173 protein-coding genes, 4 tRNA genes, 1 rRNA gene, 1 pseudogene and 1 riboswitch (2 of these 180 only partly in view) are annotated in these 230,686 nt (G+C 24.4%); of the genes and pseudogenes, 74 read left to right on the top strand and 105 right to left on the bottom strand.

Annotated elements, in window-relative coordinates; translation table 4 throughout:
- Together MCAN360_RS05280 and MCAN360_RS05275 are read right to left on the bottom strand one after the other, a co-directional pair.
- On the bottom strand, positions 1-604 hold the start of the coding sequence (locus MCAN360_RS05280) for a HinT-interacting membrane complex lipoprotein P60 (protein ID WP_045433623.1). The gene continues 1,121 nt to the left of window position 1, outside the view; the window shows 604 of its 1,725 coding nt (coding positions 1-604); it begins with the start codon at positions 602-604; its stop codon lies off the left edge, out of view.
- Between the two features lies 1 nt (position 605).
- Complete coding sequence (locus MCAN360_RS05275; protein WP_045433619.1) at positions 606-2,798, bottom strand: HinT-interacting membrane complex protein P80; 2,193 nt, start codon at positions 2,796-2,798, stop codon at positions 606-608.
- Between the two features lie 231 nt (positions 2,799-3,029).
- Between MCAN360_RS05275 and MCAN360_RS01135 the strand changes: the two genes are divergently transcribed.
- Positions 3,030-3,788 (top strand): hypothetical protein, encoded by a 759-nt coding sequence (locus tag MCAN360_RS01135; RefSeq protein WP_045433616.1) that lies wholly within the window; start codon positions 3,030-3,032, stop codon positions 3,786-3,788.
- A 59-nt stretch (positions 3,789-3,847) separates the two neighbouring features.
- Here the strand turns inward: MCAN360_RS01135 and MCAN360_RS01130 are convergent, their stop codons facing one another.
- Positions 3,848-4,744, bottom strand: a complete 897-nt coding sequence (locus MCAN360_RS01130; RefSeq protein WP_045433613.1) for a hypothetical protein — start codon at positions 4,742-4,744, stop codon at positions 3,848-3,850.
- 261 nt (positions 4,745-5,005) lie between these two features.
- On the opposite strand from MCAN360_RS01130, the gene MCAN360_RS05270 reads away from it, so the two are divergent.
- Positions 5,006-7,420: an MAG6410 family transglutaminase-related lipoprotein gene (locus MCAN360_RS05270; protein ID WP_045433610.1), complete on the top strand. Its 2,415-nt coding sequence runs from the start codon at positions 5,006-5,008 to the stop codon at positions 7,418-7,420.
- Positions 7,421-7,501: 81 nt separating this feature from the next.
- Complete coding sequence (locus MCAN360_RS05265; protein ID WP_045433607.1) at positions 7,502-7,822, top strand: hypothetical protein; 321 nt, start codon at positions 7,502-7,504, stop codon at positions 7,820-7,822.
- Here the strand turns inward: MCAN360_RS05265 and MCAN360_RS01115 are convergent.
- From MCAN360_RS01115 to MCAN360_RS01070, 10 genes and pseudogenes are all read right to left on the bottom strand, one after another.
- A complete protein-coding gene (locus MCAN360_RS01115) occupies positions 7,793-8,713 on the bottom strand; it encodes an ABC transporter ATP-binding protein (RefSeq protein ID WP_045433604.1) in 921 nt (306 codons plus the stop codon). The genes MCAN360_RS05265 and MCAN360_RS01115 overlap by 30 nt on opposite strands.
- A complete protein-coding gene (locus tag MCAN360_RS05260) occupies positions 8,713-17,067 on the bottom strand; it encodes an ABC transporter permease (RefSeq protein WP_045433601.1) in 8,355 nt (2,784 codons plus the stop codon). The genes MCAN360_RS01115 and MCAN360_RS05260 overlap by 1 nt, the downstream gene beginning before the upstream one ends.
- 142 nt (positions 17,068-17,209) lie before the next feature.
- Positions 17,210-17,929, bottom strand: coding sequence for a 16S rRNA (guanine(527)-N(7))-methyltransferase RsmG (gene rsmG, locus MCAN360_RS05255; protein WP_102032220.1), 720 nt, complete (start codon positions 17,927-17,929; stop codon positions 17,210-17,212).
- Entirely contained in the window at positions 17,901-18,869 is a 969-nt protein-coding gene (locus MCAN360_RS01100) for a ribose-phosphate pyrophosphokinase (protein WP_045433598.1), read from the bottom strand. The genes rsmG and MCAN360_RS01100 overlap by 29 nt, the downstream gene beginning before the upstream one ends.
- 663 nt (positions 18,870-19,532) lie before the next feature.
- A pseudogene (locus tag MCAN360_RS05250) lies at positions 19,533-20,544 on the bottom strand (IS30 family transposase).
- A 187-nt stretch (positions 20,545-20,731) separates the two neighbouring features.
- A complete protein-coding gene (gene mgtA / locus MCAN360_RS01090; protein WP_045433595.1) occupies positions 20,732-23,527 on the bottom strand; it encodes a magnesium-translocating P-type ATPase in 2,796 nt (931 codons plus the stop codon).
- A 199-nt stretch (positions 23,528-23,726) separates the two neighbouring features.
- Positions 23,727-24,470, bottom strand: a complete 744-nt coding sequence (locus tag MCAN360_RS05245) for an ATP-binding cassette domain-containing protein (RefSeq protein WP_045433593.1) — start codon at positions 24,468-24,470, stop codon at positions 23,727-23,729.
- Positions 24,471-24,477: 7 nt separating this feature from the next.
- Entirely contained in the window at positions 24,478-25,446 is a 969-nt protein-coding gene (locus MCAN360_RS01080) for a lactate/malate family dehydrogenase (protein ID WP_045433591.1), read from the bottom strand.
- Positions 25,439-26,776, bottom strand: a complete 1,338-nt coding sequence (locus MCAN360_RS05240; protein ID WP_045433589.1) for a glucose-6-phosphate isomerase — start codon at positions 26,774-26,776, stop codon at positions 25,439-25,441. Before MCAN360_RS05240 ends, MCAN360_RS01080 begins: the two co-directional genes overlap by 8 nt.
- Positions 26,766-27,101, bottom strand: coding sequence for a S1 RNA-binding domain-containing protein (locus MCAN360_RS01070; protein ID WP_045433587.1), 336 nt, complete (start codon positions 27,099-27,101; stop codon positions 26,766-26,768). Before MCAN360_RS01070 ends, MCAN360_RS05240 begins: the two co-directional genes overlap by 11 nt.
- 112 nt (positions 27,102-27,213) lie before the next feature.
- A riboswitch (TPP riboswitch) is annotated at positions 27,214-27,304 on the top strand.
- A gap of 48 nt (positions 27,305-27,352) precedes the next feature.
- Between MCAN360_RS01070 and cypl the strand changes: the two genes are divergently transcribed.
- Together cypl and MCAN360_RS05235 are read left to right on the top strand one after the other, a co-directional pair.
- Positions 27,353-28,519 carry an ABC transporter thiamine pyrophosphate-binding lipoprotein p37/Cypl gene (cypl, locus tag MCAN360_RS01065; RefSeq protein WP_045433585.1) on the top strand — a complete coding sequence of 389 codons (1,167 nt, stop codon included), beginning with the start codon at positions 27,353-27,355 and terminating at the stop codon, positions 28,517-28,519.
- Entirely contained in the window at positions 28,494-30,143 is a 1,650-nt protein-coding gene (locus MCAN360_RS05235; RefSeq protein WP_045433582.1) for an ABC transporter permease family protein, read from the top strand. Before cypl ends, MCAN360_RS05235 begins: the two co-directional genes overlap by 26 nt.
- 51 nt (positions 30,144-30,194) lie before the next feature.
- On the opposite strand, the gene MCAN360_RS01055 is transcribed toward MCAN360_RS05235, so the two are convergent.
- The 4 genes from MCAN360_RS01055 to MCAN360_RS05225 all read right to left on the bottom strand — a co-directional run bounded on the left by MCAN360_RS01055 (position 30,195) and on the right by MCAN360_RS05225 (position 36,131).
- A tRNA-Lys gene (locus MCAN360_RS01055) sits at positions 30,195-30,270 on the bottom strand.
- Positions 30,271-30,273: 3 nt separating this feature from the next.
- Positions 30,274-30,360: transfer RNA gene (locus tag MCAN360_RS01050), tRNA-Leu, on the bottom strand.
- Between the two features lie 193 nt (positions 30,361-30,553).
- A complete protein-coding gene (locus MCAN360_RS05230; RefSeq protein WP_045433579.1) occupies positions 30,554-33,235 on the bottom strand; it encodes a DUF885 family protein in 2,682 nt (893 codons plus the stop codon).
- Between the two features lie 220 nt (positions 33,236-33,455).
- A complete protein-coding gene (locus tag MCAN360_RS05225; protein ID WP_045433577.1) occupies positions 33,456-36,131 on the bottom strand; it encodes a DUF885 family protein in 2,676 nt (891 codons plus the stop codon).
- Between the two features lie 285 nt (positions 36,132-36,416).
- On the opposite strand from MCAN360_RS05225, the gene gpmI reads away from it, so the two are divergent.
- A complete protein-coding gene (gene gpmI, locus MCAN360_RS01035) occupies positions 36,417-37,934 on the top strand; it encodes a 2,3-bisphosphoglycerate-independent phosphoglycerate mutase (protein WP_045433574.1) in 1,518 nt (505 codons plus the stop codon).
- Positions 37,935-38,158: 224 nt separating this feature from the next.
- Here gpmI and MCAN360_RS05220 read toward each other — a convergent pair whose 3' ends face one another.
- The 4 genes from MCAN360_RS05220 to MCAN360_RS05215 form a co-directional block, all read right to left on the bottom strand.
- Positions 38,159-38,662, bottom strand: a complete 504-nt coding sequence (locus MCAN360_RS05220) for a transglutaminase domain-containing protein (protein WP_045433571.1) — start codon at positions 38,660-38,662, stop codon at positions 38,159-38,161.
- Positions 38,663-38,972: 310 nt separating this feature from the next.
- Positions 38,973-39,257: a hypothetical protein gene (locus MCAN360_RS01025; protein WP_045433568.1), complete on the bottom strand. Its 285-nt coding sequence runs from the start codon at positions 39,255-39,257 to the stop codon at positions 38,973-38,975.
- A gap of 38 nt (positions 39,258-39,295) precedes the next feature.
- Positions 39,296-39,919, bottom strand: a complete 624-nt coding sequence (locus tag MCAN360_RS01020) for a trimeric intracellular cation channel family protein (protein WP_045433566.1) — start codon at positions 39,917-39,919, stop codon at positions 39,296-39,298.
- Between the two features lie 3 nt (positions 39,920-39,922).
- Positions 39,923-41,110, bottom strand: coding sequence for a M20 metallopeptidase family protein (locus MCAN360_RS05215; RefSeq protein ID WP_045433563.1), 1,188 nt, complete (start codon positions 41,108-41,110; stop codon positions 39,923-39,925).
- Positions 41,111-41,369: 259 nt separating this feature from the next.
- On the opposite strand from MCAN360_RS05215, the gene MCAN360_RS01010 reads away from it, so the two are divergent.
- Entirely contained in the window at positions 41,370-42,614 is a 1,245-nt protein-coding gene (locus MCAN360_RS01010) for a variable surface lipoprotein (protein WP_045433560.1), read from the top strand.
- A 472-nt stretch (positions 42,615-43,086) separates the two neighbouring features.
- Positions 43,087-44,799: a variable surface lipoprotein gene (locus MCAN360_RS02975; protein WP_045433557.1), complete on the top strand. Its 1,713-nt coding sequence runs from the start codon at positions 43,087-43,089 to the stop codon at positions 44,797-44,799.
- Positions 44,800-44,909: 110 nt separating this feature from the next.
- On the opposite strand, the gene MCAN360_RS01000 is transcribed toward MCAN360_RS02975, so the two are convergent.
- Both MCAN360_RS01000 and argS read right to left on the bottom strand, forming a co-directional pair.
- Positions 44,910-47,768 carry a cation-translocating P-type ATPase gene (locus tag MCAN360_RS01000; protein ID WP_052461468.1) on the bottom strand — a complete coding sequence of 953 codons (2,859 nt, stop codon included), beginning with the start codon at positions 47,766-47,768 and terminating at the stop codon, positions 44,910-44,912.
- 126 nt (positions 47,769-47,894) lie between these two features.
- Entirely contained in the window at positions 47,895-49,520 is a 1,626-nt protein-coding gene (argS, locus tag MCAN360_RS05210; RefSeq protein WP_045433554.1) for an arginine--tRNA ligase, read from the bottom strand.
- A gap of 51 nt (positions 49,521-49,571) precedes the next feature.
- Between argS and cysS the strand changes: the two genes are divergently transcribed.
- Positions 49,572-50,777: a cysteine--tRNA ligase gene (cysS, locus tag MCAN360_RS00990; RefSeq protein WP_045433551.1), complete on the top strand. Its 1,206-nt coding sequence runs from the start codon at positions 49,572-49,574 to the stop codon at positions 50,775-50,777.
- The gene (gene rlmB, locus MCAN360_RS00985; RefSeq protein WP_045433548.1) at positions 50,777-51,478 is read left to right on the top strand and encodes a 23S rRNA (guanosine(2251)-2'-O)-methyltransferase RlmB; all 702 of its coding nucleotides are present in this window, start codon (positions 50,777-50,779) and stop codon (positions 51,476-51,478) included. Before cysS ends, rlmB begins: the two co-directional genes overlap by 1 nt.
- Positions 51,479-51,511: 33 nt before the next feature.
- On the opposite strand, the gene arcC is transcribed toward rlmB, so the two are convergent.
- The 4 genes from arcC to MCAN360_RS00965 form a co-directional block, all read right to left on the bottom strand.
- Positions 51,512-52,447, bottom strand: a complete 936-nt coding sequence (gene arcC, locus MCAN360_RS00980) for a carbamate kinase (RefSeq protein WP_045433546.1) — start codon at positions 52,445-52,447, stop codon at positions 51,512-51,514.
- A gap of 1 nt (position 52,448) precedes the next feature.
- A complete protein-coding gene (argF, locus tag MCAN360_RS00975; RefSeq protein ID WP_045433543.1) occupies positions 52,449-53,492 on the bottom strand; it encodes an ornithine carbamoyltransferase in 1,044 nt (347 codons plus the stop codon).
- Positions 53,493-53,730: 238 nt separating this feature from the next.
- Entirely contained in the window at positions 53,731-54,189 is a 459-nt protein-coding gene (locus MCAN360_RS05205) for a large conductance mechanosensitive channel protein MscL (protein WP_045433540.1), read from the bottom strand.
- 26 nt (positions 54,190-54,215) lie between these two features.
- Positions 54,216-54,671: a hypothetical protein gene (locus MCAN360_RS00965; RefSeq protein ID WP_045433537.1), complete on the bottom strand. Its 456-nt coding sequence runs from the start codon at positions 54,669-54,671 to the stop codon at positions 54,216-54,218.
- Between the two features lie 123 nt (positions 54,672-54,794).
- On the opposite strand from MCAN360_RS00965, the gene MCAN360_RS00960 reads away from it, so the two are divergent.
- Positions 54,795-56,648, top strand: a complete 1,854-nt coding sequence (locus tag MCAN360_RS00960) for a ribonuclease J (RefSeq protein ID WP_045433534.1) — start codon at positions 54,795-54,797, stop codon at positions 56,646-56,648.
- A 13-nt stretch (positions 56,649-56,661) separates the two neighbouring features.
- On the opposite strand, the gene MCAN360_RS05200 is transcribed toward MCAN360_RS00960, so the two are convergent.
- From MCAN360_RS05200 to dnaA, 17 genes are all read right to left on the bottom strand, one after another.
- A complete protein-coding gene (locus MCAN360_RS05200) occupies positions 56,662-57,318 on the bottom strand; it encodes a DNA repair protein RecO C-terminal domain-containing protein (protein ID WP_045433531.1) in 657 nt (218 codons plus the stop codon).
- A gap of 56 nt (positions 57,319-57,374) precedes the next feature.
- Positions 57,375-59,696, bottom strand: a complete 2,322-nt coding sequence (locus tag MCAN360_RS05195) for an MAG2960 family serine endopeptidase lipoprotein (protein WP_102032219.1) — start codon at positions 59,694-59,696, stop codon at positions 57,375-57,377.
- Positions 59,697-59,769: 73 nt separating this feature from the next.
- A 5S ribosomal RNA gene (gene rrf, locus MCAN360_RS00945) occupies positions 59,770-59,873 on the bottom strand.
- A 92-nt stretch (positions 59,874-59,965) separates the two neighbouring features.
- Positions 59,966-60,190 carry a YneF family protein gene (locus tag MCAN360_RS00940; protein WP_045433529.1) on the bottom strand — a complete coding sequence of 75 codons (225 nt, stop codon included), beginning with the start codon at positions 60,188-60,190 and terminating at the stop codon, positions 59,966-59,968.
- A gap of 4 nt (positions 60,191-60,194) precedes the next feature.
- Positions 60,195-61,094 (bottom strand): MSC_0882 family membrane protein, encoded by a 900-nt coding sequence (locus tag MCAN360_RS05190; RefSeq protein WP_045433526.1) that lies wholly within the window; start codon positions 61,092-61,094, stop codon positions 60,195-60,197.
- A gap of 17 nt (positions 61,095-61,111) precedes the next feature.
- Entirely contained in the window at positions 61,112-62,911 is a 1,800-nt protein-coding gene (gene lepA / locus MCAN360_RS00930) for a translation elongation factor 4 (protein WP_045433523.1), read from the bottom strand.
- Between the two features lie 226 nt (positions 62,912-63,137).
- Positions 63,138-63,932: a dimethylarginine dimethylaminohydrolase family protein gene (locus tag MCAN360_RS00925; protein ID WP_084111370.1), complete on the bottom strand. Its 795-nt coding sequence runs from the start codon at positions 63,930-63,932 to the stop codon at positions 63,138-63,140.
- 264 nt (positions 63,933-64,196) lie between these two features.
- Positions 64,197-64,273, bottom strand: a tRNA-Arg gene (locus MCAN360_RS00920).
- A 6-nt stretch (positions 64,274-64,279) separates the two neighbouring features.
- Positions 64,280-64,354 (bottom strand) — tRNA-Cys (locus tag MCAN360_RS00915).
- Between the two features lie 187 nt (positions 64,355-64,541).
- Entirely contained in the window at positions 64,542-69,287 is a 4,746-nt protein-coding gene (locus MCAN360_RS05185) for a GA module-containing protein (protein ID WP_045433519.1), read from the bottom strand.
- A 323-nt stretch (positions 69,288-69,610) separates the two neighbouring features.
- Positions 69,611-70,384, bottom strand: a complete 774-nt coding sequence (gene rsmA, locus MCAN360_RS00905) for a 16S rRNA (adenine(1518)-N(6)/adenine(1519)-N(6))-dimethyltransferase RsmA (protein ID WP_045433516.1) — start codon at positions 70,382-70,384, stop codon at positions 69,611-69,613.
- Between the two features lie 4 nt (positions 70,385-70,388).
- Complete coding sequence (locus MCAN360_RS00900; protein WP_045433513.1) at positions 70,389-71,156, bottom strand: TatD family hydrolase; 768 nt, start codon at positions 71,154-71,156, stop codon at positions 70,389-70,391.
- Positions 71,156-71,854, bottom strand: a complete 699-nt coding sequence (locus tag MCAN360_RS00895; RefSeq protein ID WP_045433510.1) for a 5'-methylthioadenosine/S-adenosylhomocysteine nucleosidase family protein — start codon at positions 71,852-71,854, stop codon at positions 71,156-71,158. The genes MCAN360_RS00900 and MCAN360_RS00895 overlap by 1 nt, the downstream gene beginning before the upstream one ends.
- 71 nt (positions 71,855-71,925) lie before the next feature.
- A complete protein-coding gene (rpmB, locus tag MCAN360_RS00890; protein WP_045433507.1) occupies positions 71,926-72,123 on the bottom strand; it encodes a 50S ribosomal protein L28 in 198 nt (65 codons plus the stop codon).
- Between the two features lie 68 nt (positions 72,124-72,191).
- On the bottom strand, positions 72,192-72,416 hold the full coding sequence (locus MCAN360_RS00885) for an RNA-binding S4 domain-containing protein (RefSeq protein WP_045433504.1): 225 nt from the start codon (positions 72,414-72,416) through the stop codon (positions 72,192-72,194).
- On the bottom strand, positions 72,416-73,513 hold the full coding sequence (gene dnaN, locus MCAN360_RS00880) for a DNA polymerase III subunit beta (protein WP_045433501.1): 1,098 nt from the start codon (positions 73,511-73,513) through the stop codon (positions 72,416-72,418). The genes MCAN360_RS00885 and dnaN overlap by 1 nt, the downstream gene beginning before the upstream one ends.
- Positions 73,514-73,531: 18 nt before the next feature.
- The gene (dnaA, locus tag MCAN360_RS00875) at positions 73,532-74,893 is read right to left on the bottom strand and encodes a chromosomal replication initiator protein DnaA (protein WP_045433498.1); all 1,362 of its coding nucleotides are present in this window, start codon (positions 74,891-74,893) and stop codon (positions 73,532-73,534) included.
- 343 nt (positions 74,894-75,236) lie between these two features.
- On the opposite strand from dnaA, the gene rpmH reads away from it, so the two are divergent.
- The 3 genes from rpmH to yidC are packed head-to-tail and all read left to right on the top strand — an operon-like array spanning position 75,237 to position 77,799.
- Positions 75,237-75,383: a 50S ribosomal protein L34 gene (gene rpmH / locus MCAN360_RS00870; protein ID WP_002881399.1), complete on the top strand. Its 147-nt coding sequence runs from the start codon at positions 75,237-75,239 to the stop codon at positions 75,381-75,383.
- A 39-nt stretch (positions 75,384-75,422) separates the two neighbouring features.
- Positions 75,423-75,755 carry a ribonuclease P protein component gene (gene rnpA / locus MCAN360_RS05180; RefSeq protein ID WP_045433493.1) on the top strand — a complete coding sequence of 111 codons (333 nt, stop codon included), beginning with the start codon at positions 75,423-75,425 and terminating at the stop codon, positions 75,753-75,755.
- The gene (gene yidC / locus MCAN360_RS05175) at positions 75,739-77,799 is read left to right on the top strand and encodes a membrane protein insertase YidC (RefSeq protein WP_045433491.1); all 2,061 of its coding nucleotides are present in this window, start codon (positions 75,739-75,741) and stop codon (positions 77,797-77,799) included. Before rnpA ends, yidC begins: the two co-directional genes overlap by 17 nt.
- A gap of 25 nt (positions 77,800-77,824) precedes the next feature.
- Here the strand turns inward: yidC and MCAN360_RS05170 are convergent, their stop codons facing one another.
- A complete protein-coding gene (locus tag MCAN360_RS05170) occupies positions 77,825-78,199 on the bottom strand; it encodes a hypothetical protein (RefSeq protein WP_045433488.1) in 375 nt (124 codons plus the stop codon).
- A 138-nt stretch (positions 78,200-78,337) separates the two neighbouring features.
- Here MCAN360_RS05170 and MCAN360_RS05165 point away from each other — a divergent pair, with 138 nt between their 5' ends.
- Both MCAN360_RS05165 and MCAN360_RS00845 read left to right on the top strand, forming a co-directional pair.
- A complete protein-coding gene (locus tag MCAN360_RS05165) occupies positions 78,338-79,342 on the top strand; it encodes a nicotinate phosphoribosyltransferase (protein WP_045433485.1) in 1,005 nt (334 codons plus the stop codon).
- Entirely contained in the window at positions 79,342-79,983 is a 642-nt protein-coding gene (locus tag MCAN360_RS00845) for a hypothetical protein (protein WP_045433482.1), read from the top strand. Before MCAN360_RS05165 ends, MCAN360_RS00845 begins: the two co-directional genes overlap by 1 nt.
- Before the next feature lie 55 nt (positions 79,984-80,038).
- Here the strand turns inward: MCAN360_RS00845 and nrnA (MCAN360_RS00840) are convergent, their stop codons facing one another.
- The 4 genes from nrnA (MCAN360_RS00840) to mutM form a co-directional block, all read right to left on the bottom strand.
- Positions 80,039-81,031 (bottom strand): bifunctional oligoribonuclease/PAP phosphatase NrnA, encoded by a 993-nt coding sequence (nrnA, locus tag MCAN360_RS00840; RefSeq protein ID WP_052461467.1) that lies wholly within the window; start codon positions 81,029-81,031, stop codon positions 80,039-80,041.
- Positions 81,018-81,995 (bottom strand): bifunctional oligoribonuclease/PAP phosphatase NrnA, encoded by a 978-nt coding sequence (nrnA, locus tag MCAN360_RS05160; RefSeq protein WP_045433479.1) that lies wholly within the window; start codon positions 81,993-81,995, stop codon positions 81,018-81,020. Before nrnA (MCAN360_RS05160) ends, nrnA (MCAN360_RS00840) begins: the two co-directional genes overlap by 14 nt.
- 144 nt (positions 81,996-82,139) lie before the next feature.
- Positions 82,140-82,379, bottom strand: coding sequence for a Smr/MutS family protein (locus MCAN360_RS00830; protein ID WP_052461466.1), 240 nt, complete (start codon positions 82,377-82,379; stop codon positions 82,140-82,142).
- Position 82,380: 1 nt separating this feature from the next.
- Positions 82,381-83,205, bottom strand: a complete 825-nt coding sequence (mutM, locus tag MCAN360_RS00825) for a DNA-formamidopyrimidine glycosylase (RefSeq protein ID WP_045433477.1) — start codon at positions 83,203-83,205, stop codon at positions 82,381-82,383.
- Positions 83,206-83,257: 52 nt separating this feature from the next.
- On the opposite strand from mutM, the gene MCAN360_RS00820 reads away from it, so the two are divergent.
- Positions 83,258-83,725 (top strand): Sua5/YciO/YrdC/YwlC family protein, encoded by a 468-nt coding sequence (locus tag MCAN360_RS00820; protein WP_045433468.1) that lies wholly within the window; start codon positions 83,258-83,260, stop codon positions 83,723-83,725.
- A 1-nt stretch (position 83,726) separates the two neighbouring features.
- Positions 83,727-84,182 (top strand): RpiB/LacA/LacB family sugar-phosphate isomerase, encoded by a 456-nt coding sequence (locus MCAN360_RS00815; RefSeq protein WP_045433465.1) that lies wholly within the window; start codon positions 83,727-83,729, stop codon positions 84,180-84,182.
- Between the two features lie 50 nt (positions 84,183-84,232).
- Here MCAN360_RS00815 and MCAN360_RS05155 read toward each other — a convergent pair whose 3' ends face one another.
- From MCAN360_RS05155 to rsmD, 10 genes are all read right to left on the bottom strand, one after another.
- The gene (locus MCAN360_RS05155; protein WP_231852596.1) at positions 84,233-85,609 is read right to left on the bottom strand and encodes a DUF2179 domain-containing protein; all 1,377 of its coding nucleotides are present in this window, start codon (positions 85,607-85,609) and stop codon (positions 84,233-84,235) included.
- Between the two features lie 116 nt (positions 85,610-85,725).
- Entirely contained in the window at positions 85,726-86,085 is a 360-nt protein-coding gene (gene rplT, locus MCAN360_RS00805; protein ID WP_045433462.1) for a 50S ribosomal protein L20, read from the bottom strand.
- Positions 86,086-86,113: 28 nt separating this feature from the next.
- Positions 86,114-86,302: a 50S ribosomal protein L35 gene (gene rpmI, locus MCAN360_RS00800; RefSeq protein WP_045433451.1), complete on the bottom strand. Its 189-nt coding sequence runs from the start codon at positions 86,300-86,302 to the stop codon at positions 86,114-86,116.
- A gap of 1 nt (position 86,303) precedes the next feature.
- The gene (gene infC, locus MCAN360_RS00795; protein WP_173402248.1) at positions 86,304-86,966 is read right to left on the bottom strand and encodes a translation initiation factor IF-3; all 663 of its coding nucleotides are present in this window, start codon (positions 86,964-86,966) and stop codon (positions 86,304-86,306) included.
- 172 nt (positions 86,967-87,138) lie between these two features.
- Entirely contained in the window at positions 87,139-87,792 is a 654-nt protein-coding gene (locus tag MCAN360_RS00790) for a ribulose-phosphate 3-epimerase (RefSeq protein ID WP_045433449.1), read from the bottom strand.
- A 32-nt stretch (positions 87,793-87,824) separates the two neighbouring features.
- The gene (rsgA, locus tag MCAN360_RS00785; protein ID WP_045433443.1) at positions 87,825-88,673 is read right to left on the bottom strand and encodes a ribosome small subunit-dependent GTPase A; all 849 of its coding nucleotides are present in this window, start codon (positions 88,671-88,673) and stop codon (positions 87,825-87,827) included.
- 30 nt (positions 88,674-88,703) lie between these two features.
- A complete protein-coding gene (locus tag MCAN360_RS00780) occupies positions 88,704-89,702 on the bottom strand; it encodes a serine/threonine-protein kinase (RefSeq protein WP_045433441.1) in 999 nt (332 codons plus the stop codon).
- Position 89,703: 1 nt separating this feature from the next.
- Positions 89,704-90,450, bottom strand: a complete 747-nt coding sequence (locus tag MCAN360_RS05150) for a PP2C family protein-serine/threonine phosphatase (protein WP_084111369.1) — start codon at positions 90,448-90,450, stop codon at positions 89,704-89,706.
- A 5-nt stretch (positions 90,451-90,455) separates the two neighbouring features.
- Positions 90,456-91,079 (bottom strand): guanylate kinase, encoded by a 624-nt coding sequence (gene gmk, locus MCAN360_RS00770; RefSeq protein ID WP_045433438.1) that lies wholly within the window; start codon positions 91,077-91,079, stop codon positions 90,456-90,458.
- 104 nt (positions 91,080-91,183) lie between these two features.
- Positions 91,184-91,729, bottom strand: a complete 546-nt coding sequence (gene rsmD / locus MCAN360_RS00765; RefSeq protein ID WP_045433436.1) for a 16S rRNA (guanine(966)-N(2))-methyltransferase RsmD — start codon at positions 91,727-91,729, stop codon at positions 91,184-91,186.
- A 154-nt stretch (positions 91,730-91,883) separates the two neighbouring features.
- Here rsmD and MCAN360_RS05145 point away from each other — a divergent pair, with 154 nt between their 5' ends.
- From MCAN360_RS05145 to MCAN360_RS00735, 6 genes are all read left to right on the top strand, one after another.
- Positions 91,884-93,878 (top strand): MYPU_1760 family metalloprotease, encoded by a 1,995-nt coding sequence (locus MCAN360_RS05145; protein ID WP_045433435.1) that lies wholly within the window; start codon positions 91,884-91,886, stop codon positions 93,876-93,878.
- A 53-nt stretch (positions 93,879-93,931) separates the two neighbouring features.
- Positions 93,932-94,786: a methionyl-tRNA formyltransferase gene (locus tag MCAN360_RS00755; RefSeq protein WP_052461465.1), complete on the top strand. Its 855-nt coding sequence runs from the start codon at positions 93,932-93,934 to the stop codon at positions 94,784-94,786.
- Positions 94,776-95,420, top strand: coding sequence for a uracil-DNA glycosylase (locus MCAN360_RS05140; protein ID WP_045433433.1), 645 nt, complete (start codon positions 94,776-94,778; stop codon positions 95,418-95,420). The genes MCAN360_RS00755 and MCAN360_RS05140 overlap by 11 nt, the downstream gene beginning before the upstream one ends.
- A gap of 88 nt (positions 95,421-95,508) precedes the next feature.
- Positions 95,509-96,888, top strand: coding sequence for a M17 family metallopeptidase (locus MCAN360_RS00745; RefSeq protein WP_045433430.1), 1,380 nt, complete (start codon positions 95,509-95,511; stop codon positions 96,886-96,888).
- Between the two features lie 15 nt (positions 96,889-96,903).
- Entirely contained in the window at positions 96,904-98,280 is a 1,377-nt protein-coding gene (locus MCAN360_RS00740; protein WP_045433429.1) for a M17 family metallopeptidase, read from the top strand.
- Positions 98,281-98,383: 103 nt separating this feature from the next.
- On the top strand, positions 98,384-99,250 hold the full coding sequence (locus MCAN360_RS00735; RefSeq protein WP_045433427.1) for an ECF transporter S component: 867 nt from the start codon (positions 98,384-98,386) through the stop codon (positions 99,248-99,250).
- Positions 99,251-99,322: 72 nt separating this feature from the next.
- On the opposite strand, the gene MCAN360_RS05135 is transcribed toward MCAN360_RS00735, so the two are convergent.
- The 3 genes from MCAN360_RS05135 to trmB all read right to left on the bottom strand — a co-directional run bounded on the left by MCAN360_RS05135 (position 99,323) and on the right by trmB (position 105,050).
- Positions 99,323-101,329: a variable surface lipoprotein gene (locus MCAN360_RS05135; protein WP_045433423.1), complete on the bottom strand. Its 2,007-nt coding sequence runs from the start codon at positions 101,327-101,329 to the stop codon at positions 99,323-99,325.
- A 251-nt stretch (positions 101,330-101,580) separates the two neighbouring features.
- A complete protein-coding gene (gene gyrA, locus MCAN360_RS05130; protein ID WP_045433420.1) occupies positions 101,581-104,322 on the bottom strand; it encodes a DNA gyrase subunit A in 2,742 nt (913 codons plus the stop codon).
- A gap of 122 nt (positions 104,323-104,444) precedes the next feature.
- A complete protein-coding gene (gene trmB / locus MCAN360_RS00720) occupies positions 104,445-105,050 on the bottom strand; it encodes a tRNA (guanosine(46)-N7)-methyltransferase TrmB (RefSeq protein WP_045433417.1) in 606 nt (201 codons plus the stop codon).
- Between the two features lie 136 nt (positions 105,051-105,186).
- On the opposite strand from trmB, the gene MCAN360_RS05125 reads away from it, so the two are divergent.
- Positions 105,187-105,804 carry a DUF402 domain-containing protein gene (locus tag MCAN360_RS05125; RefSeq protein WP_045433414.1) on the top strand — a complete coding sequence of 206 codons (618 nt, stop codon included), beginning with the start codon at positions 105,187-105,189 and terminating at the stop codon, positions 105,802-105,804.
- A gap of 51 nt (positions 105,805-105,855) precedes the next feature.
- On the opposite strand, the gene MCAN360_RS05120 is transcribed toward MCAN360_RS05125, so the two are convergent.
- The 5 genes from MCAN360_RS05120 to MCAN360_RS05110 form a co-directional block, all read right to left on the bottom strand.
- Positions 105,856-107,160, bottom strand: coding sequence for a hypothetical protein (locus MCAN360_RS05120; RefSeq protein ID WP_045433411.1), 1,305 nt, complete (start codon positions 107,158-107,160; stop codon positions 105,856-105,858).
- A gap of 155 nt (positions 107,161-107,315) precedes the next feature.
- Positions 107,316-109,505: an ATP-dependent zinc metalloprotease FtsH gene (ftsH, locus tag MCAN360_RS00705; protein WP_045433410.1), complete on the bottom strand. Its 2,190-nt coding sequence runs from the start codon at positions 109,503-109,505 to the stop codon at positions 107,316-107,318.
- Between the two features lie 103 nt (positions 109,506-109,608).
- The gene (tilS, locus tag MCAN360_RS05115; protein WP_052461464.1) at positions 109,609-110,550 is read right to left on the bottom strand and encodes a tRNA lysidine(34) synthetase TilS; all 942 of its coding nucleotides are present in this window, start codon (positions 110,548-110,550) and stop codon (positions 109,609-109,611) included.
- The gene (gene pth, locus MCAN360_RS00695; RefSeq protein ID WP_045433409.1) at positions 110,540-111,094 is read right to left on the bottom strand and encodes an aminoacyl-tRNA hydrolase; all 555 of its coding nucleotides are present in this window, start codon (positions 111,092-111,094) and stop codon (positions 110,540-110,542) included. The genes tilS and pth overlap by 11 nt, the downstream gene beginning before the upstream one ends.
- 22 nt (positions 111,095-111,116) lie before the next feature.
- Positions 111,117-113,390 carry an ATP-dependent DNA helicase gene (locus tag MCAN360_RS05110; protein ID WP_045433407.1) on the bottom strand — a complete coding sequence of 758 codons (2,274 nt, stop codon included), beginning with the start codon at positions 113,388-113,390 and terminating at the stop codon, positions 111,117-111,119.
- A 135-nt stretch (positions 113,391-113,525) separates the two neighbouring features.
- Here MCAN360_RS05110 and serS point away from each other — a divergent pair, with 135 nt between their 5' ends.
- Entirely contained in the window at positions 113,526-114,791 is a 1,266-nt protein-coding gene (serS, locus tag MCAN360_RS00685; protein ID WP_045433404.1) for a serine--tRNA ligase, read from the top strand.
- Between the two features lie 313 nt (positions 114,792-115,104).
- Here serS and MCAN360_RS00680 read toward each other — a convergent pair whose 3' ends face one another.
- Together MCAN360_RS00680 and pyk are read right to left on the bottom strand one after the other, a co-directional pair.
- Positions 115,105-116,112 carry an IS30 family transposase gene (locus MCAN360_RS00680; RefSeq protein ID WP_045433397.1) on the bottom strand — a complete coding sequence of 336 codons (1,008 nt, stop codon included), beginning with the start codon at positions 116,110-116,112 and terminating at the stop codon, positions 115,105-115,107.
- 177 nt (positions 116,113-116,289) lie between these two features.
- Positions 116,290-117,711: a pyruvate kinase gene (gene pyk / locus MCAN360_RS00675; RefSeq protein ID WP_045433394.1), complete on the bottom strand. Its 1,422-nt coding sequence runs from the start codon at positions 117,709-117,711 to the stop codon at positions 116,290-116,292.
- Positions 117,712-117,906: 195 nt separating this feature from the next.
- Here pyk and MCAN360_RS00670 point away from each other — a divergent pair, with 195 nt between their 5' ends.
- The 3 genes from MCAN360_RS00670 to MCAN360_RS02990 all read left to right on the top strand — a co-directional run bounded on the left by MCAN360_RS00670 (position 117,907) and on the right by MCAN360_RS02990 (position 122,450).
- The gene (locus MCAN360_RS00670; protein ID WP_045433392.1) at positions 117,907-119,367 is read left to right on the top strand and encodes a DUF1846 domain-containing protein; all 1,461 of its coding nucleotides are present in this window, start codon (positions 117,907-117,909) and stop codon (positions 119,365-119,367) included.
- Between the two features lie 10 nt (positions 119,368-119,377).
- Positions 119,378-120,562 (top strand): phosphopentomutase, encoded by a 1,185-nt coding sequence (locus tag MCAN360_RS00665; RefSeq protein ID WP_045433389.1) that lies wholly within the window; start codon positions 119,378-119,380, stop codon positions 120,560-120,562.
- 469 nt (positions 120,563-121,031) lie between these two features.
- Positions 121,032-122,450, top strand: coding sequence for a variable surface lipoprotein (locus MCAN360_RS02990; protein ID WP_045433387.1), 1,419 nt, complete (start codon positions 121,032-121,034; stop codon positions 122,448-122,450).
- A gap of 333 nt (positions 122,451-122,783) precedes the next feature.
- Here MCAN360_RS02990 and MCAN360_RS05105 read toward each other — a convergent pair whose 3' ends face one another.
- Positions 122,784-122,948 (bottom strand): hypothetical protein, encoded by a 165-nt coding sequence (locus tag MCAN360_RS05105; protein ID WP_158423318.1) that lies wholly within the window; start codon positions 122,946-122,948, stop codon positions 122,784-122,786.
- 356 nt (positions 122,949-123,304) lie between these two features.
- On the opposite strand from MCAN360_RS05105, the gene proS reads away from it, so the two are divergent.
- From proS to MCAN360_RS00645, 3 genes are read left to right on the top strand one after another with little or no spacing between them, the layout of a single operon-like run.
- Entirely contained in the window at positions 123,305-124,738 is a 1,434-nt protein-coding gene (gene proS, locus MCAN360_RS05100) for a proline--tRNA ligase (protein WP_045433384.1), read from the top strand.
- Between the two features lie 48 nt (positions 124,739-124,786).
- Positions 124,787-125,089, top strand: coding sequence for a thioredoxin family protein (locus MCAN360_RS00650; protein ID WP_045433381.1), 303 nt, complete (start codon positions 124,787-124,789; stop codon positions 125,087-125,089).
- A 7-nt stretch (positions 125,090-125,096) separates the two neighbouring features.
- Positions 125,097-125,909 carry a Cof-type HAD-IIB family hydrolase gene (locus MCAN360_RS00645; protein ID WP_045433378.1) on the top strand — a complete coding sequence of 271 codons (813 nt, stop codon included), beginning with the start codon at positions 125,097-125,099 and terminating at the stop codon, positions 125,907-125,909.
- A 24-nt stretch (positions 125,910-125,933) separates the two neighbouring features.
- Here MCAN360_RS00645 and MCAN360_RS05095 read toward each other — a convergent pair whose 3' ends face one another.
- Positions 125,934-130,604, bottom strand: a complete 4,671-nt coding sequence (locus MCAN360_RS05095; RefSeq protein ID WP_148310076.1) for a GA module-containing protein — start codon at positions 130,602-130,604, stop codon at positions 125,934-125,936.
- A gap of 313 nt (positions 130,605-130,917) precedes the next feature.
- Here MCAN360_RS05095 and gap point away from each other — a divergent pair, with 313 nt between their 5' ends.
- Positions 130,918-131,919 carry a type I glyceraldehyde-3-phosphate dehydrogenase gene (gene gap / locus MCAN360_RS00635; RefSeq protein ID WP_045433375.1) on the top strand — a complete coding sequence of 334 codons (1,002 nt, stop codon included), beginning with the start codon at positions 130,918-130,920 and terminating at the stop codon, positions 131,917-131,919.
- A gap of 259 nt (positions 131,920-132,178) precedes the next feature.
- Here the strand turns inward: gap and MCAN360_RS00630 are convergent, their stop codons facing one another.
- The 6 genes from MCAN360_RS00630 to MCAN360_RS00605 all read right to left on the bottom strand — a co-directional run bounded on the left by MCAN360_RS00630 (position 132,179) and on the right by MCAN360_RS00605 (position 140,596).
- On the bottom strand, positions 132,179-133,189 hold the full coding sequence (locus MCAN360_RS00630) for an IS30 family transposase (RefSeq protein WP_045433372.1): 1,011 nt from the start codon (positions 133,187-133,189) through the stop codon (positions 132,179-132,181).
- A gap of 224 nt (positions 133,190-133,413) precedes the next feature.
- Positions 133,414-135,933, bottom strand: coding sequence for an endopeptidase La (lon, locus tag MCAN360_RS05090; protein ID WP_045433370.1), 2,520 nt, complete (start codon positions 135,931-135,933; stop codon positions 133,414-133,416).
- Between the two features lie 74 nt (positions 135,934-136,007).
- Positions 136,008-136,829, bottom strand: coding sequence for a nucleotide exchange factor GrpE (locus tag MCAN360_RS00620; protein WP_045433368.1), 822 nt, complete (start codon positions 136,827-136,829; stop codon positions 136,008-136,010).
- The gene (gene hrcA, locus MCAN360_RS00615) at positions 136,830-137,822 is read right to left on the bottom strand and encodes a heat-inducible transcriptional repressor HrcA (RefSeq protein ID WP_045433365.1); all 993 of its coding nucleotides are present in this window, start codon (positions 137,820-137,822) and stop codon (positions 136,830-136,832) included.
- Positions 137,823-137,897: 75 nt separating this feature from the next.
- A complete protein-coding gene (gene plsY, locus MCAN360_RS00610; RefSeq protein ID WP_045433362.1) occupies positions 137,898-138,566 on the bottom strand; it encodes a glycerol-3-phosphate 1-O-acyltransferase PlsY in 669 nt (222 codons plus the stop codon).
- Positions 138,567-138,739: 173 nt separating this feature from the next.
- Positions 138,740-140,596, bottom strand: coding sequence for a M28 family peptidase (locus tag MCAN360_RS00605; protein WP_052461462.1), 1,857 nt, complete (start codon positions 140,594-140,596; stop codon positions 138,740-138,742).
- Positions 140,597-140,886: 290 nt separating this feature from the next.
- Here MCAN360_RS00605 and MCAN360_RS05085 point away from each other — a divergent pair, with 290 nt between their 5' ends.
- The 3 genes from MCAN360_RS05085 to MCAN360_RS05075 are packed head-to-tail and all read left to right on the top strand — an operon-like array spanning position 140,887 to position 144,170.
- On the top strand, positions 140,887-141,567 hold the full coding sequence (locus MCAN360_RS05085) for a hypothetical protein (RefSeq protein ID WP_045433360.1): 681 nt from the start codon (positions 140,887-140,889) through the stop codon (positions 141,565-141,567).
- Between the two features lies 1 nt (position 141,568).
- On the top strand, positions 141,569-143,395 hold the full coding sequence (locus MCAN360_RS05080) for an MAG3240 family lipoprotein (RefSeq protein ID WP_148310075.1): 1,827 nt from the start codon (positions 141,569-141,571) through the stop codon (positions 143,393-143,395).
- Entirely contained in the window at positions 143,388-144,170 is a 783-nt protein-coding gene (locus MCAN360_RS05075) for a hypothetical protein (RefSeq protein ID WP_045433357.1), read from the top strand. Before MCAN360_RS05080 ends, MCAN360_RS05075 begins: the two co-directional genes overlap by 8 nt.
- A 19-nt stretch (positions 144,171-144,189) precedes the next feature.
- On the opposite strand, the gene MCAN360_RS00585 is transcribed toward MCAN360_RS05075, so the two are convergent.
- The 4 genes from MCAN360_RS00585 to MCAN360_RS00570 form a co-directional block, all read right to left on the bottom strand.
- A complete protein-coding gene (locus tag MCAN360_RS00585) occupies positions 144,190-144,711 on the bottom strand; it encodes a hypothetical protein (RefSeq protein WP_045433356.1) in 522 nt (173 codons plus the stop codon).
- 672 nt (positions 144,712-145,383) lie between these two features.
- Positions 145,384-145,764, bottom strand: a complete 381-nt coding sequence (locus MCAN360_RS00580; protein ID WP_045433355.1) for a hypothetical protein — start codon at positions 145,762-145,764, stop codon at positions 145,384-145,386.
- Positions 145,755-147,146, bottom strand: coding sequence for a glutamate--tRNA ligase (gene gltX / locus MCAN360_RS00575; RefSeq protein WP_045433354.1), 1,392 nt, complete (start codon positions 147,144-147,146; stop codon positions 145,755-145,757). Before gltX ends, MCAN360_RS00580 begins: the two co-directional genes overlap by 10 nt.
- A 4-nt stretch (positions 147,147-147,150) precedes the next feature.
- Positions 147,151-147,828 carry a hypothetical protein gene (locus tag MCAN360_RS00570; RefSeq protein ID WP_045433352.1) on the bottom strand — a complete coding sequence of 226 codons (678 nt, stop codon included), beginning with the start codon at positions 147,826-147,828 and terminating at the stop codon, positions 147,151-147,153.
- Positions 147,829-147,945: 117 nt separating this feature from the next.
- Here MCAN360_RS00570 and MCAN360_RS05070 point away from each other — a divergent pair, with 117 nt between their 5' ends.
- The 16 genes from MCAN360_RS05070 (at position 147,946) to rlmD (ending at position 170,202) form a co-directional block, all read left to right on the top strand.
- The gene (locus tag MCAN360_RS05070; protein ID WP_045433349.1) at positions 147,946-149,967 is read left to right on the top strand and encodes an Mbov_0121 family peptidase domain-containing ABC transporter; all 2,022 of its coding nucleotides are present in this window, start codon (positions 147,946-147,948) and stop codon (positions 149,965-149,967) included.
- Positions 149,968-150,006: 39 nt separating this feature from the next.
- A complete protein-coding gene (gene ybeY, locus MCAN360_RS00560) occupies positions 150,007-150,459 on the top strand; it encodes an rRNA maturation RNase YbeY (RefSeq protein WP_045433346.1) in 453 nt (150 codons plus the stop codon).
- 16 nt (positions 150,460-150,475) lie between these two features.
- The gene (era, locus tag MCAN360_RS00555) at positions 150,476-151,363 is read left to right on the top strand and encodes a GTPase Era (protein WP_045433345.1); all 888 of its coding nucleotides are present in this window, start codon (positions 150,476-150,478) and stop codon (positions 151,361-151,363) included.
- A complete protein-coding gene (locus MCAN360_RS05065) occupies positions 151,363-153,033 on the top strand; it encodes a type 2 periplasmic-binding domain-containing protein (RefSeq protein ID WP_052461460.1) in 1,671 nt (556 codons plus the stop codon). The genes era and MCAN360_RS05065 overlap by 1 nt, the downstream gene beginning before the upstream one ends.
- A 16-nt stretch (positions 153,034-153,049) precedes the next feature.
- Entirely contained in the window at positions 153,050-154,432 is a 1,383-nt protein-coding gene (locus tag MCAN360_RS00545; RefSeq protein WP_045433342.1) for an ABC transporter ATP-binding protein, read from the top strand.
- A complete protein-coding gene (locus MCAN360_RS05060; RefSeq protein WP_045433340.1) occupies positions 154,422-155,291 on the top strand; it encodes an ABC transporter permease in 870 nt (289 codons plus the stop codon). Before MCAN360_RS00545 ends, MCAN360_RS05060 begins: the two co-directional genes overlap by 11 nt.
- Entirely contained in the window at positions 155,284-156,114 is an 831-nt protein-coding gene (locus tag MCAN360_RS05055) for an ABC transporter permease (protein WP_045433338.1), read from the top strand. Before MCAN360_RS05060 ends, MCAN360_RS05055 begins: the two co-directional genes overlap by 8 nt.
- A 92-nt stretch (positions 156,115-156,206) precedes the next feature.
- Positions 156,207-157,925, top strand: coding sequence for a hypothetical protein (locus MCAN360_RS05050; RefSeq protein WP_231852595.1), 1,719 nt, complete (start codon positions 156,207-156,209; stop codon positions 157,923-157,925).
- 160 nt (positions 157,926-158,085) lie between these two features.
- Positions 158,086-159,429, top strand: a complete 1,344-nt coding sequence (asnS, locus tag MCAN360_RS00525; RefSeq protein ID WP_045433334.1) for an asparagine--tRNA ligase — start codon at positions 158,086-158,088, stop codon at positions 159,427-159,429.
- A 10-nt stretch (positions 159,430-159,439) separates the two neighbouring features.
- A complete protein-coding gene (locus MCAN360_RS05045; RefSeq protein ID WP_045433331.1) occupies positions 159,440-160,441 on the top strand; it encodes a glycosyltransferase in 1,002 nt (333 codons plus the stop codon).
- Positions 160,435-161,094, top strand: coding sequence for an RDD family protein (locus MCAN360_RS05040; protein ID WP_052461459.1), 660 nt, complete (start codon positions 160,435-160,437; stop codon positions 161,092-161,094). Before MCAN360_RS05045 ends, MCAN360_RS05040 begins: the two co-directional genes overlap by 7 nt.
- Before the next feature lie 374 nt (positions 161,095-161,468).
- Positions 161,469-163,676, top strand: a complete 2,208-nt coding sequence (locus MCAN360_RS00510; protein WP_045433328.1) for an ATP-dependent helicase — start codon at positions 161,469-161,471, stop codon at positions 163,674-163,676.
- Complete coding sequence (locus tag MCAN360_RS05035; RefSeq protein WP_148310074.1) at positions 163,669-165,282, top strand: MHO_4530 family protein; 1,614 nt, start codon at positions 163,669-163,671, stop codon at positions 165,280-165,282. Before MCAN360_RS00510 ends, MCAN360_RS05035 begins: the two co-directional genes overlap by 8 nt.
- Positions 165,283-165,302: 20 nt before the next feature.
- Entirely contained in the window at positions 165,303-167,213 is a 1,911-nt protein-coding gene (locus MCAN360_RS00500) for a M13 family metallopeptidase (protein WP_045433322.1), read from the top strand.
- 257 nt (positions 167,214-167,470) lie between these two features.
- A complete protein-coding gene (gene mnmE, locus MCAN360_RS00495) occupies positions 167,471-168,814 on the top strand; it encodes a tRNA uridine-5-carboxymethylaminomethyl(34) synthesis GTPase MnmE (RefSeq protein WP_045433319.1) in 1,344 nt (447 codons plus the stop codon).
- Between the two features lie 20 nt (positions 168,815-168,834).
- Positions 168,835-170,202 (top strand): 23S rRNA (uracil(1939)-C(5))-methyltransferase RlmD, encoded by a 1,368-nt coding sequence (gene rlmD, locus MCAN360_RS05030; RefSeq protein ID WP_045433316.1) that lies wholly within the window; start codon positions 168,835-168,837, stop codon positions 170,200-170,202.
- A 113-nt stretch (positions 170,203-170,315) separates the two neighbouring features.
- On the opposite strand, the gene MCAN360_RS00485 is transcribed toward rlmD, so the two are convergent.
- On the bottom strand, positions 170,316-171,905 hold the full coding sequence (locus MCAN360_RS00485; protein WP_045433313.1) for an MATE family efflux transporter: 1,590 nt from the start codon (positions 171,903-171,905) through the stop codon (positions 170,316-170,318).
- Positions 171,906-172,002: 97 nt separating this feature from the next.
- Between MCAN360_RS00485 and ftsY the strand changes: the two genes are divergently transcribed.
- From ftsY to MCAN360_RS00455, 6 genes are all read left to right on the top strand, one after another.
- The gene (gene ftsY, locus MCAN360_RS00480) at positions 172,003-173,058 is read left to right on the top strand and encodes a signal recognition particle-docking protein FtsY (protein ID WP_045433310.1); all 1,056 of its coding nucleotides are present in this window, start codon (positions 172,003-172,005) and stop codon (positions 173,056-173,058) included.
- Positions 173,058-173,282 carry a sigma factor-like helix-turn-helix DNA-binding protein gene (locus tag MCAN360_RS00475; RefSeq protein WP_045433308.1) on the top strand — a complete coding sequence of 75 codons (225 nt, stop codon included), beginning with the start codon at positions 173,058-173,060 and terminating at the stop codon, positions 173,280-173,282. Before ftsY ends, MCAN360_RS00475 begins: the two co-directional genes overlap by 1 nt.
- 87 nt (positions 173,283-173,369) lie before the next feature.
- Positions 173,370-174,098: a UMP kinase gene (gene pyrH / locus MCAN360_RS00470; RefSeq protein ID WP_045433306.1), complete on the top strand. Its 729-nt coding sequence runs from the start codon at positions 173,370-173,372 to the stop codon at positions 174,096-174,098.
- Positions 174,099-174,109: 11 nt separating this feature from the next.
- The gene (locus MCAN360_RS00465; protein ID WP_045433303.1) at positions 174,110-174,661 is read left to right on the top strand and encodes a ribosome-recycling factor; all 552 of its coding nucleotides are present in this window, start codon (positions 174,110-174,112) and stop codon (positions 174,659-174,661) included.
- Between the two features lie 98 nt (positions 174,662-174,759).
- On the top strand, positions 174,760-175,731 hold the full coding sequence (locus tag MCAN360_RS00460; RefSeq protein WP_045433300.1) for a phosphatidate cytidylyltransferase: 972 nt from the start codon (positions 174,760-174,762) through the stop codon (positions 175,729-175,731).
- 23 nt (positions 175,732-175,754) lie between these two features.
- On the top strand, positions 175,755-180,068 hold the full coding sequence (locus tag MCAN360_RS00455; protein ID WP_045433297.1) for a PolC-type DNA polymerase III: 4,314 nt from the start codon (positions 175,755-175,757) through the stop codon (positions 180,066-180,068).
- Between the two features lie 56 nt (positions 180,069-180,124).
- On the opposite strand, the gene MCAN360_RS00450 is transcribed toward MCAN360_RS00455, so the two are convergent.
- From MCAN360_RS00450 to MCAN360_RS05005, 12 genes are all read right to left on the bottom strand, one after another.
- A complete protein-coding gene (locus MCAN360_RS00450) occupies positions 180,125-181,165 on the bottom strand; it encodes an alcohol dehydrogenase catalytic domain-containing protein (protein WP_045434353.1) in 1,041 nt (346 codons plus the stop codon).
- 262 nt (positions 181,166-181,427) lie between these two features.
- On the bottom strand, positions 181,428-182,189 hold the full coding sequence (locus MCAN360_RS05025; protein WP_045433294.1) for a hypothetical protein: 762 nt from the start codon (positions 182,187-182,189) through the stop codon (positions 181,428-181,430).
- Between the two features lie 77 nt (positions 182,190-182,266).
- Positions 182,267-182,851 carry a variable surface lipoprotein gene (locus MCAN360_RS00440; protein ID WP_045433291.1) on the bottom strand — a complete coding sequence of 195 codons (585 nt, stop codon included), beginning with the start codon at positions 182,849-182,851 and terminating at the stop codon, positions 182,267-182,269.
- Positions 182,852-183,465: 614 nt separating this feature from the next.
- Positions 183,466-184,464, bottom strand: coding sequence for a coiled-coil domain-containing protein (locus MCAN360_RS00435; RefSeq protein WP_045433288.1), 999 nt, complete (start codon positions 184,462-184,464; stop codon positions 183,466-183,468).
- A gap of 178 nt (positions 184,465-184,642) precedes the next feature.
- On the bottom strand, positions 184,643-185,995 hold the full coding sequence (locus tag MCAN360_RS05020) for an AEC family transporter (RefSeq protein WP_045433285.1): 1,353 nt from the start codon (positions 185,993-185,995) through the stop codon (positions 184,643-184,645).
- Between the two features lie 8 nt (positions 185,996-186,003).
- Positions 186,004-186,717, bottom strand: coding sequence for a ribonuclease III family protein (locus tag MCAN360_RS05015; RefSeq protein ID WP_045433282.1), 714 nt, complete (start codon positions 186,715-186,717; stop codon positions 186,004-186,006).
- Positions 186,707-187,732, bottom strand: coding sequence for a phosphate acyltransferase PlsX (gene plsX / locus MCAN360_RS00420; RefSeq protein WP_045433280.1), 1,026 nt, complete (start codon positions 187,730-187,732; stop codon positions 186,707-186,709). The genes MCAN360_RS05015 and plsX overlap by 11 nt, the downstream gene beginning before the upstream one ends.
- Before the next feature lie 10 nt (positions 187,733-187,742).
- Complete coding sequence (locus MCAN360_RS00415) at positions 187,743-189,380, bottom strand: DAK2 domain-containing protein (RefSeq protein WP_045433277.1); 1,638 nt, start codon at positions 189,378-189,380, stop codon at positions 187,743-187,745.
- The gene (locus MCAN360_RS00410; RefSeq protein WP_045433274.1) at positions 189,380-189,673 is read right to left on the bottom strand and encodes a hypothetical protein; all 294 of its coding nucleotides are present in this window, start codon (positions 189,671-189,673) and stop codon (positions 189,380-189,382) included. Before MCAN360_RS00410 ends, MCAN360_RS00415 begins: the two co-directional genes overlap by 1 nt.
- An 18-nt stretch (positions 189,674-189,691) precedes the next feature.
- Complete coding sequence (gene glyA, locus MCAN360_RS00405; RefSeq protein WP_045433271.1) at positions 189,692-190,948, bottom strand: serine hydroxymethyltransferase; 1,257 nt, start codon at positions 190,946-190,948, stop codon at positions 189,692-189,694.
- 61 nt (positions 190,949-191,009) lie between these two features.
- The gene (locus tag MCAN360_RS05010) at positions 191,010-191,531 is read right to left on the bottom strand and encodes a hypothetical protein (protein WP_045433266.1); all 522 of its coding nucleotides are present in this window, start codon (positions 191,529-191,531) and stop codon (positions 191,010-191,012) included.
- A gap of 191 nt (positions 191,532-191,722) precedes the next feature.
- Positions 191,723-192,769: a hypothetical protein gene (locus MCAN360_RS05005; RefSeq protein ID WP_045433263.1), complete on the bottom strand. Its 1,047-nt coding sequence runs from the start codon at positions 192,767-192,769 to the stop codon at positions 191,723-191,725.
- 1,196 nt (positions 192,770-193,965) lie between these two features.
- On the opposite strand from MCAN360_RS05005, the gene MCAN360_RS05000 reads away from it, so the two are divergent.
- The 3 genes from MCAN360_RS05000 to MCAN360_RS00380 all read left to right on the top strand — a co-directional run bounded on the left by MCAN360_RS05000 (position 193,966) and on the right by MCAN360_RS00380 (position 199,930).
- The gene (locus MCAN360_RS05000; RefSeq protein WP_045433260.1) at positions 193,966-196,173 is read left to right on the top strand and encodes a hypothetical protein; all 2,208 of its coding nucleotides are present in this window, start codon (positions 193,966-193,968) and stop codon (positions 196,171-196,173) included.
- Positions 196,174-196,362: 189 nt separating this feature from the next.
- Positions 196,363-199,284: an AAA family ATPase gene (locus MCAN360_RS00385; protein WP_045433257.1), complete on the top strand. Its 2,922-nt coding sequence runs from the start codon at positions 196,363-196,365 to the stop codon at positions 199,282-199,284.
- Positions 199,285-199,675: 391 nt separating this feature from the next.
- Complete coding sequence (locus tag MCAN360_RS00380) at positions 199,676-199,930, top strand: hypothetical protein (protein WP_045433254.1); 255 nt, start codon at positions 199,676-199,678, stop codon at positions 199,928-199,930.
- A gap of 662 nt (positions 199,931-200,592) precedes the next feature.
- On the opposite strand, the gene MCAN360_RS02960 is transcribed toward MCAN360_RS00380, so the two are convergent.
- Positions 200,593-201,684 carry a variable surface lipoprotein gene (locus MCAN360_RS02960; RefSeq protein ID WP_045433251.1) on the bottom strand — a complete coding sequence of 364 codons (1,092 nt, stop codon included), beginning with the start codon at positions 201,682-201,684 and terminating at the stop codon, positions 200,593-200,595.
- A gap of 259 nt (positions 201,685-201,943) precedes the next feature.
- On the opposite strand from MCAN360_RS02960, the gene MCAN360_RS04995 reads away from it, so the two are divergent.
- A complete protein-coding gene (locus MCAN360_RS04995) occupies positions 201,944-202,243 on the top strand; it encodes a Virulence-associated protein D (protein ID WP_045433248.1) in 300 nt (99 codons plus the stop codon).
- 50 nt (positions 202,244-202,293) lie between these two features.
- On the opposite strand, the gene MCAN360_RS00365 is transcribed toward MCAN360_RS04995, so the two are convergent.
- Positions 202,294-203,139, bottom strand: coding sequence for a leucine-rich repeat domain-containing protein (locus tag MCAN360_RS00365; RefSeq protein WP_045433245.1), 846 nt, complete (start codon positions 203,137-203,139; stop codon positions 202,294-202,296).
- Between the two features lie 73 nt (positions 203,140-203,212).
- Between MCAN360_RS00365 and uvrB the strand changes: the two genes are divergently transcribed.
- From uvrB to MCAN360_RS00325, 8 genes are all read left to right on the top strand, one after another.
- Positions 203,213-205,186, top strand: a complete 1,974-nt coding sequence (uvrB, locus tag MCAN360_RS00360) for an excinuclease ABC subunit UvrB (protein ID WP_045433243.1) — start codon at positions 203,213-203,215, stop codon at positions 205,184-205,186.
- Positions 205,187-205,417: 231 nt separating this feature from the next.
- Positions 205,418-207,166 carry an endonuclease/exonuclease/phosphatase family protein gene (locus MCAN360_RS04990; protein WP_052461458.1) on the top strand — a complete coding sequence of 583 codons (1,749 nt, stop codon included), beginning with the start codon at positions 205,418-205,420 and terminating at the stop codon, positions 207,164-207,166.
- Between the two features lie 113 nt (positions 207,167-207,279).
- On the top strand, positions 207,280-208,935 hold the full coding sequence (locus tag MCAN360_RS00350) for a ribonuclease J (RefSeq protein WP_045433241.1): 1,656 nt from the start codon (positions 207,280-207,282) through the stop codon (positions 208,933-208,935).
- Between the two features lie 278 nt (positions 208,936-209,213).
- Entirely contained in the window at positions 209,214-210,107 is an 894-nt protein-coding gene (locus MCAN360_RS04985) for a hypothetical protein (RefSeq protein WP_231852594.1), read from the top strand.
- Positions 210,108-210,373: 266 nt separating this feature from the next.
- Positions 210,374-212,341 (top strand): DNA topoisomerase subunit B, encoded by a 1,968-nt coding sequence (locus MCAN360_RS00340; protein ID WP_045433237.1) that lies wholly within the window; start codon positions 210,374-210,376, stop codon positions 212,339-212,341.
- Positions 212,342-212,359: 18 nt separating this feature from the next.
- On the top strand, positions 212,360-213,112 hold the full coding sequence (locus MCAN360_RS04980) for a phosphotransferase family protein (RefSeq protein ID WP_045433235.1): 753 nt from the start codon (positions 212,360-212,362) through the stop codon (positions 213,110-213,112).
- 24 nt (positions 213,113-213,136) lie between these two features.
- The gene (locus MCAN360_RS00330; protein ID WP_045433231.1) at positions 213,137-214,615 is read left to right on the top strand and encodes a hypothetical protein; all 1,479 of its coding nucleotides are present in this window, start codon (positions 213,137-213,139) and stop codon (positions 214,613-214,615) included.
- Between the two features lie 15 nt (positions 214,616-214,630).
- Entirely contained in the window at positions 214,631-215,440 is an 810-nt protein-coding gene (locus tag MCAN360_RS00325; protein ID WP_045433229.1) for a hypothetical protein, read from the top strand.
- A 63-nt stretch (positions 215,441-215,503) separates the two neighbouring features.
- On the opposite strand, the gene MCAN360_RS00320 is transcribed toward MCAN360_RS00325, so the two are convergent.
- Together MCAN360_RS00320 and MCAN360_RS04975 are read right to left on the bottom strand one after the other, a co-directional pair.
- Positions 215,504-217,234: an MATE family efflux transporter gene (locus tag MCAN360_RS00320; protein ID WP_045433227.1), complete on the bottom strand. Its 1,731-nt coding sequence runs from the start codon at positions 217,232-217,234 to the stop codon at positions 215,504-215,506.
- 17 nt (positions 217,235-217,251) lie between these two features.
- Positions 217,252-218,022: a hypothetical protein gene (locus MCAN360_RS04975; RefSeq protein ID WP_045433224.1), complete on the bottom strand. Its 771-nt coding sequence runs from the start codon at positions 218,020-218,022 to the stop codon at positions 217,252-217,254.
- 138 nt (positions 218,023-218,160) lie between these two features.
- Between MCAN360_RS04975 and MCAN360_RS00310 the strand changes: the two genes are divergently transcribed.
- The 3 genes from MCAN360_RS00310 to MCAN360_RS00300 all read left to right on the top strand — a co-directional run bounded on the left by MCAN360_RS00310 (position 218,161) and on the right by MCAN360_RS00300 (position 221,730).
- Positions 218,161-218,679 carry an adenine phosphoribosyltransferase gene (locus MCAN360_RS00310; RefSeq protein ID WP_045433217.1) on the top strand — a complete coding sequence of 173 codons (519 nt, stop codon included), beginning with the start codon at positions 218,161-218,163 and terminating at the stop codon, positions 218,677-218,679.
- Between the two features lie 88 nt (positions 218,680-218,767).
- On the top strand, positions 218,768-220,600 hold the full coding sequence (pepF, locus tag MCAN360_RS00305) for an oligoendopeptidase F (protein WP_045433214.1): 1,833 nt from the start codon (positions 218,768-218,770) through the stop codon (positions 220,598-220,600).
- Positions 220,601-220,725: 125 nt separating this feature from the next.
- Positions 220,726-221,730 carry a variable surface lipoprotein gene (locus MCAN360_RS00300; protein WP_045433211.1) on the top strand — a complete coding sequence of 335 codons (1,005 nt, stop codon included), beginning with the start codon at positions 220,726-220,728 and terminating at the stop codon, positions 221,728-221,730.
- A 63-nt stretch (positions 221,731-221,793) separates the two neighbouring features.
- Here the strand turns inward: MCAN360_RS00300 and MCAN360_RS00295 are convergent, their stop codons facing one another.
- From MCAN360_RS00295 to dnaK, 6 genes are all read right to left on the bottom strand, one after another.
- Positions 221,794-222,720, bottom strand: coding sequence for an aromatic motif membrane protein (locus tag MCAN360_RS00295; RefSeq protein ID WP_045433208.1), 927 nt, complete (start codon positions 222,718-222,720; stop codon positions 221,794-221,796).
- Positions 222,707-223,564, bottom strand: a complete 858-nt coding sequence (locus MCAN360_RS00290) for an aromatic motif membrane protein (RefSeq protein ID WP_045433206.1) — start codon at positions 223,562-223,564, stop codon at positions 222,707-222,709. Before MCAN360_RS00290 ends, MCAN360_RS00295 begins: the two co-directional genes overlap by 14 nt.
- The gene (locus tag MCAN360_RS04970) at positions 223,551-224,555 is read right to left on the bottom strand and encodes an aromatic motif membrane protein (RefSeq protein WP_045434347.1); all 1,005 of its coding nucleotides are present in this window, start codon (positions 224,553-224,555) and stop codon (positions 223,551-223,553) included. Before MCAN360_RS04970 ends, MCAN360_RS00290 begins: the two co-directional genes overlap by 14 nt.
- On the bottom strand, positions 224,533-225,237 hold the full coding sequence (locus MCAN360_RS00280; RefSeq protein ID WP_045433203.1) for an ABC transporter ATP-binding protein: 705 nt from the start codon (positions 225,235-225,237) through the stop codon (positions 224,533-224,535). Before MCAN360_RS00280 ends, MCAN360_RS04970 begins: the two co-directional genes overlap by 23 nt.
- A gap of 277 nt (positions 225,238-225,514) precedes the next feature.
- The gene (locus MCAN360_RS04965) at positions 225,515-227,059 is read right to left on the bottom strand and encodes an ABC transporter permease (protein ID WP_245391249.1); all 1,545 of its coding nucleotides are present in this window, start codon (positions 227,057-227,059) and stop codon (positions 225,515-225,517) included.
- Positions 227,060-227,203: 144 nt separating this feature from the next.
- Positions 227,204-229,000, bottom strand: a complete 1,797-nt coding sequence (gene dnaK / locus MCAN360_RS00270) for a molecular chaperone DnaK (protein ID WP_045433200.1) — start codon at positions 228,998-229,000, stop codon at positions 227,204-227,206.
- A gap of 214 nt (positions 229,001-229,214) precedes the next feature.
- Here dnaK and MCAN360_RS04960 point away from each other — a divergent pair, with 214 nt between their 5' ends.
- On the top strand, positions 229,215-229,595 hold the full coding sequence (locus MCAN360_RS04960; protein ID WP_148310073.1) for a hypothetical protein: 381 nt from the start codon (positions 229,215-229,217) through the stop codon (positions 229,593-229,595).
- Positions 229,596-229,653: 58 nt separating this feature from the next.
- Here MCAN360_RS04960 and MCAN360_RS00260 read toward each other — a convergent pair whose 3' ends face one another.
- Positions 229,654-230,686 carry the 3' portion of a nicotinate-nucleotide adenylyltransferase gene (locus MCAN360_RS00260; protein WP_045433196.1) on the bottom strand. The gene runs 71 nt beyond the window's last position, so the window shows 1,033 of its 1,104 coding nt (coding positions 72-1,104); the start codon falls outside the window, past its right edge — the gene reads right to left on this strand; the stop codon is at positions 229,654-229,656.

Genomic DNA, 230,686 nt, shown 5'->3' with positions numbered 1-230,686 from the left:
GAGATGTTGATTCTTTTTTCATTTCTTCTTCTAAGCTTAATTGATATTTATCAATTCCGTGTTCATTATTTGAAAGTTTTTTAAATTCATCTCTTGATTTTAATAAATATAATTTTGAAATCAATAATTTTTGTAATTCAAGTCTTAAATTTAAAGATAAGAATTTTGAATTCTTCATTAAAAAGATAAATTCTTCTTCAGTAGGAAGTTTACTTGGAGCTGGATTGTAATTTTTTGTATCAATACCTATTTTTATTAATTCATATTTTAAGTTTCAAAAAATTTGTGCATCTAAATTTAATTTTGTAGTTGCATAATATTTAAAAATGTCATATAAATCTTTATATAATTTATTATCTTTATTTTCAATAGCAGTGTCAATAGTTGTATTTTTTAAATCATTAGCATAAAAAGTTTCTAAATATGTATTTAAAACAGATAAAATCATTTGATTTTTTGAACTTTCTTGTTTTAAAAAGCCCGCTTGATATCCTGGTGTTTCTTTCTTTTTTTCATCAGTTGTATTTTTGCAAGCTACTAAAACTGTAGAAATTGGAGCTAGTGTTGTGAATAAAGCAATTGATATTTTTGTTATTTTTTTCATATTATTTAACAGCTCCTTCAGCTTTTTCTTCTAATAACACATATTTAACAATAATGTCAAATAAATAAGGAATAATTTCTTTATTTTTGTTGTGAGGTTTAATAGTAAATTTATTGCTTGCTTGATCATATTCAAAATCATCAACAAGATTTTCATTTACTTGTTTTTTAATAAATTCGTTTAACTGTTGATATTTATTGTTAACAATAGATGTTTTATTTGTTTGTTCTAATGTTTTAATATAATTTAAAGCTCCACTTATATCATTATCATCAAATTTTTTCTCTTTGTCAGAATCTATTGGAATAAAGTTTTGGTTTTTAATATAGTTTTTAAAATTATCTTGAACTAATAAATCAGAAATTTGATATGAAGTATTTAAAATATCTGAAAAAATATTGTTTAAATCAAATAATTCATTGGTAAATGTATTTTTATAATTTGCTTTAGATTTAATTGCTAAATCTTTAACAATTAATTTTTGTACAGCTTCAACTGTTTCAAATTTATGTAAATTTTGAATTAAAATTCCTTTTGAATTAACTGAAACAAAATTTTCTTTTACTTTATAAAGTGCATTAATTTTATAATTTGTAGAACCATTGTTTAAGTTAACTGAAAAAGTATCTCTGAAAGCTTCGCCAAATAGCTTTGCAAATTCTTTTTCTTCAAATTCGTTAATTAATTTTGTAACTTCGTCATTATATTTTGCATATTCTTCAACATATTTATCAGTCTTATTTTTGTCAGTTGGTTCTTCACTTAATGCTTTAATTAATTTATCACTAAAAGATTTTTCTAACTTTTGAAATGCAGGAATTTTTTTCAACGATTCAATTAATTTTGTTTTTAGGTTTTTAAATAAATCATCTTTTTGAGCATATTTATAAATACCTTTGTCTTCACTAGCATCTCCTAGTAAAATTGATAATAAAGTTAAATATGATGAAGGATTATTTGAAGAAATAACTTGTCTTGAATTAACAAAACCTTTTGATCCAAATTTTGATGCATTTGTTTTATCAGAAGATAAATATTCAATTAATCTTTGATCGTTTTTAGCATGTTTTTCGTCTTCTGGTTGAATTTGATCTTTAATCAAACTGCTAAAACCTTTAAATTCGCTTAATCCATCTATTGCTAATTTGATTTTTACTTTTTCTTTCGATTCATCATATGAAGAAAATTTTAATAAATCTATTATTTCTTTCTTAGTTACTACTCAAGGTTTTTCAGCACCCGTTGAATCTTGATGAGCTGATAATGAAAATTCTGATAAAATCGCTTGTTTTCTATCAATCCAAGGCTTAATAAATCTTTCAGGGTTTTTAAATTCTTTAACAAATGATTTTGTTACAAAAATAGGAATTTTAATTGAAGATTTTGAATTAGTTTTTGCCTCAATCGAATCATCTGAAGGTAAAACGAAATTTTTATTTTCTTTAGCAAAATCAAGAATAATTTTTTGCCCTTTTTTAGCAATTTCAACTTTTTTTCCATTGTATTCATAATAAACATCTTTATTAGCCACAATACCATTTTTAAGTTCGTCATATGTTCAATCGGTATTAACTTCTGTTCTATATCTGCGATAAGCATCTTTATTTATTGCAATATTTACCTTATATTCTAATGCTTGTTCTTCTTTTTTTGAAGATCCTCATTGAGGTTTTGAAAGAGCTTCTAAAAATTTTTCTTCTCATTTTTTTTCTAGTCCATACTGCTTTTGATATTGTTTCTTTAAATCATCTAATTCTTTTTGAGTTTTTTGTTTAATTTGTTCAATCGAATCTAAAGCAAAAGTTTTTTCATCTGCTTTTGACTTATTTGCATTATAAACTGCTTGATATCATAAAGAAGCTTCGTATTCTTGTTCGTAAAGATATTTAGCAATATTTTTTTCAATGGACTCAAAAATGTGTTTATTTTTGTTTGTTAAAACTGGAGTTTTATCGATTTCACCATATTGAATATTTTTATTTTGTCCGTTTGGTAACTCAATATTAATAATAGAACTATTTTCTTTTAATGTAGGTGTAGGGGCTGGCAATGCTTTTGAAGCTTGAACTAATGGAATTGAAATACCTGCTGCTAAGACTGCAGAAATTGCTGTACCTCAAAATGTACCTCAAAGAACTTTTTTTCTTTTAGCTTTTTGTTCAGTTGTCTTTGTTTTTTTGATTTTATCTGACATACTAACCTTTCACAAATATTTTTTTATAACATTTTAAATTTATTCATATTTAAATTCTTTAAATAAGAATATTATAAATTTTACCATTTTTTTAATATATGTTAATTTAACAAATTGAATATATTAAAAATTTACTAAAATTAAGTTGAAAAAAATTATTTTTTAGTTAAATAAACACAATAAAAAATTATTTTTTATCATGTATTTTATATTTATTTATAATTTTATATTATGAATAAAATTTTTAATAACAAATTAAATATTTTAAAAGAATTTATAGAAATTTGCAATGAAAATTCACTTTGATATAGTCTTGATTCAAAATCATTGTTGTCTTTAGTTAATAATTTAGATTATTGATATAAAACAGACTATTATCAAGTATTTATGACCTTTGAATCATATGAAAAATTAAAAGAAATATATCCGAATAAAATTCTTGATTCTGTAAATCATTCCGATTATTTTTCACTACAAAATAAATTTGTTAGCAATATTGAAGAAATAAATAAAGATTGTCCGTTTATTGATATAAATATTATTATTCCAACATCTATTAAAAAAGTTAAAAAAATATTTAAATTTAAAAATAAAATTAAGTCTTCGGTATTATTTTTTTCGTCAATAAGTTTTACAAATATACCTAAAATTAAAAACAAAATTAAATGTTCTAATATCTTAAAAAATTTTTTTAAATTAATTAATTATAAAGATATAAATGAAATTTTAGAAGACTATAATTATGAAGGATTTTTAGTAACATCACCTATTATTAATAATAATTTTTTAAAAAAATGGTTAGTAAATACAAATTATAATTTAAGAATTTTTGAAAAAGATGGACTGAAAATAAATGTTATTGCAGAATATCAAAATTACTTAAAAAATATTTATGGAATAAATTGAAAACAAATAGATAAAATTGAAATTGATTTTCAGCATTTAACACCGATAAATATTATTAAAAAAGAAAATTTTTCTTTAAGCTAATTATGTTTTATAATAAAAATAAAAACTAGATCTTATTAACTTAAAATCTAGTTTTTTGTTTAAACTTCTATTTCTTTTGATAAAAAATTACGTTCATTTTTTAATTTTTCAATTTCAGAAGCGCTCTTATTACGTTCCGAAGCGTCTAAAAAGTAAAATGCTTTTAAAATATATTTATTGTTATATTTTAAATCCTCAGTGCCACGAATTGTTATTTCTTTATTAATAGCGTTTTCATTTCTAAATTTAATTCAAGGTAAATGAACGGTATTTTTTCCTTTTTTGTTTGCTTTTTTTTCTTCTGATCCTTCTGGAAATTCATATTCAAATACTAAATATTTACCCTTTAGTGAATTTAAAATCTCAGTAGAACCTTGGATCGAAATTGCTCATGATCTCATTTCGCGTGACTTCTTATTTTCTTTATAATTATATTTTTCTATTTTAATATCAGTAACCTTAAAATTTCCAAATCCACTTTCGTGATTTTGATTAGTTTTTTCTTTAATTTCTTTATGATCAACTGAAATATCTTTTTTTCTCTCTTTTGGTTCAGGAGCAAGCAAAGGAGGTAATGGTTCTAATGTTTTTTTATCTAAAATTTCACTTTTATTATCATCTTCTCAATCTTCACTAATTTGAGAATTGTTTTGATTTTTACTTTCTTCTTTATGAATTTTCGAAAGCTCTTCATAAAGTTTAGCTTCATCAATTGGAGTATTATCATCTTGATTTTCGTATTTCTTAAGAATATATTGTAAATTTTCTTCTTGTTCTTTTGTTCATTCAAATCCTAAATTTTCTTTACTAAATTCCTCATTAAAATTTTGTTCTTCATTATTAGTATTTAAATTCTCAACATTATTGTTATTTTTCGAACACGAAATAGCAATAAGTGGTATTGAAGAAATTAAATTTAAAGAGCTAAAAAAGAAAATATTTTTTAATTTTTTCATGTATCTTTTACTCCTTATTTTAATAGATTAAGAATTTACTAATTACATGTTAATATTTGCTTTAAATTTTTAAAAAAATTAATTAATAAATATTAACACTATACAATGATAAACTAATATTGAAAAAAATTCAACAATATTTAAATTAAAAATTAAATAATAAATTTAACTTTGTATAATATAATAATTTAACAATAAAGTTAATATAATTTATAGCAATATACATATCTATTTATAATTATGAAGACAGAGGAATAAAGTATGCGAAAGAAAAATAAAATTTTTAAAATTTGCTTATTACCAAGTATTAGTTTGCTTGGAATTTCATTATTTACAATCAGCTGTAATTATGAAAATAATAAAAAAGATAATATTTCTAAAAAAACATTAGATAGTAAAATTCAATCTTCTTCGCAAGAAACTAAAAATAATAATCAAACTCAAAATAATTTCTCTGATGTTATAGATCAAAAAAATAAATTACCAGAAAGTAAACCAGAAGAAAAAAAACCATTGGTTGATTCAGAGTTATCTTCTCAAAAAATAACACCAGAAAAAAATCAAAATATATCCTTAGAAAAATTAAAAAAAGATCACTCATTAAAAACTGAAATCGAAGATTCAAAAAAACTTAAAGATTCTTCAACAGAAACAACTGATACAAATCCAATAAAATTAGATAATCAAAAAAACAGTGAAAATAATCCTGATAACAAAATAAGTAATCAAGTTGAAATTCCTAAAGAAATTCCTAAAGTAACTGTAAACCCTTCGTTTTATCCTACACAACGAAATGATGAATTTAAAGAACAAAATTTTTCTTATGATGAAATTAAGAAACGTATTTTATCTGCTAAAGAACTTTCTTCAAATTATTATTCACATCCAAATTTTAGACTTAAAGAAAATTTTGTTACTTTAAAAGGTGATAATAAAGATAGTAAACAACTTGAATTAGTTTCTTCAATAAATAATGAAAAAATAAAAGACGTTAAATGATACATTAGAACTAGTTATCCTACTGACGAAGTTTATAAACCGGGAGATTCAACACCTGAGGAAGTTAAAATAGAAATTTCGAATGATGGTAAAGTAATTGGTAAAGAATATGATGGAAATGATAAAACCTTTGAAATTTGAGCTGAATACAAAGGTTATTTATTCAAAGCTCTTGTAAGAGTTTTATCAAAAACTGAAATTATTAATGAATACGAAACAGTTGAAGCTTTTAAAAAAGCAAAAGAGATTGCCGCAGAATGGAAACATTTATCACACTACCAAAAAGCTTTAAAAGCTTATGAATGAATGACAAGTAATGTAAGATATCGCGATGATGACAGAATTGATGATTATACTGCTTACTCAGCTTTAGTTAAGTTTGAAGGTGTATGTACTGCTTATTCAAAAGGTTATAAAATGTTGCTTGATGAATTAGGTATTACGTCATTTCTTATTTATGGTAGAATCCCATATTCTAATGGAAAAACAATTAGTCACGTTTGAAATTTAGTTGAAATAGAAGGAAAATGATACCATGTTGATTGTACTTGAGGGGCAAAAAAATTTGAAGACGGTTCCCAAACAACAATCTATGAGTATTTCTTAATTAAAGACGAGGATTTTGCTAAAGGAAGAACTATTAATAACCCTTTAGATCTAAGTTTAATCGGTGATAAATATCGATTCTCAAAAATAGATAGATTTGTTGCAACAAATAAAGATATTGAAAGACATATTGAGAAATGATATTCTCAACAACCTGAACATCCTTGAATTAATTTCAGAACATATCATAAATTTAATAAAGATTATGAATTTGAAAATGCTATTTTTAAAAAACTCGGAGTTAGACATAAAAATCATTATGATTCTGCATATGGTAATAGCTCTCCTGTTTGAATAAATGAAAATGTAAAAATATATTCTTATATATTAGAAAATATTCCAACTAAAACAAAAATTAAAAATCATTTGAATTTAACAGTAGAAAAATTTCAAAATAATAAAAGTTTAAATATTTTAAAAATTAAAACACCTAGCGATCTTGAATTAGGTTTCGAAAATATTTGGATACAAAATGCATTTATTGACCGTATTGAAAAAACCGATGATGGATACTTAGTTTATTTAACTAATTTTGATAAAATTGGTAAAAATTTAATACATATTGAAATTTTTAAAATTGCACATAAATTTAACTTAAATAAAAAATCATTTGAATTCGAAATTAAACAGCAACAAAAACCAAATGCGTTTTTTATTGGCACATCTAAAAATTCAGGAATTTTAAAAAATGTTGATAATACAATGCAATATCGAACTTGAAAAAATGACATAATCTCTTCTTGAAAAGATATAGATTCTAGTGAAGTAAAAATTAATAATATTGATGTTACAAATATTCAAATAAGAAAAAAATCTAATATTACTCATATTGATTCTGAAATTCAAGTAATAAATTTAGTTAAAAATAATCTTATTGAAAAAGAAATAAAGGTTTATAACCATGAAATTATTGGAGTAAATCAGGAAATGCAATACCGCTTAAAAGATACAGAAAATTGAATAAATATTAATACATACCGTTTATCTAATTTAAAAAGTGGTACTTATGAAATAAGAGTTAAACCTGGTAAAAATTCTCTTGCTTCAGATAGTATAGAAATTAATATTTAATATTTAATAAAATAAAATTAGACATTCTTATTTTTAAAAAATGAATGTCTAATTTTTTTATTTTTTTATTATTTTTGATTTTTGTTTTTACTTTGAAGCATTAAGAATAATACTAAAAATAAAATTCCTGAAGTTATAATAATTAAAATTAATATTACTGCAAATGCTGTTCAAACTACAAGAAAAGCTCCTAAGAATGGCCAAGCGATAAAAAATAATAATATTGGTAATAAACCGGATAATAAACAACAATTAATAAACGTAAAATTTTTTTTACTTTTTTTAGCGAATGTTAAAGATGATAAGGTTATTGAAGCTGTTGAAGCTCCTAATCCTAATATAAATAAAATAATATATAATCAAATCATAATATTATTTTACAATTTTTTCCTTATCAATTAATCATTTTCTTTCTTGGTTAATTATTTCTTTAATATTTCCAAGTTCTAAATAAATTACTTTATCTGCCATTAATGCCACATCAGGATCATGTGAAACAATAATAATTGTAGTACCATAATCACGATTTATTTCTTGAAGTATTTTTAAAACAATTTGACCTGTTTTTTCATCTAAAGCTCCCGTTGGTTCATCGGCAACTAAAATATCTGAGTTTTTAGCGATAGCTCTCAAGATTGAAACACGTTGTTGTTGACCACCTGACATTTGTGAAGGATACTTATACATACATTCTTCTAAATCAAAGTCTCTAAATAATTTTTTAATATCAAGATGCTTGCTTTTGTCTTTTTGTAAATATGATCCTGTTTCGACATTGTCATAACTATTTAAATTTTGAAGTAAATTGTAATTTTGAAAAATGAATGAAATATTATCCCTTCTAAATAAAGTTTGGGCTGAATCATTTAAATAAGGTAAGTTAACATTATTAACAATAACTTTTCCCGATGTTGGACGATCTAAAGCCGAAATAATATTTAAAAGTGTTGATTTACCAGAACCTGATTTACCATATAAAATAGCAATCTCACCTTTTTTAATTTTAAAAGAAACACCGTTTAAAACATCTGTTGCAACATTACCAGATAAATAAGTTTTTTTGATATCAATTACTTCTACTATATTATCATCAGTATTTTTTTCTTTTTCAAGACCATCTTTTTTACGTGGTTTATTATTTGCTAATTTGTATTTTTTTAAAGTAGCTTGGTCAAGAACCTTAACGGTTAAACCCTCGTCTTTAATTTCAAAAGGTTCTTTGTGTTTACTTATTTCAATTTGATTTAAACGATTCAAATTTTCATCTTTTTTATTATTTTTTTTCTTAAACATTATTTTCCTTTCAACACATCAATAGCTTTAACTTTATTTAAACTCTTTCAAGTCGCCATTGATGTTAATACAAACACAGCTAAACAAATAGTTGCTGAAATAATAATTGTTGAATAATGTAAAACTAATGGTAAAACAATTTGTGATGTTGCCATCATAAAAGCATTAAAAGCTGAAATTAGTAATAAAGTAGTAGGTATCATTAATAAACAAGCAAATATTATTGTTGGAACAAAATTTGCAAAAAACAATGTTATTTTTTCACGATTAGTATAACCTAAAACTGAAAATGTTGCAATTGATTTTTGATTTGAAGCAATCATTATATTTGTTATAACAATCAAAATAACAATTGAAATAATTAAAGACATAACAATAAATATAATTAATATAACATTAACTGTTTCTGAAATACCTTCAATAAAACCAGCTTCAATATCTTTTGAATTAACATCAAAAGAAGCACCATACATAATATTTTTACCATATATAGTATCTGGTTGAGTACCATAAAATTGTGTTACAACATTTCTTGCTAAATTTTTAAATTCTTCATTTGAATTAGACTGCTTTACTATGCGTTCAAATTGTGATTCATTAATTTTCAAAAGCTTAAATAATGTTTCTTTGTAATCTAATTTTGCATCTTTATGAGCTTCATTATATGCATTAATGTTATTTTCATACACTGAAACATAATTCAAACTTTTATCTGATATAAAAATACGTTTAAAGAAATCTCAAACACTTTTATCACTTGCATGTTCAACATCATATGAAGAAGCAGCTCCTCAAAAGCCTGTTGATGAATATGTTGTTAATGTATCAATTGTTTGAACTGGGGTGATATCATTTGATAAAATCCCATTAAAAGCATCATACTTACGGTTAAATTGTTTTGTAATTTCGTCTTTCTTATCAGGATTTAAAGCTAAGTCATTAATTAACTCTTGTTTACGAGCATCTTTAAGACGGTTGCTTAATGTATCGTATCCTAAAATAGTATCTAAAATATCTTTCCTTGTTGTAAATTCAGTATTAATATATGTTTCAGAAATATCAATAACTTCAAAAATATATTTTGTTTGTGGAGCTTTTTGTAAAAGTGCTCTATGACTAAATCTATCAACATGATTTTGTAAATCTAGTTCAATTTTTGAACCTATTTTTAAACCATATTTTTGAGCTGCAACACTATTGATAACTAATGGAATATTCTTATTTTTTTCATACTTGTAATTTTTTAATTTTAGTTGTAAATTTTCATTATTTTTATTATGTAATGATATAAATCTAGAATCTTCGTAATATCCATAAATTTTAATTTCTTTTTTATCAAGTAGAGCTTTTGCATAAGTGTATTTTTCATTAGTTGCATTATTTCAATAAACACCACCAAATGAAACAAAAAAGTCTAATCCATTAATCCGGCGATAAGCATTAATTAAAAAGTTTCTGTATTCTTGTCTATATCTTGAGGTTGAAACATCTTTTGCTTTATAGTAAACTTCATTAATCGGATCTCATTCAATAAACTTAAATTGTTCATTAATACGTGAGGAACCTTTGTTTTCACCATACCTTGATTTATTAGTGAAGAAGAAGAAACTTGTTCTATTTGAAAGATCTTCTGGTTTTCCTGCCTTCAAATCTGCTTGGAATTTTTCAAGATTTTTAACTGCAATAACGTTATGGTAACTATTTCCAACTTCTAAATAATTTTCATTATTTTTTAATTTTGTTAAATCAATTAAATATTGCGTATTTTGCATTTCTCTTGAAACTTTTTTAAATATTTGAGCAACTCTTGCCCTTTGTGTTTCAGGCATATTCGCATACGTTATATCTCAAGGACTTAATTCAACTGATAAATCAAGAAGAATGTCCAATGATGATTTAGTTAATACTAATGGAGAATATGGTTTTTGAACAACATCGGTATTAAATGATCCGCCTGGTCTTAAGAAATTTGGATTATCATAATCAAGTTGACTACCATTTGAAGAAGTATTGCCAGCTAAATCATTTGGAACATATAAAAGTGATTTAATATTATTTTTATTATAAGTGACGTAAGGTCCTCCTTCTGTGGTAGGACTCTCTAAATCAAGCTTGAATTTATATAATCTATCTTTATAAGTTTTTGTTATAGCTTTATCAAAAATATTACTTGATGATAAAAAGAACATTGAAATTAATGATGTAGTTGAAAATGCTAAGAATAATGAAAACATTTTTCAGAAATTATTTAATGCCATTGAAGCTATAAATCTTGTTTTAATAGGTAATCTTCTAAATAAAGTAGAAATTCTCTGCGCAAAATTTCCTACGTTAACTTCTGTTAATCCACTCATTAATTCAATTGGTTTTTTGCGAACAGATATTGAAGTTATTATAAAAATTAATAAGCTTACAAAAATAAAAGGAACTATAACCGTTAAAAACATAGCAATAAAATGAATAGGAATAATATTATTTTCCAAAGTTCAATAAGAGGACAAAATATTCATTGCCGGTTTTTGAAAAACAAAACCAAGAATATATCCGCCTAATGCTCCTACCACAGCCGGAATTCAACCAAATGCACAAAATGCTAAAGCTATCTTACTTGCCTTATATCCTTGTGCCCCTAATATACCAACGACCTTATTTCTTGCTTCAATATATCTTTTCATAATAAAGTAAATAATGAATGCAACTAAGATAGTTAAAACTGTAATTAGATAGAATGTTGCGTTTTTGATTGAATTTATTATTACTCGAATCGTTACGACTCTAATTTGTCTTTCCGGATTTAAATTATCTAATTCATCTTTTAAATAAACTTTTTTAAATGAATTTGGATTTATTTTATTAATATTTTTAATAAATAAATTTTGTAATTCTTTTGGAGATTTATTTTTAATATAATTACCTTTAGAATCTACAGGTGACTTTACTAAGGCATAGTTCTTGATTGCAAATGTCGGGTAAGCTGAATAAATTCTATCAAAACCTTTTGAATTAACATATACAATAGCTTGCGAATTAGTATCAACTTGAATATTTTCTTCATTAACAACAGGATATAAGTAATCAGCTGTTGAATCAATACCAATAATTAAATATTCTTGTGTGTTTATTTTAATTTTATATTTACTATCCAATGATGAAATAAATAGTTGCATTTCATATGGATTTGATAAATATTTACTTATATCTCCAGTATAAGCTTCTTTATTATTTTTTGAGGCATATCCATAATTAATTTTAGCTAAATATGAACCTGAATCTGTATATGAAATTAAACTTGGAATAAAAATTGGTTCAATAATTTTAAATATTGTTTTTCTTAATGTATCAGTAATATTTATTCCAAAAAATTCTAAATCATTACCATTTTTATTTTTTAAAAGACCGTTAAATAAGTAATTGAAATTTGCTAAATCTAAATCAACTGAATCATCATTCTTTGATTCTACAAATCTAACTGAACTACTAAATCTATGTGTTATGCTTTCGATTTGATATGCAGCATCTTGAATAGATGACGATTTTAAATTTAAAAATAATTTTTTAACAATGTAAGCTATATTTCCTTCATTTGGATTTGGGCTTAATAAATAATAAAGAGGTATTTGCGGAAAACTTAATAGTGTTAGTGGATTTAATAAGTTATTAGGAACATTTAAAATTGAAAGACTATTATTTAATCTTGAATTGTCTGTTGCATTTTTAAATGCTAAATCTAATTCGTATTCATTCGTAATTAATGGTTTTATTGTTGAACCTTTTTCTGTTTTTAAAAATGATTTAATAAAAGTTTGTAAACTTTGAATGTAAAATGTTGACATTTGTGATGATGCTGCAATATATCCAAAGTTGTATGTAATTTCATTAGAGTTTTTTATTAATAAATCAATTATTTTTTCAATAGTTTTTGTATCAATTTTAAATTTTAATAAATTTGCTTTAAATTTATCAATTGCAGGTGAATTTTTTATTAATTTAATTAATTCTTGATTAGCTAATCTTGTATGAGCATGTGCATACGGTATTTTTAACAATGTTGCTCGATATTTATTATCTGAACCAAAAACCCCTAAGCTTGGAATTGGATTAATTACATTGTCATAATTAGTTATTATTTTTTTTACTTCTTCACTATTACCAAAGTTGTAAATTTCTTCTAAAACTAATTTAATTTGATCAAATGAAAGAATTTTTTTGAACTCTTTTTTAATTATTCTATTTCCAGTTTCTTCATCAATTTTAATTCTATCTGGAGCTTCTTCAATTCTATTTAAATAATAAGCTAATTTAATTCATAAACTATAAAGAACAAATTGATTTTTAATTAGCATTTCTTCTTTATTTCCTGTAAAAACAGAACCAAGATTTTTATAAAGCAATGAATGGATTGTTTTTAAGATCTCTATTTCATTTTTCTTATTTGGGTTATCCTCATTTATTAAGGCAGATAAATAAGCTAAGTCTCCATATGAGATTGGATTAAATTTTATACCATCAGATACAAAATCAAGATCCCTATTTTGAGGTTTAAGATTTTGTAATTTTAATTTACTAATAAATGAGTAGTAAAATAAAAGTTTAGTTTTCAATAAGTTAAGATTGTTTAATTCTATTTCATTAATTAATGCCTCATTTTTAACAAATTCAAATTCCGATTTAGTTAATTTTATTAACTCATTTTTTTCTATAGCATTTTCAACTTTTGAAATAATTTTTCTAACATCAACTAAATCATATTTATTAATAGGAATATTAAATGGTGAAGGTATTTTTACATCCGATAAAACTTGAGGAAAGGCTAGTTTAGGTAAAATAGCTAAATCTAATAAAGAAATTTTATTTTCCTCACGTGTCGGTAATGAAATGTTTAATTCGTCCGAAACGCTAGAAGTTTTAGAAGAAAGATTAAATATCTTAATTAGTGCATTTTGAATTTGATTAATTTTATTAAATGAAATGTTTTCATTATTTGTAGAAGAAATTGCTGCCATAAAGGCAATTAAATAATCAGAATGATTTAAATATTCAATGTTATAATCATTATAAATTTTATTATTAGCTGCAATTGGGTATTTATTAACTTTTATTAAACTATTTAAAGACGAAGCAAATTTTTCAATGCTAAAGTTTGAAAAAATACTAAATAGTCCTTCATTAATATTAGTATATGAACGATCCTTTTTACCATCTAATGATAAGAAGAAATTTTTAACTTGTTTTTTGGTTTCTTCTTTTAATTCATTATGTGCAATTTGATGAGCTTGAATTCATTTATTATAGTAACTTGAACTCAAATCAGGGTTTAAAATTTTTGAAAAATCAACTAAATTAATCAATTTCTTAATTGCTGTTTTGAATTTTATTTCATCGATTGATGATAATAATGAAACTAAAATTCTTTCATGTGACATCGTTCAATAGGTACTATTTATAGCAGTAAATGGCTTGTAAGGATGTAAATCGAATCAACTTTGAATAATAGATGAAAATTTAATAAAATCTATTGAAGAAAAAACATCTGATAAAATGTCAAAGATTTTTTCTTTTTCCTTAACGTAATTTAAAAGGTCTGATAATGAAATTTTAAGTTGAGGAATTATATAAATATCTGAAAATTTTAACAATGAACTTAAATTATTTATCTGCTCAATTAAATATTTTTCTCTGGCTTCTTTAGTATTTCCTGATTGTAAAAATTTATTTTTAAAATAATTAAGTATTTTATTAAAAAAGTTATGTAAAAATGAATTAGCATTGATATTAATATATTCAAGATTTTTATTGCGTGTTTGATCGATTGGTTTTATTAAAAATTTAATTATATCTAGTAAAGTTTTTTCTAAAATAAACTGGTTTGTTTTACCAATTGAAAGAAGTTTGTGAAGTTCATTATGTTCAACCGAATCGGTTATTGCTTTAAATAAACGGTAAATATATTGTCTATCAAACAACTTAGCAAGATCAGTATTCAATAATGTAGATCTTAAACGCTTAATTAAAGTTGTTATTGTATTTTTTTGGGTTATTTCTTGAGTTAAATCATTAGAAATAACACCAAAACCAATTGGAAGATTAATTTGATTTTTAAATTGGTTGTTTACAACAGCTCAACCTTTAGGACCGATTTCTCCTCTAATTGTATAATCTTGTTCAACTAAATATTTATAAACTTCGTCGAGAGTTAAATATTCCTTATTTTTAATTGAAACCTTATTTCAAACAATTTCATTTGAAAATCCATCAATGTTACTTTGTTTTAAAAATATATACTTATTTAATTTGGGCATTGCTATTGCTCCAACAATTTTTGAACCAATATTTCTTTTTATTTCCGGTGTCGCGGTTGTTAAAACAAGAATTTTTCCGTTTGTTAATATAGGTATTTGTGTACTATTTAAAAAATTATAATATTTTTCAAACCTAATATCAGCGTTAAAATAAGCTATATTTGGAGTGTAGTTTTGAAAAATAGTGCTAATCAGCGGTCTAACATAAACAGAAGGAATTTTTTGAATAAAATTACTACTATTATTTTGTTTTAATAAGAATGTATCAATATTTTTATTTGAAATGCTTGAATGCAAGATAGTTGGTGATAAGGTTTCATTATAAAGCTTTCCAACATTATTTTCAAAGTTCAAAATTTTCTTGTCTTTATCTCCTGTATCAACAAAATGGAAAACATTTTTCTTTGCATTTTCGTCATTTACTGTTTCAACAGTAATTGTTTTTCTAATACCTAAATTTTCTTTACCAACTACATTTTTAACATCATTTAAAATAGATGTTCTTGCAAAATTTAAAGATCCATTTCTTATTAAATTTTGATAATGACTTAATTTATTAACGTTTGAAATGTCTGCAAATTCTTCATCTGAAATTTTTTCAGATGAAAATTTATTAAATTCAACTTGTTTTATATTTCAAAGATTTACCTTTGATAAATTTTGTTTGTTTTTTGGAATTTTTAGGTTATTTTCTCCACCTATTCAAGCATTTTTGAATGTATCGCTTAAATCTTCTTTTTCTAGTTGTAAATTTTCTTCAAATGTTTCTTTACTTGTATTTCCGATTGAATAATTAATTTTTACTGTCTTATCTCAATATGAAAAATATTTATTTTTATTATATTCATCCTTTGATTTATTATAAAAATCGTTAATAAATTTAAAATATGAACCTTTTCAATTAGATTTTTCTTCATCACTATTTTCATTTCAATTTAGAACATAACGATATCAATTATAATAAGTTAATCTTTCTAGTTTTCTTATTCAATTTTCAGGAATACTATAAGTATTATTTGATTTCATTTCAATATAAATTGGAACATTAGTTTCAATTTTATTTTGGCTTGCAAATTCTTTTAAACTAAATTGATTTTCTAATAGGTCTTCATTGTGTATATTTCATGCTGTTGTTTTTTTATTAGATTGCAATTTTATTTCAGCATTTTTAAATTTTTCTTCATTGAAATATCATTTTGAAGAAGTTGCTTCTTTTTCAAATCCCATTAATTTTAAAACATCATCTGCTTTTATGATTGCCAAAGTATTTTGACTTTTCCAAAGATCATAATCTTCGGTTAAAAATGAAGCTTCTTTTGTTTTAGTATTAATAAAAAGTGGTGAACTCTCTATAATTGCATCCCTAAGTTCTTGTTCGCCTCTAAAACCTTTAGGAGCATAAGAAATTGTTAAAAAATCAGAAATTTTAATTGGTTTTTTAAATTTAATTATATCGTTAGGAGATATTTTAATTTTTTCTGTAATTAAAATATATTTATTATTTTCTTTTTTATAGGCTTTGAATCTTCTATTTTCTCCTTCAAAGCTAAAATTTTTTATATTTATTAAATTTGGGTTTTTGCTATTAATTTCAAATCTTACACTTGAAACCTCATTACTTCTTTGTTCATGATATAGTTTTAAAAAATCCTCGGTTGAAATATAATAATCTTTATTTATATTTCAATTCTTTATATCAGATGTTTTTATAAAATTTTGTGAAGATTCAGGTAAGTTAATATCATATGAAATTTGTGAACCATTTTTTGATGATTCAAACTTTATCGGTTTAGTTACTATTTTTTTATTATCAGAATCAATTTGGTCATAACCTTGACGCGGTATTATTCCTGAAGGATTTATATCTAAATCAACTGTTAGATCATGTAATTTAGAAACCTTGTCATAAGAATTAATTGTTCTTGAATAAGAAGTTTTAACATCATTTAACAATGTAAATAAAAATGTTGTTAAAAAAATTAAAATTGTTAAACATACTAAAGTTACTTTATTTTTAGCAAGAGATCTAAAAACTTCTTTAAATAATCTTTTCATATTCTAAACCTTCTTTAATTGTTTGATAATTTAATATGTTAATTATATAATTTATTAAATAAATATATTTAATAAAAGGATTTTTCTGTGAATTTTAATTTAAAAATAAAACCTACTTTACTAATGTAAAGCAGGTTAAAAATTATTTTTTTAAATTATTTTTGATAATTAATGATCATTTTCTTGGTAAAAAACTAGGACTAGTTTTATTTTTTTTATAATAAACTAAAGTATTGTTTATTTTAAAAAAAATACCTAAATTTAAAATATTAAAATTAATATCTAACTTATTTTGAATTCAATTTGAATTATCTACTTCTTTTTGAAAATTAGATGATTTTAAAAAACAATATGTAGAATTTATTTTTCCAAGATGACATGATATTTCAACTAAATTTTTTAACTCTGAAACCGCTTTTGCACTAATGAAATCAAATTTTTCATATTCTTGTGATTCTTCGGCTCTTATTTTTTTTACAATTATATTTTTAAGATTGCATTTTTGAATTACTTTATTTAAAAAATTTACTCTTTTATCAATCGGTTCATAAATTGTTAAATTAAAATTAGGATTATAAATAAAATATGGAATAATAGGAAAACCAGCACCCGAACCAATATCAAGAATATTTTTATTATCTAAATTAAGAATTTTTTCATTTATTTCTTTAAAAATTAATATTGATTCAATAATTCCTTCTTTAATTAATGTTTCATTATAAAAACCAGTTAGGTTATATTTTTTATTTTCTTCTTCGATTAAAAAATAATAATCTCAAAGTTTTAAGATTATATTTTCATTTGCTTCATTTAAAGAAGTTTTTACAATTTTTTTAAACTCTTCCGGCGCTATAATCATCATAGATTTCACTAATTGAAGTGTTATTAATGTTGGCTTTAATTACTAGTCCTAAAAATTCTGCCATCGATAACTCTTTTAATTTTTTAAATTGTGAAAGGTGTGAATGGTCAGTTGAATTTGTCACCATAACTTCGTCGATAATAGGATTGTTTTCGAACATTTCAAAGCCACGTGAAAACAACCCATGGGTTGCAGCAATTATAATTTTTTTTGCACCTTGTTTTTTTAATGTCTCAGCAGCGTGAATAATTGTTCCGCCTGTATCAATAATATCATCAAAAATAATTACATTTTTATCTTTAACATTTCCTAAAACACCCATAATTTCAGATTTATTTGGACCAGTTCTTCTTTTATCAATAATTGCAATTTGCTCCTCAGAATTTAAAAGTTCTGATAATTGTCTAGCTCTAACTGCTCCACCGTGATCCGGAGAAACAATAACAAATTTGTCTTTTCTTAATCTTAATTCTTTTGAAAAAATAAATTGACCACCTAAATCATCAACTGGAATATCAAAAAAACCTTGAATTGAAGCGTTGTGTAAATCTAAAGTAATAATTTTATTTGCTCCAGCTTTTTCTAATAAATCAGCTACTAATTTAGCAGTAATAGGGTGTCTGCGACTTGCTTTTCTATCTTGTCTTGCATAACCATAATAAGTTGTAACACAAATAATTTTTTTAGCACTTGCTCTTTTTAATGAATCGATAAAAATCAATAAACTCATTAAATTATCATTAACCGGTTTCCCCGTGTTATTGATAATAAAAACAGTTTTGTTTCTTACTGTTTCATCTGAATATAAAAGTTGTTCTCCATCAGCAAAAACAATTTTATTAACTGGCTTTATTTCTCTTTGTAAATAAGTACCAATTTCACTTGCTAATTTTTTAGAATTATCCATTCCAAATATAATTACGTCATCTAATTTATTCATTTATAATCCTTAACTGTAAATTTTAATATATAAATTTTAATATATTAATAATTAAAAGAAATGCTTTTTTGCCTTATTTGTAACTTTATATTAAAAAAGTAATAAAAATAAACTTTTTTATAATCGAAAACCAATATTCATCATCCTTATTACCTAGCAAATTGCCAACTCTAAAAAGTAAAATAGTCCACTCATTTTATTATTTTTTTTATATAAATTTTTTAAGTATATTGTCAAAACTGTGATCCGAATAAGTAATAAAATTTTGTCTAATATTCTTAAATGTTTTTATTTTTTACATAACTAAAAAACCATTATGCATTTAACAATTTAAAATTTCTATTTTTTTGCTTTTGTGTTCAAGGATTATAAATAAAAATACATAATTATTTTTAACGTTTTTTAAATTAATATAGAAAAAAGTTAACAATATAAAATGTTAACTTTTCCTAAAAAGTAAATCCAAGTGCAACACTAGTTGCTTGGCTTTTTTTATTTTATTATTTTTTTCTAAAATTATTTATATTTTATTTTGAAAGCCCCTTTTGAAAGTGGTTTGGGGTTAGAAGTCCTCTTGATAAGAGGGTTCGGGAGTAGAAATTTAACATATAACAAAACTAAAATACCTCTTTGCAAAAGAGGTTAGAATTTTTTTCACTTTAATTATCAAACAAGTCCATAATAGTTAGCATTTATAAATAATTCGTTTGCTGATTTTCAATTTAAAATTTCACGAGGCATATTATTTATTTTTTTAGTAATTTCATCTAACATTTCTTGTGTTATTTGATTAAAATCAAATCCTTTTTTATATTCTCTTCTAATAAGACCATTTCAATGCTCATTAGACCCTCGTTGAAATGATGCATATGGCTCGGCTTTATATATTTTTGTATTAAGTCATTTTCCCAATATTCCTATTTTTTCAAACTCAATACCATTATCAACAGTTATTGATTTTACAATCAATTCATTATCTTCAATAAGTTTTTTTATTGTAGCATTTACTTTCATTGAATTTTTGCTTTGTATTAAAATAGCAAAACCAACTCTTGTTTTTCTTTCAGTAAAAGTTAAAATATTGTTATAACCCGTAGCTCTTTTACCAATAATTAGATCAGCTTCTCAATGTCCGAATTCTTCACGGCGGTCAATTGACTTGGGTCTTGTTCAAATAGGGAAAACAAAATCTGCTGATTTAACAAGTCTTTTTATAACACTTCCTGTTCTTTTACCACCTTTTTTATAGTATGAACGTAATAAATTAGATCTTTTAATATTTCATTTATTGCTTTTTATTCAATTGAATATAGTTTTTAAACAAGGAATTTTAATTTTAAAATTATCTTTTATATATTTATGAGTTAGTTTTACTCCATAAAATTTTTTATCAAATTTTTTTTGAAATATTTCACAAAATTTACTGTATTTACTATTCAAAAATTTAAAATAGTATTTATGATAATGACGCCGTTGAGCTTTAATATTTGCATAAATATGGCGAATAATTACCATATTTATCTAAATTTCGTTTAATTTCTCTACTTATTGTTGAAGGGCTCTTTTGTAATATTTCTGCAATCTTTCTTAAAGACAAATTTATCTCTAAATAATTTGAAATTGCTTCTCTATCACTTTTTGTTATGTGCGTATATTTTTTAGTAGTATAATTCATATGAAGTTCCTGACCGTTATGGAGCTTTTTTCTTTTTTAAAAATAAAAAATAATAATTAAAAAAGTTCAAGCTGCACACAACTAAATTTTACTTTATTTGTGTTGCACTTGAACTTACAATGTAGCAAAAGTTAACAATATAAAATGTTAACTTTTTTTGTATCAATGTTTATTAATATTATTAATTTTAAAGAAATTCTTTATAAATTCTTTTATAAATTATCTTTGTTATTAAAACTAAGAATGTATAACTTGCTAAAAGCAGTACTAATCAACCATAAAATTGTATAGATAATGGGGCTAATTGAAGCATTGTATTAATTTTTGGAATATATGGAATAGCAGTAATTACCCCGACTCCTAATAATGTTGAAACAATAACCGCTGTTGAAGCGTTACTTTTAAAAACAGGAAGTTTATCAGTTCTTAATAAATGAATAACAAATGTTTGTGTTCACATCGAAATAACTAATCACCCTGATCAAAATGTAAATTTAAATATTGTTTGCTGTTCGGGCAATAATTTTGAAAAATCACTTATTTTTGTAAAAGTTGTTTGCGATATTGAATTTGGAACAATAATAAAAAATAATAAACAAAATGCAATAATATCAATTATTGAACTAATAGGACCAAATCAAAGCATAAATCTTCATATACCCTTATGAGCTCATTGCCGTGGTGATTCTATAAATTTTTTGTCAACATTATCTCATGGGATTGTACCACAACAAAAATCGTAAATTAAATTCAAAAAAATAATTTGCACTGGAGCAAGCGGTACAAATGGAAGCATCGCTGAAGCAATAACAACACTAAAAATATTACCAAAGTTAGATGAAACTGTCATTTTAATGTATTTGTTTATATTAGCATGAGTTTTTCTACCTTCAATAATACCGGTTGCCAAAACATTTAAATCTTTCTCTAAAAGAATTATATTCGCCGATTCTTTAGCAATATCAACTGCTGTATCTACTGAAATCGAAACATCAGCAACTTTCATAGCTGGAGCATCATTAATCCCATCACCCATATAGCCAACAACGTGGCCATTCTTTCTTAAAATTGTAATGATTCTAGCTTTTTGATCAGGACTTAATTTTGCAAAAATTTCAGTTTTTTCAACCTCAATTGCAAGTTGCTCATCTGACATTTTAGCTATATCTTTACCTAATAAAATTTTTTGATACGGAATACCAACTTTTGAACAAACTGCTTTTGTTACCAATGGATTATCTCCAGTAAGGATTTTAACATCCACACCTAAATTATGTAATTTTTTAATAGCATCTTCAGCTGAATCCTTAGGTGGATCTAAAAAAGTTAAATACCCGATTAAGGTCATATCTTTTTCATCTACAACGGATAATTTTCCGACAGCATCAATGTTTGATTTTTTTGAAGCAACAGCAACAACTCTCATTCCTTCTTCGCTGAATTCTTCAACTTTTCTTAAAACCTTTTTAACCACTTTTTTATCCAATGGAATAACTTTTCCATCTAAATAAATTTTGTTACATACATTAATAATTTCTTCAACCGCACCCTTAGTAATTAAAGTAACCTTTTCGTTTTTTAGTGACTTAACTAATACTGACATTCTTTTGCGATTAAAATCAAATGGAACCTCATCTATTTTTAAGTAATGTAATTCCAAATTATCTAATGATTTTTCTTCATCAGCTAAATCTAATGTACGATTGATGATTGACTTATCAAGTAAATTTTTAAGACCTGTTTGATAATAAGAATTTAAAAACGCATATTTTAAAACATGTGGATCTTCCTTACCTTTTACATCTAAATGACGTTCTAAAATAATTTCATCTTGAGTTATAGTTCCAGTTTTATCTGTACAAAGGATATCCATTGCTCCAAAATTTTGAATTGAATTTATATTTTTTACAATAGTTTTTGCTTTCCCCATAGCCATTGAACCTTTAGATAAGCAAGCAGTTACTATCATTGGAAGCATCTCAGGAGTTAAACCGACAGCAATAGAAATACCAAAAAGTAAAGCATTAATTCAAGCAGCTGAAGCTGTTTGAGTTTTTTGTTGAGTTAATCCAACTATTAAAAATACAATAGGTATTACACATGCCATAATAATTGTAAGCATGATTGATATTTTTTTAATACCTTTTTCAAAATTAGTTGGCACTTGTTTTTCATTTAGTTTTGAGGCAACTTTTCCTATAAAAGTATCATTTCCAACAACAACTACAAGAGCCTTTGCAGATCCTGAAATAATATTTGATCCCATAAATGCTAGATTATTACGGTCTGTTATATTGTCATAGATTATTTTTTTATCTATATCACTATATTTTTCAATCGCTTCACTTTCGCCAGTTAGTGATGATTGCGAAACAAATAAGTCTTTTGCAGATATTATTCTTACATCACCAGGAATAATATCACCCGCTGCCAAATGAACTATGTCACCCACAACTATTTCATCCATTGGAATTTCTTTTAAAACTCCATTTCTTTCGACTAGGCAAGTTGTTTCAATAATTTCAATTAATTTATTTGCGCTAGATGAGGATTTTTGCTCTTGAATAAAATGAATAATACCGCTTGCAAAAACAATAATCAAAATAATAGCCATCGTTAAATAGTTAACATCATCTTTTTTATTTTGATAAATAGGTAAAGCAATATCAACAATAGCAGATATAATTGCTAGAATAAATAAAATAATGTTAAATAAATTAAAAAATGATCTAACTAATCTTTTTCCAACACTATCAGCACCTTTTTTTGAAATTTTGTTGACACCATATTGACCTTGATTATCTTCAATAATATCTTCATTTAAAATTCCATTTTTCGAAGTTTTATATTTTTTATATAAAAATTCAACATCTTGTTCAGATGCTTCAACTAAACGCTCATTAATAGCATTTCTTTTTTGATCTTGTTTACTAATTTTTAAATTCTTTTTATCATTAAATAAAACTAATTTATTTTTTTTCATAATCTAACCTCCTTTTTTATATTTTTTTAAGGAGTAGCTTTGAAAGAAATTATTTAAATGTGCTTATTGAAAACACATTGTATATTCAACTTCGATCGCTACTTTGTACTTCCATTAAGTCACCTTTCGTATTATATTTATTATTTTACATTAAAGTTAACTCTAAAAATTAAAAAAGTTATAAACAATGCGTTTATAACTATGATTGATATAATTTTTCAATTGTTTTTTTAGTTAAATATCTAGGATTACCACTTTTAATTAATTCCCCATTTTTAATAAAAATATATTTATTAAAACATTTTTGCAAAATGTTAATATCGTGAATATTAATCAAAATTGTTGTATTAAAATCTTCATTAATTATTTTTAAAATATTCATTATTTCAAGTGATGTTTGAACATCTAAAGACGAAGTTGGTTCATCAGCTAAAATAATATCAACATTCTTAAGAAAAAGTTTTGCAATTTCAACTCTTTGTTTTTGCCCGCCGGATAAATCTGAAATTTTTGTATAAACCTTATCAAGAATATTTAACTTTTCTAAAATTTGATAAATTTCTTGTTTTTGATTTTTAGTAACTATTTTAAAAAATGAAAAAAATTTATTTTTATATTTAGGATAGAAATGAAGAATATTCTCATAAACATTTAAATCTTCAATTAAGTTTGCTTCTTGAGATAAATAGCCAACTTTGTTTATAATTTTTTTTCATTTTTTTTTATTAATCAAATCAATATTTTCGCCATCTATTAAAAGAGACCCATTTTGAGTATTCAACTGTTTTAAAATAGCATTAAAAATAGTTGTTTTTCCTGCACCGGATTTACCAATTATTGCGATCATTTCGCCTTGATTTATCAAAATTGACAAATCTTTTATAACGGTCTTATTGTCTTTTAAATATGATGCTGTAAAATTATCGAATTTAATATTTTTCATAACAAAATTATTGAAAATCAGGTTTAATATTTAAATTAGATAAAACTTGAATAGCAGTTTCTTTTATTTCTTTTGAATAATTATCAAATAATGTTTGTTCATCTTCATCAAGTCTAATTTTTGGTAAATGACGATATCCGTCTTTACCTAAAATAACAGGAAGACCAAAATAAACACCATGATTTGCATAATCACTAGGCAATTGCACACCTAAAGAATAAATGGCTTGACGATCTGTTAAAATTGCTTGAGTAATTTCAGCTAAATTTTCTCCAATACCAAAGTTTGTAATTCCTTTTCCACTAATAATTTCAAATGCTTCGTCTTTAACTCTTTGATTTAAATTATCTAATCAATCTTTAGTAATTGAGCCATTTGCTAATCAATCTTTTAATGATCCTAATCCTATTCTAATTTTAGAAAATGGGATTAAACATCTTGAACCATGTTCACCAATAACAAAACCTGTAATTGATCCTGCTTTAATATTAATATTTTCTGATAAAAATTTCTTCATTCTTGCAGTTTCCAAAATAGTTCCTGAAGATATAACTTTTTTAGGTTCAAATTTTGTTGCTTGTTGGTAAACTAGTGCCATTGTATCAACTGGATTAGAGGCAATAATTGTTATTCCATTAAACCCAGATTTTTTAATACTATCGCCAATAATTGACATTAATTTAGCATTATCGGTCAATAATTCTAATCTATCTTTTAAAACACCATCTTTTGGTTTAACTGATGCAGTAATAACAATAACTTGTGCATCTTTTAAATCTTCATATCCACCTGATTTAAAAGTTGAACCATTATTTGCCATTGAGCAAGCGGCGTCGTTTAAATCTTTAGCTTGCGCTTTTGCGTATTCAGGAAATGCATCTACCAAAACATAATCTGCTTCTATTCCTTTGTTTAAAGCAGCGTATAAGAAAGCTGAACCTACTGCTCCTACTCCAATAATTCCAATCTTAGTCATTTTTATTTCCTCCAATTAATTCTGTAATTTTTTTAGTTACCTCAATATTATAGGTTTTTAACCCATTATCTTCAAATGGATCTAAATTCATTAAATAAGATGACATAATTGCACTACGGTGTATAAAAGCTATTATTCATCCAAGACTACGACTACTTAAATCTTCAATAATAATCTCAATAAATGGTATTCTTAAACTTAAATGATAATCCTTAACTATTCTCTTAAAGTTATCATTTATTTTATTATATGAATAATTAATTAAATAATTTAGGTCGTCCATTTCATTTTCATTTATTGTTGCAACATGAAAATCATAGGGAAAATTTTTTATTACTAAATAAGTATCAAACATTTTTCTTTGTCTTTCAAAAAATAAATTAGTATATGTTTTAGCATCGGAAGGATGTAAAAACACATTCGTTTGAAGACCAATATGCTTTCGATATGAAGTTGCGTTTAAATACATCGCAAATAAATTAGCTAATTTTTTAAGTGATTTTGAAGTAACTACTATATTTTCTAATGCAAAAATTTCCTTTTCATCTATTTGTTGACTTCTTTTATTCATTACGTATCTAACAATTGCATATTTGTATGCAGGGTTATTTGATAAAGTCGTATTTTCATAAAATTCGTTAGCTTCCTTTGCACCTTCGATATATTCATCAATGTTAATATTAGCGCATATTAGAGGAAGTAAGGTAGCAACTGAATAATTCAAAAATCTTTCAGTTGTATTATCAAGAATAACTAAATGTGTATATTTTTTTGATTGAGTTCAATTAAATAGTTTTCCATAGTTATTATTAGTTGAAACAAAAATATATTTTGTTGCGTTATTACGTCCAATTTTGTTAATTAATAAAGAAGCAATTTCTCGAAAAGCTATTAAAGTTTCGATATCTTCACCACTCTTTGAAATTACATTAATTGCAAATCTTTTATTCTCTAAATATTGAATTAACCTAGCTATTTCAATTCCATCATAACTTTCATTAATAAATAAAATTTCAATTTTAAAAAAAGAATTTAAATTTGCTAAATTAATTAAAGCTTGTGATTGTAAACATATAAACTCTGGTGCAATAACAACCAAGACCTGAATTTTTTCCTCATTAAAAAAATTTAAAATTTTCTTGATTTTTAAATAATCTGAATCTTGAATATTTTTTGCAACATTAAAGAAGCTCAAATTTTTATGTCCTAATGTTTGTTTATTTTTAATTTTAATATTAATATCTTCAACTATTTGTTTATATTTACTTTCAAATACTTCTTGATGAACAGGTTGATCACAAAAAATATTAATTCTACTTTTAATTGCCATAATTTATGCCCTTATTTGTAAAATCTAATAATGCTGAGAATTTATTATTCTTCTTATCTAATTTAAATCTAAAGGGATTCCTTAATTCTTTAGGGTGAATTTGTTTGTATGAAAGAATTAATTCACCATTCGGCATTATTTCAATTATCTTAACTTCTTTTATATCGTTAATTTTAAAAAGCAAATTTAAATCACTAACAAAATAATCACTTACTTCATGAATATTTAAATAACAAATTATTGAATCTTTAGTAATAAAACTAATAACTTTTTTCGATACTCTTATAACTTTTGCTTTAATAATTTGACCTTTTGAATAACTCATTTTACCCCTTTGTTATTTACATTTAAAATTATATATTTTTTAAAAATAAAAATTATTAGATAATTAACAAATTAAACTTGTTTATTTTTACTTATTTTACTATAAAATTAATTTGTAAGAACAGGGGGGTGCTTTAAAGCTGAGAAATACCCTCATTAACTGATCCAGGCAATACTGGCGTAGTGAGTTTCTTCTTTTTTAAGCATCTTTTTATATTTAAAAAAATATGAAAGGATTTTTTTAATTTAATTATGAAAAAAATAAACTTATTTTTATTATCAATGGGAACGATAATTTCAATACCACTAACAATAATTTCATGTTCTAAAAAAAATTTCAATTTTGCTGTTAACCAACTATGAAGCGGAAAAACAGATTTTAATTTTTTTAACTTAGTTTCAAAAGAATTTAATAAACAAAGAAATACTTCATATAAACCTAATATTAAGTTAATTAGTGAAAATAATAATATTATTGATCTTATTAAGAAAGGTAGTAGTAATATTGCTTTTATTACAACAATTCTATATATGTCTGAATATTTAAAAAATAAAAATACTAATATACTACCAATTATTCAAACCCAAACAAGAGCTTTTAATTTTGATAAAAATTTTAATGATAGATATTCAGATGGATTAGAAAATGATAAATTAAGATTAATTGCTAAAAAAGCACAAGATTTATTTGAAAAAAAGCCTTATTTAGATTGGACTGATGATGAATACAAATGAAATGGGCAAATTTATGAATATTTTTATGCAAATAATGATGAACTAGTTGATTTTTATCGAGGAATTATTATGATTCATGGAAATAAGCAACAATTAGCTAAAATTAAAAAAGCATGAAATAACAAAGATTGAAATACATTTAGAAATTTTGGTTTTCTAACAGGAAAGAAAACTAGTGGTTCAAAATATATTGCTCAACAATCATTATTTAAAAAACATTTTAATTTAGAAAATAATAAATTTACTTCTTTTGAAGAAGATAAAATTAATCACTCGGAAAAATATATTGAAGGAAAAGCAAGGGATATTGGTAAAGGACAATTTAAAAATTTTCATATTGTTTTTGATGAATTAGGATCTTTTGCTTATACAAAAAACAAAAATGAAAATAAAGAAAAAAAATATTATACCTTAGAAAATTCTGAAGAAAAAATTGAATTTTTAACAGTAACTGAAGCAATAAAATATAATGTCTTAGCAGTTAATAAAAATGCATTTAATTCTGAAGAAATAGAAACATTAAAAGAAATTATAATTAAACTTTGAAAGGATAAAAAAGATGACTATGGTCAAAATGTCGGTATTAATGGTTATAAAAAAATCGGTAATTTTGAAAATGAAGTAGTCGAACCTTTTTTAAAATTTTTTAAAATAAATAATGAAAATAAAAAATGGGATTCTTAAAGAACAATTACAACTAAATAACACTATTTTAAAAAACGGACCATTTAGGCTATTTTGAAAAATAGCTTTTTTTGTTATTTTTATTTTACTTATAATAAGCTCAATTTATGTTATTAACTTTAGTTTTTCAAATAGCGGTTTTTTGTTATTTGCTAATAATTTAAAAAACTTTTTTTCACCTTCATCAATTAGTTTTGATTATAAGCAAAACCTATTTTTAATTTCAATAAAATTTTTATGAAATAGTATTAAGCTTGTTTTCTTAAGCACAATAATTGGCTTCTTCATAGCTTTTTGAACATCATATTCTTCTAATTTAAAAACTAATTCTAAATTTATTGCAATTCCTGTAAAAATAATTGTTATTTTCTTAAGAATTTTTCCCGAATTATTTTTTATTTACTTATTTAAAATTTCTTTTGACAAATCTTTGGCTATTACCTTAATTTATTGTTGATTCACATGACTTTGACTACATGAATATTTTTCACAAACAATTGAAAATGCAAATTTCAATGTTTTTTATCATTTAACAAAATCTAAATATTCAAAATTCAAAGCTTTTTGAATTGAGATTTGACCACAAATTAGAAAAAAATTTATAAGCTATTGATTTTATAGTTTTGAAACAAATTTAAGATGATCATCGATTTTATCAAGCATTGGTTATTTAGGAATCGGAATACTAGTTAACCCAGTATCTAACCCTGTTGATTACACGCAACTGCTTATCCCATTATTAGTTTTAGCTTCATTTTTATTTTTATTAGAAATAATGAGCGAAAATTTTAACAAATTATTCTATGAATCAAAAACGAACAATAAAATTAATTTTATAAAGTATGAAAAAATCAGAGTTATAAAAAAAGTTTTTATAATGATTTTATTTATTTTATTACTATCGATTTTAATTTTAGCAATTAAGAGCTTATCAAATAATCATTTTTACAAATCAGAGGCAATAAGTTTTTTTAAACAGATGTTTAATAGTAATTGAAAATCTATTATTTGAGATTTTAGTCAAGATGGTTTTTTTTGAATGCTTATTCAACTTATTTCCTTAGTATTTTTAACATTTGTTTTGATTTATGTAATTTCGTATTTTAAAATGATCTTAATAGCAAAACAGTTAGTTGGAATTAAATTTGGCATTTTTTATAAATATTTTAATATTTTTATTAGATCGATACCAATTACTATTTTATTTTTATTAGTCTCAAATTTATTTAATGAATATGCAGCTTCATTTGTAATAGCATTTTCAATACACAGTTCTTCTTCTTTATCAAGAAATTTAAATCAAAGTATAAATTCAATAAGTATAAAAAAAATTAACGAACTAAAAAAAATGAAATATACCAATTTTTGAATATATAAAAACTTTATTAGACCAAATATAAAATTAGACTTCATCACTTTTTGTTCGTTTGAACTTGAAAAAATAAGTAGAAATTTTATAACTTACGGATCATTAGGATCATCAATAATTGGACAAAAATCAACATTAACAAGAGCAAAGGATATTTCTGACATAGCACCTTATTTATGAATTGGATTTATCATTATAGCTATAATAAATTTAATTTCATATTTATTTAGAATAAGGTTGTCAAAACAAAAATAAATTAAAAAATAGGCTTAAAATAAGCCTATTTTATTTGTCAGTCACCTGAAATGGTACGCCCTAGAGGATTCGAACCTCTGACCCAATGGTTAAAAGCCATTTGCTCTACCTTCTGAGCTAAGGGCGCTTCTGGTGCCCAGAACTGGACTTGAACCAGCACGGCCATTACAGCCAACGGATTTTAAGTCCGTAGCGTCTACCATTCCGCCACCTGGGCATTAACTTGAATTTAATGCTATATTATTATAATACTTTTAATAAAAAAATCAAAAAAAATTTTTATTTTTTTAAAAGAAAAAATATTACAAAATATACGTTAAAAATATTATATTTTGTTTTTTAATATATATTTAAAAAAACAAAAAGGCTTGTGATTTTTTTCACAAACCTTTTTTGCATTAAATTTTTAATTATTTTAATTTATAGTGCAATTCAACGATTTCTTTTAGAGTATCAAGTGGTAAAGCGCCTGTTTCTAATAATAGGTTTAAAAATTCTTTAATATTTTCTTTATTTGAAACAAATTCTTTTCTTGTTAAACCTTTTGATTTACGTACTCTATCATATAATTTTAGCATTGCTTCTTTTCCAGAGTTATATGAAGTAGCTTGACCGGGGTAGTTTAAATAACGTTTTGAATCTGAAGTTATATCACCAATACCTAAGGCTGAATTTTCTTTCATGAATTTTCTTATATCATTAATTGATGCGTTAGCTGGTAAATCAGCTTTACCATTAACTTCACCATGGTATGCTGTATCAAGTGCACGTCTCATGTTACGTAATTGAGCTTCATTTAGAGCACCAAAGTATTGTAGCATATTTGTTAATTCAACAGCTTTTAGTGTGTGTTCTTTTTCATCTGTAATTTGTTTTACTGATGAAACTAAATCTCAATAAACTCCACCGTGTAATTCCTTCATTCCTTTTATTTCTTCTTCTGTAACTTTTGAAGCTTCAGTTGCCTTTACAAAGTTTGTTATACCTCTAGCTGTTTTAAAACTTGTAGGGAATGCATAATAATCATCACTTTCATAATTTGGAGTTCCGTAATATCCAGCTTCGATACCAAATCATTCCATAAATAATGCTCATCCTTCAGCGTATGAAGTGTATCTAAAAACATTTCCAATTGTTAAACCATCAATATTTTTCAAAAATCTTTGAGCATAATAAATTTGGTTATGGTGTCCCATAACACCTTCGTGATTAGCAAATGATGTAACTGATCATTTTGGCAATCCATAGTATGGATCTGGGTTAAATATAAATGCTCCAAATGCATCTTTTTCAACTCTGCTTGATCCACTATATGCCCCAACACCTTGAACATGACGATTAGCAAAATTATATGTTCCTATTCCATATTTTGGAACTTGTTTAGGGAAATATGTAAATCCTTCATTCATGGTTCTTTCTCTAAATTGATTATAAGCTTTAAATGCTTCTAATGCACCATAATAGAATTGTTTATTTGTAATTGAGCCATATTTTTCATCAGAATTTTTTAAATGTTCATAACCATTATTTTTTAAATTTTCTCTTGCATCTGCTAATTTTGTGTCTTCATCTAATGATTTTTTAATAGTGTCATTATAATATGTCGAATCTTCACGTCCAAAGAAAAATTTTTCTTGATTTAATCATTTATTAAATTCTGATAAATTTATTTCACCTTTATCATTTCTTATTTTAAGAGTAATATCTGAAGCTTCTTTCGAACCAATACCATCTTCATCATATTTGATTGTTGGTTCTCATGCAGATTTTTCATCACCAGTAATTAACTTTGCAACTGCTGCAGCGGTTTTTTTCATATTTTCAGCTGCTGTTTTTGAAGTTTCATATCCCGAATTAAAAACTTCTTGAGAATTATCATTTGAAGTTGTTGAAAATTTTAATATGGTTGAATATATTTGATTTCCATTTCTTTCTTTTCCTAACCCTGAAATTGATCCTAAACCAACATTTTTAGCATCAAGATCTTTTTGGGTTAAACCAAGACCATAAAACTTATATGTTTTTGAAGCTTTTAAATCATGTACTTCAATTGTATCTTCTAATTCTTTTAATTCATTATTCTTGTAAACTTTTAATTCAGAAATATTTTCACCTAAACCATGTTTTGATGCATTATAATATTCAGAAACATAAAACTTATGAAATGCTTTAGTTTTAGCATCTATTGTTTTATTTGATTCAATAATATCTAGAACACTTTTTTCTGATTCAGAACTTTTTGCAAATTCTAATAATTGATTATTATAAAAATCTTTTAAAAATGAATTAATATTATTTTTAATAACAACTTTTGATAAAACAATTTTTGATTCTAACCCTTCTTTTAGATTTCTTTGAACTTTTTCTGCTTTTTCGCCTGTAATTCTTTTAAATAAGCCTCTATTGTTTATTGGATAAGCGTGTGTTGTTCCTCATTCTAAAAAAGCACCAACTAAACGTAAATCTGATTGGTAAACATCTTTTGCAATTTCTCAATCATATTTTAAACCACTTGTTCAAGCAGTTGTTACCACATCTAAATTGTTTTTATTAATTCTATTAAATTTATCTATTCATGATTGATAAAAATCTACTATTTTATTTGCATCTTCTTTTGAAGGATAATAATAATCTACAGTTTGACGTAAATTATCTAATTCAGATTTAAATTTTTTATAAGATAAAACTACATATTCAGCTGTGTATTTTTTGCTATCTTTTAAAACAGTAGAATCACCCTCTTGAGCCAATTTTTCAAGTGCTGGATATTTTGCAGAATCAATAGATTCATTATACTCATGTTTTAATGTTTGTAGCTCTTTGATAGCTTTCTTTTTAGCTTCTGCATTGGTAATTTTTTCAATTTCAGCTTCTTTTTTAGTAATCTCATCTAATTTTGATTTATTTGCTGATTTTGCATTTTCAATTGCATTATCTAAAAATGTTTTAAGATTATTAACTTTATTAACTAATTCTTTTTTAACTAAAGTTTTTTGAATACCCCATGGAATTAATGTTAGAGCTAATGGAGATAATACTAAACCACTAACAATACCACTAATAACAAGTGCTTTTTTACTTTTTGGATTCATATTAATTTTTCTTGTTCCTTTATTTTTAATTTCAATAATTTATTAAAAATATAAAAATTTTTAACGCCATTTAAATAAACTATTTTAAAAATAGTCAATTTAAATTATATTAACTTTATACTCGGTTACCAAAAAAAAAAAAACAGTTTTTAAATATTATAAAAATAATAAAAGGCTCGTTTTTTTAAATAAGCCTTCTATTTTTGTATTAAATTTTTAATTATTTTAATTTATAGTGCAATTCAACAATTTCTTTTAGAGTATCAAGTGGTAAAGCACCTGTTTCTAATAATAGGTTTAAAAATTCTTTAATATTTTCTTTATTTGAAACAAATTGTTTTCTTGTTAAACCTTTTGATTTACGTACTCTATCATATAATTTTAGCATTGCTTCTTTTCCAGAGTTATATGAAGTAGCTTGGCCAGGTAAGTTTAAGTAACGTTTAGATTCTGAAGTTATATCACCAATACCTAAAGCGGAATTTTCTTTCATGAATTTTCTTATATCACTAATTGATGCATTAGCCGGTAAATCAGCTTTGCCTTTTTTAACTTCACCATGGTATGCTGTATCAACTGCACGTCTCATGTTACGTAATTGAGCTTCGTTTAGAGCACCAAAGTATTGTAGCATATTTGCTAATTCAACAGCTTTTAGTGTATGTTGTTTGTCATCTGATTCAGTGATTAGATTTCAATAAACTCCACCGTGTAATTCCTTCATTCCTTTTATTTCTTCATCTGTAACTTTTGAAGCTTCAGTTGCTTTTACAAAGTTTGTTATACCTCTAGCTGTTTTAAAACTTGTAGGGAATGCATAATAATCATCACTTTCATAATTTGGAGTTCCGTAATATCCAGCTTCGATACCAAATCATTCCATAAATAATGCTCATCCTTCAACATATGAAGTATAATCAAAGACATTACCTATTGTTAGGTTATCAATATTTTTTAAAAATTGTTTAGCATAATAAATTTGGTTGTGGTGTCCCATAACACTTTCGTGGTTAGCAAATGATGTAACTGATCATTTTGGTAAGCTATAATATGGGTCAGCATTAAAAGTGAATGCTCCAAATGCACCTTGTTCAACCTCTGCTTCTCCATTATATGCACCTACACCTTCTGAATCACGATCACTAAATGCATAAGATGTAATACCATATTTTGGAACTTGTTTAGGGAAATATGTAAATCCTTCATTCATGGTTGTGTCTCTAAATTGACTATAAGCTTTAAATGCTTCTAATGCACCATAATAGAATTGTTTATTTGTAATTGAGCCATATTTTTCATCAGAATTTTTTAAATGTTCATAACCTAGATTTTTTAAATTTTTTCTTGCATCTTCTAATTTACCATCAGAATCTAGATTCTTAATAATATCTTCTGTATAATAGCTTTTGTCTTCACGACCAAAGAAAAATTGTTCTTGATTTAATCATTTATTAAATTCAATTAAATCAATTTCCCCTTTTTCATTTCTAATATTAACAGTAATTTCTTTTGCTTCATTAGGACCGATACCATCTTCATCATATTTAATTTTTGGAGCTCAAACACCGTTTTCTTTACCAGTAATTAATTTAGCAACCGCTGCACCAGTTAATTTCATATTTTTTGCAGCCGTTGTTGTAGTTGTATAACCAGAATCAAATACTTGTTGTGCTGTATCATTTGAAGTGGTTGAAAATTTTAAAATAGCTGAATATAATTTCTTACCATCAGTTGTTTGATCTGAGCCTTTTATTGAATATAACCCAACACCTTTAGCGTCTAAATCTTTTTGAGTTAAACCAAGACCATAAACTTTAACTGTTTGTTGAGACATATTATCAAAAATTTCAATGGTATTTTCTAACTCATTTAATTTATTGTCTTTATAAACTTTTAATTCACCTATATTTTCACCTAATCCATGATCAGATTTTTTATAATACTCGCTTACGTAAAACTTATGAAATTCTTTTACTTTAGCATCTATAGAATTATTAGATTCTATAATTTCTAAAACACTTTTTTCTTTTTCGGTTCCTTTTGCGAATGCTAACAATTGTTCACTATATGATTTTGATAAAAATTCCTTAATATTATTTTTAATAACAACTTTTGATAAAACAACGTTAGATTCTAAACCTTCTTTTAGATTTCTTTGAATTTTTTCTGCATTTTCCGCAGTTATTTTATTAATTGTTCTATAAAATGAATTAATTGGATATGCATAATTAAGTCCTCACTCTAAATACGCACCAACTAAACGTAGTTCAGAAGCATATACATCTTTTGCAATTTCTCAATCATATTTTAAACCACTTACTCAAGCTGTAGATACCACATCTAAATTATTTTTACTAATTTTGTTAAATTTATCTATTCATGATTGATAAAAATCAGTTATTTTTGAAAGTTCATCTTTTGAAGGATAATTTAAATCTACTTCTTTACCTAAATTGTCTAATTCAGATTTAAATTTTTTATGAGCTAAAACTACATATTCAGCTGTGTATTTTTTGCTATCTTTTAAAACAGTAGAATCACCCTCTTGAGCCAATTTTTCAAGTGCTGGATATTTTGCAGAATCAATAGATTCTTGATACTCATCTTTTAATGTTTGTAGCTCTTCGCTAGCTTTCTTTTTAGCTTCTGCATTGGTAATTTTTTCAATTTCAGCTTCTTTTTTAGTAATCTCATCTAATTTTGATTTATTTGCTGATTTTGCATTTTCAATTGCATTATCTAAAAATGTTTTAAGATTATTAACTTTATTAACTAATTCTTTTTTAACTAAAGTTTTTTGAATACCCCATGGAATTAATGTTAGAGCTAATGGAGATAATACTAAACCACTAACAATACCACTAATAACAAGTGCTTTTTTACTTTTTGGATTCATATATAAAAATTTTTAATTCCTTTTTTGATTTAGTTTTTTAATAATATAAAAAATAACTTGCCTAATTTTGACTTTAATTATTTTTGCCAACTAGACATTTTTTATTTATAAAAAAAAAAAAAACGGTAGATTTAGAACTTTTTTGTAAAAAAATCATTCAATTTGAGTAAGATATCTAAAAATGTTAAATAAAAATAAAAAAACAATTTTAAAATCCTCTTTTAAATTAATAAAAAAATATAGAATTTAAAATATAAGAATTTTTAAATTTCGGGTAGGTTTATAATGAAAAAAAATAAAAAAATTATTTTAACTGTTATTGATGGGCTAGGAATTAGAAAAGAAAGTCAAGGAAATGCATATGCTCTTTCATTTCACCCTATTTTTGATTACTTATTTGCAATGTGTCCAAATTCAGTTTTACAAGCTTCAGGCAAATTTGTTGGATTACCAGATAATCAAATTGGTAATTCTGAGGTTGGACATTTAAATATTGGGGCAGGAAGAATAGTTTATACTGGTTTATCACTAATTAATAAAAGCATTGAGGATGATAAATTTAAAGATAATGAAGTTCTAAATAAAATTATCGACAATAGTTTAAAAAATGATTCAACACTACATTTAATAGGTCTTTTGAGTAATGGAGGTGTTCATTCATTAGATAACCATTTGTTCGAAATTATGAAATTAGCTAATCAAAAAAAACTAAAGAAAGTTTCAATTCATATTTTTGGTGATGGTAGAGATGTTGAACCACAATCAATTAAAGGTTCTCTTAAAACCTTAAAAGAGTTATCAACCAAATTTAACTATCCAATTTCAAGTATTAGTGGTCGCTTTTATGCTATGGATAGAGACCAAATTTTTGAAAGAAATGAATTAGCTTACGAAGCTATTGCTGGTAAAAGTAAAAACATTTTTTCAAACATAGATCAATATATTGAAAATCAATATAATCAAAAAATATATGATGAGTTTTTTATTCCGGCTCAATATCAAAAAGGTTTATTTTTAAATGATAATGATAATGTTATATTCTTTAATTTTAGACCTGATCGAGCACGCCAATTAAGTCACTTAATTTTAAAAAGTAATTTATACGATTACAAACCCAAAAATAATATTAAAATTAATTTATTTGGATCACTAATGAAATATGAAGGAATAAATTCCTTAATAGCTTTTCAAGAAATGAATATAGCAAATCCATTAGGAGAAATAATTTCAAAAAATAATTTAAAACAGTTGAGATTAGCCGAGACCCAAAAATATGCTCACGTTACGTTTTTTATGGATGGAGGAAAAGAAATTCTATATCCTAACGAAGAAAGAGTTTTAGTAGAAAGTATTAAAGCAGAATCATTTGCTGATTATCCACAAATGTCAGCTAAAGAAATTACAGATGAATTATTAAATAAAATTAAGGATTTTGATTTTGTAATTATGAACTATGCTAATCCCGATATGGTTGGACATACTGGACATCTACAAGCCACAATTAATGCTATAGAATTTTTAGATATACAATTTGAAAGAATATTAAAATATGTTTCTGAGCATAAAGATGAAATAACATGATTTATAACAGCTGATCATGGTAATGCTGAAATAACCGAAGATGAAAATAATAAACCTGCAACAAAACACACAACAAGTCCTGTTATGTTTATAACAACAGATAAAAATATTGAACTTAAAAATGGATCGTTATGTGATGTTGCACCAACTATATTAGATTATTTAAATATTAAAAAACCAGCCGAAATGACTGGAAAAAGTTTGTTAAAGAGATTTAATTAAATAATAAATTAAATTTAAAACCTAAGTTCCTTATAAATACTTGGGTTTTTATTTTAAAATTTAAAATTTTTTTTATTTTTAATTCAATTCTATCAGAAAATAAACTATTATTTTTTTGTGCTTTGATTCTTATTTTATATTTGCCATATTGAAGATTTTTTTTGAATTAATATTGGAACAGTTTCAATATTATCTAAAAACATTTCCTTGCCAGTTACATCCTTCTAAGGTTCTAAATTAATACGGTATTCCATATCTAAATCAAGATTTTTTAAAACTACTTTACTAGAAGAAATTCTATCAAATTCAAATTCGAAATTATTATCATTTCTGTTATTTAAATAAAAAAAGTAACCTTTTTTAAATACACTTAATTTAACCTTATAATTACCAAATGAGTCAAAATTAGTTAAATAAATTAAATAACTGTTATTTGATTTTAGATATCTTTTAAAAAAAGCATTTTCTATTCAAATATTTTCTTTAGTTAATTCAATGCCACTATCAACATGGTACCACTCACCTTCAATTTCAACTAAATTCCAAAGATAGTATTCTTTGTAATAAATTCGAGTTATAAATCTTGATGGAATGTTAAGTTCATCCAAAAGCATTTTATAACCTTTAGCATATCCTGCACAAACACAAACTTTTTCAATCAATGAAGAACATGCTGGTTGATCAGAAACTAAATCATCTCTTTCTTTATAAACAACATTTTTAGACATTCATTCATAATCTTTTAAAGCCTTTTGAATATCAGAAAGATTATGCCAATTTTTTAAAATTTCTTTTGCTTGTAATCTAGCTTTAGTTATTTCTTCATCATTAATAATTTCAGTTTTTGATAAAACTCTTACAAGAGCTTTGAATAAATAACCTTTGTATTCAGCTTGAATTTCAAAGGTTTTATCATTTCCATCGTATTCTTTACCAATTACTTTATTATCATTAAAAATTTCTATTTTAACTTTTTCAGGTGTTGAATCTCTTAGTTTATAAACTTCGTCAGTAGGATAACTAGTTCTAATGTATCATTTAACATCTTTTATTTTTTTTATTATTTATTGAAGAAACTAATTCAAGTTGTTTACTATCTTTATTATCTCCTTTTAAAGTTACAAAATTTTCTTTAAGTCTAAAATTTGGATGTGAATAATAATTTGAAGAAAGTTCTTTAAATTCATCATTTTGTTGTGTAGGATAAAACGAAGGATTTACAGTTACTTTGGGAATTTCAACTTGATTATTTATTTTGTTATCAGGATTATTTTCACTGTTTTCTGGTGTTATTTTTTGAGAAGATAACTTTGAATCAACCAATGGTTTTTTCTTCTAGTTTATTTTCTGGTAATTTATTTTTAAGAAGAAGTGCTATTTTCTTTTATTCTTGGAAGCGATCATTTAAATCTTATAGCTAATATTCTAATAATCAATATCACACATGCCCCTACTGCTGTTGCAGCATATTTGTTATATGGATATATAATCGCAAATAATAAAACGCCAACTAGTGACGCTATAGCGTATATATCTTTTTGAAAAATTATTGGAATTCTGCCAGCAAAAATATCTCTTAATATTCCGCCGCCAACACCGGTTATTATCCCTACAAAAATAATCAAAAACAAATTGCTACTTTTAATTGCTTGAATAGCCCCTAAGATTGAAAAAACTGTTAAACCAACAGCATCAATAAAAGTATAAATTTTTTTTACAAGATTATTAATTCTACGTCTGTGAAAAATAAATATTATTAATGAAACTAATAAAGCTACAATAACATAAATTGGTTTTATAAATGCAATTGGGGGAAATTTACCTAGAACAATATCTCTAATTATTCCACCACCAACAGCAGTAGTTCCACCTAACATACAAACCCCAAACAAATCCATATTTTTACTAATTGCAACAATTGCTCCAGAAGCAGCAAAAGCAATAGTTCCAATAATTTCTAAAATTAAAATAATTGTACTTTCCATAAATTATTTTTTCTTACTGTCTAAAAAATTTATAATTGTTTGAATCATTGTTGTTGGACCTATAATTAAAGCTTCTTCATTGAAAATTACATTATTATTATGAACATCAAAAACTTCATTATTTTCGTTTGGGAATGGGCATGAAACAAAAAAATAACATGATTTTTTTAAACAACTAGCAATATGTGCATAATCTTCAGAAGCAAGTTCGGGTTCTGCAAATTTAACATCATATTTATTTTCAAGTGATTCTTTAGCTGATTTAAAAACTAATTTACTAATTGATGGTGTATTAAATAATGGTGGTACATCTGCTAAGATTTCAAAACTTATTTTTGCTTTAAAAGCTTTTGCAATATTATTAGCAATTTCCGGCAATCTTTTTTTAATATATTGAGCTGATTTAACAAAAAGAGTTCGAGCTGTACCTTCTAGAGTAACCTTAGATGGGATAACGTTTACACTACCTCCAAAAGTATTTAAATATCCTATTGACACAGACGCCGATTTATTAGAAGGCAATTCATGAGCTGCCATTATATTAAACGCTGAAATAATTTGTGAAGCAACAATTATTGGATCAACACCTTTATAAGGCATGCCACCATGCGCTCCTTTTCCTTCAATATCAATTTTAAAATTTAATGCTGAAGACAATACTTGTTCTTTTTGAATAATAATTCCAAGTTTTTTACCGCTAGGTCACATGTGTAATGCAAGTCCAAGATCAAAATTATTTTCTAATAATCCTTTTTCAATCATTAATTTTCCACCATTCAAAGTCTCCTCTGCTGGTTGAAATAAAAAAGTAATTTGGCCATTTAATTCTTTCTCATACTTTTTAAGAATTATTAGTGTAATCAAAAGTGATGTTGTATGAATATCATGTCCACATAAATGCGCGTTTGAATTTATTGATGAAAAAGGAAGGTTTGACTCCTCTTTTGCTTGAACTGCATCCATATCGGCTCTTAACAATATTTTTTTCCCACCTAGTTTATTTCCAATCGAACCAATAATTGCATATGTATCTTTTAAATTTGTATATTGAATATTATATTTATCTAAAACTTCTTTTATTATTTTAGTAGTTTTAGGTAATTCAAAACCAATTTCAGGGTTTTTGTGAATTTTTCTTCTAATTTCTTTTGCTTCTTCAAATAGTTGTCTAACTTGTTCTAAAAATGACATACCCCCACCTAACGTTAGTTATATAAATATTTTATATTTAAATTGTATTTAATAATTATTTTTAGTATTTAAAATTCTTCAATTGTACTTATATTGATCAAACATAAAAAAATAAGAAAATATTTTTTTGAAACGTTAACTATTTTTATACTACTTTTTGCCAAATTCAAAAAAAAAAAAAATAGGATAATTGATAAGATATTAAGTCAAAAAATAATTTTAGTTATTAAGAAACTATGAAAGGTAAATCAGTATATAAATGAGAAAAATAAAGAAATTTTTATTAACTTTTGGTTTTTTAGCACCTTTAACCACATTGCCAATAATATCAGCGGCTTGTGGTAATAAAAAAGAAGAAACTCCAAAAGAAAATGAAGAATTAAACAAACCTCAAAAACCTACAATTTCTGAACAAAAAACAAATGAAGCTAAAAACTTATATGAAGGTGTTCTAAACAGTGCAAATAGCTTTTTAGAAAATGATTTAAAAGATCCAAAATATTCTGAAATTAAAAAAACTTTTGATGAAGAAGTTTCTAAAGCTAAAAAAATAGTAGAAGAAGCTCAAACAGAAGAAAATTACACAAATGCAAAAGAAGCAATTGAAGCTGCTAAAACTAAAGCACAAAAAGCAGTTGAAGAAGCTAAAAAGCAAGAAAAAACAGCTGAAGCTAAAAAACAATATGATGCTTCAGAAAAAGAAGCAAATGAACTTCTAGAATTATTGAAAGATAATAAATTTGCTCAAATTAAAACTGAATTAGAAAAAGTATTAAATGAAGCAAAAGAAGCTTTAAAAACTGAAGCTAGTTTAGAAAAATACACTGAGTTTAAACAAAAAATTGAAGCTGCTAAAAATAAAGCTAATGAAGAAAAAGAAAAAATAGAAAAAAGTAAAAAAACAGCTGAAACACCACAAGATGGATCATCAACCGCACCAAATCCTACCACTCCAAAACAAAATTCAGATACTGCTGCTGAAGGGCTAAAAAATAAAAAAGAAAAAGCGAAAGAAGAATTGGAAAAATTCACTTACTTATTAGAACAAGAAAAAAACGATTATAATATTCAAATTCAAAAAGCTACTAAAATAAATGAAATAGATCAAATTATTAAAAATGCTAAAGTAGAATTAGAATTAACTGATTTCAGAATTGATAGTGAAAAATATTTTTGAATTGAATTAAAAACAAGTAAAGAAACATTTGAAAAAATAAAAAATAAAAGATTATCATTTGAATTAAAAAAAGATAATATTTTTTGTACAGAAAATGCAGCAAGTTTTAATAATCAACAAAAACCATATGATCCTCCTTTTTATTTACCTAGATTAACAAAAATTGAAGGTAATTACGTAAAATTTTCAATTTCTTCTGAACAAAAATATGGAATTAATGACAATGAAAAGGGTAAATATATTGTAAACTCTGTTTGATTAGGTAATGATAAAAATAAAACAAATCTATTAAATGCAAAAAATAACTTAGAAGTTGAAATTAAATAGTTATAAAAGCAAACAATTAAAAATAAGTTCAACAAAACAAGCTTGAACTTATTTTATTTAATTTTATTTTTTTCTTTACCCTATGTTTTTTGTTTTTTGTTAATTAATTATTCATATAATTAAAATACATATTAGTTGCTTTTTTACAAATAAATTTTTAAGAAATTTAATAGATTTTTTATTATTTTTATTTCATTTTTTTCTATTTATTATTGAATTTACTAAAAAATTTTAAAATCAGAAATTTTATAATTTATTCTTTAATGATTAAAAATTGTAAATTGATATAAGAACATTATTTTTTTACATCTTAAAAAGTTAATGAAAAATAATTTTTAGTTGAAATTCATAATTTTTATACTACTTTTTGCCAAATTCAAAAAAAAAAAAAAAGGAATAATTAAAAAGATAGAAAGTCAAAAATTAGATTTTAATTATCAAAAAACTATGAAAGGTAAATTAGTATATATAAATGAAAAAACTAAAGAAATTTTTATTAACTTTTGGTTTTTTAGCCCCTTTAACCACATTACCAATAATATCGGCAGCATGTGATAATAAAAAAGAAGAAACTCCAAAAGAAGATGAAGAACTAAACAAAATAAAAAGCGAACATTCTGCATTAAAAACTAAAATTGATACATTAATTTCTTCAATATCAGAAAAAGAAAAAAGTAAAAAAGATTTACAAAAACTTTTAGATGATACTACTAAAAAAATTGCAGATTTAGAAAAACAAATAAACAAACTTGAACAAAAATCTCAAGGTAAAAATGAAAAACCTTTAGGAGATGAGCCTATCGTTTCTCCTCAAGATCCAACAATTTCTGAAGAAAAAACTGAAGAAGCTAAAAACTCATATGAAGGTGTTCAAAATGATGCAAATAGCTTTTCAAGTAGTGATTTAAGTGATCCAAAATATTCTGAAATTAAACAAACTTTTGATAAAGAAGTTGAAGAAGCTAAAAAAATATTAGAAGAAGCTCAAACAGAAGAAAATTACAAAAAAGCAAAAGAAGCTATTGAAGCTGCTAAAACTAAAGCACAAAAAGCAGTTGAAGAAGCTAAAATAAAAGAAAAAACTGAAGAAGCTAAAAACTCATATGAAGGTGTTCAAAATGATGCAAATAGCTTTTCAAGTAGTGATTTAAGTGATCCAAAATATTCTGAAATTAAACAAACTTTTGATAAAGAAGTTGAAGAAGCTAAAAAAATATTAGAAGAAGCTCAAACAGAAGAAAATTATAAAAAAGCAAAAGAAGCTATTGAAGCTGCTAAAACTAAAGCACAAAAAGCAGTTGAAGAAGCTAAAATAAAAGAAAAAACTGAAGAAGCTAAAAACTCATATGAAGGTGTTCAAAATGATGCAAATAGCTTTTCAAGTAGTGATTTAAGTGATCCAAAATATTCTGAAATTAAACAAACTTTTGATAAAGAAGTTGAAGAAGCTAAAAAAATATTAGAAGAAGCTCAAACAGAAGAAAATTATAAAAAAGCAAAAGAAGCTATTGAAGCTGCTAAAACTAAAGCACAAAAAGCAGTTGAAGAAGCTAAAATAAAAGAAAAAACTGAAGAAGCTAAAAACTCATATGAAGGTGTTCAAAATGATGCAAATAGCTTTTCAAGTAGTGATTTAAGTGATCCAAAATATTCTGAAATTAAACAAACTTTCGATAAAGAAGTTGAAGAAGCTAAAAAATTATTAGAAGAAGCCCAAACAGAAGAAAATTATAAAAAAGCAAAAGAAGCTATTGAAGCTGCTAAAACTAAAGCACAAGATAATCTTCTAAAAGAAAAAGTTAAATCCTTAAAAATAAATGATTTGCAATTTGATACTTACGGAGGCAATAGAGCTATTTATTTTGAAATTACAGGCGATAAAGAAATTATTAATTTTTTTACAAGCGATAAAAAAAGTAGTGGAGTAATTATTCATAATTCAGCAAATACTGAAAAACCGCAAGATACAATTTATTTTGATAGAGAACCAAATCTTTTTACCATCGAAGAATCTAAAATTATAATTCATGCAAATTTATCACATAAACCAAATCTAAACTATTCAATTAGTAAAATTCAATTATTTAAAAACGATAAAAAATACGATCTTAATCTAGATGGTAAGACTTTAAAATTTAATACATCAGATGACCAAAATAAGTATCCTACAAAAGATGCTGAATAAAAATCTAAATCATTTATGCAAACCAAAAATTAAAAATAAATAAGTTCAAGTGTGATTTCTCCTCTTGAACTTATTTATTTTTATGTATAAAATTTTTAAAAAATGTTGCTTTATTTATTTAATTGCTTTTTTTCTTTTGAAGATAAAATCATTTCAAAATGCATAATTTCATTATTTTTACTTTTCTTTTTTTCAATTAAAAGCAAGATCATTTTATGAACGAAATAAATTGGAATTAATATAAGTGGTAAACATAAACCATAAGCTATTAATATAGGCGAAGAATAAAAGTTATTATAACCTTTAAAAACATTTGCTATTGGTTTGATAAAAGCAACTAGTAATAAAAATGTTAATGAAAAAATTACAGATGCATAAACTTTTCAATAATAAAATGGATTTGATAAAATAACTGATTTTTTAGACATTAAATTAATTGAATTAAATGTAGCAGTAATTCCTAATACTAAAAATGCAATTGTTGAAGCAGCTCTAATTATTTCTTCTCCGGTTCCGTTATTATTTTTTATATATAAAGCGCCAAGATAATATCCAACCATTGAAATAATTCCAATTAAAATCCCTTGTCAAAGAGTATTTCAACCCATAGATTTTGCAAATATTGATTCATATTTTGAAATTGGACGTTTATTCATATAATTTTCTTTAGAATTTTGAAGCCCTAGGGCAATTGCAGGAAAACCATGAGTGAATAAATTAATTCATAAAAGTTGTGTTGCTGATAAAATATAAATTTCTTGATCTTTTAATTCATTTCAATTTTTAAAAATCAATTTAAAAATTATTAAACCTAAAAAAACTAAAATAACTTCTGCAATTGATGTAATTAATAAATTTTGAATAACATTTTTAATTTTTTGATAAATTGAACGACCATTTTTAACAGCAGAAACAATTGTTGAAAAATTATCATCAGATAAAATTATATTAGCAGCCTGTTTTGAGGCTTCAGTTCCAGTTATCCCCATCGCACAACCAATGTCAGATGCTTTTAAAGCTGGTGCATCATTAACACCATCACCAGTCATGGCGACAACTTGTTTTCTTTTTTGCCATGCATTAACAATTCTAAGTTTATCTTCTGGCTTAACACGAGCATAAACAGAATATTTATCAATATTTTTTGCTAAATCTTCATCAGAGATTAAATCTAGGTCAACTCCTGTAATTGCTAAATCACCATCATCGTAAATTTTCAAACTTTTAGCTATAGCAATTGCTGTATTAATATTATCTCCTGTAATCATAACAGTTTTAATACCAGCTTTTTTACAAATTTCAACTGCTTCTTTAACTTCCTCACGAGGAGGGTCGATCATTGCTACAAGACCATCGAAATTTAAATTATTTTCTAAAAAATTGAGTTTATATTCGTTATTATTTTTCAATAATAAATTAAATTCATCATTTGTAATCTCCTTTGAAGCAATAGCTAAAACTCTGTATGCATTATTTGCTCAAGAATTATTAATTTCTAAAATTTTGTCTTTTTTATCCAAATTTAAATTAACTCTATTGATCAAAACATCAGGAGCTCCTTTAACAATAACAATTATTTTATTATTAATTTTGTTAATAGAAGTCATTAGCTTACGATCAGAATCAAAAGGTAAAACAAATAATCTTTCGTATTTAGAAACTAGCTCATTTTTTGTTTTATGTTGCGAATATTTTTCTAATTCATATAAAAATGAAACCTCAGTTGGATCCCCAACAGGTTTATATTCATTATCTTCATAACTTAAATTAGCTTCAGAACATAAAGAACCATATTCGATTAATTTCAAAAATTCATTATCTATTTTTGAATAAGAAAAGATCTTATTTGTATTTGAATACATATCAATAATTGTCATCTTATTTTGTGTCAATGTACCAGTTTTATCAGAACATATAACTGCACAACTTCCTAATGATTCGACTGCCATTAAATCTTTTACAATCGCTTTTTTCTTAGCCATTCTTTGTACACCAATAGCTAAAATTATTGATGTAAATGCTATTAAGCCTTCAGGGATTGCTGCTACTGCTAAAGACACACCATTGACAATCACAGTGCTTCAAAAATGTTGTTCTTTAAAATTTTGTGAATTTGGTATAGCGAATAAAATTTGCATCACCATACTACCTAAAAATAAAGCAATACCAACATAACCAAAAATCTTACCTAATTTATTAATTTTAATTTGTAATGGACTCATTGCATCTTTTTGTTGAGTAACAAGAGATGAAATTTTTCCTAATTCAGTTTGTTGCCCAATAGCTGTTACGACATAATAAGCTGTTCCTGTAGCAACAACAGAAGATGAATAAACCATAAATTTTCTATCAGCTAATGGCAATGATAAATCTCTTTTTGCTAAATAATCTTTTGATGATGGTTCGCTTTCGCCAGTTAATGATGATTCAATAGCAGATAAATTAGAAGAGAAAACTAAATAACCATCACTAGGAATAACATCACCAGCCTCAACCATAACAATGTCACCAATAGTTATTTCTTTTGAATCTATTGAAATTAATTCACCATTTCGCACAACTTTGGCTTGTAGAGGATTTAGTTTACTTAAGGCATCAACGGCCTTAGCGCTTTTAATCTCCTGGATAGCTCCAATCAATGAATTAGATAAAACAACAAATAAAATAATTGATGGTTCAACAAATTCAACTATTAATGTTGTATTAAAAACTCAATTAGCTCTCGAAGCGCTTATAAAAGCAAAAATATAAGAAAGTAAAGCTGCAAACATTAAAATAATTACTAAAACATCCTTAAATTGAGATAAATAGGCTAAAAATGGATTTATTTTTTTAGCTTTTTTTAATTCATTTAATCCATATTTTTTTTGCCGGTTTTCAACCTCTTGGTTGTCTAATCCTTTTTTAATTGAAGTTTCTAAAAACTCATTCGGAATTTCAGGATATTTTTCAATCTTATTTTTTTTCATATCTTAAATTTAACCCTTTATTTTTAATAAAATTTTATTGCTAATATTTATTAAAAAATTTTACATTATTTAAATTTTATTTTAATTAAACAAAAAGCAATCAAAAGATTGCTTAAAAAATTTTTATTACATTTTATTAGGAATTTCTAAATCCATTAATTTCATTGCATCAGCTAAAACATTTTTTACAGCCTTAACTAAAGCAGCATAACTTTCTTCATTTTTAGAATCTAAAACTTTTATGTTTGAATAAAACGAATTAAATGCACTAGCTAATTTCAATAAATAAGGTGGCAATAAATTGACTTTATATGTTTTAGAAATTGTTGCAATTAAATCTGGATATTCTTTTAATTCAGCAACTATTTTTTGAGAAAATTCATCATTTAATTCTGTTGCTTTTGGATTTTCATAATTTAATTTTTCAAGTAATTGAACACAACGAGCGTGAGCGTATTTAATAATGTACATTGAATTAGTTTCATCAGCGCTTGTTACTTTTTTGATATCAAAATCAATCTTTGAATTGTATGATCTTTCGATTAAAAAGAATCTAATTGCATCTTTTCCAACCTCTGACATTAATTCTCTTAACGTTAGTGAAGTTCCTAAACGTTTAGACATTTTAATTTCTTTGCCATCTTTCATAATTCTAATAAGTTGGAATAAAATTACTTCAATTTGATCTCTACGATAACCTAAATCTTCGAAAGCAAATTTTACACGTTCAACATATCCTGAATGATCAGCGCCTCAAACGTCAATAATGACACCGTTTTGAGGATCATTTAATTGTCTAAATTTTTGTTCATGGTAAGCAATATCTGCACATAAATATGTTGAATCACCATTTCCTTTAATGATAACTCTGTCTTTGTCGTCTTTCCCACCTTTGGTAGTTTGCAATCAGGTTGCACCATCTTTAACATAAGTAGTTTTTAATCTTCTTATTGCTGGTCAAACTAAATCTTTTTCATATTGTTCTTTTTCAGATGTATATAAATCAAATCAAACACCGAATTTTTTCAAGTCTTCTTCAATATTTTTTAAAGCATTGCTTCTTCCAAATTCTCTAAAAAACATTTCAATTTCTGGTGTATATTCAACATCTTTATACTTATCCTTATATTGTTTATAAAACTCATCTGCAAATTCAACAATATCTCCACCACGATATGCATCTTCTGGTAGTTCGTAATTTTTATTAAAAATTTGTTGGTATCTTGAATAAATTGAGATAGCTAATTTATTCATTTGATTTCCATAGTCATTAACTAAATATTCCCTAATAACTGTATGTCCGGCTTTTTCTAAAATATTTGATAATGTTGCACCGATAGCTGCATTTCTAGCGTGCCCAATATGTAAATAACCTGTTGGATTTGCTGAAACAAATTCAACATTTATTTTTCCTTTTCCTTCTTTTAATCCATTTCCATAATTTGAGCCAAGTTCATTAATCAAATTAACGGTATCAGCCAAAACTGAATTTGAAACCCAAAAATTAATAAATCCAGGATCAGCAACCTTAATTTCACTAATCTCTTTATATTTATTTAAATCAATATTTCTAACAATTTCTTGTGCGATTTCTGTTGCTTTTCTTCCTAATTGTTTTTGTAATGTTAAGGCAATATTTGTTGAATAATCTCCGTAATTTTTTGCCTCTGTTAATACAACTTCTTTAGAAATTTTTAATTTTTCTAAAGATTCTTGAATTGAACTTATAATAATTTCTTTTGCCGTTTTCATAATTTAATATTATATTATAAATTATATTTTTTAGTATATAATGATTGGGATATGAAAAAATACTATTTATGTGGACCAACTGTTTACAACTACCCACACATTGGAAATTTAAGATCAACTGTAACATTTGACATTATGATTCGCGCACAAAGATATTTAGGTGAAGAAATTTTTTATCTAAACAATATAACAGATATTGATGATAAAATTATAAAAAAAGCTATTCAGGAAAATAAAACAGAATTTGAAATATCTAAAAAATATGAAGAGTACTATTTGGATTTATTTAGAATTTTTAACTTAGAACTTCCTAATAAAATTGTCAGAGTTACCGATTCGTTAAATGATATGTATGAATATATTCAAGAAATGTTAGATAAAAAAGTTGCATATCAAGTTAGAGGAAATGTTTTTTTTGATGTCTTGAAATTTAAAGATGTTTATGGAAGTATTAGCAAACAAAAAATTGACAACTTAATTTCTGAAGAAAATAATGATTTCGGCAAAAGAAATAAATTCGATTTTACACTTTGAAAAGATACAACTAACGGGATAAAATTTAAAAGTCCATTTGGCGATGGAAGACCTGGTTGACATACTGAATGTAGTTGTTTTATTTCAAAATATTTTAATGGTGAAACAATAGACATACATGGGGGTGGAATTGATTTAATATTCCCTCATCATGAAAATGAAAATATTCAACATTATTCAATATACAACAAACCTATTTCAAAAAAATGATTACATTTTGGAACATTAAATTACAAAAATCAAAAAATGTCAAAATCGATTGGAAATATTATTTTTCCTCATGATTTTTTAAGGAAATATGATACTGATACATATAAACTTTTAATGTTAACTACTAATTATGCTAAACCAATAAACTTAACCGATGAACTCCTAGAATCAAACCAAGCACTTATCAATAAATTTAAACTATTAAATAATCAAGTCCAACTAAAAAACATTAATGATAATGTTGATTCAAAAAAAATCACAGAAGTAATTAAATATATTGCAAACTTAAATTTTTCATCAGCCTATAAAGAAATTATTCAACTATCAAAAAATGAAATAAACTTTAAAACATTTTTAAAAATTATGGCAATTTTAGGTTTTAGTTTTCCTAAAATTAAATTAACTGATAAAGATAAAAAAGATTACCAACAATGACAATCTTTATTAAAAGATAAAAAATTTAATGAAGCTGATTTACTAAGAGATATTTTAAAAGAAAGAAAAATAATATAATGAAAAATTTTATCTATGGTAAGAATTCAGTTTTAGAAGCTATTGAAAATAATTATCCAATTAATAAAGTTTATTTATTAAATGGACTTGAAAATAAGAAAATAAAGTTTAATAACATAACTTATTTATCAATGAATGAAATGAATAAACTAATTAAAGGTAATCATCAAGGATACATTGCGGAAATTAGTTCTTTCCAATATTATGACATTGGTAGCATAAAAAAAGATAAACCAGAAATTGTTTTAATTTTAGATCACATCCAGGATCCACAAAATTTAGGGGCAATTATAAGATCTGCCAATGTGTTTGGCGTTAATCATATAATAATTCCAAAAGATAGAGCTGTCGATGTTACTCCAACTGTTCTAAAAACTTCTTCTGGTGGATTTAAAAATATTAAAGTAATTAAAGTATCTAGTCTTTTTGATGCTATTGAATTTCTGAAAAAAAATGATTTTTGAATATATGCTACATCCCTAAATAATAAAGCTAAAAAAATATCAAACATAAAATTTTCATTACCTACTGCTTTAATAATGGGAAACGAAGGTACTGGAGTTTCAAAAACATTACTAAAACAAGCAGATGAAATAGTTTATATTGAACAAAATAAGAATTCAGTTCAATCATTAAATGTTTCAGTTGCAACTGGTATTTGTTTGTATGAAGTTAATAAACAAATAAATAGTCGAGACTAATTGGTCTCGACTTTTTATTATATAAATTTAAAATTAGTTTAAAGTAACTTTTGTACCGATTTTTTCAGCAATAATGTCTTCTAAATCTTTTAAATCACCGATGAATGCAGCTTTTCCGCCTTCTTCAACGAATTTAATAGCAGCTTGTACTTTTGGTAACATACTACCTGGAGCAAATTGTTTTTCTTCGATGTATTTTTCTAATTCAACTTTAGTTACATGTTTTAAATCTTTTTGATCTGGTTTTCCAAAGTTTACCTTAACATAATCAACTGCTGTTAAAACGATGAAATAATCAGCATTTGTTAAAGCAGCCATTTTAGCTAAAGCAAAATCTTTGTCAATAACGCCATCAACACCGTTAATAAATCCGTTTTCATCTTTAACTGTTGGGATACCGCCACCACCACCAACGATAACAGTAGCACCAGAATTAATAGCATTTTTCATTTGATTAATTCCCACAAAGTTAATTGGTTTTGGTGAAGCAACAACTTTTCTAAAACCACGTCCCGCATCTTCAACTATTACACTATTTGGGTTAGCTAATTCAGCTTCTTCTTTTGTTGCAAAGAATGGACCAATTGGTTTTGTTGGGTTTAAAAATGCAGGATCTTTAGGATCAACTAATGTTTGAGTTAAAAGATATAAAACTTCTTTTTGTTCTATTCCTTCTTCCTTAAAAGCATTAGTAATTGCATTAACCATATGATAACCAATGTAACCTTGTGACATAGCACCAGCTTCAGGTAATGGAACTAATGGTGATTTTGAATTAACTGAAGCAGCGCTAACAAATCCGTTAAAAATCATTCCTACTTGTGGACCATTTCCATGTCCAACAATAACTTCATGTCCAGCTTTAACTAATTCAGCAATTTTTTTAGCTGGAATTTTAACTAATTCTTTTTGTTCGGCAGGATTATTGCCTAATGCATTCCCGCCTAAAGCTATAACAATTCTACTCATATTAGTATCCTAATGTTGCTAAAATTACAGCTTTAATTGTGTGCATACGGTTTCCAGCTTGTTGAATTGATTTGTTGTATTTTGATTGGAAAACTTCATCAGTAACTTCCATTGCACCAGTTGCAACAACAGGGTATTTTGCACCTAATTTTTCTTTAATTTCTGCTGAGAATAAAGTTTTATCATCATGGAATGCTGGTAAACAGTGTAAGAAAATAACACTTTCTTTTGCTGCTTTCATCATGTCCATATCAACTTGGAATGAACCTAATTCTTGAATACGAGATTCAAATAATTCAAATGGTTCACCTAATGATACTCACACGTCTGTGTAAATTGCATCTGCGTCTTTAGCAGCTTCTAATTTATTATCTGAGAATGATACTGATCCGCCGTTACGTTCAAATAATTTTTGAACAGCTTCATAAACTGCTTTATGGTCTGGTCCATTTTTAACAATTTCTCATTGTGCTTTTGGTCCACATAAAACAATATGAACACCAAAGAATGCAGCACCAATCATTAATGAACGAGCAACGTTGTTTTTAATATCTCCAGCAAAAACAATTTTCTTGCCTCTTAGATCTCCAACAAATTCTTTAAATGTTAAATAATCAGCTAACATTTGTGTTGGGTGTTCAGCATCTGTTAAACCATTTCATACTGGAACACCTGAATATTTTGCTAAAGCTTCAACATCTGATTGTTTGAATCCACGGAATTCAATACCATCATACATTTGGCCTAAAACCATAGCTGTATCTTCAACTGATTCTTTTTTACCAAAGTTTGAACCTGTTGGTCCGATGTATGTACAGCTTGCTCCTAAATCAGCAGCGGCAACTTCGAATGCACAACGTGTTCTTGTTGAATCTTTTTGGAACATAATAACAATATTTGAGCCTGTTAAAGGACGGTTGTTTATATGTAATCCTTGCATTTTAGCTTTCTTTAATTCTAAAGAAAGTTCTAAAAGGTAGTTAATTTCATCGGTTGTAAAATTTAGAGCTGTATCTAAACTACGACCTTTTAAATTCATTGGCATATAATAAAATCTCCTATTTTATTTTTAATTTATATAAGTATTTTTTTAGATAGACTTTTATAATTTTGTGAGTATTTATTAAATCATATTTTAGATAATAAAACTCGATAATATTATAACAATTTTTATCTTTTTTTATTTTTTTGATGCTTTTATATTTATTTTAAATATAAAAAAATTTATTAAAAAGACTAAGAGAACTTCACTTAGTCTTAAAAAATATTTTTATTTTATTTTTTTATTTTTTAGATATTTCTTTTACTTTTTTATTCAATTTCTTTAATTGGTCTAAAATTTGCTCATCAATTGTTGGTTTTATTTCTTCAACAATTTCTTCTTCTATCGGCATTTTTTTAGCCTTTTGATATTCTATTCAATGTTTAATTAAATAAAATAGAAATAGTGATATAAAAACAAATGCAGATACAATTGCAAATTGAATTAAAGCTGCTAAAAATTTACCAATTAGTATTGTTCCACCAATTTTTAATTCTTCAACACTTGCTTTTCCAAACATTTTTGAAATTGATGCCATAATAACATCATTTGCAAGAGATGAAACAACAGCTCCAAATGAAGCACCTAACAATAAACCAATCGCCAACATAAAAATGTTGCCACGTTTTAATACTGATTTTGCTTCAGAAAAAGACTTTTTAAAATATTTTTTCTTCTCAACAAGTTCTTTTTTTGTCATAAAAACCCCATTTAATTAAAAATTAATTAAACAAATACTCTTTTTTTGGAAATAATTGCTATATTACCAAATATTGATAAAACCCATAATGGTGAAACTATTATAGCAACTAATATTAATGCTTTACCAGCTGCTTGTGATTTTCAACTCGCTATTGACAATATAACAATATCAAAAATATTAGCTAAACCTAATAATATTAAAGAAACAATAATAAAAATTAAATTTTTTATATTTTCTCGAAGATGGGCAATAAGCTTTACAAAATATTCTGTATCTTCTTTTTTATCATTAGCGCCACCGCTTTTTATATATAAAATTGCATTATCAAGCAAGGATTTAAATGATATATTTTTTTCCCCCACCTGAGAAATAAACTCCTTAATTGAATTTACAATATTATAAATTGCAATCGATAACAAAACAATCAACACAGCTTTTATAATTAAATTAACAATAGAAAGCTTTCTTTCGAATGTCATGTAAACTCCTAAATTTTAAATTTTTTAGTAACAAATTTATAACAATAATTATAATAGTTTGTTAAAATAATAACAAATAATGCTGCTATTTTTCATTTATTTAATAATACTTAGGAGGAATATATGAAACCAACGAAAATTTTTGGTTTAGGTGGAATGCAAGAAATAGGTAAAAGTAGTCTTGTTATTGAATATGATAAGCAAATTTTTATAATTGATACTGGAATTAAATTCTGCGATATTTATGCAACAGGAGTTAATGGTTCAATTCCTGATTTTAGTTATCTTGTTGAAAATCAAGATAAAATTGAAGGATTATTTATAACACACGGTCACGAAGATCATATTGGCGGAGTTCCTTATTTAGTTCAACAGGTTAATGTTAAAAAAATCTTTGCACCTAGAATAGCAATACAATATCTAAAATTAAAATTTGCAGATATGAAAATTAAACCCAATGTAGAATTCATTGAAATTCACAAAGACTTAGTTGCTAATTTTGGAGAATGTTCAGTTGATTGATGAACCGCACAGCATTCAATTCCTGATGCTTTCGGAGTCAGAATCAAAACACCAAATGGTAATTTAATGATGACTGGTGACTTTAGATTTGATTACACCCCAATAGGTAATTTAACTGACTTTTCAAAACTTAAAAAAATTGGCGATGAAGGTTTAGATGTTTTATTTTCAGATTCAACAAATGCAATGCGTCCAAATCATTCACCATCAGAAAGTGATATTCTAAAGGATATTAAAAAATATATGCTTGAGGCTGAAAAGAAAATTATTGTTACTGCATTCGCATCAAACCTAACAAGAATTAAAGCTATTATTGAATTAGGAGCTCAAATTGGAAAAAAAGTTATCGCATTTGGTAGATCAATGATTGACAATATTGATATTGGTCGAAGACTAGGATATATTAATGCTGCTGATGAAGTTTTTATTGATAAAAAAAGTCTTTCAAAATATAACGACAATGAACTTCTTATTCTAACAACTGGATCGCAAGGTGAAGAAATGGCGGGCCTTGCGAAAATGTCCTATGATAAACATCCAAATATAAGTATTAAACCAAGGGATACTATTATTTTTTCATCAAGTCCAATTCCTGGAAATAGATCTAAATGTGAACTTTTAGTTAACAGACTTTACAAGCTTGGTGCAATTATTAGAGAAAATGGTATTGATGGTTATTTGCATACTTCAGGACATGCTTATAAAGATGAACATAAAAAAATATTTGAATTAACAAAACCAAAATATTTTATGCCTTATCATGGTGAATACCGTATGAGTGTTGTTCATGGATACACTGGTGTTGAAACTGGTGTAAAACCGAATAATATAATAATTGCTAAGTTAGGAGATGTTTATTACTTAGAAAATCACAAAATCTCCCTATCAAATGAAAAAGTTTACTTCGGACCAGTTTTTATTGATGGAAATATATTATCTAAAAGTAACTCTCAAATTATAAAAGAAAGAATGGAACTAGGACAAAACGGGTTTATTCATGTTATCATTGCAATTAATAAAGAAAAGAATCTTATTTTAGGTAAACCAAGAATTGTTTCACGTGGCGCTTTTTATGTTAAAAATTCATTACACCTAATTGAAGAAGCTAAAAGATTAGTCCATGGTGCTATTTTATATACAATAAAAAACGAAAAAGATTGAACAATACCTAAATTAAAGCAATTAATAATTGATCGTTTAAATCCATTTTTTTACAAGAACAAAAGAAGAAATGTTGTGATTATACCAACTATACTATTAACTGAAAACATTGAAGTAAATGAAGAAATTGATGAAGAAAATAAATTAAAAAAAGATTCTAATAAAAAAAAGTCAATTAAACAAAGTGTAAAAACTGAAAAATTAAAAGAAGAAGTTAAAACTAAACGTATTACAAAAAAAAATACAAAAACTAATAATCAAAATAATGATAAAAAATCTGTTGAAACTAAATAACAGATTTTTTATTTTAATTTTTAAGATAATCCAACATCATTTTAATAATTAAAATAACTCAATTTTCATCAGTATTATTTAAAAAATATTCAAAATTCTTATTTAGTCAATAAAGAGTTTTAAGAAGTATAACGTCTTTATTATTATTTGAATGTTCGCTGCATAAAAAGCCACCTTTATAAAATTCAAAATCAATAATATTATCTTTATTAGAACACTCACAACAATGTAGAAAAATTGGTTGTAAACCTAATACTTTTAAAATATTTAAAAGAAAAAAACAAAAACTATGTTTTGGTTTATCTAAAACATTTTTTAAAAACAATTGATAATTTTCAAAAAAATCCTCAAGCTTAACATTATTTAATCTTGATAAAAAAAATAAAACTGTATCATAAATTTCTTGCAACATTTCACTATTTGGAAAATATGATATTAAAGAAGCTTTTTTTAATGTGTTATTGTTATTAATTTTCTTTGATTTAATAATTTCTAAATTACTCAATCCCAAAATTGGTAGATTTCTTTTATTTTTAGATTCAACTTTATAAAGTCCTTTCGCATATAAAAAATTTATACCATTTGGCATCAATACTTTTACTAATGAAAAATTATTATATTCTTTAATATCCAAAATAATTGCTAAACTTTCAAATTCCTTATTTTCCATAATAACATAATAATTTTACTTTTAAAAATAAAAAAGCCTTAAAAGGCTTTAAAAATTTATACTTTATTTTTTGGATTAATTTTAACTGTTTCAAGATTATCATTTTTAATTTTTTTAATTATATCTTCCCTTATGTTACCATTAAAACCATCTGAGTAAGTAGAATGACCTTCCATTAAACTTATTCCATTTGTATATGTATTATATGTTGAATCTTGAGTAAATAAATAATTGATTCCAATTAAATTAAATGAAGAATCAATTGCCATCGAACCTGAAGAGCCGAAAGTTAAAGCATTAAAACGTTTTTCATAAGGAATATGTGTATAAAGTTGTGAATGTTGTGTTAAAACTCACTTTGGCATTCCATGTTCATTCTTAATAAATGGTTCTGTGTATTTTTTTCAATTTTCATTGTGTGAATTTCAATCTTTATTTTCATTCTCTTTATATCTTACTCACAACGGTTTATAATTATCTTCATCAATCACGCGCGTTTGAGCATTTATTATTCCACCAATTGATTTGTTATATTTAAACTCAAGAGAATTCTGAGGTTCAAAATTATCATTTATTGTAGCTGGATATCCACCATAAAATTGTGTTTTAATAGGACTAAATAATTCATTTTTTCCAACTCCTATATACCAATTTTTTTCTTCAGGTGTTCCGATTCTTCATTCTAAATCGGGTAAGATATTTTTTAAATTTTGTTTATGAATTTTTAAACGTAGTAAAACAAAATCAGCACCTGCATTTTTTGTTGCTCTGTGTCTAGTTTCTTTATTATATTCTTCTAAAAATTTAGGACCTACTGTAATATTTTTTGCAAAAATACCGGTTGCTTTATATCTCGGAGTGTAGTATGGTGCATCTAAATATTGTGAATATGCATTAAATGTAGGAAAATAATTTCCTGATCCTCTTGTAAAAACAGGGATGTTATTTTTCGTAGGATAGGTAAATTCACCTCTAGTACCGGTAAAATTTACTAATGATCTATTATTGCTTAATATTATTTTTCCACTTGAATCAACATTGTACGATGCGATCGGATCTCAAAAACCAGCATTCCATTCTTTTTCTCTAGAATTATTAGAATTTTTTTCAAAATAAATAGATTTGTCAAAAACACTTTGTAAACTAAAAACATGAATATTTGTTGCAATTAATAATTCATATTGATCTTTCTTTTCTAATTCAGGATTAATAATTCTGTCCATTACTCACATTGTTCCTGAATTAATTTCAGCTTTTAAACCATTTTGTTTAGAAAAAAATGGATCAATTTTTCATCCAACTGTACCTTTAGTAACTGTAAAACTACGATCATAAATATATTTTATAAAATCAAAATTTTTCTTTAGACTAGGTATTTCTTGCGCACTTATATTTAAATAATGTTTATTATTATTTTTGTCAAATATTAAAAGTTCAAAAGTCCCTTTTTCATCATCAAAATTACTTTTTACCTCTTTTATATTTTTTAATGCAAAAATTTTTTCAATAGATTCAAAATCCATATAATGAAGTAATTGGCTTAAATTTGAAGGTAAAAAACCAAATGGATTTTGCTTTATTAAATTTTCGAGTACATTTGTTGATATTGAAATTTGATTAGTATCATATCTTTCATTATTTTGAAAATTAGATAAATATTTTTGAATTATCATTCCGTCTGTAGAAATAGAATCATTATAAAATGCTATTTTTTCTTCGTCTGTTTTTCCATAATTCCCATACACACCGACGTTTTTTGTATATTTCCAAAACTCTTTTACTTTATCTGGATTATAACCTGAACGATAATCAATTGCTTGGCCATTATTTCCATGATATAAGAAATTATTAATGTCTTCAAGTCCTTTTTTATAAGATTGAGTTTGTTTTATTATTTCATAAGGTGTTTTGCTTTTTAAAAATTCATATGACAAAAAATGTGAATCTGCATTTTTGATATTAAATTCTATTTTTTCAACTTGATCTTTTATTTTTTTATCAATTTGATTATCCAATTTTTTTTGGTTGCTATCTTTATTTATTTCATTATTTAAATTATTATTTTGTTTATTTTGATCTTTTAATGTTTGATCATTTTTATCATCTACAACAGGAGGTGTAATTTCAATTGGTTTTGGTTGTTCGTTATCTTTATTATTAATATTATTATTTATTTCATTATTTAAATTATTATTTTTATCTTCAGGAGTTTTTTGAGGAGCAATTGGTGATGTTCCATCAGGTGATTGATCTTTTTCTTTATTTTCTTCACTGATTTTTTTATTTAATTTAATATTATCATTCGAGCATGAAATTGATATAACTGGCAACCCAATTAAAAAGGAACTAATTAAAAATAACTTAAATTTCTTTTTCATAATAATCTCCAAATTTGAATTTTATTTGATTTAACATTATCATTTTTTTAAAAATATTTATAAAAATAAATAAAAAAAGCAACGACCTATTTTCCCGTTTGGTATCGTCGGCACAGAAGGTCTTAACTGCTGAGTTCGGAATGGAATCAGGTGGGCCCCTTCGTTATGGTTGCTATGGTATTATTATATACTAAAATAAAAAAATTTTTTATTTTTTTAAATAAAAAAAATCAACTTTTACTAAAAAATAGTATAAATGTTGATTTACTTTATTTAGCATTTTTCATCGAACGCATAACTTGTCTAATTTGCGCTTCTGAAGCTTTACGACCCATTTGTTGGAACATAACTCTTATCATTTTTTCATTAACAGGTGGATTTTCTTTTAATTGTTTTTCAAATTTTTTCTTAACAATAAATACTCCAATAATTGCACCTATAAAACCAAATAATATTGGTAGAATAACTAATAAAACAATTCCTCATGTTGGCATCTTCTTACACCTTCTTTCTTACAATTCTTTTTACGATTAATAAAATAATAATAGGTAAAACTAGTGAAACTAATACACTAATAAAAAAGACTTTTGATCAATATTTATGTGCATTTGATCTTTCTTTTGCTAATTCATTATAGTTCATAACTTCATTGCCAAAGAACATTTGAATATCAACCATTCTTTTTTTACGGCTAATACTTCCAATAATAAACAAAACTAACACACCAAGAATTATACAGCATAATACATAAACTATTAAGTCGGGGTTCGAAAATGAACTATGAATTCATTTATTAAAATCTAAAGCACCCCATTTTTTATCCTTTAAACCTCAAAAAGTTAAAGTGAACAAACCCAAATAAAATATAATTGCTACAACTAATCAAGTTCTTCTAACTTGTTTACGCATAAGCTTTTCATATAAATTAATTACAAAAGGTGGTGTAAAACTTATTCCTTGATTAATTTGTTCTCTATAATATTCCACTGACCTTCTAATACCATTTAACTCAATTGCATCAAATATCAATGCTATAAATGATAAAACTCCTAAAATTGATGGAATAATATATCAACCTCAAACAATTTTAGTTTGCCCATCTTTTAAAAATTTTTGAAATAAACTAGGAGCAAAAGCAAAAAGTAAACTTGTTGTTAAAGATACAAAAAATATTGTTATAAAAAATAAAATATTAAACTTTTTTATTCTTTTTTCAGCGACGAATACTTTAAAGATTCCGTTAGGTATTACACCATAAGGGTCAAGAGTTTTTTTGACATTTGAAGGCAATGATTTTGTTTTTATCTCTAAATTTTCCATATTATTTGTTTCATCTCTCTTAATGGAAAATTTTTTATTATCCTCTTTTTCACCTGAGATAATTGGTTTAATATCCATTTTAAAGCCCTCCCTATTTATTTTTTATTATTCGTATCTGTTTTTAAAATAGCTAAAAATGCTTCCTGAGGAACTTCAACACTACCTATTTGTTTCATTCTCTTCTTGCCTTCTTTTTGTTTTTTAAGAAGTTTTTGACGTCTTGTAACATCCCCACCATAAAGTTTGGCAGTAACATCTTTACGATAAGCTTTAATTGTTTCTCTGGCTATAATTTTACCACCAATTGCTGCTTGAATTGGAATTTCAAAATTTTTTCTCGGCACCACTTCTTTTAATTTTTCAGCTAATTCACGACTTTTAGAATAAGCAAAATCACGGTGTGTTATTAAAGCTAAAGCATCAATTTTTTCGCCGTTTAATAAGATATCAACTTTAACTAAATCACTCTCTTTTAATCCGATGTGTTCATAATCAAATGAAGCATAACCTTTTGAATAACTTTTCATTAAATCAAAAAAATCAAAAATTGTTTCATTCAATGGAAGTTCATAGATTAAACGACGACGTTTATCATCTAAATACTCTATGTCAATATATTTACCACGTTTAGATTGACATAATTCCATAATTGGTCCAATATATTCTTCAGTTAACATAATTGAAGCTTTAATATACGGCTCTTCAATTGTTTTAATAAGACTTCTATCCGGAAATAAGGATGGATTAGTTATATATTCAACTTCTCCATTTGTTAATGTTATAACAAATTCAACAGACGGTGCTGTAGCAAGAATATCAAGATTAAATTCTCTTTCAAGTCTTTCTTGTAATACATCCATATGTAATAAGCCTAGAAAACCAATTCTAAAACCAAAACCCAATGCCTTTGATGTTTCAGGTTCTCAAACGATTGATGAATCTGATAAGCTTATTTTTTCAAGTGCATCTTTTAGAGCGTTGTAATCTCTTGTATCAATTGGATAAAATCCGGTGTAAACAACTGGTTTCATTTTTTTATATCCTGGTAAAGGATAAAAGGCTTGATTATTTAATAATGTTATTGTATCTCCAACTGCAACATCTTTCACATCACGAATAGAAGCAGCAATCCAACCGACTTCACCAGCAGATAATTTTTCTTTTTTCTCTTCATTCGGGTTTTTAACACCTAATTCAGTAACTGAATAAGTCTTTTTTGTTTGCATAAAATAGATATTATCGCCAACCTTGATTTCACCGTTAAATATTCTTGTATAAATAACTACTCCACGATAATTATCAAAATAGCTATCAAAAATTAAACCTTGTAATGGTTTTGAAATATCAGCTTCTTTAGGACAAGGAATTCTTTTAATAATAGCATCAATAACTTTATCAATATTAATTCCAGTCTTAGCTGAAATTAATATTGCATCCGAAGCATCAATACCAATTATATTTTCTATTTCTTTTTTTACTCTTTCAGGATCAGCGCTGACTAAATCAACTTTGTTAATAACCGGAATAATTTCAAGGTTATTTTCAATAGCTAAATAAACATTAGCTAATGTTTGAGCTTGAATTCCTTGCGTTGCATCAACTAATAAAATTGCGCCTTCGCAAGCCGCTAAACTTCTACTTACTTCATAAGTAAAATCAACATGTCCTGGGGTATCAATTAAATGAAAAATATAATCTTTATATTTAATTTGCACAGCATTTAATTTAATCGTTATTCCACGTTCTTGTTCTAAATCCATTGAATCTAAAATCTGCGGTTTTGATTCACGCATGCTAATTGTATTAGTAAATTCTAAAATCCTATCAGCAAGAGTACTTTTACCATGATCAATATGTGCAATAATTGCAAAATTTCTAATTTTTGAGTTTGTCATATTTTTATATATTATATATAAAAAAATAATAAAAATTCATAACTATACATTGTATGAGTTATAAAAATTTTTTAAAATTAATGATTTAAACTATAAAAATATGAAACTCACGAAAAAAAGAAATTTTAATTTTTATTTTAAAAAGATTATTAAGTTAAAAAATAAGCTTAATTTAAAATGAAAACTTTGTTACTGATTGTAACAAAGTTTCTTATAGCATTTTAAATTAAAATCTTAAAGATAAACAACTCAATCCACCATCTAATTTTTTATATTCAGATGTGTCGCAAGTAATAACTCTATAGATTCCTAAATCTTGAACAGCTTTTAGAACATTTGGATATCCTTCAGGAACGATAACTGTTTCATTTACTCAAATGCAATTTGCTGCATAACCTTCTGATGGATCCACAACTATTTGATTAAAATCTTTAAATGTTGGGTAATGTAAAAATTCACCAGAAATTAATAAATTATTATGTTCTAAATAGTTTACACCTGTTTTTAAATGTAACATTTCAGTCATAGGAACTGGAATACATTTTTTACCTACAGTAGCTAAAATATTGTGGAATTGACGGATCCCTTCACGATTTGTTCTTTCTGACATACCTACATAGTATGTATCTCCGACCATCATAACATCACCACCATCTAATGTACCTGGTGATTCAATTTTAAATAAATGATCTTTGTCAAAAAACTTTTCTAAATATGGTAACATTTCATGTTTTTCACCATTACGAGATTCTGCACCTGGATTCGATAAAATTGCTATTTCGCCAGTTACAATAACTGCAGTATCCTCAACAAAACATGAATCTGGGAATTGTTCATTTTTTGGACATATTGTTACATTAACACCACAGCTTTTTAATGCTTCAATATATTTTTCGTGTTGAACTAAAGCAAGGTCATAAATTGGTTTGCCTAGTTCTGGTGCTGATGTAATACCATCAACCATTGAAGACGCAGGGGTTTTAACAATTACGTTTTTAAATTTATTTTTCATTTGTATCATTTTAATTTAACTTATAATGCTCCTTAATTTTTTTGTGTAAGAAGAATTTATAAAATACTCTTACATTATTAGTGTAACATTAATAACAAAAAAAATCTTAATTTTATAACTAATCATAGATGTTGAGTTAATTAAATTAAAACAACTTTTAGTTTACTTTATTAGGTTAAACTTATCATAAAAAATAATTAAATACTAAGTTTTTAGAATAATTAAAAAAAATAAAAAACGCAAAAAGCGTTTTAATAAGTCAACTTGTTGATTTGGCGCGCCCGGCAGGAGTCGAACCCGCAACCTCTTGGGCCGTAACCAAACACTCTGTCCAATTGAGCTACGGGCGCATTTATTGGAGCCACCAACCGGATTCGAACCGGTAATCAAGGTGTTGCAGACCTATGCCTTGGCCGTTTGGCTATGGTGGCAACACTTATTTATTGCTATAATATTATACATCATTTTATTTTTTTATTGTAAAAGATCAAAAATAAAAATATGACGTTAATTTTATTATAGCTACGTCATATTTTTAATTTTTTAAATTATTCAAGTAGTTAGAAAATTAAAACAATATTATTAAATAAAAAAATTAACTGACTAAATTTATAAAATTTAATTAATTTTTTCTAAATCGTTCTTTGTTATTTTTTTATCTAATACAGGTTTTTCGGTTTCTTTATTAGGTTTTGATTTTAATCTTGTAATTACATTTATATTTTTTAGTCTATATTTTATATTTTTTGATTCACCACTATAAAATTCAACCGTTCCATATCAATTATATGTTTTATTTCATTGTATATATTCATGTTTAGAATAATTAAAATTAATTTTCATATGTGGGTAAAATTTTGATTGATATTTATTTGTAACAAATTTTATTGTTGGTTTCGGTGAACTTACTAAATCAATATAGGCATTATTTATTTTTAGAAAACCGGAATCTTTAAATCAATAACCATCACCAATTAAATTAATTATTTCTTGCTTAAAAATTTCTTCTTTAATTTCATCTAAAGTTTTATATAAATTTTCTTTCTTTTTTTCTATCGACTCTAGAATTGTATTATTTCTAGAAAATTCTAATATTTTTCTAGATTCTTTTGTCATTTTTTCGAAATATTGTCATAATTCTTTTTTATATTCTTTTTTTGTTGCATCTATATGACTTTCTATATAATCATATATTTCTGAATAAATTTGAGCATATATTTGAAGAGAACTATTAGATCTAGCTATCTCAGAATTAATTGTTTCAAAACTTTTGTCGTTATCTTTATTATCAAATTCTTGTTGAAAATTATTTTTTTGATATTCAAATTTCTTAATAATTTGCTCATGAGAGTTTTTTAATTCTTCAATAGTTGGACTAGTAATATCAGTAATATTTCTATCTTTTAATTTTTTAATATTTTTTTCTAATTCTTTTTTAAGAATGATGAAATTATTTTTTAAAGTAATATTTTTACTAATTTCTTGATCTAATTTTTGGTTTATTATGTTATATTTTTTTGATAATTCTGTGTTATCTTTAATTTTAAGAGCATCTTCTATTTCGAATTCGTAATTTTCTCTGTTATATTTCTTAAAAGATTCAATTTTATTTTTTAACTGTTTAAATTCAAAAACTAATGATATTCTTTCATTTATTCAATCTATAATTTCTTTTGACTTTCTATTGTTTTGTTCTAATTTATCATGATTAATAATATTATTAAATTTAGAATTTATTTTGTTAAATAGTGATTCAAATTTGTCTAAATCTCTTGCAACTTTAATTTTATTTTCAATTAGTTTATCTATATCAATAAAATCAGATCCAGGACTATTAATTATATTTAATTTTATATCCTCAAAATAAGCAGGCATTTTGTCAGTAAAATTATTAAACTTACGTTTTATCCCTTCATTATTAAGTCAAGAATTTTTTTCTTTTAGTCTATTAATTGTATCTTGGGTATTTTTAATATTATTATCTATTAACGGTTGAAAATCATCTATAACATTTTTTATTTTCGAATTATTTCCAAATAAATCTAAAATTTCTTGCTTAATTGTTTTTATAAAATCAATTAAATCATCATTTTTTTTCGATTCTTGATCCCAAACGTTAATTTCGTTTTTGATTATATTAATATTAGATGGGTTATCATTTTCTTTTAATTTTTGAGTTAAAAGTTCCTTACCTTTTGAAGTAATAGTGTTTGATAAAGTTATTAAATCTAAAATTTTTTGCTTTTGAGTATTTAAACTCTTAAGATCATTAAATTTTTGTTCAGCTTCTGCTTTTTCATATGTTGTTTTAATTTTATGTTTAAAATCTTCTTTAATTGCATTTGTTAACAAATTAAAATCATTTTCACTGTCGATTTTATTTGTTAAATCTCTTTTAAATTTATTTGTATTAGTTGCCTTTTCTAGTTCTTTTTCAATATCTGATATTTCATTTTTACTTTCAATAGATTGTTTAAAGGCACTTTTTTCAGATTTAGTTAAATATTCTAATCTATCAATTTCAGAAACTCTTTTTTTAGATTTTTCTAAATTATCTAGTTCACGTGCGTTATCAATAATAGGTTGAATTTCTTTTTCTTTTTTGCCTTTAAGTTGATTTTTAAAATTATCTTTTTGTTCTTGTGATAAATTATTTAAATTTTGAATTTCGCTTTTAGCATCAACAACTTTTTTATTTCAATTTGAATATTCTTCAAGCAGACTGTCTACTTTTTCTTTTGTTTCAGATTCTACTAATTTTTTATTAAATTCATTTTTTGTTGTTTCATTTCAAATTTCATTTAAATTTAAATTATTAGCTTCTTTTCCTTTTTTGTAATTATTTAGCTCTTCGGCTTTTTTAAACACTGAAGAAACTCCGTTTTTATTAACTTGTTTATTAATTTCTTCTTCATATTTTCTCTTTTTGTTTTCAGAAATTAAATTTAATTTTTTAATATTATTTATTGTTTCTTTCTTGTGTTTATTTAAATCGTTTTTTTCCTTAGCGTTTTTAAGAATTGTATCTAAATCTTGTTTGTTTTTTGAAGTAGCGATTGAAGACAAAAGTTTCTGCTTATCACTACCTAAATCTTCTAAGGTATCTAATTCTTTTTTAATGCTTTCTTTTTGAGATTTTAATAATAAGTCATCATAAATTTGTTGTGCTGCGGCCTTCGAGATAGCATTTTTAATTTTATTTTCAGCCTCATTTTTTTCTTGAATTTCTAAATTAGAAAGTTTTTTAAGATTGTCAATTAAATTTTGTTTAAAGGAATTAAGTTCTGAAGCATTTTGTTCAATTTTCTTTGTTTCAATTAAATCTGTTTTAGTTTTTAGATCACTAATAAATTTATTTTTATCTATATCACCTAAGAAATTTAATTCTTTTTGTATTCTTTGTTTGATTTGTTTTTTAGATTCTTCTAATTTTGTAAATTCTTCTTGAATTGTTATATATTTTTGTTTATCGATTTCATTAATAAAATCATTTTTTATTTTATCTATATAAGATTCTTCAAATTCTTCTGAATTCTTAATTTTAGAATTAAACAATGTTTCTTTATCGATATTTTTTTGCTCAATTTCTTTAAGGTTAATTTGTATTTGATTTTCAGTTTTTAAATTATCAAATTCTTTTTTAACTAAACTTTTTTCTTTATCTCCAATTCAATTTAATTTATTAACATTTGCTTTAGCTTTTGAAATTAAAACTTTGATTTTTTCGCCTTTTGCTTCGAATAAAATCGCATCGATTTCATCGATGTCAGTTTGTTTATTAATTTGTTCTTCAAATCCAGATTTTTTATCTGACTCATTTTTAAATAATTCTTCAATTTCTTTAATTGCATTCATTTTTTTATTTTCAAGTTCAAAATCTTTTTTAATTTTATCGATTTTTTGGCGATCATTTGCTTGATCTAATAATAAATTAAAACTGTTTTTTTGGTCTTGTGATAAATGTATATTTTCAGAGTTAAGTAAGTTTTTAACTTCGTTTCTATACTTGTTTAATTCAAGTATTTCTTTGGCTTTTTGATTATCTAATTTTATTTTTTTAGAAATATCTTTTAATTCTGTTGGATTTTTAGCGTTATTTATTATTTTTTTAAATTCAGATGTTTGCTCTTCGGTTAAATACTTTGCTAAATTTAAATCATCTAAAACTATTTGTTTTAGTTTGTTTAATGAGTTTTCATTGTTTTGCTTATTTTTATTTTCAATTTCGACAAGTTTATTTTTTGCTTCTTCAAAGTCACTATTTTCAATTTGATTTTTAAGATTTTTAATTTCATTTAAAAGACGCAAATTAGCTTCATTAAATTCATTTTCTAAAGTATCAAAATCTTGGCTTAAATTAATTTTAGATTTAGAATCATTTTCTTTTTGTTCAATATTCAACAAACTTTCGTTAATTTTATTTTTTAAATTTTCTTCTTTTTGTTTTAAAGTTTTTAAAACTTCTTCAGCTTCCAAAATAACTTTTTCTAACTCACTGTTTTTATTTAATAAATCTTCATCTTCGAAGCGTTTAATATAATCTTTTGCATCAATTGCAACTGGCAATGTTTTTTCAAAATCATCGATTAATTTTTTAATTTCAGTTAAAGATAAATTTTCCTTATTTGAATTATCAATTTTTACATTTAATAAATTGATGTGGTTTTCGATTTCCTCAATTTGTCTATCTTTTAATTGTTCTTTTGTTAATCCTTCAGATTCTTTAATTAGTTTTTTAACTTTTTGGTCAGCTTTTTGAACTTTTTGACTAATTTTTACTAAATTATCAATATGATTTTTTGAATCTTTAGCTTGCTTTTTGGCTTCTTCAACTTCTTTTAAAGCATTTTGTAATTCAAGATTAGCTTCGTTTAACCCCGGCACATTAATTATTGATGTACTTTGTAATCTTTGGATAGCTTTTTCCGAGGTTTGTTTCGCATTTTGAACAACGTTGTCTAGATTTTTTATATTTTGATTTAATCTTATTTTTGAAGTTTCAATTTTAGTTTCTAAATTACTAATACTTTGTTTTAAATTATTTAATACCAATTGAATTTTTTCATATTTTAAATAATCTTCCTTGTTTAAAAGGGTAAGTGACTTTTTAAAAATTTCTAGATTTTTTAAGGCGTTTTCAATAGCAATTTTTAAAGTATCAACTGAATTATAATTTTCATCTAAAAGGTTTATTTCATCATTATTTTTTTTAGTTTCTGATTCAATATCTGAAATAATTTTTTTAATTTCTTCATTACTTAATTTATTTAAATTTATAACCAAAGTAGCTGTCGCAGCTACAGTAGTTGTGGTAGCTAAAGCAGCAAACGATTTTATTATTTTTCTTTTAGTTGATTTTTTCATATATATCCTTATATATTTTTTTATAGATTTTAATAACCTAAAAATAGTAATTTTTTTAAATTACTTATAATTTATTTTTTTAATTATTTTTATTTAATTTTATGAGTATTTTCAAAAAAAAAAAAAGAACTTGTTTTTAACAAAAAATGAATAAAAATATAAAAAATAATTAATAAATTATTATAAAAACTTACCTTAATTAAATATAAATAAAAAACAAGCTTGTGGGTTGCTTGTCAATATATTCTAGTTCAAATATATCAATTATTATATTTTAAAAAAATAAAAAAAACGCATTTATGTTCTTTTTTAGAGGTTTTTTCTTAAATTTCAAATTTTAAAAATTCGTTAAATAATAACTTATATTGATTAACATTTAAATTTTCAGGTCTAGTTAATAAATCAATATTGTTTAATTTTAGAACACTAATAATTTTTTCTTTATCGTATTTTTTTAATAGATTATTAACTAGTGTTTTTCTTTTAAATTGAAAACAAAGTTTAACAAAATCTAAAAATTTTTTTAAATCAAAGTCTATTTTGTCAAAAAATTCAATCTTAACAACCATTGAATCAACTTTAGGAGCTGGATTAAAATCACCTGCCTTAGCAATTAAAATTTTAGAAACTTTTGCGATGCTTTGAAGCGATACAGTTAACTTACTATAGTTTTTGGAATTTGGAGATGCTATCAATCTTTCACCAACTTCTTTTTGAACCATAATGACAGCCCTTTTAATAAATAAATAGTTTTCAATTAATTTAAAAATAATTAATGAAGTTATGTTGTAAGGAATGTTACCAATAATAACTTTTTTAAAATCAGAAATTAGGTTAGCTTCTAAAAAGTCCTGATTTAAAAAAACAATATTATTGTTTAGACTTTTATTAATTCATAAATTGTATATTTCTTTATCTAGTTCATAAGCTTCTAGTGTTTTGACTTTTGGAATTAATAAATTAGTAAGGGCTCCTAGTCCTGGACCTATTTCAATTACATTTTCATTAACAACATTACCGGCTTGAACAATTTTTTCTTGTATTTTTTTATTAATTAAAAAATTTTGACCAAAACTTTTTTTTGCTTTTATTTCCATTTTTTTATACTCCGAAAACTTTTTTAATATTATCTCTTACTTGTTTAATAAAAAAATCTTCAGAAATATTTTTTAAATTAGCTATATATTGATATGTATAAGAAACATAAGGGCTAATATTAGGTTTTCCACGCATAGGGGTGGGTGTTAAATATGGTGTATCAGTTTCACAAAAAATTCTATCAATTGGGATTTCTAAAACTGCTTCTTGTAAGGATTTTGCATTTTTAAAAGTAACAACTCCAGATATTGAAAAATAAATATTCTTAAAAGGTAATATTTTTTTTACATATTCTTTATCTCCACTAAATGAATGAAGAACAATTTTTAGATTTTTATATTTATCTTGAGTAATAATTTCAAAAGCATCCTCAAGAGCATCACGAATATGTAGCATTGCGACAATATTATTTTTTTTTGCAACTTCTAGTTGTGACTCAAATGATTCAATTTGAATATTTTTTTTAGGAGAATCATCATAATGATAATCTAAACCTATTTCACCAATCCCGATTACATCGTCAGTTATAATAGATTGAAGAAACTCTCCATCACTTTTTCCGTTTGATAAAGTAGGATGAATACCTATAATTGGGTATAAAAAATTATTATCTTTTTTACAAAGCTCCAAAAGCTCAATACAATCATCTTTAGAAGTACCAACAATAAATAATTTTTCCATATTTTGTTTTTTTCAATCATTAACAACTTCAAAAGGATTATCGTAATATTCTTTAAATGGATGAGTATGAATATCAATATATTTTTTCATTAAATCTCCTTTAAAATAAATAAAAATATTTTTTTAATTTCATTTTTTCAAATATTGGCTTTTGCTAAATAAGAATTTTCTTCTTCAATTAAAATATCTGAAACTATTTTAATTGAAGATATTTTTTTATTTAACTTAATTGCACAATTTACTAAACTACAGATTTCCATGTCAACTAAATCTATATTTTTAAAGTTATTTTCAATAGTTTGAATATCATCTTTTGAAAAAAATTTATCTGCACTTAAAATATTTTTAAAGCTTAAATTGTGTTTTTTAAAAATAAAATTATTTAAATCATTTGATGTTTTGAATAAATATTCATTATTTGGAAGTTGCCCTAATTTATAATTGGGTATAAAAGTTAAATTAACATCAAAAAAATAACATTTTTCAACTAAAAATGCCTTTCCAATTTCATTTTTACACAAAGAACCAACTGGGCCTATATTAATAATATTAGAAACAAAATAATCACTACTTTCTAATTTATTAATAGCATTTGTTAAAGCAAAAGAAGAGTTACTTTTTCCAACACCACAAATTAGTAGTGCATATTCTTTATTTAATTCTTTACTAAAAAAAATAGATAATGTTATGTTATTTATTTCAAATATTTTTTTAACCAATAAATGGCCAAATTTATCATGTTCGATTTCTTCTTTTTCAGCAAATACAAATAATGTTATTTTTTTCATTAAAAACTTCCTTTTATAAATAAATAATAAAAAATTCTTGGTAATCCAAGAACTTATTATAATATGGAAAATTAAGCTACTAAACCGTATTTTTTTAATGTTCTAGCGTTTTTTGCAGTAACTTTTATAGTCTTTTTAGATCCGTTCCCAGTTGAAACGGTTACTTTTTGCAAGTTAAGGTCAAATGTTCTTTTTGAGGTATTTAAAGCATGTGATCTTTTGTTTCCACTTAATGATTTTTGACCTGTTAATCTATCTCTTCCTGGCATTATTTCTCCTTAAATTTTGTAAATAAGTATAGTTAATATTTTATATTAAATTAATTTTTTTATTTTTTTTATTGTTTTTGTTCTATAGCTCGCTTAATAATATAAATTTGATCATCCACTCAAACAGTATCTCCGACTCTTATTTTAGCATTTCTCCCATTTGCAACACGATCATTAATTTTAACAGTGTGAATATTTAGAAAAAATTTAGTCATTCCGCCAGTTCTACATAAATTTATTTTTTTTAAAAACTGGCTTAATTTAATTTCATCTCCAATTATTTCAATTTTCATTAAAAACCTCTTTGTGGTGTAATTAGATGATATAAATTAGGATTTGATTCTGAAGTAATAACAATTCTCATTTTATCAGCAGTAAATGATAATTTAATTTCATCATCAAAACTTTGAATTGCTTCTTTTAAAAATTTTGAATTTAAAGCAAGCTTAAGTTCAATATCTGAATATGAAAATTTTTGAGTTTTTATTTCAGCATTTGCTATTTCTTCGCGGGTTGATGAAATAGTTAAAGTATCTCCTTGAATAAATAATCTTATTTTATTGTAGTTTTCAGTAATAATTACAGAAGCTTTATTTAACAAATTATTCAATTCTTTTTTTGAAATTGTTAAATAATAAGCAAAATTTTTAGGTAATATTTTTGAAACATCTAAATATACTTGATCAACTACTTTTGATTCAATTGTAGTATTATCAATTTCAAATGAAATTTTTTGATCAGATATATTCAAAATAACGTCACCGTTATATTCGAAATTCAAAGCATCCTTTAAATTTTTGGCTAGAATTGAAATATTAAAATTAATATCATTTTCAATTTCAATGACTTCCTCGGTATAACGATATTTATCAGTGGCAACAAATTTTATTTTTTTATTTTGACATGAAATATTAATACACGAAAGAATAATATTAGTCTCTAAGGCTGATGCTGATACAGATACATTTTTAATAATATTTTTTAACTTTTGCCAGTTTACTTTTAGTTGTTCGCCATATTTTGAGAAATCAATAATTGGATATTCAGTGACATTGTATAAATTTAATGAAAATCGATCATTTTCAGTAAGTACTTCTAATGTATTTTCTTCAGATTTTAAGATTATTTCATCATCTAATTTTTTTATTATATTTCTAAATAAAGATAAATCGACTAATATTCTTCCTGGTACAATTATTTCAGCTTCTAATGATGTTGTAATTTCGTGTTTAATACTTATTGCTCCGTTTGAACCAATTAATGTAATTTTATTTCCTTCAGCAATTAAGAAAATACCTTTTAATTCAGGAATAAAAGGATTAGGGTCAATAGCTTTTGAAACCCTTTCTATTGCAAAATCTAATAATAATTTGTTAATTTTTAATTCCATAATGTTTTCCTTAATTTATTAAATTATCTTCTCTAATGTATCTTGAATTTTTTCAATAGCTAACTTTAGTGATGGATTACTTTTCAAATTTGCTTCCATCCAATTTAATGATGCAATAATTGTTGAATGTGCTTGATTACCAACCATTTTTCCAATTTCTTTAAGAGTAAAATTAAAATTCTTTCTTATTAAATAAATAAGCATTTTTCTAGGTATAACCACCTCTTGAACACGAGTACTACTTATTATTTTTTTTCGATCTACAGCATAATATTTACATACAGTTTCAATAACTTTTTCAGGAGTTATATTTTCAACAGCTTTTGTAACATTTTTAAATATATTTTGAATAGTTCTTATATCGTAAGTAAAAAAATCATCGCCATCAGCAAATAGCTTAATTCTACTTATCGCTCCTTCAATCGCTCTAATTGAAGAAGAAAAATTTCTTGCAACATACTTTAAAGACTCTTCTTCTCATAAATTAAAATCAATTCCATTTTCTTTTAATTTGAACTTTAAAATAGAAAGGACATCTTCAAACTGAAGATTATTAATTTCAATTGATAATCCGCCTTCAAATCTTGTTAGAAATCTCTGTTCAAATCCGCCAAGATCACTAGGTTTTTTATCAGCGCAAAATATAATTTGTTTTTTGTTTGCTTTCATTATATTAATAATATTAAAAAGAACATTCAATGTACTTTCTTTGTTACCATATTGTTGAACGTCGTCAAACATTAAACAATCATAAGAAGTTAACTCATCAACTATTTTATTAATTTGCTCTTGATTTTTTAACTTTAGTTGTTCAACTAATCTTCTTGTTAAACTATCAGGATTTATATATAAGCATTTTTTTTCTTTTAATGTTAATTCATTGCCAATAGCATGAAGTAAATGAGTTTTCCCTAAACCGCTACTTGAATAAATAAAAAGTGGATTGTAATTTTCATTATATTCTTCACAAATTTGTTTAGCTGCCTTTAAAGCCATTTTATTAAAATTACTAGTTGCATAATTTTCGAACGTTAAATTACTAGTTACATTAATGTGTTTTTCAAAATTATTATTTTCACCTAATACACTTTTGTTCGGAAGATTTTTTATTTCATCAAGTGAAGAAATAAAATTTAATGTCACTTTTTTTTCTAAAGAATTACTTAGTACTCTTTGAATATCTTGATAAAATCTTAATCTAAAAAACTCAATTAAATATTCAGGTGTCAAAACATATGCATTATTGCCATCTAAACTAACTAACTTAATTTGTGAAAAAAAATTATCATAAACCATTGGAGAACTGGCATTACTTTTTAATTCTTTTTGAAAAATTTCGTTGCTAATGTCTAAATCTAACTCTTTTTCTTGAAATTTCATATTTTGAAATTATATTTTATTATATTTTTATTTAACATTTTTTTAACATAGAATTTTAAATATTGTAAGTTATTAACATTTTACAAACATTAAATAAAAAAATATTTCTACTTGAATTAAGTTGAAAAAGATAAATTTTTTAATTATTGACATTTTAAAAACAAATAACCAAAAAATGTATAAAACTTTTAAAAAAATTTATTTTTTAAACTACATAATTCTGATTAATAATCTTTAATATTTATTAATTTATTAATTAATAACTTGCAATTAATATTTTTTTTGATTTTTTGGTAAAATAATAACAGTATTTTTAATAAACATTAAGCAAAAGGAGATATTCATGAAAAGAACTTATCAACCAAAAAAACGTAAACACATTAAAGTTCACGGTTTTATGGCTAGAATGCAAACTAAAAATGGCCGTAAAGTTTTAGCAGCTAGACGTGCAAAAGGAAGACATAAACTAACTGTATCAGATGAAAAATAATAAATTTTGATACATTTTTTTACATCTTTAAAAATAAATATGAATAAAAAAAATACTGTTAAAAAAAATTGAGAATTTCAAAAAATTCTTAATGGACATAAACAAGTCATTTCAAGAAATTTAATTATTTATTTTAATAAATCTAATTTTTTTAGAGCCGGAATTTCTATACCAAAACAATTTGCAAATGCTGTTGAAAGAAATCATTATAGAAATCAAATTAGAGCAATTCTAAGAAAAATGGATATTAGTAAAATTAATTATGACACCATTATAATAGCTAGAAAAAACTTTTTTACTCTATCATGAGACGAAAAAGTTTTAGCAGTGCATAAAATCTATGAAAGGATAACTGATGGCAAAGAAAAGTAGTTCTAAACATTACAATTCTTTTAGAATTAACCAAAAGCCAGAAAGTAAACAGCCTAAATCTATTTGAAAAAAGGTTTGAAAGTGAATTAAAATAATTTTAATAACCTTAATCATAAGTGTTGGTTTAGTAGGCTGTGTTCAGTCTTTTGCCACAAAATCTGGAACAAAAGTTGGTTCGGGTCAAGAAATATATTCAAAAAGTAGTTATATTTCACCAAATATCGCAACATTAAGATGAAATAAGGAAAAAAATGAATTTTTTGTACCTAATATAAATAAAGATTCTGGTGTTATTGTCAATAGCTATCTTGGGCTTGAAGATGAAAAACAAATTCAAGCTTTAAGAGAACAAGATGCTAAAAACGGTGGTCAATATGGAATTTATGGTGGTTCTTCATTCGCCTTACAACTCCAAAAACAAAAAGATAATAATTCTACACCTCGCCCTAACTCAAAAGAAGATTGAAAAAATATTTCTAATATAAACATTCAAAATGAGGATGGAAAAAGAGGAGTTGTTTATGGTAATGGTAAAAACCACATCTATATCAACTTTGGTGACGAAAAAGGACAAGGTAAAACTAAATTTTATACACCAGTAAATAAAATAAATGACATTTATTTACCTCTTTCAATCAAATTTGAAAATTATAAAAAATATACAAATGTAGAAACAGATCCAAATGCTACTCCTCAATATACATTTGATGCTAAAACAGATTACTCGCATTTAAAGGAATTAAAGTTAGCAAAAGTTTCCTTAAATTCGATTTCAGAATCAAATATTTATAACACTCTTTTAGCAGATATTTTCACAACATTGGTTTCTGAAACGTTCAAAATTTGATCACAAGATACAAATAATAGATCTGGTTTTGCTGATTTAATTTCAACAAAAAATAATATTAGTATTGAGAAATTAAAGAATCTTGATAAAAATGAATTAATTAAAGAATGAAACAAATTTATTTTATCTTATAAAGATTTAATTGGTGCTGATAAAAATCTTTCAGAAGATGAAGGGAAAAAATTAAATAAATTATTTTTATCTACATCTTCAATGATGAAAAACTATGCAACTATGACATCTATTTCTCAAAAAAATTACACTATATTTGATAAAAACTTAGGTAAAGATATTAATTTATTTACTTTTTCGCCAGTTAATGAATTGGGTAATTACAAGCCTGATGCATGAAAAAATAGATTATTATCAGCAGATAGTTTTGTTGCTCAAAAACCAATTAGTACATATAAAGAACATTGACAACAAGGTCCTTTTTATGGATTATTTGTATATCCATTTTCGCAATTTATGAATTCTATTATGAGAAGCTTAAATACAACCGGATGAAGTGTTGTACTTGCTTTAGTTATAACTGTTGTTATCGTTAGAATTATTACATTCTTCTTAACTGCTAAAACTATTTTTAGTGCAGCTAAAATGGAAGAATTAAATCAAAAGAAAGCAAAAATTGATGCCAAATATGAAGCCTACCGTGGCGACAAACAAATGCAACAACGTAAACAAATGGAAATAAGCGAACTTTATAAAAAAGAAAAAATTTCGCCTCTTTCACAACTTATAAATTCATTTATAACATTACCAATTTTAATTGTTGTATTTAGAATTATTTCAACATCGCCCGAAATCAAACAAGCAACTTTATATTCAATTCAATTTTCAGCTACATCAATTTTTAGAATTTTTAAAGTTGGGGAATTACAATATCTACCAATTGTTATCCTTTCTGTAGTAATTCAAATAATTGCTCAATTTATGCCTAAGATATTAAAGTTAAATAAAAAGAAATCTCTACGGGCTGATGCTTATCAAAGAGCAGCAATGAAGAAGTCAAATAAGAAAGCAATTTTAATACCTATTATTTTCGCAATTTTTGGATTATTCTTTAGTGCTGGATTGCAAATTTATTGAATAATAGGTGGTATATTCACAATTGTTCAACATATTATTGTTCATTATATTCAAAAAACAAAATGATACAAAAATAAATTACAACCTTTCTTATTTAAAGCTGATTAAAATAAAAATCTGTAAGTTAACAAACCTACAGATTTTTTTTATATTTTGGTGAATTATAATTTAACATTATTGTTGCTGAAGCAAAAATTGCATATAAAGACACAAACGGAATTATAAAAATAGTTGACAATAAAAATAATATTTCTAATTTTTTATTATTTTGTTTTTTAGCAAACTTGATACCATAATAAGAATTTATAATTAAAGCTAGACAAGAAAAAATAAACAAAATAATAACAAAAATATAAGTAATATTTGAGGTTAATGGTTTTTTATTTTGATAAACAATTAATAAAACACTAATTAATGAAACTAAAAAAATTAAAAATAAAATACCAAATATAAATTGTAAATTTCTATCTTTTCAGCTAAGACTTTTTTTAGAATTATTTTTTTCCATATTTTTTTCCTTAGATTCTTAAATTGTTTTTTAGAATGCTTAATATTATATAATTTAATATATTATATTATTTTTACTAATAAATTAAGTACATTATTTACAATATACTGATACAAATTTATTCAAAAGAAGGTTTTAATGAAAATTAAAGACTATATATCAATTTATTTTTTTAAAACTAAAAAAATAGCTCAAAAATACCGGAAAAATCAAATTGTAACATTACAATTTTTTCAGCGTCATAATGATGTTAAATTATGTGGAATAAATGAAGTTATTGATTTACTAAGAAAAAACACTGATATTTCAAAATACACAATTAGATATCTTGAAGAAGGTTCGATCATTCAAAATCGTGAGGTTGTTTTAGAATTAGAAGGACATTATTATGACTTTGGAATTTGAGAAGGAATTATTGATGGAATTTTAGCTCGCCAAACCTCAATTGCTACAAATGCTTATCACACAATAAAGGCAGCTAATGGCAAAAAAGTTATTAGCATGGCTGATCGTGCTGATCATTATATTAATCAAAAAAATGATGCTTATGCTTTAAAAATTGGAGGCATTATTAATCATTCAACATTAGGTGCTTCTAATCATGATATAAAAAGAACTTTTGGAAGTATGCCGCATGCGCTAATTCAAATGTTTGAAGGAGATATTATAAAAGCTACTCAAGCCTATGCTAAAACATTCCCAAATGATGATTTATATGCTCTAGTTGATTTTCATAATGATGTTATTTCTGATTCACTAGCTTGTTTAAAAGTATTTAAAAATAAATTAAAAGCTGTTAGAATTGATACTTCAAAAGCTTTAATAGATAAAATGTTTAAAGAAGGAGAAGCTGAATATGGCGTTACTCAAAATCAAGTAAAAAGATTAAGAGAAGCACTAGATAAAAACAACGGAAAACATGTTAAAATTGCTGTATCTTCAGGTTTTAATGCAAAAAGAATTAAAGAATTTGAAGAAGATAATACGCCAGTGGATATTTATGGGGTTGGAGCATCGCTTTTAAAAATATGAGTTAATTTTAGTGCTGATGCTACTAAATTAGATAATAAATTAATTGCTAAAGAGGGTCGTGGGTATTTAAAAAATGATAAACTAAAAATATATCAAAACATGGAGGAATAATGGATAAAGAAACTAAAACAAGAATAAAAAAAGATATTGCTTTTAATATTTTTGGATTTTTTATAATATTTTTATTTTTAGCAATTGGTATTATTTTATTTTTAACAGCTTCAAATATTTTTGGTCAGATAAATAAAGGTGGACGTATTGCTTCTTATGTTTTTGGTTCAATATTTATTTTGCTATTTATATTAATTATTATAAAAATATTTTTAATTATAAAGCAAGAAAATAAATATGCAAAAAATGCTGTAGATGTTAACAAAATTTTTTCAGAAATAAGCTTAAGCGAAGAAGAAAAAAATATTAATAATTTATTTTTAAATGACTATAGTTCTGAAATACCAAGTTTAAATATTTACTTTGCAGCATTTGCTGAAATTGAAAATAAACATTACAAAAAAGAAATTGATATTACTTCACCAAAAGTAAGAATGTTAATGCAAAAAATGATAATTGATGGAATTAAAGAATATGGCTTTTTTGACCTTTATTTAGTAATTGATTTTTCAAAAAGTTTAAATAAAAAATTTATATGAAAAGGAGATTTAAAAAAATATAAGATTTATTTTGAATACATAAGAGAAATTTATCACGCTGCTGATGATTATATTTATGAAAAATATATTACTAAGAATTAATTTTAAAGCTCAAAAAAAATTAGATTATCTTTTTAATAAGAAAATCTAATTTTTTTTATTTATTGTCATAGTTTTCTAAAATAGTAATTTCTTTTTCTAAATCTAAAATTATTTGTGGAATTAAATCTTTAGAGCTAATTTGAGCTCCAGAAGCACGATGATGACCTCCGCCACCTCATTTTAGTGCTACGTTACGTACACAAGCCCCAGTTGATCTAAATTCACATCTTATTTGGTTTTTATTTTCCTCAGTAAAGAAAACTCATGCTTTATTTTCATCAATAGAAGCTAAAATAAATGGTCTATTAGCTTTTAAAGGATCATCAATGCCTAATTTTTTTTGATCATCTAAACTAAAGTAAAACGATACAACACCATTTTTAATCTTCATATTTTGTTGAATAAATGTGTTAATTCTAATATCTTCTAAAGATTTTTTAGCCATATTTTCATGCAATAAATCTTTATTTGCGTTTTTTGATCATAATCAAGCTACTAAAAACATTGTTTTTTCATTAGTTAAATTTGTTGTTAATCTTACTGAATCTGTATAAATACCTAAATATAAATAAGTAGCTGCTTCTTTATTAACTTTTCAATTTAAACCGTATGCAATTTCCGCAACTTGTTGAGCAGCTGCTGGTGAATATCTATCTACTCAAACCAACGAAGCATTTAAATCATCGTCATTTGGATGATGATCAATTCTTATAACTTCATCAAAAATATTATTATCTAAATATTCACGACATTCAAGTCTTTCTTTAAAATTAGCATCAACAATAATTGCTAATGAATCTTCTATTTTTTTATTTTCTAATTTATCCATTGGAAAATCTAAATAAGGATAAATTCCCTTAGTATCACCAATTGTATAAACATTTTTATCAGGAAAATTTTCTTTTATTAAATGTTTCATTCCAAATTGTGAACCAAGACAATCACCATCTGGTCTTATATGGTGAAAAATAACAATATTTTTATGATCTTTAATTTTACTTTCAATTTGTTTAAAAATTTCCATTCTTTCATTACTAATTTGTATCATTTTTGATTACTTCCTCTTTAAGATCATTAATTAATGATTTCATATCGTGTTTTGAATAGCATGTTGCTCCAGATGCTACCTCATGACCACCACCAGGTGCATATTTTTCACAAACATTATTAATTCAAATTCCATTTGATCTAACTCTTGCACGAATTGTTCCATTTTTTTGATCAATAAATAAAACTCAAATTTTACAATCACCAATATTTGCTAAAATTCCAACATCACTAGCTTCGTTTTCACTTAATTTAAATTTCTTTTGAATTTTTTTAGTTACATGAAAATATAAAACTTTTCCATCATTTTTATAATTTAATAAAACATAAGCAGCAAATCTAACTTTTCTTTCATCGCGCTTTGAAAGCTCGAAGTTGATATCTCAAACTCTAAAATCATTATTTTGATGCAAATAAGACATAACTTCAAATGTTCTTTGAGCTACATATTCATATTGAAATCTTCCTGAATCTGTATTAATACCTAAATAAGTATATTCAGCGGCTTTTTTTGTAACCTTTCATTTAGCCATCATTGCAATATAACCAACTTGTTCTGCAGAAGCTGCATATGTTGCATCTTCTCATGTATAATCATAGTCGATATCTGGGTCAACTGGGTGATGATCTATTCTTAACATATGTGTAAAATTTTTATCTAAAATATATTGTGCATATTGAATTCTATTTGAAGAATTAGCATCAACAACTACACCTAAAGAATTTTTAAAATGTTCTTTTGGTATCTTATCAAATTCGTCAAAATCTCATGTTAAAAAAGGGAAATTATCATTATTATCTCCTAATACAAAAACATTTTTTTCAGGATAATTAGTTTTAATTAATTCCCTTAAACCAAATTGTGAGCCAAGACAATCTCCATCTGGTCTTATATGGTGAAAAATAAAAATATTTTCATGGGCCTCGATTGCTTTTTTAGCAATCTCTCATGTATTTTTAGCCATTTTTTTCTCCTATTATATTAATATTAATAAAACTTGTTTGGTATTTATTTATAAAAATTATAAATAACTTTTTAAAAGTTAAAATAAATAAAATAAAAAATAAAGCTAAGCTTTAAAAAGTTGCTTTATTTTAAAATAATACTATTACTTTTTAAACACTCTAATTATTGAATGGTTAGAATTAATAAATTGATAACTATAATTTTCTGAATCTAGTAAATCACTAACATAAAACTTTAATGCCCCAACTCCATTACCAACAATAATATCAAAATATTCTAGATATTTATCTTGTTCAAAAGTAAATAATGCATTTAAAACAGTCGCCACAGCTTTTTCGCCTGTTTGCCCATGTAAATCTATTGTAAAAGATGAAAAACTCATTTTAATATACCTCTTGACAATTATTGCATAAATATGTTCCACGTCCATTAACTTTAATTTTTACAGTTTTATTTTTACAAATAGTACATGTTTTAATTCTATCATTATGAATCAATAAAAAGTCTTGAAAAGATCCAATTTGATTGTTAAAACTTTCATATGTATGAATAGTCGAACCGCCCAGCTCAAAACTTTTATCCATAATTCTTTGTGAATGAAACATAATTTCTGAAAGTTGTTTTATTGAAAGATTTTTGCTTTTACTAAGTGGGTGAATTTTAGAAGCAAATAAGGCTTCGTCAACATAAATATTTCCTAATCCGGCAACTAAACTTTGATCAAGCAATTTAGTTTTTATTGCTGTAGGTGAGTTTCTTAATTTCTGATGTAATAATTCAATATTAATGTTCTTAGGCTCAGAAGCAATTTTTGATAAAGGTAAAAGATAATTAAAATTGTTTTTATTACGCAAATAAAAAGTACCAAACATTCTACTATCAAGATAATGAAGTTCACTATTATCATCAAATATAAATTTAGTCATTAAATGTTTATGATTTTCAAACTCAGATAAATAAAAACGATATTTTCCTTCCATTCTTAAATGTGAAAGTAAAACAGAATCATTATCAAAAACAAAAATAATATGTTTTCCTTTATTAAAGATATCTGTAATAGTCGCGCCAATGAGATTTTTTTTAAATTCTTCAACAGGTATTTCTTTAAAAAGTTTAGTTTTTAATATTTCTATATCTTTAATTTTTTTATTTAAAACTGATGAGTTTAAATTTTTTACAACATTTTTTACTTCTGGTAATTCTGGCATAGTAATTATTATATAACATTTTTAAAGACTTAATTATTGGTATAATAAAAGTATGAGTAATAAATATAATAAGTTATTTATTTCAACAACTGACACAATTTTAGGAATAGGTGGAAGTGTTGAAGAAGAAGTCGAAAAACTAATTTATGAAATTAAAGGGAGAGATAGAAATAAGAAATTAATTATTTTAGTTTCTTCTATAAAACAAGCTCGTAGCTTTAAACAATGAAACCAAGAAGCTGAAAAATTAGCTAAAAAATATTGACCTGGTGCAACTACTCTTGTTGTTAATAATCAAGGTTTTAGAATGCCTAATCAAAAAGAATTACTGAAATTCTTGGAAAAAAATGGTCCAGTTTATATGTCAAGTTGCAATCTTTCAAATGCTCCTGTTTGCAAAAGTATTGAAAATGCAAAAATTATTTTTCCCGAAATAACAAATATATATAATTTTGGACAAATGTCTCAAAACCCAAGTACAATTATCAGAGTCGAAGATGGCGAAATTTTAAGGAAATAAAATGAAAGTTAAAATAACAAGTGATCATGCCGGACACAAGGCTAAAATTGAATTAGGGAATAGACTAAAAAACGAAGGTTATGAAGTAGAATATTTTGGCTCAAAAAATGAAAATGAATCAATTTCATATGCTGATGTTGGAAATGAATTTGCTAAAGAGGTTAAAAAAGATCCAAACAGTAAAAATACAAAATACGTTGCATTTTGTGGATCGGGAATTGGAATTTCAATAGCCTTAAATCGTTTTAAAAATATTAGATGCGCAAGAGTATCAAATGAGGAAGAAGCTAAACTTTCTAAACTACATAATGATGCTAATATTTTATGCATGGGTGGTAGACTACTTGAATCTAATGAAGTAGAAAAAATGTTTCATACCTGAGAAACTACTGAATTTGAAGGTGGAAGACATCTTTCAAGAATTAATAGGCTAGATGAAATAGGGAAAGATGAATAAAAAATACTAGGTTCTAACAAAAAATTACCTAGTATTTTTTTATAACTAAATTAAGATTCTACTTTTGAAGTATCAAATTTTCCAATAATATTATGAACTTTTGTAATTGTCATTCAGGCTGTTGGATCAGCAATTAAAATCTCATTTTTAATTAAATTTTGCTCTAAGAATAAGGCAAAAGTTTCAATTCTTACTGTTTCAGTATTAGTATAACCACCAACTAATTTATCAATGTTATATCCATGTCAATAATTAATAGCTTTAAAGTGATTAATAATTTTTTGTGGATTTTTTGTATAAATTTCAATTCTAATCTTGCGATATTTAGGAAATATTAATTCAATAAATAATGTGTATATAAATACATAAACTACTGAGCATAAAATTCTTAAAAGTAAAGCTGCAATGTTTAATGGTCTGCTATTTGAAATACCAAGCAATTCAACAATTGTAATTATAAATATTGAAATTCCTCCAAAAATTAAAGCTACAATTGTTGAAATATGTCCTACACTTTTTTGTTTAACACGTGAAATATAATAAACAATAAAATCACCACCAGCTGTTGAAGCAGAATTTTTTCAAGCAATACCACCTGCTATTCCTGCCGTCCCTGCTCCAATTAGTGTATAAACAATAATCGGTCATGTTGGATTACTAAAAGTATTTTTACTTAAAATATCTTTGAATGCCTTTAGTTGTTCAAATTCTGCTTTATTTAAAGAATTTATATAACCTAGTTCAGCGGATACATCAGAATTCAAAGTATAAATGCCATTAATTGACTGTGGATCTGTTTTTATTCATTCAAATAAATTATTATAAGAATTATTGTATGTGCCATAAACATCTCATGGAATTAAGGCTTTAAAGCTATTTGTATGTCCGTTTTTTGAAGGTGAAAATCAGTTTATATAAAATATTGAAACTTTTTGAAATACATTACCTACTGGACCTATTAATAATAAAGATTGAAATGCAACTTGTCATAATAGTCAATAAGTTGTTAATATCATAAATAACCTAGAATTCTTTTTTCAAAAAATTATAATCAATGGTAAATTCAAAATAAAATAAATATAAGCAAAATAAGGTGCTGCTGAAGAAACTGTAAGCGTAATCGCTTGTACTAAAGCTGAAATACCTGTTGCAACAGTTGCGGCTTTTGCTAAAAATGTTGCAATAGCAATGTTATATAAAATTGCTGATAAAAATACCATCAACATTTTCTTAGGAAATTTTTTTCAAACATTAAAAAAAGTTACGCCATATGGATTTATTTCGTATTTTAAATTTGAAGAATTTTTTTTATTTTTACGATTTTTATTTTGTTTTGAAAGTGCCTTAAATTCCTCTGAATTTAATTGATTAATTTTTTCAACATTTAAATTTAAAGAAATTTTATTTTTTTTAGCTTTTTTTATCACCTTAACTCCTTAACTTTAGAAATAATAACACAATTTGATATTAATTTATAAATATTTATGTATTTAAAAATACATAAAAAAACAGTGCCTAATTTTAGGGCACTATTTATTATTTATTATTTTGAAGATAAAGCTTTTTTTGCATTTTCAACGATCATTGAGAATGATTCAGGGTAATTAATTGCTAATTCTGAAAGCATTTTTCTATTAATATTAATATTTGCTTGTTTTAATCCTTCGATTAATCTTGAATATGTAATACCATTAGTTCTTGAAGCAGCATTAATACGTGCTATTCATAGTTTTCTAAATTCACGTTTAACTTGTTTTCTGTCTCTAAAAGCATATGTTCATGATTTAACAACAGCTTGTTTTGCAACTCTATAGCCAATCGATTTGTGACCTCAGTAACCCTTAGCTAATTTTAATCATTTTGCACGTCTTCTTCTTGTAACTATTCCGCCTCTTGTACGCATATTATTTCCTTTCTTAAATTTATTAAAATTAAATTAATTCTTTGTATCTCTTGAAATCAGATGCTGATAGAGTAGATGATTTACGAGATTGACGTTTTTGTTTTGTTGTTTTATTTTGCGCTAAATGTGAACGGTATGCATTTCCACGTTTAACTTTACCAGTTGCAGTCACTTTAATTCTTTTCTTTAGACCGCTTTTAGTTTTCATTTTTGGCATATTATTCTCCTTGTTGGTTTGAAGGTTCGTTATTTTTTTTATTTAAAGCTTCAACTTTTTTCTTGTCTTTTTCGATATACATATCTAAAAAACGTTCGTTTACTAAAGTTGCTTCTTTTGAAATCTTAGCAACATCCTCAACCAAAGTATAAAATTTAGCTAAAATTTCATCACCTAATTCAGTTCTACTACGTTCTCTACCTCTAAATTTAACAGAAACTTTAACACGATTCCCATCTAAAATAAACTCGCGGGCCTTACGGGCTTTTGTTTCTAAATCATGTTGACCAATTAACGGTTTTAATCTTATTTCACGATTAATTGTAACTGATTGTTTTTCCTTAATTTCTTTTTGTTTTTTCTTTTTATTGTACTTAAATTTACCATAATCCATAATTCTGGTAATAGGTTTATTATTTTCTATTGAAATAAGAACTAAATCCATCTTAAATTCTGATGCTTTCTCTAAAGCTTCTTCTTTAGTTAAAACACCTATTTTTTCATTTTCTGGACCTAAAACAAAAACTTTTTTATAAGGAATTTGATTATTAACGACGTGTTCTGATTTTGGTTTTTTACTTTGATTGTTTGCAAAGTTTGAGTTATTTTGTTGTATAACTTCCTCCTTAAAATAAATAAAAAGTGGGTTTAGACCACTTCCCAAAAACTACATAATAAATTATTCTTTATGTGTAGCGACCCAGCAAAAAATCACTTAGGTGAGAAATGAATCTACTTATTGCTATTAAAAGCTACTAAATTATACTATAAATTTCAATTTATAAACAATATTTTAAAAATAACTTTTTTAAAAATTAAATTTCTTAATAAACTTACTAAATTAATAATTTTTTAATTGTATCATGAGAAAAATTATTTACCAAATAAGATCCAACAACTGCTAAATCAACCCCAAATTCAAAACACTTTTTAATATTAAAGTCCTTTACCCCACCATCAATTTGAATAATAGTTTTAAGATCATTATCATTAATATATTCTTTTAGTTGTTTTACTCTTTTGTAACTTTCTTCTAAAAAAGTTTGCCCACCCTTACCAGGATAAACACTCATAACTAAAACTAAATTTAAATCCTTTAAATAAGGAAAAATTTCTTCAACATTTGTATCAGGATTAACTGCAAGTCCTAATTTAACTTTTTCTTTTTTTGCTCGTTTAATTAATGAATTTAAATCACCTAAATTATTGTTAAATGCTTCAAAATGAAAAGTTAAATTTGCATTAAAATCTTTAAATAATTCGTAGTAATAAATTGTATCTTTAACCATTAAATGGATATCCATTTCATGTTTCTTGCAGTTTTTATATATTTTTTTTATATCATCATATTGTAACGCTACATTTGGTACAAATTCTCCGTCCATTACATCATAATGAACATTGCTAACACCTCATTCAATTAATTGATTAACATAATTAACAAAATAATCTTTATTAACATCCAAAATTGATGGACTAATTTTTTTCATTATAAACCTCTTTATATTTATTTAATTTAATATTAGTAAATTGGTTCAAGCATACGTTTAATAAAACTAATATAATTATCATATCTTTCTTTTTTTATTATCCCTTGTTCGACACGTTTCTTTATTTCACAATCTTCAAGTTTTTCATGATAGTGTTTGCAACTTCTAAATTTGCACAAAATCGATGCCTCTTTAAAAGAGTTAAATGCCGTTGGAATTTCATCGATTGTTAAATCAAATTCAATTGAAGAAAACCCAGGTGTATCAATAATTTCACCACCATTAAAATTAATTAAGCTAACTTCCCTTGTTGTATGTTTTCCTCTATTTAAAGCTTTTGAAATTTCTTGAGTTTCAAAATTAGTTTTAGCTAAATAATTAATTAGTGTTGTTTTCCCTACTCCGGTTTGACCAACAAAAAAACTTGTTTTATTTTTAAAAATATCCTTTAAGCCATCAAAACCGGTTTCATTTTCATAATTAATTTCAAAAACCTTATAACCTTGTTCTTTATAAAAATTAATTTTTGAATTTGATGTTAAATCTTTTTTTGTTAATACTATGATAGGTTCAACATTTTTATTTTCAATAATAATTAAAAATTTATCAACAAGTTGAGAAGAAAATTCAGGTTCTACTAAAGACATAACAACAATTGCTTGATCAACATTAGCTATTTTAGGTCTTATAAAAAAATTTTTTCTTCCTAAAATATGATGAATTAAACCATCCTTATTAAATTCAACATTGTCCCCAACAATTGGTTTCATATCTAAAAGTCTTAATTTACCGCTTCCTCTAACACGATAAATCTTATTATCTTTAAATGACTTGATATCATAAAATCCTGCAATTGATTTAATAATTTTTCCTTTTTCCATATATTTCCCTGAATTCTTAGTATTTTATAACTATATTAATTTATTAATAATTAAAACTATTAGGACAACAACTATAATTGCTACTGCAAAAGAAATTAAAATTATTGTTCATTTTAATGATAATGTTTTTTTGTTTTTTTTAGGTTCTTTTTTTGACTCTAAAATAAGCTTTTTGTCATTCATTGCTTCAATTCTTAAACAATTTTCTAAATCATTTAAAATATCTTTGCAGTTATTATATCTTTCTGATGGATCTTTTGCCGTGCATCGAATAATAATATTTTCAACTGCCTGTGGTATTATTTTACCGACACCTTCTAAAGGTGGAATTTCAACATTAATTTGCATTAATAATATTGAGTGATTATCTGAACCTTGAAAAGCTGGATGACCTGAAAGCATTTCATACAATATCATTCCAAATGCATAAATATCACTACGAAATGAAGCTTTTTCTTTCTTTTTTAAAATTTCTGGAGCTAAATATTGAATTGATCCGACTGTTTTATTATCCGCCGTTACTTTAAGAGTTTCGTCAGCAATCGAAATTCCAAAGTCTATTAATTTGACATCGTTAGTGTTTTGTTCAATTAATATATTGCTTGGTTTTAAATCACGATGAACAACGTTAGATGAATGAATATCAATTAAACCTTGACATATTTCTTTTGCTATTCTTATTGCTTCTTCAACATTTATTTTTTTACTTTTTGCAATCAAGGTTTTTAAATCTATTCCTTCAATTAATTCCATTGAATAATAAGATTCATCTTCTGAAGTATAAAAACCATGAATTCTTACAACGTTTTTAGATCTTATTTTTGCTAAGACAGAGCATTCGTTCTTAAAACGAATTAAATTTACAGATTTTTTTGTAACATCAGGGGTTGTTAAAATTTTTATTGCATATCTTCTCTTATCTTTTTTAAAAGTTGCAGAATAAACTTGGCCATAACCACCTGAACCAATTAATTTAAAATCTTCAAAATGTTTATTCAAATTTTTATATTTTTCAAGTATTTTAATCATTTTAAAACTCCAGTAACAAAACAGTTAAATTATCTTTTGAAGCATTTTTTTTAGCAACATTAATAATTTTTTGACATTTTAATTCAATACTTAGTTTTTTATCTTGAAGAATTTGTTCAATAACGGGTTTTTCAATATAATCATGCACACCATCAGAAGTTAATAATAAATATTTTAAATTTTCTTCGCCTTTAAGCAAGAAACTCTCACATTTCATTGTTTTATTTGGTCCCAAACAACTAACTAATTTATTTGCATCAGGGTGTAATTTAGCTATTTCAATATCAACATTTTGTTTATCAACTAATTGATGCAATAAATTTTGATCAATTGTTACTTGATGAAGTAAGCCATTGTAAGCATAAGCACGAGAATCACCAATATTAAATATATATGTTTCTTTATTTAAATTAAAAACTAGCGCAGCCGTTAAGGTTGTGCCCATTTCTTCATAATCATTATTATCATTAGCAATTTTTTTAAGGGATTTTTTTATAAAACTTAAAGCAGCATTAAATCATTTATTTATGCTTTTTTTATCATCAAAATTAATGTTTTTATCAAAACGTTTTTGAAAAAAATCAAATAAAAAATCTATTGTTTTAAACGAACAAAGCGAACCACCATAGTGTCCACCCATTCCGTCGCATAAAACGACTAAACTTCAATCACCTAAAAAGCTTATTGAAGCATTATCTTGATTTTCTTTTCGATATTTTCCTTTGTCTGTTTTAATAATATAATTCATTAATTTTATGCCTTTCTTCCAGCCTCAGCTTCTTCATTATTATCAATAATATCTGAAAAATTTTCTTTTATTATCTCTTTAATTTTTAAAACTGTATCATCAATTGAATTATTAACAACTACATATTCAAACATTGAAGAAAGAATAATTTCTTCTCTTGCTTTGTCTAATCTTTTTAGCATTAACTCGCAGGTTTCGGTATTTCTTTCTTCCATTCTTCTTTCAAGTTCTGTTAATGATGGAGGCATTAAGAAAATTGAACAAATTTCATCTTCTCTACCTTCTTTTTTATATTTTTCAATGACTTGCATTGCACCATTAGTTTCAATCTCTAAAAATGCAATTTTACCAGAAGATGTAATATTTGTTATTTCTGAAAATAATGTTCCATAATAGTTATCAAAATGCTTTGAATATTCAAGTAATTTATTTTCTTTTATAAATGTTTCAAAAGTTTCAGTTGAAATAAAGTAGTAATGAACACCATCAATTTCTCCTTCTCGTGGTGGCCTAGTTGTAACTGAAACAGACAATTTTAATTTTAGTTCCTTAATTTCAAAAAGTGGTTTTTCAACTGTACCCTTTCCAACACCACTAGGACCTGTAAAAATAATTAATTTCTTACTCATATTTCCCCTCTTAAAAATTTTTAATAATTTAGCTTACATATAAAAATTTATAAATAAAATATTTTATTATTATAGTAGTAAATAATTATATAAAAAAATTCGATTTATTTCCTTTGAATGAAATAAATAAAAATTTTTCCATATTTCTTTGATTTTATTATACCAAAATCGCTTTTTTCATACTTAAAATCGTTTCAATCAGTTTCGATAATAATCTTTCCATTTTCTTTAATCATCTTGTGTGATACCAAAATATCAATGCACTTAACTAATAACTCTTTTTCTATAAAGGGAGGATCTAAATAAACAAAATCAAATTGTTTATCTAAATTCCTAGACAAAAAAGATAATGCGTCAGTATTAAAAACAGATAGATTTTTTTCTTTAAGACTTTCTTTATTTTCTAAAATAATTTTGTAAGCATTTTTATCTTTTTCAACACAAATTGCTGATTTTGCACCTCGTGATAATGCTTCTAAACAAAATGAACCAGATCCTGAAAACAAATCTAAAAATTCGCTATTTTCGATTTGAAACTGTATTGATGAAAAAATTGCCTCTTTTGCTCTGTCAACTGTTGGCCTTGTTGTTGTTTTAGAAGGTTGTTTTAGTAATCTTGAACGGTATTTTCCTGCAATAATTCTTAACATATTTAATAATTATAATAATTTATATTTTAAATATTTTTAAAGTTAAAAAATAATTAAAATCAATGTTTTAAAAAATAAATATAATGTTAATCAACTTGGTTATTTATAGTAAAATTTGTCTATTGTTAATAAAAAATTAAGGAGGTTAAATTTTATGGTTAAAAAAAGAAAATTTAGACTTGGAACTTTTTTATATTCATTCTTTATTAGTTTTTTTTCTGTTGCTATTCTAGGAATATTATTATTTTTTACTATCAAAAATTCTAGTTCTTTTTTTAATAGAAATGAAATTGAAGTAAAAATAGATTATGGTGCAAACGATATTAAAACTGACATTATAATAAAAAGAAATAATATTGATAACTCTTTAATTTTTAATCCTAAAAATGAAAAAAATTCCAATGTTTTAGATCCTTCTTTTAAAACAGGAAATTTAACTTTTATAGAAAATCCAATAGGCTTTAGTAAGGATAAAAAACCAATTTATTTTTTAGGCGTGAAGGGACTTATATTTCTAAATGAAATGTTCAAACAAAGAGCTATATATGGCCCTGAAATAAATTCTTTATATTCAGTTAATATAAGCGATGATAACTCAACAGTTAATGCTAAAGGGTTATATTTTCCTACTAAAAAAGTAATTTCAATTTTTACTAAAGAAATTCTTGAGAATAACGTTAATTTATTGGAAGATTATATTGAAAAACGAGCGGAAATTATTTTTGGAACATTACTTCATGAATATGGTCACCACATTGATAATATGTATAACAAAGCAGTTAAAAAAACTGATCCTTTTGCAAATTTAGATTTAATTGAATATAATGGTGATCATGACTACTATGAAACTGAAATAAATAATAATAAATTTTTAACTGAATTTAGAAAAAATTTAAATTATTATGATGATCCAGATAGAAATAAATTTTTAAGAAATCATCAAGATTTTTATTATGATAAAGATAAAATTCCTGTTTATAAAGATTTTAGTGCTAATGATTTATTCAGAATATCAAACATAAATATTTCTTCTGAAGAAAAAAAGAAATTTCTGATCTTAGATAGTGGAAAATATTATTTTAACAATTTTAAATATCAACCTATTCAGTTTAATGAGCCAACTTCCTTAAAATCAATTAAATATCTTTTTTCATTTACTGAACTTTTTCCTCGTGAGATAATAAAACTTTCATTAGGTCCAAATCAATGATTTTATAACCCACGAAATTTATTTAAAAATTTCTTTTTCTTTATTAAGAATAATTCTTATAAATCACCTTTAATTTTTAACGCAGCAGGAGATGATATATTAAAAAATATTACAGTTATAAATGGAGAACCTACAACATTTGCATCCAATTGAGTTTTCAAAGATCAAATTGAAGAATTTGTATCAAATAAAACTGAATATTTAATTCAAAATAACATCAAAATAAAAAGATATGTTATGCCTTTTAAAAATGTAGGAAATACATTACACAAAAACCTATTTAAGGCTTATATCGATTTGATAGGTTGAGGTCAACTAATTAGTTTTGCTAATTATAATATCAATAATAATCAAAAAAATTATTTAAATTTTGGTGGATATTTCCAAATCCCAAAAAATGAAAATTTTAAAAATTTAAATAAAAAAATTATTCTTGTTGAAAAAAATAACGAAAAAAATAAAATAGAACTTAATTTTGATTTTCAAAATTATAATTTAATAGCTAAGAAAAAATGAAACTCGGTTTACCATTTTTTAATTAATAATAAAAAACAACCAAATTATTTTGATGAATCTTGAGTTTATCCAAACCTTTTTGATAAGAATTTTCAATATGTTTCTTATTTTGTTAAAAATATAAATAAAAATGAAATAAAATCTAAATTGCATAATAAACAATTTGATGTTCGTTTATGAATTGATTTAAACAATAACAATAAAATTGACAACGAAAAAGATAACAAGGAAATTTTCTCACTTTTAAACGATAATCATTGAAATAATTCTGGTAAACAATTTTATGAAAAATATTTAAATGATAAAAGAAATACAACCACTTATCGCAAGTATAATTCAAATAGATTTGAAAAAAATGAATGATTTAAACTAAATAAAGATAAAAAAGAAAATAAATATTATTATAGTTTAGAGGATTATTAATTAGCTAGTTTTTAAACTAGCTTTTTATTTTATTATTGTATATAATTTATTTTATGAATAAAATAAGACTAATTTTAGCTGGTACTGGTGAATTTTCAAAAACTATTTTTAAATCCCTTGTTTTAAACCCAAATTTCGAAATAAAAGCAATAATAAGTCAACCTAACAAAAAAATAGATAGAAATAAAAATACAATTAACACACCTGTTTCTATTTTGGCAAATGAATACAATATCCCTCTTTTTCAACCAAATAAAATAAAAGAAATCTATGATAATTTAAAAGACATAGAATGCGATTTTTTTATAACAGCTGCGTTTGGACAATTTATCCCTAATTCAATTTTATCTTTACCTAAAATAATGCCGTTAAATGTGCATGGCAGTTTATTAGAAAAATATCGAGGGGCTGCACCAATACAATATTCACTTTTAAACAATGATTCTTATACCGGAATAACTCTTATTGAAATGATTGATAAAATGGATGCTGGGGATATTTTAAAATCATTTAAAATTAATATAGAAAAAAGCGATACAGCTGTTGATTTGTTTGCGAAATTAGCAAAAGAAACAGCATTTATTATTGGTTATTGATTAATAGATATTTATAATGGAAATTACCAAAGAAAAATACAAGATGAAAGTCTTGTTACTTTTGCTCCAAAGATAAAAAATGAAGATGCCGAAATATTTCAAAACTTAACAACCCAAGAAGCATTAAATAAAATTAGAGCTTTTAACGATCAACCAGGGGCATTTATTATTTTAAATAATAAAAGAATAAAAATTTTTAGAGCAACTCAAAATAAAATTAAATCACCTTTAAAAATTGAGTTTTCTGATGGCTTTCTTTATTTAATTGAATATCAATTTGAAGGAAAGAAAAAAATTAAATATGAAATTTAAATTTAAAGATTTTTTAATTTCACAAAAAAAGGAAAAATATTGAAAAAATATTGAAATAATTTTAAAAAAGAAAAATCTTGTTCCTAAAAAAGAACTTGTTTTTAATGCTTTTTTAAACTTTGATTTTAACGAAATTAAATTAGTTATTATTGGACAAGATCCTTATCCTACTAATAATAATGCTGATGGGCTTTGTTTTTCAAGTAATAACAAAAAAACTCCAAGTTCACTAAAGAATATTTTCCTTGAAATAAAAAATAGTTATCCTAATTCTGAATTTAAAACAAACAATCTACAATATTGAAAAAATCAAGGAGTTTTATTGCTCAATAGTATTTTAACAACAGAAAAAAATAAAACATTAGCACATAAAAATCAAGGATGAGAAATTTTTAATATTAATCTTTTATCTGAAATTTTAAAAGAAAAACATGATGTATTATTTTTAGCAATGGGTAAGGACGCTCTTTTATTTTTAAATAAATTAGATATTGATAAAATGAATATTTTTTCAACTCCTCATCCATCACCACTATCATGTTGAAGAGGTTTCTTTAATTCAAACGTTTTTAAAAAAATTAACGATAAATTAAAGTCATTAAATAAAAAAGAAATTGATTGAAACACAAAGTAACAAAATTAATCTTTTACCAATAAAAATGTTTATAATTTAAATAATACTATAAAATAGTATTTTTATTTTTTTAAAAAAAGGAGACTTTATGATAACAAATTATGAAAATAAACGTAATAATAATATGTTATTAAAAGCTGCTTATGAAGGACAAGAATTTTGTTCTTGTGTAGCTAAAACAGATAAATATATTACTGAAAATTTCGATAAAAACATAGCACATATTTATATATCAAAAGACACAAAAGATTATTATGGTTTTATTAAAATTGTTGACCATATTATAAATTTAAAAAGAAGAAGTTACCAAATTGACATTGCTTCTTTTGCAAATGCACCATATTTAACAATTGAAGAAGTTCTAAGAGCTTTTGTAACTAGAATGGAATTTTTTGAAGCTAAATTATATTCGGCAAAATCAAACAAAAAAGAAGATAAAAAAAATAAAGAAGAAAAAATTGAGTTATCTCTATATTTAGAAGACAAAAGCTATACAAAATTTGTTAAAAAACTTATCTTAATTTCACAAAATGTTTCAAGAACACGTGATATGCAAATTACACCTCCAAATATTGCAACAAGCGAATGAATAGCGCGTGAAATTAAAAAAGAATTTTTAAATATTGAAAATTTAAGCGTTAAGGTTTTAAATAAACCTGAAATCGAAAAATTAGGTATGGGCTTATTATTAGCGGTAAACGCCGGTTCTTCATACCAACCACGCGTTGTTGTAATTGAATACAATGGAAATCCAAAAAGTAAAGAAAAATTTGTTTATGTTGGAAAAGGTATTACTTTTGATACAGGTGGTTATAATACAAAAGGTTACTACATGGAAGGTATGAAATTTGATATGTCAGGTTCGGTTATTGCAGCATATGCAGTTAAAGCAATTGCTGAACTAGGTATTAAAGCAAACGTTGCTGCTGTTATGATGTTAACTGATAATGCGATAGACACTCATGGTACAGTTCCAGAATCCGTTGTTAAATCAATGAGTGGAAAAACTGTAGAAATTACAGATACAGATGCTGAAGGACGTTTAGTTTTAGGGGATGGTATTTTTTACGCTGCTAAAAAATTAAATGCTACTTTAATTGTTGACGTTGCTACTTTAACTGGAGCAATGTTAAGAGCTTTAGGAAAAACATATTCAGGTATTTATTCAACAAACGATGAAAGGTGAAATACATTAAAAGAAGCAGCGGAAATTGCTCACGAAAAAGTTTGAAGACTTCCAATGCATGAAGATTTTAATAAAACAAATAAAAGTTCGTTAGTGGCAGATTTAGTTAACTATAGTACTAAATCAAAAGCCGATTCTAACTCAGCTGCAATGTTTTTAAAAGAATTTGCAAATAATGTTGATTTTATTCATTGTGATGTTGCTGGTACAGCTGATGCAAATAACTCAGGTCTTGGAATATTAGTTTCAACCCTTGTTGAACTAGCTGAAAAACAAAAATAAAGGAAGTAAATAATTATGGAATTAATAAAAAAATTAGATACAAAACGTAATGATTACTTATTATTAAAAGCTGTTTATAGTAATGATGAATTACCTACAAATTTAGTTAAAAAAGAATTTGCAATTACAGAATTTTTATCACAAAACATCGCATATGTATATATGGGAGACAAAAAAAATATTAATTTTGATAAGATGTATAACTTTGCAGTTTCGTTAGGTTTAAATGCTGCAAGAAATTATCAAATTGATTTAAATACCTTTGCTGTTGAAGAACAAATTTGCATTTTTGATACTACTGATGCTTTTACAAAAGGAATTAATTTTTCAGCTGCTAAATTATTTAATAAAAAAACTATTTATAGAAAAGAAAATAAAAATTCTCTTTCATTATATATTGAAAATCCTTCAAAAACGCTTTTGGAATTTTTTAATAAATCAGTTATCCTTTCCGAAGCTTTGAATTGAGCTAGAGATTTAGGTGTAACACCACCAAATGAACTAAATTCTGAACAATTAGCTTTTGCTGTTGCAAAAGAACTTGGACAATACAAAAATTTAAAGTTAACTATTTTAAATAAAAAAGAAATTGAAAAATTAGGTATGGGGCTTTTATTATCAGTTAATAGAGGTTCGATGTATGAACCAAGATTTGTCGTAATCGAATACAATGGTAACAAAAATTCTAACGAAAAAACAGTTTTAGTTGGTAAGGGTATTACTTTTGACTCTGGTGGTTACAACATCAAAACAGGGCGTCACATGGTTGGAATGAAATATGATATGGGTGGATCGGCAATTGTAGCAGCTGTTATGAAAATAATTGCTCAAACAAAACCAAATAAAAATGTTGCGGCTATTATGTGTATTACAGATAATAGAGTTAATGGTGATGCTTCATTACCTGATTCAGTTTGAACATCAATGAGCGGAAAAACAGTTGAGGTCAATAACACAGATGCTGAAGGTCGTTTAGTTATGGCTGACGGACTTTATTATGGAGCAACTAAATTAAAAGCTACAAGATTAATTGATGTAGCAACTCTAACTGGGGCTATGATTTTAGTTTTAGGGGATACTTATACTGGGGTTTGAGCAACTAGTGATAAAGCTTGAGATGATGTTAAAAAAGCAGCTGACAAACAACATGAATTAGTTTGAAGAATGCCATTTGATGAAGAATTTTCTTCATTTATTAAGGGATCAATTGTTGCTGATTTAAAAAATACTGACTTTACAGGAAACGCAGGATCATCTTCTGCTGCTATGTTCCTAAAAGAATTTACAAATAATATTGAATATATTCATTTTGATGTCGCAGGTACATGTGATGTTAATGAAAAACCAATGTTTGCAATGGTCAAGACAATTTCTGAATTAGTTTCAGAATAAAATAAAATTGGTATACACAAAATTAGGAATAATTTCCTTTTTTTGTTTTGCAATTATTTTTAAAAAATCAAAAATAATTATGGATAAAGAGGAGTAAAAGATAATGATAATTAGTTGAATACAAAATATCAAAAGAAATATAAAAACAAAAAGTCATCTTTTATCTGTATTTGAAATAGCTCAAATTGGCTTACTTTTAGCTATTTATATGATTATGTCTATGATTGAGAAATATGTTTTTACCGGGGCTTTTAATATTAGTTTAACATATGCTATATACATTATTTTTGGTTTAGCTCTTGGGCCTTGGAAAGGAGCTATTGCTGGTTTACTATGTGATACATTAAATCAGGTTATTTTTGGAATATCTACTTGAATGCCAGAATATGCCATTATTCCAATTGTAATTGCTTTTTTAGCAGGTTTTTTTATAAATTGATTAAACAGAAAACATTCTTTATCTTGAACAACTGGATTTATTTTTTTATTTATAGTTACAGCTATTTTTATTTATATTTTAGTTAAAAATGTTGATTCATTCCCAATAAGAGAAACTGCCTTAAAAAGAAAAAAAGTATTTTCACTTAATGCCGTAATTGGCATATCTACTTTTGGTATTGGCACTGTATGACTTATTTCTTTAACATTATTTATTTTTTATAAAATTACTAGAAATATATCTAAAAAATATTCATCGTATTTATTTTTTATAATTATGTTAACTGTTTTTGCAATCATAATTATTACAAGATGATTATGAGGTCCATTTGCATATATTAATTACCATAATAGATTTAGAAGTGGTAAATGAGAATATTCAGATTATTATTTTTTCTTCATGATTCCAATTATTTTTAAAAGTTTAATAGAAATTCCAATTTATTCAGTAATAATATTTGCAATATATCCAGTTATTAAATTAATAAGAAAAAAAATAAAAAATATTACAAGAAAAATTAACGCGTACTAATAACAAAAACACTGAAATCCTAAATCAAAAAAGATTTAATAATTCAGTGTTTTATTTTTATTTAATTTTAAATTATTTTTTTAAAGGGAATTTAGTGGTAAATGAATATGATTTAATTCCGTTTTTTTCGTAATATGTTTTTATTGAAATTTGCTTTTTATTTTTTGTTAATTCCTTTTTATCTGGTTTAATTAATTTAAAACCTTCAAGTATTTCTTTAGGATAAACTAATTTATTTAAATCAAAATCTTCAAAATTTGTATATTCACCGTTATATTCTGGATCCTTGTGAATTTTTTTGTGTTTTATTTCAAGATGTAATTCAAGTCTTTTTAATTCATCTTCTCCGGTGGCGTCATTAGATAATATTTTAATTCTTTTTGAACTTAAATTCGAATAATCTTGACTATTAATATCTGTTAGTGATCCCACTGTAACCTTAATAGATTTAATTTCATTATTTTCAATTTCTGGTTTTGAAAAAATAAAAACATTTTGATTTTCTGAAAATTTAGGCGAATTACTATAAAAGAAAATTTCTGATTTTGTTTTGTATTTTTCATTATCATATAAAAAATATTGAGCTACTAAAAATTTATCTTTTTCATTTAAAATTTTATTTTTTATTTTATTATTTAAAATTAATAATTTTGATTTTTCTAATGAATCTAGGATTTGTTGATGTATGATTTTATATCCATTATTATTAGTAATTTTATTATCTTCTTCAGAATCAGTATAATTTATTAAATTAATTTTTTCAATTTTTAACTCACTATCAATTGAAGCTGCAGGGGCCGTTTGATCTTCAAGCGGCTCTTGATTTTTTTCTTTTCTTATTTTATTTAATTCATCAATTCCTAACTTAGCTAAATCAATTTTAATATCTTTAACAACAAAAACACTTTCCTTAAGGTCTTTAAATGACAATTTAACTGTTATTGTTTTTTCATTTTCATTATCTTTAATATCTGAAAATTCATATAAAAGTTGATGATTAATTGGCGCTTTTCAATATGACTTATCTGTTAATTTATCATATTTTTCTAATTCTAAAAATGTTTTATCTTTTGAATAATAAGGGTATATTTCTAATTTATTTATTTCATCTTCTAAAAATTTAATTTGTTGTTCTTTAGATAAAGAGTGTGGATTTATTCAACCATTTTTACCATATTTTTCTTTATCAATACCAACTGTTGCTTTTTTAGAAATATTTTTATCGCTTTTTAAAGATAAAGTAATGTCAATAGTATAGTCATTTTCATTTTTTTTAACCAAATTTGATAATTCGTAGTTAAATAAAACTTTATCATATTCATCAACAACAAAATTTGGCTTTCCTTCATAATTAAAAATTGAATTAGTTTCAGATACATTTTTATAAGCTTTTTCATCTAAAAATTTAACTTTTAAATTCTTTATTTCAGCTTCTAATTTTAATTTTAATTCTTGTTCTTCTTTAATTTGTTCATCTGTTTTTGCTCAACCTTTTAATTCGAAAGATTGATTTTTTAAATGGACTATATCAGTGTTTTTCATTTTTAATTTATATATTATAGTTATATCTTGTGTTTCTTCATTAATAACTGCTTTATAATGGCTTAACTCAAAATCTTTAGGCAAATGTTTTATTATTTTTTCTATATCGGCATCTTTAAGTTTTGTTTTTTCAATATTTGGATAACTAAAAGTTAGCTTCTTATTAGCTAATTCTAATATTTCTTCCGGTTTTTTAGTTTTTAATAAGGCTATTTTTTTATCAATTTCATTTTTTCAATTTTCTATTAATGATAAAAAAGTTGAAATTTCAACATTGCTTAATTCTTTATTTAATTCTTTATTTATATTTTCAACAACTAAACTGTAGTTTTGAACATCATTATTATTTAAAGCTATCGAACCCTTATTTGACTCAATAAAATCTTTAAATTGACTAATTTTAACTTTTAATAATTCTTTATTATTTTTTTCTAATAATTGTACTTTTGAATCATTGCATGATAACGCTATAAGTGGCATTGATACTGATATTGTTATTGATGACATAAATAATAAAAATTTGTTTAACTTTTTCATTTTTTTTCCTTTTTAAAAAAACTAGAAGCCCACAAAATCGCGGGCTTCTAACCTATAATAAATATACAAAATTTATTCTTCTTATTTCTTTCATTTTATGAAAATTATTTTAACATTTTTTTGTTTCTTTGCTATATTTTAATAAAAAAATAATAAAAATCCCACATTATAGGGGATTTTAAACAACTATGCAGTATTCATTTTATTTTAGTTGAATACATTTAAATTATATAAGAATTAATAATTTAAGTTTAATCTGAAATGTTTTTTGTTTCGTTTGAGTTTAAATTATCTAAATTTATTTCAGATGTGATTTCTAAAAGCTCGTTTTCAGTTAATTCTCTTTCGACTTGATTTTCTTTCGCTTCATCAATAATTTTAGCTACAGCAACAATAGATGCATTTCTTTTCTTTAAATTAACTAGTTTTACACCTTTTGCATTTCTACCAGTTACACTAACTTCTTTTAATGAAAATCTAATTGTAATTCCATCATCTGTTATAACAATAATATCTTCAGTACCTTTAACAGCTGCAGAGTAAACCATTTTGCCTGCCTTGTCATCATTTAACGCTATAACTCCACGAGAATTTCTTTTTGTTTTTCTAAAACTTTCTACTAGTGTTAGTTTACCAAATCCATCAGCACCTAAACTTAAAATATATTTTCCTTCTTTAGAAGTTGAAGCTGAAACAACTTTTTCGCCTTCAGAAAGCTTAATACCATAAACCCCAGCTGCTAATCTTCCGACTGAATTAATATTTGAAATATCAAATCTACAAATTTTTGAATTATTTGCTGCGATATAAATTTCTTCTAAATCAGTAGCAACTAATGCTTCAACTAGAATATCATTTTCTTTCAAACCAAAAGCTAGCTTACCATTTTTATTGATTAACTTATATTGCGATAAATGTGTTTTTTTAACAATACCTTTTTGTGTTATAGTAATTAAAAATTTTTCTTTTTCATACTCATTGTCTTCAACGCTTAGTATCTTAATTACTTTTTCATCACTCGCTAAAGAACCAATAATATTAATAATTGGCGTACCTTTTGATTGTTTTGTGCCAATTGGTATTTCATGTCCTCGAACACGATATACTCTTGCATTAGTAGTAAAAATAAGTAAATCAGTATGTGTATTAGCAACTAAAATATCTTGTATGTCATCGTCTTGATAAATCTTTGCTGTTGAAACACCAACTCCACCGCGTGCTTGTTCTTTATAATCTTCTAGATTTAAACGCTTTAAATATCCTTTAGTAGTTACGGTAATAACAATATCTTTTTTAGGGATTAAATCTTCATTATCAATGTCTGATACTTCTTCTCAATTTATTTCTGATTTACGTTTATCACCATATAACATTTTTATTTCTTGTAATTCACTAATTATTAAGTTTATTAATAAATCTCTACTTGCTAGTATTTTGTTATTTTCATCTATTCTTTGATGAACTAAAAAAAGTTCTTCATTCATTTTCTCAATAGCTAGGCCTGTTAATCTCCCAAGACGCATATCAACAATTGCCTTTGTTTGCATTTCAGATAAATTATATTCTTGACTTAATTTTCTTTGAGCCTCTGAATCTGTACTTGAATTTTTAATAATTAAAATTACATTATCAATATTTTCTACACATATTTTTAAACCTTCTAAAATATGGGCTCTTGATAAATCTTTTTCTAAATCAAATTGTAATCTTCTTGTAACAACATTTATTTGATGATCCAAATAGACTTCAAGCGCTGATTTTAAATTAAGTTTTTTAGGTTCGTTATTAACAAGTGCAACCATATTAAATGAAAATCTAGTTTGGAATTCAGTTAATTTAAATAATTTATTTAAAATAACTTCAGGAACAAAATTCTTTTTAATTTCAAAAACAATTCTTATTCCATCTCTATTAGATTCATCTCTAAAGTCCAAAATTCCTTCAATTTTTTTATCTTTAATTAAATGCCCAACACTTTCAATTAAATTAGATTTATTTTTACCATAAGGAATTTCAGTAATAATTATTTTTGATTTACCATTATTTAATTCTTGTATTGTGGCTTTTGAACGAATTGTAACACGCCCAACCCCAGTTTCATATGCTTTTATTAATCCGTCTTTTTCAAAAATAATTCCACCTGTTGGGAAGTCAGGAGCTTGAATATAATCCATTAACTCCGCTATTGTAATATTAGGATTTTTTGCTAAGGCACAAACACCATCTATTACCTCTCCTAAATTATGAGGAGGTATACTTGTCGCCATACCAACTGCAATACCATATGATCCTGAAATTAATAAATTAGGAAATCTTGAAGGTAAAACAACTGGCTCTTTTTCAGTACCGTCGTAATTATCAATAAAGTCAACTGTATTTTTTTTAATACCATCAACCATCGCACCTGCAATTTTTGACATTCTTGCTTCAGTATAACGCATTGCAGCTGCTGCGTCACCGTCAATCGAACCAAAGTTACCATGACCGTCAATTAATGGATAACGTAGTGAAAAATCTTGCGCCATTCTTACCATAGCTTCATACACAGAACTATCCCCATGAGGATGATACTTACCTAAAACATCCCCGACAATACGAGCTGATTTTTTGTGTTGCACATTATAAAACATTCCAAGTTCACTCATACCATATAAAATTCTTCTATGAACGGGTTTAAGACCGTCTCTTGCGTCCGGAAGTGCACGAGCTACAATAACACTCATTGCATATTCTAAAAATGAACTCTTCATAACTGTTGCTAAATCAGCTGGTTTAAGACCGTTTTCTTCATTGTCTAAAATTTGACTTTGAACTATATATCCCTCTTTATCTTGAGGCATAATTTCTTCATCTTCTTCAATCTCTTTTTCATTATTTTCATCAGCAAATACTTTTCTTATTTCTTCATCTGGAACATAGTATTCATCTAATTCTTGATTTTTTTTAGTTTCCTCATCTAATAAATCAAAATCTCTTTCGTCATCTAAAAGCATAACAAACTCCTATAATATATTACAATAAGTAATATATTAATTATAACAAAATATAATAAAAAAAATAGCTCTTAAGTTCATTAAAGAACAAAAGAACAAATATTTTTTAATTTAAATAAATTTTAAAAATTAAAAGCTATAAAATAAATATTTTTACCCTCATTTTTAAACTTTAATTCATAATCAGTTAAACAATTTTCAATATCAAAATCACAGTTATGCAAATCTTCAGTTTTGTAAATAATATTTGCATTAAATTCATTTAATTGTTCAATAGCAAATTCATATAATCCTTTATTATCACTTTTAAAATATATAATCCCATCTTTATCTAAAATTTCTTTATATTGTGATAAAAAAGTTTTATAAACTAATCTCCTTTTAAAATGTCTTTTTTTTGGCCACGGATCTGAAAAAGTAAGTCAAATTGTTTTTATTTTTCCCTTAAAATAAGAAGAAAGATTTACTGCATCTTGTACAATAATTTGCATATTTTTTAATGATTTATCTTTAATTTTTCTAAGCGCCGATAGAGCTGGAGTAGAATATTTTTCCATTCCGATATAATTAATTTCAGGGTGTAAAAAAGCTAATTCAGATAGCATCTTACCTTTACCCATTCCGATTTCTAAAACAGAATTTTTTTTAATTGTATAAGGAAATTTATTAATATAAAATTCACTTTCTTCAAGCAAATTAATTGCATTTTTATTATGTCTTAATCTCATAGTAAAATTTTAACTTATCATATATTTAAAATATTAAAAAATATTTTTTTATATTCTTTTGTTTATAATAATAGATAGTAATTAATTAAACATTGTTTGATTTTTTATCGAAATATATTTTATTTTATGGAGAACCATGAATTCTAATAAAGAAATTAGAAGTTTTCATGATTTAATACAACAAGAAAATTTAGAAGAAAAACAAGATAAAAAAAGAAAAAGAAAATTATTTGAAATGGGTCAATTAACATCGATTCAAGCATTTAAATATGATGGAACGTTATATCGTCAATATGAAGGTTGCAAAATCGTTGCTAATTTAGATGATTTTGTTGTTGTACTGTTAATGAAAACCAAAGTACAAGAATTAAACATTAATTGAGTAGTATCAACACCTGTATTATTTTTCTTTGCAAAAAATAAATTTTATAATGCTTCGATTACATTAAATGAAAATGGCAAAAATAATATTTATATAAATTTAGCGAGCCCTTTTTTTATTGAAGATCAAATAATTAAATATATCGATTTCGATTTAGATATCAAGTGTTATTCTGAAGTTGATTTTAATGTTATTGATTGAAGTGATTTTAAAGAATCTATTGTAAAACTAAAATATCCACTTAAATTAATTTATCGTATTTACGATGAACTTGATTTTTTAGAAGAACAAAGAAGATTAAAACGTGGAATTTTTTCAAACAAATTGATTGATGATATTACAAAAATGTTAATTAATTCAGGTGATATATAAAAAAATAGCAGCTTTTTTATTTACTGCTATTTTTTAATTGAAATAAATTGATTAAGCAATTTCGATTTCTTGGTGGGTTATAACTTCAGTACCAATTTTTGGTGGTTGGTTCACAATAAATTCTGCGCCTTTATATTTTAAAATAACTTTAAATTTTCCTTCTTCTTCTTCTTTTATTTCATAATCAATTTTTGAACTGATTGATGTTTTACCTTTTTTTACTCATGTTGGATCACTTGCATTTGCTAATTGATATTTTTTTCCACCAGGATTTCAAGCAAAATCATCTTTTGAAATAAATAAATAATCTTTTTCTTCTAATTCTTTTCATTGCGGATGTTTTCCAACTTCAACCATAGCGATTTTATTTTGGCTATAGCTATATCATAAATCAATTTGCTTTGCTTTTAGTTTATTCTTAATGTCTTCTTTATTATTTATAGATTTAGATAAAGAAAAAACATTACTTGTTGTTTTTGCTCATTCATTAATTTCTTTTGCTGTTTCTTCCGAAATTTCAGCTGATTTTCCATCCTCATCAGAACTAATTTTTTCATCTTTATTTATTTTTACAGATAATAAAATTTTTGAACTATTAGAATCAGAAGAAATTGCATGATTTCCATCGTTACTATATGTAGCTATTTTATATAATATTTCAAGTTCAAATTCAACTGTTTTTGTGTTGTCATCGTTTTCTGTTTGGTTTTTTACATGTACTAAATATTTTAAGCCTTGTTGTAATTTAGTTTGTCCTTTACTATTTTGATAAGTTGGTCTTTCATTTGAAACAAATTGTGTTCCTTCTAAATCAATTGCGTCTTTTAATTTAAAAGCATATTCAAACGTACTAGGGTCATCTCATTTAGGTCTAGAATTTCTTTTTTTTGTAATAACTAGTTGTTTAGTTTTTCATTCATAAAAAATTGCTGTTTCTTTTTTTAAAAGCTTTTGGGCATGTTCATCTTTTTTATCTTCTAATATTTCAAAAACGTTAACTAGTTTTTTAATAAGTGTGTCTTCTTTTGAATCGCTTTGAGGAGTTTCTGGTTCTGAATTAACGCCGTTTTTAGCTTTTATTGCAGCTACTTCAGATTCTAATGTATCCTTTATTTTGTTAATTTCATCTTGAGTTTTAGCATTAGCTAAGGCTGCTTCTGCTTTAGTAGCAGCAGCTAATAAATCTAGTTTAGTTTGTTCTGTGTTTGTAGATTCTTTTGAACTTTCTTTAACTTCTTTAATTTTTGTTTCTAATGCACTTTTATCTAATTTTGAACATGAAATTGCTGATATTGGAACAATTAATGTTGTAGATAATGTTGCTATTGGTAATAAGATTTTTAAACTTTTTTTCATTTTATTTTTATATCCTTAAATTTGCTTATACATGTAAATTATATTATTTTTGTATTATTTTTATTATGTTATGTTTAAATTTAATAAAAATAAAACCACAGAATTTTAATAAAAATTCTATGATTATATAAAATATTTTTTTATTTTTAATATTGTTAATTTTCTAAAGATGGATCGGTATTAGTATTAGATTTGTCATCATTTATTGAATGTTTTTCTAATTCTTTTTCTAAATCGTTTTTATATTTATCTTCACTTATATTTTTTTGGCCCAAAACTTCATTAAATAGAACATTAAAATCTTTTTCAGAATATTCTTCTTTTAAATTTTCTTTAGTTTTTGTTAATTCCTCTGGAAGTTTCATATTTTTTGCAATATATTCAATTTCCTCAGCAACAATAGTTTCTTTAATAATTAAAGCATCCTTTATTAATTCTAAAAGTTCTCGATTTTGAGAAATTATTTCGTGTGCTTTTTTCTCAGCATTTAAAATAATTTTTCTAATTTCTTCATCAATTTCTTGACCTATTTTGCTTGAAAAAGAAGCATTTTTCATATAATCACGACCTAAAAATGGATTCGAAGAGTCTTCTTCATATTTAATAGGACCTAAATCTGACAAACCTCATTCAGTAACCATTTTTCGAGCTATTGAAGTTGCTTTTGCAATATCATCACTTGCTCCAGTTGAAACGTTATCTTTTCCATAAATTATTGCTTCAGCAACACGACCACCCATAAATGATGTAATAATAGCGCATAACTCTGATCTAGAATGATTATATTTTTCTTCTTCAGGCATCATTAAATTATAACCACCAGCTTGTCCTCTAGGAATTATAGTTATTTTTTGAACCTTATTACCACCTTTAATTTTAAGTCCTACAACTGCATGACCCGCTTCATGATAAGCAACAGCGATATTTTCTTTTTGTGAAATAGTTCTAGATTTTTTAGCTGGACCTGACATTACTCTATCAATTGCTTCATCTATTTGATCTAATGTTATAAAACGAGTTCTCTCTCTAACACTCAATAAAGAAGCTTCATTTATAACGTTTTCTAATTGAGCTCCAGAAAAACCGGGTGTTCTTCTTGCTAATTGTGAAAAATTAATTTTAGGATCTATTATTTTACCTTTTGAGTGTAATTTTAAAATTGCTTCTCTTTCTTTAATATCAGGCAAACCGACAGTAATAGTTCTATCAAAACGACCAGGTCTTAATAAAGCCGGATCTAAAACATCGGTTCTATTTGTTGCAGCTATTATTAAAACACCACTATTTTCTTTGATACCATCCATTTCAACTAATAATTGATTTAAGGTTTGCTCTCTTTCATCATTACCGCCACCAATTCCTGCACCTCTTGCTCTACCAACGGCATCTAACTCATCAATAAAAATAATTGCAGGAGAATGTTTTCTTGCGTCTTCAAACATATCTCTTACACGTTTAGCTCCAAGCCCAACAAACATTTCAACAAAATTAGAAGCTGAAATAAAGAAAAACGGAACGTTAGCTTCACCAGCGGTTGCTTTTGCTATTAATGTTTTACCCGTGCCCGGAGGGCCTCCTAATAAAATACCTTTTGGTATTCTAGCACCAGCTGAATCATATTTTTTAGGATTTTTTAAATAATCAACTAGTTCAAAAACTTCTTCTTTTACTTCTTCATTCCCGGCAATATCAGAGAATTTTTTATCTGAGTAAATTCTTTGAGCTAGAGTTTTATTATTAAAACCTAATTCACCACCCAAACCTCTTTTTGACATACTTTTTAAACTAAAGATTATTGATATAACAATTATTCCAAAAAATAATATATTAATTGCAGGGCTTATATATCTTGAAAAAATACCTGGTTTAGGAGCAGGAATAGAAGCTATTTCACCCACAATATTTCCTTGAGTAGTAGCAGCTGCTTTTATGGCTTCAAAATATGTTTTTTGTCCAGTTCATGCTATCAATGAATCTGGAAGTTGTCTTTCAAGTAAGCCACTTAAATTAACAGTAAATGAATATGAAGTTTGCGGATATCTTGGATTATTCAGTAAATTTCCTAGTTCACTTGGAGTTCCTTGGACAACAACTGAAAGAGTATCAGCATATGTATTTTCTACTCAATTTGAAATAAATAAATTATCAGTTTGACTTTTTGCAGATTCTCTGACAACTTTTTCTAGAAATAAAATATCTTTATAACGTATTGACGCGTCTTTGATCTGTTCAATAATAATTAATATCAAAATTACCAAAGCTATAATTCCAATAAAAATGCCTATAATTCCAAAAAGGCCAATGCCTCTTTTTTCTTGTGATTTCATTGGTTTATTATTTTTCATAATTTTAATCCTCCTTTCTTTTTTTTCTTTATTTGAATTTAAAATAAAAAAAATATAATTTATTAATTGTAATAATTAATAATCCATTATTATAAATTAAATTTTAATTTTTATTTATTTTTAATATTCCTTGATCCTTAGAAATAGAAATTTGCTTATTTATTTTAAAACTTTTAAAGTTTTTTTGAGATTTAATAAAATTCTTGAATAAATCAATTTTTTTAGAAGAAAGTTTTATATTTTCAATATTTTCATGTAAGTATTTAAATAAGATTTCATTAATTATTTTTGAATTTAGATTCAAATTTTTGTAATTAAAATTACTATTTTTAAAAAATAAATATTGTAGTTCTATTTCTTTATTTTTAGCTATTAAATTTAAATTAATTTCATTAAGTTCATCAATTAATTTATCTTTTTCATCTTTAGTTTTTTTAGATAACTTAATACGTATTTTATTTCTTGTGTACAAGGGTAAATTATTAGTATAATCAACAGCAAAAGGAATAGAAAATTTATTGCACATTTCTAAAATTTCATTTTTAAATCATAAATTAATCATTGGTCTAAAGACATTCATTTCAAGCAAATTATTTTCCAATAAAATTCCAAATAAATAAGGTTCTCTTTTGCTTTCTTTTTGAAATAAAAAAGTTTCTAATGTATCATCTTTATGATGAGCTAAAATAAGTGATGAAGCTTTATATTTTTTATATAACTTTCTATAAAATTTATACCTTTGATCTCTAGCTATTTTCTGAAAATTGCCATTATACTCAAGATTTTTATCAAGCACTAGAATTTCGTATTTAATATTATTTTTAATACAAAAATCTTCTACTATTTTTTGATCTTTTCACGAATCCTCACGTTTATTATAATTAACACATGCAACAATTATTTTTAAATCTTTCATTAAATTTAAAAGCCACATTGAATCTGGTCCACCACTGATTCCTAAAATATATGTATTTTCTAAATTTTTATTAGCTTTATTAAATTCATTATAAAATAACGTCTTAATTTCTTCAAAATTATTTTCCATAATCCTTACCTGAAAAATTATTCATTACATATCTAATATCATTGCTAATAAATTGAATTAATGCATCTACTGTACTATTTATTACTTTTTCAATAACTAAAAAATCGTTATGACTAAATTTTCCTAGAACAAAATTAATAGCATCATTTCCTCTTCCGATTCCAATTTTAAAACGCTTAATTTCCTCAGAACCCAAATGCTTAATAATGCTTTTAACTCCATTATGACCACCTGAAGATCCTTTTTGACGAATTGCAACTTTACCAAGTTCGATATCCATATCATCGTAAACAATAATAATGTCATCAATTAAAATATTGTAATAATCAGCAATCGCTTTTACAAATTCCCCACTATTATTCATATATGTTAATGGCTTAGCTAAAATTACATCTTTGTCTTTGTAAAAAATTCCATTAAATTTTTTTTCTTTTAAAGGTGCTTCTAATTTTTCAGATAACTTATCAATAACCATAAACCCAACATTATGTCTTGTTTTTTCGTATTCAATTCCTGGATTTCCTAAACCAATTATTAATTTCATTGTTCTCCTTAAATTAAATAATTTATTTTAATTTTTTTCATAAATAATCAATATTTGTAATTCGCTTTGAATCACCATCATTTTGAATTCCATATAATAAAGCTTGTTTTTCTCCAATAATAACACTATATTGCTTAGCTCTTGTCATTGCTGTATAAATTAATTTTTTACTCAATAACTTTTTAGCTTCAGAGAATAAAACAACAATAACAGCTTTACATTCACTACCTTGATATTTATGAACACTAGTACAATAAGCTAACTTAGTATTTTCTAAAAATTCTGAACGTGAATATTTTGTTGTTTTAGCTCCATTCTCAAAATCAACGCTAATATTTGCTATTTTAGTTTCTTCTTTTGAGTTTGATTTGCCTAAAATAATATCATTAATATAACCTATTTCACCATTAAAAACTTTTAATTTTGAATCATTAACTAAATTAATAATTTTATCATTTAAAGAAAAAGTATGTTCCCGGTATTTAAAAATTGGGTTTTTTTCTTTTTCCCTAAAATAGTTTGTTAAAAAAAAGTTTAAATTATCAATACCTGTTTCATATTTATAAATTGGGCTTAATATAGCTATATCTTTTTTATCATATCCTTTTTTAAGCAATTTTTCAATTTCAATTAATAAATTATCTTTTAAATCTTCTGATTCGCATTCAACTAATCTTGATTTTTCTCCGTTAAAATCAGGTAAAATACCTTGATTTACTTTAAGTGCATCTTTAACAATTTCAAAATTTTCTGATTGACGATAAATTTTGTTTAAAAAAACAGGTTCGAAAATTTTGGTTTCAATAAAATCATTAATTAAATATCCACAACCAATTGCCGGAAGTTGATCTTTATCTCCAACTAAAATTATTTTTTTTAATGATTTTCGTGAAATTCCTTTTAGTAAATGATAAAAAATATCAAGTGAAACCATAGAAAACTCATCAATTATTAAGCATTCGATTGAAATTGTGTTTTTTTCATTTACATAAAATTTATTATTTTCCGGATCTCATTGCAAAATACTATGAATTGTTTGAGCTTTAACTTCTTCTTGTTTGTTATTTATATTTATTGTAGCTCTACCGGTTGGCGTTAAGACAGCAATATCATTAGGAGTATATTTTTTTAAAAGATGCTTAATAATTTCGGCTGTAATTAAGGTTTTACCTGTACCAGGATTCCCTGTAATTAAGACTAAATTTGAATCTAAAGATGTTTTTATAGCCTTTATTTGATCATCATCAAATATCATTGACGGCGAAAAAGGAATAGTATTTGTTGTTTTTATTTTTTTAAAGTAAAATAACTTTTTAACTACATAATTTTCCATGTATAAAATATCACGTGTTGAATAATATATTTCATCATCATAATTAAGTTCAATTAAAAGCATTTTTTCTAATAAGATATTTTTTTCTTTTTCAAATGATTCAATATCTTTTAAAAAACTTTTTTCATATTTATAAACAGATAAAATTTCATATAAATTTTTTCTTTTTATTCTTGTATTACCTGATGAAAAACAATATTCCTCAATTAATGAATAAAGATGAGCAGAATTCTTGAATTTCAATGATTCTGTACTATAAATTTCAGCTATCCTATCTAAATCTTGAAGTCTAACTTTTTTATCTTCTTCTGCATCAAAATAATATTGATAAACATTGTCTTTATACTCATTTATAAATTCATCAAATGAATTAAAGTTTTTTAATATTTGCTTATAAAAGTCATGACTTACATTAATTTTAAAAAGATTTGATATATCTTGAATTAATAAAATATTTTCTTTAACAATCGTTAAAAAATCATTTCATTTATTTTCTTCAATTTCAAATTTTTTTGCTATTTTATTCTTATCTTCTAAAATTTTTATAAATAAGTTTTCTTTTAGTTCGGAAACTAATAAGCTTATTTTTGAATCGATTAAATTTTTAAAAATAGGTAACTTTAAAACACGAATTAAATAGCCTAACTTATCTTCCTCTGTTTCGTTAATTACTTCTATTTCTTTAAAAGGATAATTATTATCAAATAAATAACTATTTTTATATTTTTTTGAAATATTTTTAATTAAACTTAACTCATATTTTTTTTCACTGACACTAAAGTTAAACTTATCAAATGATTTATTACGAAAAATAACTGAAACAGTATTAAAACTATTGACAAAAACTGGATTCTTAGGATCATTTTTTATAACTGAAAAACTAACAATCAAAGTTTCCAAATCTCCTGATTGTCATATTATTTTTTTAAATTTTCCAATAACTATTGAATTTTCCTGTTCCATATCTTTTAAATTGTAACACAAACAACACTTTTAGACTTTTTTTGATTACTTAGTGTTTTACTTATAGTATTTATAAATTTTTCACATTAAAAAAGTATAAAATTAATAACATAGCTTATTTAAGGAGAGTAAAAAATGATTGATTTAAAATATTTATTAAAAAATAAGGAAGAAGTATTAAAAAAATTAGCTACCAGAAATTTCAATTTTTCAATATTAAAAAAAATTTATGATCTTGGAAGCAAAAGAAATAATTTAATTCATCAACTAGAATTGCTTCAAGCTAAAAGAAATGATTTAAGTGAACAAATAGGAATTTATAAGCGTAAAAAAGAAAATTGCGAGTCTTTAATAGAAGAAGTTAATACAATTAAAAAAGAAATAGAAATAGTTGAACAAGAAGCCAATGAAATTATTGATGAAGTTGATAATTTAAGATTACAACTTCCAAATATACCATACGATGATGTACCAATTGGAAAAGATGAAGAAGATAATGTTTGTTTAAAGGAATATCCTTCTTTAGGTCGCGGATTAGTTAAAAATGTTTTACCTCATTATGAAATAGCAACAAAATTAGATATTGTTGATTTTACTCGCGCTGTTAAATTAGCTAAATCTCGTTTTGCACTTTATAAAAATGATGGTGCTAGATTAATTAGAGCTTTAGAAAATTTTATGCTTGATACTCATATTAAAAATGGTTACAAAGAAATTATGCCAATGCATTTAGTTAACTCTGAAATGCTTTATGGAACAGGACAATTACCAAAATTTTCAGAAGATTTATTTAAAATAGAAAATTCAGATCTATGATTAATCCCAACAGCAGAAGTTCCTGTAACAAATTTTCATTATAATGAAATTTTAAATCTTGACACTCCTATTAAATATGTAGCATACACAAAATGTTTTAGATCAGAAGCTGGTAGCGGTGGAAAAGATACTAAGGGTCTAATTAGACAACATGAATTCCATAAAGTTGAACTAGTTAAATTCGTTAAAGAAGAAGATGGATTAATTGAGTGACAAAAAACTGTTGAAGATGCTAAAAATATTTTGAAATTACTTGAAATTCCTTTTAGAGAAATCCTTTTATCAACAGGTGATATGGGCTTTGGATCAGCAAAAACAATTGATCTTGAACTATGGGTTCCATCAGAACAGAGATATCGTGAAACAAGTTCAATATCAATTTATAAGGATTTTCAAGCAATTAGAGCAAAAATAAGATACAAAACTAAAGATGGAAAAACTAAATATGCATACACTATTAATGGATCAGGTTTAGCAATTGATAGAGTAGTTGCGGCAATTTTAGAAAACTATCAAAATGAAGACGGAACAATAACAATTCCGAAAGTTTTAATTCCTTATATGGGAAAAGACATTATTAAATAAATATAAAATTTCTACTTAATTTAAACAAAAAAATATAATATTAAATTTTAAAATAAATATTAATAAAATAAGAGTCATTACGACTCTTATTATTAATACCTAAAAAGTAAATCCAAGTGCAACACTAGTTGCTTGGCTTTTTTTATTTTATTATTTTTTTCTAAAATTATTTATATTTTATTTTGAAAGCCCCTTTTGAAAGGGGTTTGGGGTTAGAAGTCCTCTTGATAAGAGGGTTCGGGAGTAGAAATTTAACATATAACAAAACTAAAATACCTCTTTGCAAAAGAGGTTAAAATTTTGTTCACTTTAATTATCAAACAAAACCATAATAGTTAGCATTTATAAATAATTCGTTTGCTGATTTTCAATTTAAAATTTCACGAGGCATATTATTTATTTTTTTAGTAATTTCATCTAACATTTCTTGTGTTATTTGATTAAAATCAAATCCTTTTTTATATTCTCTTCTAATAAGACCATTTCAATGCTCATTAGACCCTCGTTGAAATGATGCATATGGCTCGGCTTTATATATTTTTATATTAAGTCATTTTCCCAATATTCCTATTTTTTCAAACTCAATACCATTATCAACAGTTATTGATTTTACAATCAATTCATTATCTTCAATAAGTTTTTTTATTGTAGCATTTACTTTCATTGAATTTTTGCTTTGTATTAAAATAGCAAAACCAACTCTTGTTTTTCTTTCAGTAAAAGTTAAAATATTGTTATAACCCGTAGCTCTTTTACCAATAATTAGATCAGCTTCTCAATGTCCGAATTCTTCACGGCGGTCAATTGACTTGGGTCTTGTTCAAATAGGGAAAACAAAATCTGCTGATTTAACAAGTCTTTTTATAACATTTCCTGTTCTTTTACCACCTTTTTTATAGTATGAACGTAATAAATTAGATCTTTTAATATTTCATTTATTGCTTTTTATTCAATTGAATATAGTTTTTAAACAAGGAATTTTAATTTTAAAATTATCTTTTATATATTTATGAGTTAGTTTTACTCCATAAAATTTTTTATCAAATTTTTTTTGAAATATTTCACAAAATTTACTGTATTTACTATTCAAAAATTTAAAATAGTATTTATGATAATGACGCCGTTGAGCTTTAATATTTGCATAATATGGCGAATAATTACCATATTTATCTAAATTTCGTTTAATTTCTCTACTTATTGTTGAAGGGCTCTTTTGTAATATTTCTGCAATCTTTCTTAAAGACAAATTTATCTCTAAATAATTTGAAATTGCTTCTCTATCACTTTTTGTTATGTGCGTATATTTTTTAGTATAATTCATATGAAGTTCCTGACCGTTATGGAGCTTTTTTCTTTTTTAAAAATAAAAAATAATAATTAAAAAAGTTCAAGCTGCACACAACTAAATTTTACTTTATTTGTGTTGCACTTGAACTTACAATGTAGCTATTAATAAAATAAGAGTCATTACGACTCTTATTATTAATATTTAGTTTTTTTAATATTCATGTGTTGTAATATTTAAACTATCAACAACAATAAACTTATCACCTTTTTTAGCTCCGTATGAATCTAATACTTGGCGAGCTGCATTATGATCATATTTAATTAATGCTCTTACAGCCTCTGAATGTTTTTCACAAAATACACCAGCTGTTATTCCAAAACTTCAAACTAATTTATCATCACTAACAACACCAATAATATAAGCATTTGGACGATATTTAGCAACTTCTTTTAACAATTTACCACTATGACTTAGAACAATTGCATATTTATATTCTTGATTTTGTAAAATTGAAGCTACTTCATATGCAATTAACATTCTCGAATCTTGATCATTTGCTACTTTTTGAATTTGTTTTTCGTAAAATAATTCTGTAAAGTATTCTTTTTCAGCTCTTCTAGCAATTTTTGCCATTGTTTTAACAGCTTCAACTGGGTATTTACCACTTGCCGATTCGCCTGAAAGCATTGTTGCATCTGCTCCTAATTCAACTGCATAATAAACATCTGTTACTTCTGCTCTTGTTGGAATTGGATTATTTTCCATTGAATCAAGCATTTGCGTTGCAACTATAACTTCTTTCCCTTGCATTCTAGCTGCACGAATAATTTTCTTTTCTCAATATGGAACATCATAATATGGAATTTCAAGTCCTAGGTCACCACGTGCTACCATAATTCCGTCAGATGCTCTAATAATTTCTTCAATATTATTAATTGCAGTTTGTGATTCAATTTTTGAAATTATTTGAATATGTTGTCCACCATTTTCGTTCAAAATTTTTCTAATTTCATTTACTTGTTTTGCGTTATTAACAAAAGATGCTGCAATATAATCAACTTTATAATTTGTTCCTCAAATAATATCTTCTTTATCTTTTTCACTTAAAAATGGTAGTGAAAAATCAACACCAGGAATATTAACTCTTTTATTTGTTTTTAATTTATGTGAGTTAATAGTTTCAACAATAACTTCATTAGGTTTTACTTCTTTTACAATAGTAACAAGTTTTCCATCGTCTAATAAAACTTTATTGCCTTTTGTAACATCTAAATTCATACGGTATGAAACAGTTATTGTATTTTCGTCACCTAATAAACTTTCATATGATTCTTTATCTGTTTTTATTGTTAAAGTATGGTTTGCGGGTATGGTTCAAATCCCGTCCTTCATTTTTCCAACTCTAATTTCTGGTCCTTTTGTATCTAACATTAAAGAAATTGGACGGTCAATTTCGGTTGAAATTTGTCTTGCCAATTCAAATTTTCTTTTATGATCTTCAACAGTGCCGTGTGAAAAATTAGCTCTAATTGTTGTCACGCCAGCTTCAATTAGATTTTTTAATACTTCATAATTATTACTTGATGGGCCAATAGTGGCAACTATTTTTGTTCTTTGTTCATTAAATTTCATGTTTTGCCTTTCGAAATTTTTTTAGATATATTAAAATTTTACCCCAATTTTAAAAGGTATAGTTTTAAAAAACAAAAAATTATATTTATGATTTTTTCTTCTTAATTTATGATATTTTTTGTTTTAAATACCTTAATTTAATATATTATTATAATAATTATAATTTAGAATATTCAAAAATAATTTTGAGGTTTTATGATTAAAGGTTTTGATAATGAAAAATATATTAATTTGCAATCGCAAAAAATAAAAGAAAGAATTAATAAATTAGGTAATAAATTATACCTAGAATTTGGTGGCAAACTTTTTAATGATTTTCACGCTAGTAGAGTTTTACCTGGTTTTAAACATGATTCGAAATTAAAGATGCTTCTTAAATTAAAAGAAGATCTTGAAATGATAATTGTCATTTCTTCAAACGATATTAAAAATAAAAAACTTCGCTCAGATATAAATCTTACTTATGAAGAAGATGTTTTTAGATTAGTTTCTAAGTTTGAAAAATATAGTTTGGATATAAATAGTGTCATTATTACCCAATTTGAAGAATCAAAAGAAGTTAATTTGTTTATTCATAAATTGGAAAAAAGAAATATTAAAGTTATTAAGCAATATTCAATTAAAAATTATCCACATAATGTTGACTTAATTATTTCTGAAAATGGATTTGGTAAAAATGAATATGCGAAAACAAAAAAGAATCTTATTGTAATAACAGCGCCAGGTCCTGGATCTGGGAAATTAAGTGCTATTTTATCACAGCTATATCACGATAATAAGCTCAATATTAAATCAGGATATGCAAAATTTGAAACATTTCCAATTTGAAATTTAGAAATAAATCATCCAGTAAACTTAGCATATGAAGCAGCTACCGTTGATTTGAATGACATTAATAAATTAGATAATTTTCATTTTGATGCATATAAAATAAAAGCCACTAACTATAATCGTGATTTAGAAGCATTTCCAATTTTAAATAAATTATTAAGTTCAATTTACAAGGAGTCTTTATATAAATCGCCAACCGATATGGGAGTCAATATGGCTGGTTTTTGTATTACAAATGACAATGTTGTATCAATAGCATCAAAAAAAGAAATAATTCGTAGATATTACCAATCAATAGTAAATTATCAACAAGATAAAATTCCGAAAATTTATGTAAAAAGATTATTAAAAATTATCAAAGATAATAAAATTAATTGAAACATTGTAAAATCAATAAGGGTTGCTAATGAATTCAGTATTCAAAATAATAAAATATGTTCAGCAATCGAAATTAATTCCAATAAAATAATTATAGGTAAAGAATCAACTTTGCTAAATTCAAATAGTGCTGCGGTTTTAAACGCTTTAAAATATTTTGCTAATGTTGATAATGATATTAATCTTTTAGATCCAGAAGCTATTTCTTTAGCTCAGGATTTAAAAAAAGAATTACACTATAATGACTTATCACTTGATTTAAAAGAAACACTTTTTGCTTTATCAATAAGTGCTAAAACATCAATGTTTGCTAAAAAAGCTTTTAATCAAATTAATAAACTTTCAAATCTATTCCTTCATAGAACAGAAATTTCTAGCGAATCTGATAAAGAAATTCTAAAAAGTATGGACATACAATTAACTGAACAAAAAATAAATATTAAATAGGAGATTAATTATGAAATTTAAACGGATATTTTTTATTGTAACTGATGGTTTAGGGATTGGTCCGGAACCTCGACAAGAAGAATTTAAAGACAAAGGAGCAAACAGTTTATTACATGCTTCTGAAGCGCTACCATTAGAAATTCCAACATGAAAATCATTAGGAATTACTGAAATAGCTAAAGTTGCTGGACATAATCAAAAAAATAAAAAACCTCTAGCATATATGGGGAAAATTCATGAAATATCAAATGGAAAAGATACTCTTACCGGTCATTGAGAAATGATGGGAATTTATACAAAAGTACCAAACCCACAATTTACTGAAAATGGTTTTCCTGATGATTTAGTTGCTGAACTATCAAAAGCCTTTGACGGAAGAAAAATAATTGGTAATAGAAATGCTTCAGGAACAGTTATTTTAGCTGAACTAGGTAAACAACATATAGAAAAAGGAGATATGATAATTTATACCTCTCCAGATTCAACATTGCAAATTATTGGTGATGAAAATACTCTTGGTGTTGAAAAACTTACTGAATATGCTAAAAAAGCAAGATCAATTTGTTCATCAAAACCTGAATGAAACGTAGCAAGAGTTATTTCACGACCTTTTGTTTATGAAAATGGAAAATTTACAAGAACTTTTAATAGACACGATTTTGCAAACAAACCAACCGGACACATTATTTTAGAAGATTTAAAAAGTTCGGGAGTTGAGGTTGTTGCTATCGGTAAAATTAATGATATTTTTACTGGTGTCGGAATAAATAAAGTTTATGGACCAGCATCAGACGATGAAAACATGGACATTGCAATTGATATTGCTTCATCATCTTCAGAAAATCAACTTATTTTTGTTAATTTAGTACAATTCGATAGCCACTATGGACATCGTGAAGATCCGATTGGATATAGTCAAAATGTTTCAAGATTAGATATCAAATTAGCAAAATTAATTAATGCTATGAAGAAAGATGATTTATTAATCATGACATCCGATCATGGAAATGATCCTACATTTGGCCCTGATCATACACGTGAAGCTCTTCCTTTAACAATTTATTCAAAATCATTTAAAAAACCTAAAATTCTTGGAGTATTAAATGGTTTAGGAACAGCTGGAAATATTGTTGCAAGAAATTTTAATGTCCCTATTTCTGAAACAGGAGAAGATATTTTTGATCAATTAATATAAACAACTAAACTAAAAAATAAATAAAAAAAATGATAATTTATCCACCATCTTAGCATCATAGTAAAATACTATGATGTTTTTTATTTTAGAATTGATTAAATTTTAAAATTATTATTATTATTATTGAAAAAATATAATTATGCATTATCTTTTTAAACTCTTAGTTATTTTATAGCTATTTAAACTATTTACTTTTTATAAATTAAAAATAATTTTTAGCTTTTTTTGTTACTCAAAAAAAATCAAAAATATAAAAGTTAAAACAATTCTTATCTATTTTATTTATTGTTTCTATATATTAATTTTAAAATTTACTATAAATAATTTTTAATAAGAAATAAGTTTTCTAAACGTTTTTTATATTTTGTAATACCATTTTCTATCATTTTTTGCCAAATTGAAAAAAAAAAAAAAAAGGAATAATTAAAGGGATATAAAGTTTAAAAAAATGAAAGGCAAATTGATATAAATGAAAAAACTAAAGAAATTTTTATTAACTTTTGGTTTTTTGGCTCCTTTAACCACATTGCCAATAATATCAGCGGCTTGTGATAATAAAAAAGAAACAACTCCAAAAGAAAATGAAGAACTTGAAAAAATAAAAAACGAATATAATGCATTAAAAACTAAAATTGATACTTTAATTTCTTCAATGTCACAAAAAGAAAAAAACAAAAAAGATTTACAAAAACTTTTAAATGATGCTGCTAAAAAAATTGTAGATTTAGAAAAACAAATAAACAAACTTGAACAAAAATCTCAAGGTAATAATGAAAAACCTTTAGGAGATGAGTCTATTGTTTCTCCTCAAAATCCAACAATTTCTAAAGAAAAAACAGATGAAGCTAAAAAACAATATGATACTTTAGAAAAAGAAGCAACTGAACTTCTAAAGTCATTAGAAGGTGATAAATTTGCTCAAATTAAAACTGAATTAGAAAAAGTTATTAACGAAGCAAAACAAGGTTTACAAACTGAAGCTAGTTTAGAAAAATACACTGAGTTCAAACAAAAAATTGAAGCTGCTAAAACTAAAGCTACTGAAGAAAAAGAAAAACTTGAAAAAGCTGAAAAAACAGATGAAGCTAAAAAACAATATGATACTTTAGAAAAAGAAGCAACTGAACTTCTAAAGTCATTAGAAGGTGATAAATTTGCTCAAATTAAAACTGAATTAGAAAAAGTTATTAACGAAGCAAAACAAGGTTTACAAACTGAAGCTAGTTTAGAAAAATACACTGAGTTCAAACAAAAAATTGAAGCTGCTAAAACTAAAGCTACTGAAGAAAAAGAAAAACTTGAAAAAGCTGAAAAAACAGATGAAGCTAAAAAACAATATGATACTTTAGAAAAAGAAGCAACTGAACTTCTAAAGTCATTAGAAGGTGATAAATTTGCTCAAATTAAAACTGAATTAGAAAAAGTTATTAACGAAGCAAAACAAGGTTTACAAACTGAAGCTAGTTTAGAAAAATACACTGAGTTCAAACAAAAAATTGAAGCTGCTAAAACTAAAGCTACTGAAGAAAAAGAAAAACTTGAAAAAGCTGAAAAAACAGATGAAGCTAAAGAATATGAAGATAAAGTTGTAACAATTCATTCTGCACATAGAAGCACACAAGAATATAATGTATTAATAAGAATAACACCTTTAATAAATGTGGATGAATTAAAAAAGAAAAAAATTGTTGGTAAAATAAAAGCACCAGACGGAAAATTATATAATGTTAATTTTAACTATTATACAGAAAGGAATCATCACTTTTTTGTCAATCTTTCATTCCAAGAATTTTTAAAACCAAATGGAGAATATTCATTAATTGAATTATTTAACGATAATGATAAAAAACACTATTTAAAAAGTCCATTAAAAATAACAGATTATTAATTAAAATAATTAATTAGTTTATTATAAACCCAGGCTAAAATACGCCTTAAAAATAGAAAAAGTCAACACCGTGTGGTATTGACTTTTTTGTTCTTCTTTATATTAGAGTATCAATTAACTCATCTATACGTAAGTCTTTTTTAATTTTTTCTATTTCCTTTATTAAATCCTTTAAATCATTTGGAATTTTAAAAACGCCAAGTTATAGACATAATAATAGTACTACACAAAATACAAAAAGTGAAACCATGGTTAAAATAGGGACAATAAATTTTTTCTTATTTTTAGAACAATTAGAACGAATTAGAGAACATCGAATAATTAACAAAATACTTATACAATTAATGGCTTTAGAACATATCCAGTAATTTTATTTGCTAAATCTGTTTTCAAGATATCTCTAACTAAAATTAATTTTAACTGGTCATTATACGCTCTCATATTCTTAATATTTTTCCTTTCATCTTTTTTATAGTGAATAAAGCTTATTCTATTCAATCATTATAGAAAGTTTTTTTATTTTGTTTTGGCAAAAAAACCAAAAAAATACTCAGAAAAAATATTTTTAACAATAAAATATCTTTTTTGGAATGACAACAAAAAAATATAAAAAAATAATTTATAACATTCGTGACACATTTTCGCGCATATTTTTTTATGCTAACATTAAAAAAATTTTTTTTATAAATCTAGCCTTAAATAAAAATAAAAGTTCTATAAAAACTAAGATATAAGTCTTAATTTAAGAATAATAAAAATTAATGTAATTATTTTTGAAATAAAATATATTATTTAATATTTATTAATGTAAAAATTAAATATATAAATTAAATTAAAAATATATAATTTAATTTGTGAAAAAATTAGAAAAAATTACAACTCAAAAAGAAAATTTTGCTAAGTGATATACTGATGTTATTCAAAATGGTGATTTAATGGCCTATGGTTCTTCAAAGGGTTCAATAATCTTTAAACCTTTATCATTTGGAATTTGAGATAACATCCGTTTAAATTTAGATAGTCAGTTCAAGAAAATTGGCGTTCAAAATGTAAATTTACCTCTTTTAATTCCTGAAAGTCTTTTAAACAAAGAAAAAAACCATATCACGGGCTTTAATCCTGAATTAGCGACAGTTACTGAAGTTGGTGGAAGAAAACTAAATGAAAAATTCTTTATAAGACCCACAAGTGAAGTCTTGTTTGGCGATTTTTTTAAAAATGAGGTTGAATCTTATAATGATTTACCATTAATTTATAATCAATGAGTAAATGTTTTAAGATGAGAAAAAACAACAAATCCATTTTTAAGAACTAGAGAATTTTTATGACAAGAGGGACACACAATCCACAACAATAAAGAAGAGGCAGAAAATTTAACTACTCAAATGTTAGATGTATATACTAATTTTGTCAAGGATTTTTTAGCAATTCCAGTAGTAAAAGGTCAAAAAACAGAACATGAAAAATTTGCTGGGGCTGATTACACTTTTACAATTGAAGCTATGATGAAAGATGGCAAGGCTCTGCAAGCCGGAACAAGCCATTACTTAGGACAAAATTTTTCTAAAGCATTTGACATTAGTTTTAAAAATACAAAAAATAAAATTGAACATGCATATGGAACTTCATGGGGAGTATCTACTAGATTGCTAGGAGCTTTAATAATGACTCATGGTGATGATAGAGGAATAATTATTCCACCAAAAATTGCACCTATACAAGTTGATATTATTGAGCTATTTGCTTCAAAAGATGAAAGAATTTCAAAAGAAGCTAAAAAAATATATAATCTTTTAAATGAAGTTGGAATTAGTGCAAAAATCGATTCAACAAATAAAAATGCTGGATTTAAGGCTGCTAATTCAGAAATTCACGGCACCCCATTAAGAATTGAAATAGGTCCAAGAGATTTAAATGAGAATAAAGTTTTATTTGTAAGAAGAGATACAATTGAAAAAATTTATGTACCTCTAGAAAAAATAAAAGAAACTACAATCAATATTCTTAATGAAATTCAAGAAAACCTATATAATGAAGCTAAAAAAAGATTAATAAAAAATATAAAAATTGCTAATAATTATAAGGAATTTAAAACTCTTATCGAAAATGGAAATTGAGTTATTACTAAATTTGCTGGTGATGGTAATGATGAAGAAAAAATTAAAGAAGAAACTGGCGCTTCTACCCGTTGTATGCCATTTAATTTAGATATTGAAATAAATTCTGAAGATTGTTTTTATACAAACAAAAAAACAAATAGAGTAGTAATTTTTGCAAAGTCTTATTAATGTAAAAAATAATTTTCTAATAATAAATAAAAAAATGAAGGAGAAAAAATGTATAAAAAATTATTAAAAAATGAATTAAACAATCAACACTTAAACGGCAAGGCGATTGTAGCTTTTAGAGCTGTTTGATGCCCTCCTTGCCAAATGATCGAACCTGAATTAAAACGTTTAACTGAAGAAAATGAAGATATTAATGTTTTTGATTTTGATGTAGACCAAAACATTGAATTTGCACGTGAAATGGGTGTTTCAAGTATTCCATCATTATTCTACTATAAAAATGGTAGTCTAATTAATTCAACAAAGGGTTATATGCCAGCTGAAGAATTAAAAAAACAACTAGAAAAATAATTTAATTATGATTAATTTTAAACCAAAAGCTTATTTTACAGATTTAGATGGCACTCTTTTAGACTTACCAAAAACTAAAGAAAGTATTAGTAAAGATAATTTAAATATTCTTAAGCAAAAAAATGATAATGGAATACCTTTTATAATTGCTACTGGTCGTTATGCATCAGATTTTGTGCTAGATCTAGCAAAAAAAGCAAATTCACCTTATGTCATTTGTCAAAATGGTGGTCTTATTGTTGACAACACAGGAAAAATTTTAATTAAACATGAAATTAAAAAAGATACAGTTATGCAAATAACTGAAATCCTAAAAGAAAAAAAATTATTCTTTATTTTTAATAGTGGCAATATTATTTATGGAACAGCATCAAAATTAAGAATTTTTAGACCTTGAATTAAAAAATTAGAACAAAAAACATACGATGAAATTCCACAAATAACTAATTTAACAAAAATAATTACTTTTGGAACCAGCAAAAAAAACATTAAAAAATTAGTTGATGAATTATCTGAAAAATTTAAAAATATTTCTTTACATATCGTTTCTAAGGGATACGCAATAGAAATAAACGATATTAATGCTAACAAAGGAAGGGGTATTGAATTTGTTTCAAAACTTCTAAACATAAATCCAAAAGATGCTGTACATTTTGGCGATTCAGGAAATGATACATCTACCATACCTTACGTTGGGGCTTTTATAGCAATGAAAAATTCCTTAAAAAATATTAAAGTTCAAGCTTCTTGAGTAGCTCCTTCATATAAAAAATCTGGAGTTGCTAAAGCTATTAAAATTATCGAAAATTCATTTAAATAAAATAAGCAAATCACAATGGTTTGCTTATTTTTTAAAATAGTTTATTATGCTGTTTTCACTTCTAACTACAAAATTATCTTCATCACCACTACTAAATTCATAATTTGCATGAATTCTCTTTCCTTTTATATAATTTACCCCATGCCCATGCGCTACTGATGAAAAATAATTTATGCCGGCAGTATTAAATTTTACTTGTAATTTTGGATAACCCGGAATAAGTTTTTGAATATTTCTAATAGAAATTGTATTTATATCATCTGAATTATTCTTTGAATAAATATCAAAATTATATGTCCATTTTCCATTTTTATCTATTACATTCTTATCAAGCAATTGATTTATAGCACTTTCAAAAATAAATTTCTTAGTTTCTTTTATTGGATCTTCTATTAAACGTTTTTTATTGACTTCAATATAGCCATAATCTGAACTATCACTTAATAATTTTTCTCTAATTTCGTGAGTTTTACTTTCAAAAAAATCTCAAGCTTTTCTTTTATCAGATTCTAAGTATGCCTTATCAGAATTAATATATTCTAAAATTTCTTTATATGGTTTTGAATATATTTCTAAAGATGTATTTGCCATATTAACTCAAGGATATAAAGATTCTTCATTTCTATTTGGGTCTTCAAAATATTCATCGTAATTTTTTTCATATCTTTCAGCTAAATCATTAAATTTTTTTGATATTTCTTTATGATGTTTTATTTCACGTCTGCTATTAACAGGACGTTTTAAAAGATCAACATTATTTTTTAAATTTTTTATTTTATCGTTAAAATCATCTTTATTTTTTTTATTTTTTTCAATATCTTCTTCAATTTTGGAATTTAATAATTGGAATTCTACTTCATTAGCAGTAGGTTGTGCCAAATGAGAATCAACTTCAGCTAAATATATTTTTTTTAAATATTTTGGTAAATAATCGGTTGTATTAATTTTATCTTGTAAAGTATTATATAAATCGGTTATTTTAATACGCTCTTTAATTGTTTCTTTAACTTCTTCAGCTTTATCTAGATTTTTTTGATATTCATTTAATTTAATCTTATTATTTCCAATAATTAATAAAAAATCATTTTTTATTTTTTCGTATGTGTCTAAAGTATTTTCAAGCTCTTTTTGTAAACTAAGTAGCTTATCTTTTTTATGTAAATTTTCTGTTTTGAATATAATTTCATTTCCTTTTGAAAATATATTTAACATCTTTTTATTAAATTCATCAAATTTTAATTGCGTATTATTTTCTAAAACTTTATTTTTATTAATTAAATTTTCGTATGTATCGTCATTCTTATTTACTTGATTTTTTGTTATAAAATCGGTTAAAGAAGATAATATGTTATTAATTTCTAAATTATCTTCCTTAGAAATTTGTTTTATTTTATTTTTAATATTATTTAATGAACCAATTAATTGATTATTTTTTTCTAATTCTTTTTCTTGATTATTTTTTTGAATTCTTAAGTTTTCAATTTGGTCATTATTTTCTTTTAATTTTAATTTTTGGATTAAATCTTGCTTGTTTTTTTGAGTTAATTTAATTGATGAATCAATTTCTTGTTTTAATTGTTCTTTTTTATCATTTAGTAGTTTTAAAATTTCATATTCGTTTTTAGCTTCTTCGATGCCAATTTTTTGTTTTATATTTGCAATTCCTTGTTTTTTTTGTTTATTAGAAATAAGTGATAATTTTTCTATTTCATCAGCATATCTCTTTTTTGATTCATTAAGGTTTCTTGCATTTTCTAGTTCTTTTTCAATATCTGATATTTCATTTTTGCTTTCAATAGATTGTTTAAAGTCATTTTTTTCAGATTTAGTTAAATATTCTAATTTATCAATTTCAGAAACTCTTTTTTTAGATTTTTCTAAATTATCTAGTTCACGTGCGTTATCAATAATAGGTTGAATTTCTTTTTCGTTTTTGCCTTTAAGTTGATTTTTAAAATTATCTTTTTCTTCTTGTGATAAATTATTTAAATTTTGAATTTCGCTTTTAGCATCGACAACTTTTTTATTTCAATTTGAATATTCTTCAAGCAGACTGTCTACTTTTTCTTTTGTTTCAGATTCTACTAATTTTTTATTAAATTCTTTTTTGGTTGTTTCATTTCAAATTTCATTTAAATTTAAATTATTAGCTTCTTTTCCTTTTTTGTAATTATTTAACTCTTCAGCTTGTTTAAACACTGAAGAAACTCCGTTTTTATTAACTTGTTTATTAATTTCTTCTTCATATTTTCTCTTTTTGTCTTCAGAAATTAAATTTAATTTTTTAATATTATTTATTGTTTCTTTCTTGTGTTTATTTAAATCGTTTTTTTCCTTAGCGTTTTTAAGAATTGTATCTAAATCTTGCTTGTTTTTTGAAGTAGCGATTGAAGATAAAAGTTTTTGCTTATCACTGCCTAAATCTTCTAAGGTATCTAATTCTTTTTTAATGCTTTCTTTTTGAGATTTTAATAATAAGTCATCATAAATTTGTTGTGCTGCGGCCTTCGAGATAGCATTTTTAATTTTATTTTCAGCCTCATTTTTTTCTTGAATTTCTAAATTAGAAAGTTTTTTAAGATTCTCAATTAAATTTTGTTTAAAAGAATTAAGTTCTGAAGCATTTTGCTCAATTTTCTTTGTTTCAATTAAATCTGTTTTAGGTTTTAGATCACTAATAAATTTATTTTTATCTAAATCACCTAAGAAATTTAATTCTTTTTCTATTCTTTGTTTGATTTGTTTTTTAGATTCTTCTAATTTTGTAAATTCTTCTTGAATTGTTATATATTTTTGTTTATCGATTTCATTAATAAAATCATTTTTTATTTTATCTATATAAGATTCTTCAAATTCTTCTGAATTCTTAATTTTAGAATTAAACAATGTTTCTTTATCGATATTTTTTTGCTCAATTTCTTTAAGGTTAAATTGTATTTGATTTTCAGTTTTTAAATTATCAAATTCTTTTTTAACTAAACCTTTTTCTTTATCTCCAATTCAATTTAATTTATTAACATTTGCTTTAGCTTTTGAAATTAAAACCTTGATTTGTTCGCCTTTTGCTTCGAATAAAATCGCATCGATTTCATCGATGTCGGTTTGTTTATTAATTTGTTCTTCAAATCCAGATTTTTTATCTGACTCATTTTTAAATAATTCTTCAATTTCTTTAATTGCATTTATTTTTTTATTTTCAAGTTCAAAATCTTTTTTAATTTTATCGATTTTTTGGCGATCGTTTTCTTGATCTAATAATAAATTAAAACTGTTTTTTTGGTCTTGTGATAAATGTATATTTTCAGAGTTAAGTAAGTTTTTAACTTCGTTTCTATACTTGTTTAATTCAAGTATTTCTTTGGCTTTTTCATTATCTAATTTTATTTTTTTAGAAATATCTTTTAATTCTGTTGGATTTTTAGTGTTATTTATTATTTTTTTAAATTCAGATGTTTGCTCTTCGGTTAAATATTTTGCTAAATTTAAATCATCTAAAACTATTTGTTTTAGTTTGTTTAATGAGTTTTCATTGTTTTGCTTATTTTTATTTTCAATTTCGACAAGTTTATTTTTTGCTTCTTCAAAGTCACTATTTTCAATTTGATTTTTAAGATTTTTAATTTCATTTAAAAGACGCAAATTAGCTTCATTAAATTCATTTTCTAAAGTATCAAAATCTTGGCTTAAATTAATTTTAGATTTAGAATCATTTTCTTTTTGTTCAATATTCAATAAACTTTCGTTAATTTTATTTTTTAAATTTTCTTCTTTTTGTTTTAAAGTTTTTAAAACTTCTTCAGCTTCCAAAATAACTTTTTCTAACTCACTGTTTTTATTTAATAAATCTTCATCATCGAAGCGTTTAATATAATCTTTTGCATCAATTGCAACTGGCAATGTTTTTTCAAAAACATCGATTAATTTCTTAATTTCAGTTAAAGATAAATTTTCCTTATTTGAATTATCAATTTTTACATTTAATAAATTGATGTGGTTTTCGATTTCCTCAATTTGTCTATCTTTTAATTGTTCTTTTGTTAATCCTTCAGATTCTTTAATTAGTTTTTTAACTTTTTGGTCAGCTTTTTGAACTTTTTGACTAATTTTTACTAAATTATCAATATGATTTTTTGAATCTTTAGCTTGCTTTTTGGCTTCTTCGACTTCTCTTAAAGCGTTTTGCAATTCAAGATTAGCTTCGTTTAACCCCGGCACATTAATTATTGATGTACTTTCTAATCTTTGGATAGCTTTTTCCGAGGTTTGTTTCGCATTTTGAACAACGTTGTCTAGATTTTTTATATTTTGATTTAATCTTATTTTTGAAGTTTCAATTTTAGTTTCTAAATTACTAATACTTTGTTTTAAATTATTTAATACCAATTGAATTTTTTCATATTTTAAATAATCTTCCTTGTTTAAAAGGGTAAGTGACTTTTTAAAAATTTCTAGATTTTTTAAGGCGTTTTCAATAGCGATTTTTAAAGTATCAACTGAATTATAATTTGCATCTAAAAGGTTTATTTCATCATTATTTTTTTTAGTTTCTAATTCAATATCTGAAATAATTTTTTTAATTTCTTCATTACTTAATTTATTTAAATTTATAACTAAAGTAGCTGTTGTACTAACTAAGCTAACAATAGAAGAAATCACCAAGGCCTTTATTATTTTCCTCTTTGTAGATTTTTTCATAACTTATAAACATCCTTATAATTTATTTATATTTTTTATTTTTATAATAATTGTTTTATTTAAATTTTCGAATACAAGAAAAAATAAAATTTATGATTTTTATTTTTTTTAATTAACCAACATATTATAAGGGATTTTTTTTAAAAAAAAGATAAATTTTTATAAAAAATATAAACAATAATATGTAATAAAATTCTAAAATAAAATTTAAAACTTAAAGTTTTCTAAATTAAGGCTATAATATTAAAATATATTAAAATATTATTTTTTAGTTTAGTTTATTTTTTAATTTTTATAACAACAAGGAGAAAATATGAAAGCGAAAATAGCTATCAATGGTTTTGGTAGAATAGGTCGTTTAATTTTTAGAAACATTTGAAACGATCCTGAATTAGAAGTTGTTGCAATCAACGATTTAACTGACGCCAAAACTCTTGCTCACTTACTAAAATACGATACAGCTCACGGAACATTTACACACAATGTAACAAGCACTGAAAAATCAATTATTGTTGATGGAAAAGAATTACCAATTTTTAGTGAAAAAGACCCATTACAATTACCTTGAAAAGAATTAAATGTTGACGTTGTTGTTGAAGGAACAGGAAGATTTTTAACAACAGAAGCTGCTCAATTACATATTAATGCTGGAGCAAAAAAAGTTTTAATTACTGCACCTTCTAAGAGTTCAGATGTTAAAACAATTGTTTACTCAGTTAATGAAAATATTTTAACAAAAGATGACTTAATTGTTTCTGGAGCTTCATGTACAACAAATAGTTTAGCACCAGTTTTAAATGTTCTAGAAAATGAATTTGGTATTGAAAAAGGTTATATGACAACAGTTCACTCATATACCGCAGATCAAAGATTGCAAGACGCTCCACACTCAGATTTAAGAAGAGCTAGAGCAGCTGGTTCGAACATGATTCCTACAACAACCGGGGCTGCTAAATCAATTGGAAAAGTTATACCTTCATTAAAAGGAAAAATGAATGGTCTTGCTTTAAGAGTTCCTACAATTACAGGTTCAATTATTGATGTTACAGTTGAACTTAAAAAAGATACTACAGTTGAAGAAATTAATAAAGCTATAAAAGAACATTCTTCAGATTCATTATTTTATACTGAAGATCCTATTGTTTCAAGTGACATTATTGGTTCAACAGCAGGTTCTATATTTGATGCACAATTAACACAGGTATTAGAAGTTGATGGTAAAAAATTATATAAAGTTTATGCATGATATGACAACGAATCTTCATTTGTAAACCAATATATAAGAACATTAAAATATCTTGTTAATTTAAAATAATTTATTTTTAAAATTAAAATCAAGCTATCTTAAAAAAGCTTGATCCTAAAAAGTAAATCCAAGTGCAACACTAGTTGCTTGGCTTTTTTTTATTTTATTATTTTTTTCTAAAATTATTTATATTTTATTTTGAAAGCTCCTTTTGAAAGGGGTTTGGGGTTAGAAGTCCTCTTGATAAGAGGGTTCGGGAGTAGAAATTTAACATATAACAAAACTAAAATACCTCTTTGCAAAAGAGGTTAGAATTTTGTAACTTTAATTATCAAACAAGACCATAATAGTTAGCATTTATAAATAATTCGTTTGCTGATTTTCAATTTAAAATTTCACGAGGCATATTATTTATTTTTTTAGTAATTTCATCTAACATTTCTTGTGTTATTTGATTAAAATCAAATCCTTTTTTATATTCTCTTCTAATAAGACCATTTCAATGCTCATTAGACCCTCGTTGAAATGATGCATATGGCTCGGCTTTATATATTTTTGTATTAAGTCATTTTCCCAATATTCCTATTTTTTCAAACTCAATACCATTATCAACAGTTATTGATTTTACAATCAATTCATTATCTTCAATAAGTTTTTTTATTGTAGCATTTACTTTCATTGAATTTTTGCTTTGTATTAAAATAGCAAAACCAACTCTTGTTTTTCTTTCAGTAAAAGTTAAAATATTGTTATAACCCGTAGCTCTTTTACCAATAATTAGATCAGCTTCTCAATGTCCGAATTCTTCACGGCGGTCAATTGACTTGGGTCTTGTTCAAATAGGGAAAACAAAATCTGCTGATTTAACAAGTCTTTTTATAACACTTCCTGTTCTTTTACCACCTTTTTTATAGTATGAACGTAATAAATTAGATCTTTTAATATTTCATTTATTGCTTTTTATTCAATTGAATATAGTTTTTAAACAAGGAATTTTAATTTTAAAATTATCTTTTATATATTTATGAGTTAGTTTTACTCCATAAAATTTTTTATCAAATTTTTTTTGAAATATTTCACAAAATTTACTGTATTTACTATTCAAAAATTTAAAATAGTATTTATGATAATGACGCCGTTGAGCTTTAATATTTGCATAATATGGCGAATAATTACCATATTTATCTAAATTTCGTTTAATTTCTCTACTTATTGTTGAAGGGCTCTTTTGTAATATTTCTGCAATCTTTCTTAAAGACAAATTTATCTCTAAATAATTTGAAATTGCTTCTCTATCACTTTTTGTTATGTGCGTATATTTTTTAGTAGTATAATTCATATGAAGTTCCTGACCGTTATGGAGCTTTTTTCTTTTTTAAAAATAAAAAATAATAATTAAAAAAGTTCAAGCTGCACACAACTAAATTTTACTTTATTTGTGTTGCACTTGAACTTACAATGTAGCATCAAGCTATCTTAAAAAAGCTTGATTTTTTATATTTTTAATTTTAAAAATTAACTAATAAATTATGTATTTTGATATTACTTTATTTAAAAAAATAATTATTTTTTAAAAATATATTCAAAAATTTCTTCGTAATATTTAACAGGTATAAATGTAACTTGTTTTTTAACTTCTTCTGGGACATCTATTAAATTCTTTTCATTATCATATGGAATAAAAATCTTTTTAATACCAAATTGACAGGCAGCAAGAGATTTTTCTTTAAGCCCTCCAATTGGTAAAACCTTTCCTCTTAAGGTTATTTCACCAGTCATTCCTATATTAGCTGGTACAGGTTTTTTAGATAGTGCACTAATTATTGAAGTTGTAAATGTAACCCCAGCCGAAGGACCATCTTTTGGTATTGCGCCCGCTGGAACGTGAATATGAATTGATTTATTTTCAAAATCAAAATCAATACCAAATTTTTCAGCATTTGATCTTACATAAGCTAAGGCAATTTGAGCCGATTCCTTCATAACATCTTTTAAATGCCCAGTTAATTTTAACCCTTCTTTACCCTTAAAAGTTGTTACTTCTATTGCTAATGTTGAGCCTCCAAAACTTGTATAAGCAAGTCCATTCACAACACCTATTTGATCTTTATTTTCATTTTCATCATCTTCGAATTTGATTGGACCTAAAAAATCAATAACAATTTCTCTTGTAACAACAAAGTCATTTTCTATTTTTTTGTCAAGAATTTGAACAACAATTTTTCTTGCGATATTATCTAAAATTCTTTTTAGTTCACGAACACCACTTTCACGTGTATATGATCTAATTACAAATTCTAGTATTTCATCTGATATTTGAATTTGTGAAGGTAATAAAGCATTTTGACTTAAAACCTTAGGCATTAAATGTTCTTTTGCAATTTGTAATTTTTCAGCAACTGTATATGTTGATAATTCTAAGAGTTCAACACGATCAATTAATGCAGCTGGAATATTTTCATAATAATTAGCTGTTGCAATAAATAAAACTTTTGATAAGTCATATTCTAAATCTAAATAATGATCTTGAAAATTAGCGTTTTGTTCGGGATCTAAAACCTCTAGCATTGCACTAGTTGGATCTCCACGAAAATCAGATGACATTTTATCAATTTCATCTAATAAAATAACTGGGTTTGAAACTCCTGCCTTTTTGATAGCTGAAATAATTTTTCCTGGCATAGCACCAACGTATGTTTTTCTATGACCCCTTATTTCACTTTCATCCTTAACTCCACCTAATGAAACTTTAATAAATTTACGTTTTAAAGCTTCTGCAATTGATTTAGCAAGAGTCGTTTTCCCTGTTCCTGGAGGACCAATTAAAGTTAAAATTGGAATATTGTTAACTGGATTATTAAATGTATCTCCGGTTTTATGAACAAATAATTTTGTATCAATAAAATGTTCTTCATCATTTTTAATAGTTAAATATTCATCATCTTTATTTTTACTTTTTGTATGTGTTAAAACAGAAATAAATTCTAAAATTCTTTCTTTAGCTTTATTTAACCCAAAATGATGTTTATCCAAAACTTCTCTAACATGATTAATATCGATTAATTCCTTACTTACTTTTCTTCAAGGTAATGATAAAATTAAATCAATAAATGTTTTTGAAATATTTGCTTCCGGACTTGAAGCCATCATTGTTGCTAAACGAGCCTGTTCTGCCTTTAAGGCTTCTAAAACATATTTAGGATATCTTTTGCTTTCTTCATTATCTTTTTCTATTTTTTCTGCACTATTAATTGATTCGTCATTTAACATTTCTCTTAAATGTTTCATTTTTTCACGAAGTAGAAAATCTCTTTGAGAATTTTCCATTTCTTCAGTCATTTTTTTGTCAAGTTCAGTTTCAATTATCTTTTCTTGAGTTTTAGTTAAGAAAAATTGAGCAATTTTTTTAATTAAATCATCACTAGTTATGCTACTAAAAAAAGAAATTAATTCATTTCTTTTAAATACACTTTTAATTGGCTTAATAGCTAATCAAGCAGCGGCGTCTAAATGTTTTTCTTTATATTCGTTAGCTTTAGAACTAAATAATTCATTTTTAAAATCTAAAATAAATTCATCAATAATTTTTTTATAATCATATACTCCTGAAAAATTACCCAATTCATTATAAGATTTACTTATTTTAGTTGCAGCATAATCTAAATATTTTAATGATTCCTCGATTTTTTCAAAAGTTATTAAATCTTCTTCATTTATTACTTTCTCAAATGAAGTATTTAAAACTAGTTCATCTTCATCTCCCATTTCTTCTTTTTTAAGAAAAATGCTATCAATTTTTACTCTTCCTTCGCAATTTAATGTTAGATTGTAAATTCCATCTTTTTCTTTCACAGATTTAATCGTTGCTAAAACAGCATATTCTTCTATCATATCTTTGCTAGTAATATTAGTTACTGAAATATATTCATCCTTTAAAAAAGCAATAACTATCTTATTTTTATTTTTTTTGCTTTCTAAGGCTACATTCATTGCAATAACAGAATTAGGTTTTCCAACTCTAATTTCTTCAACTTGATAAGGTAAAAGAACTTGCTTTTTAACTGGTATAAATGGTAATTTCATTATATCCTCTTTTCTTTTTTAAAATTGTATTGTTTAAACAAAATTTAGGTTATTATTTAAGAAAACAATAAGAATTATTTAGCAACAATAACTAATGCTGGTTTAATAGTTCGATCGTGGAGTCTATAACCTATATTTTTTACTTCTAAAATTGTATCCTTATCAAGATCTGAATTTACTATTTCATATACTTGATGTAGATTTGAATCAAATATATCACCTACTTTTGGTTCTATTTTAAATAGACCAAAATCCTTTAGAACATTTTCAATTTGTTTGTATAACATATTAAAACCAATAATAAAGTTTTTTAAAACATCATTATCAATTTTAGAAGCAGCAGTTATTGCAATTTCGAAATTATTAAGTGGCTGAATCAAATCTTCCATAAATGATTGAAGAGCGTAAAGTTTAGCCTCTTTTATTTGTTCATTTTGATGATCATTTGTTTTACTTTTATGTTCGTTTATTAATTCTTGTGCTTTTTTTTGAATATTTAAAATTTCATCTTTAAATTTATTAGCATCATTAATAGCCTTAATTTTAAGTATTTCAATTTCGTTATTTAATTTATTTAATTGATTTTGATTTTCAATATCTTTTGTTTTAAAATCCGAAATTAAGGTTTGTAAATAAATATTTTTATCAATTAATTCTTTAGTTTTAAAATCAAGTTTTTTATTTGAAATTAATTTTAAATAATAGGTTTTTTTCTTTATTTTTATAGTTTTTTGATCATTATCAAAATCCTTGCCTTTTTTTATTATTTCCAAAATTAAAGGATCAATTTCATCATATTCTCAAATATATGTATATTTATTTTTATTAATATTTTTATTTTCCTGTTCAACTAATTCGAAAGTAACTTTATCTAATTTTTTAAAATTTCAATTCATTTATTTTCCTCCTTTAGCAACTAATTTTGATAAAACATTTAATGCTTCAAGTGTTTCTTCAATATCAATATTTTTTGGGCCCATTATTGATATTTCTTTAATATTTTGATCATTCTCAAAATCTATTTTTTTACTAATTATATTTAAATTTTCTCGTGAAAAATCAAGTCTAATTTTACTGTCTTCATCTAAATTATTTTCAATTGTTGATCAAACCGAATGTTTTTCGATTAACTCTAGTAAAACAACTAATTCTTCTCTTGAAATATTCTTAGATAAGATCATAGCATCTTTGTTATATGTTTTATTTTGAATTTTTTCTTCAAAAACAAAAATAGTTTTAATGAATTTTTCAATTATTCTTTCATAATTTCCAATTTTTTCTTTAAATAATGGAACTAAAGCCTGTACTCTAGAAGCTAAGTGAATTAATGGTGTATCAATTAGCCTTTCTTTAAATAATCTAACAGCTATTCTTAAGTCATTTAAAACAATGCCATCTTCAAAATCAAATAATTTATTTTGCACATTTCCCGTACTCGTAACAATAACAATAACTGCTGAATTAGCATCTAAAGGTGTTAGCTGAATACTTTTAAGTTTTTCATCTTTATTATTTGAAGTAGCAACAACAGTAAAATGTGCCATTTTGCTTATTAAATCAGCTGCTTCATCTAAAGTTGTATTAACATTTAAACGCTTTTTAGCTAAAATATCATTTAAATTTTTATTAAAAAACTTTTTAGGATCATAAGCAATATGTTTAGTGTAATATTCTAATCCTTTAGTTGAAGGAATTCTACCCCCAGATATATGTGGTTTCTCTAAATATCCAACTTTTTCTAAATCAGCCATAATATTTCTTATTGTTGCTGAAGAAAGAGAAATTTTTTTTAACTCAACTAATTTTTTAGATCCGACTGGCTCACCAGTTTCAAAAAACATTTCGACAATTAGTTTAAAAATTTCTAAATGACGATTCTTTAATTCCATAATATTAAAAAAGTCTCCTTAATATTTAATATTATATAATTTTAGCACTAAATTAGCACTTTAAAATCTTAATTGCTAATTTTTTATTTTAAAACTGATTTTTTTCTCTTCTTTATTTGCTAATCGTATATAGTTTGGTATATGTTTTAATAGTATTAAAACTGATAAAAAAACTAAAATATAACTGTGCGATCATTTTGGAATATCATAATTTATAAATGATAAAAATCAAGTCGAATAATAATAAGGAATAAAAGAAAAAAAAGCAAAAATTATTGTTGAAATAACTGAAGTTAAAGAAACATATTTAATAATGTAAAGAAGAATGATATAAAAAAGTATAAATAATAAAAATGTAATTAAATCAAATGCAAGAATCATACCAACAAAGCAAGCGACACCCTTACCTCCCTTAAATTTAAAAAAGCAAGGAATGATATGGCCTATAAATGCTCCAGCACCAGCAAATAAAGGAATTATATATTCGTTATTTATTATTTTTTTTATCCCGAAAGCTATCATTGTTGGAATAAATGTTTTTAGTAAATCAAAACTAAAAACTAACAAAGCAAATTTAAAGCCAAATACTCTTAAAGCATTAGTAGCACCTGCGTTATTTGAACCAAATTTACGAATATCTTTATTTTTCTTTTTTGAAAGAATAATACTTATATTAATTGAACCAATAAAGTAACCTAACAAAACAAGAATAAAATTTATTCATATGTATTCCCATTTAAACATATGAATATAATACATTATTTTTACACATATATAAAAAATAATGTTGTTTAGAAGATGAAATATATGTCTATATTAATTTTTAATTTAAAAGTTAAATAAAAAACTAGATTAAAACCTAATTTTAGATTAATCTAGTTTTGTTATTACTTTTTATAAATTATTTATTTTAATTATTAAACTGTCTCTTCTTCACTACTGCCTGAACTTTCTTCTTCACCGTCTCCTGTGTGTCCATCTGAATTTTCTTCTGAACCGTTTGTTTCACTTTCCTCGATAGCAGGTTGTTTATTTAATTCTGGGTAAGATATTTTTTCATTTTCTACTTTACCTAAATTATTAGTTAATAATTCTTTAAGGGTTTCAAAAACTGTATCAAGTTGTTTGTAAATTTTTGAACCAATATTTTTGTTAACTCATTCTAATGTATCTAAATCTGAATGTCAAATATCACCTAAAATTGCAAAGTCTTCTTTTTTAAGTCCATCAGGTCAGTCATAAACAACAGTTTTTTTATCTTCTAGAACTCTTTTCTTTAATGAAGGAATCGTTGTACCGTCTTTTAAAACTCACGCTTTAGGATTCATTGTTTGAGCATATCCATCATATACTTCGTATTTAGAAAGAATAGAAAAATTTGTTGATTCTACATAAGCAACTGGTAATTTTGCAATTTGGTAAAATGGAGCATGATCTGATCAATCCCCTGTTTCACCTTCTTTATATGCACCTGAATATTGAGGGTGAATTTGCAATTCTTGTTCATTATCTTTTAATTTAGTTGCTCTATCTTTAGAAACTTTATTTATAAGATCACGTAATTCTTTAGAAAGATTAGAATCGGGTAGTACTGCTTCGTGATCAGGACTTGTTTTTGGAGAGTGAATATACATATAATCACCACCAGCAACAGTATCCATATTAATCATACCTAAAGAATTTTTTAATAATTCATTGTTTTCGCCAGTTAAAAATTGATTTACAAAAGCATAAGAACCTAATTTTCCTAATTCTTCAGCATCAACAAAAATTAAATGTAATCTAACAGCTAATTTTTTTCTATTTTCAACATCAGCAAAATGTTTTAATAATCTTAAGTTAACAGTAACTCCTGTTGCATTATCGGTAGCCCCTCACGAAACACCTTTTGGGCCCACATTATTTGTTGAATCAAAATGTGAAACAATGTAGAAATCTTTTGGATTTTTATCCTTAGCTTTACCGGTAGGATTAATTGTGACAACAATATTGTTACCAACGTTATTTTTTAAATTATTCTCTTTAAAATCAAATAAGAAGCCATTAGTAAAAAAGCCATCTTTTTTAATATTTTCGTTCATATTATCTATAACGGCTTTATCCTTTTGCGCATCATAAATACTTAAATAATGTTTTTTAAGGCTTATTTGTTTTTTATTGTATTCTGGATATGTTATTTGCCCATTATCTAATTCTTGATATCCCATATCTTTAATTTGTTTCTTTAAATATTCATATGCATAATAGCTACCATAGTTTGAAATATTTTCTTTGGGTTTATTTGTATCATCTCCAAATTTATATAATAAGTTTTTTTCAACTATCTCTGTAGTTAATCTTTTTCCGTTTTCTAATTTAATTTCTTTTGTTGTTGCGTCAAGTAATTCTTTTTTAAAATTATTTAAATTTCCAGCTTTTCTACCGTGTGTTGTATTTAATAAATCTGAAAATAGTTTATACATTACTTTTTCAGATTCATTAAGTTTATTAAGTACAAGCATTTTTTGTAAATCTTCAATTTTTTCATTTGTTTTTTTTATTTGTTCTGACAATTCAGTATTAGTTTCATCACTTTTTTTGATTTTTTCTTCTAACGTTGTTTTTAAAGTTTTTAATTCACTTAGTTTTTGTTCATATTCTTGTTTAATTTTTTGTAATTCTTCATCTACTTTAGATTTTTCTTTTTCATCAGCACAAGAAGCTAAAATTGTTGGTAAAGCAACTAAAGAAGCTACTGAACCAAAAGATAATAGAAATTTGTTTAGTTTTTTCATTTTTGCCTTTCAAAATTTTTAATAAATAAAAAACTATTTTTATTCAATGTTTATAAAATAATTTTCTTCTTTTTTTTTTTTTTCAATTTGGCAAAAAATGACAACAAAACAGTGTTAAGAAGCAAAAAAACAATCTAAAACTTTAGGGTGAATTAAAATTTACTATAGTGTTAAAATATGTATAAATTGTTAACTTTTTGTGCCTTAATTTATTACTCTTTTTTTGTAAAAATTAATAAAAAAATTATAATTTAATTACTTATAAATTAAAATTAGGTAGAGAAAATAATATGAAAAAAAATAAAAAATTAAAATTTTTAACATTAGGACTAACGTTAACACCTATTTTAGGATTAACCATTTTGTTAAGTAGCTGCAAAAAAGAAGAAAAACAAATAGCTACAACAAATGATGATTCTTCAATAAAAAATAATGGCAAAACAAATTCAACAATTCTTGAAGGAGAGCCACTAAAAGAAAAAGAAAGCAAAAGAGATATTGATATTTCTTTAATTAAATTAAAAGATGTTGAAGATAAATCGATAGATCGTGATGGTTCACTAATTGGTGAGCAGTTAAGACTCGTTGTTGATCACACAATAAAAAATTCTAGTTTCGATCTTTCAGAAGAGGAAAAAAAAGAATATAACAAATTAGAAGATGAAACAAAAAAAGATGAATATAAGAGAAGGTTATGAAAAAAAATTGGTAAATTGTTCAAAAAACATCTAAATAAAACAACGCAAAGATATAATTTTTCTCCAAGTGATCTAAAAAATGAAGAATTTAAAAAATATTTTAATATCTATATTCCTAATTTAGTTTATTTTGCTGGTAATCATGAAGTTCATTGCTATTTTGGGTGAGATTCACAACAAAGAAATATTTACTATTATTTTAAAATTAAATGTTTGGATGGAAGACAAACTGAAGGAAATGCTACAATTTTTTTAAATTTATCTAATGAATAATATGAAATTGAAAAAATTATTATTATTTGGTGTTATTGGAAGTTTCTTTCTTCCAATAATTTCTATTTCTTGTAAGCATAAAATAGCTAATGAAATAAGCATTGATGAAAAAAAAGTAAATATTAAATATCTATCAAGATTAAATTTATCTCAGATTGCAACGTTACATAATTTTGAACCTATTTTTTATAATTTAAAACCAGCAAAAGATGGTTCAATTACTTATTTAAATTATGTTCAAAAAATTTCTAAAGAAAATGAATTAATATTCGACTCGCAAAATAAGTACAAACCTTCTTTTAAAATAAAAGAATCTTGAAAACAAATAAAAACAGAATATGATAACTTTAAAATTAGTAAAGTTAATATTTCAAAATCTAACATTTTAAATAATTTTTTTACTGAATATGATTTTAACGAGATAAAAAAAGCTGGTGGATTTTCAGATTTGTGATTTTATTATTTAGCTAATTTAAATAAAGAAACTGATTATTTTCGTGTATCCAATCCATATTTTTTTGATTTTCAAACAATTATTTTTCGTTTAGTTCACGATATTAAAACAAATAATAATTTAATGAACACAAACCATTTATTAAATAGTCAAGGTAAAAATTATTTAAAAAGATATTTATTTAATAATGAATTTATCCAAGCTGAATCATGGCTAAATAGTGATAGTGAAATATTTAGAAGAACATTTTTAAATTTTCTAATTTTATATTTAAATAAATTTGATTTGAACATAAAAAAAATAGATATTGATTGAAACAAAGCTGAAGTAAAAGAAAATGATTTTTCAAACCAAAGATACATAGCTTTTAAAATAAAAGATATAATTAACTTTCAAAACGAAAGCATAATAAATAATCAGATAAAGGAAAAAACTTTTTATATTAATGGATTTAGAAATTATGCCACAAATTTAAAATTTGGTGTTGGTGAACAAGGACTAAACGAACAGTTGCCTTTATTTAATGATTATGTTCAAAATGCCTATTTAACTATTAAACAAGATAAAAATTTAGATTTAGGTAAAGATATTAATTCATTTATAAAAGGTTATAATAGTATTGATTATTGAAACTCGCGCGGTCTAGTTTACTTATTTTCAAAATTTAAAAGTCGTTTACAACTCGATATACCAGAAATATATCAAAAACAAGATGAAAAATATGAAGTTATTGATGTCCAATTTACTAATTATTATCAAACAAGCCAAATCATTAGATTAATAATACGTGTTTACAAAAAAAATGGTGAAACAAAGGATTATGCATTATTAAGTTCTAATTTTGATGATCACGGTCATTTATTAAAAGGTTTAGCAACAAAACTTTTAGACATAAATGAACTTAATAATAAAGATTATGCAATATATCACAAAAATAAAACTATATCATTCAAAACTCTTAAATTAAATGATTTTTCAGATACTTCTTTATTTAAAGACTTGATAAAAAAAGCTTTAGTTAAAACTCAAAGTTACATCAAAATCCAAAATACTAATAAGATTGAAAAAAATTCTGATATTGCAAATATTTTAACTGCTTATTTAAATAATTATCTTCTAGCCTATGCTCTTGAAACTCAAAATTCTAATTTAAATACTGGTGTTAAAAAAATAGAACTTGACAGTGTTATTCAAAGAGAAAATGAAGTTGAATTAAGTTTTAATTTTTACAAATTTATATCAGAAAATGATTTTAGTTTTTCAACGAAAAATCAACAACCTTTTTATAATTTAAAAATTACAGTTTCTAATTTATTAAATAGTAGAAATAATCTTGATTTCAAAATTATTTCAAAAGGAGTTATAAATGAGTAAATTTAAATTAATTTCATTTTTAACAATTCCTATTACGACTTTGGTTACTATTTCTTGTAGTAAAAAAGAAGATTTTAATTCAAAAAATGTAGAATTTGAAACAAATCAAAACCAAAAAAAATCAATATTTAACCAGATAATTAAAAAAGAAGCTTTAGAGTTAAAAAGAATGATGCGTTTTTTTAATTATTCATATTATTCATTTTATAAAAATTATGATATTGTCCAAACCTCAATTAAAGAATTAATAGAAGAACAAAGTTTAAGTGAAAATAAAAAAAATTTAGAAAAATATTATAATGATTTTTGAACTGAAAAATCAGGTAATACATTTTCTAAACTTTTATTTGAATTTAAAAGTTTTTTCGAACAAGCCATTGATTCATTATCCAACCTAAATTTTTATTTAGAAAATTTTAAATTTGATAACGAAGCTATGTTAAACAAAAAAGAAAATGAATTTAAAAATGAATTAAAAAATGATTTCAAGCAATATATTTATAATGAAAATTTAATTTTAAATAATGATGATACTTTAGCGTCGCCACCACTTAAAAATATAATGAATTTATTAAAAAATATACTAAGCCAAATATCTTTAGAAATAAACAAAAACCAACATAATGAATTTTTAATAAAATATCAAGAAGCAAAAAATTATATTTATGACAATATTAATCGCATTAATTTAGATAATAATATTTTAGATTTAGTTAATTCTCTATCCGAAAATAATAAAAAAGATTTCTTTAGCTTTCAAACTAAAAAGCTTTAAGAAATCTTTTTTTATATTTTTATTCACCTAAGTCTAAAGAAATTTTTTCATTTGTTTTTTCGTTAATTCTTAAATCAAAACAAATAACATCGTAATATAAATTAACTAATTTAGTGGAATTGTCAAATCCAAATTTAATATCAATTCTATGAACTTTACTAATCTTTGATATATCTGGTTTATAAAAATTAAAATATTTTTTAAATTCTGGATCATTAGCAATTTTATCCCCATCATCATAATGACCTGAATTATATTTTTTATTTAACTTGTTAATAACATTCCCAAACTTAAAGAGAGTAATATTCGCATTTGAATTATATTCTTTATTTGCTTCTGGTGTTAGCTCGAAAACAAACTGATTATGAATTGTTGCAAGTTGAGAATCATCAAGTCTCTTATATTGATTGCCGTTAGCTAATTTATTATTATCTTCATTTTTACAAGATACAAATATCGGACCTAAAATTATCGGTAATCCAACAATAATAGAATAAAGTAGTTTATTTTTAAATTTCGCTTTGCTAATTTTATAATTCATAATAGATATTTTATTACACTTTATTAATTACATAAGCAAAATATTTTAAAATAAAAACATAAACTTAATTTTAAATTAGGTTTTATTTTTTAAAATTTAATTCTTAAAAAGAATACTAAACCAATTAGTAAAAAAATTAAAAGGATTAAAATTACAATATTCAAAATAGTTATTATCTCAAGATTACTAAATTGTATAAAATAAGCGATAAATAAAATCTAAAAATCCACACATTATTACGCCTTACTCAATAACTATTTTGGTATATATATTGCTCAATAAAAAATAAATAAAAATAACAAATATGTTAAAACATATAATAAACTCAAAAGTTGGACCAAGTAAATTCGAAAGACTTTGGGGTTTATTTATATAATTACAACACCTGCAATTCATAAAGAAATAAATTATTAAAAGAATCAAAAAAAAAGAACAAACGAAATAATTGAATAAATAATTTTTTATGACTACATAAAAAAAATAAAAAATATAAATTCAGCCTTAATTAAATTGGCTGAATTTTATAAATTAAACTTGCTGTCTTTCTTTTAAAGTTTTAAAATTTAATTACTTACACTGCTTTTTTAAAAAAACTAGTCTAACTCTAAATATAGTAAAGTTGGAAGGCTTATAAATTAAAAAACTTTATATTTCGCTATAGAAAACGATAATTTAATTATTTTGAAAAATTAAACTTATTGTATTTCTAACAATTATGCTTTTATTTTGCAATAAATCATATGTAAAGCTAACTAATTCTTTACTAATAATAACCTTAATTAAATATACTTGAATGTCAAAAAAATCAGTTTCAGATATTATTAATTTATTATTAATAAATTGATTTTTTTTCATAAAAAAACTTTGCTTTGCATACGATATTTCAACTTCATCATCGCTAATTTTTAAATTACATTTCATGTTTTTTTCATCAATAAATTCAAAAATAACATATTTGCCTTCTTCTTTTTCAATAAAGTTAACAAAATTGGTTTCGATAACTTTTTTTTCTTGATTATCAATTTCTGAAGTTAAAATGTACTTTAATTTCATTTTTTCAATCTTTCTAAGACTATTTCTTTACCGAATAAATAAATTGCTTTAGCTAATTCAGGGCCATGTTCTTCATATGTTGTAGCAATTCTAATCGGCATAAATAATTCTTTTCCTTTAAGGTTCAATTTATTTTTAGTTTCGTCAATGCATTTTTGAATATTTTCTATTGAAAAATCTACATTTTTTAACAATTCTTCAAATGTTTTTACTACCTCTAAATTTAAAATAGATAAATTTGTTTCGTGTTTTGGATTGATATAAATATTTAAATTATTTTTAATTTCAGTTAAGGTTGCGGCTGATTGTTTATATGTTTCAACAAACAATTCATTTCATTCTTTTGAAAAAGGAGAAAAAATATTTTTAATAATTGAGTTATTGTCTATTTTTTTTATATATTGTTTTGAAAATCATTCCATTTTTACAATATCAAATTTTGAAGGAGACTTTGATAATCTTTCAGGATCAAAATTTTCAATCAATTCTTCGTGAGACATTATTTCTTTACTATCTTTTGAAGTTCAACCTAATAATGATAAAAAATTAAAAATAGCATGTGGGTGATAACCTTCATTTTTATAATCTTCAATAAATTGTTTTAAACTTTTATCTCTTTTTGAAAGTTTCTTCCCTTCCATGTTAGTAATAATAGTTAAATGACCAAAAACTGGTGGTTGTCAATTTAAGGCTTCATAAATAGCTAATTGTTTAGGAGTATTTGTAATATGTTCCTCACCTCTTAAAACATGAGAAATCTCCATTTGGTGATCATCAACAACAACAGCAAAATTATAAGTTGGATATCCATCACTTTTAACAATCACAAAATCACCAATATCATCGCTATTTACTTCAATATGGCCTCTAACTAAGTCTTCTCAACCATAAACTGTATTTTTTTTCAATTTTAGTCTGATTGAATACTCATTATTTTTATCACGTCTTTCTTTTTCTTCATTATTAATTTGCAATCAATTAGGATCATATCTAAATGAAGCAATTTTTGCTTCCTCTTGTTCCTTATGTTGCATTTCAAGTTCTTCAGAAGTATCATATGCTTTATATGCAAAACCATCTGCAATTAATTTATTAGCTATTTCTTTATAAATTTCTAATTTTTCAGATTGACGATAATTACCATATTTTTCATTTGGATTTAATGGACTTTCATCTGGAATAATTCCTAATCATGCCAAGTTATTTAATTGGCTTTCTTCTCCACCAACAACATTTCTTGCCACATCTGTATCTTCTAATCTAAAAATAAAAGTTCCATTAAAATGCTTTGCAAATAAATAATTAAATAAAGCTGTTCTTGCTCCACCAATATGTAAAAATCCTGTTGGGCTTGGAGCATATCTTGTTCTTATTTTTTTCATAAATTTACTCTCTTTCAAAAATTAAAACCACAGGTTCAATAACATCTTTTCAAAATCCTCTTAAATCATTTGAAATGTCTTTCAAAAATGGTCAAGGTGCTTCTTCAATATTTGCTGGTGCGTTAGTAAATCTTGCTCGCGACGGAGCTATAATATCATTTTCAAAGTTAGGAGCAGCTTCACTTGTTTTTGCAACTCAGTATAAAACTACAAAAACCGCTCTTGGATCATTACGATATTTTGCATATTTAGATCTTGTGGAAACACCAGGTAAATTAGCAACTAGTTCATCATATGTAAAAGAAAATAAACGATAATCGTAGCGTGGTGTTAAATTATCAAATTTTAAGAATGCAAAATTTGGCTTAATTTTATAAGGCTCGTTTTTTGCACTATTATTTATATTTATTTTCCCATTAATAAAAAGTGGATATCTCTTGTCATTAGAATTAACAGGATTAAAAACAAATTGAGTATTTAAATCATAAAACTCTTTTGCACTTCCTTTAATAACTCTTTCCCTTTTTTCATTAATAAACGAATACTTTGGATCTTCCGATATTGATAAAACTGGTAATTCGTGTGAACATGAAGCAGCAACTAAAATAGGTGAAAAAATCGAAACAGCTGCTCCTATGGAACTTAAAGTTAATAATATTTTTTTACTACTATTCTTTTTCATAATTATTAATTTTATATAAAAAAATAAATATTTATTTTTCTTTTTATTTAGTTTGAAGTTTTCGTCAGTTTTTCTTATAAAAACAAATATTTTTTTCTTTTTTATAAAAATTTAAATATGAAAATTAAAGAACAAGATAGTTTGAAAGATTGCGGAATTTACATAATTCAATCGTTATATAAGTTTTATTGAAAAAAGTGGCTCGATATTAATGAATTAAAATACTTAACAAATTATTCAGAAAATGGAATTTCAATTACTGAATTAAAAAAAATAGCAAATAAAGTTTCGATTAATATCGACCCTTTCAAAATGACGTTTGAGGAATTAATAAACTTAAATATTAAAGATCCAATTATTACACTGATTAAAGTTGATAATTTTTTTCATTATATAATCATAAAAAAAATTCATAAAAACTATTTCGAAACATACGATTCAATTAATGGCAAAAGAAAAATTTCTTTTGAAAATTTCAAGCTTATTTTTTCTTCAATTATCTTATTTACAAAAAATCAAAAAAATAAAAATATTGAAAATAAATATATGTATAAATTTCAATTTCCTTTTAAAATTAAGGCTAATTTTTTGATTTTAATAATTTTATTAGCTCTAATTTCTGTTCTTTTAAACTATTTTTTATCTTTTTTAAATAAAGATATATTTAATGCTATTCAAAATAAAAACAATGAACAATCTTTTAAAAATCTATTGTTTTTATTTTGAATATCCCTCACTGTCATTGCTGTTGCTTTTGTAAATAATATTTTTTTAAACAAAATTAAAAGAATAATATCTAAAACAATAAAAAATAATTTTATAAAAAATATTCAACAAGCTAAATTTACTCAAATTGAAAAAATAACTAAAAATGACATTACTATTAGATTTTTATCAATTAACTTAATTTCTGAATTTTATGCATTGTTTGTATTTTTTTGACCTACTTTCCTGTTATCGATAACTCTTGTATTTCCACTTATATTCTTCATAAATTTTAAATTTATCATTATACTGACATTAACAAATGTAATTAAAGTATTTATCGGTATTTTATTTAATTTAAATATTTATAAATTATCAAAAAAATCAATTGAAAATAATTTGAAAGAAATTAATGACCTTTCATTTATCTCACATAATTGAAATTTTTATGATATAGATTTTTGAAATAGTATTCAAAAAAATAATTTTTTTTATACAAGTCAAATAAATTTAAATCTTCAAAGAAAAATAAATGCCTTTAGTTCTTTTAAAACTGTTTTTTTAAGTTTCTTAAATTTACTAAATAACATTATAATTTATACTTTATTTATTAAATTACAACTTAGCAATATTACACAATTATTTTTTATTTTACAAGTACAAAATTTATTAAATGATCCTATAAATAATTTACAAAATTACTCTATAACAAAACTAATAAATAAAACCAATATTCAAAAAATCTTTTTTGTTTTAAAAATTCCTCTAAAAAATAATAAAAATAAGTTTAAAAATAACCTAATTTTAAACTCGATAAGAATTAAAAATTTATCATTAAATTTAGGCTCAAAAAAGATTTTTTCTGATTTAAATTTACATATTGAAAAAAACTTAATTATTAAGGGTGAAAATGGAATTGGAAAAACTACTTTTTTAAAACTAATTTCTGGATTATTTTATGACACAAAAAATTCAATATTCTTTAATAATATTCCGATTGAAAAAATTAGTCCAAGTTGATTCACTAAAAATGTTTATTTTTCAAATAAAAATAATGATTTTCCCAATACAGATTTATATACTTATTTATTTTGAAATATAAATGAAAAACAAAGAAACGAAATATTACGAAATAATGATTTTATTTTTTTATTAAATGCCTTAAAATTAGATATTTTTTCAAATTTATATATTAACAAATCAAACTTATCTGCAGGACAAATACAAATAATAAAATTATTACCATTAGTTATTAAAAAATACCAATTAATTTTACTTGATGAAACTTTTGAATTTTTATCAAATGATGTTTGAAAAATAATGCAAAAATGTATTTTAGAAAAACAACAAAATTCAATTATTATTGAAACTAGTCACAATGAAAAATTTTTGATTAAAAATTCCCCTGTTTTTGTAATAAAAAAAATATCTTAAATTTTTGTATTTTTTTTGCATTAATTTATAATTATTTTCATGCATAAACTTTCAATTAAAAACAAGAGTTTTTTTCACTTTAAATTTAAAGATGATTTTTTGAATATTTTAAAAGAAGCTAAAAAAGAATTTAATGCTAAAAAAAATTTATCTGTAGACTTACTTTTTGTAAATAAATTTAAGATGAAAAAACTCAATTTTTTACATAGAAATAAAAACTACACAACTGATATTTTGAGTTTTCCTTTAGAAGCTGAAAATGAACTAGATTTTTTAGATTTTCTTGAATTAGGCCAAATAATAATATCTCCTTGAAAAATAAAAAAACAGGCTAAAAAGTTTAATCACAGTCTAAAAAGAGAAATTTGCTACATTTTTGCTCATGGAATTGCTCATTTATTTGGCTTTGATCATCAAACTGAAGAAGAAGCAACAATAATGAATAATCATGTTGAAAACATAATGTCAAGACTAAATATAAAGAGAATCTAAAAAATTGTGAGGTGATATGAAAAAAATTTGTTATGTTGGTTTAATTGGTAGACCAAATGTTGGAAAGAGTACATTGGTTAATAATATTTTAGATTTTGATTTAGCTATTGTATCTAATCTTGCTCAAACAACTAGAGATAACATAAAAGGCATCTATAATGATAATAATAATCAAATAATTTTTATTGATACACCAGGAATTCATAAAGCTGAATTTTTACTATCAGAAAAACTAAATGAAAAAGCATACAATACAATACAAAGCGTTGATTTAATTCTTTTTTTAACCCCAGCAAATGAAGAATTAGGAAAAGGTGATAAATTTATTATTAATAAAATTAAAGAATTAAATGATGTAAATAAAATAGCCGTGCTAACAAAAATAGACTTAATTAACAACAAAAATATCTTAGATAAAAAAGCAAATGAATTAAAAGCTTTAGGATTTGAAGTAATATTAGGTGTTGGACAAGGTTATAAACAAACTTATGATGATGTGATTAATGAAATAAAAAAATATTCATATGAAGATATTCCTCCATACGATGATGATCAATTGAGTGACGTATCTCTTAGATTTATTGCTAAGGAAATAATAAGAGAAGCATCAATAAAAAATCTGTTTCAAGAAGTACCGCATTCAATAGCAGTTATAATTGATGAATTCAAAGAACATGAAGAAATCTATAAACCTTATGATATTTATGCAACTATATATGTAAAAAGTGAATCTCAAAAAGGTATTGTTATTGGTCAATGCGGCAAAAAAATAAAAAGTATTTCAATGCAATCAAGACAAAAAATGACAAAAGTTTTTGATCATGCAACAAATTTATTTTTAAAAGTTAAAGTGGATCAAGACTGGGTTGACAATGAACAAAAAATCAAGAAGGTAGGATATTAATGAAAATAAAAAGAATGACACATCGTCTAAAATTAATACTCCTCACTATTTTTATATTCTTTTTATTTTTGTTTTTTATTGTTATTTTGATTATTAAATTTTTAAATCCATACAAAGTGGTTATTTATAATTATGAATCGTATTTAGAAAAAGAGATAATAACAAAAATAAAGAAAAATTATTCTTATCGTGTTTTTAAAAACCTTGATGAGTTTACAAGAGATATTAAAAATAAAAAAGCTGTTGCTGGAGTAAGTTCTGATTATCAAATAGCACAATTAATTTTAGAAGATAAACTTAAAAAAATAAATTTCAAAAAAGCTTATAACATTGATTTTAACAAGCAAAATAAAAAAGAAAAAATATACAGTTTATACAGTCCAGAAGTAATAAAACAATTTGAATATTACAATAATTGAATAATAGATCAAATAAAAAAAATTAATCCTCAAAATAATAAGAATCAAACTATCAATGGTTCAATAAAGCCATATTTATATTATGATAAACAAGATACTAAAAAAATAATAGGTTTTGAAATTGATGGTGATGAAGGGATTGACCACTTTTATGAATTCTTAATTCCATATTTTACATTAGATAAAGTTATTGCCTATAATCCACAAGAATTTGATATTTATAAAAAAACAAGAAATTCTATCAAAAAAAATCAAAGCTTTGACGATATAAAAAACGGAATAAGTTGATTTGAAGCACTAAGCAAATTAACAAATAAATATAATAATCCTCGCATTTACTGAACTAACTGGTTTTTAGATAACGCTATGATTGGACAATTTTATCAATACTCATCTGGCGATTTAAACCAAAAAAATAATCATGGTAATTGAGTTTTATTTAATAAAAATAATTACAAAGATTCAATAGATAACTTCAATAAATTAGTTATTGATTCTACTGGTAAATCAATAAAAGATATTTCAAGAAATAAGTTAGTAACTGACGGTCAAGAACTAGTTTCTTCAATAATCGAACCTTCTTCTAAAAAAGCTGATATTGCTATTATGTATAACGGCGATGCCTTAGATGCTTACTATGGCAAAGACAATTTTGAAAGCCTAGAAGAAAAAAACAATATTTCTTTTATAAGACCTAACTTTACGTACGCTAATATCGATGCATGAATAATTTCAAAAGATACTGACCAAAAAAGCTCTGATAATTTGCTTTCAAAATTAAATGAGTATATATTTTCTGATATTATAAAAAGTGAAAAAGAGATAGAGAATACATATATCAATAACGTTTTTCAAGAAATAATTAAAAATCTTAATAATGAAGAAAAAAAGTTTAAAAATAAAATATTTAATTCACTTTTTAATTCTGAAAAAAATGCTAAAAATTTAAATGAAATACCTGTTGAATTCTTTGAAAAAAATTATGATGCTTTTAGAAATGCCTTTTCTTATGATAATTTACCTAACATAAAAAATTTTGACACTATAAATTACACTCCAAGCTATAAAAATATTAAAAACTTTTTAACTAAATGATATTTTTTAGATAACAAAAAGCAACCTGATTTAAAAGCTATATCAATTTATGATATGCAAACTGCTAAAAATGTAGAATTTAGACCTTATCAACCTCTTGATTTGGAATTAAAAACTAAAATGATTGAATATTACTATCAAAAAACAAAATCATAAAATGAAGGGAATAAATATGAAAAAAAAGAAAATTATAAAAAATAATTCTTCAATTATTGAGTTAGTTGATGTTGTTAAAGAATTTGAAGATAAGACTGTTTTAGATAATGTTAACCTTAAAATTGAAAAAGGTGAATTTATTACCCTGTTAGGACCTTCAGGTTCTGGTAAAACAACAATTTTAAGAATTATTGGTGGTTTTGAATGAGTTACTCGTGGTGAAGTTAAACTCCACGGCAAGGACATTAAAGATTTATCTCCACACAAAAGGGATGTTTCTACGATATTTCAAGATTATGCCTTATTTCCACATTTAAACGTTGAAAATAACATTAAATATGGTTTAAGATTAAAAAGAATTAAAAAAGATAATGTTCCAAAACATTTTCAAAATAAATTATCAGTCCAAAGAAAAAAATGACAAAAATTTGCTGATTTGAAAATGAAAAATCTAGACAAAGAATTTGAACTTTACGAAAAAGAACTAAGTACAAATTCACAGCTTTCTCAACGTAAAAGAAATAAATATCAACAATGAATTGATGACATGGATTTTAAATATTCATATTGAGAAAATTACGTTGATTTAAAAACTGAAGCTTATGAAAAAAGATATTTAACTCGTAAAATAACAAATGAAGAAATGGATAAGGAAGTTAAAGATATCATGGCTTTAGTAGGGCTAACCGGAAATGAAAAGAAAAATGTTAATTTTCTTTCAGGGGGGATGAAACAAAGAGTTGCATTAGCAAGATCATTAGTAATTGAGCCAGAAATATTATTATTAGATGAACCTTTAAGCGCCCTTGATGCTAAAATTCGTGAAAAAATGCAAATTTTGTTAAGAGATATTCAACAAAAACTAAAATTAACATTTATTTTTGTTACTCATGATAGAAACGAGGCTCTACAACTAAGTGATAGAATTGCTGTTATTAGAGATGGTAAAGTTGAGCAATTTACAACGCCTAAGGAATTGTATGATTATCCAGTTAATAAATGAGTAGCAAACTTTATTGGTGATTCAAACTTTTTTAATGCTACTTTTATCAAAAAAAATAAAGTTAAATTTTTGTCAAAAACCTTTGATACTATTCATGATGAATTTGAACCAGGTGAAGCTTTAGATGCATTAATAAGACCAGAAGATATAGTTATTACAAGGGTTAAATCGAAAGCTAAATTGGTTGGTGTTATTGTTAAATCGACATATGGTGGTAGCTATTACAATTATGATATTGAAGTAAAAGATAAAATTATTCACGTTGAAACATCATCAAAACATGCAGTTGGAAAAGAAGTATTTTTAGACTGAGATATTGATTCTATTCACTTAATGAAAAAAGATAAAAAAATGCAAGAAAATGAAAAAGAAATGGATTTAACAAATGAATCTTAATAAAGAAAAAAAACAAATTTTTAAAAAGAAAAAAAACTTTTCATCCAGTTCAAAATTACAAAATGCATTTTTAATTCCGTATATTATCTTTGCAATACTTTTTATTATCTTACCAATGGTTTTTGTTTGCGTTTATGCTTTTAAACCATTAGATGGACAAAAATCACTTGAGAATTGAGAAATTGCTTTTAAACCTTCAACCTGAATTATAATAGGTAGATCATTATTAACAGGAATTTTTGCGGCTTTTTGCTGCTTAATAATCGGTTTTCCTTATGCTTATATCGTCTCAAGATCAAAATTTAAAATTATTAAAATGTTAGGTCTTACTTTAATTTTAAGCCCACTAGCAATTTTTACAATTTCAAAAGCTTTGGCAATAAGAGGACTTTTTTCGGCTATATTTGATGAAAACCAACTAAATAATAATTTCTTTATTGTATTTGGAATGATATATTTATATTTACCATTTATGGTTTTACCTTTATATCAAGTCTTAAAAGATATGCCAAATAATATTTTAGAGGCATCGGAAGATTTAGGTTATTCTAAATTCAAAACTCTTTTTAAAGTTGTTATTCCATATGCTACAAAAGCTATTTTAAGTGGTTTTGGAATTGTTTTAATGATGGCTGCAACATCAATTATTATTTCGGATAAATTGCTACCAAATGGAAGTCAAAAGCAATTGATTGGTAATCTTATTAATCAATTTGCTAATACTGCTAATCCATTTGATTTAGCAAATTCATCAACACTTGTTATTATTACATTATCAGTACTATTAAGTATTTATGCTGTAATTTATGGAATACCTTATTTAATTAGCAAAAAAAGAAAAGGGGTGAACTATGAATAAAATTAAGAACTTTTTAAAATATTCTTATGTTTTTATTGTTCTAGCTCTTTTATATGTGCCAATAATTTTTGGAACAATTTATAGTTTTAACTCACCTTCAGATAAAGGAATTTTTTCAGTAACAACATGGAATAGAACTTCATTTGAAGCCTATACTGAATTATTTTCAAAATCTCATGCATTAGCATTTGTAAACTCTTTTTTATTAGGTCTTTCAACTTCAGTATTAGTTATCATTATTTCATTATTAACAGTATTTGCATTATGAAGACAGAAAAATAAAATTCCTCGATCTTTTGTTCAAACAACATCAAACGTTCCAATGATAAATCCGGATGTTATCACAGGTTTAACATTAGCAATTGTATTGAATTTTCTATTTTTCGGAACATTAAAAGCAACAAATGAAGGTTTTTTTAGATCTATTATTGGGCACACAGTTATGTGTTTACCATATGGAATTTTAATAATGTTGCCAAAAAGCGATAAGTTTTCAAAAAACATTTTTGAAGCAAGTCAAGATTTAGGTTATTCAAAATTTAAAACTTGATTTAAAACCTATTTTGTTTATATGCTAGGATCAATTGGATTTACTTTTGTTATGACAATGACACTTTCATTTGATGATTTTATTATTACAAGAATTGTTTCGAATACAGAAACCTTAGGAACTCAACTTTATGAAGGACAATTTCAAGCTTGATCATTAGCTATTGGAGCAATATCTTTATTAATAGTTATTTTCGGAAATACCTTGTATATTTTATTGAAAACAACTCAAAATACAAAAACAAAGAAATTTATATTGCTTTCAAAAAAATAGTAAAAATTATATTTAATTGGAGGTATTAAAAATTGCACAAAAGAATTTTTAAGCTTTTATTATTTTATACTACAGGATTTATATTATTATGTTTGTTTTTAATTGCTTTAGCTTTTAAGTTAACAACCCGTTATCACCCAAGCGTTTATAACTATGAATCATATTTAGCACCCGAAATTGTTGAAAAACTTAAAAAAAATTATAACTATAAGGAATTTAAAGAAATAAACGAATTTACGCAAGCTTTGACACAGGATAAAGCTATTGCAGGTGTTGGAAGTGATTTTCAAACCGCTCAGCTTATTTTAGATAAAAAAATTAAAAAAATTAACTATACTCGTATTTTTGGAACCGATACAAACAATTGGGAAAACCGTAAAAAGTTCTTTACTAAAAATGTTCAAGACCATTTAAATAAATTTAACGAACTTGTTTTTAATAAATTAGTTGATTTTAAAAAAAATAATGAACTTCACAAATACGGCTTTGAACTTGATATAAATAACAAAAAATGACGAAGCCTTGAAACAAAGAAAAAAAATCCGAACGAATGAGATCATTTTTCAGATTATATTTTACCTTATTACATACAAGATAAAGGAGTTGCTTACAATATAAATAAGTATACAAGACCTAATTTAAATATTGAAGATGCGACTAAAAAATTCGAAGAAAAAGAAAAAAACTTTAAATGAAATGAAATTTTTTTTATTCTTAAAAAGAATAATTATAAATATGTTGCTTGAACAAATGCTTTTGTTGATAATTTGATGATTGGCGCTATGAATTATTCTAAAAAAAGTAATAATCCTGATGAATGAAAAAAAATATTTACAATCAATGGTGAAGGGAAATTATTTAATTTCAATAACGATAATTATAAATTAGCTATTGATTCATTTATTGATTTTGTTAAGGAAGCTTCTGGATCTTCAATACGTGATACAAAACATAATTTTTTAAGTGGTGATGGTCTTGAATTATTAAACCATTTAATTGAACCAAAAGAAGGCAGATCTGATTCAGCAGTTATTTATAACGGAGATGCATTAGATGCCTATTATTCAAAAGATAATTTTGCATCAGTTGAAGAAGGGTATGTCAGATTTGAGCGTCCTAAATATAATTACATTTTAATGGATGGTTGAATTATTTCAAGCAAACTTACAAATGAAGAAGAAAATAAATTTTTAGATACTTTAAAAATGAATATTTACCATAATAACTATTTATATTCAAATAAAAATATTGATTTTAATAATTTAAATTTAACAAAACTAGAATCTATTTTTATTAAAAAAGTTCAAGAATTCATTGATGATGAAGCTAAGGAAAATGCCTTAAAAACAGTTGAAAAAATATTTAATAATAATGAAGCTAGAGAGATTGTTATTAATGAATTAAATAAAGATGAAAATCTTAAACAAATTAATTGAAATTTATTAGAAAATTGAAAAAATGAAATAAATAAATTTATTTATAGTAAAGATGGCAATTATTGAAATTGGCTTTCAATTATAAGAAAAAACTCAGATGATGGATATAGCATTTTTGAAAATGCATTTACCAAAGCTTTTGGACATGTAGATTTATCCGAAATTGCTAATTTCGATTATATTTCATATACTCCTGCAGATTTACTTACATACTCATTTATTGAAAAATGATATTTTGGTAATGATGAAACTGCTAAGAATATTTACGCTCAACCTTCAGAAAATGACGATTATAAATTATTTACATATCCTATTATTGATAATAATTTAAGAACAAAAATCGCAAGTTATTACTTTGAAAAAACTAAATCGTAGAAAAGGCGTTTGCCTTTTTTTTATATTTAAAAATATTATTTTTTTAAATTTAACAATCATTAATTTCTAATTAAAAATATAATTGTTAATTTAAGTATAATTATTAATTATTATAAGAATTCGCTAAATTAACTTTTTAATACTTAAAGAGGTAAAAAATATGACATTAAAAAAATTGTTATTAGACATAAAAAAAATTAAAGAATTACAAGAATTTGAAATTAAAGGTTGAGTAGTTTCAAATAGAGGAAATGAAAAAATAAGATTTTTAACAATTAATGATGGAAGTACAATTTCAAATATGCAAGTTGTTGCTAAAGGTGAAATTATTTCTAAATTTAACTTATCATCTATTGCTTTAGGAACTCCAGTCATTGCTAAGGGATTAATTCATTTAACGCCAGAAGCTATGCAACCATTTGAACTTATTTTAGAATTATTAACAATTGTTAATAATGTTGATGAAGATTTTCCTATTCAAAAAAAAGAAACGTCGCTAGAATTTTTGAGAGAAATACCTCATTTAAGAAATAGAACTACTCTTTTTAAAAGTATTATGCTAATAAGAAATTCATTAGCTTTTGAAATTCATAAATATTTCCAAGAAAATGATTTTTTATATATGGCATCTCCGATTATTACATCTAATGATGGTGAAGGAGCAGGAGAAACCTTATTAGTTGATGACGAGTCAAAAGATTATTTCTTCAAACAAAAAGCTTTTTTAGGAGTAACAGGACAATTACATGCTGAAGCATATGCTGCAAGCTTTAAAAAAGTATATACATTCGGTCCAACATTTAGAGCTGAAAACTCACACACCTCAAGACACCTTGCTGAATTTTGAATGATTGAACCTGAAGTTGCTTTTTATCAATTAAAAGACATTATAAATTTAGCTGATGACTTGTTGAAAACAGTTATTTCAAACACATTAAAAAAATATCCGGATGAAATAAAATATTTAAATAATATTAATCCTAATTTAATCGAAACATTAAACAAATTTTTGAACAATAAACTTACTGTTATAGAATACAAGGATGTTGTTAAAAAACTTACCGAGTTTAAAGACTCATTTGAAGAAAAAAACATATTTTTTGGAATGGATTTAGCTTCAGAACATGAAAAATTCTTATCTGAAAAAATTGTTCAAGGTCCTGTTGCTGTTGTTAACTATCCAAAAGATATTAAAGCTTTTTATATGTATCAAAATGAAGATAATCAAACAGTTGGTGCATTCGACTTGCTTGTTCCAGGAATTGGTGAATTGATTGGCGGAAGTCAAAGGGAATCTAGATATGAAAAATTAATTAACAGAATGAATGAACTAAAAATCCCAACTTCTCCTTTACAATGATATTTAGATTTAAGACGTTTTGGATATGCTCCATCAAGTGGTTTTGGTATTGGATTCGAAAGATTAGTAATGTATGTAACTGGGATCGCTAATATAAGAGATGTTATTCCTTTCCCACGTGTCGCAGGGCAAATTAAAATGTAGGTATTTAAAAATGCAAAAAAAATTAACTATTATTATTCCTATTTATAACCCTATTATTTCGTTGGATAAAATTTTAAATAATATTTATAAACAAAAAAGTCAAAACTTCGATGTCATAATTACTATTGATAAACCAAAAGACAAAGATTTTTATGAAATTGATAAAATCCAAAATAAATTAAAAGACTCCGTAAAGTTTATTTTCAACACATCTCACCAACACGTAGTAAGCGTTATACAAGAAGCTTTAAAACTTGTTAAAACTAATTATGTTTATGTTTTATACTCTTATTGTGAATTAAAGACTAAATTTACACAGAATATTGATGATTTTTTAAATTCATTAAAAGAATTGCCTGATTTTATTGAGGTTCCTGGATTTAGTACTTCAATTTCTCATTCATTAATTAAGTCAAATATTTTAAGTAATCTAGGCGTTGTAAATCTTGAAAAAAATAAATATCCTTATGCTTTAGTAACTCCCTTTATTTTTAATTGCTTAATGAAAAAAGAAATTATGGAGCAAGTTGTTCAAAGTCCAAAAATTAAAGACAGTAATCAAGAATATTCGTCTAATTTTGTTTTTAAAGCATTACTTTATTCAAAAACATTTGCATATTTTAATGATACTTGAATCGAAAATCTAAATTATGGATTTTTATCTTTTAACCCAAAATCTTTAACAAGAGGTTGAAACTCTATATTTAACCAATTTAACATTGAAGATCAAGACAAAAAAAACGCATTGGAATTTGCTAAATTTATAAATTATTGTTACTATATAGCAGGTATTTTAGGAACAATTAAAACAAGAAAAAATGAATTAGATGCTAAAAATTTAAAAAATATTAAAGTTGCTCTTTTGCAAGAAATTCAAACTCAAAAACAATTTTGAACAAATCAATTAAAAACTAACCCTTATTTTGAACAATTTAATATTCAAGAACTTTTTGATTTAACTAACGGTTTAGTTGAAAAATGAGATTTAATTCTTAAGAAATTTCTATGATAATTAAAAAAAATAAAAGAGCAAATTTTTGAATAAGATTGATAGCTACCTTAATTGATCTTTTATTATTTGTTATTTTTGCTATTTCAAGTTCATTTTTTGTTTTTAACTACAAACAAACTGATTTTTACACAGAAAATGTTATTTATAAAGAAATAATATATCGAACTTGATTATTATTATTGATTTTATTTATTATATTAGAGTATATTTTAGTTCCAATATTTTCTAATGGAAGAACTTTTGGAATGTGAATTTGTAAAATAAAAATAATAAAACAGGAAAATAATCAAAAACTATCAAGAGCAATATTTGATCGACAAAGATTATTTGCTTTTTTATGAATATTTGTATTTTTGGGGTTCATGCTTATTTCTACCGATGCTTTTTTAAAAGCAGCAAGAGGTAATAAACTAAATAATGCTGAAAAATTAGTTTTTGCTATCCCTGTTGTCCTTTCAACAATTGCAATAAATTTACAACTTTTTTTAATAATTACCAATGCAAAAGTAACTAGATTAGGATGGAATGATAAATTCTCAAAAACTGAGACAGTATGAAAAAATAAATACGAAGAAATTTTTGAAGAAGAAAAAAACGAACTAAAAATTTATCCAAAAAAAAGAGAATTGCCTAAAATCAATGCTATAAATTAATTTAATTATAAAAAAATTTAATATACAAAATAATATATATGAACCCTAAAGTTGACCAAGTAAACTGGAAAACTTTGGGGTTCATTATATTTAAAAGTAAATTTTTATTATCCTAAATTATCTTGTTTTATTAAAAAAGTTTTAAGAATATTCTTCTTTTTTAAAATCTGTTTACTAACTACTCTTTTAAAGATTATAATCGTAAATCTATTGTTATTACCTTTAATATATAAACTATTTTATAGTTATGTTTTAATCTACCAAATTAATTATTTTAAAAGTTATATATTTTTTTGATGTACTCGCTATTTTTTAATGATCTAATAAGGTATAATTTAATAAGTAATTTGTAATTAAATAAGGGGTAAGAAAATATGTTAAATTTAGATAATTTAAATAAGCAACAAAAACAAGCCGTTGAGTACAATGATGGCCCTTTAAGAATAATTGCTGGTGCTGGTTCCGGAAAAACCAGAGTTTTAACATATAAAATCTCTTATCTAATAGATAATTTAAATATTAATCCCTTACGTGTTTTGGCTTTGACATTTTCAAATAAAGCAGCTAATGAAATGAAGCAACGTGTTACTGCAATGATAGAAGATCCTAATAATCTTCCTACAATTAGTACATTTCATGCAATATGTGCAAAAATATTAAGACAAGATATTCACCAATTAGGTTACAATAATGATTTTCAAATTATTGACGAGCTTGATCAAAAAGCAATTTTAAAATCCGTTTATGCTGAAATGGATATATCAAATAGCGAATTTAGCTATAGTTCAATAATAAGCTATATTCAAAACAAAAAAAATGCTTTATTCGATTTTTTAAATATCGAAGATGAAAATTTAGATACTAATTTATCTTTACAAGAAAGAAAAATAATTGAAACTAAAGAAATAATATATAAAAAATACCAAGAAAGACTTCAAAGATCAAAGGCTCTTGATTTTGATGATTTATTAGTTTTTGTTTATACTTTATTTTATGATCCTAAATATGAAAGTATTGCTAAAAAATGATCAAAAAGATTTTATTATTTACTGATTGACGAATTTCAAGATACAAGTATAATTCAATATAAGATTTTACAAAAACTTTGCTCAACAAATAATATTACAATTGTTGGTGACCCTGATCAAACAATATATAGTTGAAGAAACGCTGATATTAATATTATTATTAATTTTGAAAAAGATTATCCAGATACAGTAACAATTAAACTTGAAGAAAATTATCGATCAACTAAAAAAATATTAAATTATGCTAACAACTTAATTAAACATAATAAATTAAGATTAGAAAAAAATTTATATACTTTAAATGATGAAGGTGATGACGTTAGTTTTTTTTGTGGTCATAACGAAGAAGCCGAAGCTAGATGAATTGCACAAAAAATTTCTGAACTTAAAAGATCACGCGTTCAATTGAAAAATATTGCAATTTTATTTAGAGTAAACAGCTACTCCCGTGCTATTGAAGAAGCTTTAATTCGTGAAAACACAATTTATAAGCTTTTTGGTACTATTAAGTTTTATCAAAGAGAAGAAATTAAAGATGCCTTAGCTTATTTAAGAGTTATCCATGATGGTAGCGAACTAATGCTTCTTAGAATTATTAACAAACCATCACGTAAAATCGGTGAAGTAACTATTGATAAGTTAATTGAATTTGCAAGAAATAAAAATCTTGATTTATTCAAAGCTATTGAACTTTACATTGAGGAAATACAAAAAACTTTAAATATTTCAAGTTCAACAATTTTACGTCTTGCTGATTTAATAAATGCTATACGTTGGGCAAGAGTTGCCTTAAAAACTAATTCAATTAGCAGTACACTAAAAGAATTTATGTTTAAAGTTATTTCATATTTTGATATTTTTAAATCTTCAGAAGAAGATTATGAATCAAAAGTTGAAAACTTTTTAAGCTTAATAACAGCAATCGAACAATGAGAGAAAACTCATAACCACGGTTCGATTGATGAGTATTTACAAGAAATAACTTTGATTACTGATCGCGACGTTGAAGACGATGCTACTAGTTATGTTTCTTTAATGACAGTGCACAATGCAAAGGGACTTGAATTTGATTATGTATTTATTTGCGGTCTAGCTGAAGGATTATTCCCATTAAAAAGAGCTATTTCGATTTCACCAAATAAAGATTTTACTTTTTTAAGAAGTTCTATAAATGAAGAGAATATTGAAGGTATTGAAGAAGAAAGAAGATTAGCTTATGTCGCAATTACAAGAGCGAAGAAAAAACTATTTTTATCTTTTGCAATTAATCGTACGGGTTTTGCAACAAGAAGTAGATTTTTAAAAGAAGCAGGAATTAAAGAACAAAGTAGTATTAATTTAGCTAATGATTTCTCAATTGATCAAGAAAATAATTTAAATAATAGCGATTTGATTGTTGGTGATTATATTATGCACAAAATCTATGGTAAGGGCTTAATTGTTGATTTAGTTGGAACTATTATTACTATTAAATTTGATGATTTTAAAATCTCTAAACAATTCGAAAGATCACACCATTCAATTAAAAAATGAGATGGTAATACAAATGAATAAAATTTTAGAACAACTTGAACAACCAAAAATTTATAATAAAAATAATTATTCTTGATTAGTAATTTCAGTAGTTCTTTTTGTCTTAATTATTTGTATTCTAACTACTTTGTTAATAATTTTCATTAAAAAAAGAAGTATTTTAATTGATAACAAGAATGGTTTTTTAAATCTCGAGGTTGATTTAGAAAAAGAAAGAATCAAGCGTCTTAGCAATATTAATGAAACGGCAAACGAACCATTTTTTTTAAGAAAACTAAATTTTTTAAATAACAAATGAAAAAAATTAAGCGACTTTCAAAATTTACTTGATAAAAATACAAATATTGCTTTTATATCTTCTTTAAAAAAGAAAGAAAATACAATTATAAATTTTGAAAAAGATTTAAATAAGTGGTTTTTAACCTTAAAAATAAAAGCAAGTATCGAAATTAAAATAGTTGATAAAAAAAGAGCATATTTAACGTTAAATTGGTCAGAATATAATAAAAAAGAAGATTTTGTTTTTGAGCAAACTAACATGAATACAAACTATTTATTAAATGAAAATAGTAATTATTTAGTATGCGGATTTATTTTAAATATAAAGAATATCTATAACATTAACAATTTTCTTAATTTATTTAAAAAAGACTGTGTTAAAAACAAAATTGAAGGAATTAAAGTTTTTTTAGATTGAAATAAATTATTTTTTGTTTTTCCGCTTTCAAAATTTAAAAGAAAACAAGCTGAAAAAAATATTAGAATTATTAATGAAACTTCTTTTTTTTATAAGCATTTATTTAATTTATTTTTTGCATTTGATAGTAGTTTGCTTACTAAAAAAGAATATTATAATTACGAAATTATTTTTGACTATTTAAAAAATGATTATAAACAAAATGAAGATTATTGAATTTCTAATGACATTACTAATTCAGAAGATTTTAAACAATTTCAAGAAAAATATGACTACGTTTTAAATGAAATTAATAACTCTAATAGCATAGAACTAAAAAATATTCCGATTAATTCTTTTGCTGAAGATAAATCAAAACTTACACTTTTATTGAATGAATTAAAATTCGAAGCTCTTAATATTGAAAATACTGAAATTTTATCTACTTTAGATATTTATAAAAATTATTTTATAAAACTTTATGACAATATTAATCCTATTGATTTTCACGGCAAAATTCTAGTAATTAATGATTTTATTTTTGATTTAATGGATAACAAAAAAATTGAAAATTTAATGTCTATAAATAATTCTCTTTTACAGCTAGTTGTTTTAAACACTAAAAAAAGTTTAAAAAAAGTTAAAAAGAAAATCGAAATAATCCAAGAAAATAAAATAAAAGGGACTATAGGTATTAAAATAAGCGAAATTAATGACGATATTATTTCAACTATTGATAAATGAGTAAAAATTATCTGAATTAGTAAATCAATAACCAATAATTTAAACAATCCTCAAACAATGTTTTATGTAAGATTGCTATTAGAAAGAGCAGAACAATTTAAAATATTAATTATATTCGAAAATTTAGACTATAAAAACTATAAAAAAGTTTTATACAACAATAACAATAATTTGTTTTACACAAAAAATAAATCAGTAAACAAATAATTTATTTTGAAAGGAAAATTATGAACAAAAAACTTATTAAAGAAGACTTTTTTCAAGCTATTAACGGCGAATGATTAAGTAAACATGAAATCCCAAATGATAAAACATCAATCGGTTCGTTTGAAAGATTAGACGAAAACTTAACAAACTTAAAATCAAGACTTTTAAATAAATGAGTCTTAAATAACGAAGAAATATCAAATAATCAAATGCTTGTTGAAATGATAAAATTGTTTAAATTAGTTAACAATTGATCTGATCGTAAAGCAAATGGAATTAAACCTATTTTACCAATTTTAGAATCAATTGAAAAATTAGAAAATTGAAAAGATTTAGAAAAAGTTTATGTTGATTACACTTTAAATAGCTTCGAGCTTCCAATTAATTTTGGTATATCTAGCGATTTTAAAAACGAAGGCAAAGAAACTCTTTTCGCAGTTTGTCCATCTGTTATTCTTCCTGAAAAAAATTACTATTCAGACGAAGAAAAGAAAAACTCATTATATAAAATTTGAGTAGCAATGGCAAAGAAATTACTTCTAAAAATTAAGAAAGATGAAAAATGGGTAGAAAATCTAATAAACAAAGCTTTAATTTGAGATACCGAAGCTTCTAAGTACATTTTATCAGCCGAAGAATGAGCAATTGTTACAAATATTTATAACCCTAAAAAAATTTCTGAACTAGATAAAAAAGTAACTGAATTAAAATGATCAAAAATTATAAATAATTTATTAAATAAAGAAATTGAAGAAGTTATTTGTGTTTCAAATAATTTAATTGATGATATGGCTTTATTAATTAAAAAAGAAAATTTTGAAAATTATAAAGCATTTTTATATATAACAACTTTAATTTCTTTATCACCTTATTTAGATTATAATAGTCAAGTTATATCGAGTGAATTTAGAAGAATTTTAGTTGGACAACAAAAACCAACTAGTAAAAAAAGAAGTGCTGTAAAGCTTGTTGCAGATAATATTTATAAAATGGTTTTTGGAAAATATTATGGTGAAACATATTTCGGCAAAGATAACAAAAAAAACGTTGAAAATATGATTTCAAAAATGATTAAAATTTATGAAAATAGATTAAAAGAAAATAATTGATTATCTGAAAAAACAAAAGAAAAAGCCATTCTTAAACTTTCAAAAGTTGATGTTTATGTAGGATATCCTGAAATTATAGATGAATTTTATGAAAAATTAATTGTAAAAAAATATAATGGTTTTGATGATTTATTAAATAATATTATGGAGTTTAATAAAATTAAAAATCAGTTTTCTTTTGCTTCATATGGCAAAAAGAAAAATAAAGATTTATGATCAATGACACCCGCTATGGTAAATGCTTACTATAACCCAACTAATAATAAAATTGTTTTTCCAGCCGGCATTTTACAAGCTCCATTTTATAGTTCAAAACAATCATCTTCAGAAAACTATGGTGGTATCGGTGTTGTAATTGCTCACGAAATTTCACATGCTTTCGATAATAATGGTGCTAATTTTGATGAAAATGGAATGATGAATAGCTGATGAACAGAGCAAGATAAAATCGAGTTTGAAAAACGAGCAGAAAAAATGGTCAAATTATTCGAAGGTAGAAAAACTGACGCAGGAAAATGTAATGGTAAGCTAACTGTTTCAGAAAATATCGCCGACGCCGGTGGGGTTTCATGTGCTCTTGAAGCAGCTAAAAGCGAAAATGATTTTAATGCTAAAAAATTCTTTATCAATTATGCTATTAACTGACGTTCAAAATATAGAAAAGAATTGCAAAAACTTCTTTTAGATACTGATGTTCATGCACCTTGTGTTTTAAGAACTAATGTTCAAGTTCAAAATTCCGATGATTTTTACACCGCTTTTAATATTAAAAAAGGTGATAAAATGTATTTAGATCCTAAAAAACGTGTAAAAATTTGATAATAAATCAATAAATAAAAAGTTAGAAATTCAATTCTAACTTTTTTTATTTTTTTAATAATGTCAATAAGATAATAAAAAAACAATATTTATCGACATTTTTCAAAATTATTTTTCTTCTTATAATTAGCTGTTTACTAAGTTTCCTACATTTTAACACTTTTTATTGTTATTATTAATTTAAATAACTAATAACCCTAATATTTTCTCATTTTTTTATTTATTGCATTTTCTATTTTTATTTTATAATTTATTTAAATATGAGAAAAGATTATAATGATACTATTGCTGCTATAGCGTCAGGAAATATAAATCAAGCAATTTCAATAATTAGAATTTCAGGACCTGAATCAATAGAAATAATAAAAAAAATATTTACCGGAAAAATTGGTAAAGACAAAACTATTTCTTATGGGTACATAAAAGATCCTGTAAACAATAAAATAATTGATGAAGTTTTAATTAATTTTTTTATAGGTGATAAAAATTTCGTCGGTGAAGATACTATAGAAATTAATGCTCATGGTGGAATTATAGTTACTAATAAAATTTTAAACTTAATAATATCAAATGGTGCACGATTAGCTGCTAAAGGTGAATTTTCAAGAAGAGCTTTTTTAAACGGAAAAATATCGTTAGAAAAAGCTGAAGCTATAAACTCATTAATTCACTCAAAAACAAATATACAAGCAGAAATAGCAATTAAACAATTTGAAAATAAAGATGATTTAATAATTGAATCTTTAGAACAACAACTATTAACAATAATATCTATTATTGAAATAAATATTGATTACTCAGACTATAACGATATTGAGCAAATGGATAAAAACAAATTATTAAAATTAATCAATAATTTAAAAAATAATATTGATTTAATAATCAAAAAGTCTGAAAATGCTATTGATGTTTATAAAGGAATAAAAGTTGCTATCGTTGGACAACCAAATACTGGAAAATCATCAATTTTAAATATTCTTTTAGAAAAAGAAAAAGCTATCGTTACTGAAATCGCAGGAACAACTAGAGATGTGGTTGAAGGTGATTATGAATTAAATGGAATTTTATTTAAAATTATCGATACTGCCGGAATTAGAAAAACAACAAATAAAGTTGAAAAAATAGGAATTGAAAGATCGATTGATGCAATTAAGGAAGCAAAAATAGTTGTTCATTTATTTAATCCTGAAAAAAAAGAAAATGAAGACGATAAATTAATTAAAGATCTTTCAAAAAATAAAATATATATTCCAGTTTTAAATAAAAGTGATCTTCTGAAAGAAAAAGCACCAAAAAATGTAATTTTGACATCTGCTAAAAATAATAATACTTGAGAACTTAAAAATGCACTTGTAAAAAATTATTTAGCTTTAGATTACGAAGACCCTGATTTAATTTACAACACAAGAAGACTGGGATTATTAAAGCAATGTGCAAACGAACTGAATAATGCTATTTTAAGTTTAAAATCAGGCTTCGGTCCTGAAGTAGTAATACTTGATATAAATAAAGCATGGTCAATATTAAGAGAAATTTTAAACAAAGAACACGATAACGAAGCGTTATTGGATAATATCTTTAATAAATTTTGTTTAGGTAAATAATAAATACAAAAGAGGTTAATATGGGTTATAAAAAAACTATAACATTACAAGAAAATTTAATAATAAAGAGAGTAAAAAGTGATAACTTATTATTTTATTCTGGGCTATCTTATGAAGGACTCTGTATTATTAGAAATTTTGATATTCCTATTTTTGTTTATAACATGTTACCAGATGAGGAAGCAGATATTCAAATTACTTATTATTCAAAAAAATGCTGTTTTGCTAAGGTTATAAAATATCGTAAACTTTCAGATTTAAGAGATGAATTAGATGTTTCAAAAAATAAATTATATGAAACCGGATCAGCACCTCTTTTATCTCTTCCGTATAAACATCAATTAAAATTTAAACAAACTATTATTAATAATTTATTTGAAAGAAATTTAAATTATAAAAATATATTTCCTATTGTTCCTTCATGTTCTGAATTAGGTTATAGAAATAAAATTAGTGTTCATGTGGAATATAATGACGAAAAACCGATTTTAGGGTTTTTTAAAAAATATAGTCATGAATTAGTTGAACAAGATGATCTTCATTTAGGAACATACTGTATTAGAAACTTTTATAAAAATATTTTATTCCAACCTCAAAATGATTTAAACTTAAAAATTAATAAAACTATTTTTAAATTTAAACCTTCAAAAATAGTTTTAAGATCACCAAAAAGTTCATTTTCATTTATTGAAATAATTTTAAAAGTTCCTACTTTAGAAAATAAAAACTTAATAAAAGAATTAGAAGAATTAAATAAAGAAGTTTTACAATATAAATTTTCTATTTTTGAAAAAGATACTAAAAATTGAACTAATTTATTAAATCACGAAGGTATAAATTATGAAATTGGAAATCTTTCTTTTTCTGTAAAAAACAATAGTTTTTATCAAACGAACGAAAACATTATGAATTTAATTTATAAAAAGATTAATGAATGAATTAAATTTCAAAATTTAACCATTTTAGATTCATTCGGAGGAGTTGGGACAATTGGTATTTTTGTATCGCCTAAAGCTTCAAAAGTTTATACAGTAGATATTAATCCTATTTCAACAAAAATGGCAAAAAATAATATTGAAGTAAACAAAATAGTTAATGTTGAAGCAATTAATGCAGATGCTAATAAATGATTAGAACAAAATTACGAAAAAGTTGATTTAGTTATATTCGATCCACCAAGAGACGGCTTAACTCAAGAAAGTATTAAAGCAATTTTAAAATCAAAAATTAAAAATATTATTTATTTAAGTTGTGACCCTAAAACTTTAGTAAGAGATTTAAAACAAATAACAGAAAAAGATTATGAAATAAAAGAAGTTATTCCATATGATATGTTTCCACAAACTCATCATATTGAAACTCTTGTTCTACTAGAAAAAATATCATAAATTAAAATAATTAGTTTTCTAAAAATAATAATTTTTAAAAAATAAGTTCAAAAATTTCATGAACTTATTTTTTATTTTTAGTAAGAAATAATAATTTAATCTATTTAGTTTTTTTAAAGAGTTTTTGCGTATTTGTGTCATACTTCTGAGTTTCATCTTAATAAATACAAAATAGATCTAATAGTAGGATCGATTAATGCGATTCCTGCTAAACTAATTAAAAATAACTCTTGGCTTAAATTTGGATTTTTAAATAAAATTAAAATATAAACTAAACTAGTTTGTAAACCAATCATAGTTAAAAGTGAAATAAGATTAGGCATCCAAACATCGTTAACTCCCCATAAGGATCTTAAAGTTGTTAATGGACCGACATCAGCTAGTGTTTTTACCATAAATATAGGCATTAAAAAATAGCAATATTTATTGATCAAATCAGTGTCAATTGAGTAAATTTTAAACAACGGATAAGTAAGAGCAACACCTAGTAGTGCAAATATAATTTGAGTGCTCATACCTAATTTGAAAGAAAGATTTCCTATTCTTTTAGCACGATAATATTCTTTTTTTCCGATTTCTGTTGCAATAACAGACGAAGTAACATAACTTAATGCAAATAAAAATGCTGCGAACAAATCATAAACATTATTTACTGCTCTTCAAAGACCAATAAAGCTATCATCAAGCTTGCTGTCTGGAATAGCTTTAGTTAGTAGGTATTGAGCAATAAATCAAATTCCTGTTTCTAATGAAATTGGAAAACCAATTTTTAAAACTTCTTTTATATATTTATTATTCCATGTTTGTTTAAAATTAATATTATTATTTTTTATTGCATATTTTTTAACTAAAATAAATGAAATAAGTAAATTTATAGCTGAACCTAAAGTTATTTCTAATGTTGCCAAAAAAGGTTTGTTGAATACAAAAAGAATTAAAAAAATTCAAATTGTTCTAAAAATTGATCCACTGATAACACCAATAATTGCTAATTTATTTTTCTTTACCGCTTGTAAAATTGATGTTAAAATAAAAGCAAATGAAGTTATAAAAACATCTAATGTTCCGACTCTTAAAAATTTAATTGTAAATTCATATTCATTATTTATTAAAATTAAAGGGTTTGTTTTTAGATAGTAATTTCCTTCATAAAATCCACCTTGAAAAATATAATGAGATAAAGGTAGATTATATATTTGGTTAATATCCAAATTAGAAGTTTTTAAATTATTTTTAAAAGCATTAAAATCATTTATATTTTTTCAACCAATAACAAATGATTTTTTAGCACCAGCTAATTCAAGTAATTTAGGAGAAGAAAAAAATATAATTAAATAAGCACCTAAATTAATAATAACTGAAATATAAAAAGTTGATCAAAGAAGTTTTGGTAGTTCTTCTAGTTTTTTTTGACCATATAAATTAGCAGCTACAACCAAAACTCCTAATTGATACATTAAAGGTAAAAAAGTTATTATTTTATAAACTGAAAAAACTTTAGCAAAAATGTAAAAATAATATCCATTATACGACCCATCAAGATGATAAACTCTATTATAAAAACTTGTAGCTAATGAACCGACAATAGTTATAATTGCAAAAAAAAGAGTTTGAACAAAAATAGGAAAACAAAGCTTAAATAATTGTTTAAGCTCTAATTTAAAATTAAAATTTTCTTGTTTTAATGTAATTTCCTTGTTCATAATGCAACAATAAATTTTACTAAAAAAAAATTATAATTATTTTATATATTAAAATATATAAATAAATATTTTATCGTTTTAATTGTTAGGGGTAATAATGGGTTTTTGATCAAAATTAAAGGAAAAACTTTTTGGAACCGAAGAAGAAAGAATAGCAAAAAAGCAAGCAAAAATTGAAAAAAAGGAAAAATTACAGCTAGAAAAAGAATTAAAGAAAAAAAATAAACTAGATAATTATATAGCTGGTTTATCTAAATCAAATTCATCCTTTGTTGAAAGTATTAAACAACTTCAAAATAAGCATAATAAAATCGATGAAGATTTTTTTGAAGAGCTTGAAGAAATTTTAATAATGTCAGATATTTCTACTAAGCTTGTTCAAATAATTATTGAAGAATGTAAAAAAGAAGTTAAAAATGAAAACATTAAGGATCCGAAATTAATAAATGAAATTATTGCTGATAAATTATTTACTATTTATGCATCGAACTCAATTATTGATACAACCTTAGATATTAAAAAAGATAGAATTAATGTTATATTGGTTGTTGGTGTTAACGGCTCTGGAAAAACAACGTCAATTTCAAAAATAGCTTATAAATTAATAAATGAAGGTAATAAGGTGTTAATAGCAGCTGGCGATACTTTTAGAGCAGCAGCTGTTGAGCAACTCGAAATTTGAGCCAACAAAGTTGGCGCCGACATTATTAAACCAAAAGAAAATGAAACTGATCCAGCCGCAGTTGTTTATCGTGCAATTGATAAAGTAATAGCTGAAAATTATAATGTTTTAATTATTGATACTGCCGGTAGATTGCAAAATAAGGTTAATTTAATGAATGAATTAGCAAAAATTAATAAAGTTTTAGGATCTAAAATTGAAGGTGCACCTCATGAAAGCTTACTTGTTTTAGATGCTACAACTGGTCAAAATGGTGTTTCTCAAGCAAGATCGTTTGGTGAGGCTACAAAATTAACCGGGATTATTTTAACTAAAATGGATGGAACTTCTAAGGGCGGGATAGTTTTAACTATAAAGGATGAAATTAATTTAGCTGTTAAATTTATAGGACTTGGTGAAAGAGTTGAAGATTTAGCCGAATTTGATTTAGATTCTTATATTTATGGTCTTATGAGAGGTATTAATGATTAATGGAAACAATTGAAGAAAGAGAAAAAATAATTGAACTTTATGAGCGATATGGTAATTTATTAGCGCAATCACAAAAACAAGCACTACATTTACACTTAATTGAAGATTTATCTTATGCAGAAATTGCAAATGAATTGGCGATGACGCGTCCAGGAGCTTATGACGCTGTTAAAAAAGCAAAACAAAAATTAATTCTGTTAGATAAAAAAATCAACATAAAATAAGGTGAAAAAAATATTATTTTTTTTAATTTGAAATATATGAGCAAAAAAAATATATAATTTTTTAAAACTTATTAAGGAGTTAACTTAATGTCTTACAAATATAAAAGAGTATTAATAAAGTTATCAGGTGAAGGTTTAGCCAATAAAGAAAAGCATTTAGCTATTGACTATGAATTAGTTGAAAAATTTGCTAAACAGTTGCAAATTATTATTCAAAATAATGTTGAGGTTGCAATTGTTGTTGGCGGTGGCAATTTTTGAAGAGGTACTAGCGCAGCAAAAAATGGTATTCAAAGAGTTAGGGCTGATTATATCGGGATGCTTGCAACAACAATGAACGCTTTAGCATTGCAATCAGGTTTTGAACATACTGGTCTTCAATGTAGAGTTTTATCTTCTTTAACAATGGATCCAAAAGTTTGTGAAGTTTATATTAATGAAAAAGCAAAAAAATATTTAAAGGATGGAGAAGTTGTTATTTTTGCTGGTGGAACAGGAAGACCTTTTTTTACAACTGATACAGCTTCAACATTATACGCTTCTGAAATTGAAGCAGATGCAATTTTGATGGGTAAAAATAACATCGATGGCGTTTATGATAGTGATCCTAAGTTTAATAAAAATGCTGTTAAGTTTTCAAAAATAACATACGATGAATTATTGGAAAAAGATTTAAAAGTAATCGATCAAACAGCTGCATCAATGGCAAAAGATAATAATATTGATATAATAATTTTTGATATAAATGAAAATAATGCTTTATTAAGAGCAATTGAAAACAAAATACCTAATACAGTTATATCGAAAACAAAATAAAGAGGAGAAATATGGAATTAAGTTTTTATATTGAAAGTTTAAAAGATGATATAGAAAAAACAATTAATAATTTTGAAAATCAATCACTAAAAGTCGCTGTAGGTAAAGCCAATCCTGCTTTAATTAATAAAATTAAAATTAATTATTATGATTCATGAATGAACTTAGATGAATTAGCTTCAATTAGTTCAAACGGTCCGTTAGAATTATTGGTTAAACCATATGATATGGCGATCTTAAAAACTGTTGAAAAAACAATAATGGACCAAAAATTAAATATAACTATTGTTAATATGGGACATCAAATTAGACTTATTTATCCTCAAATGACAACAGAAAAACGCCTTGAGATGACTAAATTACTAAATCAAATTGCTGAACAAGCTAAGGTAGGCATCAGACAAGCACGTCAAGATATTAATAAACATATTAAAGCTGATAAAGAATTATCGGAAGATTTACAAAAAAACTATTTAGATCAAATTCAAAAAGAAGTTGATAAATCAATTGAAAAAATTACTAATTTAACAAAAGTAAAAGAAAAAGAATTAATGACAATATAATTTAGAAAAATAAGAGAAATGAGTCTCTTATTTTTTAATATAAAAATAAATTTTTATATTTATCAACTTAAAAAATACCTAATATATAATTATTAAATATGAAAAATATATCTCAGAGAATTAAATCGGCATTAATATTGCTAACTATTTTACTACCTTTTTTATTTATAACTTATTATGGTAAAATATCAGGAAAAATAATTGGTATTTCTTTTTTTACATTAATTTCGGTTTGAGCTACATATGAAGTTTTATCACATAGCATTTTAGCAAGATGACAAAATATTTTAATATCTATTTTAAGTATTTTAATTTGAGCGTTTCCATTAGATTGATTTTCAAATAATACTCAAAGTAATAATATTTTTATTCACAATGCTAATAAAATTGGTTTTAATATTGAAGAACTTATTTTACAACTTAAAAAAGCTGTTTTTTTTAGTGAGGATTCATTGACTAGTTTTAAAGCTTTATCTGTTATTTGCTTAGTAACATTAATAAGCTTAATTTATTTGTTTAATTTATTTTTTACAAAGAAATCATTAAAAGAATTTATAGTTTCTTATATTGTTGCAATTTTTTCAACAATTTTTATTCCAATTTCTTTTAAAACATTATTCTTATATAATTCAGCAAGTTTATATTTTATATTTGCAATTATTAGTATTCCTGTTGTTACAGATACATCAGCATATATTGGTGGTTCTTTGTTCGGCAGAAAAATAATAAAAGTAGGAATGGCACCAAAAATTAGTCCTAAAAAATCTTGGGAAGGTGGATTTATAGGTTTTATTTTTGGATCGTTATTTGTTTTTATTACAATGTATTTAGGAAAGTTAACTAATAATCTTCAATTTATAATTTTTAGCAATTGAAAACAACTATTAGTAGGGATTATATTATTACCATTTATTTCAATAATTGGTGATTTAGCTTTTTCACTTATAAAAAGACTATATGGTGTAAAAGATTTTTCAAATTTAATACCAGGTCATGGTGGATTTATGGATCGTTTCGATTCATCTAGCTTTGTAGTTATTGGAGTTTCAGTTATTTTATTAATCAGATAATTTTAGTTTGAAAGGATTTATTTATGGATGAAAGTTTTAAGGTTTTATGTAAAGAGTCTAAGTTTGAACCATCAGAAGTTTTTTATGGAGCTAAACTTTTATCCGTTCAACCACCAATCAAAGGAATAAAAAACTGGATTTTTGATATTCAATTACCAGAACATATTGATATTTTAGAATATAAAAAATTTAAAAGTGCGGTTGATAAAAAATTTCCTAATTGTATTATAAATTTAATAATTCAAAATACTATTTTAGATAAAAAAAATATTAGTGATTATTTAAAATACGTCATTGAAACAAAGTTTTTAGAACTTAAGACAATATTAGGTTTTATAAATGAAGAAAAAATTGAACTTTCTGATAATCAAATTATTTTTTTAATTGAAACAAAATCTGTATATGAGAAATTTAAGTCTTTCGATGTCCAAATTAAAAAAGCATTATTTAAAATAGGTTATGAATTTTTGAACCCAATTTATAAACTATTAGAACCTAAAAAAGTATTAAATAATGGAAAAAATGTTGTTAAAACATTAATAGATTCTTTTGAAAAAATAACGAAAGATTCTTATGCAAATCATCAAAACAATAATAACAATAATTTTACTAAGTCTAATTCTTGAAATAAAAATCAATTTAAAGCAATTGAAATGGATATTGAAACAGCTTTATTAACTTTTGAACAAGTAAGAGTTTTAATTAAGGGTGAAATTTATTTTCTAGAATGAAAAAATACTAAAAACAATAAACGAATTTTAAATTTACGTATTTCTGATTATAAAGAAGCTATAAATGTGAAATTTATTCAAAATGAACAAGATGAAAAACCTAATTTAAAAGAAGGCGATACGGTTTATATTGAAGGAATGCTAAGCGACGATATTTATACTAAATCAAAATATATACTTGCATCAGGCAAAAATTGATATACACCAACCGAACCGTTTATATATTTAAATGATGATAATGAAATTGAAAAAAGAATAGATTTGGCTATAAGAACTAATATGAGTGCTCAAGACGGAATATCAAGTCCTGAAGATTATTTAAAGGCAGTTAAAAAATATGGGCATGAAGCTATTGCAATAACTGATTTAGATAACGTTCAAAGCTTTCCTACTTTTTATAATAGTTTAAAAAAAGATAAAACAATTAAGCCTATATATGGAGCAACAATTTCAACTATTTCAAAAGAAAATAAAATATTTTTAGGTTATAAAGAATTTAATTTTAAAGATGCTGAATATGTTGTGTTTGACCTTGAAACAACGGGATTGTCTCCAAGATTTGATGATATTATTGAGTTTGGAGCATCAATTATTAAAAATGGAGTTCAAGTTGAAAAAATTCAATTCTTTTTAAAAACAAAAAAAGAATTAACACAAAAGATTAAAGAACTAACCAATATTAATGAAAAAATGCTTGAAGATGGTCTTGAACAAGAAGACGGAATTTTAAGAATTTATAATATTTTGAATAATCGTATTGCTGTAGCTCATAATGCTTCTTTTGATATGGGAATGTGCTTTCAAAAATTTAAGGAAGCTAATTTAGATACTTCAAATTTAGTTTGTATCGATACACTACAATTATCTTATTTTTTAGATACAGAAGATACATTGCATAAACTTGAAAAAGTATGTAAAAGACACAATATTAATTATGATGTTATTGACGCCCATAGAGCAGATTATGATGCTAATGTTTTAGCACAAGTTTGGTTAAAAATGATATTAAGATTAAATATTGAAAAAAATGTAACTAATTCAAAACAACTTTTTAATGTTGATACAAATTTATGAGCAAAAAGAAGAAGATCATCAGAAATAAGAGTATTGGCTAAAAATCAAAAAGGACTAAAGGAATTGTTTACTATTTTGTCAAATTCATTAACCAATGATTATGCTAACGGTCCTAAGTTTTTTATTGAGAATAAAAACAAATACGAAAATCTATTTTTTGGTTCAGCAACTAATCAATCCTTATTATGAGATAAAGTTTTATTTGGTACGGATGATAGCATTATTGAATTAATTAAAAAGTTTGATTATGTTGAAATACCTCCAATTTCTTCATTTATTTATCAAATTAATTTAGAAGAAATAACATATGAAAATTTAAAATGAGCATATAAAGATTTAATAGAAAAATGCCGAATTTTAAATAAAAAATGTGTTGCAACGTCTGATGCTAGATATGTTTATGATTATCAAAAACTAATTCACTCAATATATATTAATGCTCCTTCACTAGGTGGTGGCAATCATTGACTAAAAAATAAAAAACAACCTAATTTTAAATATTTAACTACTAGGGAAATGTTAGACGAGTTTCTATTTTTAGAAGATGAAAAATTAATTAAAGAAATAGTTATTTATAATCCTCGTGAAATTGCAAATTCAATTGAAGAAATACAAGTTATAAAAGATAATCTTTATGTTCCAACGTTTGATAATTCTCCTACAAATTTAAGAAATTTAGTTTATGAAAACTTGCATAAAATTTATGGAAAAAATCCTGATCCTAAAATTATTGAAAGAATTGAAAAAGAACTAAATCCAATTATAAAATATGGTTATTCAGTTATTTATTGAATTAGTCATAAACTAGTTAAAAAATCAAATGAAGATGGTTATTTGGTTGGTAGTCGTGGTTCTGTTGGATCATCAATTGTTGCTAATTTATCAGGTATTTCAGAAGTTAATCCACTTGAACCACATTATTTATGTTTAAAATGTAAATATTTTGAATGAAATAATAACAGTAATATTTATTCAGGTTGAGATTTAGAAGACAAGAAATGTCCTGTTTGTTCTGAAAAATTATCAAAAGATGGACATAATATACCATTTGAAACATTTTTAGGTTTTGAAGCAAATAAAGTTCCTGATATCGATTTGAATTTTAGTGGTGAATATCAACCTATTATTCATAATTTAGTTAAAGAGTTATTTGGTGAGGATCATTCATTTAGAGCTGGAACTATATCTAAAATTGCTTCAAAAACGGCTTTTGGTTTTTGTGAAAAATATATGCATGAAGTAAGAAATCAAGAAATACCATGAAGTAAAACATTTTTAGATTTTTTATCATCAAAAGCTGCCGGAGTAAAAAGAACAACAGGACAGCATCCTGGAGGGATTATAATCATCCCTAAGGAATTTGATGTTGAGGATTTTACACCAGTTAACTATCCGGCTAATGATATAAGTAGCACATGGAAAACAACCCATTTTAATTTTGAATCTATTCATGATAATGTTCTTAAATTGGATTTATTGGGCCACGATGATCCAACAACAATAAAAATGCTTGAAGATTTAACAAATGTAAAAGTTAAAGAAATTCCTAAATTTGATCCTGAAGTTATGAAATTATTTTATACAACAGAATCGCTTAAAATTAGTCCTAATATGATTGATGGAGAAACAACAGGTGCTTACGGCCTTCCTGAATTTGGTACAAACTTTGTCCGTAATATGTTGAAAGAAGCACAACCAAGAACATTTAACGATTTAATATTATTAAGTGGTTTGAGTCATGGAACTAATGTGTGGGCCGGAAACGCTGAGGAACTTGTAAAAAATGGTTTTAAATTAAAAGATTGTGTTTGTTGTCGTGATGATATTATGCAGGAATTAATTAAAAAAAATATTGAACCTTTAAAAGCTTTTGAAATTATGGAAAAAGTTCGTAAAGGAAAAGGACTATCAAAAGAGCAAGAAGAACTGTTGATTTCTAATAATATCCCATCATGGTATATAAATTCATTAAAAAAGATTGAATATATGTTCCCAAAAGCGCATGCTACGGCATATGTTATTATGGCTTGAAGAATAGGTTGGTATAAACTTTATTATCCTTTAGAATTTTATGCTTCATATTTTTCAATAAGACCAGATGCAATTGATATTGAAACAATGTCAAACGGTTATAACAAAGTAAGTCAATTATTATTTGAATACAAAAGAAGAAAAAACGATAGATCTAATCCTCTTTCAACTAAGGAAGCAGCATTAATTACAACATTTGAAATAACTAAAGAAATGTTTGCACGTGGATATAAAATCCAAAATGTTTCTTTAGAATTATCAGAAGCTAAAAACTGAATAATTGACAAAAAAAACAAATCACTAATACCACCTTTTAATGTTGTTGATGGTCTTGGAGATGTTGTTGCTGAAGCAATAGTTAAAGCTAGAAATGAATCTCCGTTTTTATCAATACAGGATTTAATTGAGCGAGCTAAGGTTAATTCTAAAATTTGTTCTGAATTAAAAAAATTAGGCATTTTAAATGAACTAAGCGAAACTAATCAAGTTGAATTATTTTAAATAATTAAACAAAATTTTTAAAAATAAAAAATCTGGTTTATTAGCCAGATTTTTAATTATTTTCTAAAATCAATAACTGCGCGACCAAGAAATTCGCCTTTTTGTAATTTATCAAAGATATCAGCAACTTCATCTAATTTTACAATTTTTGTAACCTCTGATTTAACCTTACCATTAGCTGCATATTCAATAGCTTCGGCGAGATCTTGTCTTGTACCAACAATTGAGCCAGCTAGTTCTCTTTCGAATAATACTGATCAAAAAATTGATACTTTAAAGTCATCTTTCCCAAATTTATCTTTTGCTGGTAGTCCAACAAGTACTTGTCTGCCGCCTCTACGAAGCATAGACATACCTTGTTCAGCTGCCGAAGGATGAACTGAAGTGTTAACAACAGCATGAACTCCACCATTTGTTTCTTCAATAATTTTTTTAATAAAATCAGGATCTTTTGCAGAGTTATGTGCAAATTCTGCACCGGATTTAAGTGCTAATTCGCATTTTTCATCATTTAAATCAATACCAATAGCTCTATATCCCATAGCAGTCGCGTATTGGATAGCTAGTTGTCCAAGTCCACCAATACCAATGATTGCTACGAAATTCCCTGGCTTTGATTTTGTTTGTTTTAATGCTTTGTAAGTTGTCACACCTGCACATACAATTGGGGCTCCAGTTATTATATCTAGTTTTGAAGGGATAATGCCAACAAAATCTTCATGACCAATTGCATATTCTGCAAATGACCCATCTTTTGTGTATGCTGACATATTTTGATTAGGGCAAAGCGTTTCTTTACCAGTTAAACAAAATTCACAATAACCACATGCATCGTGTAGTCAAGCTAAGCAAACTCTGTCACCAATTTTTAATCTTGTACACCCTTCACCAAGAGCAACAACTTTCCCAATACCTTCATGACCTGGAATAAGAGGGTATTTTGGTTTTACTAACCAATCATAATTTGCTGCATGTAAATCGGTATGACAAATACCTGACGTTTCCATTTTAATCAAAATTTCTTTATATTTTGGTTTTGGGACATCTACTTCTTGAATACTTCATTTTTTAGGTTCGGTTACTACAAAAGCCCTCATTTTGGTTGGGATTTGTTTCATTTTTTTTCTAAGTCTCCTATGTTATTTTAATTTAAGTAATAATTTATTACATAATAATTTTAACACCATAAATAATAGCTTTTATTTATGTAAAAAAATTAATAACGTAAATTAAAATGAACTAAGGACAAAAATATAATAAACCCCAAAAGTTTTTTTGAATTTATTTAGAATAACTTTTGAAGTTTATTAATTAATAAAATAAAGGTATTGTATTTTTAAATAAAATTTATTACTATTTTTAAGAATTATTAAGGCTTGATCAATAAATATTTTTAGTTAAGTCTTTAGGGGTAAATTTAAGTTCTTTATTATCGGTATTAATCTTAAATGTTCATCCATTATATAATATCTCTGCTGAATTTATTGTATATTCTTTTTCTTTATCAAATTCAGCAAGTGGGACCTGAACTGAAAATGTATTTTTTTTGCCATATACGTTTCAAAAAACTCTATTTCAATTTAATTTAGTTTGTTTAACAACTGTATTAGTCTTACTATCTTTTAATTTTATTTCCAAACTTGCTTTATTCTTTGATATGAATGAATGTATATCTTCATTATTGACATCAACAGTAAATACAAGTAATTTTTGTTGATTTCATATATCAAGATTTATAATCTTAAATTTATTAACAATTGTGCCTCATTTTTGTTGTAATTGTGAATTAGAAATATTGATAGCAGCATTTAATTCTTCTTTTGCTTCTTTATAATTTAAAGAAGTTTCGACTTTCGTATTTATAGTTTTAATTTTTTCCATTAATTCATTTTTTATTTCTAAAAAATCTTGAATATTTTCTAGACTATCTTTTAAACTATTAGCATCTGCTTGCAATGTGATATATTCTTTTTCTTCAGTAGCTTTATTTTTGGCAGCTTCAATTTTTTGTTTGAACTCAGTGTATTTTTCTAAACTAGCTTCAGTTTTTAAAGCTTCTTTTGCTTCATTTAATACTTTTTCTAATTCAGTTTTAATTTGAGCAAATTTATTATCTTTCAATGATTCTAAAAGTTCATTTGCTTCTTTTTCTAAAGTATCATATTGTTTTTTAGCTTCAGCTGTTTTTTCACTATTTTCTATTTTTTCTTTTTCTTCAGTAGCTTTATTTTTAGCAGCTTCAATTTTTGTTTGAAATCAGTGTATTTTTCTAAACTAGCTTCAGTTTTTAAAGCTTCTTTTGCTTCATTTAATACTTTTTCTAATTCAGTTTTAATTTGAGCAAATTTATTATCTTTCAATGATTCTAAAAGTTCATTTGCTTCTTTTTCTAAAGTATCATATTGTTTTTTAGCTTCAGCTGTTTTTTCATTAGAAATTGTTGGATCTTGAGGAGAAATAATAGGTTCATCTCCTAATGGTTTTTCTTTATTACTTTTTTGTTCTAAACTATTTATTTGTTTTTCTAAATCTGCAATTTTTTTAGCAGCATCACCTAAAAGTTTTTGTAGTTCTTTTTTGCTTTTTTCTTTTTCTGATATTGAAGAAATCAACTCATTAATTTTAGTTTTTAGCGTAGTATGTTCGCTTTTTATTTTTTCAAGTTCTTTGTTTTCTTTTGGAGTTTCTTCTTTTTTATTATCACAAGCTGCCGATATTATTGGCAACGTTGCTAAAGGTGCTAAAAAACCAAAAGTTAATAAAAATTTCTTTAGTTTTTTCATTTATATCAATTAGCCTTTCAAATTTATTTTTTGATATATATAAAGTTGATTTTAACTTTATATCTTTTTTAATTATTCTCTTTTTTTTTTTTTTTGAATTTCGCAAAAAGCAGCTAAAAAAATAAAGAATTTCTGAGTTTTCTAATTTTATAGGATAGAAACAATTAAAAACCTCTATTTTATAATGAACCGCAAAAGTTAGATCAAGTTAGATTGAAAAATTTTATAGTTTACTATAATTTAAAAAGTATTTTAAGTTTATTATTTGTTAAATTTCTAACAACAAAAAATCTCTTATTAAGAGAGTTTTTACCTCAAATCCCTTTTTGGAAGAGGTTTTAAAAATAAAATATAATAATTTTAAAAAAAATAATAGAATAAAAAAGCAAGTACTAGTGTTTTCTTAAACTTACTTTTTGCTATATTATGAATTATAAAAATTTCTTTAAAATTATGGATTCACACTATAAAATTGAAAAAACTTAGAAAGTTAATATTTTTTACTTTAAACAATAACTTTTTATCTAAATAAAATCAATAATATAAATTAAAAATATGGCTTTCTGTTATAAAGAGAAAATACTAGAAAGCCATATTTAATTTTTTAAGTTTTTTTATTGAAAATGAATATTTCCACTTATTTTCGAAGGATTAAAAATTAATTTTTTACCCCCCAAATCTATTTTATATTTTTTATCTCCATTAAATAATTCAATAGTGTCAATTTCATAATCTTTATTTTCATTTTCATTTGGTAAATAAGTAAATAATTCTAATTGGTTCTTAGCGCCTAAATATTCTAAGTCAAAATGGAATTTTGGATTATTGAAATTTGCTCTTATATATACTTCTTGTTTTTTTGAATCAGTAAGGATTACCCCAGCATTATTTTTTTTCTTTTCAAAAAACTTGTGAACTTCTGTATTACCAGCGATTTTTAAGTATAGTTGTTTATGATTACCATGACCAGGAACATTTACAATATGTATTTTAAATTCTTGAATTGAAAAGTTATTAACTTTTTCAGGAATTTCTATTTCTATTTTTTTATCCTTAGCTACTTCTAAAGCTTCTTCAATTTTATTTTTGATATCTTCAATTTGCTTTTTATTTAATTCATCTGTTAATTCTTTTTTAGCATTTTCAACAGCATCATTCAATGTTTTCTTAATTTCTTGATATTTTTCATCATTTAAGGTTTTTAAATATTCTTCAACACTTGCTAATGATTTATCAAATTCTTTTTTAGCTTCTTTAGCTTCTTCTTTAGATGTTGACGGATTAGCGTGCTCATCTCCTAAAGGTCTTTCATTATGACCTTGAGATTTTTGTTCAAGTTTGTTTATTTGTTTTTCTAAATCTTTTACTTTTTTAGAAGTATCATCTAAAAGTTTTTGTAAATCTTTTTTGTTTTTTTCTTTTTCAGATATTGAAGAAATTAAAGTATCAATTTTATTTTTTAATGTTGCATGTTCGCTTTTTATTTTGTTTAATTCTTCAATTTCTTTTGGAGCTTCTTCTTTTTTATTATCACAAGCTGCCGATAGTATTGGCAACGTTGCTAAAGGTGCTAAAAAACCAAAAGTTAATAAAAATTTCTTTAGTTTTTTCATTTATATCAATTTACCTTTCAAATTTATTTTTTTGATATTGATAAAGTTATTTTTAACTTTATATCCTTTTAATTATTCTCTTTTTTTTTTTTTTGAATTTCGTAAAAATTAGTAAAAAAATAAAAAAATAACGAATTCTTTTTGTTTTAGAATCCGTTAATATTTTTGTATGCTGCATTTAACCCGCGATTGAATTTAATGCTAGTTGACCAATCACTAGTCATGCTGGTATAAAAATAAAGCTTGTTAGTGTTGATAAACTACTTACTTGTGATGTGTAATCACCATGATTTTTAAAATGTTGTGCGTATATAACAACAGTAGTTCCAGGAGGAACTGATCCAACCATAACTAAAACTGCTCCAACATTGACTGGTATTAATTTTTTATAAACAAAGAAGCTTATTAATCCTAGAATTACAAGCGGCATAATTCCTGATTTGTAAAATAAAAATAATCAATTTTGTTTATTTTTAAACATTTCTTTAATTTTTGTTTTAGCTAAGCTTGTACCAATAACTATCCAAATTAATGGACTTATTAATTCAGCTAAAATTTTAATTGGTTTTGCAAGATAAGGCATTGTAACTTGTCAATCAAATCAACCAGTAGGTCTTCCTGAGTACACTACATAATTGTTAAATTTTCTACTAAATTCATATCAAATAGTTTTATTACCTTCCGTAACACCGTATAAACTACTAAAATTTGGTCCAAATGTTGCTAATTTATCAGCGGTTATTTTTCCATTTTGAACATAGATTGTTTTTTGTATGTCACTTACAGTTGCTCCTCATTTTGGAATATATTGAGTTGCTCAAAGTAAGATAGCAATAATAACAACTATAAAAGCAGGATTTAAGAATGCTTTTTTAAGTGTGTACTTAAATTCCTTCTTTGTAAATTTAACACCAGATACAAGTGAAAATGAAAGACCAAAACCTCCAACATAATATAAAATATTTCAAATATTTAAAGAACCTAGTTCAGAGCTAGTACTTCCATAAACCCCTAAAACTATTGGGGTAGCAAATAAAATATTTGAACCATAAATACACATTAATCATGTTACTAAGTGTTTTCTTTGTAATTTTTCTAAATAAGCTTCTTGGTTTCAAATTTGTTTAATATCAAATTCTACATTTTTTTGATATTCATTAAAATCAGCTTCAGCTCTCCTTATAACACTTTTTGGTACAAGTTTTGGCAAAAATTTCATTCAGAATATTGCCATTGTTGTTAGTGCTATATAATAAACAGCACTTAATCCAAATACAATTGCATAAGTTTTAATATCATCCTTTTCTGCATTCTTCATAAATGAATAAAAAGAAAGAAAAGGAATAATAATATTGATAATTAGTTTTTGAACAGCACCAACTGCTCCGTCATTTAAGACTTTTGTTTTATAAAGAATATATCCTAAAAAAGTAATAATTAGAGTGGAAATTATGGCTCCTCATAATCCTGTATTACTAATTGTTCCTAAAAACAAAGCGCCTGACGATAATTTTGTTTGTCCTATTTCCATTATCCTCGTTACCCTTTATTTAATTTCATTAAAGCGTTTATTGCGGCATGTTTTTCTGCTTCTTTTTTTGTTCTACCCATGCCTTCGCCATATATTTGGTTTTCAAATAAAACAGTAGAACCAAATGTTCCATTATTAAATTGAACTGTTTCGTATTCAACGTTTGAATTACTACTTTTTTGGAAAAATTCTTGCAAAGCATTTTTCGGATGATTATGATTTTTATCTATTTCATTATTAAAAGTAAATCCAAGTGTTTGCTTTGAAATCTTCTCCGCAATTACAATACCATAAATTTGATATATAGCACCAATAAAAGCCTCATATAAATTGGATATTGTTTTATTGTTTATCCCATTTAAGAAAGCAGATTTTGAATATCTTAATCCTTCAAATAATTTTCACTTTTCTGCAACTCTTGAAAGATTTTCTCTTCCTACTATTTTACTTCTTAATTTAGTGGCTTCACCAGGAGAAATATTAATATTTTGTTCTAAAATTCATTTAGTTAAAATATATTGCAAGACCCCATCTCCAACAAACTCTAAAAAATCATTGTCTTGAATATTTTTATGTTCATTTGAATATGATTTATGAGTAAAAGCAGTAATTAAAATATATTTTTGTTCATTGTTTAAATTATCTATTTTTATATCTTTAAATTTAAATAAAACATTTTTTAATGAATCAAAAAATAATAATTCTTTTTTATTAAGCTTCATTATTTAAGACCTCAAGTTTATTTGTTAATTTTTTTACAAAATCCTTTTTTTCTAATAAAAATTTAACTTGATTTAAAGCATTTTCAAAAGCAATTTCATCCGATCCACCATGAGCTTTTACAACTAACTTTTCAAGACCGACAATATAAGCGCCACCAACGTTTCTATAGTCAAATTTAGCCTTTAATTTTTTTAGTTGTCTTTTTAATAATAGTCCACCAATTTTTGTTAGTAAATTTGTATTAATTATGTTTTTTAATAATTTGCCAAAACCTAAAAATGAATGTTCTAATGTTTTTAAAAAGATATTACCACTTTGACCTTCAGCTAGAATAATATCGACATTGCCGGCTATACCATCTTTTGGTTCAATAAAACCAGTAAAATTAACTTCCTTATTGTTTTTTAAAAGTTTATAAGCCTCTTTCAAATTGGCGCTTCCTTTGTATTCTTCAGTTCCGACATTTAAAAGACCAATTGAAGGTTTTTGTTTATTGAAAATTAATTCATAATATTGTGACGCAACAACGGCCCAGTTATTAAGATATTCATATGAAGTTTCAATGTTTGCGCCAGCATCAAGTAATAGAGCATATTTATTATTTTGTAATGTTGGTAAAATAGGCATAAAAGCTGGTCTTGACACATTTGGCAATCTTTTTATTTTAAAAGATGAAAGTGTAATGAATGCGCCACTATCCCCACTACTTACAATACCATCAAAATTATTTTCATTTAAATAATTAAAGGCATCTAACATTGATGAAGAATTTTTTAAAACTTCTCTTGGGCTATTTTTAATATGCACTAAATTTTTTGAATCAACTATTATAAAATCATCAATGCTTATTTTATACTTGTTTTTTAATTTTATTAATTCTTTTTCTATAATATCTTTGTCAGCAACTAATGCTATTTGGTAGTCTTTATTTTTTGATTTAAAAGAACAAGCGGCTTTTATTGCGTATGAAATACCATTATCATTATTTAAAATATCAAAAACAATTTTTTTCATTTAATATCTCCTATTCTGCAGAAATTAAGTAAGGATAAATTGATTGTCCACCATTATAAACATCAATCGAAACATTAAAATTAATCTCAATATAATTTTGTAGTTCAATAATATCAGCTTCTGTTACACCTTCGCCATAAAAAATTGTAACTATTTGAGTTTCGTCAGATATTAATTTATGTAAAAGTTTTATTGCTGCACCATTAAAATTCGAATCAGTTTCTTTTATTTTTCCCTCAGCTAAAACCATAAAATCGCCTGATTTAACTTTAATTCCATCGATTTTAGTTGTTTTGATTGAAGGAGCTATTTCGCCATAACGAATATTCATTAAAGCATCTTTCATTAAATTATGATTTTCATCAGTGGAATTGTCTTCATTAAAGTTATATAAGATACTTAAACTTTGTGCTTGTGATTTAGTAGGAATAATAATAATTTTTTTATCTTTAATAATAGTTGAAGCTTGTTGTGCTGAAAGAAATATGTTTGAATTATTAGGTAATATAAATATAGTTTCAGCATTAACTGAATTTATTGCTTGGACGATATCATTAATTGAAGGGTTATTAGTTTGTCCTCCTTCAATAATATAAGAAACACCATTTTCTTTTAATAAATTAATAATACCTAAACCAGAATTGCAAGAAATAACAGCAGATTTTTTTAATGGAGAAGCAATCGGTTCACTATTTTTTTTCTCATTTGCATTTTTAATACTATTTTTTTTACTGTCATTAGCTTGTAAAGTCATATTTTCAATTTTTACCTTGACAAATTGACCTAAACTGTTAACAATATTTAAAACATCTCCTGGCCTTATTGCATGAATATGAACTTTTAAAAGGGATTCATCTTGAACAACAACCAAAGAACTACCATGTTTTTCTAATTTTGCAATTAATAAATCTTTATTAAATTTTTTTGGTTTTTTAAGTTCAACAATAAATTCAGTGCAGTATCCAAATTCACCTTCAAAAACCCCGGTATCCGATATAAATTTATTAACTTCATCTTGTTTTTCTAGTAATTGAATTGGGTCATTTTCGAAATAAGATAATATACCTTCTAAAATTGCATAAAGACCTTCTCCCCCGGAATCGGTTACATTAACTTCTTTTAAAACAGAAAGTAAATTAGGTGTATTATCACAACTTTTTCTTGCTAATTGAAGTGCAGTTTTAAATACCTCAGTAATGGTTGTATCAATCAAAGTACTTTCTTTCAAACCTTGTGCAGTTTCACGTATAACTGTTAAAATTGTTCCTTCAATTGGTTTTAAAACCGCTTTATAAGCATATATTGATGCCTCTTCAAATCCTTTAATCAAATCTTGAGAATCGATTTCTTTTTTATCTTTAAAAGCAACTGAAAAACCTTTAAAAATTTGACTTAAAATAACTCCTGAATTTCCACGAGCTGAAAATAACATATTTTGTGCTATTTTTGATGATACAAAAGAAATGTGGCTATCAAAATTTGCTTCAACCTTCTCAATTCCTAAGGCTGTTGAAGCCATATTTGAACCAGTATCGCCATCTGGAACAGGGAAAACATTCAATGCATTTATTGAATATTGTTTATTCTTCAAATTATAAGCACCGGATGTTAAGGCTTCCAATCATGTTTTTCCATTAATTTTTTTCATTATTTAATTCCTTTTATATAAACGCATAATTTAGTTATTTTAAGATTTAGTTCTTTTAGTTTTCAATTAACAATTTCATATATTTGTTCAATAATATTTTTAGCATTTAAATTAATTAAAATTACTAACCCAAGGGTTAAATTAATCCCATTTGATTTTTCATTTTTTTTAACAATAATCCCATCATTTTCAAAATTAATATTATTTTTTTCATCTAATGGTACAAAATCAACAACACCAGCAATAGTAGCTATCCAATTTTTAATATTATTTTCTAAAATTTTATTTTCCATAAATAATACTTAATTTAATTACTTTTTAATGTAATTTCTTTTAATTGGAAACATGCTAGTTAATTTGGCTACTTCTTTTTTAATTATTGTTTTTAAACTTTCATTATCAGGGTCTCTTAAACATTTATCAATTAAATTAGCTAAGATAATAAATTCATCTTCTTCAAAACCTCTTGATGTCATGGCGGCAGTTCCTAATCTTATTCCGCTTGATATCAATGGACTTTCAGTATCATTAGGAATTGAGTTTTTATTGACAGTTATATTACATTCTTGTAAAATTTCTGAAGCTTTTTTTCCGGTTAAACCATATGAGCTTTTAACGTCAATCATGAATAAGTGATTTTTTGTTAAACCAGAAATCACTTTTACGTTTTTATTTATGAATGTTTGGCAGAATACTTTTGAATTCTTTAAAAGTTGCTTTTGATAATCTATAAATTCAGGTTGCAAAGCTTCAAAAAACGATACAGCTTTACCAGCAATTTGATGAAACAAAGCGCCACCTTGATAACCTGGGAATACCGCCTTATCAATTTTTTTAGCAAGTTCTTCATTATTTGTAAGAATTATTGCACCTCTTGTTCCTCTTAAGGTTTTATGTGTAGTAGTCATAATAACATCGGCATAACCTACAGGAGACGGATGCAAACCGGCAATAATTAAACCTGAGATATGAGAAATATCAGCAAATAAATAAGCTCCTACTTTGTCAGCTATTTTTTTAAATTTATCAAATTCGACAATTTGTGAATATGCTGAATAGCCACAAATTATCATTTTAGGTTTTATTTCTTTAGCAATTTTTAATATTTCATCATAATCTAAAAAACCATCTTCATTTACTTTATAAGAATAAGAATTATAAAAAATTCCACTGAAAGATATTTTGTAGCCGTGTGTCAAATGACCTCCTGAATCAAGAGATAGTCCTAAAACTTTATCTCCCGGTTGTAATAAAGCCATATAAACAGCAGCATTAGCAACAGATCCTGAATAAGGCTGAACATTAGCAAAATTAACATTGAAAAGTTTTTTAGCTCGTTCTTGAGCTAAAGTTTCAATTTGATCTATAAATTCACAGCCACCATAATATCTTTTTTTCGGATAACCTTCTCCATATTTATTAGTTAAACACGAACCAACAGCATTCAATACATCTTCTGAAACATAATTCTCTGATGCAATTAATTCAATATGATCTGTTTGTCTTTTTGATTCATTGTTGATTATTTCAGCTATTTCTTTATCTACTATTGATATTTTTTTATACATAATATTTCTCCTTATTAAAAGCTAAAAACTTAAATTTAAAAATAAAAAACTAAACCATAAATTAGTCTAGTAATGATTTTTGTGCTCTTTCTTGTTTTTCAAATTCAATTCTTTTTTTATTTTCTATTTTTTTCTCAATATGTTTTACAAGTAATAATATTGGAAGTGAAAGGAAAGCTAGACCAACAGCAGGCATTATTCTATAAGGCCAGTCTTCTACTCCTGAAGAAACTAAAAATGAAGCCATTGCTAATGAAAAAGGAATTAAAAATATAAGTCCATTAATTCCAAAAACTTTAAATTTAAATATTAGTAAGCCAACAATAGACGCTTGGATTGCAATAATACCAAAAGCTATTGGTAATAAAGTTTTTCACCGGTGATATAGTTTAGTAGATTCAATAATTCATCCATCTTTTCCAATTAAAAGAAAAATTAAAAAAGAAGGGATTGCAATCAAAAAAAGTCCTGTTAAAGCAATTTTTCAAGATTTTGAAAGAGATTTTTTTTCTTTTTTAATTTCTAGAGTTTGATAGTTATTTATATTTATTTTTTTATTTTTTCATTTTTTATTATTTGACATTCCAAACACCTCTTTTAGATTGAATTAAGTTATTAAATTGTATATAATTATATTTTAAAATATTAAATATTTTTAAATATTAATTTGGCTATTTTATAAGTTTTCTCAAGAACAAAATAAAAAATCAATCATATCATAAGTTAAGATACAATTGACTTTTATAATTTGTTATTTTTAATAAATAAACTATGTTATCTTTTTGGAAGTTCTATTTCAAAAATTTCTTCACTACCTTTAAATTTAAATGGAATAGTAAAATTACCATTATCTTTTTTTTCAAATGATAAGGCATTTCTGTTTTCTCCATTTATTCCAAACATAGGGTGAGTAATTTTTTTTGCTTTTAATTCTTTAATAAATGATTCGTCAAATTTTAGATTAGTAAATTTTTTTCCATTTTTTTTAGCTTCCTTACTTTTATTACCAAATTTAATGGTGTCTTCGGCATCGGGTAATATATATCCATAATACTTATTTGTGTTTTTAATTTGTGCCATTGTTAATTCATTTAAAAGTTTTTTATCATCGTCATTTAACTTATTAGTTACAATGGTTTTATCTTTAATTTTGTTTACAATATTTTTTTGTTCTTCTGTTAATTTACTAATTTTTTTAGTTCATTCATCATTAGTATTACTATCTTGTTTTGGTTCTTCAGCAGTAGTAGGCGGATTTTGTTTTGGAGTGGTAGGTTCTGGTGTAGTTGATGATCCGCCCTGTGGTGTTTCAGCTGGTTTGCTGTCTGGTTCTGGTTTTGCAGTAGAAGCAGGAGGGGTTTGCTTTTCAGTTTCTTTTGGTTTTTTAGTATCTTTTTCGTTTTGGTTATCTAATTTTTCATCAAATTTAGATAACCCTGATAATTGTTTATTTACATCTTCTAGTAGTTGTTTATTTTCTTTTAACTTATTAAAACTAGATTTTGAAGCTTCATTTTTTTGTTGGTTATGCTTTTGTTTAATTTCGTTAATTTTTTGTTCTAAATTTTTAATTTCATTGTTTTTTTCAATTATTTGCTTTTTAATTTTTTCTTCTGATTTATCTAAAGATTGGTTAGCTTCATTTAAAGAAGTTATTAATTGAGATAATTCATTTATCTTTTTTTCGTATTCAGTTTTTAATTGTTCTTTAATTTTGTTATCTTCCTTAGTTGCAACATTACAAGACGACGAAATCAACGGTAAGGTTGTTAGTAAAGACAGTGGAGTAACAGACAATAAAAATTTATTAATTTTTTTCATATATATCCTTAAGGTTTTAATGTACTTTGTTTTAAAATAGAATGATTTACATTTTTAATTATTCCTTCTTTTTTTATTTTTTTTAAAATTTGGCTATAAATAGCAAAAATAATGAAAAAAAATAATAAAAATGTTTAGTTTTTTTCTTTCTTTTTTAAAAAAATAAATATTTTTGAACTTAAAATTAATTGCATTTTTTAGCCATTTTTTTGATAGAATGAAGAAAATAGCTAAAAGAATTAAGATATATTTTTGAATAATAGAAGCAAGGCAAAAATTTTAAATTCGTTAACTATAACTGTCGGGGGAAACTGGATTAATTGCGACAATTATTCTATATTTAAAAAACTGCTAAAAAAATAATTAATAAGGAGTTTAGTTTAATAAGTGAAGAACCAAAAAATAATAAATTACATTTAAAATTATGATATTTTAATCGATAATAAAGAGCAATTTTTTAAAAGTTAATTAATTAAGGAATCGAAGAATGATAAGTTTATAAAATACTTTACCACTAAAGATTCTTTAGACGCAACTAATCTAGAAAAATCTGAAAAAATAAAACTTAATTTTTATCAATCAATTGATGCTAAAAAATATTTATTTGAAAATTTAAAATAAATATTAATTAGAGGAAAAGAAATATCTGATCGTTATAATAAGTCTTTCTTTCATGATTCAACAAAATATAGCTAGGTAGGAGAAAGGTCGATTGATTTTTTTGGTCATCAATGTTTTGAATGACAAATTATCTTTGTAATAATGATGATATTAATAATTTTAAAATTATTATTAAAAGACTTTATAACGATTCAAAAGTTAATTTACAGAAAAATATAATGATTTTTTTGATTTAATAACAAAATAAATTTCAGAATTATTTAAGGAAATATTTCCATGATCTTTATCTGATGATTATGGTGACAAATTTATTAGAGATAATTTTTAATGATTTGCTTTATACGAAAATCATGTTCATTTTTCTGGAATGTATAGAAGTAGCTAAATAAATATGAATGATTTTAAATTTAATGATGATCCATTAAAAAAGGCAACTGATGAGAGTTATCTTAAATTTGAAAAAAATATTATTAAATTTTTGAACTTAAAATTAGCTGAATTTTGCCATTATATGTTTTTTTTGGTAGAATACAAATAAAAATTAATAAGTTAATAATAAATTTAAGGTATATTTTATGAAAGCAAAAAGCAAGGCAAAAATTTTAAACTCGTTAATTATAAGTGTTGGAATAACGACGCTGATTACAACAATTATTCCATATTTAAAAAATTGTTCAACTTCAAAAAAAGATAGTAAATTTTCAAAACAAATACTCAAGGTAAATGAGAATAATAATAATAATAATAATATTACAAACAAGAATGAAAATGAAATTAACATTTTTAAAAAAGATACTACAGAAATGTTTAGTAACAACATTGTTTTACCATTAATTAATTTAAATAAGCAAGCAAATAATTTAGCTGTTAGTTTGGATAAATTAGATAATTTAGATTCCTTGTTTGAAAAAGAAGTTGAGAATAATAATTTAATAAGTCTATCGAGTGAGTTAAATTCTAAAATCAAAACATTAGGTTATACAGAAAAAGATTTTCAAAATGTTGAATATGAAAAAAACAAAAAAGTTTTATTGCCAGAAACCTTGGATTTAAAAATACTAACAAAAAACAAAAATGAAATTTTAAATAAAGCTAAAGAAATTGCATTTAATAAAATAAATAATTTAAAGGAAATTGAATATATTAAAGAAAAAAATGATGATGAGATTAAAGAAGCTAAATCAATAAATGAGCTTAAAAAAATAATTAACAAAAATGAAAATAAATCAAACTTTTTGGTTTCACTAAAAGATTCAATTTATTATTCAAAATCGGCAAAATTAAAAATTAATAATGAATTTAAACAAAAAAGTAGTGAAAATGAAATTTTAGAATATGTAAATAACTATCACTCTATTACGGATTACAAAAAACAATTTTATGATACTGAATTTGATTTAAATTCAAATAATGACAAAGCTATTTCATATTTTGCTAAAAAGAATTTTTTTGATGCAACTGATAAAGATCAAACTAACAAAATTCAAAAAGATTTTAAAGAAACAATTGATTTAAAAAAAGAATTATTTTTATATTTGCAAAAAATAATGAATAGAGCAAAAGACATGGCTGACAGTGAGTGAGGTCAATTTTTTGGTTATTTTTGATGGGAAGGTTTGCACTGAAGACAACAAAGTTTGTTTGAAACATTTTCGTTATTTTCAGGTTTAAGCGATACTTATGGACAAGTTTTTTGAATTTCAAATTTTCTTTATGAAAAAAAAGACATTAAAAATTTTTTGAATTTTTTAAAGACAATTTATGATGAATTTTTGACAAATTTAAATTGAACTAAAGAAGATCTAGAAACTAAATTTGAAACTCATGATTTTGAACTAAAACCTATTTTAGCAAAGAAATGAGTGTTGCTTTATGAAGAAATTATGTCAAAAACTAACATGTCTCGATTTAATAAAATTAATCAACACTGATTATTCTTTAGGGTTTGAAATGGTTTTGATGCCCCTGACACCAGAGGAGAAGAATGAGATCCAAGATTAAAAGATTTATATATCAAAACTGGTAAAAATCTTTGAATTTATGGCTATAATCATGAAAATTTAGACTTATACGGAACTGATAGAAATTTTGATTATTTTAAAAATAATATTAATTTTGATTCTAATATTAAAAATAAAATTGTTCAAAGTCCTGAAAATTATAATTTTTGATATGAATCTCCAGATCCAAGAGAATTACTAAATATAGATGAATTTGAAGGTAAAAAAATTTATGTAAATAATTCTATAAATACCGAAACTAATAAGCTTATTCAAAATCCATTTTTTATATATAAAACCTTTAAAAATCCTTTAACTAATCTTATTGACCCGTTAAAATTTGAAACTTTAGAAAAGGATCGAATCAAAAACGATAATTTACCTAAATCATTGGTATCATTTTTTATTTATAATTTCCGTAATAGATTTTTAATTGATAAAGAAAATTTATCTGATCCTAATCATTATTTTTTAGCTACTGAGATAATGCGAAAATTATTTTTAAATATAAATAATAAATATACTATTGAAGAATATAACGATTATTTTGAACATCATTTTCCTAATAATTTTGAGGAACACAAAGCTAAGGCTATAAAACGTGATTATTATTTAACAAATTTAGTTTCTGATACTGAGTTTACGATGGAAAAATTCACTAAAGAAGCTGTTTTAATGGAATATTTAAATTTAGTATTTAAAACAGAGAAAAAAGAAGATGTAGAAAAAAATATAAGTAAGTTTTTAGAAGTATTAGATAATGAAATTGAAAAATCTAATTAAAAACCCAAATAATTTTAAAAGCAAGGCTGAGTTAATCTGGTAAAGAGCCATGCTTTTATTTAATCAAATATTATTATTGTTTATGTATTTTAAAAATAGAATGAAATACTTTTTTATATTTTGTGTTTATGCTTTATAATGTTAAATATGTTTTGTTTTATTTAAATAAAACAGGAAAGGAATAATAATATGAAATTAATTCAGGTTGAAGCTCACGGTTTTAAATCATTTGCTGATAAGGTAACACTAAAATTTGATGGTGGTGTTGTAGCAATTATTGGACCTAATGGGTCTGGAAAATCAAACATTAATGATGCTATAAGATGAGTTTTAGGTGAAACTAGTTCAAAAGTACTCCGTGGTGATAATATGGAGGATGTTATTTTTGCAGGTTCAAAAACTGAAAAAGAAATGAACCGTGCAGAAGTTATTTTAACTTTTGATAATCGAGACCGTGCAGTTGATATTCCACATGACTTTTTTACTATCTCACGTGTTTTAAATCGTGGCAAGGGAGCTAATGAATATTATATAAACGGAGAAATAGCTAAACAGAAAGATATTAAAGAAATAGCAATGCAAAGTGGTATTTCTAAATCTTCATTAGCTATTATAGGTCAAGGTACAATTTCTGATATCGCTGAAGCAACACCTGAAAGACGTCGTGAAATTTTTGAAGAAGCTTCAGGAACATCAATGTATCGTTCAAGAAAAGCCGAAGCTGATAGAAAATTAATCAGAACTCAAGAAGCCTTAGAACAAATAGCTATTGTTGTGCAGGAATTAGAAAAACAAATTAAACCATTACAAAAACAAGCTGAAAAGGCTAAAATTTTTAAACTTAAATCTGAACAATTAAAAGAAGTTGAAGTTTCTTTGTTGGTGCATGATTTTATGGCATATTCAGATAGTTTAGAAAAATTAGAATCAGATTCTATTATTTATTACCAAAAAAAAGAAAATCTTGAAATTAAAATTAAGATGTATAAAGATATTTCTGATAAAAAATCAGAATTAATGGTTTCTTTAGATAAAAGCGTGTCTTCCTTGACAAAAAAAATTGATGAAATGACTGAAGAAATTAATAATTTAGAAATTCGTTCAGCTAAAGAAGAAAAACATCGGGAAATGTTAATAAATTCGACTATAGAAGTAAATAATGAACAAAGAAAGCAAGCTTTAAAAGAAGAATTGAATAATTTAAATACAAAAATTTTTCATACAAAAAAATTTATTACTGAACAAAAGGAAAAAATTCAAACATTAGAACAAGAAATATCACGTATTTCTGCTCAAAAAAGTCAAATAAAAAGAGAATTAGAATTAGATAATGAAGAGTTACAAAAAATTAATACAAAAATTAATTATATTCAAGAATTAAAACAAAGCAAATCTAATTTACAAAAAGGAACCAAAAATATAGTTGAAAATGCTCATTTATTTAAAGGATATAAGGCTTTAGTTTCAGAAGTTATTAGTGTGGATTCGAAATATAGTTTAGCAATCGAAACAATATTGGCAAACGCAATGCAACACGTTGTTGTTGATAATTCAAATACAGCAGTTAAGGCCATTGAATTTTTAAAAAATAATAAAGGTGGAAGAGCAACATTTATTCCTTTAGCTTCTATAAATCCTAAATATGTTTTAGAACAACACGTTGTTGTTGCTCAAACACAAAAAGGTTTTCTTGGAATTGCTTCAGAATTAGTTTCTACTAATAAGGAATTTAACATTTTAAAACGTTTCTTACTTGGAAATATTTTAGTTGTTGATAATATTGAAAATGCTAATAAAATATCATTATTATTAGAAAAAAGATATATGGTTGTTACTTTAGATGGCGACATTATTAGAGTCGGTGGAGTCTTAAGTGGAGGACAAAAAAATGATAATGTTTCTTTTTTAGCTGTTGATGAACAAGTAGCAAAACTAGAACAATTAAAACCAACAATTGTCGAAAAAATAAATAGAAAATCAAATCAATTTCATAATCTAGAAAATCAATATGAGGAATTAAGTAGTTTATTTTCTAATTTAAGTTTAGATTCTAAAAAACAAGAAATAACCTTAAATGAAATTACTTCTAGGTTTGATGAATTAAGAATTGAGTATCAAAATATTTCGAAAGAAGAAATTAATGAATTTCAAAATGTTGATATTACATCACAAATTCAAAAATTAGTTTTAGAAAGAGGTGACTTATTAGCAATAAGAACTTCTCAAAATGAATTATTACAAGCTGCTAAAAAAGAATTTTCAATTGCTAATGCTAACCATACAGAAGCAAATGTTGAATTAAATAATTTAATATCTAAAAATTCTTTAAAAATAGCAGAAAAAGCAAAAGCTGAATCAACAATTAAATATGCAAAAGAAAGACTATCAGAACAATATAATATGCTTTTTGAAACTGCGAGAGAATTTTATAATCCAGATATTGATTTTAATGTAGCAAGAAAATTAGTGTCAGATTTAAAAAATGACATTAAAGAATTGGGGCATATTAATATTGAATCAATTGAACAATTGCAAGAAGTTGAAAATAGATTTAATGAAGTAAAAACCCAAGAAAAAGATATTATTGATGCTAAGGAAACAATTGAAGAAGTAATTAGGGAAATGGACAAAATTATTATTGAAAGAATTACTAATACAGTGGAATTAGCAAATCAAGAATTTAAATACGTATTTTCTAAAATGTTTGGTGGCGGTATGGCTGAAATTAGATATACGGATCCTGATAATCTATTAGATAGTGGTATCGATGTTATGGCACAACCTCCAGGAAAATCAATTAAGAATCTTAAATTATTTTCAGGTGGTGAAAAGGCTCTTATTGCAATTTCTTTATTATTCTCATTATTAAAAGCAAAACCATTACCACTTTGTATTTTAGATGAGGTTGAAGCTGCATTAGATGAAGCTAATGTTATTCGTTTTGCTGAGTTTCTACAAAGCTTGAAATTAAATACTCAATTTATTGTTATTACCCACCGTCAAGGAACAATGGAAAGAGTTGATAAGCTCTATGGAGCAACAATGCAAAAAAGAGGTGTTACAACATTCTTTAGTGTTAATTTAACTGAAGCCAAAAAATTAATAGATTAAAATTAAAAATCAAGTTTTTAAACTAGGGCATTAAAAGTTAATAGTTTGTTTTGATTTTAACATCATGGCAAATTGCTATGATGTTTTTTGTTTTAAAATTGTTATATCAAAAAAATAGATAAACAAAGGATACAAAAAATGTTAACAATTCAAGCGATACTAACTTTTTTATTTGTGTTTTAAGAGTGTTTGTATTACGCCTAAATTACTTCATTAATTTATAAAAATCAATATTTTTATATATTTTTTTAGTAAGTTCAATAATATTGTAAACAGGTTAGAAAGAACCCTAAACCCCTAATTTATTGTAGAGATAAAATATTTAAGAAGAGAATATAAAAAAATTATTATATTTAAGTGCAATAACATTAATGTCATTAATGGCAATTTCTTGTCGACAATAAAAAAATATAATTATAATGAACCCATAATCGAAAATGAAGTAAAAAATAAAGATTCACAACCTTTAGGAGATGAACCTATTATTTTTGATACAAAAACATTAGGGTCGTCTATACTAATAATGAATTTGAAAAAACAATTATTAGAAAATCAACCCACTGTTAATACAACTAAAAAAATATTATACAATCAATCTACTGTTGACTCATTTATTAATGAAGCAGTAAAAAAATTAATAAATTAAATACATCAAATTATTGAAAATATGTTAATAAATTAAAACAATAAGTATTAACTGATTATTTAAGAAAAATCAATCCTTTAGTCGAAGAAACTAGATTACTGAACAATATTTAAAATTCGCCAAAGCAAAAGTAGAAAACGATAAAAAATCAAAAACATTATAGAAAATATTAGATTAAAAAAACTACATTATTATTGGGCTGTTCATTAATTAATTAGACATATGTTTAGAAAGTGATTACTTTTTAAATATAGGATAAGGGTTTAAGCGAATCTCACTTATATATTCAGAAATATTATTTAGGCTTAATATTGAAAAAAAATTAAATGAACAATTTGAACACGTTAAAAACCTAGAAAAAACAAAAAGGTCAAATTATAAACATATAATTACACAAGGAATTATAATATTTAAATTTTTATTTTCTTTATTAAATAAAGTTAACTACATTAAAAATAAATCAATTAAACTTTTATTTTATAAGTTATGTTTAATAAAGGCCTTAGAATTACAATTAAATAACCCATAATTATTATTAGTGATGTTTTTTATATAATAAAAATAGAGGTAATTAAAAAAACATAGATAAAAAATTTAATATCGTACAATGTTAGCTTTTTTATCCATGTTAAAGTATTTGTTTTGCACTTAAACTTAATTTATTATTTTGTAGTTTCAGTGCCAGACATAGTGCCATTTTGACTATTTTCTTTTGTTATTTCTTCCTGAAATTCTTCTAGTTTTCTAATTACATCTTCAAAATCTTTTTTAGTGGCTCCAGTAGATGGGATAGGGTTTGTTATTTGTTGAAATTTATTTTCTCATTTATCATATTTTTTATTAGCTTTGTTATTTTGTATTAATTCTTGTATTTGAGAATGTAGATTATTGAATTTTGATTCCAGATCTTTTATATCATTATCTATTTTAGTTTTTTTGTTATTAAAATCTTTTTCAGCAGCTGTTAAAATTTCTATAGATTTTTGAAGATTTTCTAGATTTTGTTCTTTTTCAATTAATTTTTTAGATTGTTCTAGAGCTTCTTCTAACATTTTTATTAATATTTCATAGTCTCCATTTCTTTGTTCTCTAGTTTTAGTTATTAAAGATGTAATATTTGTTTTAACCTTGTTTAATTCTTCGTTTTTTTTAGAAACTTCAGTATCTTGACTTTGTCCATTATCTTTTGTTGTAGGTTCATCTTCTTTTTTTTGTTTATCTTCTTCAACTTGTTTTTTATCTTCAGGAGTTTTTTCCGGAGCAGTCGGTGATGTTCCATCAGGTGATTGATCTTTTTCTTTTTTTTCTGATTCACTAGGTTTTGTTGTTTCAGGAGAGGTTGGTTCTTTGGTTTTTTCTTGCTTTTTAGCTTCTTCGACTGCTTTTTCTGCTTTAGCTTTAGCAGCTTCAATAGCTTCTTTTGCTTTTGTGTAATTTTCTTCTGTTTGAGCTTCTTCTAATATTTTTTTAGCTTTAGCAACTTCTTCATCAAAAGTTTTTTTAATTTCAGAATATTGTGGATCTTTTAAATCATTTTCTGAAAAGCTATTTGCACTGTTTTGAACACTTTCGTATAAGTTTTTAGCTTCATTTGTTTTTTGTTCAGAAATTGTAGGTTTTTGAGGTATGTTTAATTCTTCATTTTCTTTCGGAGTTTCTTCTTTTTTATTATCACAAGCCGCTGATATTATTGGCAATGTGGTTAAAGGAGCTAAAAAACCAAAAGTTAATAAAAATCTGCTTATTTTCTTCATATTTATCCTTTTAATTTATAGAAATTTATTTAAAACATAAATAATATAATTTTAGTTTTATTAAATTATAAAAATATTTTTTAAATATTAACAAAGAATTATTGTTTTTTCTAATAAAAAATAAAAATATTAATTTAATTATTTATTTTTAAGTTAGAATAATGTTCCTGTTCATTTTTTCTTCCCTAATTATAATTAAAATTAATGTGATATAATAAAGGAGCCAAAAATCTAAAAAATAAAGGAGTATTTTTATAATATGTACGGACTAGTTTTTTATCTAAAAAAAGAGATATTAGTTAGAGAATATGGAGTTGGCGAAGAAAACTATAAGCAAGCATATGAAGAAGTGAGAGATATTTTAAGACATTATGGTTTCCATTGATTATCTAATAGTTTTTATTTTTCACGTTCAATTAATAACTTATTGCAGATAACCAAAGCTTTACAACATATTAAAACTATTCCTTGGTTTAAAAAATCTTTAGTTTCATTACATGTTTTTAAGATGGAAGATTTATCTAATTTTACAGAATACATAATTGATGAAAAAAAATAGAAATTTTTTAAATAAAACCTACAGTGTTAAGCTGTAGGTTGTTTTTTTAATTATTTAATTATATAATTTAGTTCAGAATTTTTTGTTAATGCTTCAGTTAACTGTTTTTTTACATCTTCATTTTTAACAACAAGATTAATTGGCATTATGTTGTCTTTGTTACCATTAAAGAAAAATAGTTTTTCAGATACAATGCTAATATCTTTATGCAACTCTAAGTCTTTGAATTCATTTAAAGCAAGCGCAGAATCTTCAATAGTATTAATGTTTTTAAGATCAATATTGTTTAATTTGTTATTTGCTAAAACCCCTACGCTTAATTTTTTAAGATCCTTTAATTCATTTAGATTAATAAAAGATATTTGATTATTATAAAAGGCTTTTTCTTCAATTGAATTGACTGAAATCGGCAAAATAATTTTTGATATTTTGTTATTTGCAAATGCCTCACTTTCAATCTTTGTTAAATTAGATGAAGAAATATCAAATTGTACTTCTTCTAATCCTAAACCCTCGAATGCTGCCTTACCAATTACTTTTAGACTTGCTGGAAGAATAATTTTTTTGATGTTAATTTTTGTTTCTTTAAAATTAACTATCCCGTCAGGAGCTACAAATTCTGGTTTTGGATTTGTTGATGCAACAGTTTTACTAAATAAACTAAGTAAAGCTTTAGCTGAAAATGCGGCTTGAGGAATAATATCTAAATTAGTTTTTGATAAATCTAAAGTTTGAGTTTCCCTATTGTAATTATCACGACCAGCAGGGCCTAAAACAAAATCTTTTGAAAATTCATTAGCATATTCTTTCGAACCACAAGAAACAACTGAAATAGTTGTTATAAGTGGTATCGAAACACTAGCTAAGGTTAAAAATAATTTCTTTGTATTTTTCATAATTGCTTATAATTATACTATAAAAACAAGTTTTTATGTTTTTAAATAATGGTTACTAATTTATAATTAGAACATGAAAAATTTTAAACTCGTGTCAAATTTTGTTCCTTCGGGTGATCAACCAGAAGCAATAGAAAAACTATTAGAAGGATTAAAAGAAGGAAAAAAGCATCAAGTTCTTTTAGGGGTAACAGGTTCAGGTAAAACTTTTACATTAGCTAATGTTATTGCTAAAAGTAATAGACCGGCTTTAATTATTAGTCATAATAAAACTTTAGCTAGTCAACTTTACCATGAATTAAAAGAACTTTTTCCAGAAAATAAAGTTGAATACTTTATTTCTTATTTTGATTATTATCGACCAGAGGCTTATAAACCCGCAGAAGACTTATACATTGAAAAATCTTCAATGAGAAATGATAAAATTGAAGCAATGAGAATTTCAACTTTAAATTCTTTAATCACAAGAAAAGATACAATTGTTGTTGCTTCTGTAGCTTCAATTTATGGGGTTTTAAATCCGCAAGAATATAAAAAATATTATTTACCCTTAAAAGTAAATGAAGTTAAAACAAGAAGAGAAATTATTAATAGACTTGTTAAGATGCAATACAAAAATAAAGGTTTTTTTCCTAATATTGAACAAGGCGAATTTAAATGTGTTGGAGATGTAATTACGATTGCACCAGGTTATAAATTTGACTCCTATATAAGAATAGAACTTTTTGATAATCAAATTAAAAGCATTAAATTGATTGATTCCTCAACAAATGATGTTAAAGAAAATATTAGTGAAATTGTTATTTATCCTTCTACAACTTTTTTAATTGATCATAACAAAAGCGACTTGATATGTGATGAAATCGAAAAAGAATTAAATGAAAGAATTTTGTATTTTAAAAAAGAAAATAAATTAATAGAAGCTCAACGAATTGAATCAAGAATTTTATCTGATATTGATTCAATAAAAGAATTTGGCCATACTAACGGTATGGAAAACTATGCAAGATATATTGAAAATAGATTACCAAATGAAAAACCTTATACTATATTTGATTATTTAGATAAAGAAACAATTATTTTTATTGATGAAAGCCATTTAATGCTTCCTCAATTTAAGGGAATGTATGAAGGTGATAGATCTAGAAAAGAAAAATTAGTTAATTATGGTTGAAGACTTCCTTCAGCGTTTGATAATAGACCACTAAAATATTCTGAATACAATGAAATAGATTTACAAAGAATTTATTTATCAGCAACTCCTGGCGATGAAGAAATCTCTTTTGCTAATGGTGAAATAGTTACACAATTTATTAGACCAACCGGTCTTTTAGATCCAATTATTAAAATTATGCCTAAAGAAAATCAAATTCAAAAAATTCATGATTTGCTAAAAAAACAAATTGAAAGAAATGAGCGTAGTTTAATTTTGACACATACAAAGGCTAATGCTGAAGAATTGACAAGATATTTAAAGGAACATAAAATTAAGTCTGCTTATATTCATGAAGAATTTGAAGTTTTTGAAAGAAATGCAATTTTAAATGGTTTAAGAATAGGTAAATATGATGTTGTAATTGGAATTAATCTTTTAAGAGAAGGTATTGATTTGCCTGAGGTTAGTTTAATATTTGTTTTAGATGCCGATACTAGTGGCCTTGGAAGAGATAAAAGGTCATTAATTCAAATAGTCGGCAGAGCAGCCAGAAATGATCATGGCGAAGTTATCTTTTTTGCTGATAAAATATCCAAGTCAATGCAAGAAACAATTGATGATAATCTTTTAAAAAGAAAGATTCAAATTGAATATAACAAAAAAAATAATATTACACCTAAAACAGTTATAAAATCTATACCAAAAAATGATATAGATTTAGTTTTAAATTCAAAAATTAAAAAGAATTTAAAATCATTGTCAGTTAGCAAAGACTATATTAATGATTTAGTTATTGAAATGAAAGAAGCAGCAAAAAATTTCGAGTTTGATAAAGCAATTGAAATTCAAAAACTATTATTAGATTTAGGTTATGATAAAAAAAGAAAATAAAACATTAAAAAAATAAGATTTAATGCATTTTTTTGTTTTTTATATGATTTTTTTCAAATTTAAAATATTTTAAATAACATATTAATTATGAAACTATTAAAAAGATCGATGATTGTGTTATCGACATTTTTTTAGCCCCATTATTACTTCTTTCAATTAGTTGTGTAGAGAGTAATTATAAAATCGTATTATTTGTGTTTTAAATAAATTTCTTAAATTAAAAGGATAAATATGAAGAAAATAAGCAAATTTTTATTAACTTTTGGTTCGATTACATCTGTAATATCATCTCCATTAATTTTATTAGCTTGTGGTAATACACAAGAAGATAAAAAATCAAAAGGAACTCAAGAACAAACCCCTCCTGAAACAACAAAACCTAGTGAATCAACAAATGATAATCAAGAAGAAAAAGAAAAAGATCAATTACCTGATGGAACATCACCAACTGCTCCTCAAAAAACTCCTGAAGATAAAAAACAAGAAGAAGATAATTTAACTCATAAACAAGAAGAAATTGCAGAAAAAATTAAAAATAAAAAAATATTCACTGGTAAATTAGTACAAAAAACAATAGATGATATTAAAAAAATACTATCTGAAGAAAACATAACTGGCGAAAAATATTTTGGAAAAATTAAACCTGGTAAAAAATCTAAAAAATATGTTTTAAAATTTGGAACAAAAAGATCGGATAAAGAATTTAAAAATCTAACTTTTGATAACGAATTTATCGAATTATTAAAAAATAATGAAATAGTTTCTACAAATAACAAAAATGATTATTTATCATTTTTAAAAAAAGAAGATGGGACAATAGTTATACCGTTTAAATTTAAAAATAAAGATACAATATATGAAATTATCTTATTTTCTTTAGAAAAAAAGGATCAAAATGAATTTGAACCAACAAATCCAAATATTAATGAAAATAAAGATAAACAAGATGATCCTACATCAAAAAATAATGTACCAAATGATTCTCAACAAAATCCTAATAAACAACCCCAATCTAATTTAAAAGAACACAAAATAAAGTGAGGTCATTGAAATATTAGACAATTTAATGGAGAATCAAAAACACAAGATAAAAAAACAAAAAGAATTGCTATTTTAGCTAATAAACAAAAATTTGACGTCTTAGGGTTAACGGAAGTTTATGAAGGCGATGGTGTTAAAAAAATAGTTGATGAAATAAATAAATTAAACGGTTCAAATATTTACTCTTATATTGTTTCAAAAAAATTAAAAGGTGACATATTTGGCAATGCTCAAGCTGAACATGTAGCAGTTATTTATAATACACAAAAATTAGAAACCGAAGCTTTTTCAAATGGTCAAATAGGCTATAGTTATACAAATAAATTCACTGATATTTTTGGAAATGAAAATTCTCAATATTCAAGACCTCCATACGGTGTTAAATTTAAATATAAAATTAAACCCGAATATAAAATGACATTTGTTTTTTCACATTTTGATTCTCCAGGAACCAGAACTGAAACAAATTATGGAAATTTCTTAGATAGAAAATCTATTTCTGGAATTGGCGCATTTGAATATCGTGAATCACAACAATTAGTTAATGTACTAGATTATTTTGATTCAATTGATGGTCAACAAAGTAATGTTTTTTTTGGTGGTGATACGAATATTAAAATTGGAAAAGAAGAAATAGCTTTTTCAACTCTAAAAGGTAAATATAAGTCAGCTTTAAAAGATTCTGAAGAATATAAAACATCTTTAGGAAATAGTAACAACTGATCTGAGCCCTACGATAAACTTTTTTATAAAATTGATTCAAATTGAAAATTGTCAAATTCATATAAATACGACATTTTTAAAGTTAATAATCCTGATGAAGAAATTTATAAAATCTTGAAAGATAATAATCTTGAAATAAAACCAAACGAAAAAATAGCTAATGCAACAACTTTATCTGATCATACTTCTGTAGGAGCTGAAATTATAATGGAATAAAGCAGCAAAAAGCTGTTTTATTTTTTTATATTTCTTATAAAGAAATAAAAAAAGTTGTTAAAATATTTTTAATAATATCTTTAAAATTTCAAAATAATAATTTAAGGAGAACAATGAATAAGGTTAATTTTTTTGCTTTAGGCGGGTTAGATGAGAATGGTAAAAATTCTTATGTTTTAGAAATAAATGAAAAATTATTTATTATAAATTCAGGTACAAAGGTTCCTATTAATTCACACAACGGAATTGATACATTAATTTGTAATTATGATTTTTTAGAAAAGAGATCAAAAGATATTGTTGGAGTTTTTATAACTGATGTTAAAAACGAATCCTTTTCTGCTATCCCATGATTATTAATGAAAGTACCAGGTATAAAGATTTATACAAGTCCCTTCAGTAGAATTGTATTACTAGATAGAATTTCTAAATATAATATTGAAAATACAGATTTTGAGGTTAAAACTATAAGCATGTCGGTAAAATTTGATGATGTAATAGTTACGCCATTTGATTTAGCCGGTGGTTTACCTGGTCAAATAGGTTTAAACTTTGAATATGCTAGTGGTAATATTATTTTAATGACTAATTTCGTTGATGGTGATTTAGGACCTTATGGAAAAACAGATGTTCAACAAATTAAATCAATTATTGACAATGGTAAACCTCTTCAACTTTTAATTTTAGATTCAGGACACTCAAATTATCCGGGTAGAAGTATTGATAAACTTTGAATATCAAAAAAAATTGAATATAAATTTAAAGAAACTCCAAATAATAAAAGAATTATTGTCGGACTTTATGACGAGGATATGATAACAGCTCATGAAATTTTAGTTCTAGCAAAAAGATATAATCGTCCTGTTGTTACATACGGAAGAAACTATTCCCAATTTTTAAATCTTATTTTAAGAATAAATCCAGATTTACAGCTACCAGAATTTGTTGATTATCGTGTTGCTAATGAAATTCCAAATGCAGTTATTTTAGTAACCGGAGCAATTGAAAGGTTATATTTAAGATTTATAAGAATTGCTTCAAACAATGATGTTTATTTAAAAATAAGACCTGAGGATGCTGTAGTTATTATTGCTCCACCTGTTAATGGTTTAGAAGTAAATTATGCATTAACATTAGACGAAATTGCTCGGAATACACCTAATTTAATTGAATTATCTTCAGATCAATATTATTCATGTAATCCAACCAAAGAAGATATCTTCAATATCATTAAAACTTTAAAACCAAAATATTTTATTCCAATTCAAGGGTTGTATAGATATTTGGTTGTTGCTACTCATATAGCAAGAGATGCGGGAATGAATTTTAATCGTTGTATTGTACTTCAAAACGGTAAAATAGCAGAATTTGTTAACAATGAATTAGTATCTCAAAAACATGGAATTAAGAATGTTGGGGATACAATTATAGATGGGTTTGGTATTGGTGATATATCACATGAAGTAATTAACGAAAGAGAAAATCTTGCACGTGATGGAGTTTTAGCAATAAGTACTTTAATTGATTTCAAAACCAAAAAACCTTTAGGGCAATTACAAATTTCATCATATGGAATTATGACAAAAGACAATAAAGAAATGATTTCTAAAATTGTTAATGATTTATTTTTGAAGGAATTTAAGGATAAACAAACGTCGAATATTGAACTAAAAGATATTCAAGAAAAATTAAGAAAAAGTATAAAAAGAAAAATTTTTAAGGTTTTAAATAAAGAACCGATGGTTGTAATAACTTTATACGAAATTTAATTTAAGGTAAAAAAATGGTTGAGCATGAACAAAATATAATTGAGAATAAAAATAAAACTATAAAAAATAAAAAAAGAAAACTGTACTTTTTTTGGAAAGATAAACAGTTTATTTGAACAATTCTAAGCTTTTTAGCTGTATTTTTTTTAGTAATTTCTTTTTTAAATATTAAAGGTTTAACGACCATTTATTCATATAGTCTTGGTTTGTTTTTTGGAATGTTTTCACCTATTTTTATCATTTTATTTATATTTTTATCCATTAAATTTATTTTTAAAATGAAAAAAACTTACTCATTCGGTGTTTTTCATTTTAGTTTATTGCGACTGTTTTTTGTAATTTTAAGTTTGATTATTTTAGGAGTAGCAATTTATTATACAAAATATAAGCCCGAGGATTATACTGCTTCTAATGCTTTTATAAATATTTTTAAAAAATGGTATCAAGATTTTAAAGGCAACGGGGACGTTTGATTACCTTATAAATGACAACCTGGCATAATTTTTAGTTTTATATATTTTTTAATATCATTTATCGGTGGAAAAATAGGTATTGTTTTATCATTTTTATTTGCTATTATTCTTTTTATTATTTCATTAGTTTTTTTCTTTATAAGTGATACGAAAATTCAAAGAATATTTAAATATAAAAAGAAAAAAAATAATTTATTGCAAGCTAAGAATAAAAATATAAATATTAATTTGGATAAAAAAGATATTTTTGAATATGATAAAACTTCAAAAGAAACAATAAATATTGACTCTTCGCTTTCCTATGAAACAAAAGAAATATATCTTAATAATTTTAAGGATGAAGAAGAACTAAAAAAAGAAGAATCAAAAGAAATTTTAATTTTACCAGATGAACCTGATTTCTCAACTCAAGAAATTGAAAATGCTTATTTAGAACAAAATCAAGATTTTGAAATTGAAAATAATGATTTAAAAGATAATAATGAAACTAATATTGAATTTAATAACGAATTTATAGAATCAAAAGAAAATTTAAATAATGAAAAAGAAATTTATTCTTATAATAGTGTTTACAATTTATTAAAAGAAGAAAACAAAATTTCTTTAGATAATGAAAATTTAAATAAAAAAAATGATAAGAAAGATAATTCTGATTCTTCAAAGTTTTCATTGATTGACGATAAGGAAGATTTATTTTAAACAAATTTATATATTATTAATAAATGACAAGATAACAACTTGTCTTTTTTAATTTAGATAAATAAATAACTTATATTAAGTTACAAGAACTTTTATTTAACTAGAATTAAATTCCTTTTAAAAATAAGTTGAAAAGTTTAAATAAATAAATTTTTATAAATATCTATTATATAGCTCGTAAATAAGCAAATTATTATTGCAAATATTTGGTATAATTAGTTAATAATAATTGCAAAGCAATTATATATTAAAAACTAAGGAGAATTATGTCAGATCAAAAGAATTATGTAGCTAGTGATATTCAGGTTCTAGAAGGCCTTGAGCCGGTTAGAGTAAGACCAGGTATGTATATTGGATCGACCGGATATAAAGGTCTTCATCACCTTATATGAGAAATATTAGATAACTCTGTTGATGAAGCTATGGCAGGATTTGCAACTCAAATTAATGTTACTTTGCATTCAAATAATTATATTGAAATTGAGGATAATGGTAGAGGTATACCTGTTGATATTCACCCATCAACTAATAAATCTACTGTCGAAACTATTTTAACTGTTTTGCATGCTGGTGGTAAGTTTGATTCAAGTAATTACAAGGTAAGTGGTGGTCTACATGGTGTTGGGGCATCTGTTGTTAATGCTCTAAGTGATTCTTTAGAAGTATGGGTAAAAAGAAATGGAAAACTATATTATCAAAAATATATAAATGGTGGAAAACCTATTGATGATTTAAAAATTATTGGTGATGTTCCCTTAAACGAAACTGGAACTAAAATTAAATTTCATCCCGACTATACCATTATGGAAAAAAGACCTTTTGACTTTGGAATAATTACTGATCACATTAGACAAGTTGCTTATTTGAATAAAGGAATTAAATTTAACTTAGTTGATTTAGAAAAAAATAATCAAAAAAATTTCTGCTTTGAAGGTGGAATTATAGATTATGTTAAGGAACTTAGCAAAGGCAAGAAAACTATTATTCCTGATGTAATTTATGCAATTGGTGAGCATACTGACTTTGAAAAACAACTAGGTGAGCAAGATAAAAACAATAATGTTGGAAAAAAAGTTGATATTGCAGTTGAAGTTGCTTTTCAATATAATGAAGAATACACAACTAATGTTGTTTCATATGCTAATAATATTCAAACCACTGAAGGTGGGACACACGAAAATGGCTTCTATGATGCAATTGTTAGAATTTTTAATAATTATGCAAATGACAATAAACTTTTAAAAGCTAACGAAAAAATAACTAAAGATGATTCAAAAGATGGTTTAATAGCTGTTATTTCTATTAAACATAATGATCCTGTTTTTGAAGGACAAACAAAATCTAAATTTGGTTCAAATAACGCTCGTACTGCTACTAATAAGGTTGTATCACAAGTTTTAGAAAGATATTTAGCTGAAAATCCTGAAATAGCAAAAAAAATTATTGCCAAATGTTTGCAAACCCAAAGAGCTAGACTAGCTGCTGATGCTGCTAAAGATGCCTCAAGAAAAAAAGATGGGTTAGAATTTAGTGGATTACCAGGAAAACTAGCTGATTGTTCATCTAAGAATGCTGAATTAAGAGAATTATTTATTGTCGAAGGTAATTCTGCTGGTGGTTCTGCAAAAGGTGGTAGAAATCGAGCTATTCAAGCAATTTTACCATTAAGAGGAAAGGTAATTAATGCAGAAAAAAATGATAAAGTTAAGTTTTTATCAAATCAAGAAATTCAAACAATAATTCACGCCTTAGGAACTGGAATTGGTGAAGATTTCAATATCAATAAATTAAAATATCATAAGATAATAATTATGACTGACGCCGACGTTGATGGTGCTCATATTTCAACACTTCTTTTGACATTTTTCTATCGTTATTTAAAACCTTTGATTGAATACGGTTTTGTTTATATTGCTATGCCGCCATTGTATAAAATTGTTTCTGGTAAAACTGTTGAATATGCTTACAATGATGCTCAAAAAGAAGAAATTTTAGTTAAATTGGAAGATAAGAAAAATATTTCAATTCAACGTTATAAAGGTCTTGGTGAAATGGATGCCGAACAATTATGAGAAACAACAATGAACCCCGAAACAAGAAAAATGCTTCAAGTTCAAATTAATGATATGGCAGTTTGTGATACGGTATTTACAACTTTAATGGGTGAAGAGGTTGAACCTCGTCATGATTTTATTGAAGAAAATGCAAAATATGTTTCAAACATTGATTTTTAATTTTATAGTTAGCTTAAATTAATGAAATTAGTTAAAAATCAAGGTTTTACTAACACAACATATTTTGATGAAGAAAAAAATCAATTTATTAAAGTAAAAAAATATGATTCTTTTAATCACAAAACACCCAATGAATTATTAAATTGTTTTTCATTTGTACCAAAAACTATTTTTGAAAATGAAAAAGAAATTGTAAATGAGTGAATTGAAGGAGAGATATTAAATTGGAAAACAGTAACAAATGACCAATTAAAAGAAATTGGGAAAAAATTAATTACTCTTCATAATTCAAAAATAAAATTTTATAAAGAAAATCAAATAGCAAGAAGATTTAAAGTTTATCGTGAAACAATTTCAAAATTTAAAAGAAAAATTCCTGTTTTAGATAAACACTATAAAAAAATAAATTTATTTTTAAAAAATATTGATTCATCCGCACCTGTTCATAATGATTTATGATTATTTAATTTTATTAATAGTGAAAAAGAAATATTTATAACAGATTGAGAATATGCGACAATGGGGGATATTCATTTTGATTTAGCATATTTTATTGAATCATCAAATTTAAATAAAGAGCAAGAAAAAATATTTCTAGAAGCTTATGGTGATGACTATGAGCCAAAATATTTATTAGCACATAAAATTATTGTTAATGCTTTAATCGTTTTATGAATAAATAAATACGAAATAAAACCTTTTGATGATTTAATGTACATTCAAAGAGTTGATTTATTAGTTGATGAGTATGATAAAAAATATAAGATTTAAATTTAATTAAGAAAAGAAGTTACTATGTATTGAAAAGAAAATAAAATTTATATGACGCCTAATAATAATCGAGTAAAAGAAATTAATTTAATGTATGAGACACTTTTAACTACCTTTGGACAAGAGGTAGTAGATGAAATAACTCATGCTCGTTTTGATTTTAAGGAACTTGAATATACATATTTTATTGCTAAATATAAAGAAATTTGGGTTCAAATTAGAATACCAAAAAGTAAATTTTTTTCAACATTAGGAAATGAATATATAGTAGTTAAAAATTTCAAGGATTATTTATTTGTTAAAGATGGAATTATTATTAAAAAATGATTTCCAGGTGTTAACTTATTTCAAGTTAAAATTGATAATAATCTTATTCAATCTATTTTAAATTGCATTAAAAATTTTCATTCTTTAGATATTAAAATTAAAAAATTTAATTGAAATAAATTTAATATTAATGATAGAAAATATCACGAATTATTGCATAAATATAAGGATGATAATTTAGTTTTAAGCCATAACAATATTCAAAAACACAATATTTTAGTAAATAAGTATGGATTTGTTAAGTTGGTTGATTTTGAAGATGTGTGTTTAAATTCTCCTTATTATGATTTTGTTTTAATATATTTAAATATTGGCATTGACAAAAAAGTAATAATTGATTTTTTTGAATTAGATGAACAAAAATTTGATGATTATTTATATTTAGTGAATGTTTATGGTGAAGCTAAATATAAAAAAACATATTCTAATTTAACTATTAATAAAAATAAAGAATATGAACCATTAAATGTATATAAAAACAAAATGTCACCAAATAATAATAAATTCATAGTTCATAAAAAGCAAAATCAGTTCGATAATCGTTTGGAAATTGATAAAATATCAAGTTTTTATTTTGTGCCAACATGTATTTATGAAGATGGATCAAAAGTAATTTGAAGATGGTTAAATAATAAAGAAAATTTTGTTTTAACAACTCGTTCAGTTAAGATTTTAGCTAAAATAATGAGAACTTACCATGATTCTGAAATAAAATTTCCTGAATTTATTTTGGACAAAAAAGTCATTTGGCATTTAAATAATGTTAATAATCAAGACTTATTTTTAGAAATAGGAAATCAAAAAATAATTAATGAAATTATTAGTTGAATAAAAAATATTAAAATTGATGCAAACTGTCATAATAATTTAAACGTTCAAAATATTTTATGAGGTGATAATCAAAGTATCTTTATTATTGATTGATCAGTTGCATACCGAAGTTCAAGATTTTTAGATATTGCATTAATGTTTGAAAATTTAAATATTTTGCCAAATCAAGAAGAACTTTTTTGAAAAGTTTATGGCAAACAAAAACCAAATGAATTTTATAAGTATAGAGTTATTGTTTTATTTACGCATTATTTATATAACAAGACATTAAATACTGACTATGAAAAAGCGAAATATTTTGCTTCAAGAGTTCGTCAAATACTTGATGAAGAAAAAATAAAATAATTTTTAGGAATGATTATGAAAAATAAAAAAAATAAATTAAATGATTTTAAAAAAGATAATGAAATAAAATCAAAAAAAAATAAGAAAAAAATCATAACTTCAATTTTTATGTTTTCTTCATTAATTGCTTCAATAGTTTCAGTATCTGTTGTTTCAATTATCTATTCTTCAAAGCAAACTAAAAAATTGACTTTTATTTATGACAATGAAAATGATACAAAAACAACAATTGAAGATATTGAAAACAATAAAACTAAATATACATTTCAGTTTCAAAAAACAATTGATGCAAACGAATTGTTTAATCTTGATAGCAGTCTTCAAATTAATAAACAATTATACGATTATGGAATAAAATCAATGCCAACATTTATCTTCTATTCAACAGGTTATAATTTTTATGATTTTTTTAATAAAAATAATGAATATATAAAAAGTGTTGTGCCTAATAAAAATGATCAAAATATTTTTAATATCAATGTTAATGAAAAATTAAATGAATTTAATAAAACTTTGAAGAAAGATAGAGTTAATTTTATTTATTTTTTAAAGCAAATAACAAGCTTAAGATTACCCTTAACATATTTTTTTAAAAACAACAAAAATGAGTGACATTTTTTTGAAAGCAAAAAAGATATAATTGCTTTTGAAATAAAGGATTTGTTTTCTATAATTCATAAAACATTAAATAGTAATAACAGTATTAAAAAAACAGATAATAATGTATTTAGAATCGAATCGCTAGCTAATATTGAAAACGGAATTATCAAAAGTATAAGTTTCAACATATTAATTTCATTTGAAACAACAAAAAAAGATAATTAAATTAATATATAAAATAACGAATATCTTTTAAGTATTGAATATTCGTTATTTTATTAAATTTTTTTAAATATTTATTAATTTTGTTTCTTCAGTTATATTTCTTTTTCAATTTGTTTTTGCTGCTACTGTTTCAAAAATTATTAATCTAATAAAATCTATTGAAAAGAATAAGAAGTAAGCCAGTTCTAAACTCATTGAATAACTGCCAGAATTTCTATAAGGTATTATAATTGCAAATGTTAATACAATCAGTCATATAAATGATAATCAATGTGCAAAAAGCATTGTAAATGAACCGATAAGATTTCTACCGCCTGCAGCAGGTAAGGCAGCGGTCGTATAAAATCAGCATCACATCGGGTTCATGGCTATGAAAGTTAAACAACAAAATAAAAAAGTTTTTATAAAAGTATTTTTTATTTGAATTTTCATTTCATTAATTCATATTTGAACATTTTTATCAGCAAAAAAAGCTTTTAAGTCATTTTCTGATAATTGAACTTTATTGTTCTTAATTTGTTCAAAAATATTTTGTGCATTTTTTATAATTTCTTTGTCTATAAGTTTATTTTCTTTTTGTGATAAAAATATTGATTGGATTAAGTTGGTATCTGAATTTAATAAATATAATTTAATATTTTGCGAAATAGCTTTTTGACTTCCTTTTGATGTACTTGGAGAATATGCGATTGCAAATACAATTCCGAGCATAATTAATGACATCAAAAAACCAAGAGTAGTGTGGAATCCTTTTAAAGAATTTGCATGTTTTTCTGCTTCATTAAAATTACTTCTTCCTAAATTACTTGCAACAAAATAAGAAACATTCGAAGAACATGCTGAGGTGATTGCAGCAGCTATTGATGCTAAACTTTCAACTAAACCTAGAATTGTTACCGCGTTTATGCCCATTCATTTTTCACCAACACCAGAACCATTAATTAGATCATCAGGAAACGCTCTTGATCAAATTATCATTCTTATTGGTATAGTAATCATTGCAATAATAGCAATTAACATTGCTGGAATTCTTTTAAGAATTTGTTTTGCAATAGGTTTTGTAATATAATAAATCTTAAAAATGTTTATAAAAATTGCTCTATCTTTAAAATATGTTAATAAAGAATCCGATGTTAAACAAACAATTGCACTTGCTATCGAACCAAAAGCAGCATAATATGCATCTAATTTAAAACCGTATAAAAGAATTGCATTAATTGAGGCATTAGATATTAGAGTTAAACAAGCCGAAACGAAAGCTAAATTTGAATGTCCAGTCTCGTTAAGTTGCATATTTGTATTAAAGTTAAAAGATGTAATTATTCAAGAAATGCAAATAAGCATTAAATACATTCTTGCCTCATTAAGAGCCGAATTATTAATTTGTTTACCACCTATTAAATGAATTAACATATCCGATTTACTTCAACAAATTATTGAAACTAAAATTGTTGTAAAAAGATATATTCAAATTCTTAAATTCATTATTTGTTTTACTTTATTGTAATCTTTTTTACCATAATACTGCCCAACAAACATTGCAGCTATTCCTTGAATTGCAAAAAAGAATGTATAAATTATTCCTGTATAGGTGTTAGCATAAGTTAAAGCATCGATGCCAGACGGAATATGACTAACCATAAAATTATCAAGAAAACCATTTAAACAAAATAAAATTTCACCAATAATAATTGGTCACGTTTTTAAAAAATAATTTTTTCAATCGATTTTTGAATTTGGTAAAAATTTTTTAAAATAATTTTTTTTAGATTTAATTAGTATTTTTTGATTCACATATTTCTCCTACAATTCTAAATTGTTCAAATTTTTTCTTTAATTTCTTTAATTGTTAAATTTTCATCAAAATTAATATTTTTAATTAATTTCATAAATTCTTTTTTGTATAAATATTTTTTTATTAAAGAATTAGTATTTTCTTCATCAGAAGCTAAAAAAATCATTTTATTAACATCATCCATTGAATAGCGTCGGATTTCTTTTATAACTTGATTTTTATTTAATTTTAAAAAGAATTTTTTTCTTTTATCATTAGCTCTTAAATTTGTTGAAGCATTTACAAAAAGTCAAAAACCAACAAAAGCTGCTATTGCTCCGTTTCTTTCTGCGGTTCTTTTTTTAAGCATATATATATCTGAATCATTAATTGCTTTTTTTATATTTGAAAAATATTCCTCTTTAAATTTAGGTCCAGTTAGCTTTGATAGTGATAAAACTGGGCAACTAGGGTCTAATAAAGGTTTAATTAAATTTTTAGGAAATAATTTATTTAGAATTTGTTTTTCTAATGTTGGATTATGACCAATGAATGTTACTTGTTCAATTTTAAGTTTTGAATTAATTTCATAAAGGTGTTTAATTATTTTTTGTTTAATTGTTGATCAAATATTTTTTATTGAATTAGTTTTAACAAAATCAATAATAAAAGTTCTTGTTTCAAATTTATTATTTTGATTTAAAGCAGCAACAGTATATGCAAACGGTGTATTGCTTGGGATTGATAAAATACGAGCAAAAGGATCTGAAATTGCTTCAAAATCTATATAAACATAATTTTTATTCATACTTAGTAAAATTATAGCACTTTGAGAATATAAACAAGCATGATAAATCTTAAGCTTTTTATATTAATTATTTTTTAAAATAATTATCAAGATTAATACTTAATTTAAAGCATGTTTTTATATTATAATATTTGTGTTATGGAATTAAAAAACTATATTAGAACTGTTGAAGATTTTCCTGAAAAAGGTGTCAAGTTTAAAGATATTTCGCTACTTTTAGCTAACGGAGAAGCATTAAATTATACAATTAACAAAATGTCTGAATTGGCAAATGATGCCGATATTATTGTTGGTCCTGATGCGCGTGGATTCTTGTTTGGTACACCTGTAGCAGCAAAATTGTCTAAGCCTTTTATAATGGTAAGAAAAAAAGGTAAATTGCCTGGTGAAGTAATAAGCTGTGCCTATGGTTTAGAATACGGTAGATCAATATTAGAAATCCAGAAAGGTTTAGTTAAAAAAGGTCAAAAAGCAGTTATTATTGATGATGTTTTAGCAACCGGCGGGACACTAGAAGCAATAATTAAATTATTAAAAGATCAAGGAGTTGAAATTTTAAAAATTATTGTTCTAATGGAATTAGAAGGTTTTAATGCAAGAAATAGACTAAAATGTGATATTGAAAGTTTAATTTTCGTTGAAAATAATAATGAGTAATAAGTTCAAATGAACTTATTTTTTATTATATTACGGAGTATAATTAAACATATATTTTTAATTTTATTATTCAAGGAGAGATTTATTTATGAGTATAAAAAAATATCAAAAATACGAAGATATTGAATTGAAATATCGCTTTGATTTAGAAGATATTTTAAAAGATCAAAGTTTTGAGGAATTACAAGATCAATATTTTTCTTTATTTAAAAAACAAATTGAAATTAAGGATTCAAAATATCAAAATTTTGAAAATTTTATTTCTTCTTTAGAAATTGAGAAACAAATGATGGTTTTAAGTAACAAAATTGAAAATTATTTATCTAATAAACTTAATACTAACGTTGTAAATCCAAAAATAAATAAATTAATTGATGAGTTTGATGCTAAAAAAGCAGAATTTGCAAAAGAATTTGGGTCTGAGCTTAATCGTGTAGCTGCAAATAAAGAAAAAATTAAAGAATGAATTAAAAAAGATGAACTAAAAGAAATCAAAAAAGATCTTGTATCGACATTAGAAAGTTTAGAACATAAATTAGATGATAAAGTGGAACTTTTTTTATCTTTAACTTCACACGGAAATCCAAATGTTGAAGAAATTTTCGGAATTTTAACAGATAGTGAAATTACATACGGTTTTGCAAGAGATAAATGAGGAAGAAAATACGAAATTACTGAAGGTTCAAGACCGCTTTTATTAAAAAATAAAGATGAAAGGGTTAGAAAGGAAACTTATATAAATTATGCTAATGGTTTTTTGAAACATAAACAAAGTTTGGCAAGAATGTTATATCAACATATTAAAGAAATTTCAGTAAATGCATTGCACCGTAAATTTAAGTCATCTTTAGATTCAATATTATCATCTGATCATGTTGATAAAAAACTTTTAGATATTATTTATAAAAATGTATTGAAAAATATTGATATTTTTAGGAAATATCGAGAGGCACATGCAAATTTTTTCGAAATTAAATTTAATAAAAAAATGGAACCTTGAGATACATCTTTGGACTTAGTAAATGTTAAAAATAAATATAGTGTTGAAGAAGGTCAGAGAATTTTAAAAGAAATTGTTTCAATAATGCCTTACGAATATTCGGAGGTTGTGAATAAAGCTATTGAAGAAAGATGAATTGATTATATGAATGTTCCATCAAAAAGATCTGGTGCTTATTCAATAGGTAGTTCATATGGGATTGATAAAATTTATATTTTAATGAATTGAGACAATACTTTAAGCTCAGTTAATACTTTATGTCATGAGATGGGTCATTCAATGCATTCCTATTTTTCAAATAAAAATCAAAGTATTTTTAGAAGTCAATATCCAATTTTCTTAGCTGAAATTGCTTCAATTTTTAATGAGCTTTTATTAAATGATTATTTAATATCTAAGGCTAAAACTAATGAGGAAAAATTTTATTTACTTAACCACAGCATAAATGACTTTATAGGCACTGTTTTAAGACAAACTCATTGATCAAATTTTGAATATGAGTTATATAATAGAATTGATAAAAATGAACCCTTAAGTTCATACGAATCAATTGAAGAATTGTATGTTGAAATAACTAAAAAATATAATATTAGTAAAAAAGAACCTCAAATTGGTGACATTATTAATGTTTATTCAGTTATAGTACCACATTTTTACTATTATTTTTATGTTTATAAATATGCTTTAGGTTATATAGTAGCTAATGTCTTTTTCCAACAATATAAAGAAAATGGTATTGAAGCATTAAAAAAATATGTTGATAAGTTTTTATCGGCAGGTGATAAAGATTGACCAGCAAATATTTTAAAAGAAGCGGGTGTTGATATTTATTCAGAGGAAATTTATACAAAGGCATTTAGTATTTTAGAAAGTAAAATTAATGATTATATAGAATTAGGTAAAAAAATATTTAAAAAATAAATATAATAAAACGTTTTTTTGGTTTAAAAGAACGTTTTATTTTTTTAATAGTAAATTATCAAAATGGTAAAATTTTAATACAAAAAACTTTGTATATATTTTTTTTAATTTAAGGAAGTAAAAAAATGAAAAAATTAAATAAATTTTTATTAGCTTTTGGTTCATTGTCTTCATTAGCGACTTTGCCAATAATTTCTGTATCTTGTGGAAACGACTCTCAATCAGAAATAATAGTTACTCCAAAAAATCCAAAAAATATTGATAATACTCAAAATAGCCAAAATAAAACTGAAATAGAAAGTACTAAAAAAGAATACGATGAAGTTGTAAAAAGAGTTTTAGCTTTTATTGATTCATTAACTGACCAAATGTATTCAGAAATAAAGAACCAATTAACTCAAAAATACGAAAGCATTGATAATAAAATTCCATCAAGTAATTATAAAATTGAAGATTTTTTAAATGGTAAAACTAAATTAGAAGAAGCTGAAAGAGAAGCATTACAGGCTAAACAAGCTAAAGATAAAGAAAAAAATAACCAACAAACCTCTCCTGCTACTACTTCAAAACCAGAACAACCAGAGAGCAAACCGGCTGAAACACCACAAGACGAATCATCAACAACGCCAAAACCTAAAGTTTCGAAAGATGGGGGAAATAGTGATGAAGCCCAATCTTCTGCTCAATCTAATTCTCACGCTAAAGAATCAAATATTTCAGATCAAGGACAAGAGGAATTAACTGAAGAACAAAAAGAAATTGTAAAAATGGTTGAAAATAAAACTATTTTTACAGGTACTCTAACAGAAGAAACTAAGAAAAAAATTCAAGAATTATCGAAAAAAAATAAGGATAACGGGTTCGGATATATTAAAACATTTGATTTTAGTCAAAAAAAAGTTTTAGATATTCCTGAATTTGGTGAAAAGCAAGCTAATGCCAATAATAAACTTGAAGGTATAACATTTAATAGTAAATTTGTAAAATTATTGAATAATAAAAAAATAGTATATGCATATAAATTTGGAAAAAGAAAAGCTTTAAATTTTAAGAAAAAAGAAGATGGAAAAATAGTTATCCCTTTTAAATTCGATGGTAAAACAAAAATATATGAAATTGAACTATTTTAATTATTAATTTATTTAATTTAAAAAATAAAACCACTTAGTTTTAAAAGATTAAGTGGTTTTAAATTATTTATTTTTATCATCAACATCAACAATAGTAAATCTTAATGGAGAACCACCAAAATTTTCATCAAATAACAGTTTTTCAGTTCTGCGATCTTTAAAATTTGAATAAAGTTGTAATGTTGCAACATAATCTGATAAATTAAATTTTTTAAGCATATCTGGATTTTGAAATAAATCAGGATAAATATAAGAATATGTAAAAATTGAAACTTTAGATTCAGCTTTTGATTCTTCAATTTCAGTCTCTCGTTCACCTTTTAAATGTTTAGTTATTGAAATTTGAAGAATAATCCCTTGTTTAGTCAATAAAAAAACATCATATTCTTTAATTTTTTCTTTTTCTTTAAAGTTTAAATACACAACATGTTGTATTACTTCATTAGTTTTAGGACGATTAAAGGAACCTAGATCTAAAGTGTTTTTTTGAACATCTAAACTTAAAGTTTGTAATTCGGCTTGAAATTGATCAAATGTATTATAAAAAGCAAAAGTAAATCTATCTAAATTAAATAAAAATCATAATCAATTTTGTTTAAATAAAATTGATAATTCTTTAGAAAATTCGGATAAAGCAATAACTTTCTTGTCCGAATCATCTTCAGAACGATTAATAGATGTAACATTATTTGCATAGAGTAGAAATTCTTTAACTTTAGTTAAATAACTAGAATTAATCTTTTTTTGATTTTCAATATACTCTTGTCTTTTTTGATCATTTTTACCAAATGCTAAATTTAAAAGAGTATTAACATATTCATATTTTAAGAAAACATCTCATTTTTTTTCTAGTTCATCATTTTTAGTTATCTCAAAAATTTTGGATTTATTAATACTTTTTTCATTTTTTTGACACGAAACAAGAGTAATAAATGGAGTTATAGTTAGTAATAATGAAGATGTAAAAAATAATTTTTTATTTATTTTCATTATTTTCTCCTTCAATTTCTTTTACTAAAAGAAGTCCTAAAGCAGGATGACCAAAATTTTTAAAAATATCTTTTTCAAAAGTATTATAACCTGCTTGAAATCCGTGAATTATTGCATTATGAACTGTGTCAGAAATTAACTTGATTACAATTTTGTTATTTCTTGCTTTCGGGAATAAAATAATCTTATCAAAAAATAAACTCTTATTGCCTTCTTTGTTTTTTGATATTAAAATTCTAATAATCATTTTATCTTTTTTAAGGTAGAAAACATCATTAGGCGACTCTGCTGATTCATCGCCTTCTTTTAATTCGTCTCAATAATTTGTATAAAAGAAATAATCATCAGCATTGCTTAGTTCACTTAGTTTATTTAAAAATTCGTCGCTATGTTTGGCATTTTCAGTAGGTTCAAATTTTCATCATTCTAAATGTTGTCAATTAAATTTTTCAATATTTTTCAACATAAATAATCAATTTTTAGAATAAAAATTTTTTATATCGTTTATAAATTTTTTTGACAACTCAAAATCTAATTTATTATTTTTATAATCTTCACTTATTTTTTTTATTTCTTCAAATAATTTTTTTTCATCTTGTTGATTTTTTAGAAATTTTGCTTTTTCAACTTCATTATTTCTAAATTGTTTTTTTAAAAGAAATTCAATATAATTAGCTGTTTTGGTTTCTTTAGGATCATAAGTACTTGGAATAAATTTAAAACCACCTGGTATTTCTGCTTCTAATACATTCTGATTACTTTCAATACATGAAACTAAAGAAATAGTTAATAAAGGAGTTATTATAGGACTACTTAATAGAATAAATTTATTAATTTTCTTCATTTATAAACCTCATACTAAATCTATATATTTTTAATCCATTTTCACTTTCATTATTAATTTCATTTAACGAATCTACAAAATCATCATTATATTTATAAATCCCTTGAAATTCCATATATTGTTTATCATTTTTTTGTTTTAAAAATTTATTTTCATCAAATTCTTTTCCTTCGTCTTCAGCTTCTCATTTTGCATCTTCTTTATCATTTTCATAACGTTTTTCAAAATATTTCTTTCTTTTTTGAAAAATTCTGTCTTCTAGATCAATTAGCATTTCTTTTATATTATTATAATTTTTAAACACTAATAAATCAGGTAAAATTTGGAAATAAATTTTATGATTTTCAATGTATTTTCATATTTTAAGAGCTTTATTATTATCGAATATTAAATATCAACTTTCTTTATTATTATAATCATTAACAGACTGGATTTTTTTGATATCAGGTATTGGTATTTTAATTAAATTAGTTGGTTCTGGATTTTTAATAATATTAATTAATGAACCAAACTGATTTCTAACTTCATTAAACTGTTCTTTTTCTTTTGGAAAGGTTTTGTATCTATCTCCATAAGGATTAAAAATGAATTTAAATTTAGTTATATTATTTAATGTTCAATATCAATCTTTTGATAATGTTTTTTGAATAATTTCTTTTGATGTTTGAGCTAAGAAACTATTTTCGCCATGATCGTGAACACTTTTTTGAATAAAAATAGGATCAAAAACAAAAGCATATTTTAGTTCATTATATTTTGCAAAAGAGATATTCTCTTGTTCAGAAATATAAATACCTTTTATATGGTTATCATTTTGAGAAAAAATATTTAGCATATCCTTAATGAATTGATTTTGGTATAACTTAGTTTTAGTTTGTTCTTTTTTTTCAAAATCTATTGAAGGTATTTTAGTATTTTCTTGTTTTATGCAACTAATAGCAGATAATGGTAATAATGCAATTGGTAAATTAGCTAGAAATAACTTTTTCATAAAATAATTTTTCAAGAGGTTCTTTTTTAATTCCTGAATAAAGAATATTACCATTATGAATTAATGTAACTGAATTAACATATTTATCAATTTCAGCTAAAACGTGTGAAGAAATCAAAATTGTAATTTTATTATCTTTATTAAGCTTTTTGAGTAAAGAAAATAATTCAAATCGTGCTGTTGGATCTAAATTAGCAGCAGGTTCATCTAAAATTAAGAGTTTAGGATTGTGCAATAAAGCTTGAATTAATAAAATTTTCTTTTTTTGTCCAGATGAGAATGTATAGGGTTTTTCATATAGCAAATTTTCAATATTGAAAAGTTTTAAAAATTCTTTAATTTTAGCTATTGCCTCTTTTTTTGAAATATTCGATAAAATTGAAAGATTATATAAATAATCAAAGCTTGTTAATTCTTTTGGAAAAATAGCAGCCTCAGGAACATACCCAATAATTGATCTTGCTTCATCCTTTTTAATATCAATACCATTGATTAAAACTTGCCCTTCATAATTAGCATAAGCTCCAATTATAGTTTTAATGGTTGTAGTTTTCCCCGCACCATTTTCACCGATAAATGCATGAAAACTTCTGTTTTTAATATTAAAACTAATATTTTTAATTCCTCGATCTGTCTTCGGGAAGATTTTTTTAAGATTTATAATTTCTAATATGTTACTCATAATTATTTATAATCCTTTCTTCTATATAAGCCAAAAACAGATGCAAATAAAACTAAAATAATAATTGCTCAAAGAATAAAATAAATATTTTTATTAACGATTTGTTTTTCTCTATTTATTCCATATAAATGGTTACTTGATTGAAATAAATAATTAGTATTGCTTGGGGTTAATTCATATCTTATTAGAACTTTTTCTTCATTGTTTTCTTTTTTTATTAATAATTTCTTTTCAAAACTGCTAAATCCACCAATTTGATATTTGAAATTTGAAATATTTAAAATAATTTGATAATTACCATATTCATTAGTTTTTTAGGATTTTTAATTAAGGCCTCAAAAACTGGTGTATCTTGATAATTAAAGTAAATGTAATTTAAAATTGCAACTGCAAAATATATTTTTCTTTCAATTTCTGATTGTAATTTCTTTTCTTGAATTGAATGCTCATTGAATAATATTAAATTAGCATTTGAATATTTATTTATTGGGCTTTCAATATCATTAACAAAAAAAGAAACTTTTTTTAATAATTTCTTATTAATATCAATTAAGTTATTATTATTTTTAATTTCAGAAATAAATTCTGATACAAAATTTTTAGAAATTTCATTAAATTTTTTGTCTTTTAAAACTTGATAAACATATTCTCACTTTAATTTTCCAACCAAATTATTTTGAGCTGAAAATTGAGAATCATCTTCAGGGAAAGAAGTATTGATATTTGAGGAATCTTCTCTTGCATAAATTATGTCAGTATCAATTGTATTTGAAATTACTGAATTTGATTTTAATAAACCAGGAACTATATATTTTTTTTCTATTGTATTATTTTCAAAATTCAAAACTGGATATTTTTTTTGATCAATATCTTTATCTAACTTATATTTAAACGAAATATTATCAAAATTATTGTAATAAACATATTTATCTAAATTTGAAAAACTACTTTTTGAAATACTTTGAAACACATTTTTATTTTCTTTATTAAAAATATCAAGCAATTGATATGGTAATGAAAGTCATGAATAAATTTGTCATTCTTTTGATGATTTATTTGCAATATTCATAACTTCTTGCAAATAAGCTATTTGTTGATTACTAAAACTTTTATTTTTTGAACCATTAGGAATAATAAGAAGTTCATCTTTTTGATTATTTATAAAATAAGGTTCAACGTTAGCTTCATTGCCAGAAAAATGGTATGGATATTTTTTATTTATAAAATAAGCTGCATTATTCATATTAGAAGTTGCGTTTGAAGAAAGTAATGACCCCCCTAATGCTAATGGTATAAAAAATACCAAAGGTATAGTAATTGCAATTTTTTGATTTAATTTATATCCTATTAAAGCAGTTATTAATCCAATTAATAAATAAGTAGCCAAAGAAACTATTAAAAATAAAATAGCGTAAATAAACAAGTCCTTTACTAAATAGACTCCATATAAAGAAATAAGTGCAGAAATAAATACGACTCCTGATCATAATAAACCAAAATAAACTAATGAAATTAATTTACCTAAAACTAATTTATTCCTTGAAATTGGTTTAGCTAAACTTATTAATTCTATTCCTTCTTGCTCAAAATCTTTAAAAATATTTAATGCCTTAATTGAGGCAAATAAAATCGTTGCAATAATAACTGCAAATGTATATAAATAAGAAGCTAAACTTAAATATTTATTGCTAATACCGAATTTAAAAACAAATCCAATTATTAATGAAAAACACAAAACTAAGATTGGCATAATAATTGAACTTTTTTTCTTTAAAAGAATATTAAAAGCAAATTGCGAGTATTTAAATGCTGTTGTTTTCACTATAAATTCCTTTCTTAATAATAAAAAATTATAGCATTTTTATTAAAAATTACATTTTTTTTATTATTATAATTTTATTTTTAATGCATTTTTTATTTTAAAAAAAATAAATAAACTAGCAATTTTGCTAGTTTAAATTATTAATTAATTTGTTTCAGTATCCTTGTTTTGATTTGGTTCAGTTTCTGGAGCTTGTTGATTTTGCTGTTGTTGCATAAATTGCATAGCTTGAGCTAATTTTTGTTCAAATTCATTCAATTTCTTTTCTAATGCATCGAAATCTTTGTCGTTTAATAATTTTTGGATTTCATCTTTTTCTTTTTTAATTTCTGAAATTTGAGATTCATTTAATTTTTTAGCTTCTTCTGATTCTGCTGCTTTATCAATTTGGTGAATCATTTGTTCTGCTCTAACTGTTAATTCAACTTCACGACGTTTTTTACTATCAGCTTCTCTATTTAATTCAGCTTCTTGAACCATTTTTTCAACATCTTCTTTTGAAAGAGAAGATGTATTTTGGATTGTTATACTTTGTTCTTGATTAGTTTTCTTATCTTTTGCTGTTACTTTTGTAATACCATTAACATCAATTGAGAAACTAACTTCAATTTGTGGAACACCTCTTGGTGCTGGAGCAATACCACTTAAATCAAATCTACCTAGGAATTTATTGTCTTGAGCCATTTGTCTTTCACCTTGAGTTACAACAATTGAAACTGATGTTTGATTATCTGATGCTGTTGAAAAAATTTGGCTTTTTGTAACTGGAATTGTTGTATTTCTTGGAATTAAAGGAGCAACAATGTCACCTTCAACAACAATACCAAGTGTTAATGGAGTAACATCAAGCAATAAAACATCCTGAATATCCCCTGCTAAAATAGCTCCTTGAATAGCTGCACCAACACTAACAACTTCGTCTGGATTAATAGAATTATTTGGTTTTTTACCTGTAATTTCTGAAACTAATTTTTGAACAGCTGGCATTCTTGTTGAACCACCAACTAATAAAACTTCAGTAATATCGCTTCAATTTAATTTTGCTTGTGATAATGCGTCAAGTAATGGTTTTTTAGTTTTTTCTAATAAATCTGAGCTCATTGCCTCAAATTCTGATCTCTTTAATTCTAACTCAACATTAATAGGTCCATTTTGATTCATAGCTAAAAATGGTAAAGAAATATTTGCTACTAATGATTCTGATAAAGAAATTTTAGCTCTTTCGGCTTCTTCTTTTAATCTTGCCATTGCCATTTTATCATTTTCAGCATTAAATCCATATTTTGAATTTATTTCTTTAATTAATCATTTAACTATTTTATTATCTCAATCATCTCCACCTAAATGGTTGTCCCCAGAAGTTGAAAGTACTTCAAAAGTACCATTTTCCATTTCTAAAATAGAAACATCAAATGTACCTCCACCTAAATCAAATACTAGAATTTTATGATTTTCATCTTTTGATTTATCTAAACCAAAAGCTAATGCAGCAGCTGTAGGTTCATTAATAATTCTTACTACTTCTAAGCCTGCAATAGTACCAGCATTTTTAGTTGCTTCTCTCTGTGCGTTGTCAAAATAAGCAGGAACTGTTATAACGGCTTTTTTAATAGGAGATCCTATTTTCTTTTGAGCATAATCTTTCATATATGAAAGAATTAATGCACTAATTTCTTCTGGTTTATAATCTTTTTGATTTGCTTTAACTGTTTTTGAACTACCCATTAGTCTTTTTATAGATGAAATACTATCCGGATTTGTTTCAAGTTGTCTTTTTGCACTTTCGCCAATAATTGTTTCATTATTTTTAAATGCAACAACGGATGGCGTCGTTCTTTTTCCATTAGGATTTTCTAAAACTTTAGGAGAACCATTTTCTATAATTGAAACAACTGAGTTTGTTGTTCCTAGGTCTATTCCTAATATTATTTCTTTTGTCATATTAAATACTCCTTGTATTAAATTAAATTAACGTTATTAAATCATTTTTTAAATAATTTACAAAACTATTATACCAAAATTTTAGCACTTAACAAAAAAGAGTGCCAATTTTTTATAAATAAATAATTTTTAACAAAATGTCGAATTTAAAATTATATTTTTAGTAATGTTATAATTAATATTAATAAATAAGATTTAAATATTCGGTGAAAATATGATGATAGATAATAAGGAAATTAATAAATATAAGTGAATCCATTTTTTGAATTTATTTTTATCAATAGCTAAGTTTTTTATTTTTATTGCATTAATTGTTTTTGTTGGTAAATTTTATTACGAACTTAATGTTGATTTAGGTGAAATTTTTCTGAAATTTTTACATCATAGAGTAATTACTTTATTATTAGTTGCTTTTTTATTAAATTGAGTTTTATTAATATTGTTTATTATTATAGGTATTGTAAAAAATAAAAAAATTGGATTAGTTGTAAGGAATGCGAATATTTTTTATATTTTAGGAATTATAATTTCTATTTTTAGTTTTGTAGCATCGATTATGTGTTTAACTTCTAAAAAAACATATCAGAATAAATAATAATGCTAATATTTAATTTAAAATTTTAATAAAAATAAAGACATCTAGAAAGGTGCCTTTATTTTTTTCCTCATTTTTCATATATTTTTATTTGCTCTTGATCAAAAACATGGCCCCTTACATTACTTTCAAAGTTTGCAGATCTATTTACAATATATGCTAACGCTTCATCTAAATTTTGAAAACTTAAATTTCTTACTTTTTCAATCCCTTCTCAATGACGACCTTGACTTATTTTGTCAGAAACATATAAAATTTTATCTAGGATATTTAAATCTCAATCTAATGAGGTGTGTTTTTTAATTGCATTTAAAACTTCTTGGTTTTGATACTTATAAATATCTTTTAATCAAAAATAAGCAGTGGTTTGATGCAATTTATAAGCAGGTAGATTTTCTTTATTGAATCCATATTTTTCTAAAAATAAGTAACTTTCTTCATTTGTTCAAAGTTTTGTTATATCATGTGCCATTCCGGCTTGGTAAGCAAATTTAATTTTATAATTATTTTGTTTAGCTAATTTAGTCGCAAATTCAGCAGTTCATTTAAGGTGAAAGAATCTAAATTGTCTTTCTTTATCTTTTGGATCAAAAATGATATTTTTAGCAATTTGTTCAAAATATAAAAAATTTTCCCCTATATAGTTTTGAACTTCTTTTTCAACCAAATTAAAATTACCTTTTTTATACAACGTTGATGAATGTTTTAAGATAGGATTTTTTAAAATTTTTACATTAAATTTTTTTAGATTTATTTTTGAAAATTTGTTACCTCTATTAAATGAGCAAATTTTAACTTTACTTGCTATCTCATCAATATTTTTTCATTTGTTTAAAGTAGGAATATTATCACTACCAATTAATAAAAATATTTCATCATTAGGGAATTTTTTTTTGAAATAATTTACAGTGTCAATAGTATAAGAATTTCCTTTTCTATTTGTTTCAAATTCAGATAAAAACATTTTATCTTTTAAAACTAAATTTATCATATTAATACGGTGATTATTTTCAATATAGTCATTGGATTTTTTAAAAGGATTTTTATTTGCTGGTACAAAAAATAATTTATCTAAATTAAGATTATTGATT

Source organism: Metamycoplasma canadense (assembly GCF_000828855.1).
GTDB classification, from domain to species: Bacteria; Bacillota_I; Bacilli_A; order Mycoplasmatales; family Metamycoplasmataceae; genus Metamycoplasma; species Metamycoplasma canadense.
Note: the sequence above shows the minus strand (reverse complement) of the source record. Positions and strands in the feature narration are given on the sequence as shown.